Source organism: Streptomyces sp. NPDC126510 (assembly GCF_040302345.1).
Lineage (GTDB): Bacteria > Actinomycetota > Actinomycetes > Streptomycetales > Streptomycetaceae > Streptomyces.
This window is the reverse complement of record NZ_JBEORR010000003.1, coordinates 1-172,187: the sequence shown is the minus strand read 5'-3', so window position 1 is coordinate 172,187 and position 172,187 is coordinate 1. Positions and strand designations below refer to the sequence as shown.

Sequence of the window (172,187 nt, the reverse complement as noted above, 5' to 3'; positions counted from 1 at the left end):
GCCCCAGCCGTAGGCGACACCGCCCGAGCCGTACGCGGCTCTTGACCTCGGGGCCGTCCCTGGCCTGATATGAGACCGGGCCCCGTCGCGAGCGGCCGGGGCCCTCGTCCTCAGGGGCGCCGTCGGGCGGGAGGTGCGGTGCTGGAGCGGCATGCGTCCCGGGCAGCCCGTCGCGCCCGGGAGTTCGAGGCGTTCGTCGCGGGCGCGGCCGGGCGGCTGCTGCACGCCGCCACGCTGCTCACCGCCGAGTCCCCCGACGACAACCCCCGCGCGCGGCGCCTGCTGACACTGTCGCTGGCGCACACGTACGCGTGCTGGGACCGGTTGCACGGCGAGGATCCGTACGACCGCACCCGTCGGCAGCTGGCCACCCGCTTCGCGCGCGGCGCCTGGCACCAGCACGGCGCACTCGGCCGCGCCCGGCCGCACCCGGCGAGTCCCCTGGCCGCGCTCACCCCGCAGGAACGGCTGATCCTGGTGCTCCGGCTCCATGAGGGTGTCGCCGAGGAGCAGACGGCCGCCCTGCTCGGTCTGTCCCCGGAGCGCGTACGGGCGATCTGCCACCGGGCCACCTCGGCCCTGCTGCACCGCTCGCGGGGCCCGGCCCCGGCGGTGACGGCCACGAAGGCGATGCCGTGAGCCCGGCCGAGCGGAGAGCGGCATGAGCGGCAACGACCGCGAGGCGACCGTGCGCAGGCTCCTGGAGCAGCCGGCGCGGCCTCTGCCTCCCGAGATCCACACGGAGGCGGTGCGCCGCGGTGGCCGCATGCTGCGGCGCAGGACGCTCGCCCGCCGTCTCCTGTGGCTGCTGCTGTTCGCGGCGGCCGTGGCGTTCACGGTGTGGGCGCTGACGGCCCGCCCCTGGGTGGAGCCGCCGTCCGACACGACTCCACCCCTCACCGGCTGGTGACCCGCCGGGGGCCGTACCGGTCTAGCCGAGCGCCTGCTGAAGGTCCTCCACCAGGTCCTCGGCGTTCTCGATGCCGACGGACAGCCGCACCAGGTCGGCGGGGACCTCCAGGGCCGATCCGGCCACGGAGGCGTGCGTCATGCGGCCGGGGTGCTCGATCAGCGACTCGACGCCGCCCAGGGACTCGCCCAGCGTGAAGATCTTGGCGCGGTTGCAGACCTCGACGGCCGCCTCCTCGCCGCCCTCGACGCGGAAGGAGACCATGCCGCCGAACGACTTCATCTGCTTGGCGGCGACCTCGTGACCGGGGTGCTCCGGCAGGCCCGGGTACAGCACGCTCGTCACGCGCGCGTGCCGGGTGAGCATGTCGGCGACCTTGACCGCGTTCTCGCTGTGCCGGTCCATGCGCACGGAGAGCGTCTTGGTGCCGCGCAGCACCAGCCAGGAGTCGAAGGGCCCGGCGACCGCGCCCATCGCGTTCTGGTGGAAGGCCAGCTCCTCGCCCAGGCCGGCGTCACCGGTGATCAGCGCACCGCCGACGACGTCGGAATGACCGCCCATGTACTTGGTCAGCGAGTGCACGACGACGTCCGCGCCCAGCGACAGCGGCTGCTGGAGGTAGGGCGTGGCGAAGGTGTTGTCGACGACGAGGCGGGCGCCGGCGTCCCGTGCGACCTGCGCGACGGCGGCGATGTCGGTGATGCCGAGCAGCGGGTTGGAGGGCGTCTCCACCCAGACGACCTTGGTCTTCGGGGTGACGGCGGCCCGCACGGCGGCCGGGTCGCTGGTGTCGGCGACCGACCACTCGATGCCCCAGCGGGCGACGACCTTGGCGAACAGGCGGAACGTGCCGCCGTACGCGTCGTTCGGGATGACCACGTGGTCGCCGGGGCTGAGCAGCGTACGCAGCAGGCAGTCCTCGGCCGCCAGCCCGGACGCGAACGCGAGCCCGCGGCGGCCGCCCTCCAGGGCGGCGAGGTTCTCCTCCAGCGCGGTCCTGGTGGGATTGGCGCTGCGGCTGTACTCGTAGCCGCCGCGCAGCCCGCCGACGCCGTCCTGCTTGTAGGTCGAGACCTGGTAGATCGGCGGGACGACCGCGCCCGTCAGGGGGTCGGCGGTGTTGCCCGCGTGGATCGCGAGCGTCTCGAAGTGCTGACTGATGTGCCTGTCGCTCATGAGCACCGAGGGTAGTGCGCCGGAGCGGCGCGTGCCGGGGGGCGGCGTGAGCCGGAGTTTTCCACAGGTTCCGGGAGCAGGTTGGCCAATTGTCGGCGCGGTCTGGTTCGCTTGACGCATGGAGATTCTCTGGGTCCTGATCGCGCTGGTCATGCTGGGCTTCGTGCTGCTCCCCTTCCTGCGGCGCAAGCGCGGTGGTGCGACAGGGCTGGTCTCGCCCGACCACCCGGACGCGGCGGACCCGGCGAACTACGGCTTCGCCCTGGAGGAGGAGCTCGACATCCGCATGCCCGGCCCCGACCAGGACCTGCTGGACGTCCTGGACGTCGTGCAGCGCACGCAGGACCACCGCGCCGCCCAGCAGCTCCTGGCGGGCACGGAGACGGAGGGCGAGCGGCGCTGGCAGCGCGTGCAGGCCTTCGCGGGCGCGGCCTCGCTGGAGCTCTCGCGGCGGCCCGGCGGAGTGAGCGAGGCGCCGGGCGGGCAGTGGCTGCGGGTGTGGCGGGCCGAGGCGCCCAAGGACGCGGGCGGTGCGGCGGTGCACGCCGAGTTCCTGGTGCAGCAGGCGTGGCGGACGGCGACGCCGGGGACGGACGAGTTCCGGATCATCATGGAGGAGGCGAGGGCGGCGTGCGGTGAGGCGGCGCTGCTCGCCCCCGGTGACCCGATCCCGTACATCGTCGAGCTGTCGGTGGCCCGCGGCCTCGGCTACTCCCAGAAGGACTTCGAGCAGGTCTGGCTGAAGATCCTGGACCGCGCCCCGGCCCACATGGGGGCGCATCTGGCGGCGGTGCACTACTGGTGCGAGAAGTGGCACGGCTCGCGTGCGGAGGCGTACGCGTTCGCCGAGGCCGCGGCGGCCCGCGCGCCCCGGGGCTCCCTCCTCTCGGCGATGCCCCTGTTCGCGGTGTTCGAGCACCTTCCCGAGGTGACGCTCGTCGCGAGCTTCTGGCAGAGCGAGGTCGTCACGAAGGCGGTCCACGGCGCGCTGCACGCGGTGCACTCGGCCCGCCCCGACGACCCGATGCTGGCCCATGTCCGGCACATGCTGGTGTTCTTCCTGGTTCGCGGTGAGCGCTGGGCGGAGGCGATGAACCAGCTGGTGCACATCGACGGCCACGTGGGCGCCCTGCCCTGGACCCTGTCCGCCGACCCGGCGGCGGAGTTCGCGGTGTACCGGGCCCTGGCGGTGGCGGGCTACGAGGCGAACGGCGGCAGCCCGGCGAGCCTGCCGCACTGAACCCCGCCGGGCCGCCGTGCGGGCCCGGTACCTGCCGGAATTCCGGGCGGTGGCGCCACGTTGACGAGGGGGCCGCCCCGATTGGAGACCGCATGTTCCCGCACAGCCGTACGCCCCAGCTGCCGACCGCCGAGCAGGCGCTGCCCGGGCGCCCGGAGCCGGCGTTCACGGTCCCCGACCGCCACACCGTCCTCGGCAACCCGCTGCTCGGCCCGTACCCCGAGGGCCTGGAGACCGCCGACTTCGGCCTCGGCTGCTTCTGGGGAGCCGAGCGCACGTTCTGGCAGCTTCCGGCCGGTGTCTGGACGACCCTCGTCGGCTACCAGGGCGGCCACACCGAGAACCCCACGTACGAGGAGGTCTGCTCGGGCCTGACCGGCCACACCGAGGTCGTCCGGGTGGTCTTCGACCCGGAGCAGGTCTCGTACGAGCGTCTCCTGAAGACGTTCTGGGAGTCGCACGACCCGACGCAGGGCTTCCGGCAGGGCAACGACGTGGGCACGCAGTACCGCTCGGCGGTCTACACCCACACCCCCGCCCAGGAGGCCACCGCCAAGGCCTCCGGCGCGGCGTACCAGAAGGTTCTGACGTCCTCCGGCTACGGCGCCGTCACCACGGAGATCGTCACGACGGAGGGCCGCCCCTTCTACCCGGCGGAGGGCTACCACCAGCAGTACCTGGACAAGAACCCCGCGGGCTACTGCGGCATCGGCGGCACTGGGGTGTCCTGCCCGATAGGTGTTGCCAAGGCCGACGGCTGATTCGAAGTGAGCGACAACGAGAAGATCACACGGTTGTTTGCGGCTCTCGGCGCTGACGATCCGCAAGGCTGGGCTGCATCAGAGGTCGCGGAGAACCTTCCTCAGCTGGCTCGGTACCGGTTCCTCCGAGCACTGTCGCAAGACATCGAGGCGTGGGACACGGCTTCGGTCAGCTCCCTCCGCGACGGCATTGACGCCGAGGGGGCGACCGGGTCGAATCCCACGATGGATCTCGGGCGCCTTGCTCGCCACGTTGCCCGTGAGATGGCCTTCAGCGTCTTGCGCCGCCTGGCGGACCCGGACAGCGACGGCCTCTCCGCTGACATACGACAGCAGATGCCCGGATGGGTTCTCACGGAGACGACACCCGCCGGAGAGCCGACGCACCGCTCGCTGGATTGTCTGTACGAGGACCTCAACACCGTGGTCGGCTCATCGCCCGGCACGCAGCCGAGCAGGACGGTCGCGGCAGGCTGGATCTGGTCGGGCAATCTCCGCCCGTTCTGCGAGTACCTCGCGGCGGAAGTGGAATACGACTTCGACGACAGCGACTGGTTGGCCGTCGACACGGCACTGCCCGAGACCGACGACGACCAGCCACGCTCGGCCTGGTACACCTACCCCCTCGTCGGGCGCGACCGCGTCGATCTCCACATCGCCCGATCCGTGGACGGCGACGAGGTGTCCGTGAGTGTCGAGGGGACCGTGGACAGCCGTGTCCGAAGCCGTGTCGAACTGCTCTTCGACATCATGGCGCGCTACGCGCTCGCACCGGAATGAACCCGAGGCCGGGCTGCCAACGAACCGCAGGCGGATGGTTGCTCAGTCCCACCAGAAGAACCAGGTTCGCGTCGGGACCTGCACAGCGACCTCGGGCAACCCTCCGATGACCTGGTCCAGGTCGGGGCAGTAGGCGTAGTGCTCGATCGCGACCCGTGCTGCCTCCGACGGGGCCGCCGGAGGGTGCTCCACCGACAGCATCACCTCGTGGGTGTCGAGGTAGAAGATCTCCGCACCGTAGCGGTCGTGCCACGCCCGCAGGACGCTCGCGTGGTCCCGGTAGGACAGTCCTTCCCCGCCGGGGAACGGCGTGTGGTTCGGCGTGAACGGTGCGTCCAGGAGTTCCGGGAGACCGGAGGGATCCTCGGTGGAGACGAGGCAGATCCACTCGGGGGGCTCTGCGAAGAAGGTGGCGAGCAGGGACTGCGCGGACCTGGGGGCCCGCGCCCCGGCCGCCGGAGTGGAATCCGCGAGTCGCCGGGCCAGGTCTTCGAAGTCGCGTGCGGGGGCCGGGTGTGCCTCGGGCCCTCTGAACCACTGCGCCTCCGTGAGAAGGTCGTTCGCCTGCAGCTCCATCAGCCTCTCGACGATCGGCTGTCGGCCCTTGTCGACGCGGCTGTCGCCGGCTACGCCCGCCCATTCCCACCGGCTCGGTGAGGTGTGAGAGACGAAGGGCCACAACCCGGTGGATCCGTATCGCTCACGTGCGCGTCTCCACACGTCGAGACACGCCCCTGGCTCGCACCGGAAACCGAAAAGGGCTCCCCCTCCCGGGATTCGAGCCGTTCGCACCTGGTCCGCAGGCACACCCAGCTCGGCAGCGAGTGTGTCCATGGGGTCGCCCCGCATCGCTCTTCCCTTTCACTCGTGTCCCTGGCGCTGAACTGCGGGCAGGGCCCATGGTGATTCTCTCGACGAGAACCCCCGCACGCGGGCACAGATCGAAGCGGCCCTGCACGTCTTCAGCATGTACACCGTGCGCTGACGGTTGGTTCCCGAGGTACGGGGCTGCTGCGGGTGCCCTGTCAGCCCGTAGGGTGCCTGCGTGACTGCGCCCTTGAATTCCGACAGGTCCCGTGCCGCGCTGCGGACATCCGCGCGGGTGTCCGCCGAGTTGCTGCTGGTGCTCGCCATGTCCGCCGTGGCGGTGTGGTTGCTGGGCCGGATGTGGTCCGTGGTGTGGCCACTCGTGGTCGGGCTGCTGCTGACCACGCTGACCTGGCCCGCGGCCCGGCTGCTGCGCCGTCGCGGGTGGCCGCCCGCGCTGGCCGCGTCGGTCGTGACCGTGCTGTTCCTGCTGGTCGCCGTGGGTGTGGTGGCGCTGATCGCCGTACCGGTGGCATCCCAGTCGGGGGAGCTGACGGACGGTGTCGTGGAGGGCATACAGCGGCTGCGCGAGTGGGCCGCCGGGCCGCCGCTGAACATCGGGGACGCGCAGATCAACCAGGCCTTCGACAGCGCGGTCTCCCGCGCGCAGGAGGGCGTCGGCAGCATGGTGGGTGCCGTCGTGACCGGGGTGAGCACCGTGGTGAACGGCGTCGTCACCGCCGTCCTCGCGCTCTTCCTGATGTTCTTCTTCCTGAAGGACGGCCCGCGTTTCCTGCCGTGGCTCTCCCGTCAGCTGCCCGGCCGCTTCGCCACCGACGTGCCGACCGTGTGCGCGCGGAGCTGGGACACCCTGGGGGCCTTCGTACGGTCCCAGGCGGCCGTCGGCCTGCTCGACGCCGTCCTGATCGGGATCGGCCTGTGGATCCTGGGTGTCCCGCTGGTGCTTCCGCTCGCGGTGCTGACCTTCGTCTCGGCGTTCGTGCCGATCATCGGCGCCCTGTTCGCCGGCTTCGTGGCGGTGCTCATCGCGCTCGTGTCCAACGGTCTGACGGACGCGGTGATCGTGCTGGCGATCATCGTGGTGGTGCAGCAGCTGGAGGGCAACGTCTTCCAGCCCATGATCCAGAGCCGTGGTCTGGGTCTGCACGCGGCCGTCGTCCTGCTGGCGGTGACGCTGGGCGGCAACCTGGCCGGCATCGTGGGCAGCCTGCTCGCCGTGCCGGTGGCCGCGCTGATCGCGGTGGTGTGGAACTACGTGCGCGAGCAGCTCGTCGATCCGGCGGGCGAAGCGGCGGCCGACGAACCGGACGCCGACGAACCGGATGCCGGAGCGGCCGTCCCGTCGTAGCGCCCGGCCGCGGCCGCCCTGGGGTGCCCGACCGCACCGACGCGCGAACGGCCCAGCTCGGGTCGCGGGGCTCCTCCTCGCTTGCGAGTCTGCAGGCGAGAGGAGCCCCGCCCCATGATTGCTGTCGCCGCGTCACCCGTGCGTCTGGAGGCGTCCGTCGATCCCCGCCTGTCCCGGTGGATGTGGCTGGTGAAATGGCTGCTCGCCATCCCGCACTACATCGTGCTGGTGTTCCTGTGGTTCGCGTTCACCGTCGTGACCGTGATCGCCTTCTTCGCCATCCTGTTCACCGCCCGCTACCCGCGGCCCCTCTTCGACTTCAGCGTCGGCGTGCTGCGCTGGAACTGGCGGGTCGGCTACTACGCGCACACCGCGCTCGGCACCGACCGGTACCCGCCCTTCACCCTCGCCGACGTGCCCGACTACCCGGCGCGCTTCGACGTCGCGTATCCCGAGCGGATGTCGCGCGGACTGGTCCTGGTGAAGTGGTGGCTGCTGGCGATCCCGCAGTACATCGTGGTCGCGATGTTCGTCGGGGGCGGCTGGGGCGGGGACGACTGGCGGGGCGGCGGGCTACTGCCCTTCCTCTCCCTGGTCGCCGTCGTCATCCTGCTCTTCACCGCCCGCTACCCGCGGCCCCTCTTCGACTTCCTGATCGGCCTCGCCCGCTGGGCGGCCCGGGTGACGGCCTACGTCACGCTGCTGACGGACCAGTACCCGCCGTTCCGACTCGACCAAGGCGGGCAGGAGCCCGCACCGGCGTCACCGGCGGCATCACCGCCACCGGCGGACCCATTGACCAAGGCCTGACCCGCAAAGGGATCCATCCACAGCGGAACCGTTCCTTCCCGCCCTACGCTCCCTCGCATGGTTCTCAGACGAGCGTTACAGCTGATCATGGTCGTCGCTCTGGCCCTCGCGGGGGCGGTCCAGGGTGGCGTGAGCACGGCACGGGCACAGGGGAACGGGGCCTCGGACGGGCGGCAACTGCTGTTCTACAACCACGCCTACGGCGTGTTCGACCGGCAGACCGCGGACGCCATCGAGCACTCCTCCTACCTGCGGGACTTCGCGAACTTCCAGGTCCGCACCACGACCGGCTCCGGTGGGCAGACCTGGACCGGCCGCTATCTGATGGGGCGCGAGACCTACTTCGAGCTGTTCGGAGTGGGCGATGTACCGGGCAAGGACGGCACGCTCGGCTCCACCGGCCTGGGCCTGTCCACCGAGCACGCCGGCGACCTGCCCCCGGTGGTCGAGCGGCTGCGGAAGGCCGGGATCAGCGACCCGGTCGAGTTCCCGCAGACGCGCGACTTCGGCGACGGCGTCCCCGTGCCCTGGTTCGACGCCGTCCTCACCACCGGCGAGTACGACCTCTTCGGCGCCTGGGCCATGGAGTACCGGCCCGAGTACTTCGCCGACCCGCGCGGCAACACCGAGCCCGCCTCCCACCCGGGTGACGTGGGCCGGGAGCGCTACCTGTCCGACGCCTACCGCGACCACCTGATGCGGGACGTGACCGGAATCCGGCTCGCGGTGACCGCACGCGACCTCGCCGCAACGGTGCCGCTGCTGAAGGCCGGCGGTTTCGCGGTCCGGTCCCTGCCGGACGGGGGCGTCCTCGCGAAGGGCGGCGGCACCACGATCCGGTTCGACTCGGTGCCCCTGGACCGAGTGGGCCTCAAGCAGGTCGAGATGGCGCTGAACCACCCGGTGTCGTACCGGCACGTGGAACGGATCGGCCACTCGGCCCTCGTGGTCGGCCCGGGGTCGCGGGCGGTGTGGACCTTCGAGGACCAGGACCGGCCGGACGCCGGGTAGGGCCGGGCCCAGGGGAAGCGCCCTAGCCCAGCCTCTCCGCCAGGAACTCCTCCCACGTCCGCTTCCCCGCCTCCGCCCCCGCCGGCGCCAGGTTCTCCCCCGCCCGGTACGCGCGCCCCGCCTTCCCGGGGACGCGCACCGGCAGCATCGGGCGGCGCCTGCCGCGCAGGCAGAGGTAGGGGCGGGCCAGGGCGGCGAGGTCGTACAGGTGCGGCCCGGCCAGATCCGGGACCAGGCCGGAGGGGGCGCCGAGGGTCAGCTCCGCGAGGCGGGCGGCGACCTCGCGGGAGTCGACCGGCTGGAGCCGGAGGCCACCGGGGACCGGGAAGACCGGCAGCTTCGCCATCTTCTCGACCATGGTCAGCGTGAGGTCGTGGAACTGGGCCGCGCGCAGGGTCGTCCACGGGATGCCCGACTCGGCGACAGCCCGCTCCGACTCCAGCTTCGTCCGCATCCAGGCCAGCGGGATCCGGTCGGCGCCGATGACCGAGACGTAGACCAGGTGCCGTACGCCGGCCCGGGCCGCGGCTGCCACCAGAGTGCGGGTCGCCTGGTCGTCGCCCTTGGGGCCACCGGCCAGGTGCAGCACCGTCTCGGCACCCTGGACGGCGGCCTCGACGCCGTCGCCCTTCAGCAGGTCCCCGGTGACGTACTCGACGCCGTCCGCGGCGGGTCGGGCGCTCCGGGTGAGGATCCGCACGTCGTGGCCGGACGCGCGCAGCAGCGGGACGACGTGGGCTCCGAGGGTGCCCGTGCCACCGGTGACCAGGATCGGTGATGTCATGACTGCTCCCCAGCTCTTCGTCAGCTTCGTCAGCGCTCCGTCGGCGCTGCCGGGTGTGTCGCCTTCGCCGGTATGACGGGCGGGGCCGCGACGATGTGACGAGCGGGGGCGGGGGCGGGCTGCGGGCGGTTCAGCCGCCGCTGCCGTAGGGCCTCGTGATGATCTCCAGGCGGTGGCCGTCGGGGTCGTCGAAGTAGGCCCCGCGACCGCCGTCGTTGTGGTTGATCTCCCCGGGGCGGCTGTGGAACGGGTCCGCCCAGTAGGTCAGGCCGGCCTCCTGGATGCGGCCGAAGATCTCGTCGAACTCGTCCTCCGAGACGAGGAAGGCGTAGTGCTGCGGCGTGATGGCGCCGGGGCTGTCCATGAAGTCGAGCGTCACCCCGTTGGGGATCTCGACCGGGAGGAAAGGCCCGTAGGGCGGGCTCACGTCGAGCCCCAGGAGCCCGGCCAGAAACCGGGCCGATGCGCGCTTGTCGTGGGCGACGACGATGGTGTGGTTCAGCTGCACGGTCATGACGGGCCTCCCCTGACGTACCCGGCGAACCCCTGCGGTGCACTCCCCCACGGGTACCCCGCGTGCGGCCCGCCGTGCATCAGGAAAGCCCTGAGGGCCCCGGCACACGGCCGGGGCCCTCAGGGCTGCCGCACACCGGGTCCGAGGTCAGATCGTCGCCGTGTCGATCACGAACCGGTAGCGCACGTCGCTGGCCTGGACCCGCTCGTACGCCTCGTTGATCTGGTCGCCGCGGATCAGCTCGATCTCGGCGCCGAGGCCGTGCTCGGCGCAGAAGTCCAGCATCTCCTGCGTCTCGGCGATACCGCCGATCATGGAACCGGCGAGGGTCTTGCCGCCGCCGATCACCGAGAAGAGGTTGAGGGAGACGGGCTCCTCGGGGGCGCCGACGTTGGCCAGCGTGCCCTCGGTCTTCAGCAGGGACAGGTAGGCGTTGAAGTCCAGCGGGGCGGACACCGTGGACACGATCAGGTCGAACGTGCCGGCCAGCTCCTCGAAGGTCTTCGGGTCGCTGGTCGCGTAGTAGTGGTCCGCGCCCAGCCGCAGGCCGTCCTCCTGCTTGCGCAGGGACTGCGACAGCACGGTCACCTCGGCGCCGAGCGCGTGGGCGATCTTGACGCCCATGTGGCCGAGGCCGCCCAGGCCGACGATCGCGACCTTCCTGCCGGGGCCGGCGCCGAAGCGGCGGAGCGGGGAGTAGAGGGTGATGCCGGCGCACAGCAGCGGCGCGGCGACGTCGAGGGAGAGGCCGTCGGGGATGCGGACGACGAAGTTCTCGTCGACGACGACGTTCTGCGCGTAGCCGCCGTAGGTGGGCTCGCCGTCGTGGCCGATTCCGTTGTACGTCGGGACGTTGCCCTTGACGCAGTACTGCTCGCGTCCGTCCTTGCAGTTCTCGCACTCGCGGCAGGAGTCGACCATGCAGCCGACGCCCACACGGTCACCGACGGCGAACTTCGTGACGCCCGGGCCGACCGCGGAGACGACACCGGCTATCTCGTGGCCGGGGACCATCGGGAAGATCGCCTCACCCCAGCCCTCCTGGGCCTGGTGGATGTCGGAGTGGCAGATGCCGGCGAACTTGATGTCGATCAGGACGTCGAACTCGCGGACCTCGCGGCGCTCGATGGTGGTGCGCTCCAGCGGAGCCTTGGGAGCGGGAGCGGCGTACGCAGCAACAGTGGTCATGCCGGGGGTTCTCCTTGCGGGGGTTGTGTGCCCGGCTGCCTTCTGGATCTTCTGGCCGGGCACGATCACCAGCGTGCCCGATTCGAGCCTGCTCACCCAGACCACGGTTTTGCGTACGCACACGGTGCGTACCACTGGCGGGGTCAGGCTCGTGTGCGTACGACCGTGAATACTGGAACGCATGGACGAACAGCCCGAACCCGCACAGACGGCCGGTGGCGGCCTGGACCGGCGTGCCGAGCTCAGCGAGTTCCTGCGCACCCGGCGGGCCCGGCTGAAGCCCGAGGACGTGGGGCTGCCCGACTTCGGACGGCGGCGGGTGCCCGGGCTGCGCCGCGAGGAGCTCGCGCAACTGGCCGGGGTGTCCGTGGCGTACTACACGCGGCTGGAGCAGGGCAACGGCCGCAACGTCTCGGCAGAGGTGCTGGACGCGATCGCGCGCGCCCTGCGGCTGAGCGACGCCGAGCACGCGCACCTGACGCATCTGGCGAAGCCGAAGCAGCACAAGAAGAAGCCGGTGGCACGCAACCAGCAGGTGCGGCCCACGCTGCGGCATCTGCTGGACTCGATCGAGAGCGTCCCGGCGTACATCGTCGGACGCCGCTCCGACATCCTGGCCTGGAACCGGATGGCGTCGGCCCTCTTCGGCGACTGGTCGGAGGTGCCGGCCCAGGAGCGGAACTGGGCGCGGATGGTGTTCCTGCGGCCGGAGTACCGCGAGTTGTACCTGGAGTGGGAGCAGAAGGCGGCGGACATGGTCGGCTACCTGCGCATGGACGCGGGCTGCCACCCGGACGACCCGCGGCTGTCGGCGCTGGTGGGTGAACTGTCGGTGAAGAGCGAGGACTTCCGCCGCCTGTGGGCCGCCCACAACGTCAAGGAGAAGAGCTACGGCGTCAAGCGCATGCGCCACCCCCTGGTCGGCGACATGACCCTCTCCTTCGAGACGTTCCGCCTGGTCGACGACGCGGAGCAGTCCCTGGTCACCTACCACGCGGACCCGGACACCCCGTCGGCGGAGGCTCTGCGGCTGCTGGCGAGCTGGGGGGCGGACGCGACCCGCTCCGGGGCCAGGGCTTCGACGCCGTCGGAGTGAGCGGGCCGACGTCTCAGTCCGGTACGCCGAGGTCCTCCCGCATCAGCCTCCGCATCGCGGACAGCCTCGGCTCGGCCTCCTTCAGCTCGCGAAGAGCCGCCTGCGCGCTTTCGCCGTCCCGGGCCACGCCCCGGTCGAGCCGCTTGACCGCGGCGTCGATGCCCGCGAGGACCTCGTTCACGGACCGTGAGGCATCGAGGATGCGCTCCGGCACGATCATCTGGGCCTCGGCGTACCGGTCCCGGTAGTCGCGCCGGGTCTCTTCGAGCTGGTCGCGCTCGGCATCGCCGTACACCCCGTCGCGGAGGCGGTGCAGGGCGTCCTTCAACAGCGTGTGGAACTGACGTGAGGCCCTGTTCATCGCCGTGTACGCGTCCCTGCGCTCCTCGAAGCGCCGCCGCCGCTCCTCGGCCCGGGTCTCCTCGTCCCGCTGCCGGGCGGAGAGCCGCTGGCCGAGCACCGGCGCGAAGAGCGTGCCGAGGACGCCCACCACGGCGGTGATCATGGCGGTCACTGCGGCGGTCATGCGAGGACCCTACTGACGAGACGGGCCCGCCGGAAGCCGAAGCTCCCGGCGGGCCGTCAACGCGCCTGCGTCACTGCTTGCTTGCCACGCGTGCTACTTGCCGTAGTACGCGTTGTAGATCGAGATCGTCGACTTGTTGCCCTTCTTGTCGGCGATCTTGGCGTGGAAGGAGATGCCCTTGCCCTTCGCCGGGTTCTTGACGCTCACCTTGCCGTCCTTGACGGTGAGCTTCTTCCAGGTCTTGCCGTAGTCGTACGAGACGTACACCGACAGCGACTTCAGGTTGCTGCCCTTGGCCGCGCCCTCGACGGTGACCGGGACCTTGACGGTCTTGTCGGCCGGGGCCTTGCTGCCCAGATCCGTGGTCGCGAGGAAGCGGGCCGTGGAGACGGGCAGCTTGGTGATGGAGTCGGCCTTCTTCGAGCGGAACGTCCAGCTCGCGTCGACACGGGTGGAGGCCGCCGCGACCTTGACGCTGCGCTTGACCGACGTCGTCAGCTTGTACTCGGCGTCACCGGCCGGGACCTTGAACTGCTTCTCGCCGAACAGCGGGTCGTCGTTGCTGCCGACCTTGGTGCCGTTGCGGTAGAGGGTCGTGTTCACCGCGGAGAACTTCGAGTAGCCCACGTTGCCCTTGCCGTCGGCGAACAGCGGCAGGGAACCGTAGATCTGGTTGCCCTCACGGATGACCCCGAAGTCGCCGGTCAGGCGCGGACCGAAGACGGCCGTGTTGACGGTCTTGGAGTAGCTCTTGCCGGCGGCGAACTTGTGCGTGCCCATCTCGTAGGCGGCCTCGTCGACCGGGAAGCCGTCCGCGTCCACGCCGCCGGCCTGGTTGAACTCGAGCTGCCACCGCACGCCGCCCTGGGCGGACAGGTGCAGCGTCCGGGTCCCGGGCAGGGTCTGCGGGATGCCGATCGAGGAGGCGCTGGAGCTCCACGGCATCCAGCCCACCGCGTTGATCGCGCCCTTCTTGCCGCTCGCCGAGGCGCCGAGGCCGGCCTTCACCGTGGCGAGCTCGCTCGCCTTGTAGTGCTTGGTGAAACCGGTGGCGAGCTGCTTGACCGGGCCGCCGGCGATGACGTCGTACTCCTCCTTGTCGCCCTTGGACCAGTGGCCGTCCCACTGCTGGGTCACCGAACCGTCGGTGATCTGCGGGCCGACGTGGGCGCTGCGGAACTTGTCGTAGGAGTCCAGCCACCAGCCGAAGCCGTAGCTGGTGTCATCGGTCTCCACCGTGTAGTCGGCCGAGGCGAACTCCGACGTGACGCCCGTGGCCGGGACGGTGATGTCCACCGGCTTGGCCTTGCGGGCGTCCAGCGTGACCGTCGTGTTCTTGGTGAGGTTCAGCTTGGGCTGGGCGAGCCAGTCGACACCCTCGAACGTCTGCGGGTCGTCGCCCACGAAGACGCTCGTGTTGAGGATGTAGGTGCCCTTGGGAAGGCGGGCGGTGACCGTGCCGTCCTCGTCGTACGGCATGGCCTCCTTGCCCTTGCCCAGGCCGGCGATGCCGGTCAGGTCGGCGCTGTAGTTCTTCGCCGCCTTGCCGTCACGGTCGAGGAACTTCAGCGTCACGTCGTACGACTCGACCTCGCGCTGCACCGCCGCCGCCGTGCGGACGGTCTGGCCGTCGCCCGTCGCCGTCACGTACGCCGAGTACGCGCCGTCGACCGTGCCGCCCAGCTTGGTGTCGACGGTGAACGGCACGGAGGCCTTGCCGCCGGCCGGGACCGTCACCGAGGTGGCGCCGAGCTTGAAGAAGCCGGCCGGGACGGCCTGGCCCTTCGGGTTGGTGGCCGTCGACGCGAGCTTCAGCGTGACGTCCTTCGTACCGAGGTTGCGGTACGTCAGCTCCTTGGTGACCGGCTTGTCGTCGGTGTGCGGCCACTGCTGCACACCGAAGCTCACCGAGGCGGGATCGGCGATCACGGACTGCGTGATGGCCTTGTCGACCTGGATCCGGCCCGAACCCTGCTGGAACGGGGTGTACTTGCCGCCCTTGGTGGAGCCGGTGAGGGCGCCCTTCAACTCGGCGTACTTCCAGTCCGGGTGCTGCTGCTTGAGGATGGCCGCCGCGCCCGCCACATGCGGGGTCGCCATCGACGTACCGGAGATCGTCATGTAACCGGCCGGCTTCTCGCCGACCTCCTGGGCTATCTGGTTGCCCGGGGCGGAGGCCGCGGTGATGTCCACGCCGGGCGCGGTCACGTCGGGCTTGAGGGCGCCGTCCATGCCGGGGCCGCGGCTGGAGAAGTCGGCGAGCTTGTCCTTGTCGTCGACCGCGCCGACGGTCAGGGCCGCGGCGGCGCTGCCCGGGGAGCCGATGGTCTGCTCGCCGAAGTCGCCCTCGTTGCCGGCCGCGATGGCGAACAGGACGCCCTTCTCCTCGGAGAGCTTGTTCACCGCCGCTTCCATCGGGTCGACGGCGGGCGTGTCGCCGCCGCCCAGGCTCATGTTGATGACGTCGGCGCCCTCGGCGGCTGCCCACTCCATGCCGGCGACGATCTCGGAGTCGCTGCCGAAGCCGCCGTCGTCGAGGACCTTGCCGTTGAGGATCTTCGCGCCGGGCGCGACGCCCTTGTACTTGCCGCCGGACTTCTTGCCGGTGCCGGCCGCGATGGAGGCGACGTGCGTACCGTGGCCGACCTTGTCGGAGGTGTCGGGCGTGGTGGTGAAGTTCTTGGCGCCGATCACCTGCCCCTTGAGGTCGTCGTGGGTGGCGTCGACACCGGTGTCCAGGACGGCGATCTTGACGCCCTTGCCGTCGAAGCCCGCCGACCACGCCTTGGGCGCGCCGATCTGCGGGACGGACTTGTCGAGGCTGGCCTTGCGGACGCCGTCGAGCCAGACGTGCGCGATCCCGGCGGCGGTCTTCTCGCCGTTGGTGACCGCATCCCAGAGTTCGGGGGTGTCCTTCTGCGGTGTCTGCACCGCGTCCGCGTTCACGGTCTTCAGCGTGCGGCTCAGGGTGCCGGCGTCACGCACGTCGGCCTTGGTGGCCGCGGCACTGCCCTGGTAGCCGACGATGACCTTCAGGCCCTTTTTCTGGGCCTTGCGCGTCGCGGACTTGTTCAGCTCGGTGACGTCGAAGAGCCGCTGGTCGAGCTTGCCCGTGGCGACCAGGCGTGCGGCGTCGGCCGGGATGACGAGGGTGTGGCCGTCGACCTTGCGGATCTGGGCGGGTACGTTCTCACGGCCCTTGGCGTGCTCCAGGCCGATGACACGGCCCTTGGCGTCCAGGACGACCCGGTCGCCGGTGATCAGTGTGATGCGGTGCTTGGCGGTCAGGGACGCCGGCTTGGCGGCCGCTGCCGCCTGTTCGCCGTTGGCCGACGCCGGGCTGGTCATGCCCGCCGCCAGGGCCACGGCGGCCGCTGTGGCGACCGTGGCCGCGCATGCCCTTTTCACTTGTCTGTGCAAGTTTCCCCCTTGCAGAAGAACCGGGCGAATTCCCCGTTCACCCGGCCGGGGGTGGTCTCGTACGCATGCACGTACACCCCCCGGAATACGCAGTATGCCGAGGGGTGATCAGGTGCTCAATAGATGAGAGGAAGGTAAGAAATCCGTCGGCCGACTGTTACACGGCCGTCGGAACTCCGTTACAGGGTCGCGTGGTTACGCACGCGCGTTCTCCTTGACAGTGATCCGGCCCTTGCGGATCGTCGCCAGGCGCGGTGCCTTCTGCGCTATCGCCGAGTCGTGGGTGACCATCACGAAGGTGAGACCGAGCTCCTCCCACATGCGTTCGAGCACGTCCATGATCTCGTCGCGCATGGATTCGTCGAGATTTCCGGTGGGTTCGTCGGCGAGGAGCACCTTCGGCTGTTTCACCAGGGCCCGGGCGATGGCCACGCGCTGTTGCTGGCCGCCGGACATTTCGCCGGGCAGATGGGCGAGGCGCTCGCCGAGGCCGACCGACTTCAGTGCCTCGGCGGCTTGTTCGCGCCGCTGTTTCGGTTTCACGCCGAGGGGGACGAGGGCGGTCTCCACGTTTTCCTGCGCGGTGAGCGTCGGGATGAGGTTGAAGGACTGGAAGACGAAGCCGATGCTTTCGCTCCTGACCCGGGTCAGTCGCGCCTCCGGCAGTGCGGCGAGATCGGTGCCGTCCAGGACGACTTGGCCGGAGGTGGGGCGGTCCAGGCCGCCGAGCATCTGAAGCAGGGTGGATTTGCCGCCGCCGGTGGGGCCTTGAATGACCAGCCGGTCGCCGTCGGGGATGGTGAGGTCGATGCCGTCGAGGGCTTGGACGGTGTCTTTGGAACGGGTGTAGTGCTTGGTGACAGCTCTTAGTTCGTACATGGCTGGGCTCCTGGATCGTCTTTCGGGTGCGTGTCGTGGGGGCTGGTCGCGCTCACGCGGCGGAGCCGCGCATCGGTACGGCCCCGCCTCCTGGATGGGCCACTACTCGACTCGGCGTAGTGCATCCGCGGGCCGGAGTCGCGAAGCCCTCCAGCCTCCGAAAGCACCGGCGATCAAGCCGCCCGCGACGGCGAGGCCCACCGCGAGCACGATCGTCGTCAGGGCGACCGGTGCGGTGAGGGCGACGTCGAGGGTCCTCCCCGCCGTCTCACGGCCGGGACCGCCTCTGAAGCCCCCGAAGCCGCCGCCACCGGCCCCACCCCCGCCCAACTGCGCCTGCAGCGTGGGACTGACGGCTGTCACGGCGTACGCTCCCGCCAGTCCCAGCGCGATCCCCAGCGCTCCGCCCACCAGGCCGTTGACGACCGCCTCTCCGACCACCTGCCGGGTCACCCGGCTCGACTTCCAGCCCAGCGCCTTGAGCGTGCCGAACTCGCGGACCCGCCGGGAGACCGCCGAGGACGTCAGCAGGCCCGCCACGAGGAACGCGGCCACGAGTACCGCGATCGAGAGCCACTTGCCGACACTCGCGGCGAGGGAGGAAGCCGTGGACAGGGAGCCGGAGACGGTGTCGGCGAGGTCGGCGGAGGTGGTGACCGTCGTGCCCGGGATGTTCTTCCGGATCTCCGACTTGACGCCGGCGATCCGCTGGGAATCGGTGGCCTTGACGTAGATCGTGGTGACCTCGTCCTTGGCGCCGGCCAGCGTCTGAGCCTGCTTCAGCGGGACGTAGAGGTTCGCGGCCGCGTCCCCGCTGTCGGCCGTGGCGATGCCGATCACCTTGAAGGTGCTGCCCTTGATGGTGACCGTGGAGCCGGCCTTGAGCTTCTTCTCCTTGGCGTACGCCGAGTCCGCGACGGCGACCTTCGCGTCCGTCTCGGCCGTCGTGAACGTACGGCCGCTGGTGATCTTCGAGGAGGTCAGCGGGCCGAGGGCCGGTTTGGTGACGTCGGTGCCGTAGACCGAGTAGTTGTTGACGTCGAAGTCGGCGCCACCGCCCTGGACCCGGCCCTGCGGCGAGGGCAGGGCCCCGCCCCGGCCGCGGCCCTGCTCACCGCCGCTCCCGCCCTGCTCGAACCGGCCCCGCGTGAACGCACCGCTGACCTTGACGACCTGGAGGCTCAGCCCGCCCACGGCGTCGGCGACGCCGCTCTGCGTGTCGACCTTGCCCACGGTCGAACTCGCCAGCGTCTCGAAACCCCGCACCATGACGCGGTCGCTGCTCTGCTCACCGGTCGAGCCGTCGTCCTGGGCGTCGAACTTGAAGCGCGGCCGCTCGGAGCTGCTCGCGGCGGGTGCCGCGGCCTTGGTGACGGTCATGTCCGTGCCGAGCCCGTACAGCGACTGGAGGACCTTGTCCTGCGCCCTGCCCATACCGGCGGACATGGACGTCACGACGATGACCAGCGCGATACCCAGCGCCAGTCCGGAGGCGACGACGAGGGCCGCCTTTCTGCGGCGGCGCAACTCGCGCCTCAGATAGGTGAAGAACATGGCCGCAAGCTAGGGGCGGTCTGTGATGAGGGCTTGAGCCACGCATAAGAGGTGGATGAGAACAGCCGGAAAGGCCACCGCCCACCCCGGACGAGGGGTGGGCGGCGGCCTTTCGTCAGCCGAACGGTGAGAATCGACGCGCCGTCAGACCGCCGAGCCGGCCTTCCAGTCGGCCCAGCTCATGTTCCAGCCGTTGAGGCCGTTGTCCGGCGCGACCGTCTTGTCGCCGGTGTTCTCGACGACCACCACGTCACCGAGCATCGAGTTCTTGAAGAACCACGCGCCCGGGGTGTTCGGGTCGTTGGCGCCCTTGGCGTCCTGGAGGCCGACGCAGCCGTGGCTGGTGTTCACGCTGCCGAAGATGGACTTCGCGCCCCAGTAGTTGCCGTGGATGAACGTGCCGGAGCTGGAGAGGCGGATGGCGTGCGGCACGTCCTTGATGTCGTACTCGCCCTTGCCGTCGTCGTCCGTGAAGCCCACGGTCGCGCCGTTCATGCGCGTCTCCTTGAACTTCTCGGACATCACCATGATGCCCTCGTAGGTCTTGTTCTCGGGCGAGCCGGCGGAGATCGGGATCTTGCGGACGACCTTGCCGTCCTGCGTGATCTTCATCTGCTTGGTCTTCGCGTCGACGTACGAGACCTGGTTGCGGCCGATCTTGAAGGTGACCGTCTTCTGCTGGACGCCGAAGACGCCCTTGGCTCCCTCGACACCGTCGAGCGCGAGCTTCAGCGTGACGGTGGAGCCTTCCTTCCAGTAGTCCTCGGGCCTGCAGTCCATGCGGTTGGCGCTGAACCAGTGGCAGGCGACCTCCTGGCCGCCGGTCGTGCTGACCTTGATGCCCTTCTGGACCGCGGCCTTGTTGGTGATCGCCTTGTCGAAGTTGATCGACACCGGCATGCCGACGCCCACGGTGGTGCCGTCGTCCGGCGTGAAGTTGCCGATGAAGCTGTTGGCCGGGGAGACCGTGGTGAACGAGGCGTTCTCATGGGCGACGCGACCGTCGGAGTCCTTCGCCTCGGCCGCCAGCTTGTAGGTGGTGGACCGCTCCAGCTGCGTGCTGGGCTTCCAGCTCTTCTTGTCCGCGGATATCTGGCCGCTGACCTCGTTGCCCTCGTTCGTCGTCATCTTCACGTCCGTGAGCGTCCCCTTGCTCACGGTGACGGCGGCGGAGTTGTTGATGGAGGCGTTGTCCGAGCCGTCCTCGGGCGTGATCTTGATCTGGGCCTCGGAGGTCTTCTTCGCCGCAGCCTCGTCGACCTTCGACTGGGAGCTGTCGCCGCCGCCCCCGGAGGCGTCGTCGTCGCCACCCGAACAAGCCGAGAGCACCAGCACTCCGCCGAGCAGTGCGGACGCGACCGTCAGGCCCTTGCGCCGCTTACTGACCGTCATCACACGCTTCTCCATCGTTGCCGATTTCCCCAAAACCCCGAGTGTCCCCGTCACCACCAGTGCCCCGTCACCACTGAGTGCCCCCGCCGGGACTCGTGAGTCCTCATCCGGAACTCTCAACGCTACGGGTGGCTCGTCCGGTTCCCCAGATCGCGCGGGTGTGGGGATCACCACGTCCGTGACGGACGGTGCCGGCGATACGGGTGCGGTCGGTGCGTCGCATGAGACGCCAAAACCCCGGGCGGCGGTTGCCACCCGGGGTCACGAGTTCCCGGACGGTTCAGCCGTCGCCGTCCTCGCCATCATCCTCGTCGAGGTCCCAGTCCGGCGACTCGGGGTCGTAGTCGACCCGCTCACTGCTCCAGGAGGCCTGCTGGAGCTCCACCCCGGGCACCTCGCTGACCAGGTCGAACGGGTCCACGAGGTACGCGAGGGCCTCCGCCGTGTCTTCCGTCACAGCGCTCTCGGCGTGGGCCCGCTCCGCCGCCGGCATCCCTTCCTCGCCCGCGATCCGGCGCAGCGCGGACTTGGTGACCGCGTCCGCGTCGCCGACCTCGAGAACGAGTTCCACCCGAAGCCGTACAAATCGTGATGTCTCTGGTGCGCTCATGGCGGGAGCGTACGTCCAGGTCCTCCCGTGACTTTCCCGTGACCCGCGACTTTCACTAACATCGCCCCACACGGCCAATTCGCCGACGTCACAAGGGGATCGATATTCCGTGTCATCCGCTCGCCGCCCGCTGCTGACCGCCACCGCCGCGGCGTCCCTGCTGGGCGCCATGTGGTTCGTCCCGTCCGCGAACGCGACGCCGGACTCCCCGGTGAGAGACGCGGTCTCGACGAGCCCGTCGCCGCAGGTCACGGAGCAGGCCCGGATCGCGGCCACGACCGCCGACGCCTCCGTCACCGGCGCGCGCCTCGCCGACACCGGCACCTTCGACAGCACGCCGTACGTGATCGGCGGGACCTTCTGCCTGACGCTGGGCGCCGGGTTCGTCGTGTACTCGGTACGCCGGGAACGCCTCGGTTTCTGACGGCCGTTGAGGCGGGGCCCCGCCTCAAGAGCAGGGCCCCGGTTGCCCTACTGGAGCGGCCCGGTGACCTTCTCCACCGCGGCCAGCAGCCGCCCGGCGCGCACGAACGCGTCCGCCGCGGCGAGGTCGGGCGCGAGGAACCGGTCCGGTCCGGCCCCCTCGACTCCTGCCTCCCGTGCGGCGTCGATGGCCGCCCGCGTCGCGGGCGCCGGGGTCAGCCCCTCGCGCAACTCCACCGCGCGCGCGGCGGCGTAGAACTCGATGGCGATCACGCGCGTGAGGTTGTCGACGGCCGTGCGCAGCTTGCGCGCCGCCGACCACCCCATCGAGACGTGGTCCTCCTGCATGGCGGAGGACGGGATCGAGTCGGCCGACGCCGGTACGGCGAGCCGCTTCAGCTCGCTCACCAGCGCGGCCTGCGTGTACTGAGCGATCATCAGGCCCGAGTCCACACCGGCGTCGTCGGCGAGGAACGGCGGCAGGCCGTGGCTGCGGTTCTTGTCGAGCAGCCGGTCGGTGCGCCGCTCGGCGATCGAGCCGAGGTCGGCGGCGGCGACGGCCAGGAAGTCCAGGACGTAGGCGACGGGCGCCCCGTGGAAGTTGCCGTTGGACTCGACCCGGCCGTCGGGCAGGACGACGGGGTTGTCCACGGCGGACGCCAGCTCGCGGTCGGCGACCAGCCGGGCGTGGGCCATGGTGTCCCGGCCTGCGCCGGCGACCTGCGGGGCGCAGCGCACCGAGTAGGCGTCCTGCACGCGCGGGGCGTCGTCCTGGTGGTGCCCGGTCAGACCCGAGCCCTTCAGCACGGCCAGCATGTTGGCGGCGCTGGCGGCCTGGCCGGGGTGCGGCCGGATGGCGTGCAGCTCGGGGGCGAGGACCTTGTCGGTGCCGAGCAGGGCCTCCATGGACAGGGCGGCGGTGACGTCGGCGGACCGGTAGAGCGTGTCCAGGTCGGCCAGGGCCATCACCAGCATGCCGAGCATGCCGTCGGTGCCGTTGAGGAGGGCCAGGCCCTCCTTCTCACGCAGTTCGACCGGCCGGATGCCGTGCGCCGCGAGGAGTTCGGCGGCCGGGCGTACGACACCGTCGGGGCCCTCGGCGTCGCCCTCGCCCATCAGCGCGAGGGCGCAGTGGGACAGCGGCGCGAGGTCGCCGGAGCAGCCGAGGGAGCCGTACTCGTGCACGACCGGGGTGATCCCGGCGTTGAGGAGGTCGGCCATGGTCTGCGCGACCTCGGGGCGTACGCCGGTGTGCCCCGAGCAGACGGTCTTCAGCCGCAGGAACATCAGGGCGCGGACGACTTCGCGCTCCACGGCCGGGCCCATTCCGGCGGCGTGCGAGCGGACGATGTTGCGCTGCAGCTGCGCGCGCAGCTCCGGGCTGATGTGCCGGGTCGCCAGGGCGCCGAAGCCGGTGCTCACGCCGTACACGGGGTCCGGCTTGGCCGCCAGCGCGTCCACGATCTCGCGGGCCGCGGCGAGGGCGGCCACGGCCTCCTCGGAGAGCTCGACGCGGGCGCCGCCGCGCGCCACGGCGAGCACGTCGGACGCCGTCGTCCCGGACGTCCCCACCACCACAGTGTGCATATCCATATTCAGGAGCGTACGCAGTGAATTCGATGATGTCACCACTGGGGGCGGCGTTCACCCCTTACCGAATGCGTCACACCGCCGGGGCCGGAGACGGAGTGCGTTCCGGTGCAGGGCGCGCGAGGCATCGGGGCGCGTGCGGGACTCGGGCGGGATCGGCCGAGTGCGGGGCGTGGGCGGGCTCGGGGGCGGGCGGTGCGGTCGGGATCGGCCGGGTGCGGGGCGTGGGCGGGACCGGGGCGCGGGGAAGCGGGCGGGACCGGGGCGCGGGTCGGGAAGCGGGCGGGGCCGGGGCGCGGGCGGTGTCAGGGCGCGTGTCGGCCCCGGAACCGCCGGCGTTCACCGCCGGCCTCCTGGGACGGCTCGTCGGCGAGCCGCAGGACGGGATCGTCGGGCCCGGCCCGCCCCGCGACGACCGGCCTGACCGCCCGCTCGGCCTTGGCCCGGTACTGGGCGGCGTCGGCGAGCCGGAACAGTCGACGGGCCGAGCGCACCGGCCCGATCGGGTCCTCGGTGGAGGCGACCCCGCAGGCCACCCCGTCCCCGAGCTCCAACTCGGCAGCCCTGCGGCACAGTTCGTTGGCCGCCTTCACGACCTGGTCGGCGGGCGGCCCGACCGCGAGCAGACAGAACTCGTCCCCGCCCAGCCGCGCGGCCAGCGCCCCCGGCAACATGGCCCCGCACAGCGACAGCACCGAACCGAACCGCTCCAGGAGCCGGTCGCCGGCGGCGTGCCCATGGGTGTCGTTGACCCGCTTGAGCCCGTTCAGATCGCAGACGACGAGACTGACCACGGCGTCGTCCCGGCGGTGCCGCTCGATCGCCTGCTCCAGGCGTACGTCCACGGCACGCCGGTTGGCGAGTCCGGTGAGGGAGTCGGTGAAGGCGAGCCGCCGGACCTCCTCCAGCCGCTCGGTCTGGGCGAGGCCGGCCGCCACGACCGAGGCCAGCACGGTGGCGAAGTCGGCGTCGGCCCGCCCGAAGACGGCCTCACCGGCCGGACGGGCGACATACAGCTCGCCCCAGGCCCGCCCGTGCAGCACGATGGGCGCGACCACGCAGCAGCCGCGGCCGCGGCGGCGCAGGGCGGCGACCCGCTGGTGGCAGTACCCCGGCCGTCCGGCGCCGGGCCCCTCGGCGGTCTCCACCCACGCGTCGGGCTCCCCGCCACCGGCCCACTGCTCGTGCAGAAACTCGGTGATCTCCGCGAACTGGTGGACCGGGTAGGCCTCGTCCTCCGGGAACTCCTCCTCCCCCTCGGCCAGCTCGCCCACGTTCACCAGGACCCGCAGCCGCCCGAGCTCGCGCTCCCACACCGACAGCGCGGCGAAACTCCCGCCCAGCGCCCGGCGCGCCCCTGCGGCCGCCGCGCGCCACGCCTCACGTGACCCGTGCGCGGCCGCCATCCCCTGAGCCAACGCGACGACGGCCGCGAGCCGTCTGTCCTCACCCATCACTCCAGGCTAGGGAGTTTTCAGCCAAACCGTTCTCTTGACGGGGCGAACGGGGAGGACGGGGGTTCACAGGAGGTGGGCAGCATTCACAAGGGAGCCGTCCGTGCTGTAGGCGGTCGCGCCGCCGGGCGACTCCGCGGCTCCGGCGATTCCCGGCCACGGAGCTGTCACCTGCCGGAGCGAAGCCGAGACCCCGGGGTCGTGCACCGGGCAACCGGCCCTCGGCTCACTCCCCGGGCCACTGCGGCTTGCGCCGCTCGTTGAAGGCCGCGACGCCCTCCGCCCGGTCACCCGAGAAGGCCGTCGCCCGCCACGCGGCGTCCTCGACCTCCAGCCCGGCCCTCAGGTCCAGCCCCTGCCCGAGCCGCAAGGCCCGCTTCGCGGCCCGCAGGCCCACCGGCGAGTTCCCGGCGATCCGTGCCGCCAGGGTCAGCGCCTCCTCCCGGTCCCGCCCCTCCTCGACCAGCTGATCGACCAGCCCCAACTCGCCCGCCTCGACGGCCTCCACCCGCCGCGCGGAGAAGATCAGCTCGGCCGCCCGGGCCGCCCCGACGCGCCGCGGCAGCAACTGCGTGCCCCCGCCGCCGGGGATCACCCCGACCGACACCTCCGGCAGCCCGACCACCGCCGTCCGGTCCGCCACGATCACGTCGCACGCCAGCGCCAGCTCGAATCCGCCGCCGAGGGCGAACCCGTGGACCGCCGCCACCGTCGGCACCGGCAGCTCCAGCACACCGGTGTACGCCCCCCGCGTCACCGGCCGCTGCCGCAGCAGATCCGCGTCGCTGAAGGAGTTCCGCTCCTTCAGGTCCGCTCCGACACAGAAGGCCCGCTCATGCGTCGAGGTCAGCACGACCGCCCGTACGTCCCGGTCCTCGCCCAGCGCCGCACAGGCCCCGGCGATGGACCGCGCCATCTCCGTCGACACCGCGTTCATGGCCTTGGGCCGGTCGAGGACGAGCTCCGCGACATGCCCCTGCTCATGCCGCCGCACCAGCACGAAGTCCCCGAACCGTTCCTCACTCATGACACCCTCCGGTTAACGCGGGTTAACAAGGTCGACGGTTCGATCATCGCAGCCGCACCCGGCCCGCGAAAGGGCGGACTCGCCCTGCTTCCACCACCCCCCGTCCACCCGTTCGAGTGACATCACCCCAACTGTGGCCCAACCGCCCATGGGAGCGCATAGCGTGCGTTCCCCCACGGCGCGCAGGGGGCGCAGGTGCCGCGGGGAGGGACCGTTTCGGGGAGGGACCGCGATGAAGACGAACACGCCGACGAGGCCGCGAGGGGCCATCAGAGCCGCCACGGCACCGCACCGGCCCGAGCCCGCGCCCCGTCAAGCCACGCCGCCACCGCATCGTCGTGAGTCGCCCGCGCCTCGTGAGGGCATCAGGGCACCTCACCGAAGCGAGGCCTCACCGCACGAGGCCGCCACGCCACCGCGCCGAAGCGAACGGCCCGCGCCCACCGATGCCGCCACGGCACCGCACCGGCGTGAGCTGCACGCGCCCCGCGAGACGGCCCCCGCCGAGACCGGCTTCTTCCACCCCCGTGTCCGAGGGCGCCATCGCAAGCCCCGCCCGCGGGGGGTCCTGATCGCCGCCGGCGGCCTCGCCCTCGCCGCGGGCGCCCTGAGCCTCCTGCGCCTGACCTCCGGCCCGGGCGCCGACACCGGCCCCCTCCAGGCCGAGCCCCGCCGCGATCCGGTCGGCACCGCCACCGACGACGCCTCCGGGGCGGTGGCGGCCTCCCCGGCCGTCCCCGACGCGAGCCCCTCCTCGCCCACGGCCCTCGGCGGCCTGACCCCCTCGCCGGTCACCCAGGGAGCACGCCCCTCCCCGGGCACGACGACCGGCGCCATCACCGCTACGACCGGCGCCCCTGCGACCGGCACGACCGCGGCCCCCGCCGCCACGACCATCCCCGACACGCCGAACCGCCCCAACCCGGCTCCGACGGCCTCACCGGACGGCGACGCCCAGCGCCCGACCCATGCTCCGTCCGCACCACCGAGCCGGACCGCGCCGGCCCCGGCGCCCAAGCCCGAAGAGCCGGAGAAACCGCACGACCCGGGCCTGTGCGTGCCGGTCATCGGCCTCTGCGTGGACTCACCGGCGGGCCTCCCCTGACAACCCGCCGACAACGGGCCCCGGGCACGACGGCAACCGGCCGCGGCACGCCGATCCGCCGACGACGGCCCACGGGGGCACACGCTCCCGACGACGAGCCGCTACGGCGCGCCGTCCCGGCGCGTGAGCAGCCACGGCTCCACGACACCCAGCCCACGCACCGGCCGCTGCCACATCGGCTGCAGACCGAACCGATACGCCGGGGGCTCCTCGCCCTCCTTCTCCGCCGCCACGGCCTCCTCGGCCGCCTCCGCCTCCGAGGCCGGGGCGTCCTGCGTACGGATCAGCTCCTCGGCGAAGGCGGTGTCCACGAGTACGGCGTCCTTCGGCGCTATCGACGTGAGCCGGGAGGCCAGGTTCACAGTCGTACCGAACACATCACCCATTCGGGTGGTCACCGTGCCGAACGCCATGCCGACGCGCAGCTCCGGCATCGTCTCGTCGTGCGCCATGGTCTCGATCAGCCGCAGGGCGATCTCGGCAGCCGTGCCCGCGTCGTCCGCGGCGTAGAGCACCTCGTCGCCGAGGGTCTTGATCAGCCGGCCGCCGTTCGCGGCCACCAGGTCGGCGGCCGTGGTCTCGAAGGCCTCGACCAGCTCGCCGAGCTCCTCCTCCTCCATGCGGCGGGTCAGCCGCGTGAACCCGACCAGGTCGGCGAAGCCGACGGCCAGGCGCCGGTCGACCATCTCCTCGTCGTCGGCCGCCTGCACGACCCGCCCCGCCGATGCGGCGAGCTGGCGGCGCCAGACGTAGACCAGGAACTCCTCCAGCTCGGGCAGGAGCAGCTCGACGATCGGGTACGTCACCTCGGTGCGGGTCATGCCCGGCTCGGGCGGCTCGGTCAGCCCTTCCAGGAAGGAGTCGATCTGCCACTCGGCGAGCCGCGCGGTGGTCTGCCCCGTCGACCGGGCCACCTGTACGGCCATGGCCTCGCTCAGCAGCCCCGCCTCGACGAGACCGGCCAGGCGCCGCAGCGCGAGGACGTCGGCCTCGGTGAGGGCCTTGGCCTGGCCGATGTCGGCGAAGCCCATGGCCCGCCAGAAGCGGGAGGCCAGTTCCATGGAGACACCGGCGCTGCGGGCCGCCTGAAACGGGGTATAGCGGCGCTCGGCGCCCAGGATGAGCCCTTCGAGGCGCAGGGCGAGCGGATCCTCGCCGGAGTCGGCGCCCTGCGCGTCCTCGCCGGAACCCGAGTCGTCGACGGTCACGCGTGTTGCCCTTCCGATCTGTCACGGTCATGTATCGACCGGCCTCAACTCTACGGCAGGTGTGCGCCAGCTCACTCCGTGAGGTCCGGCCGGGGGGGGTGAGGTGCCGGGCGTTGAACAGGAACTCGGGGTTTCTGCCGCTGCCCCCAGAGGGCTCCGCCCCCTGGACCCCCGCTTCGGCCTGATCGGCCTCGTCCTCAATCGCCGGACAGGCTCGATGCTGATCGGCACACTCAGCTGCGGCCAGTCGTGCCTCCCCCGAGCTCTTCGAGCAGGGGGGACCCCCAGGGCGGCACGGATGGGCGCAGCCGCACCCCGCGCCGCCGGGTCGCGATCCCGCCCCCGCCTCGGCTCAGGCCGGCCTCAGATGCACGATGTCTCCCGCCCCCACAGGCTCCTGGACCCCCTCCTCCGTCGCCAGTACGAGCCGCCCGTCCCCGTCCACGGCCACCGCTTCCCCCACGATCGCCCGATCCCCCGGCAACTCCGCCCGCACCACCCGCCCGAGCGTCGCGCACCCCGCCGCATATGCCTCCTGCAACCCGCATACCCCCGGGTCGCCCTCGGCCGCGCGCCACTTGCCGTACCAGTCCTCCAGGGAACGCAGCACCCCGCGAAGCAGCGGATCGCGGTCCGTGCTCACCGCCCCGGCCAGCACGAGGGAGCCCGCCGTCGGCACGGGCAGCTCGTCGTCCTTCAGCGAGACGTTGATGCCGACGCCGATGACGACCCCGCCGTCACCGGCCCGCTCGGCCAGGATGCCGCCGGCCTTGCGCTCGTCCTCCCCCACCGTGACCAGCAGATCGTTCGGCCACTTCAGGGCCGTGTCCACGCCCGCCGCCCGGGACAGCCCCGCCGCCACCGCCACCCCTGTGAGCAGCGGCAGCCAGCCCCACCGCGCCACCGGCACCTCGCGCGGCGTGAGCAGGACGGAGAAGAACAGACCGGACCTCGGCGGTGCCGTCCACTGCCGGTCCAGGCGTCCGCGCCCGGCCGACTGCTCCTCGGCGATCAGCGCCGCGCCCTCGGAGGCCTCTCCCTTCGCCGCCCGGGCCACCAGATCGGAGTTCGTGGAGCCGGTGCGCTGCACCACGTCCACCTCCGACCACAGCCCTCCCGGCCGCACCAGGCCCCGGCGCAGGGCGGTGATGTTGAGGGGCGGACGGTCCAGGTCGGACCAACGGCTTCCGTTCGGCTCTGATGCATCTCGCGGCGTCATGCAAGCCACCCTAGGTGTGGTAAACGCCGCACTGCCGATGTGGAGGCACCCCACTAGTCTACGGATGAGTAACCGTCCCCCCTTTTGAGCAGGCAGGGAGCCGCATCCCGATGTCCGAGCCGGAAGAGCAGCAGCAGCCCGACATTCACACGACCGCGGGCAAGCTCGCGGATCTGAAGCGACGCATCGAGGAAGCGACACACGCCGGCTCCGCTCGTGCCGTCGAAAAGCAGCACGCCAAGGGCAAGCTGACGGCCCGTGAGCGGATCGAGCTCCTGCTCGACGAGGGCTCCTTCGTCGAGCTCGACGAGTTCGCCCGGCACCGTTCCACGAACTTCGGCCTCGACAAGAACCGCCCGTACGGCGACGGGGTCGTCACCGGGTACGGCACCGTCGACGGCCGCCCGGTCGCCGTGTTCTCCCAGGACTTCACCGTCTTCGGCGGTGCCCTCGGCGAGGTCTACGGCCAGAAGATCGTCAAGGTCATGGACTTCGCCCTGAAGACCGGCTGCCCGGTCATCGGGATCAACGACTCCGGCGGGGCGAGGATCCAGGAGGGCGTCGCCTCGCTCGGCGCCTACGGCGAGATCTTCCGCCGCAACACCCACGCCTCCGGCGTCATCCCGCAGATCAGCCTGGTCGTCGGGCCGTGCGCGGGCGGCGCGGTCTACTCCCCGGCCATCACCGACTTCACGGTGATGGTCGACCAGACCTCGCACATGTTCATCACCGGCCCCGACGTCATCAAGACCGTCACCGGCGAGGACGTCGGCTTCGAGGAGCTGGGCGGCGCCCGGACCCACAACGCGACCTCCGGCGTGGCCCACCACATGGCGGGCGACGAGAAGGACGCCATCGAGTACATCAAGCAGCTGCTGTCCTACCTGCCGTCCAACAACCTCTCCGAGGCGCCTGTCTTCCCCGAGGAGGCCGACCTCGAGGTCAGCGACGAGGACCGCGAGCTGGACGTGATCGTCCCGGACAGCGCGAACCAGCCGTACGACATGCACGCGGTGATCGAGCACGTCCTGGACGACGCCGAGTTCTTCGAGACGCAGCCGCTGTACGCGCCGAACATCGTCACCGGCTTCGGCCGGGTCGAGGGCCACCCGGTCGGCATCATCGCCAACCAGCCGACGCAGCTCGCCGGCTGCCTGGACATCAAGGCCAGCGAGAAGGCCGCCCGCTTCGTGCGGACCTGTGACGCCTTCAACGTCCCGGTGATCACGTTCGTCGACGTCCCCGGCTTCCTGCCCGGCGTCGGCCAGGAGCACGACGGCATCATCCGCCGCGGCGCCAAGCTGATCTACGCCTACGCCGAGGCGACCGTCCCGCTCATCACGATCATCACGCGCAAGGCCTTCGGCGGCGCCTACGACGTCATGGGTTCCAAGCACCTGGGCGCCGACCTCAACCTCGCCTGGCCCACCGCCCAGATCGCCGTCATGGGCGCCCAGGGCGCGGTCAACATCCTGCACCGCCGCACGATCGCGGAGGCCGAGGCGAACGGCGAGGATCTGGAGGCGGTCCGGGCCCGGCTGATCCAGGAGTACGAGGACGCCCTCCTCAACCCCTACGTCGCGGCCGAGCGCGGTTACATCGACTCCGTGATCCTGCCGTCCGAGACCCGCCGGCACGTCGTGCGGGGTCTGCGTCAACTGCGGACGAAGCGGGAATCCCTGCCTCCGAAGAAGCACGGCAACATCCCCCTCTAGTCCGCAGCGAGCCCAGGAGGCCCACATGACGATCAAGGTCGTACGGGGCAACCCGACCCCGGAGGAGCTGGCCGCCGCCCTGGCGGTGGTCAGGGCGCGCGCCGCGGCGGCGGCTGCCGCCCCGCCCGGCGCGCCGACGTCCCGCGATTCCTGGTCCGACCCGTCCCGCATCGCGGCCCACCGCCTGCCCCAGCCGGGGCCGTCGGCGTGGGGCCGCACCTACTGGCCGGGCTAGAGCTCCCCTCGCGGGGGCGCGGGGAACCGCGCACGGTGGAACGACGCGGGGCGCCGATTTGAGTACCGCTACTCAGGCGCCCCGCCCTGCCAGGCCGCACGCTGGTGACATGCTGTGGTCCGACCCCGAGAACGAACCGCCCGAAGAAATGCGTGACATGCAGGACATGCTGCGGCGGCTGAGCGTTCTCCTGGCCCTGGCCATGGTGCTGGGGATGATCGTGATCGGCGTGAGGTGAGACGCGCCGGGTGACGCCGATACGCTGAACGCATGACAGATCAGCCGCGCCGCCGACTCGTCCTCGCCTCCCAGTCCCCCGCCCGGCTCGGCCTGCTCCGCCAGGCCGGCCTCGCCCCCGAGGTGATCGTGAGCGGCGTCGACGAGGACGCCGTCACCGCTCCCACCCCCGCCGAGCTGGCGCTGGCCCTGGCCGAGGCCAAGGCCTCCGTCGTGGCGGCCCGCCCGGAGGTCAAGGGCGCGCTCGTGATCGGCTGCGACTCGGTGCTCGACCTCGACGGCCAGGCCCTCGGCAAGCCCTCCGACGCCGAGGAGGCCACCGCCCGCTGGAAGTCGATGCGCGGCCGGGCCGGCACCCTCCAGACCGGCCACTGCGTCTACGACACGCTCACCGGCCGGTACGTCTCCGCCACCGCGTCCACGGTCGTCCACTTCGGCGATCCCACGGACGAGGAGATCGCCGCCTACGTCGCTTCCGGCGAACCCCTCTACGTCGCCGGTGCGTTCACCCTGGACGGCCGCTCGGCGCCGTTCATCGACGGCATCGACGGCGACCACGGCAACGTCATCGGCATCAGCCTCCCCCTGGTCCGGCGGCTGCTGGCCGGCCTGGGGGTCGGCATCACGGAGTTGTGGGCGCCGGCGGAGAAGTGACCGGGGGCCCGTCGCCGCTCTTCCCGCCCGCGGGCGCGGCGTCGGCGGGCTCCGCCGGGCGGTCGTAGGTCATCAGCAGCAGCACGATCAGGGCGAGGACCAGCACCATGAAGAGGAACGCGGTCCAGCCGACGAGTCCCCAGGTGACGGCGCCCAGCAGCCCGTGCACGACCGCCGCGCTGATCAGCAGCACGCGCCCGAGGCCCGCCGGGGGCCGGTCCCGCAGCGCCACCAGCAGGGCGACCAGGCCGCACAGGGCGTAGTAGAGGCCGAAGGCGATCCCGCCGATCTTCGACGACACCGACATCATGTGCGGGTCCAGCCCGGCCAGCGACATGTCCTGCCGGTCGACGACCATCCCCAGGAACCAGTTCAGCGCCGCGACGCCGAACGCCTCCGCGAACAGCACCACCGCCACGACCCACGCCACCGGCCTGCGTATCACCGGGCCCACCCTCTTCCCTTGAAGACATCGCGAACGCTACTAACCGGTAAACCGGGGGACAAGGGTCCGGCAGCGGGCAAAGAATCATTGGGCCATTCGTAGGGACTCGACAAAGAAACCGAGTGGCCCGCAGCACGTGATGACAGAGACCTTGACCACAGGGGACGGCTAGGGTTTCCCGCAAGAGTGCTGCGTACCGCGGTGCGACAAGGGATTTCGCGGGTCGAGCGAGCCACGCATCACGCTCCGTGTGGGAAAGCTCACCACTGGGGACGGGTCGAAGTGTCGTGTCGGCTGTCCCTAAACTCGGCTTGTTTCAAGGAGGGAGCCTCAATCGTGCGCAAGGTGCTCATCGCCAACCGTGGCGAAATCGCTGTCCGCGTGGCCCGGGCCTGCCGGGATGCCGGTATCGCGAGCGTGGCCGTCTACGCCGACCCGGACCGGGACGCTCTGCATGTCCGCGCCGCGGATGAGGCGTTCGCCCTGGGCGGTGACACGCCGGGCACCAGCTACCTCGACATCGAGAAGGTGCTCAACGCCGCCCGCGAGTCGGGCGCGGACGCGATCCATCCCGGCTACGGCTTCCTCTCGGAGAACGCCGAGTTCGCTCAGGCGGTCCTGGACGCGGGCCTGATCTGGATCGGTCCGCCGCCGCAGGCGATCCGCGACCTCGGTGACAAGGTCGCCGCCCGGCACATCGCGCAGCGCGCGGGTGCCCCGCTGGTGGCCGGCACGCCCGACCCGGTGTCCGGTGCGGACGAAGTCGTCGCGTTCGCCGAGCAGCACGGCCTGCCGATCGCGATCAAGGCCGCCTTCGGTGGTGGCGGTCGTGGTCTGAAGGTCGCCCGCACCCTCGAAGAGGTGCCGGAGCTGTACGACTCGGCGGTCCGTGAGGCCGTCGCCGCCTTCGGCCGGGGCGAGTGCTTCGTCGAGCGGTACCTGGACAAGCCGCGGCACGTGGAGACCCAGTGCCTGGCCGACCAGCACGGCAACGTGGTCGTCGTCTCCACCCGTGACTGCTCCCTGCAGCGCCGTCACCAGAAGCTGGTGGAGGAGGCCCCGGCCCCCTTCCTGTCCGACGCGCAGGTGGAGGAGCTGTACTCCGCCTCCAAGGCCATCCTGAAGGAGGCCGGCTACGTCGGCGCCGGCACGGTCGAATTCCTCGTCGGCGTCGACGGCACGATCTCCTTCCTGGAGGTCAACACCCGTCTCCAGGTGGAACACCCGGTCACCGAGGAGGTCGCCGGCATCGACCTCGTGCGCGAGATGTTCCGCATCGCCGACGGCGAGGAGCTCGGCTACGGCGACCCGGAGCTGCGCGGCCACTCCTTCGAGTTCCGCATCAACGGCGAGGACCCGGGTCGCAACTTCCTCCCCGCTCCGGGGACGGTCACGATGTTCGCCCCGCCGTCCGGCCCGGGTGTCCGTCTGGACGCGGGTGTGGAGTCCGGTTCGGTCATCGGCCCGGCGTGGGACTCCCTGCTGGCCAAGCTGATCATCACCGGCCGTACGCGCAAGGAGGCGCTGCAGCGGGCCGCCCGCGCGCTGGAGGAGTTCCAGGTCGAGGGCATGGCGACGGCGATCCCCTTCCACCGCGCGGTGGTGAAGGACCCGGCGTTCGCGCCCGAGCTGACGGACTCGTCGGACCCGTTCACGGTGCACACCCGCTGGATCGAGACGGAGTTCGTCAACGAGATCAAGCCGTTCGCCGCGCCGGCCGATGCGGACACGGACGAGGAGCCGGGCCGCGAGACGGTCGTCGTCGAGGTCGGCGGCAAGCGCCTCGAGGTCTCCCTGCCGTCGTCGCTGGGCATGTCGCTGGCCCGTACGGGTCTCGCGGCCGGCGCCAAGCCGAAGCGCCGCGCGGCGAAGAAGTCGGGCCCCGTGGCGTCCGGCGACACCCTCGCCTCCCCGATGCAGGGCACGATCGTCAAGGTCGCCGTCGAGGAGGGCCAGGAGGTCAAGGAGGGCGACCTGGTCGTCGTCCTGGAGGCCATGAAGATGGAGCAGCCGCTGAACGCGCACCGCTCGGGCACGATCAAGGGCCTGAGCGCGGAGATCGGCGCGTCGGTGACGTCGGGCGCGGCGATCTGCGAGATCAAGGACTGACGGTTCCGCCCCCTGGCGCGGCGCCCGCCCCTCGGGGGTGGGCGCCGCGCCGAGGTGTGTCCGGCCTGCCCCTCGGGCGCGCCTTCGCGTGGCGCCGGGTGGGGGTGCGCGTCTTCGCGTGACGCCGGGTGTGGGTCGGGGCCGCGCCGGGGGGTGTCCGTCCTCGGAACGTCGCGATGGGCTTGCACGCCGCCTGACTGTCCGTTGACGCGACAACCGCTGCGGGCGGACACCCCCCGACACGGCCCCTTGCGTCCGAGGGCGGGTGCGGGAGCGTCATGGCTCGCGCCAAGCCTCATCTGCGGGCGCGTGCCGCGACCCGTCCCAGGCGCGCTCTGGCCCAGCTGCGGGCATGCGTGCCGCCAGGGGCGGCACGGGTGGGCGTGGGGGTCCCCCCTGCTCGAGCGAAGCCGAGAGCTTGGGGGAGGCACCCCGTTCCGCCGGGTTGCGGACCCACCCGGCATCAGCAACAACGCCGGGTGCCTGAAAAGCGACCGCAGCTCAACCCACTGTCGGCGTCAACGCCGCCGCAGATCCGCGACCCGCGCCCGTTCCGCCCCGGGCCCCTGCTCACCCAGCATGGAGGCAGAGGCGGAAGCAGACCTCAGCTGGCCGCCACCCCCCGGCACCTGCCGCCGAGGCCCGGGCACCGGCACATCCCGCCGCTGCTGACGCGACGGAACGGACTCACCCCCCGGCCCTCCCGCTCCCGAGCCGGCCGAACCCCCTTGCCCCCCGGCCACGGCGATCTGCACGCCCTGGTCGGCCAGCGCCTGGAGTTCCGTGGCCGCACGGTCGTCATGAGCGGGCGGCTCGTCCGTGACGAGGCGCGTGATGAGGTCCGTCGGCACGGTCTGGAACATGGTGTCGGTGCCGAGCTTCGTGTGGTCGGCGAGCACCACCACCTCCGCCGCGGCCTGTACCAACGCCCGGTCGACGGACGCCGACAGCATGTTGGACGTGGACAGCCCGCGCTCCGCGGTCAACCCGGCCCCGGACAGGAACGCCCGCGACACCCGCAGCCCGTGCAGGGACTGCTCCGCCCCGCTCCCGACCAGCGCGTAGTTCGAACCGCGGAGCGTACCGCCGGTCATCACGACCTCGACCCGGTTGGCATGGGCCAGCGCCTGGGCGACGAGGAGGGAGTTGGTGACGACGGTGAGCCCGGGCACCCGGGCGAGCCGGCGGGCCAGCTCCTGGGTCGTCGTACCCGCCCCGACCACGATCGCCTCCCCCTCTTCCACGAAGTTCGCGGCGAGGTCGGCGATGGCGGTCTTCTCGGCGGTCGCGAGATGAGACTTCTGCGGAAAGCCGGACTCCCGCGTGAAACCGCCCGGCAGTACCGCACCGCCGTGCCGGCGGTCGAGGAGTCCTTCTGCCTCCAGCGCGCGCACGTCCCGCCGTACGGTCACTTCGGAGGTCTGGACGACGCGGGCGAGCTCACGGAGCGACACGGCCCCGTTCGCTCGCACCATTTCGAGGATCAATTGGCGACGTTCTGCAGCGAACACGAAACTGACAGTAACGCCAGCGACCGTCTGCTTTCAGCAGTTTGCGCTGAATAGCAGAAGATGTTCGCACCCGGCAGCGGGAAGTGGTATAGGGCCTAGTCCCGCCGCCTATGCCGTACGAATGGTCGAACACTCCCCGTGGCCGGCGAGGAGCCGGTTTCGGCCTCAGCCCTCGCCGTTCTCCTTGCGCGTGTGCAGCTGCCGTGCCACCTCGGCGATCGAGCCCGACAGGGAGGGATAGACGGTGAAGGCGTTCGCGATCTGTTCGACGGTCAGATTGTTGTCGACCGCGATCGAGATGGGGTGGATCAGTTCCGAGGCGCGCGGCGCCACGACGACACCGCCGACCACGATGCCCGTGCCCGGCCGGCAGAAGAGCTTGACGAAGCCGTCGCGGATGCCCTGCATCTTCGCGCGCGGGTTGCGCAGCAGCGGGAGCTTCACGACCCGGGCGTCGATCTTCCCGCCGTCGACGTCGGCCTGGGTGTAGCCGACGGTGGCGATCTCCGGGTCGGTGAAGACGTTCGAGGAGACGGTCTTCAGGTTCAGCGGGGCCACGGCGTCGCCCAGGAAGTGGTACATGGCGATGCGGCCCTGCATGGCGGCCACGGACGCGAGGGCGAACACGCCGGTCACGTCACCGGCCGCGTACACACCGGGAGCGGTCGTACGGGACACCCGGTCGGTCCAGATGTGGCCGGACTCGCGCAGCCGGACGCCGGCGTCCTCCAGCCCCATGCCCGCGCTGTTGGGGACGGCGCCGACGGCCATGAGGCAGTGCGACCCGGTGATGACCCGCCCGTCGGCGAGGGTCACCTCGACCCGGTCCCCCACCCGCTTGGCGGACTGCGCGCGCGAACGCCCCATCACGTTCATGCCGCGCCGCCGGAAGACGTCCTCCAGCACGGCCGCCGCGTCCGGGTCCTCGCCGGGCAGCACGCGGTCGCGCGACGACACGAGCGTCACCCGCGAACCCAGGGCCTGGTAGGCACCGGCGAACTCGGCGCCGGTCACACCGGACCCGACCACGATCAGCTCCTCGGGGAGCTCGTCGAGGTCGTACACCTGGGTCCAGTTCAGGATCCGCTCGCCGTCCGGCTGGGCGTCGGGCAGCTCACGGGGGTGCCCGCCGGTGGCGATGAGCACGGCGTCCGCGGTCAGGGTCTCCTCACTGCCGTCGGCGGCGCGCACCACCACCTTTCGCGACCCGTCCAGCGCCTGCATGCCCTCCAGCCGCCCGCGGCCGCGCATGACCCGCGCTCCGGCACGCGTCACGGAGGCCGTGATGTCGTGCGACTGGGCGAGCGCGAGCCGCTTCACACGCCGGTTGACCTTGCCCAGGTCGACGCCCACCACCCGGGCGGCCTGCTCCATGGGCGGGGTGTCGTCGGCGACGATGATCCCCAGCTCCTCGTACGAGGAGTCGAAGGTGGTCATCACCTCGGCCGTGGCGATCAGAGTCTTCGACGGCACGCAGTCGGTGAGCACCGACGCCCCGCCCAGACCGTCGCAGTCGACGACGGTCACCTCCGCGCCGAGTTGAGCGGCCACCAGCGCCGCTTCGTATCCGCCGGGTCCGCCACCGATGATCACGATCCGAGTCACGTACTCCATTGTCCCGCACGCAACAACGTGACACCGCCCGGGGGCCCGCCCACGCGCCTGTCGTTACACGAGTGACGCCGGACCACCTGCCGTACCCTTCCCCCATGTCGCTCTACGCCGCGTACGCCGGCAACCTCGACGCGCGGCTGATGTCCCGCCGCGCCCCGCACTCGCCGCTGCGCGCCACCGGCTGGCTGAACGGATGGCGACTGACCTTCGGCGGCGAGCACATGGGCTGGGAGGGCGCGCTGCCGACGATCGTCGAGGACCCCCTCTCCCAGGTCTTCGTCTCGCTCTACGACATCGCCCCGATGGACGAGGAGTCGCTGGACCGCTGGGAGGGCGTGGGCCTCGACATCTACCGCCGTACGCGCGTGCGGGCCCACACCCTGGACGGTGAGGACACCGCCTGGGCCTTCGCCCTGAACGCCTACGAGGGCGGCCTGCCCTCCGCCCGCTACCTGGGCGAGATCGCCGACGCGGCCGAATCGGCCGGCGCTCCCCACGACTACGTGATGGAGCTCCGCAAGCGCCCCTGCTGACGGCAGCCCTGACGAAGGCACTCGTCGGAAACGACAAGACAACGATCGCCACCCCGTGAGCTCTGCCATCTACGCGCGTAGGCAAACAGCCGCTACCCTCGTCGGCGTGAACGCATCTCTTCTTCCGGACGACATCCAGGGCGACCCCCACGCGGCCGCCGACGCCGCCGCGGCCCGCCTGCGCGAACTGACGGGCGCCGAGACCCACGACGTCGCCCTCGTGATGGGCTCCGGCTGGGCCCCGGCCGTGGACGCCCTGGGCGCCCCCGAGGCCGAGTTCCAGGTCACCGAGCTCCCCGGTTTCCCGCCACCGGCGGTGGAGGGCCACGGGGGCAAGATCCGCTCCTACCGGATCGGCAACAAGCGCGCCCTGGTCTTCCTGGGCCGTACGCACTACTACGAGGGCCGCGGAGTGGCCGCGGTCGCCCACGGCGTCCGCACCGCGGTCTCGGCCGGCTGCAAGACGGTCGTCCTCACGAACGGCTGCGGTGGCCTGCGCGAGGGCATGCGCCCCGGCCAGCCGGTCCTCATCAGCGACCACATCAACCTCACCGCCACCTCCCCCATCATCGGCGCGAACTTCGTCGACCTCACCGACCTGTACTCCCCGCGCCTGCGGGCCCTGTGCAAGGAGGTCGACGCCACGCTGGAGGAGGGCGTCTACGCCCAGTTCCCCGGCCCGCACTACGAGACTCCGGCCGAGATCCGCATGGCCCGGGTCATCGGTGCGGACCTGGTGGGCATGTCGACGGTCCTCGAGGCGATCGCAGCGCGTGAGGCCGGCGCCGAAATCCTGGGCATCTCCCTCGTCACCAACCTGGCGGCGGGCATGACGGGTGAGCCCCTGAACCACGAGGAAGTCCTCCAGGCGGGCCGCGACTCCGCGGCACGCATGGGTTCCCTGCTCACGCAGGTCCTCGGCCGCCTCTGAGAAGGCTTCGGGAGGCGGTCCGGCGGCTGCGGGCCCGTAGTGGCTGGTCGCGCGGTTCCCCGCGCCCCTGGGGGGTTGCAGTCGCCCGCGCGAGAATGCCGTCGCGGCCGCCCACGACGAGAAGCCCCGGCCGCCTCAGGGGGACGCACCCGCGAACGGCGAGAAGGGGCCGTGTCGGGGGGTGTCCGCCCGCAGCGGTTGGCGCGTCAGCGGACGGTTAGTCGGTACGCGACCTCATCGCGCCGTTCCGAGGACGGACACCCCCCCCGGCGCGGCCCCGACCCACCACCGGCGTCACGCGAAGACGCGCACCCCCACCACCCCGCGCAGACCCACACCACACCGGAGAGGCTGACCCCACACCGTGCACGAAGAACTCATCGCACAGGCCCAGGCGTGGCTCACCGAGGACCCCGACCCGGACACCCGCACCGAGCTGGCCGGCCTCATCGACGCCCGGGACCACACCGAACTCGCCGTCCGCTTCAGCGGCACCCTCCAGTTCGGCACCGCCGGCCTCCGGGGCGAACTCGGCGCCGGCCCCATGCGCATGAACCGCTCGGTCGTCATCCGCGCCGCCGCCGGCCTCGCCGCGTACCTCAAGAAGCAGGGCCACGACAACGGCCTCGTCGTCATCGGCTACGACGCCCGCCACAAGTCCCACGACTTCGCCCAGGACACCGCCGCCGTCATGACCGGCGCGGGCCTGCGCGCGGCCGTCCTCCCCCGCCCCCTCCCGACCCCCGTGCTCGCCTTCGCGATAAGGCATCTCGGCGCGGTCGCGGGCGTGGAGGTCACCGCCAGCCACAACCCGCCCCGCGACAACGGCTACAAGGTCTACCTCGGCGACGGCTCGCAGATCGTCCCCCCGGCGGACATCGACATCGCGGCGGAGATCGCCGCCGTCCCGTCCCTCACCACCGTCCGCCGCCCCACCGAAGGCTGGGACACCCTCGACGACAGCGTCCTCGAGGCCTACCTCGCCCGCACGGACGCCGTCCTGTCCGAGGGCTCCCCCCGCACGGCCCGCACGGTGTACACGGCGATGCACGGCGTCGGCAAGGACGTCCTCCTGGCCGCCTTCGCCCGCGCCGGCTTCCCGGAGCCGGTCCTCGTCGCGGAGCAGGCCGAACCCGACCCGGAGTTCCCGACCGTCGCGTTCCCCAACCCGGAGGAGCCCGGCGCGATGGACCTGGCCTTCGCGACGGCCCGCGCCGGCGAGACCGCCCCGGACCTGATCATCGCCAACGACCCGGACGCGGACCGCTGCGCCGTCGCCGTACAGGACAACGCAGACGGCACAGACGGCACCGACTGGCGCATGCTGCGCGGCGACGAGGTCGGTGCCCTGCTCGCCGCCCATCTGGTCCGCCGCGGAGCGACCGGCACCTTCGCGGAGTCGATCGTCTCGTCGTCCCTCCTCGGCCGCATCGCCGAGAAGGCGGGCGTCCCCCACGTCGAGACCCTCACCGGCTTCAAGTGGATCGCCCGCGCCGAGGGCCTGCGCTTCGGCTACGAGGAGGCCCTGGGCTACTGCGTGGATCCCGACGGCGTACGCGACAAGGACGGCATCACCGCCGCGCTGCTGATCACGGAACTGGCCTCGCAGCTCAAGGAGGAGGGCCGCACGCTCCTCGACCTGCTGGACGACCTGGCGGTGGAGCACGGTCTGCACGCGACGGACCAGCTCTCGGTCCGCGTCGAGGACCTCTCCCTCATCGCCGCCGCCATGCGCCGCCTGCGCGAACAGCCGCCGACGGAGCTGGCCGGCCTGCCGATCACCCGTACCGACGACCTCACCAAGGGCACGGCCGACCTCCCGCCCACGGACGGCCTGCGCTACACCCTCGACGGCGCCCGGGTGATCGTCCGCCCGAGCGGCACGGAGCCGAAGCTGAAGTGCTACCTGGAGGTCGTGATCCCGGTCGGGTCGCACAAGGACCTCCCGGAGGCCCGCGCGCAGGCGACGGCGCTGCTGGAGTCGATCAAGCGCGATCTGTCCACGGCGGCGGGCATCTGAGGCGGAGACCCCGCACCACCGCGCCCGCCGAGGCCCCGCACCACCGCCCCCGCCGAGAACTCAGGAAGTCTTCCGGGCGGCCTCCCGCCGCTGCCGCTTGCCGAGAGGCGCCTGGGAGAGGTCCTCGGCGGTGGACCGGAGGTTCTTGTAGCCGTACCCGCGCTGCTCCAGCCACGCCCGCGCCGACGCCTCGGCCCGCTCGGCGGCCTCCAGGATGTCCTCCTCGGCCTCCCCGGAGTCCAGGAAGCGGAAGGTGAAGGCGGGGCGCAGGGCCACGTCGTAGGTGAGGCTCCCTTCAGGGGTGAAGGCCGCGCGCAGCACGTCGTGCTCGGCGGCCCGCTCCAGCAGTTCGGCCCGCTGGCCCGGGGCTCAGTCCGTCGAAGACGCCTCGCACGGTGACACGGAAGGTACGGGTACTCATGGCCCGAACCTAGGGGCGGGGCCGCACCGTCTCCACCGCTTTTCTGGCGGCGGTCAGCCCGTCGCCACCAGGATCAGCACCAGCAGGGCCCCGGCGACCGCCGGAGCCAGCACCTCGTAGGCCCACCGTACGGTCACCTCGCCCTGTGCCGGCTCCGCCTGGCGCCGTGCCTCGTGCAGCCCGCGCAGCTCGTCCATGATCCGGTCGGTCTCGGCCCGAACGGGCCCCTCGGATACGGAGTCCCCGCCGAGGCCACCGTCCAGGCCCGCCCGCATCCCGAGCGCACTGCCCCGGCCCTCGTCCCGGCCCATCTCCCGGCGCACCTGCGCCGTCGCCCGCATCTCGCGCCGCGCGGCCTTCTTTCGCGCCCGCAGCGAGACGGGCACGGCCCACAGCTGGTACTTCGTACCGGACTCGGTGAGGACCTCGTTCGAGTAGGCGGAGCGCAGCGAGGCGACCTGGCCCCAGGGCACGACGACGAGCCGGAAGGGGTTGCGGATCCGCAGCCGGTCGTCGCCGGCGTACACGGCCGGGCGCAGCGTGAAGGCGACGACGAGCGGCGCGACGACGAGCAGCACGGCGAGCGCGAGCCACGGCGTGCGCCCCTCACCGGAGATCACCGCGTCGATACCGAGCCACCCGGCGATGGCGAGCAGCAGCACGCCACCGGCGATGGCCGGGACCGACCGGTACACCCGGTCCTTGGACTCGGGTTCCGAAGGCTGCGGCGCCGGCGGCTGGGGTTCGGGGCTCGTCATGTCTCGATTCTGCCGGACCCGTCCGCGGGGTCCTCATCCGCCCGAGGGCAACCGTCGGATTCCGTCCGGAGAGAACCGGGGACTGTACAGCCGCTACGCGCGTAGATATGCTCGTCTGGTGACCATGCCCAGTTCTGCACTCACCGCAGCTCACCCCCTCAAGGACGTCGCCGCGTCCGACAGCGCGCTGCGCCGCTTCCTCCACGGGCTCCCCGGCGTCGACGCGGTCGGACTCGAGGCCCGCGCGGCCTCCCTCGGCACCCGTTCGATCAAGACGACCGCGAAGGCGTACGCCATCGACCTCGCCATCTCGATGGTCGACCTGACGACGCTCGAAGGCGCGGACACCCCGGGCAAGGTCCGGGCGCTCGGCGCGAAGGCGGTCAAGCCCGACCCCACGGACCGTACGACGCCCGCCACCGCGGCGGTCTGCGTCTATCCCGACATGGTGGCCGTGGCCAAGGAGGCCGTCGCCGGTTCCGGCGTGAAGGTCGCCTCGGTGGCCACGGCGTTCCCGGCCGGACGCGCCGCGCTCGACGTCAAGCTGGCCGACGTGCGCGACGCCGTCGCGGCGGGTGCCGACGAGATCGACATGGTCATCGACCGCGGGGCGTTCCTCGCGGGCCGATACTTGAAGGTGTACGACGAGATCACCGCCGTGAAGGAGGCCTGCGGGACCTCCGCGCGCCTGAAGGTCATCTTCGAGACCGGCGAGCTCTCGACGTACGACAACATCCGCCGTGCGAGCTGGCTCGGCATGCTGGCGGGGGCGGACTTCATCAAGACCTCCACCGGGAAGGTCGCCGTCAACGCGACCCCGGCGAACACGCTGCTCATGCTGGAGGCGGTGCGGGACTTCCGCGCGCAGACCGGCATCCAGGTCGGCGTGAAGCCGGCCGGCGGCATCCGCACCTCCAAGGACGCCATCAAGTTCCTCGTGCTGGTCAACGAGACCGCGGGCGAGGACTGGCTGGACAACCACTGGTTCCGCTTCGGCGCCTCCTCGCTGCTGAACGACCTGCTGATGCAGCGGCAGAAGCTGGCCACCGGCCGCTACTCCGGCCCCGACTACGTGACGGTGGACTGAGACCCCATGACTGTGGAAAACGTGTCTTCGGTATTCGCATACGCCCCGGCCCCCGAGTCGCGCGCGATCGCCGACATCGCCCCCTCGTACGGCCTGTTCATCGACGGCGAGTTCGTCGAAGCGGCGGACGGCAAGGTCTTCAAGACCGTCTCCCCGTCCACCGAGGAGGTCCTCTCCGAGATCGCCCAGGCCGGTTCCGAGGACGTCGACCGCGCGGTGAAGGCCGCGCGCAGGGCCTTCGAGAAGTGGTCGGCGCTGCCGGGCTCGGAGCGCGCCAAGTACCTGTTCCGCATCGCGCGGATCATCCAGGAGCGTTCCCGCGAGCTCGCCGTCCTCGAAACCCTCGACAACGGCAAGCCGATCAAGGAGACCCGCGACGCGGACCTCCCCCTGGTCGCGGCGCACTTCTTCTATTACGCGGGCTGGGCCGACAAGCTCGACCACGCCGGGTTCGGCGCGAACCCGAGGCCGCTGGGCGTCGCGGGCCAGGTCATCCCCTGGAACTTCCCCCTGCTCATGCTGGCGTGGAAGATCGCCCCGGCGCTGGCGACGGGCAACACGGTCGTCCTGAAGCCGGCCGAGACGACCCCGCTCTCGGCGCTGTTCTTCGCGGAGATCTGCCGCCAGGCGGGCCTGCCCAAGGGCGTCGTCAACATCCTCCCGGGTTACGGCGACGCGGGCGCGGCGCTGATCGCCCATCCGGATGTGAACAAGGTCGCCTTCACCGGCTCCACGGCCGTCGGCAAGGAGATCGCCCGCACGGTCGCCGGGACCCGCAAGAAGGTCACGCTCGAACTGGGCGGCAAGGGCGCCAACATCGTCTTCGACGACGCCCCGATCGACCAGGCCGTCGAGGGCATCGTCAACGGCATCTTCTTCAACCAGGGCCAGGTCTGCTGCGCGGGCTCCCGTCTGCTGGTCCAGGAGTCGATCCAGGAGGAGCTCCTGGAGTCCCTGAAGCGCAGGCTCTCCACCCTCCGTCTCGGTGACCCGCTGGACAAGAACACCGACATCGGCGCGATCAACTCCGAGGAGCAGCTCACCCGTATCACCTCGCTCGTCGAGCAGGGCGAGGCGGAGGGCGCCGAGCGGTGGTCGCCGGCGTGCGAGCTGCCGGAGAGCGGCTACTGGTTCGCCCCGACGCTCTTCACGAACGTCACCCAGGCGCACCGGATCGCCCGCGACGAGATCTTCGGCCCGGTGCTGTCGGTGCTGACCTTCCGCACTCCGGACGAGGCGGTCGCCAAGGCCAACAACACGCCGTACGGCCTGTCCGCCGGCATCTGGACGGAGAAGGGCTCGCGCATCCTGGCGGTCGCGAACAAGCTCCGCGCCGGGGTCGTCTGGTCCAACACGTTCAACAAGTTCGACCCGACGTCGCCGTTCGGCGGTTACAAGGAGTCGGGCTTCGGCCGCGAGGGCGGCCGCCACGGCCTGGAGGCGTACCTCGATGTCTGATGCGCGACTGTCGGTGTTCAAGACCTACAAGCTGTACGTCGGCGGGAAGTTCCCGCGTTCCGAGAGCGGCCGGGTGTACGAGGTGACCGACTCGAAGGGCAAGTGGCTGGCGAACGCGCCCCTGTCGTCCCGCAAGGACGCCCGGGACGCGGTCGTGGCGGCACGCAAGGCGTTCGGCGGCTGGTCCGGGGCGACGGCGTACAACCGCGGTCAGGTCCTGTACCGCGTCGCCGAGATGCTGGAGGGCCGCCGCGACCAGTTCACCCGTGAGGTGGCGGACGCCGAGGGGCTGTCCAAGTCCAAGGCGGCGGCGGTCGTGGACGCGACGATCGACCGGTGGGTCTGGTACGCGGGCTGGACCGACAAGATCGCCCAGGTGGTCGGCGGCGGCAACCCGGTCGCGGGCCCGTTCTTCAACCTGTCCTCGCCCGAGCCGACGGGTGTGGTCGCGGTGCTGGCGCCGCAGGAGTCGTCGTTCCTGGGCCTGGTGTCGGTGCTCGCTCCGGTGATCGCGACGGGCAACACGGCGGTCGTGGCGGCGAGCGAGAAGGCGCCGCTTCCCGCCCTGTCCCTGGCCGAGGTGCTGGCCACCTCGGACGTCCCCGGCGGCGTGGTCAACGTCCTGTCGGGCCGTACGGCCGAGATCGCGGCCCCGCTGGCGTCCCACCAGGACGTCAACGCGATCGACCTCGCGGGTGCCGACGAGGTCCTCGCGAAGGAACTGGAGATCGCGGCGGCCGACAACCTCAAGCGGGTTCTCCGTCCACAGCCTGTGGATTACGCGGAGACCCCCGGGATCGACCGTCTGACGGCGTTCCTGGAGACCAAAACGGTCTGGCACCCCACGGGGTCACTGGGCGCGTCGGGTTCCTCGTACTAGCCCGCCCCCCTCGATACGGAAGCCCCGGCCCTCCTCCGTCCAGGAGGCCCGGGGCTTCTCCGCGTCCGCTCAGCCTCAGATCCCGAGCCGCTGCCCGATGCCGTCGAGGACGCAGTCGAGGCCGAAGGCGAACTCCCAGGCCCGGTCGTCCTTGCGGGTCGCGCCGAGGGCGTACTGCTCGAAGGCCGGGTAGCGGCCCGTGCTCATCAGGTAGCGCATCTGCGGGGCGAGTGCCTGGCGGGTCTCGTCGCCGCTGGTCCAGCCGTTGCGTTCCTGGTAGTCCCGCAGGGCGATCTCGGTCTGGGCCGAGCCGTGCACGAAGGAGGCGACGGCCCGGAAGGCTGCCATGACCGAGTCGGCGTCCAGGCCGAAGTCGGCGAGCGCGGCCAGCTGCCGTTCCGTCACGGCCATCCGTGACGGTGTGAGCATGACGAGGGGCATCGGCATGGCCGCCATCCACGGATGGGCGAGCATCAGCTCCCGGGTCTGCAGGGCGTAGGCACGCAGCACCTCCCGCCAGTCCGTCGCGCCCTCCGGGACGGCCAGATCCCGGAAGACCCGGTCGATCATGAGCGCCCAGAGGTCGTCCTTGCCGCTGACGTGCCGGTAGGCCGCCATGGGGGCGACGCCGAGTCTGGTGGCGAGGCGGCGCATGGTGACGGCGGCGCCGCCCTCCTCGTCGGCGATCTCGACCGCGGCGGCGGCGATCCGCTCCAGGGTCAGTGAGGCGCGCGGGAGGGGGGCCGGCCGCTCCATGCGCTCCCAGAGAGAGGGCCCCTCGCCACCGCCCTCACCCTTCTTGTCCGCGTTCCTCGAATTCTTCGCGACCCCCATGCCACTCCTCCCGGTCGACCTGTCGCGTACAGCGTATCGCCAGTAGACGGCGTACACATTGCTGTGTACGTTGTACGCACCTAGATACGCCGTACACCGCCAAGGGGGACCCATGCCCGACCGCACCGAACCGCTCCGCGTCGCCGTCCTCGTCGGCTCGACCCGCGAGGGGCGCTTCGCACCCGTGGTGACGAAGTGGCTGACCGGCCATCTCGAGCAGCGCGACGATCTGACGGCCGACGTCGTGGACCTCGCCGAGACGCCGCTGCCGACCGTGTTCCCGGCCTTCGGCCGGCAGCCGCCGCCCGGCTCCCGCGAGCAACTGGCCCTCGTGTCACCGCGCCTCGCCGCGGCCGACGCCTTCGTCCTCGTCACACCCGAGTACAACCACAGCTTCCCGGCGTCCCTGAAGAACGCGATCGACTGGCACGGCGAGGAGTGGCACGGCAAGCCGGTCGGCTTCGTCTCCTACGGCGGCCTGTCCGGCGGTCTGCGCGCGGTGGAGCAACTGCGGGTCGTCATGGCCGAGGTGAACGCCACGACCATCCGCAACACCGTCAGCTTCCACGACGCGTGGAGCCGCTTCGACGAGGACGGCGCCTGCAAGGACCCCGCCGCCGACACCGCCGCGAAGGCCCTGTTCGACCAGCTCGCCTGGTGGGGCCACGCCCTGCGCGACGCCAAGTCCGTCCGCCGTTACGTCGCCTGACCACCGATCACGCAAGAGGGGGAATCATGGACACACGCGCGGCGGAGACCTCCGCGGAAGGGGCGGCCCGGCCGGCCGACCCGCCTTCCCGGCTCGTCATCCTCGGACTGCTGCTCGGCATCGTGCTCGCCACGCTCGACGGAACCGTCGTCGGCACCGCACTGCCCACCATCGTCGGTGACCTCGGCGGCCTCGACCACCTCTCCTGGGTGCTCACCGCCTATCTGCTGACCACGGCCGTCTCCACCCCGATCTGGGGCAAGATCGGCGACCTCTACGGCCACAAGGGCAGCTACCTCACGTCCATCACCGTGTTCCTGGCCGGCTCGGTGCTGTGCGGACTCGCGCAGGACATGGGCCAGTTGATCGCGTTCCGGGCCCTGCAGGGAATCGGCGCGGGCGGCCTGTTCGTAGGGGCGCTCTCACTCATCGGCACGCTGCTCACCCCTGCCGAGGCGGGACGCGCCCAGTCGCTGATCGGAGTGCTGCTGCCCGCCGCGATGATCGGCGGCCCCCTGGCCGGCGGCTTCCTCACGGACCACCTTGACTGGCGCTGGGTGTTCTACGTCAACGTCCCGGTCGGCGCCCTCGCGTTGATCCTCGTCGGCCGCGGTGTCCGGCTGCGCACGACCCGCGTGAAGGCGCCGATCGACCTGGCGGGGGCCGGGCTGCTCACCGGCGCGGTCCTCGCCCTGACGCTGCTGGCGAGTTGGGCCGGGACGACGTACGCCTGGACGTCACCGCAGATCGTCGGGCTCGCCCTGCTCTGCGCGGTGATGCTGGCCGCCTTCGTGCGGGTCGAGCGGCGCGCCCCGGAACCGGTGATCCCACCCAGGCTCTTCAGGGACCGGAACTTCACGGTCGCGCAAATCCTCAGCTTCGTCGCGGGCGCGGCCATGCTCGCGGCGGCAGCCTATCTGCCCCAGTACCTGCAGTTCGTACGGGACATGTCGTCCACCCGGAGCGGACTGCTGCTGCTCCCGCTGATGCTGGGCATGATCGGCGCCCAGCTCGTCATCGGCCGGCGGATCGCCGGTGGCGGACGCTACCGCGCCTATCCCATCGCGGGCGGCGCGCTGGCCACGGCGGGGGCAGTGTCGCTGCTGTCGCTCGGCACGGACACGACGGTGCCCGTCGCCTCCGGTCTGACGCTGGCGCTCGGCGTGGGCATCGGCTGTCTGATGCAGCCGGCCATGCTCATCACGATGAACAGCGCCGAGCCCCGCGACATGGGCGCGGCCAGCGGCACCCAGACGCTGCTGCGCACCATCGGCGGCTCCCTGGGCGTCGCCGTCCTCGGGTCCGTCTACACCGGCCGGCTCACGGCTGCCGTGACGGACGGGCTCGGCGCCGAGGGCGGGCGGCTCACCGAGGGGGAGCTGACCCCCGGACTGTTGCGAAACCTGCCGGAACCGGTCCAGGGCGTGTTCCGGGCCGGCGTGGTGGACGGTCTGCATGGTGTCGCGCTCGGCACGGCCACGCTGTGCGCCGTGGCCTTCGCGGTGGCGTGGCTGATCCGGGAGGTCCCGCTGCGAGGGCGATGATTCAGCGCGAGAGCGGCTCGTTCAGGCGCTCCACCACCGGCATGCCCCCGATGGACGGCGCCTGAGCCACCGGCCCCGTCACCTCCCGGGACGACATCGGCTTGAAGTCGGCGACCTCGGTGCCGACGCTGTTCTCGAGCGGGTCGACTCCCGTGCCGGCGAGGGGATTGGGCTTGAGACCCGTGGCCGCTCCGGTGGTGTGGGAGAGGGTGTCGCCCGCCGCCTCGAGGCCGGCCCGGGGGTCGGTCTTCCCCACCGAGGTGTGGACCACGTCCAGGACCGAGCCGGTGCCCGCCGCGGCCGCCGCCGCACCCGCACCCGCCCCCAGCGCCATGCCGGCGGTCGCGAGAACGGCCAGGGCGCGCTGGGCGGTCGGCTTCATGGGTGAGTCGTGTCGGGCCATCACTGCCACCTTCTGGCGCTTTGGGTAATCGGAACGACACGAAGGGTAGTTGAGATGTGACGCGCGCATCAAAGCCGACCCGCGGGGTCGTACGACCCCCTGTCGATGCCTCACACTGGTGTCCCGTGAGTTCTCCTCTGCCCATACCGACGCGAGTCGTGCTGCTCTGCGGCCCTTCCGGCTCCGGCAAGTCCCTCCTCGCGGCCCGCTCCGGCCTCCCGGTGCTGCGGCTCGACGACTTCTACAAGGAGGGCGACGACCCGACACTGCCCCTGGTGGCGGGGAGCTCCGACATCGACTGGGACCACCCGGACTCCTGGGACGCGGACACGGCCGTCGCCGCCATCACCGAGCTGTGCCGCACGGGCCGTACGGGGGTTCCCGTCTACGACATCTCGCTCAGCGCCCGCACCGGCGACGAGACGGTCGACATCGGACGGACCCCCCTGTTCATCGCGGAGGGCGTCTTCGCCGCGGAGATCGTCACGCGCTGCCGTGAACTCGGCGTCCTCGCCGACGCGCTGTGCCTGAGCCGGGGCCCGGTGAAGACGTTCCGCCGCCGCTTCCTGCGGGACCTGAGGGAGGGCCGCAAGTCGGTGCCGTTCCTCCTGCGCCGCGGCTGGCGGCTGATGCGCCAGGAGCGGACGATCGTCTCCCGTCAGACGGCGCTGGGCGCGTACGCCTGCGACCGCGACGAGGCGATGGGCCGGCTGGCGGCAGCGGCGGCGGGCCGGTGCGAGAGCCTCCGTACGGCGGCCTAAGGCGTGTTTCGAGTAGCGGGTGCCTCTTGGGCGGATAGTTCTTCCGCCAGTTCCATACAGCGCAGGCGGGCTGGGGAGAAGTCGTAGGGCATCGTGCCGGCGGCTTCGAACACGCTCGTGGAGTCAGCTTCCCACCCGCCAGAGCCGCGGCCGGCCTCGCCCTCGCCGTCATCGGCGGTGGCGGGGTGCATGGTGTCCCAGGCGTCGAAGAGGGCATCGTCGTCCTTGCCCAGGCCGGACTCCTCGATGACGGCCTGCAGGGCGCTTTCGAAGGCGTGCCGCTCGGCGGCCACTTGGGCCACCCGTGGGTCATCGACGGCGACACTGTCATCGAGTGCCTCCTCGGCGTCATCGATGCGGTCGGAATCGGCCCGCAGAGTGGGATGTGTGGCCAGGACGACGAAGCGGGTGGCCTGGACGGCAGCGCCGAGCGGGCCGAAGATCCGCTCAGTGACCAGCAGACTGTCCAGGTCCGCCTGACGCAGGGAGCCCTCGGGCAGGCTCTTGAGGCGTTCGGCGACGAAGTCGGAGAGCAGGCCAATCCGGCTGCCTTCGGTGCGCATCCGCCGCACGGCGGTCCGTTGCCGCCGCAAATCCGCCGCCTGCTCGGCGAGGGTTTCCTCCAACCGCTCCAGGATGCCCGCGATCCCTTCTCCGCTGTCCGCACCGGCGGAAGCCGTGCCGGTGGCGAAGGCGTCACGGATGTGGTCCAGGGCGATCCCGGCGTCTGCCATCTTGCGAATCCACAGCAAGCGGATCATGTCCTCGTACCCGTAGCGGCGGCGGTCATCGCCGCCCCGCTCAGGCTCGGGGAGGAGGCCGATCTCGTGGTAATGGCGAATCGCCCGTGGCGTGCTGCCGACGAAGGCCGCCGCGTCACCGATCTTGACCTGACGGGGTGGCATGAAAGACGAGTGCATGAGCAGGGACCTTTCCCCAAGGCATCGGGACGTAAGTCCACCGGACCACATGCCGCTACGGAAGGTGCAACCCCATACAGATCATCAAGGCGGTCAGGGCACGAAGAAAGCGGGACTGGACGGACCCCCCGGCCCTCCAGCCCCGCTTCCGTACTCCCCCGTTGTCCTCCCCCGAGTCCCCACTCTCCTGCGAAGACGCCCCCCAGCGTCCGTGCAGTCCCCCAGTGGGCCCCCTTGTGGTGCTCCCCCCCGACCTTCAGGCGACGAGCTCGCCGAAGGCGTCCTCCTCGTCACGGCCGAAGCTGAGGACCTCGTCCTCGCGCAGCCGGCGGAGCGACCGCCAGATGCTGGACTTCACCGTGCCGACACTGATGTCGAGGATCTCCGCGATCTCCGGGTCCGTGCGGCCCTCGTAGTAGCGCAGGACCAGCATGGTGCGCTGGAGTTCGGGCAGCCGGGCCAGCGCCTGCCACAGGACCGCGCGCAGCTCGGTGCCGCGCATCGCGTCCGTGTCGCCGGCCGTCTCCGGCAGTTCCTCGGTCGGGTATTCGTTGAGCTTGCGGCGCCGCCAGGCGCTGATGTGCAGGTTGGTCATGGTGCGGCGGAGGTATCCGCCGACCGCCGCCTTGTCACTGATCCGGTCCCACGCCCGGTAGGTCGAGAACAGCGCGCTCTGCAGCAGGTCCTCGGCCTCGAAGCGGTCACCGGTCAGGTGGTAGGCGGTTGCGTACAGGGAGGCGCGGCGCTCCTGGACGTAGGCGGTGAACTCCGCCTCCGCCATCGAGCGGCGCTCCCCCGAGCCCTCCCCGTACGCGGCTCCCCCGTGAGCCTCCCCCGTCCCCTTGTTCTCCCCCGTGTGCGCGTCAACCACCGTCATGAACCCGATGTGCTGACGCCCGGTACCGTGAGCGCACCCCCGCGTGCTCACGACACCGGACTTCTCGGAACCCCGGTGCACGTCGTGCAGACGCGTGACAACTGCGCTGGTGCTGATGCCGTGCAGCGTGTTCATCTCGCGCCCCCCGTCGTGGACTTCCGATGTGCGGCCCGCCTGTTCAGGCGGGCTTCCTTGCCTGTGCCGAAAAGCTTGCCGCCGCACTTTCATCGCCGTGTCCGCCGACTGTCACAGACCTGTCACAGGGGTCGGCCACAGGCCGGCCACGGGCCGTCCACAGGCGTCGGCGGTACGGGCCCGGACCGACTGGGCCCCAGCGGTCGAACCCCGACCCCTCCATGGGCCAGAATGAGCGCGTGCCTTCCCTGTTGCTGATCGAGGACGACGACGCCATCCGGACGGCCCTGGAGCTCTCACTGACGCGCCAGGGTCATCGCGTGGCGACCGCTGCCAGCGGTGAGGACGGTCTGAAGCTGCTCCGTGAGCAGCGGCCGGATCTGATCGTGCTGGACGTGATGCTGCCCGGCATCGACGGGTTCGAGGTGTGCCGGCGCATCCGGCGCACGGACCAGTTGCCGATCATCCTGCTGACCGCGCGCAGCGACGACATCGACGTGGTGGTCGGGCTGGAGTCCGGCGCCGACGACTATGTCGTCAAACCGGTGCAGGGACGGGTGCTCGACGCCCGGATCCGGGCCGTGCTGCGGCGCGGCGAGCGGGAGTCGAACGACGCGGCGAGCTTCGGCAGCCTCGTCATCGACCGCTCGGCGATGACCGTGACGAAGAACGGCGAGGACCTCCAGCTCACGCCGACCGAGCTGCGGCTGCTGCTGGAGCTGAGCCGGCGGCCCGGCCAGGCGCTGTCCCGGCAGCAGCTGCTGCGGCTGGTGTGGGAGCACGACTACCTGGGCGACTCGCGTCTCGTGGACGCGTGTGTCCAGCGGCTGCGTGCCAAGGTCGAGGACGTGCCGTCGTCCCCGACGCTGATCCGCACCGTCCGGGGTGTCGGCTACCGGCTGGACGCGCCTCAGTGACACAGGCGCACCAAGGGGGGGCCCGCGGCTGGACCGGGGCGCGCAAGGGAGTTCTGTCGCGGCTGCGCTTCACGAGCCTGCGGCTGCGGCTGGTCGTCGTCTTCGGTCTGGTGGCCCTGACGGCCGCCGTGTCCGCGTCCGCCATCGCGTACTGGCTCAACCGCGAGGCCGTGCTCACCCGCACCCAGGACGCCGTGCTGCGCGACTTCGAGCAGGAGATGCAGAACCGGGCGGGCGCACTGCCCGAGCGTCCCACTCAGGACGAGCTGCAGCACACCGCGGGCCAGATGGCGGGCAGCGACCAGCGCTTCAGCGTGCTGCTGGTCGGCCGTGACACCGAGGGCAGGACCGTCTACGGCAGCTCCGGCGGGCTGAACGGCTTCTCGCTGCAGGACGTGCCGAAGTCGCTGCGCACGGCGGTGAACAGGACGCAGAAGGTCGACGGGGCCAACAAGCACCCGTATCACCTGTACTGGCAGCGGATAGTCGACCACGACACCCCGTACCTGGTGGCCGGTACGCGGGTGATCGGCGGCGGTCCGACCGGTTACATGCTCAAGTCGCTGGAGCCGGAGGCCAAGGACCTCAACTCGCTGGCCTGGTCGCTGGGCATCGCCACGGGGCTCGCGCTGATCGGCTCGGCGCTGCTGGCGCAGGCCGCGGCGACGACCGTGCTGAAGCCGGTGCAGCGGCTCGGGACGGCCGCGCGGCGGCTCGGCGAGGGCAAGCTGGACACCCGGCTGCGGGTCTCCGGGACCGATGAACTGGCCGATCTGTCACGGACGTTCAACTACGCGGCAGAGGCGCTGGAGAAGCGGGTCGCCGACATGGCCGCGCGCGACGAGGCGTCCCGGCGGTTCGTCGCGGACATGAGCCATGAGCTCCGCACGCCCCTCACCGCGATCACCGCCGTGACGGAGATCCTGGAGGAGGAGCTGGAGGCGGAGACCGGCAGCATGGACCCGATGATCGAGCCGGCCGTCCGGCTGGTGGTCAGCGAGACACGGCGGCTGAACGACCTGGTCGAGAATCTGATGGAGGTCACCCGCTTCGACGCGGGCACCGCCCGGCTGGTCCTGGACGACGTGGACCTCGCCGACCAGATCACCGCCTGCATCGACGCCCGGGCCTGGCTGGACGCGGTCGAGCTGGACGCCGAGCGCGGTCTGCACGCCCGGCTGGATCCGCGCCGCCTGGACGTCATCCTGGCCAACCTCATCGGCAACGCGCTCAAGCACGGCGGTTCCCCGGTGCGGGTGTCCGTGCGGGAGGCGGACGACTCGATCGTCATCGAGGTGCGGGACCACGGGCCCGGCATCCCGGAGGACGTCCTGCCGCACGTCTTCGACCGCTTCTACAAGGCCAGCGCCTCCCGGCCGCGCTCCGAGGGAAGTGGCCTCGGGCTGTCCATCGCGCTGGAGAACGCCCACATCCACGGCGGTGAGATCACCGCGGCCAACTCGCCCGACTCGGGCGCGGTGTTCACCCTGCGGCTGCCGCGCGGCACGTCCCCCGCGGAGGAGCAGCCCGCCGAGGACGAGCCGGGGCAGGAGAGCGGCACCGACCGGCCGCTGGGCGAGGAATCGAAGGGGGACGCATGATGACCGCGCGTCTGGCGGCCGTGTCCCGGCTGCTCGCCGTTCCGGCGCTCGCCGTGCTGCTGGCCGGCTGCGGGATCCGGGCCACGGAGGTGCCGACGAACTTCGGGCCCGCGCCCTCGCGGGTGCAGTGCTCCCTCTCCGAGTCGGACGTCTCCACCCAGGCGGCCCGGGGGCTGCCGGTGCAGGTGTTCCTGCTGTGCGGATCCTCGCTGGTGACCGTCGACCGGGCCGTGCGGGTCCCGGACGGCGCGGCCGACTCCGAGCGGCGCATGCTCGTCGCGCAGGGCCTGCTGGACCAGCTCGCCACACCGCCGTCGACCGCCGAGAAGGAAGCCGGCTACGGCACGGACGTCCGCGGCGGCATCACGGTCGGCCGGCCGCGCCCCGGCGACCCGGAGGACACGCTGCGGCTGAGCACGGCACCGGCCGGCCTCACCTCGTACGCCCTCGCGCAGATCGTGTGCACCTTCTCCGACTCGGCCGCGGCCGAGGGCGACGGCTCGGTGGTCCTGGGCGGTCCCGGCGCCGAGAGCCCGCGCCGCTACGAGTGCACCGACGAGGTGCAGGCCCGGCCGGGCAGCACGGAGCCGCCGTCGAAGGACGCGGCCGGGGAGTGATCCGCCCGGGCTGTGGCGTATGCCTCACAGGGCCGACGGGGCCCATCCCGGAACCGAAGGCGCCGGAGACGGCGTCTTGGGGGTCGTGCAGCGTCAAGGCTCCATCGGCGGCAGCGCCGCGTTCCGCATCCGTGTGACAGGAGGTGTCCTCCTCGTCGCACACCTGGCGTTCGTCGCCTGGCTCACGCTGCGGCCGCTGGACGTGCCCTGGGTGATGCCCGCCAATCTCCGGCCGTTCGCCGGTATCCGGGCCGATCTGGCCCTGGGCTGGCCCGAGGCGGCCCGCCGGATCGGGGAGGGGCTGGCCCTGCTCGCCCCGCTGGGTGTCCTGCTGCCGCTGGCGGGCGGCAGGCTGATCGTCTCGCCGCTGGCGTCCCTGCTGCGCACCGTCGCGGCCGGGGCACTGCTCTCCTGGTCCATCGAACTGCTGCAGACGGGCGTGCCCGGTCAGGTCGTCGACGTCGACTCGCTGTTCCTGAACACCGTGGGCGTGGCCCTCGCGCATCTCGCGCTGGTCCCGGCGGGCCGCTCCTGGCTGCGCCGCCGCACCACCGGCCGGCTGCTGCGCACGCCCCTCCCCGCGGAGGAGCCGGCTCAGGGTCGGACCCCGACGATTCCCAGGGTCGGGATCGCCCCGTGGAGCGACGCTTTGCCCCCTTCGTCTCCGTAGCGTGGAGGGCAGATGGGGCACTCGGACGAGAGGCCTCACGCACCGACGCTGAAGGAGTCGCACATGTCCCGCCTCGCCCGCCCCACCCACGGCCGCATGATCGGCGGAGTGTGCGCCGCACTGGCACGGCGCTTCGGCACCTCCGCGACGACGATGCGGGTGATCTTCCTGATCTCGTGCCTGCTGCCCGGCCCGCAGTTCCTGCTGTACATCGCGCTGTGGATTCTGCTGCCCGCGGAGGACAAGACGCACGGCAAGGCCCAAACGGCCTGGTAACGCCCGTAGGTGAGAACGCCGATGGGGCGCACCCCGTGTGGGTGCGCCCCATCGGCGCGTGTGTCCGCCGTCGACGGGAGGGTCAGACGGCCGGCACGCCCTTCACCGGCAGACCCTTCGTCGGGAGCCCGCCGAGCAGCTTGGCGGCCGGGCCGGTCGGGCCCTGGGCGAGCAGCTGCCCGGCGACCGGCTGGGCGGCGGCGAGACCGGTGCCGGCCAGGGTCTGCCCCTGCCCCAGCGCCTCACCCGCACCGGCCGGCAGCGTCTGGGAGAGCTGCTCCGCCGGGGCTGCCGCGGTGACACTCTCCAGCGTCCGGGCAGGGTCCGGGAGGGTCGGGGCGGCGTTGGCGGCACCCGCACCGGCGGCGGCGAAGGCGGCGCCGAGAGCGGCGACACCGAGAGTCCTGGCAGCAGACTGCTTCATGAAAATGCGTCCTCGTAATGGGATGACGGGTGTGAGCGGTTCAGCGACCGTAATCACGCGGCCCCGCCCGCCGCAAACATCGAAATGCGGACGGATGGTGAACACCGCCCGCATTCGCCGTGCGCCGAACATCCCTCAATCTGCCCTACGAAGCATCAGAACCGCTGGTGGAAGCGGTCTGGCGGAACAGCCATTCGGATTTCAGCTCGGCATATCCGGGCTTGATCACGTCATTGATCATGGCCAGCCGTTCATCGAAAGGAATGAAAGATGATTTCATCGCATTGACGGAGAACCATTGCATGTCGTCGAGCGTGTAACCGAACGCCTCGACAAGGTGCTCGAATTCCCGGCTCATGCTGGTGTGGGACATCAGGCGGTTGTCCGTGTTGACCGTGGCCCGGAAGTGCAGCCGGCGCAGCAGACCGATGGGGTGCTCGGCGTACGAGGACGCGGCCCCGGTCTGGAGGTTGGAGCTCGGGCACAGCTCCAGCGGGATGCGCTTGTCCCGGACGTAGGAGGCGAGCCTCCCGAGTTCGACCCGGCCGTCCTCGTGGACCTGGATGTCGTCGATGATCCGCACGCCGTGGCCGAGCCGGTCGGCGCCGCACCACTGGAGGGCCTGCCAGATGGAGGGCAGGCCGAAGGCCTCGCCGGCGTGGATGGTGAAGTGGTTGTTCTCGCGCTTGAGGTACTCGAAGGCGTCCAGGTGCCGGGTGGGCGGGTAGCCGGCCTCGGCACCGGCGATATCGAAGCCGACGACTCCCAGATCGCGGTGGCGGTTGGCGAGTTCCGCGATCTCCAGGGCACGGGCCGCGTGCCGCATGGCGGTGAGCAGCGCGCCCACACGGATGCGCTGACCGTTCTCCCGGGCGCGCCGCTCCCCTTCCCGGAAGCCCTCGTTGACGGCCTCCACGACCTCTTCGAGACCGAGGCCGCCCTCCAGGTGCTGCTCGGGGGCGTAGCGCACCTCGGCGTAGACGACGCCGTCCGCGGCGAGGTCCTCGGCGCATTCGGCGGCGACCCGGACCAGGGCGTCACGGGTCTGCATGACGCCGACGGTGTGCGAGAACGTCTCCAGATACCTCTCCAGGGAACCGGAGTCGGCGGCCTCACGGAACCAGAGGCCGAGTTTCTCGGGATCGGTGTCGGGGAGCTGGGTATAGCCGCAGGCGCGGGCGAGTTCGACGATCGTGCCGGGGCGCAGACCGCCGTCGAGGTGGTCGTGCAGCAGAACCTTGGGTGCCCGGCGGATCTGGTCCGGTGTCGGGGTGTTCGCAATGGTCTGGCTCGTCATTTCCGCACTGTAACGCCTACGCGCGTAGACGGCGCGTTCCCGGACGCTTGACGTTTTCGTCGATACGTAACGGTGACCCCGAGGACGGGTCGGGGACAGCCGCGCTTCTGACACTGTTCTGCCATGGCACACCAAGCGACGCCGGTTCGCAGGGCCCGGCTGGGCAGGGCACTCGGTCCGGAACCGACGGCGGTGAGCGGCGTGGTGCTGCTGCTCCCCGGCGGCGACGAGGTCTCCGGCCGCAGACCCTCGCCTCTGCTGGCGGCCGCTTCCGTGCGGGCCGTCGGGCGCCGCCTGACCCGCGCGGGCCGGGACCAGGGTCTCGCCGCGCACGTCGTGCACTACCGCTGCCGCGGCTGGAACGGCGACGAGGCCAATCTCGCGCGGGACGCGACCTGGGCGGCCGACGAGGCCGTCCGGCGGTACGGGGACGTCCCGGTCTGCCTCGTCGGTCTCGGGATGGGCGGCCGGGCCGGACTGCGGGCGGGGGGCCACGAGGCCGTCAACTCCGTGCTGGCGCTCGCCCCTTGGCTGCCGGAGGAGGGCGTCGCCACGCCACCCGAACCGGTGAAGCAGCTGGTCGGGCGCCAGGTGCTGATCGTGCACGGCACGAACGACGGGCGGACGGATCCCGAGTTGTCCTTCCGGCTGGCGGCACGGGCGAAGAAGGCGAACCGGGACGTGTGCCGGTTCGAAGTGCACGCGGACGGCCACGGGTTGCACCAGTACCGGGACGAAGTGCTGGCTCTGGCCGAGGACTTCGTGATGGGGGCGTTGTTCGGGAAGGCGGTGTCGCGGCCCGTGCGGGACGCGTTCGCAGCGCCGCCGCCGTTGGGGTTGCGGATGCCGTTGGCCTCCGGCTTTGGGCGGAGACGATAGCGCCGTAGGGGTTGAGCGTGTCTTCGGAGTGCGGGTTGTGCGTGGCTTGTCGCGCAGTTCCCCGCGCCCCTGAGGTCCGCTGCCGTTCAGGTGGGCAACAAGCTGCCCCTTCTTGAGAGCAGGAACCTCTTGAAGGCCGCCACCGGGGGTGTGTCCGGGTGGCCTTCGAGCCAGGCGACTCCGATCTCCCGGACGGCACGTGGGGCGGTGACCGTCAGTTCCACCACGCCCGGTCGGGGGACGGCCGGTGGGGGCAGGAGGGCGACTCCGAGGCCCGCCGCCACCAAACCCCTCAGGGTTTCCGCCTCCTCGCCCTCGAAGGCGATGCGGGGCTTGAAGCCGGCCTCCTTGCAGAGGTCGTCGGTGATGCGGCGCAGGCCGTAGCCCGGTTCCAGGGTGACGAACGTTTCGTCGGACGCCTCGGCGAGGCGGATGCGGCGGCGCCCGGCGAGGGAGTGGTCGGCGGGGACGACCAGGCGCAGCTTCTGCTCGTCCAGGCGACGGGCCACCAGGTCGGGGGCGTCGGGCACCGGGGACGTCAGACACAGGTCGAGCTCGCCGGCGCGGAGGCGTTCCAGCATGGCCTCGCCGTAGTTCTGGACGAGGCTGAAGCGGACGCGCGGGTGGTCGGCGCGGAAGGCGTGCAGGAGGCCCGGGACGGTCTCGGCACCCATGGTGTGCAGGAAACCGAAGGCGACCTTGCCGGTGGTCGGGTCGGCGTCGGCGCGCACCTCCTCGGCGGCGCGCTCGACCTCGGCCAGGGCGCGCTCCACGGAGGCGAGGAAGGTGCGGCCGGCCGGGGTGAGGGAGACGGTGCGGCCGTGCCGGGCGAACAGGTCGACGCCCAGGTCCTGCTCCAGGCGGGCCATGGAGCGCGAGAGGGTCGACTGGGGGACGTTCATCTCCCGGGCGGCGCGGGTGACGTGCTCGGTGCGGGCGACGCCCGCGAAGTACGCGAGGCGCGGCGCCAGCGCCTTCGACATCTCTGCCCTGTCTTCTGTGTCACTGCTTGGTGACAGGCGGCCCTGTGAGCTTGGTTGATGCACCATGGGAACGATTATGACCGTTCCATGCATTGGACGGATGAGTGCGGGCCTCCGTAGGTTCGAGGCATGTCTCCCGCCAGTACCGGGGCGTCCACCGTCGTGGGCGCCGATGCCTCTGTCCCTGCCGTCGACTCACGCGTCTCCCCGGGTGGCCCCGGCTACCGCCGGATGAGCTTCGCCCTCTTCCTCGCGGGTGTCGCGACCTTCGCGCTGCTGTACTCCACCCAGGCGCTGCTCCCGCTGATCTCCGGCGAGTTCGGGGTGGCGGCGAGCGACGCGAGCTGGACGGTGGCCGCCGCGACGGGCGGGCTGGCGCTGTTCGTGCTGCCGATGAGCGCCCTGTCGGAGCGCTTCGGACGCCGGGCGGTCATGACCGCGTCGCTGGCCGTGGCCGTCACGCTCGGGCTGCTGGTGCCGTTCGCCCCCTCCCTCGGGGTGCTGATCGCGCTGCGGGCCCTGCAGGGCGCCGCCCTGGCCGGGCTGCCGGCGTCGGCGACCGCGTACCTCGCGGAGGAGGTCACCCCCAAGGCTCTGGTCACCGCCATCGGCCTGTTCGTCGCCGGCAACAGCGTCGGCGGGATGAGCGGCCGGGTCATCACCGGCTGGGTCGCGCAGGAGTGGGGCTGGCGGGCCGCCGTCGGAGTCATCGGTGTGATCGCGGTGGCGTGCGCGGTGGCCTTCCGGCTGCTGCTCCCCGCCCCGCGGCACTTCAAGACCGGTTCGCTGCGGCCGCGCGTCCTGGCCCGGACCGTGCGTGACCACCTGTCCAACCCGCTGCTGTGCCGGCTGTACGCGATCGGCGCGCTGTTCATGACGGTGTTCGGCGGCGTGTACACGGTCATCGGCTACCGGCTGACCGAGGCCCCGTTCTCGCTGCCGCAGGGCATCATCGGCTCCATCTTCCTGGTGTACCTGGTCGGCACGGTGTCGGCGTCGACCGCGGGCCGGCTGGTCGGCCGGCTGGGCCGCCGCGGCGCGCTGTACGCGGCGGGCGGTACGACGGCGGCGGGCCTGCTGCTGTCCCTGGCGGGCACCCTCCCGCTGGTCCTGCTGGGCCTCGTCCTGATCACGGCGGGCTTCTTCGCGGGCCACGCGGTCGCCTCCTCGGCGGTCAGCAAGACGGCCACGCACGGCCGCGCCCAGGCCTCGGCGCTGTACCAGTCCGCGTACTACATCGGCTCCAGCGCGGGCAGCACGGTCGGCGCGATCGCCTTCCACGCCGGCGGCTGGGCCGGGACGGTCGGAGTCGGACTGCTGGCGGTCCTGGGCGTCGTGACGATCACCGTCTTCGGGACCCGGGCGGCCCGGCTGCAGCGCCGCCACCTGGCCACGGCTGCCTGAGCTCCGACGTCGGTCCCCCTGCCCGGGGCCGGTTGTCAGTGGGTGCGGATACCGTCCGCGTCGGCTGACCACCGGACCGAGCAGGGGGATTTTTCATGGAGTTCCGGATCGACCGTGCGGAGTTCGCCGACGCCGTGGGCCGGGCGGCCCGCGCGCTGCCCGGGCGGACACCGGTGCCGGTGCTGGGCGGGCTGCTGCTGGAGGCGGACGCGGGGCGGCTGGCCGTGACGGGGTTCGACTTCGAGGCGGCGGTCCGGGTGGAGGCCGACGCGGAGGCGGCCGGGCCCGGGCGGGTGCTGGTCCCGGGGCGCCGGCTGCTGGACGTCTGCCGGGTGTTGCCGGACGGGCCGGTGAACTGCGCCCTGGAGGCCTCGCGGTTCACGGTGGAGGCGGACGGCACGCGCTTCGGGCTGTCGACGCTGCCGCTCGCCGAGTACCCGTCCCTGCCCGCGCCGCCCGCGCCCTACGGCACCGTGGACGCCGCCGCGTTCGCGAGCGCCGTCGCCCAGGTCGCGGTCGCCGCCGGACGCGACGACACCCTGCCGCTGCTGACGGGCGTCCAACTGCGTCTCGACGGCGGGGAGATGACCCTGGCCGCCTCGGACCGCTACCGGTACGCGGTGCGCCGGCTGGAGTGGAAGCCGGAGGCCGCCGGCGCTGACGGGGTCGTGCAGGCCCTGCTGCCGGCACGGCGGCTGCTGGACGTGGCGCGGTCGCTGGGGCGGTGCGGGGACATGCGGATCGGGTGGGAGCCCGGCGGGGGTGGCGGGCTGGTCGGCTTCGAGGGCGGGCGGCGCTGCGCCTGCTGGACGGGCGGCTGCCCGCGTACACGTCGCTGTTCGACATGACGGGGGCGGCGGTCGCCGAGGTGGAACGCGAGGGGCTCGCGGAGGCGGTGCGCCGGGTCGCGGTGGTGGCGGAGGCGAACAGTCGGTACGGCTGGACTTCTCGGCCGACGGCTCCGTACGACTGTGCGCCGGCTTCGGGGACGACGTGGCGGCCCAGCGGCTGCCCGCCACGCTGAGCGGCGCCGACGAGGTGCCGGTGGCGTTCAACCCGGCCTACCTGCTGGACGCGCTGACGTCCTTCGAGGAGCCGCGGATCCGGCTGGAGCTGCTGGGCGCGGGGCAGCGGGCGCTGCTGCACGCCGTGCCGAACGACCCGGACGACCCGGACGACGGGGAGACGGGCACGGTCACGGAGGCCGGTGCGCACCGGCATCTGCTGATGTCGGTCAAGGAGCTCGCGTGAAGGCCGGCCGGCCCGTCGCAGCCGGTCTGGATCACCTGCTTCCACCTGCGCTTTTGTGCGCTCGGGGGGCCGTTGTCAGTGGGCTGCGGTAGCTTCCGAAGTGCTGGAGCGCAACGGCGCGCGAACAGAACGTCCACAGGGGTGGGTGGAGATGGCGAACGGCACGGCGGCACCGACGGACCTGGACACCAGGCTGGAGGCACACCGGACGGAGCTGACGGGGTACTGCTACCGGATGCTCGGCTCGTCCTTCGAGGCCGAGGACGCGGTGCAGGACACGATGGTCCGCGCCTGGCGCAGCTACGACAAGTTCGAGGGCCGCTCCAGCCTGCGCTCCTGGCTCTACCGGATCGCGACCAACGTGTGCCTGGACATGCTGACCGCGGGCAACAAGCGGGCCCGGCCCATGGACCTGACCGACTCCACCCCGCTCGCCCAGGCCGCCCTCTCCCCCCGCCCGGACAACACCTGGCTGGAGCCCATGCCGGACGCCCGCGTGCTGCCCACGACCGGCGACCCGGCGGAGGCGGCGATCGCCAAGGAGTCCGTGCGGCTCGCCTTCATGGCCGCCCTGCAGCAGCTGCCGGCCAAGCAGCGGGCCGTGCTGATCCTGCGCGAGGTGCTGGCCTGGAAGGCCAGTGAGGTCGCCGAGCTGCTGGACACCTCGGTGGCGTCGGTGAACAGCGCACTGCAGCGGGCCCGCGCCACCCTGGCCGACCGCCAGGAGCCCGGCGCCGACGCGGCCGTCTCCGACCCGCTGGACGAGGACCAGAAGAAGCTGCTGGACCGCTATGTGGCGGCCTTCGAGGGCTACGACATGACGGCGCTGACGGCCCTGCTGCACGAGGACGCGGTCATGACGATGCCGCCGTTCGACCTGTGGCTCACCGGCACGCGGGACATCACCGGCTTCATGACCACGCTCGGCGCTCCCTGCGCGGGTTCCCGGCTGGTGCCCGTGCAGGTCAACGGCCTGCCGGGGTTCGCGCAGTACAAGCCGGACCCCGACAAGGGCGGCTTCGTGCCGTGGGCGGTCCAGGTGCTGGAGATCTCAGACGGCCGGATCACCGGGTTCCACTGCTTCCTCGACACCCAGCGCTGGTTCCCGCTGTTCGATCTCCCCCTCCACCTCGAAGCGGAGTCCGACCAGGTCGAGCAGGGCGCTTAGGGCCGGGTCGGGGTCGCGCAGCCGGATCCGGCCCCCGGCGCGGCGGGCGGCCAGCTGGAGCCTCGCCAGGACGTCGACGGCGGTGAGGCCCGGCGGCCCCAGGCCCCCGACATCGCACACCACGACCCGGGCACCGCTGCCGTGCAGCAGTGCCCGCACATCGTCGCTGAGCCCTCTCACCTCGTCCCGGGTGACAGGGCCGGGCAGTACGAGCACGGGCGGTGTCATGGCGTCCACGATCGGTAGACCGGGCGGGCGGCTGTAACTCATCGCGACCGTCCGTCCTGCCGGGCCGCCGTGCGGCCTGCCGGCGCCGTAAGGATCACATTGACCCGGGCACTGCCTTCCCCGGAGGGTTGGCTGTATGCCCCAACCATCTGCCCCTGCCGCGCTGCTCCATGCCCTCCTCGCCTGCGGGGAGGTGCCGTGCGGGGGGTGCTGAGCGGGTTCGCGGTCATCGCCGTCGTCATCGGCGTCGGCTATGTGATCGGCCGCCGGGGCTATCTGGGCGACGGCGGCCGCGAGGTCCTCACCAAGCTCGCCTTCCACGTGGCGTCCCCGGCGCTGCTCTTCACGACGCTGGCGCAGGCCGACCTGTCGGTGATCTTCTCCGACCGGCTGCTGGTGACGGCGATGAGCACGGCAGCGGCGGCGGGCGTCTTCGTGGCGGTGGGGGCGGCGCGGGGCTGGGGTGTGGGCCGGACGACGATCGGCGCGCTGTGCTCCAGTTACGTCAACTCCGGGAACCTGGGCATCCCGATCGCCGTGTACGTGCTGGGCGACGCGTCGCTGGTCGCGCCGGTGCTGCTGTTCCAGCTGGTCGGGGTGACGCCGGTGGCGCTGACGGTCCTGGACCTGGCGAGCGGTGGGGAGAAACGGCCGCTGTGGCAGCGGCTGCTCACGCCGCTGCGCAATCCGATAGCGCTGGGTTCCCTGGGCGGGGTGGCGGTTTCGGCGTCGGGCCTCAGGGTGCCGGGCCCTCTGCTGGACCCCCTCACCCTGATCGGCAACATGTCGGTCCCGGCGGTCCTGCTGGCCTTCGGCATCTCCCTGCGCGGCAGCACGCTTCCGCTGCGCGGCGCGGAACGGGCCCCGGTGCTCCTCGCGGTGGCTCTCAAGTCGGTGGTGCAGCCCCTGGCCGCCTGGGCCTTCGCGGCGGCCCTCTTCGGCCTGACCGGGGCATCCCTGCTCGACGTGGTGGTGACGTCGGCCCTGCCGGCCGCCCAGAACCTGTTCACCTACGCGAGCAGCTACCGGGTGGGCGAGGTGCTGGCGAGGGAGGCCATCCTGCTGTCGACGGTGCTGGCGATTCCGGTGCTGGTGGTCGTGGCGGCGGTGCTGGGGTGACTCAGCCTTCCGGAAACTCGCCGGTGTCGATGACAAGGTCGAAGGGAGCCGGCAGCTTGATCGACTCGCCGAACTTCGCGGTGCCCAGGGGGCGGTAGACATCGCCCTTGGGCTCGCCGTAGAGCGTCACGGTGGGACCGTCGGCAGCCCAGCGGTCCACGAGGAGGTAGAGCGGAATACCGGCAGTGGCGTAGGCGGCCGGCTTGCTGACCCGGTCGTGGCGAGCGTTGGACTTGGACGTGACCTCGACTACGAGTTCGGCGAGGGCGGCCGGGATGTGGGTGTCCGTCTCCGTGTCCTCCCGCCTCGGAGCCACCACGAGGTCCGGGATAAGCATGCCCAGACGTGAGGGCACGGCGATGGCCAGCGTCTGGAAGATCCCCCAATCCTCGGGGATCACGGAGTAGAGGCGACGCTGGATGCGTTCCGCGATCAGGTTGTGGCGGTACGCCGGAGCAGGTGACACGGTGATGATCCCCTCGATGATCTCCACCTTGCTGCCCTCGGGCCAATCCATCTCCTCCCAGAACCGGACGAGGTCGTCCCAGCTCTGCTCGGGGTCCTGGCTCACGGTGAGTGCGCTCATGGCGGGTCTCCAATCGGTGCGTCACCGATCCCAGCATGCCGAACGGGACCGGCGGCGGTCCACCGATCCCGTTCACCCGTAAGGGGAAACCCCAGCTCAGGCGATACGTTCCAGCACCACCGGCGACGCCGTGACGTCCGTGCCCTCGGCCGCGATGTCGTAGGAGCCCTCGATCGACGTCAGGGCATACTCGAAGCGCTCGGGGGTGTCGGTGTGGAGGGTCAGGAGGGGCTGGCCCTCGGTGACCCGGTCGCCGGGCTTGGCGTGCAGTTCGACGCCCGCGCCCGCCTGCACCGGGTCCTCCTTGCGGGCCCGGCCCGCGCCGAGACGCCAGGCGGCGACGCCGATGTCGTAGGCGTCGAGGCGGCTCAGGACGCCGGAGGACGGGGCCTTGATCACGTGCTGCTCGCGGGCGACCGGCAGGGCCGCGTCCGGGTCGCCGCCCTGGGCGGCGATCATGCGGCGCCAGACGTCCATCGCCGAGCCGTCGGCCAGGGCCTTCGCCGGGTCGGCGTCCTTGATGCCGGCCGCGTCGAGCATCTCTCGGGCGAGCGCGATCGTCAGCTCGACGACGTCCGCGGGGCCGCCGCCCGCCAGGACCTCGACCGACTCACGGACCTCCAGCGCGTTGCCGGCGGTGAGCCCGAGCGGGGTGGACATGTCGGTGAGGAGCGCGACCGTCCTCACGCCGTGGTCCGTGCCCAGACCGACCATCGTGGAGGCCAGTTCGCGGGCGTCCTCGATGGTCTTCATGAAGGCGCCGGTGCCGACCTTGACGTCCAGGACCAGCGAGCCCGTGCCCTCGGCGATCTTCTTGGACATGATCGAGGACGCGATCAGCGGGATCGCCTCGACCGTGCCGGTGACGTCCCGCAGCGCGTAGAGCTTCTTGTCGGCGGGGGCCAGGCCGTCACCGGCGGCGCAGATCACCGCGCCGGTGGTGTCGAGGACGTTCAGCATCTCCTCGTTGGACAGCAGCGCACGCCAGCCGGGGATCGACTCCAGCTTGTCGAGGGTGCCGCCGGTGTGGCCGAGGCCGCGGCCCGACAGCTGCGGGACGGCCGCGCCGCAGGCGGCGACCAGGGGGGCCAGAGGCAGTGTGATCTTGTCGCCGACGCCGCCCGTGGAGTGCTTGTCGGCGGTCGGACGGGACAGGGACGAGAAGTCCATGCGCTCGCCCGAGGCGATCATCGCGGCCGTCCAGCGGGCGATCTCGCGGCGGTTCATGCCGTTCAGCAGGATCGCCATGGCGAGAGCGGACATCTGCTCGTCGGCGACCTCCCCGCGGGTGTACGCGTCGATGACCCAGTCGATCTGCGCGTCGCTGAGCTCACCGCGGTCCCGCTTGGTGCGGATGACGGAGATGACGTCCATGGCCATGGCTTGGCTTCCTTCCGAGGTTTCCAGAAGCCGTACGGCCCCTCTGAGCCGGTCGCGTGAGCAACTCAGAGGGGCCGCACGGAGGTTACTTGCTGAGGTGCTCCGGGCCGAAGGCCTGGGGCAGCATCCGGGACAGCGGCAGGATCCCCTCGGGGGTCTCCAGCAGGAGGTCCGGGCCGCCGAACTCGTGGAGCAGCTGACGGCAGCGGCCGCACGGGACGAGGGTGTCGCCGTGCCGGTCGACGCAGGTGAAGTGCGTCAGCCGGCCGCCGCCGGTGTTGTGCAGTTCGGACACCAGACCGCACTCGGCGCACAGGCCGAGTCCGTACGAGGCGTTCTCGACGTTGCAGCCGGAGATGATCCGGCCGTCGTCGACCAGGGCCGCCACGCCGACCGGGAAGCCTGAGTACGGGGCGTACGCCCGGGACATGGCGTCCCGCGCCACCGCGCGCAGCTTCTCCCAGTCGACGTCCGGGCCGGCGCCGGTCACTTGCCCTGCCCCTTCCGGTACGGCAGCCCGTCCGCCTTCGGCATGCGCAGCCGCTGGGCGGACATGGCGAGGACCACCAGGGTGATGACGTACGGCGTGGCGGAGACGACCTGGTTCGGGACCTCGTCGGTGGTCGCGTACCAGGCGAACACCAGGGCGGCGACGACCGCGGTGATCATCGACGGGGCGTACCTCTTGCGGACCACCAGGAAGATCGCCCCGATGATCAGCAGCAGCGCGCCGAGCAGCAGCAGGGCGTGCACGTTGGCGGAGCCGCCGCGCAGGTTGAGGCTGTCGGTGTAGCCGAACAGGCCCGCGCCGAGGGCGAGGCCGCCCGGCATCCAGTTGCCGAAGATCATCGCCGCGAGGCCGATGAAGCCGCGTCCGCTGACCTGGCCCTCCAGGTAGAAGGGGTTGGCGACGATGGACAGGAAGGCACCGCCGAGGCCGGCCAGACCGCCGGAGATGACGACCGCGATGTACTTGTACTTGTAGACGTTGACGCCGAGGGACTCGGCGGCGACGGGGTTCTCACCGCAGGAGCGCAGCCGCAGGCCGAACGCGGTGCGCCACAGGATCCACCACGTGCCGGGGATCAGCGCGATGGCGATCAGGGTCAGCCAGGACACGTTGGTGACCAGGCCGCCGAGCAGGCCGGAGATGTCCGAGATCAGGAACCAGCCCTTGTCGTTGAGTTCCCTGAGGCCGTCGGACAGGCCGGGCACGGTGAAGTTGCCGAGGGATTCCACCGCCGGGGACTGCTTGGCGGAGCCGCCCGTGTGGCCCTCGAAGGCGAGGGGTGCGAGGTAGCGGGTCGCGCCGAGGGCGAGGATGTTGATGGCCACACCGGAGACGATGTGGTTGACGTTGAAGGTGACGGTCACGAGGGCGTGCAGCAGACCGCCGATCGCGCCGCCGAGGATGCCGACCAGCACACCGGTCCACGGGCCCCACTGGAAGCCGGCCCAGGCGCCGAACCAGGTGCCGAGGATCATCATGCCCTCGAGGCCGATGTTGACCACGCCCGCGCGCTCGGCCCACAGACCGCCGAGACCGGCGAGGCCGATCGGCACGGCGAGCTGGAGCGCGGTGGACATCTGGCTGACGTTGGTGATGCCGTCGGCGCCCGTGACGATGCGGACGATCGAGGTGAGCGCCAGGCCTCCGGCGATGACGAGCAGCAGGACGGGCCACGACAGGCGGCGGCCGGTCGGCGCCGCGGGCTGCAGCGTGGGCTGGTTGACGTCGGTCGCGGTGGTCATCGGCCAGCCACCTCCTTCGTGTTCTGAGCGCCGAGGACGTGTCCGGCGGCGAGTTCGGCGCCGACGCGACGCTGCTGGCGGCGCAGACCCCATTCGCGGACGGCCTCGTAGGAGACGACGACCGAGAGGACGATCAGGCCCTGCATGATGACCGCGATCTCCTTGTCGTAGCCGTGGAAGTCCAGTTCGGGCGAGGCCTTGTCGAGCCAGGCCCACAGCAGGGCGGCGAAGGCGATGCCGACCGGGCTGTTGCGGCCGAGCAGGGCGATGCCGATGCCGAGGAAGCCGATACCGGTGGGGAAGTTGAGGTCGTAGGTGTGGCTGTCGCCGAGCAGGATCGGCAGGCCGGCCAGGCCCGCGATGCCGCCGGAGATGAGCATGGCGGTCAGCACCATGCGCTTGGGGTCCACACCACTGGCCGCGGCGGCGGTCGTCGAGGCGCCGGAGGCACGCAGGTCGAAGCCGAAGCGGGTGCGGTTGAGGACGATCCAGTAGCCGATGCCGAGCAGGACGGCGAGCAGCACCAGGCCGTAGATCTCACCGGCGTCGCCCAGGCTGATCCCGGGGATCCAGCCGGACTCGGACATCTCGCCGGTGGTGTTGTTGTTGCCGGCCTTGACGCCGAAGACGCTCGGGAGCCACATGTAGGCGATCACGGAGGTGGCGATCGCGTTGAGCATGATCGTGGCGACCACCTCGCTGACGCCGCGGGTGACCTTGAGGACGCCGGCGATGCCGGACCAGAAGGCGCCGGTGAGGACGGCGGTCAGGAGCAGCAGCGGGACCTGCAGGACGGCCGGCAGGTTCACATGGGCGCCGACGACGGCGGCCATCATGGCGCCGAGCTGGTACTGGCCGTCGACGCCGATGTTGAACAGGTTCATCCGGAAGCCGATGGCCACCGCGAGGGCCGCGATGTAGTACATCGAGGCCTGGTTGATGATCAGGACCTGGATGTCGGAGAAGCCCAGCTGCTCGAACATCAGGGCGAACGGCTCGAAGGGGCTCTTGCCCGAGGCGAGCAGCACGATCGCACTCAGGACGAAGGCCACGGCCAGCGCGATGACCGGTCCGGCCACCGCGAGGAGCAGGCGCTCCTTGTCGAACTTCTTCATCAGCGGGCCTCGTCTTCCGGAGACTCGGGGGCGTCGGCCTTCGAGATCTCGGGGGTGTCGTCGTGCGCGAGGTGCCCGGTGGCGGCACCGGTCATGGCCGAGCCGAGCTCCTCGGGGGTGATGGTGGCCGGGTCGGCGTCCGCGACCAGCTTGCCGTTGTAGATCACGCGCAGCGTGTCGGACAGGCCGATCAGCTCGTCCAGGTCGGCGGAGATCAGCAGCACGGCCAGGCCCTCGCGGCGCGCCTCGCGGATGTGGTCCCAGATGGCGGCCTGGGCGCCGACGTCCACGCCCCGGGTGGGGTGCGCGGCGATGAGGAAGCGCGGCTTGTGGCTCATCTCGCGGCCGACGATCAGCTTCTGCTGGTTGCCGCCGGACAGGGAGGCGGCGGTGACGTCGATACCGGGGGTGCGGACGTCGTACTCCGTGACGATCCGGCGGGTGTCCTCCTGGGCCGCCTTCGGGTCCAGCCAGACGCCCTTGGCGAGGGGCTTCTCGGTGACGTGGCCGAGGATCCGGTTCTCCCAGAGGGGTGCCTCCAGGAGGAGCCCGTGGCGGTGCCGGTCCTCGGGGATGTAGCCGATGCCCTGCTCGCGGCGCCTGCGGGTGGGCCAGGCGGTGATCTCCTCGTCGGCGAGCCGGATGGTGCCGCTGTCGGCGGACCGCAGGCCGATGAGGGCGTCGACCAGTTCTGTCTGGCCGTTGCCCTCGACACCGGCGATGCCGAGGACCTCACCCGCGTGGATGGTGAAGCTGATGTCGTCCAGGAGGGCCTTGCCACCGGGGGCGGCGAGGCGCAGCTTGTCGACGCCGATGACCGGGCGGTCGGTGACCGTGGACTCGGCCGTCTCGGGCGTGGGCAGCTCGCTGCCGACCATCATCTCGGCGAGCTGACGGGGCGTCGTCTCGGAGGGGACGGCGGTGCCGACGGTGGTGCCGCGGCGGATGACGGTGATCTCGTCGGCGACGGAGAGCACCTCGCCGAGCTTGTGGGAGATGAAGATGACCGACAGGCCCTCGGAGCGCAGTTCGCGCAGGTTGGCGAAGAGCGCGTCCACTTCCTGCGGCACGAGCACGGCGGTCGGCTCGTCGAGGATGAGGGTGGTGGCGCCGCGGTAGAGGACCTTGAGGATCTCCACGCGCTGGCGGGCGGCGACACCGAGCTCCTCGACGAGGAGGTCGGGCTCGACGCCGAGGCCGTAGCGTTCGGAGAGCTCCTTGATCTTGCGGCGGGCCTTGGCGCCGATGCCGTAGAGCTTCTCGCTGCCGAGGACCACGTTCTCGAGGACCGTGAGGTTGTCGGCGAGCATGAAGTGCTGGTGGACCATGCCGATGCCGCGGACGATGGCGTCGGCCGGCGACGAGAAGGCGACCTGCTCGCCGCCCACGGCGATGGTGCCCTCGTCCGGCTTCTGCATGCCGTAGAGGATCTTCATCAGCGTCGACTTGCCGGCGCCGTTCTCGCCGACCAGGGCGTGCACGGTGCCCTTGCGGACGGTCAGGTGGATGTCGTGGTTGGCCACGACTCCGGGGAAACGCTTGGTGATCCCGGCGAGTTCGACGGCGGTCACCGATTCGTTGACCGCCGCTCCGGCCGGAGGGCTGCTGGACGCGTTGATGGCGCACTCTCCTGGGGACGGGGGCCGTCTACGCGCGTAGCGCCCCTACGGCATACAAAGGGGCCGACGCCCCGCGGCAACGGGGCACGAGGAGCAGCTCCCCGTACCCCGTCGAGCGGACGTAACCCCGGGGGTTACCGCCTGCTTCGAGGCAGTCGCTCGTCAGCTGCTCTTGACCTTGATCTCGCCGCTGATGATCTTCTCCTTGGCCGTCTTGATGGCTGCCTGGAGCTCGGCGTCGTCCGCGAACTTCGGGTTGGAGTTCGACAGGCTCACCTCGCCGGACTTCAGATCGCCACGAACGATACCGGTCTCGGGCTTGCCGTCCTCGACCGACTTCGCCAGGTTGTACACCGCCTTGGCGACATCCTTCATCGCCGACGTCAGGATGGAGTCCTTGTACTTGGCAAGGGCTTCCTGCTGGTACTGGTCGGAGTCGACACCGACGGCCCACACCTTCTTGGCGGCGGCGGCCTCGATGACGCCCTGGCCGGACAGACCGGCGGCCGCGTAGACGACGTCGGCCTTCTTCTCGATCTGGCCCTCGGCAGCCGTCTTGCCCTTGTCGGGGCTGGCGAAACCGCCCTCCTCGGCGGTCTGCGTGAGGTACTGCGAGAGCACCTTGACCTTGGGGTCGGTGTCCTTGACGCCCTGCGCGAAGCCCGCCTGGAACTTGTGGATCAGCGGGATGTCCACGCCGCCGACGAAGCCGACGACCTTGGTCTTGCTGGTCTTGGCGGCGGCGACGCCGGCCAGGTAGGAGGCCTGCTCCTCGTTGAAGACCAGGTCGGCCACGTTCTTGGTGTTGATCGTGGCGTCGTCGACGATGCCGAAGGTGGTCTTCGGGAACTTCTCCGCGGCACCCTTCACGGCGGCGGCGTACGCGTAGCCGACACCGACGACCGGGTTGTAGCCCTGCTTGGCCAGAGAGACCAGGCGCTGCTCCTTGTCGGCGTTCGTCTCGCCCTCCGTGGGCTCCACGTCGGCCGTCTGGTACCCGAACTCCTTCTTCGCCTGCTCCAGGCCCGCGTAGGCGGCGTCGTTGAAGGACTGGTCGCCCTTGCCGCCGACGTCGTAGGCGATGGCGAGGCCCTTGTCGCCCTTCGAGTCCGACGACCCGGCAGAGGTCGAGGTGCCGCCGCAGGCGGAGAGCGCGAGGGCCAGGGAGGCGGTCGCTGCGCCTGCGACCGTGATCCGGGATATCCGGCGCATGTGTGGGTGCTCCTGTCGTACAACCGAGGTGCACAGCGCCGGACGGTTCAGCTTCAGCGCTGGCTTCGCCGCAGATTAACGCGCGTAGACCTGCCTGAAAACCCCTTCTGTCCACCTTGTTATGCGCCCGTGGCCAAGCCATCACCCGGGCTTGGCCGGGGCGTTGCCGACCGCAAACGGGGCGTGGCGCTGGGTGATCCGGTTCCAAGTGAGCCGTGCCGGATGATCCAGTCGCGGAAGGGCCGGTTACGGGAGGGGCGGGAAACACGGAGCGGGCGGGCACCCAGGGGGTGCCCGCCCGCTTTCGGCTGGTCAGACCGGCCGGATCACTCGGTGTTGACCTTGATCTTGCCGTCGATGATCTCCTGCTTGGCCTTGTTCACCGCGTCCTGGAGACCCGCGACCTTCGCGTACTCCGGGTTGGACTCCGACAGGCCCACACCGTTGACCTTCAGGTCGAAGGTCTGGGTGCCGGTCAGCGGCTTGTCGTCGTGAACCGACTTGGACAGGGCGTAGACCGCGCCGCCGACGTCCTTGAGCGCGGAGGTGAGGATGTAGTTCTTGTACGACGCCAGGGCGGCCTGCTTGTACTGGTCGGAGTCGACACCGATCGCCCAGACCTTCGCCTTGGCGGCGGCCTCGATGACACCCTGGCCGGACAGACCGGCGGCCGCGTAGAGCACGTCGGCCTTCTTCTCGATCTGGCCCTCGGCGGCGGCCTTGCCCTTGTCGGGGCTGGAGAAGCCGCCCTCCTCGGCCGTCTGCGTCAGGTACTGCGACAGGACCTTCACCTTGGAGTTGGTGTCCTGCACGCCCTGCTTGTAGCCGGCCTCGAACTTGTGGATCAGCGGCACGTCGACACCGCCGACGAAGCCGACGACGTCGGTCTTCGTGGCCTTGGCGGCGGCGACACCGGCGAGGTACGAGGCCTGCTCCTCGGCGAAGACGAGGGAGGCGACGTTCTTGCCCTCGACGACGGAGTCCACGATGCCGAAGGTGGTCTTCGGGTACTTGGCGGCCACGGCCTTCATCGCCGGGCCGTAGGCGAAGCCGACACCGATGACCGGGTTGTAGCCCTGCTTGGCGAGCGACGCCAGGCGCTGCTCCTTGTCGGCGTTGGTCTCGCCCTCGGTGGGCTCGATGTCGGCCGTCTTGTAGCCGAACTCGTCCTTGGCCTTCGTCAGGCCGGCGTAGGCGGCGTCGTTGAAGGACTGGTCGCCCTTGCCGCCGACGTCGTACGCGATGGCGACGCCCTTGTCGTTGCTGTCGCTGTCGCCGCTGTCACTGCTGGTGCCGCCGCAGGCCGTGGCGACGAGCCCGAGCGACGCGACCCCCACCGCGACACGGGTCAGTTTGGAAATCCGACGCATCTGAAGTTCCCCATTCTCCAAAGCCCCGCGATGGGTGCTCGGTTCGGCGCACATTAACGCGCGTAGACACTCCTGGGAACGGTTCGCCGGGGGGCCGTTATCCATTCGTGCCGATGGCCGGTTACGCCCTTGTGAACCACGGGATCGAACAGGGTCGAAAGGTGTAGTCGGGAACACGGCGCGTGCCTACCTCGTGACGCGCACCAGGCTGCCGTGCGGCTGCGCCGCTCGCAACTGGAGGGTGGTTGTCGGGCCCGGGGGTGTTGCAGCCCGGGCCGGGGCTGTGGGGGTCGAGGTCGTCGGGCCCGTGCGGCGGCGTCGTGGTTTTCGCGCAGTTCCCCGCGCCCCTGAGTACCCGTGCGGGGCCGTCGTGGCTTGTTGCGCAGTTCCCCGCGCCCCTAGAACGCGTGCGGCGCCGTCGTGGTTTTCGCGCAGTTCCCCGCGCCCCTAGAACGCGTGCGGCGCCGTCGTGGTTTTCGCGCAGTTCCCCGCGCCCCTGAGTACCCGTGCGGCGCCGTCGTGGCTTGTCGCGCAGTTCCCCGCGCCCCCAGAAGCCGTGCGGCGCCAAGGGCGCAGGTCCTGTCACGTCCCTGCGGAGGAGGCGCTAGCGTAGGCCGTTGACCAGGGCCGCGGCCGTGAAGAGTTCGACGCCTACCGTGATGGCCGACTCGTCGACGTCGAAGTCGCCCTGGTGGAGGTCGCGGATCTGGCGTTCGCCGGGGGTGCGGACGCCCAGGCGGGCCATCGCGCCGGGGACGTGCTCCAGGTACCAGGAGAAGTCCTCGCCGCCGAGGCTCTGCTCGGTGCCCTCGACGGACTCGACCCCGCGCCGGGCGATCATCGCGTCGCGCAGCAGCTCGGTGACGCCGGGCTCGTTGACGACGGGCGGCACGCCGCGGACGTAGTTGATCTCCGACTTGGCGCGGTACAGATTGGCGATCTCGTCGATGGCCGCGACCACCACGTCGGGGGCCTGCCGCCACGCCTCCAGGTCGAGGCAGCGCACGGTGCCGGAGAGCTCGGCGTGCTGCGGGATCACGTTCGGCGCGTGCCCCGACTCCACGCGGCCCCAGGTGATGGCGAGCCCGCTGCGGCTGTCGAAGCGGCGGCCGACCAGCGCGGGCACGTCGGTGACGACGCGGGCGGCGGCGGTGACCAGGTCGGTGGTGAGGTGGGGGCGGGCGGTGTGACCGCCCGGGCCGTCGAGGCCGATCTCCAGCCGGTCGCAGGCGGAGGTGATGGGGCCCTCTCGGAGTCCGATCTTGCCGGCGTCCACCCGGGGGTCGCAGTGCACGGCGATGATCGCGCCGACGCCTTCCAGCGCCCCGCACTTGATGGCGTCGGCGGCACCGCCGGGCAGCACTTCTTCGGCGGGCTGGAAGATCAGCCGGACGGGGCGGGGCAAGGCGCCCTGCCGGTGCAGTTCGGCGAGGACGAGGCCGGCGCCGAGGACGACGGTGGTGTGCACGTCGTGACCGCAGGCGTGCGCACGGTCGGGCACGGTCGAGCGGTAGGGGCACTCCGCCTTGGTGTCCGGGATGGGCAGGCCGTCGATGTCGGCCCGCAGGGCGAGCATGCTGGGACCACCGTCCCACTGCTCGCCCTCCACGCCGATGTCACAGACGAGTCCGGTCCCCACGGAGAGGACGCGCGGCTTGAGGCCGGCCCGCTCGAGCCGCTCCTTGATCGCGGCGGTCGTGCGGAACTCCTGGTTGCCGAGCTCCGGGTGCATGTGGAGGTCGCGCCGGAACGCGATGAGCTCGGCCCGCAGAGCGTCGGGCAGGGCCCCGGGGAGCACGGCTCCGCCGGGAAGATCGACCTCGGACTCCAGTGACATCAGTGGCTTCACCCTTTGAAGGGTAGGGCGCCCGGGCGGTCGACCGACCCTGGATCAACAAAACTTCAACCCGATAGGGGAAGAAAATATGATCGCCCGGCGCATAGCTATCAAGTGAGATGGGTAAACTCGCCCGCCTTTTGGGCCGGACCGGGCCATCCACCCCCCAGAGTGTGACTTCGACCACACCGACGTCACGACTCCGGTATCCATCCATCCTCTCCACGGATACCACGCCTTGCGCGGCGAACACCGGCGTGTTCATCTGCCGGACGCGCGCCCCGCTAGTGTGCGCCTCGTGCGCGCCCCCGATTTTGTCGAGTCCACGCAGGCCTCGTACGACGCCATCGCCGAGGTCTATGCCGCCGAGCATCCCGACAGCCTGGCCGGGAGACCGCTGGAGCGGGCGCTGCTGTCGGCCTTCGTGGAACTGGTCCGGGCGACGGGGGCACCCGGGCGGCCGCCGGTCGCGGACATCGGCAGCGGGCCGGGGTACGTGACGGCGCGGCTGCACGAGGCCGGGCTGCCGGTGTTCGGGGTCGACGCGTCGCCCCGCATGGTGGCCCTGGCCCGTCGGGCCCACCCGGAGCTGCGCTTCCACGTCGGTTCGATGACGGCCCTGGACCTGCCGGAGGCGACGCTCGGCGGGATCGTCGCGCTCTACTCGATCATCCATGTGCCGGACGATCACCTGCCGTCCGTCTTCGCCGGGTTCCACCGGGTCCTGCTGCCGGGGGCGCCGGTGCTGCTCGGCTTCCAGTCCGGGGACGAGGACGGGCACCAGCGTCTGACCGAGCGCTTCGGGCGGGAGATCTCGCTCGACTACTTCTGGCGCACCCCGGAGACGGTCGCCGGGCACCTCACGAGGGCGGGCCTGGAGATGTACGCCCGGGTCCTGCGCGAGCCGGAGGCCGGGGAGAAGCTGCCGCGCGCGTTTCTGCTGGCGCGCCGGCCCCCGGTGGACGAGGTGCCCTCGGCGGACGCCTAGGTCGTGTCGGCCGGGCCGGACGACAGGCCGGGCCGGTGTCCGGGCCGGCTCCGGTTCCTATCCGGCCGCCACCGCTCCCGGTGCCCCTGCCGGGCCCGGCAGGCCCGAAGGGGGCGGTGAGGCGGTGAGGCGCGCCGTGCCCGCCGGCCCTGTGGGGTCGGCCGGCTCCGCCGTGCCCGGGTGCGGCGGCCCCGGGGGAGGCACCGGGGCCGTCGGCGACAGCCGGTGCACGTCCCGGGCCGTTCCCGTCACCCCGGACAGGAAGCCCTGGGCGCGCGGGGAGGCGGTCTCGGTCAGCCAGGCGGGGTCGATGTCGCAGACCGCGACGCGCACCTCCGTGCCGGACAGGGCGAGGGGGAGGGTGTGGACGACCGTCGAGGGGAAGCTGAGGATCGTCCGGCCGATGGGGCCGCGGCGGGCGATCAGTTCGAGGGGCAGCTCGGGGCGGACGATCTCCAGGCCCGTCTCGACCGCGAGACGGTGGAGCTTGTCCGTGCTCTCGCGGCGGTGGGCGAAGTAGCGGGTGGCGCCGTGGGCCCTGGCCAGGGCGTGGACGGCCGCCAGATAGCGGCCGTCGTCCACCACGCCGGTCTCCACCAGGGACGTGCCGACCATGTCGGCGCCCTTGGTGATCCTGGGCGGGCCGAAACGGGACCGGGTCCAGGCGAAGGCGTTGGCGCTGACCGTGACGCCCGCCGGGGTCTCCTCCATCGGCATGGCGGAGAAGATCTCGATGCGGCGGCGGTCGCCGGGCGTCAGCCGGCGGCGGGCCGAGGCCGACACCGGCGCGAAGACCACGTCCCGCGGGCCGGGGCGGCCGCCCTTGCGGTGCCAGCGCACCAGCCGTTCGCCCCGGGCCAGTTGCCCGACGAACTCCATCGTCGCCGTGCCGTCGTCGACGACGACCAGGTCACGGGCGCGGGTGATCGTCAGCAGCAGCTGGACGTAGCGGGAGAAGGGGTCCCCCAGCACGACCCGGCGTGCCCTGCGGAGCAGGCCGGTCAGGCCCCCGATGGTCTGGAAGGGCGCGAGGGGCCCGCCGCGCGCTTCCTCCCAGCGGACCTGGTGCCCCTCGTCGCGGGCCAGGTCGGACATCCGCCGCAGCTGGCCGCGCGTCATCGGGTCGACGGGCGACAGCACCACGAGGGTGAGCCCCACGCCGGGGGCGTGCGCGTGCGCCCACTCCAGCACGTTCAGCAGCTGTACCGGGCTCTCGACGAAAGCGAGAGTGTGGGGGCCGGCGTTCCCGGCGCGGGGGCTCATCGACGTACGACCGTCCCGTCGTAAGGGGGTGGGGATGGTGGGTTCAGACGCCGACCGGCTCGCCCGCCGCCGTGGCGATCTCCGCCTCGGCGACCACACCGGCGACGCGGCGCAGCTTCTTCATCGGGCCCAGCTCGGACTCGTAGACCTTCTTGACGCCGTCGCCGAGGGAGGCCTCGATGGTGCGGATGTCGCGGACGAGGCGGGTGAGGCCCTGCGGCTCCACGGAGGCGGCCTGGTCGGAGCCCCACATGGCGCGGTCGAGGGTGATGTGACGCTCGACGAAGGTGGCGCCGAGGGCGACGGCGGCGAGGGTGGTCTGCAGGCCGGTCTCGTGGCCGGAGTAACCGATCGGGACGTTCGGGTACTCCTCCTGCAGGGTGTTGATCACGCGGAGGTTGAGCTCCTCGGCCTTCGCGGGGTAGGTCGAGGTGGCGTGGCAGAGGAGGATGTTCTCGCTGCCCAGGACCTCGACCGCGTGGCGGATCTGCTTCGGGGTCGACATGCCGGAGGACAGGATGATCGTGCGGCCGGTGGCGCGCAGGGCGCGCAGCAGCTCGTCGTCCGTGAGGGAGGCGGAGGCGACCTTGTGGGCGGGGACGTCGAACTTCTCCAGGAAGGCGACGGCCTCGGTGTCCCACGGGGAGGCGAACCAGTCGATGCCCTTCTTCTTGCAGTAGGCGTCGATCTGGCCGTACTCCTCCTCGCCGAACTCCACGCGGTGGCGGTAGTCGATGTACGTCATGCGGCCCCAGGGGGTGTCGCGCTCGATGTCCCACTGGTCGCGCGGGGTGCAGATCTCCGGGGTGCGCTTCTGGAACTTGACCGCGTCGCAGCCGGCCTCGGCGGCGGCGTCGATGAGCTTGAAGGCGTTCTCGATGTCGCCGTTGTGGTTGATGCCGATCTCGCCGGTGACGTAGACGGGGCGGCCGGGGCCGGCCTCGCGCGTACCGAACTTGCGGATGCGGGAGTTGTTGCTCATGGCGAGGAGTTCCTTACTTGGTGAGGGAATCGAGAGAGGGGCCGAGGATCCAGCTGGCGATCTCCCGGATCGCGCCGTCACCGCCGGGGACGGTGGTGACCGCGCGTGCGGCGCCGCGCACGACGTCGTGGGCGCTCGCGACCGCCACGGGCCAGCCCACGAGGGCGAAGCACGGGAGGTCATTGACGTCGTTGCCGACGTAGAGCACGCGCTCCGGCGCGATGCCCTGCTCCTCGCACCACTGCTTGAGTGCGAGGTCCTTGCGGTCGATGCCGTGCAGCACCGGGAGCTTGAGCTTCCGGGCCCGGGCGGCGACCACGGGGTTCTGTTCCGTGGACAGGATCAGCATCTTCAACCCGCTGTTACGGAGGGCTGCTATGCCGAGTCCGTCCCCGCGGTGCACGGAGACGAACTCCCGTCCGTCGGCGTCGACCAGCACCCGGTCGTCGGTCTGGGTGCCGTCGAAGTCGAGGACGACCGCGTCGATGTCGTCGGCGGTCGGGAGGGCGCCGGGGCGGTTCGCGTCGAAGAGCGGCGCGAGGGCCCGGGCGCGGGCGAGGTCGTGCGGGTCGTCGATCTCCAGCACGCGGGCCGGGTCGGTCCGGACGAGTTCGGTGTGTCCGAAGAAGCGGTGCTGGTGCTTGCGGAAGCCCGCCGCGTCCATCGCGTAGGCGGCGCCGGTCTCCAGCAGGTCCTGGGGGCGGTCCTGACGGCGGGGGCGGAAGGCCTTGTCGTGGTTGACGCCGTAGCCGCCGGTCACGTCCCCGGAGGTGGCCTCGGTGTCGGCGTCCCTCCAGAGGAACCCGTGGAAGGGCGCCACGGTCACGGCGGTGTCGGCGCCGTTCTCGGCGATGGCTCCCGCCACCCCGTCGATGTCCTCGCGGACGATGAACGGGCTGGTGCACTGGACGAGCAGGACCACGTCCACCGGCGCCCCGTGCAGGGCCTCGTGGGCGTCCATGGCGTGCAGGACGGCGGCCTCGGAGGTGGCGGTGTCGCCGGCGATGGCGGCGGGCCGCAGCACGACCTCGGCACCGGCCTCGCGGGCGGCGGCGGCGATGGCCTGGTCGTCGGTGGAGACCACGACGTCCGTCACCAGCCGGGTCGACCGGCATTCGCGCACCGCACGGGCCACCAGCGGGACACCGCCGACGGGCAGGAGGTTCTTCGCGGGCACGCCCTTGGAGCCGCCGCGCGCGGGGATCACCGCGAGCACGCGGCGCACGGAGGCGCCTCGGCCCGCTTGCGGATGGGACATGGGGTCTACTCCTTGGGCAGGGGTCTCGGGGCGGCTCACAGCTCGCCCATCCGCCGGATGACGGGCGCCACGCGCTGCACGCCGTGGCGGTAGGCGCCGCGCGCCGCCCGGCGCACGATCTGCCGGACCGCTCCGGGGTCCTTGTCGGCGGCGGGCGCGCCGGGCAGCGGGGTGCCGTCCGAGCCGAGGTGGTGGCGGGCGAGGATCCCGGGCAGATAGCCGGGCGCGGTGACGGGGGTGTAGTACGGGGTCAGCGGCGGCAGGCCGCCGGGCCGGCCGAGCAGCTCGGCGATGCGCCCCCGGGCCGCGTCGAAGGCGGAGTCGTACGAACCTCCCCCAGACTCCGTCCGGGAGGTGCCCCCAGCCGCGACGCCCTGCCGGGAGACCCACTCCTCGTCGGGCACGGGCCGGTGCCCGGCGTCGAGCTGGTCCCAGGAGGCGAGGCAGCCGGAGCCCAAGAAGTGGTGGTTGCCGAGCGACTCGCGGATGCCGAGGTCCGTCAGGACGACGGTCGGGATGCGGCGGTGCAGCGACTCCAGGGCGGCCGTGGAACTGACCGTCACCAGCAGGTCGGTGCGGTCGAGGACCTCGCCCATGTTGCCGTAGACGAGGCTGAAGTTGGCGGGCGGATCAAGGCGCTGCACCAGCTTCTGGTACGGCAACTCCTCGATGTGTGTGGTGTGTTCGCCCGGCTTGGAGCGCAGCTTCAGCAGCACCTGCCGTTCGGGGTGCCTGCGGGCGTGCTGCACCAGCCGGTTCAGCAGGTACGTACGGTCCTTGCGGCTGTCCGGGACGGAGGGCTGGGCGGCGAAGACGAGCGTGTAGGGCGTGTGTTCGCCTTTGTAGGCCGCGCCGCCGAGGAACGGCAGGGCCACCTCCGTCACCGACGAGGCGTCGGCGCCCACTCCCTCGTAGACGGCCCGGAAACGGTCCGCGTCCTGACGGGAGTTGGCGAGGACGAGGTCCGCGCCGTGCCGCAGCAGCAGGCCGTCGGCGAGCTTCTCGTAGACGACGCCGACGTAGCCGGTGACGACGACGGGCCGCGAGGTGCGGTGCTCCCAGACACGGGCCAGGCCGTGCAGCATCGCCTGCACGCCGCCGCCGACGAGGGAGAGGACGAGGACGTCGTAGGACTCCTCGGCCATGGCGCGCAGGAACTCGACGGCGGTGACCTCCCGCAGTGAGTCGGCGCGCACGCCCACTTCCTCCAGCTGGCGCGGGGTGGGCGTCGCCCGGCCGCGCAGCAGGAATCCGTCGAGGAGGGGGCCGGCTTGCGCGCCTTCGCGCGGTGCGGCTTCCATGGACGGTCCCGGGGCGATGCGGTCCGCGGTCAGCGCACCCCATTTCCATCGGGTGTCGCTGTCCGCGAGGACGGCGATTCGCGGGCGCTTCGGTGTACTTACTGGCACGTCGAAGACGCTAGGAAGCGAATCTAGGTATGGCGGAACCGGGACTCAACGAAAAGTTAACAACAGCCCACCGAGAGCCGAACTGGCCTGCCGGCAGGCGGGAAGTACACGCGGTGCACCGTTCTGACACATTCAGTTCACCCGGTGTACCTTCATCGGAAAGTTCCGCTGCCGGGCGGCCTCCTAACGTTTTGCGGGTGCCTAAGCTTTCCGTGATCGTGCCGTTCTACAACGTGCAGCAATATGCCCCGGACACCCTCAGAAGTCTTCGGTCCAACGCCGACCGGGATTTCGAGTTCATCCTGGTCGACGACCATTCCAAGGACGGAACTCCGGCCATTCTCGAACGAGCGGCCGAGGAGCTTTCGGATGTGGCCCAGGTGCGGTACATCCGCCACGAGCAGAACGGCGGGCTCGCCACCGCGCGCAACACCGGCCTGGACGCGGCGCAGGGCGAGTACCTGACGTTCCTGGACGGTGACGACTGGCTCGCCCCCGGCTACCTCGCCGAACTGGTGTCCGCGATGGACGACTTGGGGTGTGACTTCGTGCGCACCGACCATGTGCAGGCCACCGCGCGCGCCCGCTCCGTGCACCGGGTCCCGGTCGGGCGGCGCTGGGAGGCGTTCGACCCGCGGGAGGCGATCCTGCCCGCGCACCGCTCCACCTCCGTGGACTACGCCTACGCCTGGGCCGGTGCCTATCACCGCCGCCTGGTCGACAAGGGCGCGCTCCACTTCACCGACGGGCTGCGCACGGCCGAGGACCGGCCGTGGATCTGGAAGCTGCACCGCGAGGCGGAGTCGTTCGCCGTGGTGAGCCTGCTGGGCGTGTTCTACCGGCGCGGGGTGGCCTCGTCCCTGACACAGATCGGGGATGTGCGCCAGCTCGACTTCATCCGCGCCTTCGACCAGGTGATCGAGGAGACGGCCGCGGACCGCGACGCCGACCGGCTGCTGCCCAAGGCGGTGCGGACCTACTGCGCGATCATCGCCCACCACCTCTCCAACGAGGACAGGTTCGAACCGGCCGTGGCCCGGCAGCTGCGGTCGATGAGCGCGGCGGCCATCAAGCGCATGCCGCAGGACGCACTCGCCGACGCACTGGAGGCCATGGACATGGACCGTTCGTCCAAGCTGCGGCGGCTGCGGCGCCGGGTGACCACGACGGGAGCGGCCGCCTGATGCCCGGGACCACTCAGATCTTCTGCGCGTCGACGCTGTACGGCGTCGCCACCCTGGCCGCCGCGATCGACTCCGACCTGTTCGAGGAGCCGGACCGCCGGGTGCTGCTGGTGTTCAACAACTCCGCGACCCCGGAGACCACTCCGGCCCTCGACGAGATGCCGGGCTTCGCCCCGCTGCGCGAGCACTTCGACGAGGTGCTGTCCTGGAACGAGGCCATCCGCCCCTTCCACCCCGGGGCCTGGACGCCGCGCTCCGACGACATCCCGCTGTTCGAGCGCTATCTGCGGCTGCTGTGGGGCCTGGGCGACGACCGGGTGAGCCTGGTGCTGGAATCGATCCAGGTGGCGCCCGCCCTGACGGTGGCCCAGTTGTTCACCGACGCCCCCGTCGACGTCTATGCCGACGGGCTGATGAGCTACGGCCCCACCCGCAACAAGCTCGACCCGCTGGTCGGCACGCGCGTACGGCGGCTGTTGCACCTCGATCTGGTGCCGGGGCTCACGCCGATGCTGCTCACCGAGTTCGGCGTGCCGGCGCACCTGGTGCCCACTCCCGCGTTCCTGAAGGTGCTCGGCGAGGTCACCGAGACCGTGCCCGAACTGCCCGCCCTGCCCGGCGACTCGGCGCTGCTGCTCGGCCAGTACCTGTCGGCGCTGAACATCCTCTCCCCCGAGGAGGAAGAGGACCTGCACGTGCGGATGATGCGCGGCGCCGTCGCACGCGGCCACCGCACGGTCGTCTTCAAGCCCCACCCGACCGCACCGGCCCGCTACAGCCGCGCCCTGGAGACCGAGGCCGAGAAGCTCGGCGTGGACCTCACGGTCCTGGACACGCCCGTACTCGCCGAGGTGCTCTTCGACCGGGCCCGGCCCGCGCTGGTCGTCGGCTGCTTCTCCACCGCGCTGTTCACGGCCTCCGCCTTCTACGACCTGCCGGTCGCCCGCATCGGAACCGAGCTGCTGCTGGAGCGGCTGACGCCGTACCAGAACAGCAACCGGGTCCCGACCACTTTGGCGGACGCGCTGCTGCCCGGCCTGGAGAGCGGCGAGGACGGTGACCTCCTGCCGGCCGAGCGGTTGTCCGCCCTCCTCACGGCCCTCGGGTTCACCATGCAGCCGCAGATCTACCCGGACCTGCGCCCGCAGGCCGAGCGGTTCCTCGCCCGGCACCTCGGCCCGCGCACCCGGCGCTACTTCAAGAAGCGCCGCCTCACCGCACTCGGGCTGCCCGGGGGCATTCCGCAGCGGCTGGCGTTCCTGCCGCGCAATTCCACGGCACGCCGGGTGGTCCGGCGGGCCCGGGCCCTGCGCAAGGCGGTACGCCGCTGAGCCGGTCCCGCCCGCCGGTCCGACCGGCCCCGGCGACATCCAGATGAACCCATGGGGACCGGCAGGCGAAGCCTGTCGCCATCGAACGTGATTGCGTCAACTCTCGTCCTAGGGTGACAGGCGCCCGCCCACAGGCGGCTCAGGCAAAGGACATACGAACCACACAGAGGTTTCCAGCGTGACCGAGACGGTCGTCAGTACCCGCAAGCCCCGGCCCGGCGTCGCCGTGCTGGTCGACCCACCGGGCGCCACGACCGTCCCGCGGCGCAGAAACGACTCCGCCGGGCGGCTGCGCGCCCTCGACGGACTACGGCTGGTGGCCGCGCTGATGGTGGCGCTCTACCACTACGGCGGGCGCGGCGGTGAGGTCGCCCAGGCCTGGGGCACCTCGCCCCGGGACCAGTTCCCCACCCTGCACGCGCTGTTCGCCTACGGCTGCCTCGGCGTCCAGGTCTTCTTCGTGATCAGCGGGTTCGTGATCTGCATGAGCGGCTGGGGCCGCCCCCTGCGGTCGTTCGTCGCCTCCCGTGCCTCCCGGCTGCTGCCGGCCTACTGGGTGGCGGTGCTCGTCGTCACGGCGGTGTTCGCGCTGCCGGTGGTCGCCTACCGGGCCGTCTCACCCAGCGACGCCCTGGTCAACCTGACCATGCTGCAGATGCCGCTGGGCGTGGACCGGGTGCTGGGAGTGTGCTGGACGCTGTGGGCGGAGGTCCGCTTCTACGCCCTGTTCGCGCTGTGTGTCGTGCTGCCCGGGGCGAACCGCCGCCGGGTGGTCATGTTCTGCGCCGGCTGGATGCTGGCGGCCGTGATCGCCGAGAACGCGAACATGCCGCTGCTCGACATCGTCCTGATGCCCGAGTACGCGCCGTTCTTCATCGGCGGTGTCGGCCTCTACCTCGTGCACCGCGACCGCCGGGACGTCTACGGGTGGGCCATCGTGGCCGCCGGCTGGCTGATCGGCCAGCACTACGCGGTGCGGTCGCTGTGGCACGCACCCGACCCGGAGGCCTTCTCCTACCGCTCCTCGTTCGGGATCGTCGCCGTCGTCACGTTCGGCTTCGTGGCGGTCGCCGCGATCGCGCTGGGCCTGCTGGGCCGGGTGAACTGGCGGTGGCTGACGGTCGCGGGCGCGCTGACGTACCCCTTCTATCTGGTCCACGAGCATCTCGGCTGGGTGGTGATCCAGGCCCTGCACCGCGGTCTGGGGCTGGCGTCCGGGGTGACCTTCGTGCTGACGGTGGCGTCAATGCTGCTGCTGGCGTGGTTGCTGCACAAATATGTGGAGAAGCCGCTGACACCCCGGTTGCGGGCGGCTCTGACGAAGACCCGCTGACCCTGTTCACGGGACGTTCAGCCGGCCGTCGATCGGGGCAACGCTCGGAGAGAAGGCTCCTCCCATGACCCACGCACAAGCGACCGACACCCACCCCGGCGAACTCACCGACGTCCCCGGCTGGTTCCCGGCCCTGGACCAGACGCTGTTCACCTGGTTCCTCGAACAGCAGAAGAAGTCAGGCATAAAGGGCGACCTTCTGGAGCTCGGCGTCTACCTGGGCAAGAGCGCGATCCTCCTCGGCCACCACCTCCAGGACGGCGAGCGGTTCACGGTCTGCGACCTGTTCGAGGGCGACGCCCCGGACGACGCCAACAAGGCGGAGTCGGCCAAGTCGTACGCCTCCCTCACTCAGCAAGCGTTCGAGCGGAACTACCTCTCCTTCCACGACACCCTGCCCACGGTGATCACCGGCCCCAGCTCCCTCGTGGACGAGAAGGTGACCCCGGACTCCTGCCGCTTCATCCACATCGACGCCTCGCACCTGTACGAGCACGTGTACGGCGACATCGGCGCGGCCCACGACATCCTGCTGCCCGAGGGCATCGTGGTCCTGGACGACTTCCGGTCCGAGCACACCCCGGGTGTCGCGGTCGCCGTCTGGGAGGCCGTCCTCAACCGCGGGCTGCGCCCGATCTGCCTCAGCACGCAGAAGCTCTACGCGACCTGGGGCGACCCCGAGCCGCTCCAGGAGGAACTGCTCGCCACGCTCCGGCTGCGCACGGACGTCGGGCTGAGCATGCAGGAGGCGGCCGGGCACCGGCTGATCCGGACCCGTTCCCGGGGCATGAAGCCACCGGCCTTCCCGCCCTCGCGGCACTACGTTGAGCCCGAGCCCGCACCGGTCCGCGCCCCCGAGGCCGGCGCGTCGCGTGCGGCACGGCCGGCCCGGCCCGGCCCGTCCGCGGCCCGCCGGCTCGCCAAGGACCTGCTGCCTCCCGTCATCACCCGGGCCGTACGGCGGGCCCGCGCGAAACGGTCCTGACGCGCCGGACCGCGTCATGAGACCCCGTAGCGCGCCCCGATCCCCCCGATCACAAGGGCGAGTCCCTCCTCGAAGTGCCGGTCGTAGTCCTCGAAGATCTCCGCGCCCGCCTGAGCCGACAAGGGAAAGTCGGCCATCAGGCGGGCGCGTTCGTCCATGTCGTAGCCCTCGCGGCGCTCACCCGGAAGCGGATAGCAGGCGCAGGTTGTCCTCCATCTGCCCGGCGTGCTCGATGCCGGCGCGGTGTACGGGCCCGGTTGTACCTCGTCCGCCCCGACGGTCATGTCGGCTGGGCGGGTGACACGGCGGCCGGGCTCCCCGACCACCTGGCCCGCTTCGGGCAAGGCTGGCCCGGCGCTACGAACTCGCCAGCGACAGCTTCACCGCGAACCCGAGGAACAGCGCACCCGCCGCCGAGGTCGCTCCGGCCGACAGGCGCCTGCGGCGGCGGAAGGCGGCGGCCAGCCGGGTGCCGCCGAATATCAGCGCGCTGAGGTAGAGCACGCTGGCGAACTGGGCGAGGGCACCGAGGACGACGAAGGACAGGGCGGGGTAGGCGTACCCCGGGTCCACGAACTGCACGAAGAAGGCGACGAAGAAGAGGATCGCCTTGGGGTTGAACAGGCTGACGACGAAGGCACGGCGGAAGGGCCGCTCCTCGGCGGGTTCGGGCGCCTCGTCACCGGCGGTCCGCTCCGCACGCGTCCGCCACAGGCCCCACGCCGCCCGCAGCATGCCGATGGCCAGCCAGGTCAGATATCCGGCCCCCGCGTACTTGACAACGGCGAACAGCACGGCGTTCGCCTGGAGCAGCGAGGCGACTCCGGCCGCGGACAGCGTCATCAGCACCGCGTCCCCGCACCAGACTCCGGCCGAGGCGGTGTACCCGGCGCGCACACCACGGCGGGCGGCCACCGACAGCACGTACAGCGAGTTGGGACCGGGCAGCAGGATGATCAGGGCGAGGCCCGCCAGGTAGGTGGGCAGATCGACGACACCGAACATGCGAATGAGTGTCGCACGCGGGTCTGACGCTCCCCGCCCGGGCACCGGCCCGCTGCAGGTCAGAAGGCGTCGGACGGTACGTACGCCCCCCACACCTCGCGCAGCGCGTTGCAGACCTCGCCGACGGTGGCCCTCGCCCTGAGTGCCTCCTTCATCGGGTAGAGGACGTTGTCCTCGCCCTCGGCGGCCTTCTTCAGCGCGCCCAGGGTCGTGTCGACGGCCGCCTGGTCGCGCTGCGCGCGCAGCGCGGAAAGGCGTTCGGCCTGCCGCGCCTCGATGGCCGGGTCGACGCGCAGCGGCTCGTAGGGCTCCTCCTCGTCGAGCTGGAAGCGGTTGACGCCGACCACGACCCGCTCGCCGGAGTCCGTCTCCTGGGCGATGCGGTAGGCGTTGCGCTCGATCTCGCCCTTCTGGAAGCCCTGTTCGATGGCGTCGACGGCGCCGCCCAGCTCCTCGACCCTGGCCATCAGCTCCACGGCGGCGGCTTCGACGTCGTCGGTCATCCTCTCGATGACGTAGGACCCGGCGAAGGGGTCGACGGTGGCGGTCACGTCGGTCTCGTGGGCGAGGACCTGCTGGGTGCGCAGGGCCAGACGGGCCGACTTGTCGGTGGGCAGGGCGATGGCCTCGTCGAAGGAGTTGGTGTGCAGCGACTGCGTCCCACCCAGCACCGCGGCCAGCCCCTGCACGGCCACCCGGACCAGGTTGACCTCGGGCTGCTGGGCGGTCAGCTGCACCCCGGCCGTCTGGGTGTGGAAGCGCAGCATCAGCGACTTGGGGTCGCGCGCCCCGAACTCCTCGCGCATCACCCGTGCCCAGATCCGGCGCGCGGCCCGGAACTTGGCGACCTCCTCCAGGAGCGTGGTGCGGGCCACGAAGAAGAACGACAGGCGGGGGGCGAAGTCGTCGACGTCCATGCCGGCCGCGACCGCGGTGCGCACGTACTCGATGCCGTCGGCCAGGGTGAAGGCGATCTCCTGCGCGGGCGAGGCACCCGCCTCGGCCATGTGGTAGCCGGAGATCGAGATGGTGTTCCACTTCGGGATCTCGGACCGGCAGTACTTGAAGATGTCCGCGATCAGCCGCAGTGACGGCTTGGGCGGGAAGATGTAGGTGCCCCGGGCGATGTACTCCTTGAGCACGTCGTTCTGGATCGTGCCCGTCAACCGGTCCGCCGGGATCCCCTGCTCCTCGGCCACCAGCTGGTACAGAAGCAGCAGCAGGGCCGCCGGGGCGTTGATCGTCATCGACGTGGAGACCTGGTCGAGCGGGATGCCGCCGAACAGCACCCGCATGTCCTCGACCGAGTCGATGGCCACCCCCACCTTGCCGACCTCGCCGTGGGCGATCGGCGCGTCGGAGTCGTGGCCCATCTGGGTGGGCAGGTCGAAGGCGACCGAGAGTCCCGTCGTGCCGTGGGCGATCAGCTGCCGGTAGCGGGCGTTGGACTCCGCGGCCGTGCCGAAACCGGCGTACTGGCGCATGGTCCAGGGGCGGCCCGTGTACATCGAGGGATACACGCCGCGGGTGTACGGGTACGCGCCGGGCTCTCCCAGCTTCTCCGCCGGATCCCAGCCCTGCAGGTCCCGCGGACCGTAGAGCGGCTCGATGGGCAGTCCGGACTCCGACTCACGCGCCATGGTGGGTTGCCTCCCGCAGAGCAGTGACCTCGCTCACCACCATGCCCCCTGGTTCGCGACCGGTCACGCCCGGGGAACATCTCAGGTGACATCCGGGTGTGCCGGTGAGACGAGCGGGGGGCCGCGTGCGTAGTACGGGCATGGGGAGAGCGTTCGTGGCGGGGCTCGCCGTACTGGCCGCGCTGACCGGCTGCACGGTGCAGACACCCGACGGCGAGGGCAAGCGCCGCTCGCCGGTGCACATCGAGCTGCCCAGCAGCACCCCGTCCCAGGGCCGCACGCCCGCGGGGGGCGGTGACACGCCGCGTTCCGCGCCGCCGTCGGACGACGACAAGCCCCGTGCCGCTCCCACCCCGCCCCGCGTGCTGTGGTCACGCGGCGACACCGGCCGCGACGTCCGGGAGCTGCAGGCCCGGCTGCGCCAGGTCGCCTGGCTCTTCGCGGGGCCGACGGGGACGTACGACGAGCCGACGCAGCGGGCGGTCAGCGGCTTCCAGGGCAAGCGCGGGCTGCCGCGCACCGGCGAGACCGACGCCGTCACCTGGCAGCGGCTGCTGGCCATGACGCGCGAGCCGGGCCGCTGGGACCTGTTTCTGATGGGCGGCCAGCCGGCCGACCCACCGGACCCCCGCTGCCGGTCCGGCCGGGTGCTGTGCATCGACAAGACCAGCAGGACGCTGCGCTGGATGGTCGGCGGGCGGACGGTGTCGACGATGGCGGTCCGCTTCGGTTCGCGGGGCACGCCGACCCGGGAGGGCGTCTTCTCCGTCTACTGGAAGTCCCGCGACCACGTCTCGACGCTCTACGACTCACCCATGCCGTACGCGATGTTCTTCAGCGGCGGCCAGGCCGTGCACTTCTCGGCGGACTTCGCGGCCCGGGGCTACGCGGGCGCCTCGCACGGCTGCGTCAACGTACGGGACGAGGCGGCGATCGCACAGCTGTACGCACAGGTCCGCAACGGCGACAAGGTCGTCGTGTCCTGGTGACAGCGGGAGAGGAAGTTGGGGCGCGGGCGGGACCGGGGGAACGTGTCCCGCCCGCGCTCGGTGCACGAGCCGTAGGTACGGGGGGAACCCCGGCTCTGTGCGACGGCCGATGACCAGTCGGCTCACTCAGTACTGCGCCGGGGCGGCCGAAAACGTCACACCCTCGGCCGATCCCTTTTCACGGAGTACGAAATCGCAGGTCACAGCGGAGTGAGAGGTGTCCCGGCCGTCCGGCGCCGGTGACGGTCCGCGTCGTCACCGGCGGCTCAGTCTTTTCCGGCCCGCCTCTGGGACTTCGGGTCGGCCTTCCGGTCGGCCTTCCGGTCTGCCTGCCGCTCGGCCTTGTCCTGCTCGCGGTTCTGCTTGTGGTGCTGCTGCCGGCCCCGGTCCGCGCCGTTGCCCCGGTGGTGTCCCTGGTCCGCGCGGTCGTCGTTCCGGCGCTCCTTCGAGCGGGGGCCGGCCGAGGACAGGACGTCCCTGCAGTACTTCCACACCCGCTGCTCGCCCGCCGCGTCCCGCAGGGCTCGCCTGCGTTCGGGGTCCGGCCGCCTTCCGTCGCGCAGGTCGCGGCAGGCCGCGGTGATCTCGCCGCGATGGCCGCCGGAGCGGTCCTTGTGCCCGTCCGGCGCGGGGGCGCCGTCGTCGCGCTGCCCGTTCCGGCCCCCAGGGGCGTCGTCAGGGGCGGAACCGCCCTGAACGGCGTCACTCGGCGACGGTGACACCAGCGGACGCTCCGGATGAGTGACGGACGCCGAGACGGAGGAGCCGGGCCGGGGCTCGGCGTCGCCGAAGGGCGCTTTCAGGACTCCGGTTCCGGCCGCCAGGGCGACCCCGCCGGCCATGCCCACGGCCAGCGCGGCTCCCAGGGCGAGGCGTACGGGGCGGGCCCAGCGGGGCCGCCGGACGGTGCCGGCACCGCTGTCACCGGGGGTACCGATCCGGACCAGCCCCGCGTCGGGAACCCGTCCGGCGACCTGTCCCCCGGTGCCCGCACGGGCTGCGGCCGCGTCGGCGCGTTCCGCGCGGACCTTGCGGAACGCGGCCATCGCGGCGGCTTCGCCGGGGAGTTCACCGCTGGTCAGCGGGGGTGTGGCGGACAGCGCGCCGAGGGTCCTGGCAAGGTGTTCGGCCTGCTCCCGGCCGGCGCCGTCGACAGCTCCGGGTGGCTCTCCGCTCAGCAAACGCTCCGCCGTTTCGCGGTCCAGCCACCTGTACTGCTCGTCGGCCATCACACATCCTTCTGCGTCCGCGCGACGCTGTGCGTCACACCTGCGGACGTCACCGCACCGCCGCGCGGTTCTCTCTGGGGCGGCAGGGCGTCGAGCACCCCGGCCGATTCCGGATCGGCCTGCGGGTCGTCGCCGAGCAGTTCGGCGAGCCGCTTCAGGCCCCGGTGCGCCGCCGTGCGGACCGCGCCCGGGCGCTTTCCGAGCGTCTCGGCCGCGGTCTTCGCGTCGAGCCCCACCACCACACGCAGCACGACCGCTTCGGCCTGGTCCTGCGGCAGCCGGGATATCAGGGAGAACGCGCCGTTCGTGGCGAGCGCCTCGATGGCCTCGCCGGCGGTGTCCGACTCGGCCGCCCGACCGGTCAGCTCGGTCTCGTCGCCGCCGATCGCGGGACGGCGCCCGCGCATGCGTATGTGGTCCAGGGCTCGGTTGCGGGCGATCCGGGCGGCCCAGCCGCGGAAGCGGTCCGCGTCACCGGTGAACCGCCCCAGATCGCGGGCTATCTGGAGCCACGCCTCGGACGTCACGTCCTCGGCGTCGGGGTCGCCGACCAGCGTCCGTACGTACCCGAGCAGCCGCGGATGCACGGTGCGGTACACAGTCCGGAAAGCGTCCTCGTCTCCGTCCTGTGCCGCGCGCACCGCGGCGGTCAGCTCCGCGTCGTCCCCCAGCACCGCACCCCTTATGCGCCTAAACCGGCGCCGCTCTCGCGGACCGGGTTCTCGCCGTCGTGGTTCCTCAGTCAATGGTTGCGGCATCAAGACCGCAGGTGGTCGCGGTGGTCCTGCCGCCTCCGCGTTGGCGCGAATGGCACGTTACGACCTGAAACCACTCCCCGTCCATGACCGTCCAGGATGCAACTAAGCCGTGACGCGGAGGGGTGTGACAGAAAACGCACACCGGGCGCTGTAGGGAGTACGGGCCGCCGCGCGGCCCGTGCCGCGCGACGGCCGGGGCCTCTCCTGTGGGGGGTGGCGGCCTCGGCCGTTGCCATGGCGGGGAGCGGGGGGTTCGCAGCATCGCTCGGCCAGGACGGCCCGCGTTCGCAAAATCGCTTACGGGTGACGGCCGTTGGGCCGGGAGCGCTGGTCCCCGCTCCGGCTCTTGCCCGCGCCGGTGTCCGCACTCTTGTCCGGCTCGTTGTTCGATTCCTTGCCCGCGCCGTCGTTCGCTGTGGGTGTGACGTCGACCTCGGGAGCGTTGCCGTTCCCGGATCCCCCGCCCTTGCCCAGCGACTCGCCCAGTTGTTCGGAGCAGTACGCCGTGACGTTGCTCTCACCGCCCGCGGCGGCCACGAGACGCCGCCAAGCGGTCGCCCTCATCGCCTTGCCCCGTTGCCGGACGTCCTCGTAGGCGCGGCAGTGCGCCTCGGTGTCCCGGGCGGGGGCCGGCCGCCCGGGGTGCGCCGGGGCCGAGCCGTGGCCGGTGCCGGTCCCGGGGCTGTGGCTGTGGCTGTGGCTGCCGCCGGGAGGCCGTCCCGCCGGGTCGTGCGGGGTGCTGCTCGGGGCGGGCCGTCGCTCCGGGGCGTCCTTCGTGCCGTCCTCCGGCGATCCCGCCACGCCGATCGCCGCCACGGCGACCCCGCCCAGCGTGAGGCTGGCGAGCAGCACGGAGAGCGTCGTCCTCAGGGACCGCCCCAGGTGACGCCGTTCGCGGGCACGCCAGTCGTCCCGGCGGCGGGTCCGCGTGCCCGGGGCCCCGGCGTCCCGGGCGGCCAGGAAGGCGGCCACGGCCCGCTGCTCGGCCTCGGCGTCGACACCGTCCCGGACGAGGGAGGCGACGATCAGCGCCTCCACACCGGAGTCGAGGAGGGCATGGCGGGAACCACGGCCGGAAAGCCCGCCGTCGCTCGGCCGTTCACCCATGTCCGTTTCCGTCCCTGCTCGATCCGATCGATCCCGCTGCCACTCCGGCGCCGGGCCCCAGTACGTCCCGCCGGTCCGCCCTGTTCAGGGCGCCGGGTCCGCGCGACCCTGCCGGGCCGCCGGCGAAACCACCGGTTCCGCTACGTCGACTCACCCAGCGTCCGGGGAGCCTCATCCGTCACACTCTCCGCGCCCAGCTGCCGGGCGAGGCGTTTCAGACCCCGGTGGGCGGCCGTGCGCACGGCGCCCGGCCGCTTGCCCAGGACCCGCGCGGCGCCAGGGCCGTCGAGACCGACCACGACCCGCAGCAGCACCGCCTCGGCCTGGTCCCGCGGCAGCCCCCGGACCAGCTCCAGGGCGTGCGCGGTGGAGATGGCCTCCAGCGCCTGGTCGTGCGTGCTCTGCGGTCCGGGCAGGTCCAGGACGTCCTGCTCCAGCGTGGACGACCGGGGCCGTACCCGCTGCCGGCGCAGGTGGTCCAGCGCCCGGTGCCGGGCGATGGTCGCCGTCCAGCCGCGGAAGCCGGCCCCGTCGCCCCGGAACCGTCCGAGGTCCCGGGCGATCTCCAGCCAGGCGTCGGACGCCACGTCCTCCGCGTCGTCCCCGACCAGGCCGCGCAGATAGCCGAGCAGTCCGGGCTGTACGAACCGGTAGGCGGCCGCGAAGGCCGCCTCGTCACCCTGCTGGGCCCGCGCCACGGCCTCGCCCAGCTCCCCGTCGTACGCCTGCCCGCGCCGGGTTTCCGCTCCCTGACCCAAGTACCGTCCTCGTCCGTGCCGAGTGCGCGCCCTCCCATGGTGATCAGCGCCGGGCCGCGCGGAAGTGTCACAGTCCGTCAGGCGCAGGGCCGACGACCGTTCGGGTCAACCCGGCCCGCCGTCCTCGGGAGCCTGGCCCCGCGGAGGTTTCGGCCAAGTGACGTACCGGGGACCTCTGCTGGCGATGCCACCGCCCACGAAAGGCGAGCGCCGTATGACACATCGCCTCCTGCGCACCGCCGTCGCCACCGCCCTGGCCCTCGGCGCCCTCGGCCTGACCCAGCCCGCCCGGGCCACCCCCTCGGACGGTGTGCACACCGTCCGGGTGCCGGACGGTGACCCCAACGACCGGTCCCTCGCCCCGCGCACCACCGAGCCGTTCAGCCTGATCGGCATCACCTGGGACGACCCGGACGCGGCCTTCGACGGCACCGCCCAGGTGCGCACCCGCTCCCGGGAGAGCGGCGTGTGGACCGCGTGGCGCCCCCTGGACACCGAAGGCCGTACGCCCGAGTCCGGCCCCGACCGCGACCGGGCCGGCGTGCGCGGCGGCACCCAGCCGCTGTGGACCGGGCCCTCGGACGGCGTCCAGGTGCGGGTGACGGGCTCGCGCCTGCCGGAAGGCCTGCGGGTCGAACTGGTCGACCCCGAGGCCGGGTCGGACGCCGTGCACACCGCGGAGGTCGAGCCGGACGTGGCCGGGCCGGCCGCCGGCCCGCTCTCGGCCCCGCGTCCCGTCGTGACGTCGCGCTCCGCCTGGGGCGCCGACGAGTCCCTGGTGAAGGACCCGCCCACCCTGACGGGCGGCACCAAGGCGATGTTCGTCCACCACACGGCGGGCACGAACGACTACACCTGCTCCCAGTCGGCGTCGATCGTGCGCGGCGTGTTCCTCTACCACGTGCAGAGCAACGGCTGGAACGACATCGGCTACCACTTCCTCGTCGACAAGTGCGGCACGGTCTTCGAGGGGCGCGCGGGCGGCATCGACAAACCCGTCCTCGGCGCGCACACGTACGGGTTCAACACCGCGACCAGCAGCGTCTCGGTGCTCGGCGACTACTCCACGGCGGCCACGAACGCCGCGGTGCGCGAGTCGGTCGCGAAGGTCGCGGCGTGGAAGCTCGGCCTCTACGGCGTCGACCCGACCGGCACGGTCGTGCTGACCTCCGGCGCCGACAACGGCAAGTACAAGCTGGGTCAGAAGGTTACGTTCAACCGCATCTCCGGCCACCGCGACGGCTACCCGACCGAGTGCCCCGGACAGAACCTCTACGACGACCTGCCCGAGATCCGCACCCTGGCCGCGAACGCCGCGACAACGGCCGCACCCGCCGCCGAGCCGCCCGGCGGCCCCCTGGACGCGGACGAGGACGTGATCGATGGAGTGGTCGAGGACGTGATCGAGGGCGTGATCGAGGGCGTCCGGACCCGCTGACCTAACGCCGGGGCGCGGTGCTCATCGCGTCCCGGCACAGCAGCCGCAGCGATCCATGGCCCCCGTAGCACCGGCGGGCCTCGTCGATGGGGTCCCACAGGCGCCCGTCGGGGGTGCGGATCCAGTGGTCTCCGCCGGTCGCCCACCACTCGGCGCCGGTCTGACGCGCCATCACCTCACCCGCGTACGCGCCGAAGCCGCGCAGCACCTGCTGGACCGCCGCGTCGGGCGCTCCCTCCCGTCGTATCCCCTCGATCATCCGGTCGATGCTCCACAGGCTCTGCGCCGAGTAGTCGAGGCGCAGCCGAGCACCCTCGCGCATCGTCGCCACCGTGTCCGCCGCCCATCGCAGCGGCTTCGCAGCCGCCGATGGCCTGGTCTCCGCTTGAGTCGTCACATCCGGGAAAGCGCTGCGGCGCAGCGTTTCGTCACCCGTAATCGGAGGCTTCCCCGAAGCGGCGCAGGACCGCCCCACCGCACCCAAGGGACAGTCACAGGACTCTTCCAGGAACGGGGTTTAGGCCGCTCGGGCCGTCGGTGGCGCCGCCCTTCAGCTTCGCTTCCGGCTCCGGCGGGACACGACCGCGCGCAGGACCCTCCGCCCCTCGACCGACAGCTCCAGCGCCCGGCGCAGCCCGGCCGGGCCGTGTCCGGCCAGGACCTCCAGGACGGTGATCTGGCGGCGCAGTTCGGCGGCGACGAGGGGCGACATGCCCTCCGTGCGGCCCTCTCGGCGGGAGTCGACGGACGAGGCCTCGTCCTCGGCGGTGTCCAGGAGCCGGTGGATCTGGAGGGAGGCGACGGAGCAGGCGTCGGCCCACAACCGGACCGCGGCGGCGGACCGCTCGGCGGGAGCGGCCTCGAGCATCCGGTGGGCGAGCACGGCCGCCTCGTCCCCGGCGCCGGCCGCGTCCAGCTTGCCGCGCGCCTGCTCCAGCCGCTCGCCCCACTCTTCGGCGGCGGCGCCGTCGCTGAGACTCGCCCACACCGGTCTGAGGATTTCGTCGTCACCGCCCAGCAGGGGCACGCACCGATCCAAACAAGCCAGCCCGCTCGCGGCCAGCCCGCGTTCGTCGGCCTGTGCGATCAACTCCACCAGGCTCATCCACGCCTCCCTCCGCGGGCCGTCTCCGGGGCCCGATCAGGCCGCTGCCGGCCCTCACCCCTCACGGAACCCGCACTTCCCCTTACTGCGTGCAACGGGACCTGAATGTCACAGGGGCACCACGCCCAGCCTGTCGAGGAAGCGGAACAGCAGGTTTTCGGCCTGGGGGTCCCCCCGCTCGAGCGAAGCCGAGAGTGGGGGAGGATCAGGGTCTGAAGTCAGTACGTCCACCAGCGCGCCGGCGTTCACCTCATGCCCGGCCTCGGCGGCCCAGCGCACGGCGTGGTCGGCGGCGTCGTCCGGATCGAGGAAGTAGTCCTCCAGCGTGAGGCCCTCCCGGTTCGCCCCCAGGTACCCGGCCATCGCGGTGCGCGCCAGACAGGTCGTCCACGCCCCGCTCTCGGGAGCAGCGGCCTCCAGCACGACGCACTCGCTGTTCATGACGTACCCGAAGAGCGCCGGCGCCCCGGTCTCCCGGGCGAGGGCGTTCATGTTCCCGATGTCGCCGTCGCTGCTCGGGTACTCCCACACCTGCCATCCGCCCGGCGCCGAGGCGCGCTGCGTCGGACCGTCCCCGGCCCCCGCCAGCGCGTCCAGCTCCGGCAGCGGCCGCTCCCCCCGGCCCACGACGAAATATCCCCAGTAGCCCATGTCCCGGTTCCCCCCCGGCATGTTCGAATGCGGTCGCGTCAGAAGACCACCACAGCCGTACGGGAGTTCGCAGCCGTATGAGCCAATTCGTGCCGGGTCAGCCGAGCCTGTCCGCCAGTGCCCGGAACTCCGCCCAGGACAGCTCCGGCTCGCCCGGGTCCCAGAGCTTCTGGACGGTCGCCCGCAGCGGCATCCGGATCCCGGCCGCCACCTGATCCTGGGTCTGGGAGTTCGCGAGGTCGCACCACACCGCGAAGGACCCGCCGAGGATCTGTCCGTCGTAGCGCGCCGGGACGGCCGTGGTGCCGCGCAGCACCCGGGGCGTCCACTGCTCGTAGATCCGCTGCCCCGTCGGGTAGACGAAGGTCTGCGGTTCGCCGAGCACGTAATACAGGAACTCGTCGTTGTAGTTGATCACCTTGCGGCCCGCCTGGAGGTACTCCAGGGGCGCCCGGGCGCCGATCTCCTTGCCCGTCCAGTAGGCGACCTGGATGTCCTTGGCGGCCTGGACGGAGGTACCGCGGAAGAAACCGTCGTTCCAGGCTCGCGGGACGCGCTGGTGCCCCCGGACGGTGTCGGCCCGGTCGTTCAGCCAGCCGGTGGTGAGGTCGGCGACCGTCGCGCCGGAGCCGTACTTCTCCCGGGCGGCGGCGGCCAGCTGCGGGAACGACGCCTCCGGGTTCGACCGGGTCAGCGCCTGGTACTCGTCACCGCCGAGGTGCCACGGCCCCCCGGGGAAGAGGTCCGCGTACTCGTTGAGCAGGTCGTCGACGATCTCGGCGCTCTCGGCCTTGGAGATGTCGATGGCGCCCTGCACCGCCGAGCCCTGTGCGGAGCGCAGCTGCAGGTCGGGGTGGGCGTCGAGGACGGCGCCGAGGTGCCCGGGCGAGTCGATCTCGGGGACGATCGTGATGTGCCGGCTCTGCGCGAGGTCGATGATCCTGCGCACCTGCGCCTTGGTCAGATGCTGCTGCGACACGATCTCGGGATGCGAGGTGGACTCGATCCGGAACCCCTGGTCGTCCGAGAAGTGCAGCCCCAGCTGGTTGAACTTCAGATCGCCCAGTTCCCGGACGCGGTCCTCGATCCAGCCGGCCGTGAAGTTCTTGCGCGCGATGTCCAGCATGAAGCCGCGCTGCGGCTTGGCCGGTTCGTCCTTGACGACCCCCTCGGGGGCCGTGCCGCCGTCGTGCGTCTCCTGCTTCAGGGTGCGGGTGCCGTAGAAGACCCCGGTGTCGGACGGCCCGTCGATCTCCACCCGACCGTCGCGCACGGTCATCACGTACGACTCCGGGTTCGCCCCCTCGTCGTCGTTCAGCGCCAGCCGCAGGTCCCCGGGCCGCTTGTCGCCCTTCTCGCCGGCGTACGTCATGCCCAGCTCGCCGGCGACCAGCCGCCCCTCGTCGGCCAGCGCCGGATCGTCCACGACCACCCGGTTGCCCTTCTCGGGCTGCCAGCCCGGGCCGCGCGCCGGCTCGTGGTCCCGCACGGCGGGGATGGTGCGGGGCCCCTCGGACAGGGGATAGGAACGGGTCGGAGTGGGGGTCGGGGCCGCCTCCGACGCCTGGTCCCCGGGCGCGGCCGCGGTGGCCCCCTGAGAGGATCTGGCCTCCGAGGCGGTGGACCCTCCGTCGCCGCCCGAGGCCGCCCAGAGCCCGAGACTCACCCCGGCCGCGACCACGACCAGGGCTACAGCCATGGCCACGACCAGCACCTGCCGCTTGTTCTCCTGCTTCGCCGAAGTCCGGCGCCTGTGCTGACTCACTCAGCCAACCTAAAACCCGGGGCCGCTCGGCGCGCGTCCACCACGCGTGCCGAAACTCTCCCTCCCGGGTGAAATTCGTGCATCCTTCGGACACGCGACGGTCGTACTCGATAGCGTGACGTCACATCTCTCACAACTTGCCCTGCTGACACACGTGACGCCCACGAGGACCCACGCTGCCCGCGCACCATGTCCCAGATCTCCCCGGCCGACTCGCCATACCGGTGGAGCACTTCAACGCCGCCTCCGAGGAGGACCTGGAGCAGGCCCTCCTCTCCTGCCTGCGCAGCCTCCGCTGGGCCCGGCGCGTCGCGGACCACCGCCCCTACCCGGACGTGGACTCCCTGCTGGCCGCGGCGGACGAGGCGGCCTACGACCTGGCCTGGCCCGACCTCACGGAAGCGCTGGCGGCCGAGCCCCTGCCCACGCTCCCGCCGGACACCTACTCCGCGGCCCACACCGCCCTCAGCGCGGCCCACGCCGCCTACGAGGCCCGCTTCGGGCACGTCTTCGTCATCTGCCTGGACGGTCTGTCCCCGTCGGAGACCCTGGACCGCCTCCTCGCCGCCATCCGGTCACGATTGACCAACGATCCCGAGGAGGAGCGGGCGGTCGTGGCCGACGAACTCCGGCGGCTCGCGAGGGGACGTCTGCTGCATGCCCTCAGGGGCGCGGGGAACTGCGCGATCAACCACTGACCGCCCACACCCCGGCGACCCCACGGACACCCCTCACCCCCCTGGCCGCACTAGCCCACCAGTACCTCTTTGCGTGCCAGTTTGATCACACCCCGGGACCCCGACGCAGCCCCGCCGCAGCGCCTCGCTACGATGCTGGGGGCCGGTGGACCGTACCCGGCCGGGCCCGACCGACACACCAAGCCGGCGCGGCCCCAATCCCCGCTCCCGGAGGAAACTTCCGTGCCGGCTGGAACGCTGTACCGCGGCCGGGAAGGAATGTGGTCCTGGGTGGCTCACCGAGTCACCGGCGTCCTCATCTTCTTCTTCCTGTTCGTCCACGTGCTGGACACCGCCCTCGTCCGCGTGTCCCCTGAGGCCTACGACACCGTCGTGGCCACGTACAAGACGCCGATCGTCGCTCTGCTGGAGTACGGCCTCGTCGCCGCCATCCTCTTCCACGCGCTCAACGGCCTGCGTGTCATCGCCGTCGACTTCTGGATCAAGGGCGCCCGGTACCAGAAGCAGATGCTCTGGACCGTCGTCGCCCTGTGGGTCGTGCTGATGCTCGGGGCGATCTACCCCGTCCTCGGCCACGCCGCTCGTGAACTGTTCGGGAGCTGACGCCAATGTCCACGACTGACAAGACCGCCGCCGGCGTCGGCCCCGTCGAGGGCGGCGCCGTCTACACCGTCGACAACCCGGCGCCCTTCATCGAGGCCCCGCGTCAGCGCACCAAGAAGACCCCGAAGAGCACCCGGGGCAACTTCGAGCTGGCGGCCTGGCTGTTCATGCGCCTGTCCGGCGTCGTGCTGGTCGTCCTCGTCCTCGGCCACCTGCTGATCCAGCTCGTGCTGGACGGTGGCGTCTCCAAGATCGGGTTCGCCTTCGTGGCGGGCCGCTGGGCGTCCCCGTTCTGGCAGGTCTGGGACCTGCTGATGCTGTGGCTCGCCATGCTGCACGGCGCCAACGGCCTGCGCACGGTCATCAACGACTACGCGGAGCGCGCGAACACCCGGCTGTGGCTCAAGGGCCTGCTCTACACCGCCACGGTGTTCACCATCCTGCTGGGCACGCTGGTGATCTTCACCTTCGACCCGAACATCCGCTAGGCACGGGGTTGCGAGAATCATGAAGATCCACAAGTACGACACCGTCATCGTCGGCGCCGGTGGCGCGGGCATGCGCGCGGCCATCGAGTCCACGAAGCGCAGCCGCACCGCCGTGCTGACCAAGCTCTACCCCACCCGCTCCCACACGGGCGCGGCGCAGGGCGGCATGGCCGCCGCGCTCGCCAACGTGGAGGAGGACAACTGGGAGTGGCACACCTTCGACACGGTCAAGGGCGGTGACTACCTGGTCGACCAGGACGCCGCCGAGATCCTGGCGAAGGAGGCCATCGACTCGGTCCTCGACCTGGAGAAGATGGGCCTGCCGTTCAACCGCACCCCGAACGGCACGATCGACCAGCGCCGCTTCGGCGGTCACAGCCGCAACCACGGCGAGGCCCCGGTCCGCCGCTCCTGCTACGCGGCCGACCGCACCGGCCACATGATCCTCCAGACGCTGTACCAGAACTGCGTCAAGGAGGGCGTGGAGTTCTTCAACGAGTTCTACGTCCTGGACCAGCTGATCACCGAGGTCGACGGCGTCAAGAAGTCCGCCGGTGTGGTCGCCTACGAACTGGCGACCGGCGAGATCCACATCTTCCAGGCGAAGTCCGTGGTCTACGCGTCCGGCGGCTGCGGCAAGTTCTTCAAGGTGACGTCGAACGCGCACACCCTGACCGGTGACGGCCAGGCGGCGGTCTACCGCCGCGGTCTGCCGCTGGAGGACATGGAGTTCTTCCAGTTCCACCCGACCGGCATCTGGCGCATGGGCATCCTGCTGACGGAGGGCGCCCGCGGTGAGGGCGGCATCCTCCGCAACAAGGACGGCGAGCGCTTCATGGAGAAGTACGCGCCCGTCATGAAGGACCTCGCGTCCCGTGACGTCGTGTCCCGCTCCATCTACACGGAGATCCGGGAGGGCCGCGGCTGCGGTCCCGAGGGCGACCACGTCTACCTCGACCTCACCCACCTCCCGCCGGAGCAGCTGGACGCGAAGCTCCCGGACATCACGGAGTTCGCGCGCACCTACCTCGGCATCGAGCCCTACACGGACCCGATCCCGATCCAGCCCACCGCGCACTACGCCATGGGCGGCATCCCGACCAACGTCGAGGGTGAGGTCCTGGCGGACAACACCACGGTCGTCCCGGGCCTGTACGCGGCCGGCGAGGTCGCCTGCGTGTCCGTGCACGGCGCCAACCGCCTCGGCACGAACTCCCTGCTGGACATCAACGTCTTCGGCAAGCGCGCGGGCATCGCCGCCGCCGAGTACGCGCAGAAGGCGGAGTTCGTCGAGCTGCCGGAGAACCCGGCGGAGCTCGTGGTCGAGCAGGTGGAGCGGCTGCGCGACGCCACCGGCACCGAGCGGGTGGCGGAGCTGCGGCGTGAGCTGCAGGAGACCATGGACGCCAACGTCATGGTGTTCCGCACCGAGCAGACGATCAAAACGGCGGTCGAGAAGATCGCGGAGCTGCGTGAGCGCTACCGGAACGTCTCGATCCAGGACAAGGGCAAGCGGTTCAACACGGACCTGCTGGAGGCCATCGAGCTGGGCAACCTGCTCGACCTCGCCGAGGTGATGGCGGTCTCCGCGCTCGCCCGCAAGGAGTCCCGCGGCGGTCACTACCGCGAGGACTACCCGAACCGCGACGACGTCAACTTCATGCGGCACACCATGGCGTACCGCGAGGTCGGCGCCGACGGCTCCGAAACCGTCCGTCTCGACTACAAGCCGGTCGTCCAGACCCGCTACCAGCCGATGGAGCGTAAGTACTGATGGCTACCCCTGTTCTGGACAAGGAAGACGCGGCCGGCAAGCCCGAGCCCGGTTTCGCCGACTCCCCCTACATCACGGTCACCTTCCGCATCCGCCGGTTCAACCCGGAGGTCGCGGCGGAGGCGGTCTGGGAAGACTTCCAGGTGGAGATCGACCCCAAGGAGCGTGTCCTCGACGCCCTCCACAAGATCAAGTGGGACCTGGACGGCACTCTCACCTTCCGCCGTTCCTGCGCGCACGGGATCTGCGGCTCGGACGCGATGCGGATCAACGGCAAGAACCGTCTGGCCTGCAAGACGCTGATCAAGGACATCAACCCCGAGAAGCCGATCACGGTCGAGGCCATCAAGGGCCTCACGGTCCTGAAGGACCTCGTGGTCGACATGGAGCCGTTCTTCCAGGCGTACCGCGACGTCATGCCCTTCCTCATCACGAAGGACACGAACGAGCCGACGCGTGAGCGTTTCCAGACGGCCGAGGACCGCGAGCGCTTCGACGACACGACGAAGTGCATCCTCTGCGCGGCCTGCACCACGTCGTGCCCGGTCTTCTGGAACGACGGCCAGTACTTCGGCCCGGCCGCCATCGTCAACGCGCACCGCTTCATCTTCGACTCGCGTGACGAGGCCGGCGAGCAGCGCCTGGAGATCCTGAACGACCGCGACGGCGTGTGGCGCTGCCGCACGACCTTCAACTGCACGGACGCCTGCCCGCGCGGCATCGAGGTCACGAAGGCGATCGCCGAGGTGAAGCGTGCGCTGATCACGCGCCGCTTCTGAGATCGACCGCTTGCGCTTGAGGGCCCTGTTTCCGCTGGAGACGGGGCCCTTTGGCATATGCCACACCTTCGGGTGAAGACGATCGGAACGGACCTGTCGGCCGGGCTCGGCCTACGATGATGCTCTCGACACCAGTTCCCAGGAGGCACCTGATGTCCGCAGCTTCCGTCGAGCAGCCCTTCGAGCACGAAGAGCCGGTCACTCTCACGACCATCGCCGACGAGATCATGGAGCGCCATCCGGGCTACCGCGTCGAGATCATCGGAGGCCATCTCCTCGTGACCCCGTCCCCGGATGCACCTCATGCCCGTGCCCTGACCAAACTCATGCGCCCGTTCATCGCAGCGGGATTGGACGACGACGAGACCGAGGTTCTCCAAAAGGTCGGACTCTGGCTCCCCACCGGCGCCGAGGACTACGCCATCCCCGACCTCGTGGTGGTGGACGCCGACATCGACGACCACCTCGTGGAGAACAACGCCTACGACCCGGCCTGCTTCCGTCTCGTCCTGGAAGTCACGTCCGGGAACTGGAAAGACGACCTCAAGACGAAGGTCGCCGCCTACGCCGAGGCGAAGGTCCCGGTCTACGTCATCGTGGACCGCAAGCACCAGCGCCTCCACGTCCTGACCGACCCGGTGGGAAGCGGCTACGAGAAGCACCGCCCGCACGCCCCCGGCGAGCTCGTCGCCCTCCCCGACTCCATCGGCGCGAAGGTGACCCTCGACGTGGCCGAGATCCTCAGGGCGGGCCGCCCGAAGACAAACGACTGAGCCGAAGGACCCGTAACCGGCCAGATCCATGCCTGTTCCGGCCGACGCTCGTAGCCACCCTTTCCGTGCCGCTCCCGGTACCCCCCATTGCCTCGGCAAGTAATGCGGCAACGGCCATGAACTCGGCAGGCCACCCAGGGCACGAACTTAACGGTCGTATGGTGGTTCACCAAGCGCGTGAGTAAGACGATTAACCACTTCATTGACAGTAAAGTCCCATCCGGTCAGATGCTGTCCACTCCAATTAATCCCTACCCGGAAGTCATCCTTGGCTAGATCCGGCAAAGCCGCGTTTCGCCAATGTTCTAGCGGCATTGAAACAGCACGACATTGGGGACCCCATACCTGAGCGGCGCGCTGCGCGCGCGCCTCCGAGGACCAATAGGGGAATGCAGGTCGCCCAGAACTTGAGACCGGCGTCGGACTACCGTCGCCATCACGAACCCACCAAATGGTACGAGTCTGAACGATCTCGCGGAAGAAGGCCGCCGCTTGCGCCCCACTCGTGCTCACTTGAATCCTCCTAGATCGTCCGGATTTGAGCAGCACGCTCGAGCGCGGCACCACGGGCGTGGGCACTGCGCCCGTCCGCAGCATTAGCATCCGGGCAAGAGCCCAATCGACTCCCTCGGCAACGCCCTTGCCCCGACCGACGATGACCTCGACGAGCCATCTGCCGCAGCCACCGTCCGCTGACGTTGCCGTCAGCGTTGTCGTCAACGCACCACGAGGGCCCCCTCTCCGAGGAATACGGGAGAGGGGACCTCGACAGTCGCAATTCAGCAACAGTGTTACGCGACTATTGAAGACCATCCGCTGCCCGGCTCCGCCAACCGCCCCTGAGAAACCAAAGATCTACAGGCTTCAGCGATTCCTTCAAGGCTTCCTGAATGCTCACCTGCGACGCTCATGGAAAAGCGCCTGATCCGCCAGGGGTCAAAGACCTCCAGTCTCTCCTCAAAGAAATCGACGTCAACTTCAGCACCGTCGACCTCAACGAAAAGACACCCAGAACCATGGAAGTTACATTCAAGACTTTCATAGATTATTCCGGTCTTTTCCATGGCTCGCGACCGATACAGGCGGAGGAGGCCCCTCGCGCCCCGGGTGGCAGCGCTGAACAGCGCCGCACACGCGGGACAGGGCCTTCAAGTACGCCTCGACTTCCCTCAAGGCTCACCTGTCATCGATACGCCGGCTTCCTGTACTTGTCCACTAGGATATCTGGCCCAGATTTCAGAGTCCGGAAGGATCCGATACGGCACGTCGATGCCTGCACGTTTGGCGGCAGCAAACCGGCGGTGACCATCAAGCACATAAAGGTCGTCGCCGATCTTCGCCACCGAGATCGGATCGCCCTGCTAGCCATTTTCCAACAGGGCGTCGACCTCGTCATCATCAAGGGAACTGCTCGGCCACACCCACATCGGCGTCCCCGCAGGCGTCTATGCCCACGTCAGCCTTGGCCTCCAACGCCAAGCCATCGACTGCCTCAACAACGTCCTGAACGGCACCGAGGACGCCCTGACGATCCACCTGCCGCAGCACTGTCCGCCGACGTTGCCGGGACCCACCCCTTCCTCTACCAAATCGACTTTTTCGAATCTGGCTACTGCAGGAGCACGCGCATTCGCCGCACGATATCAGCCGCCTTCAACCGAACCTGGTCATCGTTCAGCAGGTCAGGCATACCGATGCCAGCTGGTCCCACGTGTGGCGAACGGTGACGGTCGCGGGCCCCGGCGGCGTGTCGACCGTGGCGGTGGTCGGCTCGGTCCGGGTGATCGGGGCGACGGGAGAACACAGCACGAGCAGCGCTCCTGACCGGCGTGGGCGGCGAAGGTGGCGAAGACCTGGCCCCTGAATCCGGAGACGTACGCCTACGCGGGCGCAGTCCTGTTCAACGCCCACGCCTCCGCCCTGTGGGCCCGCTTCACCACCTACCTGCGCCGCGAGACCGCCGCCCGACTCGGCATGACCCAGAAAGCGGCCCACGCCGTGCTTCGTGTCTCTTTTGCCAAGGTCGCCGAGTACCAGCAGCGCGGCCTGGTCCACTTCCACGCCGTCATCCGCCTCGATGGCCCGGACGGCACCAGTCAGCCCGCACCGCCGTACGCCACCATCACCGTGCTCACCGACGCCGTACGCGCCGCCGCCGCACGGGTCCGCGTCACAATCGAGTCGGACGCGATCGAGGAACGCGAACTCGCCTGGGGCGAACAACTCGACGTACGCGAGATCACGGCCTTCGGCACCGACGCCGAATTCACCGACCAGGCCGTGGCCGCCTACGTGGCGAAGTACGCCACCAAGTCCGCCGACGCCTCCGGCACCCTCGACCGCGCCCTGTTCTGCCGCCCCTGCCAGGGACGGGACGCCACCCTCCTGCCCCACGAGGCCCCGCTCCCCTGCACCGCCTGCGACGGCACCGGACAGGCCCGGCCCCTGCCCCGCCTCGCCATCGCGCGCCACGTGCGGCAGATGATCCGCACCTGCTGGGAGCTGGGCAAGCTGCCCCGAGTTCAAAGGCCCCAAGCTCTGGAAGTGGGCGCACATCCTCGGCTTCTGAGGCCACTTCTCCACCAAGTCCCGCAGCTACTCCACCACCCTCGGCGCACTGCGTGCCGCCCGCCGCGCCTGGCGCACCGAACAGACCCGCGCCCACGCCGGCCTGCCCGAGCACCACCCGGACAGCACCCTCGTCATCGGCCACTGGGCCTACCTCAGCTCGGGCTATAGCCCCGGCGCCGCGCTCCTGGCTGCCGCCGTCTGGCACCGCAGGGAGCTGGAACGCCGGTTCATCGCCGAAGGGGGCTGCTGATGGCCTCGCCCCCGCCCACCGCCGGAGACAGAGCCAGCACTGGACCTGCTGACGGTGCCCCAGGTCATGGCCCGCCTCCAACTCGGCCGCTCCGCCGTCTACGACCTGCTCCGCACCCGCCAGCTCGCCTCGATCACCCCCGGCCGCGCCCGCCGCATCCCCGCCCACGCGCTGACCGACTTCATCCGCACCCGCCTCGACCAGGAAGCTGCCTGATGGCCACGCCTCGCGACACTCCCGCCTCCCGCCGAACCCGCGCCAACGGCGACGGCACCGTCTACCAGCGCAAGGACAGCCGCTGGGAAGCCGCCGGATACGTCCTCGCCCCTGGCAACACCCGCCGCCGCGTCCGCGTCTACGGCACGACGCGCAAGGAAGCCCTGGCCAAGCTCACCGAGAAGATCGCCACCAGCAACCGCGGCCTCCCCGTGCCCTCCGCACAGGGCAGCGTCGGCGCGTACCTGACGTACTGGCTCGATGCCGTTGCCGTCCACCACCTCCGCGAGAACACCCACACCCGCTACACCGCCTGCGTCAACCGGTACCTCGTCCCCGGCCTGGGCAAGAAGAAGCTCGCCAAGCTCTCTGCAAAGGACGTTCGCACCTGGCTCAACCAGCTCCGCACCACCTGCCAGTGCTGCGCGCGCGGCATCGATGCGGGGCGTGATGAGCCCCGTTGCTGCGCCGTCGGAACGTGCTGCTCCAAGCGGCTCTCTCCGCTGACGCTGACCTACATCCACTCCGTACTCAAGTCCGCACTCGAAGACGCCGTGCGCGAGGAGGAGATCCCTCGCAACGTGGCCCGTAACGTCCGCACCGGCACACCTCGACCCCGACGCTTCGAACCCCTTACCGCCGACGAAGCCCGCCAGTTCCTCACAGCCGCGCGCGGGCACCGGCTCCATGCCCTGTTCGAACTGGCGCTCCACACCGGACTCCGCAAAGGCGAACTCCTTGGCCTCCGCTGGGCAGACCTCGACGTCGACCGGGGCACGGCTGCCGTCCGCCGCACCTTGCAGCGCACGAGCACAGGCGGACTCACCACGTTGCCCACCAAGACCCAAGCCTCCGAGCGCCACATCGCCCTCCCCGCCCGCTGCCTCCAGTCGCTGAAGCACCACCACGAACAGCAGCAGCGCGAGCGTGAGGCCGCAGGCACCACGTGGCAGCACAACGGGCACGTGTTCACCACTTCCCAGGGCAGACCGATCGACCCGACCAACCTCACCCGCACCTTCACCACGCTCCTCCGCAAGGCCGGCCTCCGCCGCATCCGCTTCCACGACCTCCGCCACTCCACCGCCACACTGCTCCTGGAACAGGGCGTCGAACTCGTCGTGATCAAGGAACTCCTCGGCCACGCCCCCACATCGGCGTCACCGCCACCGTCTACGCCCACGTCCGGCTCCGCCTTCAGCGCGACGCCATCGACACCCTCAGCACCGCCCTTGATTGTCCTGTCAGCGACGAGTCGACCCGCGACGACGGCGACGACCCGCCGCTGTGCGGAGCCACCGTCCACTGACGTTGCCGTCAACTACTGCCGTCACCCACCGCAGAAGCCCCGCCAGGACACACCTGACGGGGCTTCAATTTTGCTGCTGCTATCCAGCGCGAGGGTTGCGGGATCGGGTAGCGAGGCTACACCTCACCCTCCAGCCAACGATCGAATGGTGCGACCTCCGACAGTTCGGAATTGATCGCCTTCAACCCTCCGGCGAAGTCTTCGGCCAATTTCGAGAGCATCGCGACTAGCCCACTCTGCGCAATGGTCTCGCGCTCTGGATTCGGAACCCACTTGGTCCGCGAATCGCAGTGAATCATCACGAGATCCCCGCTTGGACGGAAGGTCAAAGTCCTCTCGATACCCTGCGAGTAGAGATCCACCTCGACTTCGCGACGGTCGCGCACACCCGCCAGAAGCGACGGGAGCTGCTCCATGAAGGCAGACAAGTCATACGCGACATCGAGCGGCCACTCATCACTCCCGAAGCCGCCAATGTGAAACCTGCTGCCTCCAGCATCAGAGAGGGCGCTACACGCCTCCATGACCAGGGTTTCGTAACCGTCACCCGCCTCCAGACTCGCTGAAGCAGGAGCCACAGCACGAGACGGCACGGCCGGATTGAACGACACAGAGAAGCTCATCTCTCCAGCCTCCTAGTTCGGACCAATGATCGGGAATCCCGTCTTGTACAGCCCATTTGGACTCGGGACGACGGTAGCCGCCCGCGCTTGAACGATACTCCCATCCGGCATAATCACCTGCCCCAACCCGTCCGGAATGCGCACCGACCGGGGCCCCGCTCCTTCGACATGGAGCCCCTTCAAGAACTCCGCAGCGGCGTCATTATCCAGCCACTGACCTTGCTGATTCCCGGTGCCGCGAGCGCGATCGGTCAGAGCCTTCGTGTTCTTCGCTCCGGCGCCATGAGTCTTGAATGTATGACCCCACGTTTTCACGCTGTTGGCGGCCCAGTTCACGCATCCATTGCTGTTGTGAACCAGGACCGGCGTAGCCCCCGCCAGCACATAGTACGTATGCAGGTCCTCAACCGTCAGGTTGTACGTCCGGGCGTGCCTGGTGAACGGCCGGTTCCCCGTGACGATGACGGTGTCGCCGTCGTCGGTGAGGAGGGTCATGCCCGGCTTGAGGTCGCCCGCTTCGATCCAGTCCTGCTCGGAGGGGGACCAGAAGGGGTGCTCGTGGGTGGCGGTGAGGCGGTCAACGCCATTCTCGGTGGCGATGGACAGCTCGTTGAAGTGCTTGTCGGACTCGGTCCGGATGAGCCGGGTCACCTTCCGGGGGCCGGTCTCCCCTGTGGTGGGGTCGGTGGCCTGGACCATGTCGCCGACCGCGACATCTTCGATGTCCTTGGTGGTGCCGTCCGCCATGAGGACGTCGGTGCCGGCCAGGAAGCACTTACAGCCTGCGGCTGCTCCCTTGCCCGCTCTGCCTCCGGGGATGAAGGCATACGGGAAGGTTTCCCACCGCTTGCCCCGCTCATACGATTTGGCGTCGTCCAGACATTTCTCGAAGTTCTGGACGCAATAGTTGGCGGCTATGCGCTTGGCCTCTGCGACGTCGTCGCTCTTCAGGAGGAATCTGTACGCCAAGCGGCAGCCTTCCCGCCCGTAGCACACGTTGTTCGTGCCGCTTTCCTCGATGATGGGAGTTTGCCAATACGTTCCATCCGGGAAGCGGCCGTTCGGGCTGTAACCGTCGAAAAGGTCCAGCAGCCGCTGGCGATCGTTCGTGACCGGAGTGTGTGTTTCCACCCAACCGGGTCTTTGCTTACAGCTGTAGTAGCAGCCCCCGCGACCCGTGCCGCCCCTGGGGACGCCGGGACCGTTCGGGTTCTGCGGGCCCGTCGGACCACCGTCGCGGCGCGGCTCGCTGTGGCCCGTGCCGTCATCGATCCACAGCCCGGTGGGGTCGGAGTGCGAAACCGGACTGTTGTTGGCGTAGGCGTACCCGTTCATCTGGAGCGGGTCCGCTATGTCGATGACCGGGTCGGCTGAGAGGAAGCGGCCCGAGGTCTGGTCGTACTCGCGGGCGCCTATGTGTGTCAGGCCCGTGGCCGTGTCGTCGATGCCGACACCCAAGTAGCCGCGCTTGTTGGGCCACGTGGACGGCTTCGTGCCACGGGTCTCGCCGTACGGTTTGAACGCGCGGCGGGTGACCGGCTGGCCGGTCGTCAGGTCGACCGAGGTGTTGGCCGTGCCCAGGTGGTCGGCGAGCAGCGTGCTGATCTTGTGGCCTGTCGTCGAGCCGTTGGTCGTCGTGCGGACCACCGTAGGGGCGCCGGGCTGTGCGTAGGAGCGGGACGCACGGGTGATCGTGCCCGACGCGTTCGTCGTCACCTCGGCTGCGCCCAGGTAGAGCGTCGAACCGGACCCGGAATTCTCCAGCAGACGGTTGCCGTCGGCGTCGTAGACGTACGTCGTCTTCTTGCCGTCGTCCGTGATGGAGTCGAGCTTGTTCTCCGGCGTCCAGCCCAGGGTCTGCGTGGTGTTGTAGAGGTCTCGTGCTGTGGTGTTGCCCGTGGCGTCGTAGGTGTAGGCGCTGTCCTTGCCGGTGGGCGTGGAGCTGATCCACGTCATCGTGTGCGGCTGGGACTTGTACGACGTCGTGCCGCTGCCTGCGACCGTCTTGCCGTAGCCGTAGGAGTAGGTGACGTTCTTCGTCGCGTCGGCCGGATCGTGCTCCGTGAGCGTCGCGCGGTTGCCGAGCCAGTCGAAGGTGGTCGACTGGTGGTAGGCCGTCGTGCCCGTGGCCACCGTGTCCGGGGCCGGGGCTGCCGCGGCGAGTGTCGAGGCGAGGGAGTCGTCGGGGGATGAGCTGTCCGATTCCGTGTCCGCGGCGTCGGCGACCGGGCCCGAGGATGTCGCGTAGGTGGTGCGGTGGCCCCACGCGGTGCCGTTCGCCGACTTGCAGCCCGTGCCGCCGCCGGTCGGTTCGATCTTCGACGTCCAGGCGTGCGTCAGTTCGCCCATCACGTCGTAGGTGAAGCACTGGGTGTCCCAAGTGCTGCCTGTCGCCTCGCTGAGCTTGCGTGCGTTGGAGGTGATGGTGCCGGTCGCGTCGTAGGAGTAGTAGCTGTCCGTGATGCGGTGCGGGCCCGCCGTCTCCCGGTCCGCCACCGTGCGCTGGAGGCGGCCGGTGTGCGGGTCCACGAAGTTGGTGGTCCAGACGCGGTTCGGCTGTGCGCCCGAGACCGTGCGCAGCACCTCCCCGTAGGGCGAATAGGTGGCGTCGGCCGTGTACCACGTCAGGCCCGAGGTCGACTCGGGCATGCCGTCACCGTTGTAACGCGTGACGACCTTCTCCTTGGCCAGGCCGCCTACGGCCGGCAGGGTGACCGACTGGGCCTTGCCCGTCGGGGTGTAGGTGTACGCGTAGGGGTAGGTTCCGGCGACTCCCGTGGTCATCGAGTTGGCGGGGATGACCGTTTCGCTGCCGGTGACGCGATATTCGGAGTCGTAGCCCGTGACGCGGTTGACGTAGTCACCGCTGTCGGTGTGCCGCTTGGACGATGCGGCTTGGCCGATACCTCCGGGGGCTTCGTCGTAGGTGTACTCCTTGACCGGGGTGGCGCCTGCCGATCCCTGCCGGACGTATCTGGGCCGTCCGAGGACGTCGTACTCGGTGAAGGTCTCCTGGCCGCGCGCGTTCCGGACGCGGTTCGGCCGGTCCGCCGCGTCGTACCAGGTGTCCGTGGTCCCCGTGTCGGGGTCGGTGGCGGAGGTCACCCGGCCACGGGCGTCGTAGGTGTACGACCAGACGTTGCCGGCCGGGTCCGTGACCTTGTCGCGGTTGCCTCGGGCGTCGTAGCCGTACGTGGTGGTGCGGCCCGCGGTCGCGCTGGAGGCGTCCTGGGTGAAGTGCCTGACGGATGTGGTCCGGCCGAGGGCGTCGAAGTAGGTGCGTGTGCGAGGAGCCGTGGAACCGGGCGGGTTCACCGTCTTGCTGATGGCGTCGTAGAAGGTGAAGGTCGCGTATTTGTAGCCGCCGCCCTGGTACACGGAGGCTCGGGCCTCGCGCTCCAGGCCGTCGTAGCGGTACTGGGTCCAGGACGGGATAAGCGACGTGGACCTGGGCCTGAAGAGCGCCGTGTCCGGTTCCCCCTTGGCCAGGTAGGCGCCGGTCTTCTCGGCGACCAGGCCGTGGTCGTTGTACTTGGTGTCGACGATGATCCGGCCGGGGCCGTGGGCCTCGACCTGCTTCTGGACCTCGCGCGCCAGCCCGTCGTAGAGGGTGACGTCCTGGCTGTAGGAGCCGTCGTCCTTGAGGGTTCCCACCGTCACTGCGGCAGGCTTGTTCGCGCTGGCTGTGGCGGTTGCCGGTTGATACGAGACGAGGACGTTCGGCGACTTGCCACCAGAGGCGCGGGAGGCCGTCCAGCCCTTCACGAGACGGCCGAGCGCGTCGTACTCGCTGCGTGTCGTGCGGCCGTTGGCGTCGGTGACCGTCAGCGGAAGGTTTCGGCCGGGGTCGTATGTCGTGGTGACGGTGTGACCCTTGGCGTTGATCGTCTTTGTCGTGGTGACCGGGCCACCGGTCTCCGGCGTGTATTTCGTCTCCGAGGTGCCCGCGCCGGGCTTGGTGACCGTACGGACGCGCCCGAGGTCGTCGTACGTGGTGTCGGTGGCGACCGAGTAGGAGGTGCCCGTACCGTCGGTCTCGGCCACGGTGGTGGGCGAGCCCTTGGTCGGCGTTGCCCCGTAGGCCAGCTTGTCGTAGCCGTACTGCCGGGCCGACTTCAGCTGGGTCGCGGGATCGGCGGAGGCGTACCCGGCGCAGGACGTGCCGGTGGTGCGCTGCTCCTTGGGAAGGCCGATGAGCCAGGCGGTGGTGTTGTGCACGTAGGCGGTCTTGGTGCAGGTCTGATCCGAGAAGGTCTCGGCTGAGCCGCTCGGTTTCACGACGGCTGTCTCCACCTGGACGGGCAGGCCGTAGGTGTCGTCCGGCGTCGTGAGCGTGCGTACGGCGCGCCAACTGGAGCCGACCGTCTGGATCTCGTCCGACCGCTTCGTGCCCGTGCGGTGCGCGAGCAGGGAATCGGCGGTCGTCCCGTCCTCGTTCTCGCGGGAGCGGGACGCGGTTTCCTTCGACCAGGGGTAGTTCAGCGTGCGCGTGAGGACCTCGCCGCCCGAGTCGGAATAGGTGATGGCCTCGGCGGTCATGCCGGCGTACTGGGGAGCATCGTCCGCGAGGAGGGTGTAGGTGTTCCTGGAGTCCTTGACCGCTCCCCCTGTGCCGAGGAAGTACCGAGTCACCGACCGCGACTGGGATTGCGGCACGCCTGGCTCGGAAGTGAGTTTGCTGCCCTTGGTGACCGTGACCTGCCTGTGTCCCCGCCAGTCGCTGTACGTCCTCAGAGCGGGACGCGTGAACTCGTCGTCGCTCTTGGCCCACGCCGGGCCCGAGTAGGAGTACATCGTGACGGTCGGTTTGCTGTGCGAGGTGACCTTGTCGGTCTCGGTCACGGACGCGACGACGTACTTGTTGAACCAGGATTTCGCCGGGGTCTTCTCGTCACCGTCGGGTGACCAGCGCACCGGGTAGCAGGTGCCGTTGTTCTCGCCCTTGTCCTCGGACGGTTCACTCGCGCACCCGCCGGTGTACTCGACCTCGATGTCGCCGCCCTGTTCGGTGGAGACCGTCCCGATGCGGGGGCGGGTGAAGGGGGGACGCTGGTCGCTTCTGCCGGTGAGCACCAGGTTGGGCAGCTGGCGGTCCTTGAGCCGAGCCGAAAGGGGCGACGAGGCTCCGACCTTGTAAGGGGCGAAACTGATGCCGCCCTCCGACTGGAGGGTGCCGGTGGTGTCGCCCGGGCCGTACCCGGTGCGGGTGATCGAGTTGAGCCAGAGGCCGGGTGAAGTGTCGTACCAGTCCTCCGGGAACGACTGGTGCAGGGTGTAGGTGTCCACCTTGCCGAGGCCGGTCTGTCCGGGGCGCGCGGCCTTCGTGGTCACCGTGTCCAGGCGGAGTTGCGTCCAGAACGAGGGGAACGGCGGACACAGCTTGGAGGTGGACTTGCAGTTGAGGTTGCCGGGGGTGTCCCACCAAGGCCGGTAGGCACCCGGGTCGTCCGTCTTGGCGAAGTTGGCCGCGTCGCACGCCGACTCGGATCTCAGGCACCGCTGCTTCACGCCGAAGGTCACAGTGGCCGACGGTGTGGTGAGGGTGTCCGGGCGCAGGCCGTACTCGATCGAGGCGGGGTAGGCGTAGCGGTCGTACTGTTCCGGCGACTTGAACTTCTTGCGAACCGCGTAGTGGTTGGTCTCCTGCTTCCAGTTGACGATCATCGTGTTGCCGTTGACGTCGACGATCTTGTCGAGGCCCCATCGCCATGCCTGCCGCTTGCCGGAGCCGCAGCGCGAGTCGGCGAAGGCGTCGGCGTGGCACGGCTCTCCGGGGTGGTTGCCGAAGACCGGCACGGTGGAGACCGAGGAGGTGTCGGCGTGGCCTCCGCCGACGCTGTTCTGGCCGTAGTGGTACTTGGTGCCGTCGGTCGTGGTGACGACCCAGTACTCGCCGTTGTCGTCGCCGTTGCCGCCGCCGACGCGGTGCTCGACCCGGGTGCCGTCGTCCTGCTGGGGACGGTAGATCTCCGTGTCCTTCTCCGGGTCACTGCCCGAGCCCGCGTCCCGCACCAGCTCCGTCGTCCGGCCGTTGAGCGACATCACCGCGTTGTAGGACACCCAGCACAGGTCGGACGTCTTGTCCTTCTTGGCGGTGTTGTTGGGCGTGCCGGCCCCGAGCGCCTTGCGGTCGTCCTGGCAGGAGCGGTAGCGGCGCTCGATGTGGCCCGGGTCGTAGGACCAGCCCTCACCGATCCAGGAGGCCTGGGGCGAGGACACCGCGGTACGCCCGTCCACGGTCTGCGAGTTGTAGTTGAAGGAGATCGTCGGTGCGGGGCCGGCCGGCGGGCTCGGCACGGTCAGCGGATAGGACCAGTTGAAGGCGCCGGAGGAGCCGCCCGCCTCCCACTTTCCGTCGGAGGCGAGCGGCGTCGCCTTGAAGGTGCCGCCACCGCTGTTGCCGGAGTCGACCACACCGACGACCGCGGTGCTTCCTGCGGCGGCCGCTGGAATCGCCGCGGAAGCCCGCTGGTAGGACGCCTGCATCACACCGGAGGAGCCGGTTCGGGACGAAGGGGCGGCAGCGGGTGTGACAGTCCCGTCGGCCGCCGGGTCGACGGTCGCGGTGAGGGACTTGGCCGCCGTGTCGTTGATCGTCTCCAGTTCCTCGTACGTCTGGCACGCCTCGTCGTCCGGCGTGGTCCAGTAGCAGTCGGGGAACGCGACGAAACGCAGACGGGACGCCCAGTCCGCGCCGTAGAGGTTCTTGAACTTGGCGTAGTCCAGCTTGACGGAGACGGGCACCGAGCCGCTGTCGGGAGCCTGAACCAGCAGGAGGGTGCCGTCCACTCCACGGGCGACCGCAGAGGACCTGTCCGGGATGGTGACCTGCCATGTGCCGGTCGGCGTCGGCTGGCCGGGGGCCTGACCGAGGCTGACGGGCAGCGCCCCCACCGGATCGAGGGCCGCCGGTTCGGCGGTGGCGGCGGCCGTTCGGGCCGACGTGGGCGTCGTCGTCGACCCGAAGGTGACCGTGCCTGTCTGGTTGGAAGGCGGATTGATCGTGCCCGTCGGGGCGGCGAGCAGATCCTCGGGTATGTCGGCCTTCAGCGTGCTGAGGTGCCGGCTGAACTCTCCGCCCGCAACCGGCTCGTCACGTTCGAGTTCCTCAAGCACCAGTGATTCGCGCCCGACTTCCTCCCTGGCCGGATCCGGGGGTAGGGCCAATGCCGGTGCGGGCAGCAGCCCCAGCAGCAGTGCGGCAGCGGTCACCGGCACGGCGGTTAGCGCCAGGCGAGGCTTGCGGGCATGCGAAAGTCGACCGAACACGGCGGGGCCCCCCGGACCACTGGAAGCGGGACCGGCGACGGACCACGCGTGACGACGTATCAGACAGCGGAAGATTCTGTGATCACGCTGTGAAGGAAAGCCAGAGATGACGCTCCGCTGTGATCATCATCACGGAAGGTAGCGGTTTGTTGCACGATGAATGCAGACCAAAGCGGAAAGAGCTTCACGATGGAACACTCGGCTCATATCCGAGTCTTGGCATGAACCAAGTCATTGCACAGCAATTGCTCGCACGCATGGCCCCGGTTTGAGCGCTTCGCGGCCTTTACGGGGAGCCGTTGACATGGCGTTCGCCGCACCGCGAGCCACCCCTCCTTCCCTTACGGGACACGGGGCCACGTTCCTCAATCCGGCCCCCGGAAATCTCCACAGGGTGACGACGGATTCCTCATAGGTCATCATCGGCTGGCCCGGCTGCGCCCTGTCGCGCGCCGGTACCAAGGGGGACTAGGGGGAAGGGGAACCCGCCCGATGACGCGCAACTGGCGCTCGAGGCCCGGCCGTCGAGGCGGTGTGGCACTGCTCGCCACCGCAGTCGCCGCGACCGGCATCGTCTACGCGGGACTGCGACTGGACGGCGGTCCCGCTCAGGACGACCGCGACCACCGGTCGGGCTCGAGCACCGTCATGGAAGCCGACGCCCTCAAGCAGGCGGCGCGGACCGGGAAGCCCGTCGAGGTCACGGCCGACCGCACCGCCCGTTCCACGACGTGGGCCCGGCCGGACGGCTTGATGGCCAAACAGCTCCACTCCACGCCCATGCGCGCCAAGGTGGGCGGCGAGTGGAGGAAGATCGATCCGAATCTGCGCCGCACGGGGAGCGGGTGGGAGCCGAAGGCCACCAACACCCGCATGGTATTTTCGCCCGGGTCCGGGGGGCAGGGCGGGCAGCGGGCCTCCCGCTCCACGGTGCGACGCGTGTCCCTGGTACGGCAGACAGTCGCTGACGCCACGGAAAATCCTCTGGCCACTCTGTATGTCGGCGCCGGTGGCGAGTACAAGATCCAGCTCACCTGGCCCGGCCCCGTCCCGACCCCCATCATCGACGGCAACCGTGCGCTCTATCCCGAGATCTTCCCCGGCGGGGACCTCGTGCTCACCGCCGACGACGACGGCTTCGGTCAGCTGATGGTGCTGAAGAATCGTCAGGCGGCATCCGACCCGCAGGTCCAGCAGTTGGTGTACGGCCTGCATTCCGCCCAGCTGACTTTCCGTCTCGACCCGGTGACCGGAATCGTCAGCGCCGAGAACGCCGATGACGAAGAAGTCGCGATGTCGCCCACACCACTGATGTGGGACAGCAGCGGACAGCCGGCCGTCACCGATGGCGGTGTCGGGGCGACGGCCCAACCGACCGGGTCCGAGACCCCCGACCCGGCGGACACAGGCGGGCTTCCGGACGAGAGCCCGAGCCCGAGCATCGAAGAGGAAGCTGTCGAGTCCGACGAGCAGAGCGACACGGACGTCGAGGCGCTCCCTTCGGCGAGCGACAATTCCGCCCCTGAACCTGCAGAGTCGCCGCTGCCCTCCGCGCCGGCGGAGCCGACTCCGGCACCGTCTCAGTCGGGGCCCGCCGCGACGCTCGCTCTGCCCTCTCTGGAGGGTCCTTCTCCCGACTCCCGGGGTGAACTCGTCGAGGCGGACCTGTCCACCGGACAGTGGAAACTCACACCGGACAAGGACTTCCTCGACGACCCGGCCACCACGTATCCGGTGTTCATAGACCCGTCCGTCAAAAAGCACACCCAGGACTGGACCACCGCCTACAACCGCCACCCCAACGCCACGTTCTACAACGGCAAGGGCTTCAACAAGGGCGGCACCCACGAGGCGCGCGTCGGCTTCGAGTCCGACACCTGGGGCACCTCCCGCTCGTTCTTCAACATCTCCTTCGACAAGGACCTCAAGGGCACGAAGATCACCAAAGCCAAGCTGCGGCTGCTCGAGTCCTACTCCTGGTCCTGCAGCGCCCGTTCGATGAGTGTGCATCTCACCGGAGAGATCGACTCGCACACCAACTGGAAGAACGCCCCCAAGCTCCACGACGGCAACAAACTGGCGACGAAGAGCTTCGCGCACGGCTACAAGTCCGGCTGCCGGGACGCCTTCGAGACCTTCGACGTGAAGAAGGGCGCGCAGAAGGCAGCGGACAAGGGTGACGACAGCATCACCTTCGGGCTGCGCGCTCGCGACGAGAACTCCCAGTACGCATGGAAGAAGTTCCACGCCAATCAGGACTACGCGCCTGTCCTCGAGCTGGTCTACAACCGCCGGCCTTCTGTCGTCTCGAACTCGTTGGACATGGGCCCGGACGGCAAGTGCACCACCACCAAGCCGTACGTCCGCATGGGTTCAGGTGCCCTGACCTTCACCGCGAAGGGCACCGACAAGGACAAGAACCTGGACTACCTCGACTTCGACCTCTGGCCGACCGGACAGTGGGATTCAACCGGAGATCTGCTCGGCTCGACCGGCAAGGTTTCCGTCGGAGGCGATACCGGTACGGCCCTGCGGTCGACGAAGGAGTTCTCCACGAGCAAACTCAAGAACGGGACCACCTACTCGTGGCGGGTCCGGGCCATCGACGATGCCGGCACGACGTCGTCGTACTACCCGGTCAAGACACCCTGCCGGTTCGTGCTGGACACCTCCGCGCCCCGGCCGCCGGTGGTCAGTTCCACCGACTACCCCAACGCGGACGGCAACCAGAACGGCTTCGGCAACGACGCCGAGGACGCCAACTGGTCGGCCAAGAAGTTCGGCACTGCTGGATCGTTCACCGTGCGGGCCCTGAACAGTGACGTCGTGCGCTACGAGTACGGCTTCAATTCAGCCACCTACACCGGCAGCGTCGGGCGGACGAGCGGTACGGCGACAAGCGTGAGTGCCGCTCTGTCCGGGGCGAAGCCTCCGACTGCCGGCCCCAATGTCCTCTACGTCCGGGCCATCGACGGCGCGGGCAACCCCTCCGATCCCACGAAATACTTCTTCTACGTCTCCCCGCGGGACCAGGCCGACAGCCCCGGCGACTTCACCGGCGACAAGCTGCCCGACCTCATGGTGGTGACCGAGGGCGGCAACCTTGCCATGTACCCCTCCCAGGCCGACAAGGACGATCTCGTCAAGGGCACCGGCGACCTGGACTACTCGATGGCCGGGGCCTACCGGTCCAACCCCGACAAGGACCCCAACGGCGACGACCTGCCCCCGTACGTCCCCGCACCGTCAGGGCACTTCAAGGGAGCCCTGATCACTCACAACGGCGACATATACGGCGGTGACGGACTGCAGGACCTCGTCGTCCGCCTCTCCGGCAAGCTCTGGGTCTACCCCGGTGACGGCTACGGCGCCGTCAATGTCGACCGGCGCCGGGAGATCCTGCTGCCGGACGGGGCTCCGAGTCCCGCTGATGTCACCCAGATCGTCTGCGCGGGAGACGTGACAGGCGACGGCCGTCCCGACTTCTTCGCCACGGTGCGGAACAGCGCCGGCACCGACGACGAACTCTGGGCCTTCACCGGCTACCACGGCGCGACGGTGAGCCAGGCGGTTCGCCTCAACTCCTCCGCCTGGCAGGACCGCGACATCGTCATCACGCAGGACGTCTCCGGTGACGGCGTGACCGACCTCGTCTACCGGTCCGACGTCTCCGGGAAGTTGTGGCTCCGCAAGGGCATCGCCGCTTCCGGTGGCGGCGTCGATCTCAACTCACTGGCGACAGCGGCGAACTCCTCGGGCGGTGAGGACAACGAGTACGGCGCGTCCGGCTGGGCGAGCAGCGCCAAGCCGCATCTGATGGGCACCCCGAGTGCCAACGGCGACACTGTTCCCGACGTCTGGGCCGTCCTGGCCGATGGATCCGTGCGCTTCCACGCGGGCGGCAAGACCGCTCTGAGCGGTTCCGGCACGGAGGTCATCGCCCGGGCGGACTACTGGAAGACCCGTATCGGCATCGGGTGACGCGCCGAGTTCCCGGCCGGGGTCTGTTCCTTCCAAGGAGCAGACCCCGGCCGGTTCACAGCTGCCTCAGGATCGTGGGGCCCGTATCGGTCGCCCTCGTAGGGGAGGCAGCCCGTCGGTCGGGGCGTCTCGGGGTCGATCCGGCCGAGCGTGCGCACCGCGTAGCCGTTCAGCACGCGCTCGGTGCCCTCGGGCTGCACGCGTCTCTGGGAAGCCACCGGTGTCCGGGCCTTGCACTCCGCGAGCGTGTGTCGCTCCCTCGTCGCCGTACGTCCCCATGCCCATGCCCATGGCCGCACGAGGCGCCATCTTGAACATGTTCAAAAATAGGTCTACAGTCGTCCTCGACAGCGTTTTGAACGTGTTCAAGAAGGGTGGGGCAATGGACCGCACGGTCATCGCCTACGTCATCTACCTGCTGGTCAGCATCGGTCTGACCGTCTGGGTGGCCCGCACGCTCAGCCACAACGGGAGGGTCTTCCTCGCCGACGTGCTGCACGGCAACGAGAAGCTCGCCGACGCCGTCAACCACCTCCTGGTGGTCGGCTTCTACCTCGTCAACCTCGGGTTCGTCGCGCTCTACCTGAGCGACGACGAGACCATCACCGACGCACGCGGCATCTTCGAGGCCCTGTCGACCAAGCTCGGCGTGGTGCTGCTGGTGCTGGGCGTGATGCACCTGGCCAACGTCTATGTGCTCAACCGGATCCGGCGCCGGGGGGCCATGGAGCGGGAGCAGGTGCCGCCGGTCCCGCCGCAGGGCTGGGTCGCCCCGCAGCCGCAGAGCTGAGCGGAGGCCCACGTGAACGCCACCGGCACCAGCATCAGCACGACCGGAACGAACGGCACCGGCACCCACGCGGCCGCCCCGGTCCGCCGGCTCACCGTCCTGTACGACGCCGAGTGCTCCCTGTGCGCGTTCCTGCGCGACTGGCTCCTGCGGCAGCCGAAGCTGGTGCCGCTGGAGCTGGTCCCGGCCGCCTCCGAGGAGGCCCGGCGGCGCTTTCCCGGCCTCGACCACCGCGCCACCCTCGACGAGATCACCGTCGTCGGCGACGCCGGGCAGGTCTACCAGGGCCCGGCCGCCTGGGTGGTCACCCTGTGGGCGTTGCGCGAGCACCGGCCGCTCGCCCACCGGCTGAGCACCCCGTCCGGCGCCCTGCTCGCCAAGGGCGCGGTGCTCGCCGCCGCCAAGTGGCGCGGGGCGCAGTGGCACCGGGGACAGCGCGGCGGGGCGCAGTGGGGCGGCCGGGGCTACCGGCGGGCGGACGGCTGGTCGTACGACCCGGACGGCGGCTGGAGCTACACCGCGCCGGGCTGCGCCGACGGCACCTGCGCCCCCCGGTAACGGCACCGGTCCTGACGTTAGGCTCTCTTCCCGTGTCCGCGAAGAACGACGGCCCCGACGACGGCGCCCTCCCCACCAAGTCCGAGCAGACCCGCGCCCTGATCCTGGAGACGGCCATGCGGCTGTTCCAGGAGCGCGGCTACGACAAGACGACGATGCGGGCCATCGCCAAGGAGGCCGGGGTCTCCGTCGGCAACGCGTACTACTACTTCGCGGGCAAGGAGCACCTGATCCAGGGCTTCTACGATCGGATCGCCGCCGAGCACCAGGTGGCGGTCCGGGAGATCCTGGACCGGGAGCGCGACCTGGAGGCCCGGCTCGCGGGGGTGCTGCGGGCCTGGCTCGACATCGCCGCGCCCTACCACGAGTTCGCGGTGCAGTTCTTCAAGAACGCCGCCGACCCGGACAGCCCGCTCAGCCCCTTCTCCCCGGAGTCGGAGCACGCGCGCGAGGAGGCCATCAGCGTCCACCGGGAGGTGCTCGCCGGGGCCACGAAGACCAAGGTGCCCGAGGAACTGCGGGACATCCTGCCCGAGTTGATGTGGCTGTCCCAGATGGGACTCGTCCTGTACTGGATCTTCGACCGCACCGAGGGACGCGAGCGCAGCTACCGGCTGGCCGAGCGCGGCGCCCGGCTCACCGCACGGGGCGTCGCCCTGGCCCGCTTCCGGGTGCTGCGGCCGCTCGTGCGCGAGGTGCACGAACTGTTCACGGAGTTCCTGCCGGGGATGACGAACGCCATCCCCGACCCGGCGGCACGGCGGCGCACCGACTCCTGACAGCGGGACGGGCCGTCAGAGCGCGGTGAGGCTCCACAGGCGGAACACGCCCGTGCCGTCCGACAGGTACTGGCCGCCGCCGACGTCCTCGGTGGTGACGACGTACTCCTTGGCCTGCCACAGCGGCAGCACCGGGACGTCCTCGGCGACGGTCTCCTGCACCGAGCGGAAGTCCCGCTCGGCCTCGGTCCGCTCGGCGAAGCGCCGGCTGTCCTTGATGAGCCGGTCGACGGTCTTGCTGCTGTAGCCGGTGTTCATGGCGCTGCCGGTGCCGACGAGCGCGGCGCCGAAGGTGTCCGGGTCGGGGAAGTCGGCGACCCAGCCGACGGCGTAGGCGTCGAGCTTGCCGGTCGCCCACTGCTTCTGGAAGGCGGTCCACTCGTAGCCCTTGAGGGTGACCTGGAACAGGCCGCTCGCCTCCAGCTCCTTCTTGATCTCGGCCGCCTCCTGCTCACCGGCGCCGCGCCCCTTGGCGTAGCCGTAGGTGAAGTGCACCGGCAGGCTGACGCCGGCCTTGGTGAGGAGCTGCCGGGCCTTGTCCGGGTCGGGCTTCGGGTAGTCGTCGAAGAAGGAGGCGGTGTGCCCGGTCAGGCCTGCCGGGATCAGGGAGTACAGCGGGTCGACGGTGCCGTCGTAGACGGTGGCGGCCAGCTGCTCGCGGTCGATCAGCCAGGCCATGGCCTGCCGGACCTTCGGGTCGTGCAGCGGCTTGCCCGAGCGGGTGTTGAAGTACAGGTTCCGGGTCTCCGAGCCGTCCGCCTCGTAGACGTGCTGGGCGGGGTCGCTCGGGTTGAGTCCGGCGAGGACGCCGGGCGGCAGCTGGTCGGTCGCGACGTCGACCTGCTTGTCCTTCCAGGCGGTGTCCAGGGCCTGGGGGGTCGCGTAGTAGCGCAGCTCGACGGGCCGGCCGGTGCCGCTGACGGCGCCCCGGTAGTGCTGGTTGGGCGCGAGGACCGCCTCGTGGTCCTTTGTGTACGAGGTGAGGGTGTACGGGCCCGTTCCGTCGGCCCCGGCGTCGGTGCGCAGCTTGCCGGCCGGATACGCGGTGTGGTCGACGATCGAGCCGGCGCCGGTGGCCACCTTGAAGGGGAACGTCGCGTCCGGCGAGGTCAGGTGGAAGGTGACGGTCATGCCGTCGGCGTCCACGGAGCCGAGCGTGCCGAGCAGGGACGCCGGGCCGACGGGGGCCTTGATCCTCAGGATCCGGTCGAAGGAGTACTTCACGTCCTCGGCGTTCATCGCCCGGCCGCTCGGGAAGGTGAGGCCGTCGCGCAGCTCGCAGCGGTACGTGGTGAGGTCGCCGTGGACGAACGCGCAGCTCTTCGCCGCGTCCGGCACGGGGGCGGTGCCGCCCGGCGCGAAGGTCAGCAGCGACTGGAAGACGTTGCTGAACAGCGCCCAGGAGCCCGCGTCGTAAGCACCGGCGGGGTCGAGCGAGGTGACGCCGTCCGTCGTGCCGACCGTGATGGTCTTCCCGTCGCCCTTCGGCGGCAGGAACTGCCAGGCACCCACGCCCGCGGCGGCCAGGACCAGCAGCCCCGCGAGTATCCGTATGCGAACCGATCGCATCGGCTTTGCCCTCCCCAGACCCTCTTGGGGCCCTTGTGCGAATGCCACACCCCTTTGTGGCGGGCTCACCCAATCACAGAATTTTTGAGCAGGGGGAAGGGAGATCTTATGAGTTGGGAAAGAACTTACCGATGCGCCTTTCGGTCCGCTTTCACAGCGTCGGCACAGGGTGCGCGCGCTCAGGCCTGTTTCGACGCCAGCTCGATCACGGTGATGTCCGACGGTGCGCCCACGCGGGTGGGCGGGCCCCAGGCGCCGGCGCCGCGCGAGACGTAGAGCTGGGTGTCGCCGTAGCGGTCCAGGCCCGCGAGGGTGGGGTTGGCGCCGGCGGCGATGAGGTTGCCGGGCCAGAGCTGGCCGCCGTGGGTGTGGCCGGAGAGCTGGAGGTCGACGCCGTGCTCGACGGCGTCGTGGATCTGGACGGGCTGGTGGGCGAGCAGGACGCACGCGCGTGCGGTGTCCCGGTCGCCGAGCGCCTTCGCGAAGTCGGGGCCCTGGCCCTCGTCCTCGCCCGCGACGTCGTTGACCCCGGCCAGGTCGAAGTACGGCATCTCCCTGCGGGCGTTCTCCAGGGGGGTGATGCCCAGGCGGCGGACCTCCTCGACCCACTGCTCGGCGCCGGAGAAGTACTCGTGGTTGCCGGTGACGAAGTACGCCCCGTGGCGGGCCCTCAGCTGGGCGAGCGGGGCCGCCGCGGGGCCGAGGTCCTTCACGCTGCCGTCGACCAGGTCGCCGACGACCGCGATCAGGTCGGGCTGGGTCCCGTTGATCGTGTCGACGACCCTCTGCGCGAAGCCGCGTCCCAGGACCGGGCCGAGGTGCACGTCACTGACCACGGCGATCCGGTACCCGTGCGCGGCGCGCGGCAGCTTGGCCAGGGGCACGGTGACCCGCTTGACCTTCGGCCCGCGCAGCACACCGTAGGTTCCGTACCCCACGGTCCCGACGGCGGCGGCCGCGGCGGCCCCGGCGACGACCCGGGAGACGAAGAGGCGGCGGGAGGGACCGACGGGGGCGGGGTGGGCCGCGGTGGTGAGCCGCTGGGGTGCGCCATCGGTGCCGGGTGCCGGATCCGTCGGCGGGTGCGGGGGCGTCGCAGGGGCGCCTTGGCCGGGCCGGGGCGCGGCTGCCGGTGCCGTCGCGGGCTCGGGTGCGGGCGTCGCCGTGGTGGGCGCGCCGGTGTCGCTCCGCTGTAGGCCCTGGCCCGTCCGTCTCGCCCGGTGTTCCAGGAAGCGGCGCAGGAGCGGGCGGACGATCTCACCGGCCACCACCGCCAGCAGCAGGTATATCGACAGGGCCAGCCACAGGAAGCCCGGCCAGGCCAGCACCTGCTGGAGCCAGAAGGGGGCGCCGGAGCGTTCGGCGACCAGCGCGGTGATCACGAGGACCCAGCCGCCGGCGATGAGGACCGCACCCGCCCGGCGGACGAGACCCGGGCCGCCGGTCGTGTCGCGGAACAGACGGCGCCACACGTACCAGTTGGCCGTCACCATCACGGCCAGGACCAGCACGGCGACGAGTACGAAAACGATGACCACGGTGTCGTGTCTCCCGATCGCCGTTATGACGTCCGGCGCAGTGCGCGCAGACCACGCAACCCGATGGCCCCGATGACCGTCCCCAATACGAAGGAAACGACGGCGAGCAGCAGGTGCACCCAGAAGTAGGCCGTGGGACGACCGTCGTCGAAGGCGAGCCCGCTGCCGTCCTTGACCAGGTTCTTGACGAAAGTGATCCAGATGACCCAGCTCCACACCCCGAAGGCGAGCAGGAACCAGGAGACGGGGCGGCTGAGCTTCATGCACCCAGTATCGCCAGGCCGTGTCCGGTTCCGTTCGCGGGGTGGGGCCGGAGACGGGACTTCCCCCCGTACGGCATGTACGTTTCCGACCGTGCCCGCTCCGAAGCAGACCACCAGGCGATCCCTGTTGGTCACCTCCGCCGTCCTGTCGTCCCTCGCCCTGGCCGCACCCGCCGCCGTCGCCGCCCCGAAGCCCTCGGACAGCCCGTCGGCGAGCGCGAGCCCCTCGGCCACTCCCCCGGCCTCGATGTCGAGCGTGGGCGGCGCCCGGCTCGGCAAGCCGGGCACGCAGGTGAACCTGGCGGGCGGCGTACCTGCGCTGCCGAAGGACCTGAGCGCGCGCTCCTGGATCGTCGCCGACGCCGAGTCCGGAGACGTGCTGGCCGCGCACAACGCGCACTGGCGCCTCGCCCCGGCGAGCACGCTGAAGATGCTGTTCGCGGACACGCTACTGCCGAGGTTCCCGAGGGACACCGAGCACAAGGTCGTCCCCTCCGACCTGGCCGGTATCGGCCCGGGCTCCAGCATGGTCGGGATAAAGGAGGACGAGACGTACACCGTCCACGATTTGTGGCTCGGTGTCTTCCTGCAGTCCGGCAACGACGCCGTGCACGTGCTGTCCGCGATGAACAAGGGCGTCGACAACACCGTCAAGGAGATGAACGAGCACGCCGAGGAGCTCCAGGCCCTCGACACGCACGTGGTCAGCCCGGACGGCTACGACGCGGAGGGGCAGGTCTCGTCCGCCTACGACCTGACGCTGGTCGCCCGCTCCGGGATGCAGAAGCCGGACTTCCGCGAGTACGCCTCGACGGTCACGGCGAAGTTCCCCGGCGAGACGAAGAAGAACAAGAAGGGCAAGAAGGTCCGTAAGCCTTTCGAGATCCGGAACACCAACCGGCTGCTGGCCGGTGACGTGGACGTGCCCGTCTACCAGGGCATCGCGGGCGTCAAGAACGGCAACACCACCAACGCCGGCGCCACCTTCACCGGTGTCGCCGAGCGTGGCGGCAAGGTGCTGCTGGTGACGGTGATGAACCCAGAGAAGCCCGAGCACAACGAGGTCTACAAGGAGACGGCCCGGCTGTTCGACTGGGGCTTCAAGGCGGCCGGGAAGGTGCAGCCGGTGGGCGAACTCGTGCCGCCCAAGGGTGCCGAGCAGGCCAAGCCCGGCGCGAACCCCTCGGGCGAGGCGGGGGGCTCCGGGGACGGCGGCGGCACGGCCGGGACCGGTTCGAAGCCGGTGGCCGGCGCCCCGGCCGCGGACGGCTCCAGCGGCATCGGCACCGCGCTCGGCATCACGGGTGGGGTGCTGGTGCTGCTCGCGGGCGCCGCGTTCCTCGTCAACCGCCGGTGGCCACTGCCGGATCTGGTGCGCCGCCGGACCCGGCCGTGAGGTCCGGGACCTCGTCCTCCTTGCTCTGCGTCGCCGTCCAGGCGGCGCAGAACAGCACCAGTTTCGAGGTGAAATTGATCCACAGCAGCAGCGCGACGGGCACGCCGAACGCGCCGTACATGCTCTTCGCCGCCACGCCCTGCAGATAGCCGCTGAGCAGCAGCTTCAGCAGTTCGAACCCGATCGCTCCGGTCAGCGCCGCCACGACCAGGCGGTGGCGGGTCGGCTCGACGCCGGGCAGCAGCGTCAGGACGTAGAGCAGGAGCAGGAAGTTCGCGAGCACGGCGATCAGGAACGCGGCGATGTGCAGCAGGACCCCGCCCCAGCCGCCCTCGTCGATGCCGGCTTCCTTGATGATCCAGCCGATCATCGCGGAGGCGACGGCGGAGGCGGCGATGGTGACCAGCAGCGCGCCGCCGAGGCCGATCAGGACGCCCGCGTCCTTGCCGTAGCGCAGGGCGGGGTTCTCCTCCTCGTCGGACAGCTCCCACACCGCCCGCAGGCACTCGCGCATGGAGCCGGCCCAGCTGACGCCGGTGAAGAACAGCAGGGCGCCCGCGATGAGCCCGATGGTGCCGGCGTTGTCGACCAGTCCGGCGATGTCGAGCTGGTCGGAGATGCCGGGAACCTGCTCGGCGAGCTTGTCCTGAAGCTTGTGCTCCTGCGCGGTGCTGAGCGTGGCGGCGGCGATGGTGGCGGACACCGTCAGCAGCGGGAACAGCGCGACGAAACTGGTGAAGGTCATCGCGGCGGCCAGCCGCGTCCACTTCACGCGGTCGAGCCGCTCGTACGACCGCCACGCGTGCGTGATCATCAGCCGCTCCGCCCACGGCCCGATCACCGGGAGTCTTTTCAGCCAGTCCATGATCCGACTCTGCCCTCCGCCCGGAACACCCATGTACGGGTACCCCAGAACCGCAGGACTGTGGCCAGCGCCATACCGACGACCGCGCCGGAGAGGGTGTCCGCGCGCTGCGAGGTGAGGCCGAGGCCGTAGTGGCTGACGGCCAGGCAGAGCAGTTGCAGGGCGGCTCCTGCGAGGTTCACCGCGAAGAACACGGCGTACCCCCGCAGGCCCGGTGCGCGTGCGGTGCGGTAGGTGCCGAGGGCGTTGCCCGCGTAGGCGACCGTGCAGGCGGCGAGGAAGGACAACGACTTGGCGGTGATCGGGTCCAGTCCGGCGGGGCCGCGCAGGGCGGTGAACAGGACGAGGTCGACGGCGTAGGCGAGGAGACCGACGGTGGCGAAGCCGAGCAGTTCCCGGCGGCCCGGGAACCTGGGGCGCCGCCACGCGCGTGTGGTCACCAGTTCGCCACGGCCAGGCCGTACATCGCCACCCAGGCGATGCCGATGAGTGCGAGGGCGCGGTCGCCCAGGACGACGTCCTCGGGTTCGCCGGCCGTGCCGCGGTCGGCGAAGACGGCGTAGCGGAGGATCGCCAGGATGAAGGCGACCATGGACAGTTGACGCCACGGCAGCACGCTGGTGTGCGGGACGCCGCCCTCCTCCATGGCCCACAGGCAGTATCCGAGGACGGCCACACCGGCCGCGAGCTGCCAGACGAAGCGGAGGTAGCCGGTGGTGTACTCGGTGAGCAACGCGCGGGTGGCGCCCGCTTTTCCGGCCATCTGGACGGCTTCCGAGTAGCGCTTGGCCGACACCATGAACAGGGCACCGAAACCGGTGGTGATCAGGAACCAGCGCGAGAGCGGGATGCCGAGGGCGAGTCCGCCGACCATGGCGCGCATGAGGAAGCCGGTGGTGACCACGGCGAGATCGACGACCAGGACGTGCTTGAGGCTGACGCAGTAGGCCAGTTGCATGACGAGGTAGGCGGTCAGCAGGGTGGCGACGGCGGGGCCGCACAGCCACGCCGCGGCGGCGGGCGCGAGGACGCCCAGGCAGCCGCCGACGGCGTAGGCGACGGGTACCGGGACCTGCCCGGCGGCGACCGGACGGTGCCGTTTGACGGGGTGGGCGCGGTCGGCGTCGGCGTCGCGGGCGTCGTTGACGAGGTAGACGGCGGCGGCGCAGGCGGTGAAGAGGCAGAAGACGAGGGCCAGTTGGAGCAGCGCGTGCCGGGAGAAGAGCTCGCCGGCGGCGGCCGGGGCGGCGACCACGAGGACGTTCTTGACCCACTGCTTGGGGCGCGCGGTCCTGAGGAGACCGGCGAGGAGACCACCCCTGCGGGGTGGTGCGGACCGCTCGTCGTGGGTGCGCTGGCGGAGGACGGCCGCCTCAGTCATGGTGGGCGCCTTCCCGCATCCAGCGGGCGCCGAGCCGGGCCGTGAGGGCGCCGAGGGCCGCGCCGGCGGCGATGTCCGTGGGGAAGTGGACGCCGGCCACCAGCCGTGAGACGCACACCAGCCCGGCGAGCGGCGGGACCGCGTGGGCGCCCAGGGCACCGAAGGCGACGGCCGCGGCCGCCGCGGAGGCGGCGTGCGAGCTGGGGAAGGAGTGCCGACCGGCGGTGCGCACCAGGGGAACGACATGAGCGGGGCGCGGCCTGCGCACGACCCGTTTCACCCCCATGCTGACCAGGTGCGCCCCCGCGGTCAGTGCGGTGCCGCGCAGCCAAACGGCGCGGCGCCCGCCGTCGACGGCTGCTCCGGCGAGCCCCGCCGCCAGCCAGAGCGCCGCGTGCTCCCCCGCCCAGGACAGGGCACGGGCGGCGCCGGCGACGCGCGGGTCGGTGCCGCACTCCCTGAGCGCCGAAACGATCCGGTGGTCCATGTCGTGCAGGTCGTCGAGGTCGTCCATGTGGACTCACTGTTCACGCCCTTCGGGCCTGAACTCCGGCAATATTGGGCGACATCCCATTAATCACCCATTTCGGGGAGGGATGCCATGTTCGCTAACTATTCGCTCACAGTTGGGCGATACGGTCACGGACATGTCTGCCGACACCGATTCCGACCCGGACGTCATGGGCCTGGACCACACCACCGTCACGGGCTGGGGCCGCACCGCCCCCACCGCCGCCTGGCTGATCCGTCCGCGGACGTACGAGGAGGCCGCGGCGGCCGTCCGGGACTGCGGGGCGCGCGGCGGGATCCCCCGGGGCCTGGGACGGGCGTACGGGGACGCGGCACAGAACGCGGGCGGGTCCGTGCTCGACATGACGGCCCTGGACCGGGTGCACGCGATCGACGCCGACGGCGGGACCGTGCTGTGCGACGCGGGCGTCTCTTTGCACCGGCTGATGGAGGTGCTGCTGCCCCTCGGCTGGTTCGTGCCCGTCACCCCCGGCACCCGCTACGTCACCGTCGGCGGGGCGATCGGCGCCGACATCCACGGCAAGAACCACCACGTTTCGGGGTCCTTCTCGCGGCACGTGCTCGCCCTCGAACTGCTCACCGCCGACGGCGGGATCCGCACGGTGGTCCCCGGCACGCCGCTGTTCGACGCGACGGCCGGCGGCATGGGCCTGACCGGCGTGATCCTCACCGCGACGATCCGGCTCCAGCCCGTCGAGACGTCGCTGATGTCGGTCGACACCGAGCGGGCGTCGGACCTGGACGACCTGATGGCCCGGCTGACGGCCACCGACCACCGCTACCGCTACTCGGTCGCCTGGATCGACCTGCTGGCCCGGGGCGCCGCCACCGGGCGCGCGGTCCTCACCCGCGGCGACCACGCCCCACTGGACGCGCTCCCCGCCCGCCTGCGCCGGGACCCGCTCGCCTTTCGCACCGCCCGACTCCCGGCCGCCCCCGCGATCCTCCCCGAGGGCCTGCTCAGCCGGACGACCGTGGGCCTGTTCAACGAGCTCTGGTACCGCAAGGCCCCCCGCGCCCGCACCGGCCAACTCCAGCGCATCTCCTCGTTCTTCCACCCCCTGGACGGCGTACCCCACTGGAACCGCGTCTACGGCCGCGGCGGCTTCGTGCAGTACCAGTTCGTCGTCGGCCACGGCCGGGAGGACGCGCTGCGCCGGATCGTGCGCCGCATCTCGGAACGCCGCTGCCCGTCCTTCCTGGCCGTCCTCAAGCGCTTCGGGGAAGCCGACCCGGGGTGGCTGTCCTTCCCCGTGCCGGGCTGGACGCTGGCGCTGGACATCCCGGCGGGCCTGCCCGGCCTCGGCGCGTTCCTCGACGAACTGGACGAGGAGGTAGCCGCCGCGGGCGGCCGCGTCTACCTCGCCAAGGACGCCCGGCTGCGCCCGGACCTGCTCGCGGCCATGTACCCGCGTCTCGGCGACTTCCGCGAGCTGCGCGCCCAACTGGACCCGCGCGGGGTGTTCGTGTCCGACCTGGCCCGCCGCCTCAGTCTCTGAGCAACCTCTAGGAGCTGCTGTCATGAAGGACGCCTTCGGCCTCCCCCAGTCCCTGCTCGTCCTCGGCGGTACGTCCGAGATCGCGCTGGCCACCGCCCGCCGCCTGATCGCCCGCCGTACCCGCACGGTCTGGCTGGCCGGCCGCCCCTCCCCCGCCCTGGAGGAGGCCGCCGGGCAGCTGCGCGGGCTGGGGGCCGACGTGCACACCGTCGCCTTCGACGCCCTCGACCCGGCCTCCCACGAGGCCGTGCTCGGCAAGGTCTTCGCCGAGGGCGACGTCGACATGGTGCTGCTCGCCTTCGGGCTGCTCGGTGACCAGGCCCGCGACGAGCGGGAGCCCGAGGCGGCGGTGCGGGTCGCGCAGACCAACTACACCGGCGCGGTCTCGGCGGGTCTGGTGTGCGCCCGCTCGCTCCAGTCCCAGGGACACGGCTCGCTGGTCGTGATGTCCTCCGTCGCGGGCGAGCGGGCCCGCCGCGCGAACTTCATCTACGGCTCCAGCAAAGCCGGCCTCGACGCCTTCGCGCAGGGCCTGGGCGACGCGCTGCACGGCACGGGCGTGCACGTCATGGTCGTACGCCCCGGCTTCGTGCGGACGCGGATGACGGCCGGGCTGCCGGAGGCGCCGCTGGCGACCACGCCCGAGGCGGTCGCGACGGCCGTGGAGCTGGGGCTGCGGCGCCGCTCGGAGACGGTGTGGGTGCCGGGGACGCTGCGGGTGGTGATGGCGGCGCTGCGGCACCTGCCACGCGGGGTGTTCCGGCGGCTGCCGATCTGACCGGCGAGGTGTTCCGGCGACTGCCGGTCCGACCGGCGAGGTGTTCCGGCGGCTGCCGGTCCGACCCGCGGGGGCTCAGCGGGTGGGAACCGAGCCGCGCTCCACCCGCCCGGCCTGCGGGGGGACCACCGAGCCGCCGAAGGGGAAGTCACGGAGCTTGCGCCAGACGCCGTCGGCGCCCTGCTCGTAGAGGGCGAAACCGGTGCAGGGCCACTCGGCCTCGTAACCGGAGAGTTCCTCGAAGGCGCGGTCCATGGCCGCCTCGTCGATGCCGTGCGCCACGGTGACGTGCGGATGGTAGGGGAACTGCAGTTCGCGGGCGGCCGGTCCGGCGGGGTCGCGGACCTGCTGCTGGAGCAGCGTGCAGGCCTCGGCGCCCGCGGCGACCCGGACGAACACCACCGGCGACAGCGGGCGGAAGGTGCCGGTGCCGGACAGCCGCATGGGGAAGGCGCGGCCCGCCGCGGCGACCTCGGCCAGATGCGCCTCGACGGCCGGCAGGGCGCTCTCGTCGACCTCCGTCGGCGGCAGCAGGGTGACATGCGTGGGGATGCCGTGAGCAGAGGCGTCGCCGAAGCCCGCGCGCAGCTGCTGGAGCTCGCTGCCGTGAGGCTCCGGGACCGCGATCGAAACACCGATCGTTACGGTCCCCACGTCGTCTCCCGTCGTGTCAGTGTGGCCGCTGATACGACCACCCGGTTATCGACTGTACGGCCACGACCGGGTTACGGGCAGGCGCAACCGGAGTGATGTACAGCGCTGTTCGGTGGTACGGCTGTGTGCGGGGGCCGGTTCAGTGCTTGGCGGGCAGGAAGCCGACCCTGTCGTAGGCCTGGGCGAGGGTCTCCGCGGCGACCGCGCGGGCCTTCTCGGCGCCCTTGGCCAGGATCGAGTCGAGCGTCTCGGGGTCGTCCAGGTACTGCTGGGTGCGCTCCCTGAACGGCGTGACGAACTCGACCATGACCTCGGCGAGGTCCGTCTTGAGCGCGCCGTACATCTTGCCGGTGTACTTCTCCTCCAGCTCGGCGATGCTCTCGCCGGTGAGGGTCGAGTAGATCGTCAGGAGGTTGCTGACGCCCGGCTTGTTCTCGGCGTCGAAGCGGATCACCGTCTCGGTGTCGGTGACGGCGCTCTTGACCTTCTTGGCCGTCGCCTTCGGCTCGTCGAGGAGGTTGATGAGGCCCTTCGGCGTGGACGCCGACTTGCTCATCTTGATCGACGGGTCCTGAAGGTCGTAGATCTTCGCCGTCTCCTTGAGGATGTACGGCTTCGGGAGGGTGAAGGTATCGCCGAAGCGGCCGTTGAAGCGCGTGGCGAGGTCGCGGGTGAGCTCGATGTGCTGGCGCTGGTCCTCGCCGACCGGGACCTCGTGGGCCTGGTAGAGCAGGATGTCCGCGACCTGGAGGATCGGGTACGTGAACAGGCCGACCGAGGCGCGCTCGGCGCCCTGCTTGGCGGACTTGTCCTTGAACTGGGTCATCCGGCCGGCCTCGCCGAAGCCGGTGAGGCAGTTCATGATCCAGGCGAGCTGGGCGTGCTCGGGGACGTGGCTCTGCACGAAGAGCGTGCAGCGGTCCGGGTCGAGACCCGCCGCGAGGAGCTGGGCCGCGGCCAGGCGCGTGTTCGCGCGCAGGTCCTTCGGGTCCTGCGGGATGGTGATCGCGTGCAGGTCGACGACCATGTAGAACGCGTCGTGGGTCTCCTGCAGGGCCACCCACTGGCGGACGGCGCCGAGGTAGTTGCCGAGGTGGAACGAGCCGGCGGTGGGCTGGATCCCGGAGAGCACGCGAGGTCGGTCAGAGGCCATGCTCACCATTCTCTCAGGTCCCGGAGGCCGATCCCGAACCGGCCGGAAACAGACGGGCACCCGTCCGGCCCCGGCGGTGTAACAAGGGGATGAGGCGCGGCAGGGGTATGACCCGTGCGGTGTTCGGGGCGGTGCAGACGGGGAGGGGGACCGATGCGGGCACGAGGCCGGGCGGGGAGAGGGAGGGGCCGGCGCGGGATGGTGCGGCGGGTGCTGGTGGTGGCGGTGGCGGGTGCTCTGGCCGGGGGCGTGGCGGTGACGTCCGCCGTGGCTCTCCCGCTGCGGCCGCGGGACGTCCCGGACGTGGCGATGGTCGTCGAGGGCGGCACGGGGCGGACGACGGCGGTGCGCTCGGGCCAGCCGGCCTTCGCCCGGCTGTGGCAGCTGCTCGAGCCCACGTTCAGGGGGACGGAGCGGGTTCCGCAGGAGTGGGCGGCGGGGCACTTCCCACCGGTGCGGCTGACGGTGGTCTGGGGGCTGTCCGGGGTCGGCGGCTGGCCCGCCACCAACCGGCCGCCGGGCGGGGACGTGGCCGTCGAGCGGCAGGACCAGCTGTTCGTGGCCGAGGACGGCACGCCGTGGGTGCGGTCGGATCCGACGCCCGCCGTGGAGGACGACGACATCCGCTGGCACCGGGCGCCGCGGTCGCTCTTCGACCGGCTGGACAGGGGGCGGCTGCTGGGAGACCCGGAGGACGGGCCCGTCGGGAGCGATGCCGCCGCCGGCCTGCCCGGGCCGGTGCGGGGTGAGGCCCGCTGGGCGGTGGCGGCGGGGGCGCTGGGGCTCGCGGCCGGAGCCGGCGGCACGCTGCTGATACGCCGCGCGGCGGCCCGGCGGGAAGCCGGACCGCCGCGGGAGGAGCCGCGTCAGGTACTGATCGACCTGGACGAATGAGAGGCCGTGGGCGTCAGCCCAGGTCGATCTCCGGGTACAGCGGGAAACCGGCCACGAGGTCGGTGGCGCGGCGGGAGATCTCGTCGGCGATCTTCGCGTCGAGGACGTGGGACGCCTTGGAGGGGGCGCCCGACTTGGTCGTGCCCGGCTCCGTGGTGGTGAGGACACGGTCGATGAGGCCGGCGACCTCGTCCATCTCGGCGGTGCCCAGGCCACGGGTGGTCAGGGCGGGGGTGCCGATGCGGATGCCGGACGTGTACCAGGCGCCGTTCGGGTCGGCGGGGATCGCGTTGCGGTTGGTGACGATGCCCGAGTCGAGCAGGGCGGCCTCGGCCTGGCGGCCGGTGAGGCTGTAGGAGGAGGCGACGTCGATCAGGTTCAGGTGGTTGTCCGTACCGCCGGTCACCAGGGTCGCGCCGCGGCGCATCAGGCCTTCGGCGAGGGCGCGGGAGTTGTCGACGATGTGCTGGGCGTAGTCGCGGAAGGACTCCTGGCGGGCCTCCGCGAGGGCGACGGCCTTGGCGGCCATGACGTGCGGGAGCGGGCCGCCGAGGACCATCGGGCAGCCGCGGTCGACCTGGTCCTTCAGGGAGTCGTCGCACAGGACCATGCCGCCGCGGGGGCCGCGCAGCGACTTGTGGGTGGTCGTCGTCACGATCTGGGCGTGCGGGACCGGGTCGAAGTCGCCGGTGAGGACCTTGCCCGCGACCAGGCCGGCGAAGTGCGCCATGTCGACCATGAGCGTCGCGCCGACCTCGTCGGCGATCTCGCGCATGATCCGGAAGTTCACCAGACGGGGGTAGGCCGAGTAGCCCGCGACGATGATCAGCGGCTTGAACTCGCGGGCGGAGGTGCGCAGCGCCTCGTAGTCGATGAGGCCCGTGGCCGGGTCCGTGCCGTAGGAGCGCTGGTCGAACATCTTGCCGGAGATGTTCGGGCGGAAGCCGTGGGTGAGGTGACCGCCGGCGTCCAGGGACATGCCGAGCATGCGCTGGTTGCCGAAGGCCTGGCGCAGCTCGGCCCAGTCGGCGTCGGTCAGGTCGTTGACCTGGCGGGCGCCGGTCTTCTCCAGGAAGGGCACCTCGACGCGGGCGCCGAGGACGGCCCAGAAGGCGACGAGGTTGGCGTCGATGCCGGAGTGCGGCTGGACGTAGGCGTGGCGGGCGCCGAAGAGCTCCTTGGCGTGCTCGGCGGCGAGGGACTCGACGGTGTCGACGTTGCGGCAGCCGGCGTAGAAGCGGCGGCCGACGGTGCCCTCGGCGTACTTGTCGCTGAACCAGTTGCCCATGGTCAGGAGCGTGGCCGGGGAGGCGTAGTTCTCGGAGGCGATCAGCTTGAGCATCTCGCGCTGGTCGGCGACCTCCTGGCCGATGGCGTCCGCCACGCGGGGTTCGACGGCGCGGATGACGTCGAGGGCGGCGCGGTAGGCGGTGGAAGCGGGGGTGAGCTCTGCTGACATGGGGACCTCCGGACGTTGCGTTCAGCGTTCACGGTACGGCCCAGGCGCACGGCTCTGTCTGCTCGGGCCGCTCCCCGATGGTTGGTCCCATCCCAGCGCGCCAGTCACGGCCCGTGAGCAGCCTACCGGGTGGGGTGGGCGGGGAGCGTCTGCCGGGTTGCTCTTCGTCGCCGAGTGCGGGTTGTCCGTGGCTGATCGCGCAGTTCCCCGCGCCCCTGAAAAGCAGGTCACTAAAGGATCACGTGGGGCAGGAAGCGGGCGTACTCGTCCGTTATCAGGCCCGAGGACTCGCGGATGCCCAGGCCCGCCGACTCGTCTTCCACCACCCAGGCTCCCAGGACCACCCGGTTGCCGTCGAAGTCGGGGAGGGGGGCGAGCTGCTGGTAGCAGCAAGGTTCGTCGCGCAGGACGGGGGCCGTGCCGGGGTCGTGGATCGTGACGCCCGCGCCCTCGCGGCCCAGGAGGGGCTTGGCCACCCAGCCCGTGGTGGACAGGCCGCGGGGGCCGTCCAGGTACGCGGGGAGGAGGTTCGGGTGGTCCGGGTACAGCTCCCAGAGGATCGCGAGCAGCGCCTTGTTGCTGAGGAGCATCTTCCAGGCCGGTTCTATCCACAGGGTGGAGCCCGTGCCGCCGCCGTTGTCGAGGGTGTCCAGGACGTGGTCCGCGAAGCGGTCGGTGGTGAGCCACTCCCACGGGTAGAGCTTGAAGATGCTGCGGATGAAGCGGAGGCGGTTGTCGACGAAGCGGCCGGAGAGGCGGTCCCAGCCGATCTCCTCCATGGCGATCCAGTCGGTGGCCATGCCCGCCTGCTCGGCCGTCTCCTTGAGGTAGGCGACCGTCATCATGTCCTCGCCGAGTTCGTCGGCGGAGGAGTACGCGAAGTACAAAGGGCTGCCGGGCGGGAGGAGGGCGGCCTGCTTCTGCCACGCGTCGATGAGGCGTTCGTGGAGGGAGTTCCACTGGTCGGCGCCGGGGAAGCGGTCCTCCATCCAGAACCACTGGGGGGAAGCGGCCTCGACCAGGGAGGTGGGGGTGTCGGCGTTGTACTCCAGGAGCTTGGCCGGGCCGGTGCCGTCGTAGCGGAGGTCGAAGCGGCCGTAGACCGAGGGGAGTTCGGCTCGGCGCTGCCAGGCCTCGGCGACCGTGCGGGCCACGCGGGGGTCGGTGATGCCGAGGTCGGAGAAGCGGTCCTCGGTGACGATGTGGGCGGCCGCCGCCAGGCACATGCGGTGGAGGTCCTCGACGACCTCTTCGAGGGCCTCGATCTCCTCCAGCGAGAAGACGTAGTACGCGCTCTCGTCCCAGTAGGGGCGCAGTGAGTCGTCCGGGTAGCGGGTCAGGGGGTAGATCAGGCCCTGTTCCTCGACGGTCTGCTGCCAACCGGGGCGGGGTTCGGCGGTTCTGCGTTCCATCTGCCGTGTCCGCCCTCAGCCGCCGCCGCTGCCCGAGCCCGAGCAGCCGAAGCCGCCCCGGTCGACGGCCTCGCTGCGGCTGAAGGTGCCGTCGTCGGCGTAGCCGCCGCTGACGTCGGCGTCGTAGTACCAGTCGGCGTCGGTGCTCTTGGCCTTGCCGGTCTTGCGGCCCTTGCCCGAGGAGGAGGTGCCGGACGAGCAGTTCCTGTCGGCGACGATCTTGTAGCCGTTGATGTAGTCGTAGCTGTCCCGGTCCACGCAGCGGCGGTCCGGGTCGGAGCCACAGGCGGACAGGGCCGCCGCGAGGACGCCCATGCCACCCAGCACCACCGTGCTCGAGCGCAGTCGCCGCCGTGTCTCAGCCATGTGCGTGTCTCCCCGTGTCTCCCCGTCGTGCACTGACAGACGGTCAGCCTAGAGATGGGTGAGGACGGGCGCGCACGGCCCCCCGTTCGCGGCCGCTCGCCTACTGTCGATTTGTGATCTTTGGAATGCTGTGCGCCCTTGGTGCGGCGGTCTGCTTCGGTACGGCGACGGTGTTGCAGGCGATCGCCGCGCGGTCGGCGGCGGCGACCGGGCCGGGCGGGGACGTGGCGCTGCTGTGGCGGGCGCTGCGGCAGTGGCGGTATCTGGCGGGCCTCGCGCTGGACGGGCTCGGCTTCGTGCTGCAGATCCTGGCGCTGCGGTCGGTGCCGATCTACGCCGTGGGGGCGGCGCTGGCCGCGAGCCTCGCGGTGACGGCCGTGGTCGCGGCGCCGCTGCTCACGGTGCGGCTGAGCCGTGTGGAGTGGGCGGCGGTGGCGGTGGTGTGTGCCGGGCTCGCGCTGCTGGGGCTGGCCTCCGGGGCGGAGGGTGACGAGGAGGGGCCGGCCTGGCTGCAGTGGGCGATGCTCGGGGCGGCGGCCGGGGTGCTGCTGCTCGGGGCCGCGGCCGGGCGGCTGTCGGAGCGGGGGCGGGCGCTGACGCTCGGCCTGGGGGCGGGGCTGGGGTTCGGGGTGGTGGAGGTGTCGGTACGGCTCATCGACGGGTTCTCGGCCGGTGAGCTGTTCCCCGATCCGGCGACCTACGCGCTGCTGCTCGGCGGCGGGGCGGCCTTCCTGTTGCTCACCACGGCCCTGCAGCGCGGGTCGGTGACGACGGCGACGGCCGGGCTGGTGCTCGGGGAGACCGTCGCGCCCGCGCTGATCGGTGTGGTGTGGCTCGGGGACCGTACGCGGCCGGGGCTGGGATGGCTGGCGATCCTCGGTTTCGCGGTGGCGGTGGCGGGGGCGCTGGCGCTGTCGCGGTTCGGGGAGGCGCCGGTGGAGGCGGAGGAGCACGCCGTCGCACCGCGGTGAGGGACGGCGCTTTCCGGCTGCGGAAAAGTCCGAACCTTCGGGGGTGATCTTGCGAACGACCGGAAAATTGTTTGTTGAATCTTGAACGCGGGGTGAGCGCTTTCCGTATGGGACGGCGTGACCAGTAATCCCGTCACGGTCACCGTGGCCTATCGCGTGTCGCCGGGCCGTGCGGCCGACTTCCACTCCTGGGGGTGGGCCATGCTGGCCGCGACCGCGCGGCAGCCGGGATTTCTGGGGGGTGGGGTACTTGTCGACGGAGGGGCGGAGTGGCATGTCGTCTATCGCTTCGCCAGCGAGGGTTCGGCCCTGGCTTGGGAGAAATCAAACTCCCGGGAGCGGTGGGACGCCCGGCTGGAGGGGGTCGCCCGGGAGGCGGAGCGCCGGAGGGTGCCGGGCGCCCGGGCCTGGTTCGACGCGCAGACGCTGACCCCCGCGCCGCCGGCTCCGCCGTCGAAATGGAAACTGTGGTTCGTGAATATGAGCGCGGTTTTCCCACCGGTGCTCCTGTTCAATCTGACGGTCCTCCCCTATCTCGGTGACCTCAATGCACTGTTTCGCACGCTGTTGTTGTGTCTGTGTGTGACGGCTCTTGTCACCTGGATTCTCATGCCTCGGCTCCAGCGTTTCTTCAGGAAATGGCTGTACCCGTCGCTCCAGGCACTGCGCGGCCGGCACAAACGCCGGGCCACATAGGCCCGCGAACGAACAGAGGGAGGTGGGCGGGTGAAGACCCTGCTCATCGACAATTACGACTCGTACACGTACAACCTGTTCCAGCTGATCGCCGAGGTCAACGGCGAGGAGCCGGTGGTGGTCCGGAACGACGCGCCCGTCGACGGTCTCCCTGATCTCCGGGCGTTCGACAACCTCGTCGTCTCCCCCGGCCCCGGGCACCCGGGCGAGGCGCGTGACTTCGGCATCGGGGGCAGGCTGCTCGCGACTTCCCCGGTTCCGGTGCTCGGGGTGTGTCTGGGGCATCAGGGCATCGCGATCGGGGAGTCCGGTCTGGTGGGGCCCGCTCCGGAGCCGCGGCACGGGCATCTGTCCACGGTCCGGCACGACGGGCGCGACCTGTTCCACGGGCTGCCGCAGCACTTCACCGCCGTCCGCTACCACTCCCTGGCCGTGCGCGAGCCGCTGCCCAAGACGCTGGAGGCCACCGCCTGGGCGGAGGACGGCGTCCTGATGGGGCTCCGGCACCGCAGCCGGCCGCTGTGGGGGGTGCAGTTCCATCCGGAGTCGGTCCTCACGGAGTACGGGCACCGCATGCTCGTGAACTTCCGCAATCTCACCGCCCAGCGGGCCGGGAAGCTGCGCACGAAGAACACGGCCGTGCCGTCGCACGAGGGGGTCCGGCGGCGCCCGGGCGTCCCGGAGTACGCCACGGGGGTGTGGCGAGCGGGGGCGGCCCCCTCGGACACCGAGCGCCCGCGCAAGCCCGCGACGGCGGCCGTCTTCCAGGTCGCCGCGGTCTCCCGGGCGGCAGTCGTGCCCCTCGGCGCGGCGAAACTGCCGGGCGGGGCCTCTCCGGCGCACGGCGGCGTCCCGGCCGCGGGGCTGGGCACGCCCGTCGGCGTCGATGGGTCTGCCGCCGCGCATGCGCCCTCCGCCGGCTTCCCCCGGCCCCGTCGTCCCGGGCGGGCCGGGTATCGGCTGCACACCCGGCGGATGAGCGGTGCCGTCGACACCGAGGCGGTCTTCGAGCGCCTGTTCGCGGGGTCGCCGCGGTCCTTCTGGCTGGACAGTTCGCTGGTCGAGCCGGGGCGGTCGCGGTTCTCGTTCCTCGGGGACGACCAGGGGCCGCTCGCCGAGTTCGTGCGGTACGACGTCGCCGCCGGGCAGTGCGAGATCGAGCGGGCGGATCGGCCGGTGCGGCGGGTCAGGGCGAGTGTCTTCGACTATCTGAAGCGGCAGTTGACGACCCGCCGGGTGGACGCGACGGGGCTGCCGTTCGACTTCACCGGCGGCTATGTCGGCTACTTCGGCTACGAGATGAAGGCCGACTGCGGGTCGTCCAGCCGGCACCGCTCCCCCGCCCCGGACGCCGCCTGGCTGTTCGCCGACCGGGTGATCGCGGTGGACCACGAGGAGGGCTTCACCTACGTCGTGTGCCTGGCGGAGGACACCCCGCAGGCCGCGCGGGAGGCCGCCGACTGGCTGGACGGTGTGCTGGCCGGCCTCTCCTGCGTGACGACGGAGCGCCCGCCGCTGCCCGCGCCGCCGGCCCCGGCCGACCCCGGCGCCGCCGAGCCGTGGCTGGTGCGCGACCGGACGACGTACCTCGCGGACATCGAAGCCTGCCGACAGGCGCTGCGGGCGGGCACCAGCTACGAGGTCTGCCTGACGAACGCCGCCCGGCTGCCCGCTCCGCCCGACGCGCTGGAGTTCTACCGGACGCTGCGCCGCGACAACCCGGCCCCCTACGCGGCGTTCCTGAGGTTCGGCGAACTGGAGGTGGCCGGTTCCTCGCCCGAGCGGTTCCTGCGGATCGGCCGGGACGGCACCGCCGAGGCCCGGCCCATCAAGGGCACCGCGCCCCGGGGCGACGGGCCGGAGGAGGACGCCCGGCTGCGGGACGCGCTCGCGGCGGACGCCAAGACCCGGGCCGAGAACCTGATGATCGTCGACCTGCTGCGCAACGACCTGGGGCAGGTCTGCCGCACCGGGACCGTACGGGTCTCCCGGCTGATGGCCACGGAGACGTACGCCACCGTGCACCAGCTGGTGTCGACCGTGGAAGGCAGGCTCCGGCCCGGCACGGACGCGGTGGACTGCGTGCGGGCCTGCTTCCCGGGCGGGTCCATGACCGGCGCGCCGAAGCTGCGCACGCTGGAGATCATCGACTCGCTGGAGACCGAGGCCCGCGGGGTCTACTCCGGCGCCCTCGGCTACTTCGGCTGCGGCGGCGGCGCGGACCTCAGCATCGTGATCCGGACCGCCGTCTTCGCCGACGGCCAGGTGCATCTGGGAGCGGGGGGCGCGATCGTGCTCGGCTCCGACCCGGAGGCCGAGTACGAGGAGATGCTGCTGAAGACGGCGGCCCCGATGCGGGCCCTGCACCAGCACACCGCCGGCCGGACGCGCCGGCAGCCGCCGCCGGGGCAGAAGGCCGGTGCGGCCGGGGAGGCCCGGCGATGACCAGTCCGCAAGCCACCCTGAGCCCGGCCGGGACCGGGGCGCCCGGGAACCTCGCGGCCCACCTGGCGGAACTCGCCGAGCGGCGCGGATGGACCGGTCGGACCGCCTTCCACCAGGGGCACCGCGCCTGGACCCACGGCGAGGTGCACGACCTCGCCGCCCGGGCGGCCACCGTGCTGGCCGGCCACGGGGTGCGCCCCGGCGACCGTGTGCTGCTCGCGCTGCCGGACTCCCTCGCCTGGGTGACGGCCTTCCTCGCCACCGCCCGCCTCGGTGCCGTAGCGGTCCTGGTCAACCCCGAGCTCCCGGCCGCCGACCACGCCTTCCTGGCCGGGGACACCGAGGCCGTGCTGTGTGTGACGGGGCCGGGCCCGGAGGGGCGGTTCGCCGCCCGGGCGGTGCTCGGTGCCGACCAGCTGATGGCCCTCACCCCCGCCGCCGCGCCCGCCCCCGCGCACCGGGTGGACGCGAGGAGCCCGCTCTACGTGCAGTACACCTCCGGCACCACGGGCCGCCCCAAGGGCGTCGTGCACACGCACGGCGATCCCCGCACATACCACGACCTGGTCGGGCGGCGCGTGCTGCGGATCACCGCGGAGGACGTCACCCTGTCGGTGTCGAAGCTGTTCTTCGCCTACGGCTTCGGCAACGCGTTCGTCTTCCCGCTGTTCTCCGGCTCGTCCGCCGTCCTGGTCGACCGGCGGCCCTCCCCGGCGACCATCGACGAGCTCGTGGCCCGGCACCGGGTGACGCTGCTGTACTCCGTGCCGTCCGCGTACGCCGCGCTCGTCGCCGAGCGGGGCCACGGGCACCAGGGCTGCTTCGCCTCGGTGCGGGCGGCGGTGTCGGCCGGCGAGGGGCTGCCGGAGGGGCTGGCCCGGCAGGTGACCGCCCTGCTGGACGCTCCGGTGCTGGAGCAGATCGGCTCCACCGAGGCCGGTCACGCGTTCTGCGCCAACGGCTTCGCCCACAACCACCCGGGCACCGTGGGGCTTCCCGTACCCGGCTTCGAGGTGGAGCTGCGCGACCGTGACGGGCATCCGGTGCCGGACGGCGCCGAGGGCGAGATGTGGGTGCGCGGGCCGACGGTGACGCCCGGCTATCTCGGCCGGCCCGAGGAGAGCGCCCGGACCCTCGTGGGCGGCTGGCTGGCCACGCGGGACCGGGCCCGCCGCGAACCGGACGGCACCTATCGGCATCTGGGCCGCGTCGACGACATGGAGATGGTCGGCGGCATCACCGTCTCCCCGCTGGAGGTGGAGGCCGTGCTGCGCGGCCATCCGGCGGTGCGGGAGGTGGCCGTCGCGGCGGTTCCCGACGGGCGCGGCGCGAGCCGGCTGCGGGCCTTCGTGGTCCCCGCGGCGCCCGTACGCGACGGTCTGGCCGACGAGTTGACCGGCCTGGCGCGCGAGAGCCTCGCCGCGTTCAAGGTCCCCCGCAGCGTCAGCTTCGTCCCGTCGCTGCCCCGGACCCCGACCGGGAAGCTCCGCCGCCATCTGGTCCGCAAGGGCGCCTGGTGACCACCACGGAGAGGAACGACCCCATGAGACAGCACGTGCTCGCCGACCGAGGGTTCTACCTGGGACCGGTGTTCCGGCGTGCGGCCGACCGGCACGGCGCGGTCTTCGTCACCCTCGACCGGCCGCTGGACGTCGCCCCCTCCCTCGGGGCCGACCTGAGCTACACGGTGCTGGCCGAGGTGGTCGAGGAGTTGTCGGGCCGGTTGTGGGAGGCCGGGGTGCGGCCCTCGGAGCAGGTCGTCGTACACAAGGCGGACAACGTCGACATCATGCTGCTGACCTGCGCGATCTCCCGTATCGGGGCCGTGCCCGTGCTGCTGTCGCCGGCGCTGGCCCCGGAGGTGGCCGGGCAGCTCCTCGCACGGCTGCGGCAGCCCTGGCTGGTCACCGACGCCGCGACGCTGGACGGCCTGAAGGACATCGCCCTGTCCGGGCTCGTGCGGCGGACGCTGTCCGTAAACGACGCGCCCCGTGCCGAGCCCCTGGCGAAGTACACCGGCGCCGAACCGCCCCCGCCCGTCCGGCTGCACCCCCGCGAACCCGCCCTGATCACCCACAGCTCGGGCACCACCGGCGTCCCCAAGCTGGCCGTGCACTGCGCGCGGACCATGTGGAACCGGCTCGTGCCGCAGCAGGCGATGGGCCGGCCCACCCGGGGCGAGACCGCCGCGCTGCACATGTCGTTCGCGCACTCGCGCTTCTACCATCTGCTCGGCGTGCTGCTGCACTTCGGCAGCCCGCTCGTGCTGATCACCGACCCGGACCCGGCCGCGGTGGGCCCGCTGCTGGTCCGGCACCGGCCCGGCATCGTGGAGACGCACCCCAACACGTTCGTGCTGTGGGAGGAACTGGCCGGAGCGCCCGGGGCGCCGCTGTCCCGGGTCAGGTCGTACGGCTCGACGTTCGACGCGATCCATCCGCGCACCGTGCGGCGGCTGCTGGACGCCTCGCGGCGCCGCACGCCCTGGCTGATCCAGCTGTACGGGCAGAGCGAGACGGGCCCGGTGGCGTTCCAGGTGGTGACCCGGCGCAGTGCGGCCCGGGCGGACGGCCGCCGGGTCGGGTTCGGGATACCCGGCTTCACCCGGGTCCGGGTCACCGACGCCGAGGGCGCACGGGTCCCGCCCGGCACCCCGGGCCGGATCGAGGCGCGCACGCGGGGCCGGATCCTCACCTACCTCGGCATGCCGGACCGCTACGACCGTCAGCTCACCGACGGCTGGTGGGAGATGGGCGACCTGGGCTACCGGGACCGGCTGGGCGCGCTGTACCTGATCGACCGGGAGGTCGACCGGATCGACGCGGTGCACAGCAACCTGGAGGTCGAGGACGCCCTGATGTCCCGGCTGGAGGAATTGCGCGAGGTCGTGATCGTGCCGGGGGCGGACCGCGAGCCGGTGCCGGTGGTGTGCGTGCGCGGCGAGCGGCCCCTGGACCCGGAGCGCTGGCGGCGGGCCACGGCCGGGCTGCCGCCGATGGCCGAGCCCCGTCAGTGGCGGTTCGAGGAACTGCCGATGACGGCGACCTGGAAGGTGAAGCGGGTGGAGATCGCCCGGATGCTCGCCCAGGGCGTGCGGGCGTGACCCCGGTCGTGGTCGTGGGCGCCGGGCCGGTGGGGCTGTCGGCGGCCCTCGCGCTACGGGCGCACGGCCTGCCGGTCACGCTGCTGGAGGCCGACCCCGAGGACCGTGAACGGCCTGGCAGCCGGGCCCTGTTCGTGCACCGGGAGACCCTCGCCCTGCTGGACGCGATGCTGCCCGGCCTCGCCGCCGAGGTCACCTCGTTCGGGCGGACCTGGCACACCAGGCGCACCCTCTACCGGGGCCGTGAGGTCTACGCCCGGACCTTCCCGCCCCCGTCCGGGCCGCCGCCCTTCACCAGCCTGCGCCAGACCGACACCGAGCGGTTCCTGCGCGCGGCCTGTGAGCGGGCCGGGGTGGACTTCGTGTGGGACGCCCGCGTGACGGGCGTGCACAGCACGGACAGCGGGGTCCGGCTGACGGGGGCGGACGGGCGGGAGTGGAGCGCTTCCCGTGTCGTCGCCGCCGACGGGGCCCGCTCCGCGGTCCGGCGCGCGCTGGGCATCGAGCTGGAGGGCACCCGCGGCGAGGGCTTCCACGTCGTCGTGGACGTCGCCGATGTGCCGAGGGCCGAGCTGCCGTGGGAGCGGGTGTTCCACTACGAGCATCCCGGAGCCGGCGGGCGCAGTGTGATGCGGGTGCCGTTCACCGGCGGCTTCCAGGTCGACCTGCAGTGCCGCGACGCGGACCGGCCGGAGGAGTTCGGCACCGAGGAGGCCGTACGGCGCTGGCTGCCCGCGATCGTCGGGGACGGCTACGGCGAGCGCGTCCTGTGGGTGTCGACGTACCGCTTCGTGCGCAAGGTGGCGGCCTCGTTCGCCGATCCGCACCGGCGGGTGCTGCTGGCCGGTGAGGCGGCGCATCTCTTCCCGCCGTTCGGGGCGCGCGGGATGAACAGCGGGATCGCGGACGCGGCGGCCGCCGCCGAGGCGATCGCCGCCGGGACCGGCGAGGCGGTCGCGCACTTCGCGGAGGTGCGGCGCGCGGCGGGCCTGTTCAACAGCGCCGCGGCCGGTACGGCGCTGGACCATCTGCGGCCGCGCCGCCGGGTCGTCCGGGTCAGACAGCGGGCCGCGGCGGCGCTGGCACCCGTGCTGCCCTGGTGTGGATCCTGGCTGGAGCACGCGCCGTACGGGCCCCGGCACGGGGCGCCCGCGGTCGCGGGCCGCAGGTACTGAGGGCGATCCTCGGTGACGAGACCGGCGGTGGAGCGGGCCGCACGTACTGAGGAGGGCCTTGTGGTGACGGGACAGGCGGTGGCGGAGGGCCTGTGGGCGTGGACGCCCGGCGGTGGGCCGGTCCCGGCCTCGGAGCGGACGGACGGAGGACGGCTGCTCGTGGCGGACTCCTGGCTGCTGCGCGAGGGCCGGGTGCGGGCCTACGCCCGGCACCGGGAGAGGTTCTCGCGCTCCTGCGGTGACTGCGGCGGGCTCGAGCCGCGCCGGCTCGCGGAGTTCTGGCAGGACGTGACCGCCGTCCTGCCGCGCACGGGGGTGTGGTTCCCCCGGGTGGAACTGGCGGCGGGCTCCCTGGAGTTGCGGCTGCGGTTGCGGCCCGCTCCGCCGCTCGGCACCGGAGTTCGTCTCTGGGCGGCGGGCCAGTCCGATCCGCGGACCGTGCCCCGCCGCAAGGGCCCCGACCTGGACACCCTGGCCCGGGTGCGGCGCCGTGCCGCGGGCGAGGGCGCGGAGGAGGCGGTGCTGATCGCCGCCTCGGGCACGGTCCTGGAGTCGTCCACCGCCGGTGTCCTGTGGTGGGAGGACGACACCCTGTGCCTGCCCCCGCCGCGGCTGCCCGTGCTGCCGAGTGTGACGGCCGGGCTCGTCCAGGAGCGGGCGCTGCGTTCCGGGTTCCGGATCGCGCACCGGGAGCGGACCGTGGCCGAACTGGACGGCCGTGAGGTCTGGCTGGTGAACGCGTTGCACGGCATCCGGCCGGTGACGGGCTGGATCGGACGGCCGATGCGAGTCCCTCCGGTGGAACGGGCCGGGGAATGGCGGGCATGGCTGGACGGCATGATGGAGCCGCTTTCGGACGGCTGAATCGCGCGGAAAACAGCGACGCCGGGTCGCATTCGACCCGGCGGGTTTTTCCTGCCGCCTTCTTCAGTTTTTCGGGGCCATTCGCGTCGTTATCGCGATGCGGTTGTAGGCGTTGATGACGGTGGCCGCCCAGATGAGGGCCGCGATCTGGTTCTCGTCGAACACCGCGGCCGCCTCGGCGTAGACCGCGTCCGGGACGCGGCCGTCGTGGACCAGCGTCACGGCCTCGGTCAACGCCAGGGCGGCCCGCTCGCGTTCGGTGAAGAAGGGCGTCTCCCGCCAGGCGTTCAGGGTGTGCAGGCGCCGCTCGGTCTCGCCCTGTGAGCGGGCGTCCCTGGTGTGCAGGTCGAGGCAGAACGCGCAGCCGTTGATCTGGGAGGCACGGATCCTGACCAGTTCCAGCAGTTCCGGTTCGAGCTTGGCGTCCTGGGCCGCGGAAACAGCGGCGGCATGCAGGGAGCCCATGGCCGCGGAGACGTCGGGGGTAATTGCCTTCAGGGCGACACGGGATATCGGAGAACATTCACTCATGGGGTGACCATATCCGCCTGCCGGAATTCCGGAGGGGAATTCGCGCGATTATCCGGGCAGTACCGCGCACAGCGCGTCGAGCGCCCCCGACCAGGCGTGGTCCGGCGGAGTGCCGTATCCGACGACCAGGGCCTCGACGGGCTCGGCCCGCGCGGCGGGGTGGGTGTAGCGGGCGAGTCCGTGCAGCGCGAGACCCCTCCAGTGCGCCGCCTGGACCACCGGCTGCTCGGTGCCCGGCGGCAGCCGCAGCAGGACGTGCAGACCGGCCGCGATGCCGCTGACGCGGGCTTGTGGGGCCCGGGCCGTGACGGCCGCGACCAGGGCGTCCCGGCGGCGCCGGTAGCGCAGGCGGGCCGAGCGGACGTGCCGGTCGTAGGCACCGGACGTGAGGAACTCGGCCAGGGTCAGCTGGTCCAGCACCCCGCACGTGTCGACGCCGCCCTTGGCCGCCGCGACCTCCTGCGCGAGGCCCGGCGGCAGCACCATCCAGGCCAGCCGCAGCCCGGGCGCGAGCGACTTGCTCGCCGTGCCCAGGTGGACCACCCGGTCGGGGTCCAGGCCCTGGAGCGCGCCGACGGGCTGCCGGTCGTAGCGGAACTCACCGTCGTAGTCGTCCTCCAGCACCAGCCCGCCGGTGCGCCGCGCCCAGTCCACGACGGCCGTACGGCGGTCGCGGTGCAGGGGCACGCCCATGGGGAACTGGTGGGCGGGCGTGAGGAGCACCGCGTCGGCTCCGGACAGCCCGGCCGGGTCCGTGCCGAGCCGGTCGAACGGCAGCGCGGCGGTGTCCAGGCCGGAGCCGGTCAGGATCCTGGCGTGCGCGTCGAGGCCGTACGACTCGACCGCGACGGTTCGTGCCCCGCGCGCCCGCAGGACCGTGCCGAGCAGCTTCAGACCGTGCGCGAACCCGGCGCACACCACGATCCGTTCGGGGTCGGCCCGCACGCCCCGGGCCCGGGAGAGGTACCCGGCGAGCGCGGCCCGCAGCTCGGGGCGGCCCCGCGGGTCGCCGTAGTCGAGGGCGTGGTGAGGGGCGGCGGTCAGGGCGCGGCGGGCCGCCTTGAGCCACTCCGCGCGCGGGAAGGACGTGAGATCCGGACTGCCGGGGCGCAGATCGTAGGCCGGGCGGGCCGGAGTACGGGGGTGGGGTGCGGTGCCGGTGGGCGGGACGACCCTCCGCTCGGCGACGCGGGTGCCCGAGCCCTGCCGGGCGGTGAGCCAGCCCTCGGCGGCCAGGTCGGCGTAGGCGTCGGCGACGGTGTTGCGGGCGATCCCCAGGTCGGCCGCGAGTGCGCGGGAGGACGGCAGCCGGGTGCCGGGGGCCAGCCGCCCGGAGCGCACGGCCTCGCGCAGGGCGTCGGTCAGCCCCCGGCGCAGGCCCGGCCCGGTCGGCTCCACATGCAGGTCGAGCCCCAGAGTGGCCCATGATTCCGCCATGGAAATGGACCATACCCCTGGGCTGCTTCCTTTCTAGGGTCGAGGGCATGACGACGCACACCGACGAAACGACGGCCCCGGAAAGCATCGAGTACGCCCCCGAACGGCCCGCCCGGCTGGAGTGGGCCGCGCACGTGCCCGAGGTCTACAAGGCGATGGTCCGGCTCGACGTGGCCGCCCGGCGGGGTCTGGACCCCAAGCTGCTGGAGCTGGTGAAGATCCGCGCCTCGCAGATCAACGGCTGCGCGTTCTGCCTCGACATGCACAGCAAGGACGCCCTCGCCGCCGGGGAGAGCGTCGAGCGGATCATCCAGCTCGGGGCGTGGGAGGAGTCGCGGCACTTCTACACCGCGAAGGAGCTCGCGGCACTGGAGCTGACGGAGGCGGTGACGGTCCTGACGCACGGGTTCGTGCCGGACGAGGTCTACGACAACGCCGCGAAGCACTTCGAGGACGCCGAGCTGGCACAGGTCATCGCCGTGATCACGGTGATCAACGCCTGGAACCGGTTCGGGGTGACCTGCCGTATGGTGCCGGGTCACTACGAGCCGGGGCAGCACAAGTGACGGCCGGGAGGGCACGTACGGCGGGCCGGGCCGGGGTGTTCCGCGCCCTGCACCACCACCGGGCGCCCGGCGATCCGCTCGTGCTGCCCGGGCCGTGGGACGCGGCCAGTGCGCGGGTGTTCGCCGAGGCCGGGTTCCCCGCGCTCGCCACGCCCAGTGCGGGGGTCGCCGCCTCCCTCGGGTACGAGGACGGTCAGGTCCCGGCCGACGAGATGTTCGCGGCGGTGGCCCGGATCGTCCGGGCCGTCGACGTGCCGGTGTCGGCGGACGTGGAGGGCGGTTACGGGCTCGCCCCGAAGGACCTCGTGGAGCGGCTGCTGGAGGTGGGGGTGGTCGGGTGCAACCTGGAGGACTCCGCGGACGGGGTGCTCCAGGACCCACGGGCGCACGCCGGCTGGCTGGCCGAGGTGCGGGAGGCGGCCGGTGACCGGCTGTTCGTCAACGCCCGCATCGACACCTTCGCCTGCGGGGTGGACGATCCCGGTGCGGCGATCGAGCGGGCGGCGCTGTACGTCGCCGCGGGCGCCGACTGCGTGTACCCGATCGGGGTCCCGCCGGACGTCCTGCCGCTGCTGCGGGCCGGGATCCAGGGGCCGGTCAACGTGGGGGCCCTGACGGACGAGGGCCCCTCGCCCGCCGAACTCGGCGAACGAGGGGCCACCCGGATCACCTTCGGTCCCGGGCTCCAGCGGCGGGCCACCCGCGCACTGCGGGAGATCGCCGCTCAGTTGACCTAGCGGACGTCAGGACAGCCACTTCTTCCACGTGGACTTGTGGCTGTCCACCCACTTCTTCGCCGCGTCCTCCGGCGTCATCTTCTTGTCGGCGATCATCAGGGAGACCTCGTTCTGGTCCTCGGTCGTCCACTTGAACTTCTTCAGGAAGGCCGCCGCCTTGCCGCCCTTCTCGGCGAAGTCCGCGTTCAGGTACTTCTGCAGCGGGGTGTGCGGATAGGCGCAGGCGACCTTCTCCGGGTCGGCGTCGCAGCCCTCCTTGTACGGCGGCAGCTTCACCTCGGTCATGGGGACCTTCTTGAAGAGCCACTGCGGGGAGTACCAGTAGGTGAGGAAGGGCTTCTTCTCCTTGGCGAACTGCTTCATCTGCGTGATCTGCGCCGCCTCGGAGCCGGCGAACACCACCTGGTAGTCCAGCTTCAGGTTCTTCACCAGCGCCTTGTCGTTGGTGACGTAGGACGGCGAACCGTCCATCAGCTGGCCCTTGTCGCCGCTCTCCGGGGTGCGGAAGAGGTCGGCGTACTTGTTGAGGTTCTTCCAGTTCGTGATGTCCGGGTGCTTCTTGGCGAGGTACGTCGGGACGAACCAGCCGATGTGGCCGGTGACGCCGAGTTCGCCGCCGGGCGCGATCGTCTTCTTGTCCTTGACGTACCGCTGTTCCTGCTCGGGGTGGCCCCAGTCCTCCAGGAGCGCGTCGACGCGGCCCTGGCTGAGGGCGTCCCAGGCGGGCACCTCGTCGACCTGGACGGTGTCGACGCGGTAGCCCAGCTCGTGCTCCAGGAGGTACTGCGCGACGGCCACGTTGGACTGGGCGCCCACCCAGGACTGCACGGACAGGGTCACGGTCTTGGCGCCCTGCGCGTTGGCGAAGGGCGAGGCCTGCTTGGTCATGTCGGCCGCGCCGCAGCCGGTGAGCAGTGCCAGGGAGCTCGCCGCGGCGATCACGGCAGTCTTGCGGACTCGCATGTCACGCTCCCTTCTTCGCACGGCGTTCGGTGGGCTGCGTCACCCGGTCGAGCATCAGGCCGAGGCAGACGATCGCGCCGCCGGCCACCAGACCGGTCGCCAGGTCGCCCTGGGCGAGGCCGAAGACGACGTCGTAACCGAGGGCGCCACCGCCGACCAGGCCGCCGATGACGACGACGGCGAGGACCAGGACGAGGCCCTGGTTGACGGCGAGCAGAAGCGCCGGGCGGGCCAGCGGGAGCTGGACCTGCCGCAGCTGCTGCCAGCTGGTCGCGCCCAGCGAGCTGGACGACTCCAGCGCGGCCGGGTCGACCTGGCGCAGGCCCTGGGTGGTGATCCGGACGACGGCCGGCAGGGCGTAGACGATCGCCGCGGCGACGGCCGGGGCGCGGCCGACGCCGAACAGGGCGACGACCGGGATCAGGTACACGAACTGCGGCATCGTCTGGAACACGTCGAGGACCGGGCGCAGTGCCCGCTCCAGGCGGTCGCTGCGGGCCGCGGCGATACCGACGGCGAAGCCGACGACCAGGGTGACGGCGACGGCCGCCAGGACCTGGGAGAGGGTGTCCAGGGAGGGCTTCCAGACGCCGAGGACGCCGATCGCGGCCATGGCGAGGACGGCGGTGAGCGCGGTGCGCCAGGTGCCGATGACCCAGGCCAGGGCGGCGACGATCAGCAGGACGCCCCACCAGGGCAGCGCCTGCAGGCCGTCGCGCATGGGGTCGAGGACCCAGGTGGTGAAGTGGCCCGCCCAGTCGGCGGTGCCACCGACGACGGGGACGCCCGAGTACAGGTGCGCGGTCATCCAGTCGACGGCGCGGTTGACGGGCTCGGCGATGCCGACGACCCAGGAGTCGGGCCAGTCCAGGCGGCCCGCGAGCCGCCCGGCGACCGCCACGACGACGACGCCGGCGAGGGCGTAGAGCCAGCCGCGGCCGCTGTGGGGCTCGGGTTCGGCGCCGAGCTTCTCCCCCGCCGCGCCGGTGACGCGGTCCAGGACGACGGCGAGCAGCACGATCGGGATGCCGGCGGCGAGCGCGGCGCCGACGTCGACCGAGGCCAGGGCCTGGTAGACGCGGTCACCGAGACCGCCCGCGCCGATGACGGCCGCGATGACGGCCATGGACAGCGCCATCATGATCGTCTGGTTGACGCCGAGGAGGAGTTCCTTGCGGGCCAGCGGGAGCCGGGCGGTCAGCAGGCGCTGGCGTGCCGTGGAGCCGAGCGACTCGACGGCCTCCAGCACGCCCTTGTCGGCGCCGCGCAGACCGAGCGAGGTCAGGCGGGCCATGGGCGGGGCGGCGTAGATGACGGTGGCCAGGACGGCCGCCGGGACGCCGATGCCGAAGATCAGCACGACCGGCAGCAGATAGGCGAAGGCGGGCAGCACCTGCATGGTGTCCAGGACCGGGCGCAGGACGCGGTCCATCCGGTCGGACAGTCCGGCGGCGAGCCCGAGCAGTACACCGACGGCGACCGAGGCGAGGACCGCGACGACCATCAGGGCGAGGGTCTGCATGGTCGGCACCCACATGCCGAGCAGGCCGCAGGCGAGGAACGCGGCGGCCGTGCCGAGCGCCAGCTTCACGCCCGCCACGCGCCAGGCGACCAGCGCGCCGATGGCCGTGACGCCGGCCCAGCCGACGGCCAGGAGGGTGAGGTAGACGGCCCGTACGGCGATGACGACGACGTTGCTGACGTGGCCGAAGAAGTACAGGAACAGCGGGTGGCTGTCGCGGTTGTCGATGATCCAGTCGCTGGCCTTGGCGAGCGGCTCGGAGAAGTCGACGGTCAGCGCGCTGGGCCAGGTACCGCTCGCCCAGCGGGCGTTGGCCAGCGGCACCAGGATCGCGGCGGCGAGGGCGAGCAGGAGCAGCTTGTGGACGGCCCGGTGCTTGAGGAAGGCGGGCAGGCCGACGCGCGGCGGGGACGCGGTGATGGTCGCCATCACACCGCCTCCTTGGGCTGCCGCGTCCCGGGCGGAGCGGGCTGCTCCGTCCCCGCGACGACGCCGAGGAGCGTGTCGGAGTCGACCACGCCCACGCAGCGGCCCTGGTCCACGACCCGGGCCGGTGCGCCGGCGCGGGCGACCGCCTCGATCGCCTCGGACACCGTCGCGTCGGGGCGCACGGCCGGTCCGCTGCCGTCCTGGTCCGCCGAGGGGCGGCGCATGGCGGTGCGGACGGTGAGGACCTGCTCGCGCGGGACGTCCCGGACGAACTCGCGGACGTAGTCGTCGGCGGGCGCGCCCACGATCTCCTCGGGCGTGCCGAGCTGCACGACCTTGCCGTCGCGCATCAGGGCGATGCGGTCACCCAGCTTCAGGGCCTCCTGGAGGTCGTGCGTGATGAAGACCATCGTGCGGCCCTCCTCGCGGTGCAGCCGGACGACCTCCTCCTGCATGTCCCGCCGGATCAGCGGGTCGAGCGCGCTGAACGGCTCGTCGAAGAGCAGGACCTCGGGGTCGGCGGCGAGCGCGCGGGCCAGGCCGACGCGCTGCTGCTGGCCGCCGGAGAGCTGGCCGGGGCGGCGCTCTTCCATGCCTTCCAGACCGACCTTGGCGACGACCTCGGCGGCCCGCTCGCGCCGCTCGGCCTTGCCCATGCCCTGGATCTCCAGGCCGTAGGCGACGTTGTCGAGGACCGAGCGGTGCGGCAGCAGGCCGAAGTGCTGGAAGACCATCGCGGCGCGGTGGCGGCGCAGTTCGCGCAGCCGGGAGCGGTCCATGGCGCGGACGTCCTCGCCGTCGATGGCGATGGTGCCGGCCGTGGGCTCGATCAGCCGGGTCAGACAGCGCACCAGCGTGGACTTGCCGGAGCCGGACAGGCCCATGACGACGAAGACCTCGCCCTTGCGCACGTCGAAGCTGACGTCCCGGACGGCGGCGGTGCAGCCGGTGCGCGAGCGCAGCTCGGCGGGGTCGAGCGCGGTGAGCTCGGGGTCGCCGGGAACGCGGTCGGCCTTGGGGCCGAACACCTTCCACAGGCCCTCCACCGAGAAGACGGGGGCGGTGTCCATGGTCTGCTCCGTGGGGGGTTCGAGGGTCGCGGTCACTTGGAACCACCACCGATCAGCTCGGCGGCCTTCTCACCGACCATGAGGACTCCGATCATCGGGTTGACGGTGGTCATCGTGGGGAACACGGAGGCGTCCGCGATGCGGATGCCCTCCAGGCCGCGGATGCGCAGCTCCGGGTCGACGACGGCCGACCGGTCGTCGACGGCGCCCATCTTGCAGGTGCCGGCGGGGTGGTAGACGGTGTGCGCGACCTTGCGGGCGTACTCGCTGAGCTCCTCGTCACCGGTGACGTCCGGACCGGGGGCGACCTCGCGCTTGAGCCAGCCGGCCAGGGGCTCGGTCTTGGCGATCTCGCGGGCGATCTTGATGCCGTCGACGAGGGTCCTGCCGTCGTAGTCGTCCTCGTCGGTGAAGTAGCGGAAGTCCAGCGCGGGCTTGACCTCGGGGTCGGCGCTGGTCAGGTAGAGCCGGCCGCGGCTCTTCGGCTTGGGGATGTTCGGGGTCATGGAGACGCCGAACTCCGGCCGCTGGTAGCCCAGTCGCTCCGGGTTGTCCGTGAAGGGGATCTGGTAGAAGTGGAACATCAGGTCGGGGTGCGCCAGTTCGGGGTCGCGCCGCACGAACAGGCCCGCGTCGGAGTCCATCGCGGAGTTCTCCGGGAGGGGGCCGTTGGTCTCCCAGACGATGACGGACTCGGGGTGGTCGAGCAGGTTCTCTCCGACGCCCGGCAGGTCGAGCGTGACGGGGATGCCGAGCTTCTCCAGGTCGGCCTTGGGGCCGATGCCGGAGTGCATCAGCAGCCGGGGCGAGTCGACGGCACCGGCGCACAGCAGCACCTCGCCCCGCGCCTTGACGAGGATCTCCTCGCCGTCCTTGGTGCGCACGTGCACGCCCTGGGCACGGTCGCCGTCGAGCTCCAGCTTGTACGCCCAGGTCTCCAGCAGGATCGTCAGGTTGGGCCGTTCGTCCATCACCGGGTGCAGGTAGGCCACCGACGCCGAGGACCGCTTGTTGTTCTCGGGGTGGTAGGCGAGGTCGAAGAAGCCGACGCCCTCGGTGAACGGCTTCTTGTTGAAGCCCTCCACGCGCGGTACGCCCAGGGCCTCCTGGGCCGCGTCGACGAAGTCACGGGCGATGGCGTTCCGGTCCTTCTCGTCGACCGGGACGATGTTGTTGAGCAGCCGGGCGAAGTACGCCTCCATCTGCACCGCGCCCCAGCCCTTGGCGCCGGCGGCCTCCCACTCGTCCCAGTCGGCGGGCAGCGGCTTGAAGGCGATCAGGGTGTTGTGCGAGGAGCAGCCGCCCAGGACGCGGGCCCGGCTGTGCCGGATATGCGAGTTTCCGCGTGGCTGTTCGGTGGTCGGGTAGTCGTAGTCGAGTTCGCCGCCGAGCAGGCCCATCCAGCGGCGCAGGGTCAGCACGTCATCGCGTCCGACGTCACTCGGGCCGCCCTCGATGACGGCGACGGTGACGTCCGGGTTCTCGGTCAGGCGGGAGGCGATCACGGAACCTGCGGTTCCGCCGCCTATCACGACATAGTCGTACTCATGACTGGTGTGGGACATGGCGTACTTGCTCCAGTGGGGATGAAGTGAACGGGCTCGGGGGACGGAGACGTTCAGCCCGGGGTGTGGGGGTCAGCCCGGGATGAGGGGTCGGCGGCCCGGCGGGGGACGGGGGTCAGCCCGCGAACCAGCGCACCGGCTTGGGAGCGAGGTTCTGGTAGACGTGCTTGGTCTCTCGGTACTCGGCGAGTCCGGCGGGGCCCAGCTCGCGGCCCACTCCGCTCTTGCCGAAGCCACCCCACTCCGCCTGCGGCAGGTAGGGGTGGAAGTCGTTGATCCAGATGGTGCCGTGGCGCAGTCGGCCGGCCACGCGGCGGGCGCGGCCCGCGTCGGCCGTCCAGACGCCGCCGGCGAGTCCGTACTCGGTGTCGTTGGCGAGGGCGACGGCCTCGTCCTCGGTGCGGAAGGTCTCGACGGTGAGGACCGGTCCGAAGACCTCCTCCCGCACGACGCGCATCTCGCGGTGGCAGTGGTCGAGGACGGTCGGCTCGTAGAAGTAGCCGTTGTCGGGGCGCTGCGGGGACGGTTCGGGGCGCTTGCCGCCGGAGCGCAGCACCGCGCCCTCCTTGAGGGCGGACTCGACGTACGTCTCGACCTTGGCGCGCTGCTGCTCGGAGACGAGCGGGCCGCACTCGACGCCGTCCTCGGTGCCGCGGCCGAGGCGGATCTTCTCGGCGCGCCGGGCCAGTTCGGTGACGAAGCGGTCCCGGACGGACTCCTCGATGATGAGGCGGGCACCGGCCGAGCAGACCTGACCGCTGTGGATGAAGGCGGCGTTGAGGGCCTGATCGACGGCGGTGTCGAAGCCCTCCTCGGTGGCGCAGGCGTCGGCGAAGACGACGTTGGGGTTCTTGCCGCCGAGTTCGAGGGCGACCTTCTTGACGCTCGGGGCCGCGGCCTGGGCGACCTTGGTGCCGCTGACCAGGCCGCCGGTGAAGGAGACCAGGTCGACGTCGGGATGCTCGGACAGGCGCGCGCCCACCGAGTGGCCGGGGCCGGTGACGATGTTCGCGACGCCCTCGGGGAGCCCGGCCTCGACGAGCAGCTCGATGAGCGCGATCGTCGTCATCGGCGTGATCTCGCTCGGCTTGATGACGAAGGTGTTGCCGGCGGCGAGGGCGGGGGCGACCTTCCAGCTGGCCTGCAGCAGCGGGTAGTTCCAGGGCGTGATCATCGCGCAGACGCCGATCGGCTCGTGCACGACGACGCTGTGGATGTCGGTCGAGCCGGCGTCCACGACCCGGCCGGGGGCCTCACCGGCGACCAGGTCGGCGAAGTAGCGGAAGGCGTCGGCGACACAGTCGATGTCGACGCGGCCCTCCTCGACGGTCTTGCCCGCGTCCTGGGCCTCCAGCCGGCCGAGCTTCTCGCGGTCCCGCACGAGCAGGTCGGCGACGCGCCTCAGCAACGCGGCCCGCTCGGTGACGGGCGTGTGCGGCCACGGCCCCTCGTCGAAGGCGCGCCGGGCGGCGGCGATCGCCAGATCGGTGTCCTTCTCGTCGCCCTCCGCGACCACGGCGAAGGGCAGGGCGTCCGCGGGGTCGAGGATCTCGCGGGTGGCCCCGGAGGTGGCCGCCCGCCACTCTCCTCCCGCATGGATGGTTTCACGCGCCTGGAGTTCGGTACTTTCCGCCATGATCGCTCTTCGCCTTCCGTTCCTGATCAGCGCCCCTGTGTCACATTCGTGTCACTAAGAGACCGAGTTCGCCTGCCCTACTCCCACCGATGCATGCGCACCGGTGGCTGAAAGTGCGCTGTGTCACGGGAGATGCGGGCAAATGACCGCAAACCGTCCACGAATCAGGTACGTCGGCGTCACGCCGTGCGAGGTCGGAAGCCGTCCGGAGGGGGAAAGCCCGCAGGCCCCGCACCGGAGAGCCGGTGCGGGGCCTGCGCGGAAACGCGGAGAGGCTCCGGTCAGATGAGGCCGAGGCCGCGGACCGCCTCGCGCTCCTCCTCGAGCTCCTTGACGGAGGCGTCGATCCGGGCGCGGGAGAACTCGTTGATGTCCAGGCCCTGGACGATCTCGTACTTGCCATCCTTGGTGGTGACGGGGAAGGAGGAGATCAGGCCCTCCGGGACGCCGTAGGAGCCGTCCGACGGGATGCCCATGGAGGTCCAGTCGCCCTCGGCGGTGCCGTTGACCCAGGTGTGGACGTGGTCGATGGCGGCGTTGGCGGCCGACGCGGCGGAGGAGGCGCCACGGGCCTCGATGATCGCCGCACCGCGCTTGGCGACGGTCGGGATGAAGTCCTCGGACAGCCACTTCTCGTCGTTCACGACCTCCGCGGCGTTCTTGCCGGCGACCGTGGCGTGGAAGATGTCGGGGTACTGGGTGGCGGAGTGGTTGCCCCAGATGGTCAGGCGCTTGATGTCGGCGACCGTGGAGCCCGTCTTCTTCGCGAGCTGGGTCAGCGCGCGGTTGTGGTCCAGGCGGGTCATCGCGGTGAACCGCTCGGCCGGTACGTCCGGCGCGGCGGCCTGGGCGATGAGGGCGTTGGTGTTGGCCGGGTTGCCGACGACCAGGATCTTGACGTCGTCCGCGGCGTGGTCGTTGATGGCCTTGCCCTGCGGCTTGAAGATGCCGCCGTTGGCCTCCAGCAGGTCGCCGCGCTCCATGCCCTTGGTGCGGGGGCGGGCGCCGACGAGCAGACCGACGTTGGCGCCGTCGAAGGCGACGTTCGGGTCGTCGGTGATGTCGATGCCCTGCAGGAGCGGGAACGCGCAGTCGTCCAGCTCCATGGCCGTGCCCTCGGCCGCCTTCAGGGCCGGCGTGATCTCCAGCAGGCGCAGCTTCACCGGCACGTCCGCGCCGAGCAGCTGACCGGAGGCGATGCGGAAGAGCAGGGCGTAACCGATCTGGCCGGCCGCGCCGGTGACGGTGACGTTCACGGGAGTGCGGGTCATGGCGTTCTCCGTATGACAGCTGGCGGTGGGGCGGGGTCCCTGCCCCGGACGTTTGATCGATCTCTTGGCGTCAAGAGATCCATCCAGCGGTCAGGCTATCGCGCATCCGGGATCCCGGACGTCCGGGTCGGTGTGGCCCAGCCCACAGCACCGTCCCGGCCCGAACGCACGTGCCCGCCCTCACGCAAGAGGCGGCCGCCCGTCCGGGAGAGGAGGACGAAGGCGGCCGCCTGGGGGATACCGACCATGCCGGACTCCCGTGGGGGTACGGTTCACGTGCCCCGGATCCCGGCGGGCATTCCACCTTTCCGGAATTCCTCCGCCCGGCCCGGGTCGGCGGGTGCGGCCCGTTCGCCCCCTCAGTCGGTGCAGCCCTGCTGCCCGGCCGTGAGCGTCGCGCAGGCCTTGGCGTCGGCGGCGTTCTTCACGGGCACCATCGGGGTGTAGGCGATGCTGTCCCCGGCCGCGGTGATGCTGCCGGTCTGCTTCGCCTTGCCCGAGCTGATCCGGACCTCGTCGCCCTGGGCGGCCTGCGTGATACGCCCCCATGCCGCCTTGCAGGTCTTGCTGTAGCGGACCTCGACCGTGGTCGTGCCGACGGTCGCCGTCTGCGCGGTGGTCACCAGCTCACCGCTGCACCCCATGGCCTCCGCGTCCTTGCCGGTGCAGTCGGCGCCGCTGCACTTCACGCCGGGCGGCAGCTTCGGGTCGCTGCTGACGGTCGGCGACGGCGACGGGGCTCCGCCCTTGGCGTCGTCGTCCCCACCGCCGCCGGTGAGGTAGAACGCCCCGGCGATCACCACGAGCACGCCCACGACACCGGCGACGAAGGTCACCATCCGCTTCTTGCCCGCGGCGGCGGAGGCGGGGCTGCGAGTCCCCCCTGCGCCACCGGCCGCGCCCGCCCGGGACGGGACGGCGTCCTGCGGTTCGCCGTACGCGCCCGCCCCGGCACCGGAGGTCCGGTCGGGGCCGCCGGGCGACCCGGCGGAGGTTTCGGGACCCGAGCCGGGCCGGGATCCCCTGCCCGCGCCGGAACCGGCGGAACGCCCGCTCGTCGGCGACGGGCCCTGGTACCCGGCCAGCCCCCACGAGTTGACCTCGGGCTCGGCGGTCCGGCCGCTCTCACGCAGATCCGAGCCGGTGGAGTCCTGGACCTCCGGAGCCGTCGGCTGGGACGGCACGGTCGGGGCCACACCGGCCGGACCCGCGATGCCGGGTGTGACGGTGGTGCCGCCGCTCCTGCGGGCGGGCTTGCCGCTGCCCGCGGAGGCCGCTCTGCCGTCACCCGCCGAGGCCGCCTTGCCACCGGCCGAGGGGTCGCTGAAGTCCTGCCCGCCGAACTCCCCGAGCGCCGCGCGCGCCTGGGAGATCCGGATGGCCTCCATCGTCATGTCGTGCCGCATCTCCGAGCGGCTCCAGGCACGCTCGGCGAGCTCCCACATCGTGGTCAGGTGCACCGGGTTGGTGCCGGTGACCTCGGCCAGGGCCACGATCGCGCCCTTCGGGGCGAGCAGCCGGCCGTTCAGGTAACGCTCCCACGACGTCTTGCTGTAGCCCGTGCGGTCCGCGACCGACGCGATGCTCAGTCCACCGCGGTCCACGAGCCTGCGCAGCTGGCTGGTGAACTCCCTGATCTGTGGATCGAGCTCATCCGGCAAGGCCTTCCAACGAGGCATTGCTCCCCCTCTTCCCCCCGAAACGTGCTGATATTTCTCGCGCTGTTCGCCCCGCGCGTGGTGGCCCCGGCCGATTCCCCGTTCTGGATACCCACAGGGATGCGCCCAGTCAGGATCTCAGTTCCCTGACGGGGGGCGCACAGGAGCGTGGCGACCGCGCGCGATACACCCTGGACCGTCCCGATTGTCCCTGCCAACCCCGTCGTCGCACCACTTTGTGTGGTATCGGAAGCGATACGTACCGGAACTGTCACTTCCGTGCCACAGCGCACTGACAGCCGTTGAACAGGCCGTTCGCGGTGCAGGAGGGTGGGGCGTGGCGGCGGTCCGTCCTTCCTCGGGGGAGAGGACGGGCCGCCGTCCTCGTCATTCGTTGGTGACCGTGAAGTGCAGGGTGTCCTTGAGGAACGGGATCTGCAGCCACGGCTTCGGCTGAGCCATCAGCGCCAGCATGACGATCACCAGGCCCAGCAGGCCGTAGGTGACGATGTCCGTGAAGCGGGAGCGGACGGCGAGCATGCCGACGTCCGGCAGCAGCCAGCGCATCACGCCGCCGCCCAGCAGGGCGACGCCGATCAGCAGCGTTCCGAGCCGGAACTGGCCGAACGCGGTCACCAGGAGCCCGACCCCGGCCAGCCCCAGCACGGCGAGCACGGGCCACTGCCGCGCCGGTGCGGGGGCGTCCCCGGGCGCGGCCCGGCCGCCGCCCTCGGGCCGCGCGGTGTCCCTCGTGAACAGCGGGAAGCGCCGGGTGACCCGCCGCGGCCGCCCGTCGGCGTCGGGCGCGCTGACGGGGTCCCGGACGGTGAGCTCCTCCGGGGCGTCGGGCCCGCTCGCGGCGTCGTGCGTGTCCGGGGCCGTGCGCCCGCTCGGGGTGTCGTGCCGGTCCGGGGGCGTGTGCCCGCTCGTGGCCGCTTGTCGGCTCGTCGGCTCGTGCCCGGTCGAGGTCTCACGTCCGCCCGACACCTTGTGCGCGCTGGGGGCCGTGTGCTCGCCCGGGGCCTCGGGTCCGCTCGTCGGCTCGTGCCCGGTCGAGGTCTCACGTCCGCCCGACACCTTGTGCGCGCTGGGGGCCGTGTGCTCGCCCGGGGCCTCGGATCCGCTCGTCGGCTCGTGCCCGCCCGGGGCCTCGGGTCCGCTCGTCGGCTCGTGCCCGCCCGGGGCCTTGTGCCCGCTCGGGGCCTTGTGCCCGCTCGGGGCCTGGTGCTCAGCCGGCACTGCGCTCCGCCGCCTCGACCACGTTGACGAGCAGCTGGGCACGGGTCATCGGGCCGACTCCGCCGGGGTTCGGGGAGATCCAGCCGGCGACCTCGGCCACGTCGGGGTGGACGTCGCCCACGATCTTGCCCTCGGCGCTGCGGGAGACGCCGACGTCCAGGACGGCCGCACCGGGCTTCACGTCCTCGGCACGGATCAGATGGGCGGAGCCGGCCGCGGCCACGATGATGTCCGCGCGCTTGAGGTGCGCCGACAGGTCACGGGTGCCGGTGTGGCACTGCGTCACGGTGGCGTTCTCGCTGCGGCGGGTGAGCAGCAGCGGCATCGGCCGGCCGATGGTCACCCCGCGTCCGACGACCACGACCTCGGCGCCCTTGATCTCCACGCCGTAGCGGCGCAGCAGCGTCAGCACGCCGTTCGGGGTGCAGGGCAGCGGGGCGGGCTCGTTGAGGACGAGGCGCCCCAGGTTCATCGGGTGCAGTCCGTCCGCGTCCTTGTCCGGGTCCATCAGTTCGAGGATGCGGTTCTCGTCGATGCCCTTGGGCAGCGGCAGTTGCACGATGTACCCGGTGCAGGCCGGGTCCTCGTTCAGCTCGCGGACGGCCGCCTCGATCTCCTCCTGGGTCGCCGTGGCGGGCAGTTCGCGCTGGATGGAGGCGATGCCCACCTGCGCACAGTCGCGGTGCTTGCCTGCGACGTACTTCTGGCTGCCGGGGTCGTCCCCGACCAGGATCGTGCCGAGGCCGGGCGTTACGCCCTTCTCCTTCAGCGCCGCCACGCGGGCGGTCAGATCGGACTTGATCGCGGCTGCGGTGGCCTTGCCATCGAGAATCTGGGCGGTCATGGCCCCATCCTCGCGGATGACCCCGCCACGGTTCCAATCCGCCCGCAATCCGGGCACCGCGGGGCCCCTCGTGCCGTATCCGCCCATGATCAGGGATGTTGCACTTGCACAACACATCGGGAATGCGGCTGGACAAGCCGGTCAGTGGTGAAGAACGATGAGCCGACAAGTGCCGCGGGCAGCTCAACGGGGGGACGGTCGCAATACTGAAGGTTTTCCTCCGTGCGGATGTCACGCGTCGTCCCCGCACTCGGACCAACGGAGGAAGTCCCCCATGAGCTACGGCGACCCGAACAACCCCTACGGCGCTCCCCAGGGGCAGCAGCCGCAGCAGCCGGGCTACGGTTACCCGCAGGACCAGGGGCAGGCTCCCGGGTACGGCTACCCGCAGGCCCCTCCTGTGTCCCCCTACGGCGGCCCCGCGGCGCCGACCACGATGCCCGGCTCGGTGGGCGCGGCCCGCGTGATGATGTGGGTCATCGTCGGTCTTCAGGTCGTCGGCATCGCCGTCTTCGCCTTCGCCGCCGCGGCCCTGAACGCCGCGAAGGACGAGGAGTCCCTCAAGGACGACACCGCCTTCCAGGACCTGGTCGGCAACTCGACCGGCGTGATCTGGGGCTACGTGGTCTTCGGCCTGGCCTGGCTGGTGTTCGCGGCCGTCCTGGCGACGAAGTTCAAGAACGGCGGCAACGGCGCCCGGGTCACCATCCTGGTCTTCGCCATCATCACGGCGGTCCTCGGCATCTACCCCTTCATCCTCGTCGGCCTGGTGCACACCGTTCTGGCCGTCCTGGTCGCGGTGTTCGTCGGCAACGCCAACGGCAAGGCCTGGTTCAACCGTCCCCGCTACTGAGCGGGCCCGGTCGACAGGACCGGTTCACGCCAAACACTTCCAAGGGCCGTGTCTCACCCGTACGAGGGGGGCACGGCCCTGGTGCGTCGCCCTAGTCTGACGGTGGTAGCTGTTCAGGCACGGGGAGAGCACCTTGTACAGCATCATCGTGGTACCTCCGCCGACCACGGAGGACGAGCGAAACCGCACCCCCCTTCACATCGCGCCCGGTGGACGACTCGCCCGCGGCGGCTCCGCGCACGACTCCGCCGGGTTCCTCGGCCGTCCCGGCCGAGCCGGGGCGATCCGGTGACCGAGGCCTACGCCGTCCCCGTGCCGAAGGGTTACCGGGTCGGCGTCTGGGAGGTGCGCGAGCCCATCGCGACGGGCGCCTTCGGCAGTGTGTACGCGGCCCGGCGCGTCGGTGACGGCGACGGCACCGGCAGCGGCACGCAACTGCCGCCCACTGCCGCGCTGAAGTTCCTGCCCACCGGGACGGCGACGCCCCGCCGGCTGTCCCACCTGCGCGAGCTGATCGAGCGGGAGGTCGAGCTGTACCGGCGGCTGCGGCATCCGCGGCTGGTGCGGATGTACCAGACCCTCACAGTCGACGATCCGGCCCGCCCCGGCCTGGACGGCGCCACCGTCCTCGTCCTGGAGAAGGCCGAGGGTTCCCTGTCGGCCCTGCTCGCCGCCACGCCCCGGCCCGCCGCCGGCCCCGCGCTGCTCGCGCAGATCGCCGAGGGCCTCGCCCAGTTGCACGACGCCGGCTGGGTGCACGGCGACCTGAAACCGGCCAACGTACTGCTGATGGCGGACGGTTCGGTCCGCCTCGCCGACTTCAACATGGCCGCCGAACTGGAGGGCACCCACGCCTACACGCCGGCCTTCTCCACTCCCGACTACACGCCGCCGGAACTCCTGTGGACCGAGATCGGCGAACGGGGCCGGCGCATCCGCCCGTCCGCCGACATCTGGGCTTTCGGTGTCCTCGCCCACCTCGTGCTCACCGGCTCCTTCCCGCTCCCCGGGGCCACCCCGGCCGCCCGTCGCGACGCGGCCGCGGCGTACGCCCGCGGTACCGACGAACTGCGGCTGTCACCGGAACTGCCCGACGGCTGGCGGGAGATCGTGCGTGCCTGTCTGACCCGGACGCACCAGCAGCGCATCGGCGGCGCGGCGCTGCTGTGCCGGGTGGCGCCGGCCGCCGGCCCGGGCGGTCGTGCCTTCCGCCTGCCCCGTCTGGGCCCCGCCCGCCGCCTGCGCCGCAGGTCCGTCGCGGCCGTCCTGGCCGGGGCGGCGACGGCCTGGCCGCCCTCGCCTACGGCATCGGCGTCCGGGCCGACGCCGGGAGCAGCGGTGGCAGCGGCTCCGGCGCGACCGCGAACGTCTCGGCAGCCGCGTACGGTGCCTCCGAACTCCGCACCGACAAGGGCGTTCCGCCCGCCTACCGGCTGCTGATCGTCGAGACGGCGCACGACTGCGACCAGAAGGAGGTCACGCCGGTCCTGATCGCCGCCATGCTGAAGGTGGAGAGCGACTTCGACCCGGACCTCTCCGACCCCGACAACAACGAGTACGGCATCGCCCGCTGGACGCCGCGCGTCCTGCGCTGGTGGATGAACGAGGACGGCACCCCGGGCGAGACGGTCCCGCAACCGCCCTTCCCGCCCGCCGAGTCCATCCCGGCGATGGGCCGCTACCTGTGCTGGATCGCCCCGCGCCTGCACGAGGGCCTGCCCGGGGACCGGCGGGTCCTGACCGCCGCCGCGTACCGCACGTCGTACCGGACGGTGAACGCGACGGGCGGCGTACCCCCGGAGGCACGCGCCTACGCCGACCGCGTCGCCCACTTCCTGAAGGAGTACGCACCCGAGGGCGGGAAGTGACCCCACCGACGGTGTCGTCGACGTGCCGTCACAGAGACCCGGAGACCGGGAACCGGCTCGCCCGGGCCGAGGAAGACCGCGTCGCCGCCGCCCCCGTCCTGGCCGATCCGACCATCGGCGCGGCACTCCACGCGGCAGCCGAGGACGTCATCGACGGCACTCCGGAGGAGCTGCGGGCACTTCCTGGAAGCCGGGCGGTACGAGGCCGACGGCTGACGCGAGGCACCGGCGGCTGACGCGGGATGGACGGCTGATAGTGCGGAGCGGGGCGGCGAGGTCGCCGGCCCGCTCCGTCACCACCGGTCTCAGTGGAAGAAGTGCCGCGTGCCGGTGAAGTACATCGTGACGCCGGCCTTCTGCGCGGCCTCGACGACCAGCTCGTCGCGGACGGAGCCGCCGGGCTGCACCACGGCCTTCACTCCGGCCCCGGTGAGGATCTCCAAGCCGTCCGGGAAGGGGAAGAACGCGTCGGACGCGGCGTACGCGCCCGCGGCACGCTCGGCACCGGCCCGCTCCACGGCCAGCTTCGCGGAGTCCACCCGGTTGACCTGCCCCATGCCGACGCCCACCGAGGCACCGTCCTTGGCGAGCAGGATCGCGTTGGACTTCACCGCGCGGCAGGCCTTCCAGGCGAACGCCAGCTCGGCCAGCTCGTCGGCGCTCAGCGCCTCGCCGGTCGCCAGCGTCCAGTTGGCCGGGTCGTCGCCGTCGGCCTGGAGGCGGTCGGTGACCTGGAGCAGCGCGCCACCGTCGATCGGCTTGACCTCGACCGGGGCGGAGGGGCCGTCGGCGCAGCGCAGCACGCGGATGTTCTTCTTCTTGGTGAGGGCCTCCAGGGCCCCCTCCTCGTAGCCGGGCGCGACGATGACCTCGGTGAAGATCTCCGCGACCTGCTCCGCCATCTCCTTGCTGACCGGGCGGTTGACCGCGATCACGCCGCCGAACGCCGACAGCGGGTCGCACGCGTGCGCCTTGCGGTGTGCCTCGGCGACGTCCGCGCCGACGGCGATGCCGCAGGGGTTGGCGTGCTTGATGATCGCGACGGCCGGCTCGGTGTGGTCGTACGCGGCACGGCGGGCGGCGTCCGTGTCCGTGTAGTTGTTGTACGACATCTCCTTGCCGTGCAGTTGCTCGGCCTGGGCGAGGCCGCCCGTCCCGGAGACGTAGAGGGCCGCGGGCTGGTGCGGGTTCTCGCCGTAGCGCAGGGTGTGCTCGCGCTCCCAGGTGGCGCCGAGGAAGTCGGGGAACTGCGACTCGTCGACCGGCGCGTAGGAGGAGGCGAACCAAGAGGCGACGGCGACGTCGTAGGCGGCCGTGTGCTGGAAGGCCTCGGCGGCGAGCCGCTTGCGGGTGGTGAGGTCGAAGCCCCCGCCCTGGACGGCCTTGAGCACATCGGCGTAGCGGGCCGGGCTGGTGACGACCGCGACCGAGGGGTGGTTCTTGGCGGCGGCCCGGACCATCGAGGGGCCGCCGATGTCGATCTGCTCGACGCACTCGTCGGGCGAGGCGCCCGAGGCGACCGTCTCGCGGAACGGGTAGAGGTTGACGACGACCAGGTCGAACGGCTCGACGCCCAGCTCGGCGAGCTGCTCGCGGTGACTGTCCAGGCGCAGATCGGCGAGGATGCCCGCGTGCACGCGCGGGTGCAGCGTCTTCACGCGGCCGTCCAGGCACTCGGGGAAGCCGGTGAGCTCCTCGACCTTGGTGACGGGGACGCCGGCAGCGGCGATCTTCGCGGCGGTGGAGCCGGTGGAGACGAGCTCGACCCCGGCCTCGTGGAGCCCACGCGCGAGGTCCTCGAGCCCGGTCTTGTCGTAGACGCTGACGAGCGCCCGGCGAAGGGGCCGCTTGTTGCTCTCGGCGGTCACTGGATAACTACCTTTCGTCCCTCAATGCGATAGCCGTTGCGGGCGAGGCGCCCCACGACCTCGACGAGCAGCCTTCGCTCGACTTCCTTGATGCGCTCGTGCAGAGCGCCTTCGTCGTCCTCGTCCCGGATCTCCACCACGCCCTGCGCGATGATCGGCCCGGTGTCGACGCCGTCGTCGACGAAGTGGACGGTGCAGCCGGTGACCTTGGCGCCGTACGCGAGCGCGTCCCGCACGCCGTGGGCTCCCGGGAAACTGGGCAGCAGGGCGGGGTGGGTGTTGACGAACCGCCCCCCGAACCGCGCGAGGAACTCCTTGCCGACGATCTTCATGAACCCGGCGGAGACGACGAGGTCGGGCTCGTGCACGGCGACGGCCTCGGCGAGGGCGGCGTCCCACTCCTCGCGGCTGCCGTGGTCCTTGACCTTGCACACGAAGGTGGGCAGCCCCACGCGCTCGGCACGCGCCAGCCCCTCGATGCCCTCGCGGTCCGCGCCTACGGCCACGACCTCTGCCCCGTAGGCCTGCGCGCCGGCGGCGGCGATCTCGTCGAGCAGCGCCTGCAGGTTGGTGCCGGATCCGGAGACCAGCACGACGAGGCGCTTGGCGCGCGGGGCCACGGGCTTGGCGGCCACGGTGGGGGCCTTTCTCGGGGGAGCGTCTGTCCAGGGTGGACGGCACGCAGCGCTTTGTGCATTCATACGAATGCTTTGTGTCCCCGGATACGGGGAAGCCTACGAACCGGCCGACCGTCAGCAACGATACCGGCACACCGGACGGCCCCCACGGGACGGGGGCCGGGCCGGAAGGTAGCGTCTGGACGGAGCCGGTTCGGGAACGACGTCCGGACGTGGTGCGTTCAGGAGGTGACGGACCGGGGTCCGACGCCGTTCCGTTCTGTCTACTCATTCCTCCTCACCAACGGGAAGACGCTCACTTGATGCCGGACCGCAGCCTGCGACTCCTCACGTTCCCCCAGCTGCCGCCGCAGGGAGGGGAGCGCGGCGCCGTGCTGCTGCGGGAGCGCCCCAGCTCACCGCCCGACGCACCTTCGGACGGCCACGGCGAGGACCGTAAGGGCCGCGGATCTCAGGAGGACAACCCCTTCGCCCCGCCGCCCGAGGGCACGCCGGACCGGCCCTGGCAGCCGCGACGCCCGTCGGGAGAGGACTCCTCGAACGGCGAGGACGGCGGCCGTTCGGCATGGGGCAGCCAGTGGAGCGACCAGCAGCCCGGCCGCTCCCCCGGCGGTTTCGGTGAGCGGCCCCGCGGCGGGCCCGAGGGCCAGGGCGGCGGCCCCCAGAGTGGCGGCCCGAACATGCGCTGGGACCCGGCGGATCCCGCTCAGCGCCGGGCGCGCTATGCCCTGCTGTCGGGCATGTGGGCCTTCTTCTTCGCCCTCTTCAGCTGGCCGTACGTGGCGCTGCTGCTCGGCGCGCTCGCCCTCTACTGGGCCATCAGCTCCCTGCGCGCGGCGCCCCGCAAGGCCGACCCGGACTCCCCCGCCCCCGAGCAGCAGGGCGGCGGCCGCCCCCAGACGACGGCTGCGGTGAGCGGCCTGGTCACGGCGTCCCTGGCGATCGCCCTGGTCGCCGCGTCCTTCACGGCGCAGCTGGTCTACCGCGACTACTACACGTGCACCAACGACGCCCTCACGAACGAGGCGAAGCAGTCCTGCTCCAAGCTTCTGCCGGAGGAGCTCCGCGGGGTGCTGGGGACGAACGACTGACGCTCAGGGACTTTCCGGCGGGGAGGGCCGGTCGGGCTGGTCCGGCGCTTCGTACGGGGCAAGGGTTTCGTACGGGGCAGGGGTTTCGTACGAGGCGGGGGTTTCATACGAGGCCGGAACTTGGTACCGGCCTCGGCCCGGGTCGGACGGCAGGAAGTCGTAGGGCTCGAGGTCCCCGTCGCGGTCCTGCAGGGCGTCGAACTCGTAGGACGTGTACGGCGTGTAGGGAGCGTAGAGCGCGTCCGGGGCGGGGCCGCCTCCGCCACCACCCGACGCATCGCCTCCCCGAGCACCCTCGGCGGCTTCCGTGCCCCCGGCCACCCCTGCGATCCCCGCTACTCCGGCGCGTGTGAACGGGCCGCGGCCGTCGGCCTTCCGGGTCCGTCCTCCGGTCACCTTCTTCCGCTGTTCGCCGATCTTCGACTCCTCCGACCCGGGTGTCCGGCCCCACCAGGCCCGGGCTCCCACCGCCGTGGGGATCGCCAGCAGGCTCAGCCAGGCCAGCGTCGCGGCGGCGACCTGCCACCACACCGGGCCGAAGCGGGACAGCACGTCGGAACCGAGCGGGCCGCCCGACAGCGCCGCCAGTCCCGCGAGCACGGCCGCGCACAGGACCGACGCCAGTGCGGCGGCACGGGCGGTGCGGCCGGCCGGCCATGGCGCGGCCCGCGTACCACCCGGCCGCGTCCCGCCGCGCTCCCCGGATGCCGCCGCCTTCGCCACCGTCCAGCCCACGACCACCCCTGCGACCAACGGCACCGCCCCGGCCGCCCAGTGCACCCAAGTCCCCTCCCCGGCCTCCGGCACCGCCGCCAGCAGCGGAAAGGGCGGCAGGAGCGGGGCCGGTGCCGAGGACAGCGGACCGACCGCATGGCCCGCGCCGAGGGCGAAGCCGGGGCCGAGGGCGTAGGCGGCACCCCACACCGCCGCGTTCGGGACGAGGGCCACGCACAGCAGCAGTACGGCGAACCGCCCCGACCACCCCTCGGTCAGCCGGAGCAAACCCGCCTGGGTCGTCGCGCCGTGCGCCACGAGCGAGACCACCACCAGCAGCGCGCCGCCCCCGAGGAGCGCCGCCACCCCGGCCGCCGCAGCCCTGGCGGCGATGCCCGGACGCCTGTCCGGACCGAGCACCAGCGGGCGCAGTCCCGACGGCAGCACGCCCAGCAGCCGCCGCAGCGGCCGGCCGGGACGGTCGTACGCCGACCACACGCCCGCCCCCGCCGCCACGACGGCGACCAGCGGAACGCACACCCCCGTCCACACCCACGATGGCCGCAGTACACCGCCCGCGGCATAGAGGGCGGCGGGCGCGGCGACGGCGAGGTAACCGAGGACCACGCCCGCCCACGCGGTGCGGGCGGAGACCGGGGGCGGGCTCGCGTCCCCCTCGGCGTCCTGCTCGAGGTCGTCGTCCTCGCCCCCGCCGTCCGTGGCGTCCCGCGCCGCCCGGTGCAGCAGCCACACCGGCAGGGCGAGCAGCAGCAGGGGCGACAGGCCGAGGGGGGCGGGGGCACCGGAGAGCGTGTCGGTGCGGACCAACTCGGCACCGTGCGCCAGCAGCCACAGCGCCGCCGCCACATGCATGGCGCCACCGGGTCCGCTGTCCGGGTACGGCGAGCTGATCCACAGCAGCGTCACGAGCACGGCGAACGACGCGAGCCCGAGGACCGCTGCGAGCGCGCCCCCCATGAAGCCGTCGGCCAGTCCGGGGGAACGGTCGCGCATCCGGGTGAGCAGGGGTGACGGCGAACCTCGGCGAGCGGTCATCTCGATCACGACCGCCATGCTCCCAACGACACGCGCTTTACTGTCGTAACAGGCGAACTCTCGCTGTGTCGCTAAAAATACGCTCATGTACTTTTCTGGACGGAGGCGAGCCCTGTGACGCAGAGCCCTGCCCTCCCGCTCCCCCCACCCAAGGAACGCCGACGCCTGCGCGAGGCCGCCTCGCTGACGCGGGCTCAGCTGGCCTCCCGGGTGGGCGTGACCAGCGAGACGGTGCGCGGGTGGGAGACCGGCCGCTCCACGCCACGCGGCCGCAACGGGGAGAAGTACGCGAAGCTGCTCCACTCACTGGGCGACGAGGCGGAGGTGACGCCTCCGCAGGAGGGAGCCGCCGAACCCGACGACCCGGAACCGTCACCCGGGGCCGCGTCCGCACGACGGTCCGCACGAGCCCGGCGCAAGGCCGCAGCCACGGGCCGGAAACGGCCCGCCGCGAAGGACCGGGGCCGAGGTCCCGTCACCGTCCCCGACCGGAGCCGCACCCCCGTCCCGCACGGACACCGCGTCATCCTTGCCGAGCGCCCGCGTACGACACCGCCGCGCCGGCCGGACGACGCCATCACCGCGCTGACACCCGATCAGGCCTTCGACGCGCTGTACACCTTCTGCGCCCCCGCACTCGTCCGGCAGACCTATCTGCTGACCGGCCGTCGCGAACTGGCCCGGGACTCGGTGGAGCGGGCTTTCCGGATCGCCTGGCAGCGCTGGCCCGAGGTGGCCCGCGACCGCGATCCGGCGGGCTGGGTGCGCGCGATGGCGTACGAGAGCGCGCTCTCCCCGTGGAACCGGCTCCGGCCGCGCCACCGGCTCCCCGAACCGCCGCCGCCGGACGCGCTCGACCGGGCGCTGATCGACGCCCTGCTGAAGCTCCCGCCGTCCTACCGCCGCACCCTGGTGCTCTACGACGGGGTCGGACTCGGCCTGCCGGAGACGGCGGCTGAGACGGAGGCCAGCACCCGGGCGGCCGTGAACCGGCTGGTGCACGCACGCGAGGCGCTGGCCGAGCGGCTGCCGGAGCTCGCGGACCCGGAGACCCTGCACTGGCGGCTGGTCGAACTGGCCTCCACCGAGGGACTGCGGGCCGCCAAACCGCCGGTCGTGCGCAGAAGCGGGGAGCGCCGGGCCCGCTTCTGGACCCGGGCCGCGATCGCGTTCACGGTCGCCCTGATCGGCACCACGGCCCTCACCGTCCGCACGGCCCCCACTCACTACGAGCCGCCGGTACCGCCGGGAGAGACGGTCCAGGGCGTACCACCGCCCGTCGCGCCCGGACCGCTGTCCGAGAAGGAGCGGAAACTGCGCGCCAAGCTGCGCGCGGAGCAGCAGGGAGGACCGGAGCGGCTGCTTCCGCTGCCGCGGTGAGCCGGTGAGGCGGTGACGCGGTGACGCGGTGACGCGGGACGTGGTGGGCGGGGAAACGAGGACCGGGGCGCGGATACGGCGACGGAGGCACGGAAACGCCGGTGGGGCCACGGAGAACGGCGGTGGAGGCACAAAAAACGGCGGTGGGGGGGGGGCCCCCCCGGGGGGGGGGGCCCCCCCCCCCCCCCGGGGCGGGGCAGCCCCCCCGGGGGCGCGGCGAGCGCGCGAAGGGCGCCGCCCGCGAGGCCGCG

152 protein-coding genes, 8 pseudogenes and 1 riboswitch are annotated in these 172,187 nt (G+C 71.3%); of the genes and pseudogenes, 76 read left to right on the top strand and 84 right to left on the bottom strand.

Going from position 1 to position 172,187, the window contains the following annotated elements; translation table 11 throughout:
* Positions 1-138 precede the first annotated feature (138 nt).
* Both ABTX60_RS04740 and ABTX60_RS04735 read left to right on the top strand, forming a co-directional pair.
* Complete coding sequence (locus ABTX60_RS04740; protein ID WP_352095614.1) at positions 139-639, top strand: sigma factor-like helix-turn-helix DNA-binding protein; 501 nt, start codon at positions 139-141, stop codon at positions 637-639.
* Positions 640-661: 22 nt separating this feature from the next.
* Complete coding sequence (locus ABTX60_RS04735; protein WP_352095613.1) at positions 662-910, top strand: hypothetical protein; 249 nt, start codon at positions 662-664, stop codon at positions 908-910.
* A gap of 21 nt (positions 911-931) precedes the next feature.
* Here the strand turns inward: ABTX60_RS04735 and ABTX60_RS04730 are convergent, their stop codons facing one another.
* Positions 932-2,086, bottom strand: coding sequence for a cystathionine gamma-synthase (locus tag ABTX60_RS04730; RefSeq protein ID WP_352095612.1), 1,155 nt, complete (start codon positions 2,084-2,086; stop codon positions 932-934).
* Between the two features lie 118 nt (positions 2,087-2,204).
* Here ABTX60_RS04730 and ABTX60_RS04725 point away from each other — a divergent pair, with 118 nt between their 5' ends.
* The 3 genes from ABTX60_RS04725 (at position 2,205) to ABTX60_RS04715 (ending at position 4,867) form a co-directional block, all read left to right on the top strand.
* Positions 2,205-3,326: a hypothetical protein gene (locus ABTX60_RS04725; RefSeq protein WP_352095611.1), complete on the top strand. Its 1,122-nt coding sequence runs from the start codon at positions 2,205-2,207 to the stop codon at positions 3,324-3,326.
* Between the two features lie 92 nt (positions 3,327-3,418).
* Complete coding sequence (gene msrA / locus ABTX60_RS04720) at positions 3,419-4,087, top strand: peptide-methionine (S)-S-oxide reductase MsrA (protein WP_352095610.1); 669 nt, start codon at positions 3,419-3,421, stop codon at positions 4,085-4,087.
* A gap of 6 nt (positions 4,088-4,093) precedes the next feature.
* Complete coding sequence (locus tag ABTX60_RS04715) at positions 4,094-4,867, top strand: hypothetical protein (protein ID WP_352095609.1); 774 nt, start codon at positions 4,094-4,096, stop codon at positions 4,865-4,867.
* Positions 4,868-4,909: 42 nt separating this feature from the next.
* Here the strand turns inward: ABTX60_RS04715 and ABTX60_RS04710 are convergent, their stop codons facing one another.
* Positions 4,910-5,443, bottom strand: coding sequence for a DUF4253 domain-containing protein (locus ABTX60_RS04710; RefSeq protein ID WP_352095608.1), 534 nt, complete (start codon positions 5,441-5,443; stop codon positions 4,910-4,912).
* 469 nt (positions 5,444-5,912) lie between these two features.
* Here ABTX60_RS04710 and ABTX60_RS04705 point away from each other — a divergent pair, with 469 nt between their 5' ends.
* From ABTX60_RS04705 to ABTX60_RS04695, 3 genes are all read left to right on the top strand, one after another.
* Positions 5,913-7,043, top strand: coding sequence for an AI-2E family transporter (locus ABTX60_RS04705; protein WP_352095607.1), 1,131 nt, complete (start codon positions 5,913-5,915; stop codon positions 7,041-7,043).
* A gap of 114 nt (positions 7,044-7,157) precedes the next feature.
* Complete coding sequence (locus ABTX60_RS04700; protein ID WP_352095606.1) at positions 7,158-7,853, top strand: DUF4389 domain-containing protein; 696 nt, start codon at positions 7,158-7,160, stop codon at positions 7,851-7,853.
* An 81-nt stretch (positions 7,854-7,934) separates the two neighbouring features.
* Positions 7,935-8,864, top strand: coding sequence for a DUF5829 family protein (locus tag ABTX60_RS04695; protein WP_352095808.1), 930 nt, complete (start codon positions 7,935-7,937; stop codon positions 8,862-8,864).
* A gap of 22 nt (positions 8,865-8,886) precedes the next feature.
* On the opposite strand, the gene ABTX60_RS04690 is transcribed toward ABTX60_RS04695, so the two are convergent.
* From ABTX60_RS04690 to ABTX60_RS04680, 3 genes are all read right to left on the bottom strand, one after another.
* Complete coding sequence (locus ABTX60_RS04690) at positions 8,887-9,648, bottom strand: SDR family oxidoreductase (RefSeq protein WP_352095605.1); 762 nt, start codon at positions 9,646-9,648, stop codon at positions 8,887-8,889.
* A 130-nt stretch (positions 9,649-9,778) separates the two neighbouring features.
* Entirely contained in the window at positions 9,779-10,162 is a 384-nt protein-coding gene (locus tag ABTX60_RS04685) for a VOC family protein (protein WP_352095604.1), read from the bottom strand.
* A gap of 147 nt (positions 10,163-10,309) precedes the next feature.
* Positions 10,310-11,350, bottom strand: a complete 1,041-nt coding sequence (locus tag ABTX60_RS04680; RefSeq protein ID WP_352095603.1) for an NAD(P)-dependent alcohol dehydrogenase — start codon at positions 11,348-11,350, stop codon at positions 10,310-10,312.
* A gap of 181 nt (positions 11,351-11,531) precedes the next feature.
* Here ABTX60_RS04680 and ABTX60_RS04675 point away from each other — a divergent pair, with 181 nt between their 5' ends.
* The gene (locus tag ABTX60_RS04675; RefSeq protein WP_352095602.1) at positions 11,532-12,446 is read left to right on the top strand and encodes a helix-turn-helix domain-containing protein; all 915 of its coding nucleotides are present in this window, start codon (positions 11,532-11,534) and stop codon (positions 12,444-12,446) included.
* Positions 12,447-12,459: 13 nt separating this feature from the next.
* On the opposite strand, the gene ABTX60_RS04670 is transcribed toward ABTX60_RS04675, so the two are convergent.
* From ABTX60_RS04670 to ABTX60_RS04645, 6 genes are all read right to left on the bottom strand, one after another.
* Positions 12,460-12,972 (bottom strand): hypothetical protein, encoded by a 513-nt coding sequence (locus ABTX60_RS04670; RefSeq protein ID WP_352095601.1) that lies wholly within the window; start codon positions 12,970-12,972, stop codon positions 12,460-12,462.
* 93 nt (positions 12,973-13,065) lie between these two features.
* A complete protein-coding gene (locus tag ABTX60_RS04665; protein WP_502992279.1) occupies positions 13,066-16,320 on the bottom strand; it encodes a S8 family serine peptidase in 3,255 nt (1,084 codons plus the stop codon).
* A gap of 267 nt (positions 16,321-16,587) precedes the next feature.
* Complete coding sequence (locus ABTX60_RS04660) at positions 16,588-17,271, bottom strand: ABC transporter ATP-binding protein (protein ID WP_352095600.1); 684 nt, start codon at positions 17,269-17,271, stop codon at positions 16,588-16,590.
* 102 nt (positions 17,272-17,373) lie between these two features.
* Positions 17,374-18,825 carry an ABC transporter permease gene (locus ABTX60_RS04655; protein WP_352095599.1) on the bottom strand — a complete coding sequence of 484 codons (1,452 nt, stop codon included), beginning with the start codon at positions 18,823-18,825 and terminating at the stop codon, positions 17,374-17,376.
* 144 nt (positions 18,826-18,969) lie between these two features.
* Positions 18,970-20,217: a L,D-transpeptidase gene (locus ABTX60_RS04650; protein ID WP_352095598.1), complete on the bottom strand. Its 1,248-nt coding sequence runs from the start codon at positions 20,215-20,217 to the stop codon at positions 18,970-18,972.
* Between the two features lie 280 nt (positions 20,218-20,497).
* Entirely contained in the window at positions 20,498-20,827 is a 330-nt protein-coding gene (locus tag ABTX60_RS04645) for a hypothetical protein (protein ID WP_352095597.1), read from the bottom strand.
* 109 nt (positions 20,828-20,936) lie between these two features.
* On the opposite strand from ABTX60_RS04645, the gene ABTX60_RS04640 reads away from it, so the two are divergent.
* Positions 20,937-21,251: a hypothetical protein gene (locus ABTX60_RS04640; protein ID WP_352095596.1), complete on the top strand. Its 315-nt coding sequence runs from the start codon at positions 20,937-20,939 to the stop codon at positions 21,249-21,251.
* A 47-nt stretch (positions 21,252-21,298) separates the two neighbouring features.
* Here the strand turns inward: ABTX60_RS04640 and hutH are convergent, their stop codons facing one another.
* From hutH to ABTX60_RS04625, 3 genes are all read right to left on the bottom strand, one after another.
* Complete coding sequence (gene hutH, locus ABTX60_RS04635; RefSeq protein WP_352095806.1) at positions 21,299-22,837, bottom strand: histidine ammonia-lyase; 1,539 nt, start codon at positions 22,835-22,837, stop codon at positions 21,299-21,301.
* Positions 22,838-23,145: 308 nt separating this feature from the next.
* Positions 23,146-24,294: a GGDEF domain-containing protein gene (locus ABTX60_RS04630; protein ID WP_352095595.1), complete on the bottom strand. Its 1,149-nt coding sequence runs from the start codon at positions 24,292-24,294 to the stop codon at positions 23,146-23,148.
* A gap of 226 nt (positions 24,295-24,520) precedes the next feature.
* Positions 24,521-25,321, bottom strand: coding sequence for an enoyl-CoA hydratase/isomerase family protein (locus tag ABTX60_RS04625; RefSeq protein ID WP_352095594.1), 801 nt, complete (start codon positions 25,319-25,321; stop codon positions 24,521-24,523).
* A gap of 232 nt (positions 25,322-25,553) precedes the next feature.
* On the opposite strand from ABTX60_RS04625, the gene ABTX60_RS04620 reads away from it, so the two are divergent.
* The gene (locus tag ABTX60_RS04620) at positions 25,554-26,426 is read left to right on the top strand and encodes a hypothetical protein (protein ID WP_352095593.1); all 873 of its coding nucleotides are present in this window, start codon (positions 25,554-25,556) and stop codon (positions 26,424-26,426) included.
* Between the two features lie 101 nt (positions 26,427-26,527).
* Here the strand turns inward: ABTX60_RS04620 and ABTX60_RS04615 are convergent, their stop codons facing one another.
* Together ABTX60_RS04615 and ABTX60_RS04610 are read right to left on the bottom strand one after the other, a co-directional pair.
* On the bottom strand, positions 26,528-27,634 hold the full coding sequence (locus tag ABTX60_RS04615) for an adenylate/guanylate cyclase domain-containing protein (RefSeq protein ID WP_352095592.1): 1,107 nt from the start codon (positions 27,632-27,634) through the stop codon (positions 26,528-26,530).
* Positions 27,635-27,986: 352 nt separating this feature from the next.
* Positions 27,987-28,853, bottom strand: coding sequence for a biotin--[acetyl-CoA-carboxylase] ligase (locus ABTX60_RS04610; protein ID WP_352095591.1), 867 nt, complete (start codon positions 28,851-28,853; stop codon positions 27,987-27,989).
* Positions 28,854-28,963: 110 nt separating this feature from the next.
* Between ABTX60_RS04610 and ABTX60_RS04605 the strand changes: the two genes are divergently transcribed.
* From ABTX60_RS04605 to ABTX60_RS04590, 4 genes are all read left to right on the top strand, one after another.
* Positions 28,964-30,568: an acyl-CoA carboxylase subunit beta gene (locus ABTX60_RS04605; RefSeq protein WP_352095590.1), complete on the top strand. Its 1,605-nt coding sequence runs from the start codon at positions 28,964-28,966 to the stop codon at positions 30,566-30,568.
* A gap of 25 nt (positions 30,569-30,593) precedes the next feature.
* Entirely contained in the window at positions 30,594-30,803 is a 210-nt protein-coding gene (locus ABTX60_RS04600; RefSeq protein WP_344458318.1) for an acyl-CoA carboxylase epsilon subunit, read from the top strand.
* Positions 30,804-30,912: 109 nt separating this feature from the next.
* On the top strand, positions 30,913-31,041 hold the full coding sequence (mmpB, locus tag ABTX60_RS04595) for a morphogenic membrane protein MmpB (RefSeq protein ID WP_107092457.1): 129 nt from the start codon (positions 30,913-30,915) through the stop codon (positions 31,039-31,041).
* Between the two features lie 32 nt (positions 31,042-31,073).
* Complete coding sequence (locus ABTX60_RS04590) at positions 31,074-31,694, top strand: Maf family protein (RefSeq protein ID WP_352095589.1); 621 nt, start codon at positions 31,074-31,076, stop codon at positions 31,692-31,694.
* Here the strand turns inward: ABTX60_RS04590 and ABTX60_RS04585 are convergent.
* A complete protein-coding gene (locus ABTX60_RS04585) occupies positions 31,663-32,139 on the bottom strand; it encodes a hypothetical protein (protein ID WP_352095588.1) in 477 nt (158 codons plus the stop codon). The genes ABTX60_RS04590 and ABTX60_RS04585 overlap by 32 nt on opposite strands.
* Before the next feature lie 336 nt (positions 32,140-32,475).
* On the opposite strand from ABTX60_RS04585, the gene ABTX60_RS04580 reads away from it, so the two are divergent.
* A complete protein-coding gene (locus ABTX60_RS04580) occupies positions 32,476-34,248 on the top strand; it encodes an acetyl/propionyl/methylcrotonyl-CoA carboxylase subunit alpha (protein WP_352095587.1) in 1,773 nt (590 codons plus the stop codon).
* A gap of 518 nt (positions 34,249-34,766) precedes the next feature.
* On the opposite strand, the gene ABTX60_RS04575 is transcribed toward ABTX60_RS04580, so the two are convergent.
* Together ABTX60_RS04575 and ABTX60_RS04570 are read right to left on the bottom strand one after the other, a co-directional pair.
* Positions 34,767-35,759 (bottom strand): DeoR/GlpR family DNA-binding transcription regulator, encoded by a 993-nt coding sequence (locus ABTX60_RS04575; protein ID WP_352095586.1) that lies wholly within the window; start codon positions 35,757-35,759, stop codon positions 34,767-34,769.
* 165 nt (positions 35,760-35,924) lie between these two features.
* Positions 35,925-37,382 (bottom strand): annotated as a pseudogene (locus ABTX60_RS04570) (NAD(P)H-quinone dehydrogenase); the annotation flags it as partial.
* Between the two features lie 86 nt (positions 37,383-37,468).
* Here ABTX60_RS04570 and ABTX60_RS04565 point away from each other — a divergent pair.
* The 3 genes from ABTX60_RS04565 to ABTX60_RS04555 all read left to right on the top strand — a co-directional run bounded on the left by ABTX60_RS04565 (position 37,469) and on the right by ABTX60_RS04555 (position 40,857).
* Complete coding sequence (locus ABTX60_RS04565) at positions 37,469-37,906, top strand: gamma-glutamylcyclotransferase family protein (RefSeq protein ID WP_352095585.1); 438 nt, start codon at positions 37,469-37,471, stop codon at positions 37,904-37,906.
* 106 nt (positions 37,907-38,012) lie between these two features.
* Complete coding sequence (locus ABTX60_RS04560; RefSeq protein WP_352095584.1) at positions 38,013-38,837, top strand: purine-nucleoside phosphorylase; 825 nt, start codon at positions 38,013-38,015, stop codon at positions 38,835-38,837.
* Positions 38,838-39,201: 364 nt separating this feature from the next.
* Positions 39,202-40,857 (top strand): phospho-sugar mutase, encoded by a 1,656-nt coding sequence (locus ABTX60_RS04555; RefSeq protein WP_352095583.1) that lies wholly within the window; start codon positions 39,202-39,204, stop codon positions 40,855-40,857.
* A gap of 60 nt (positions 40,858-40,917) precedes the next feature.
* Here ABTX60_RS04555 and ABTX60_RS04550 read toward each other — a convergent pair.
* Positions 40,918-41,278: pseudogene (locus tag ABTX60_RS04550) on the bottom strand (DUF6204 family protein).
* 53 nt (positions 41,279-41,331) lie between these two features.
* On the bottom strand, positions 41,332-42,036 hold the full coding sequence (locus ABTX60_RS04545; protein ID WP_352095582.1) for a PH domain-containing protein: 705 nt from the start codon (positions 42,034-42,036) through the stop codon (positions 41,332-41,334).
* A 124-nt stretch (positions 42,037-42,160) separates the two neighbouring features.
* On the opposite strand from ABTX60_RS04545, the gene deoC reads away from it, so the two are divergent.
* Genes deoC through ABTX60_RS04530 form a run of 3 tightly spaced genes read left to right on the top strand, consistent with a single transcriptional unit; the run spans position 42,161 to position 45,461 of the window.
* On the top strand, positions 42,161-43,123 hold the full coding sequence (gene deoC, locus ABTX60_RS04540) for a deoxyribose-phosphate aldolase (RefSeq protein ID WP_352095805.1): 963 nt from the start codon (positions 42,161-42,163) through the stop codon (positions 43,121-43,123).
* 21 nt (positions 43,124-43,144) lie between these two features.
* On the top strand, positions 43,145-44,581 hold the full coding sequence (locus ABTX60_RS04535) for an aldehyde dehydrogenase family protein (RefSeq protein ID WP_352095581.1): 1,437 nt from the start codon (positions 43,145-43,147) through the stop codon (positions 44,579-44,581).
* On the top strand, positions 44,574-45,461 hold the full coding sequence (locus ABTX60_RS04530) for an aldehyde dehydrogenase family protein (protein ID WP_352095580.1): 888 nt from the start codon (positions 44,574-44,576) through the stop codon (positions 45,459-45,461). The genes ABTX60_RS04535 and ABTX60_RS04530 overlap by 8 nt, the downstream gene beginning before the upstream one ends.
* A 75-nt stretch (positions 45,462-45,536) precedes the next feature.
* On the opposite strand, the gene ABTX60_RS04525 is transcribed toward ABTX60_RS04530, so the two are convergent.
* On the bottom strand, positions 45,537-46,295 hold the full coding sequence (locus ABTX60_RS04525; RefSeq protein ID WP_352095579.1) for a TetR/AcrR family transcriptional regulator: 759 nt from the start codon (positions 46,293-46,295) through the stop codon (positions 45,537-45,539).
* Between the two features lie 112 nt (positions 46,296-46,407).
* On the opposite strand from ABTX60_RS04525, the gene ABTX60_RS04520 reads away from it, so the two are divergent.
* Together ABTX60_RS04520 and ABTX60_RS04515 are read left to right on the top strand one after the other, a co-directional pair.
* The gene (locus tag ABTX60_RS04520; protein ID WP_352095578.1) at positions 46,408-47,004 is read left to right on the top strand and encodes an NADPH-dependent FMN reductase; all 597 of its coding nucleotides are present in this window, start codon (positions 46,408-46,410) and stop codon (positions 47,002-47,004) included.
* Positions 47,005-47,030: 26 nt separating this feature from the next.
* Positions 47,031-48,548 (top strand): DHA2 family efflux MFS transporter permease subunit, encoded by a 1,518-nt coding sequence (locus ABTX60_RS04515; protein WP_352095577.1) that lies wholly within the window; start codon positions 47,031-47,033, stop codon positions 48,546-48,548.
* 1 nt (position 48,549) lies between these two features.
* Here ABTX60_RS04515 and ABTX60_RS04510 read toward each other — a convergent pair whose 3' ends face one another.
* On the bottom strand, positions 48,550-48,951 hold the full coding sequence (locus tag ABTX60_RS04510; RefSeq protein ID WP_352095576.1) for a hypothetical protein: 402 nt from the start codon (positions 48,949-48,951) through the stop codon (positions 48,550-48,552).
* A 56-nt stretch (positions 48,952-49,007) separates the two neighbouring features.
* Here ABTX60_RS04510 and ABTX60_RS04505 point away from each other — a divergent pair, with 56 nt between their 5' ends.
* Entirely contained in the window at positions 49,008-49,712 is a 705-nt protein-coding gene (locus tag ABTX60_RS04505; RefSeq protein ID WP_352095575.1) for a uridine kinase family protein, read from the top strand.
* Here ABTX60_RS04505 and ABTX60_RS04500 read toward each other — a convergent pair.
* Both ABTX60_RS04500 and ABTX60_RS04495 read right to left on the bottom strand, forming a co-directional pair.
* Positions 49,709-50,632, bottom strand: a complete 924-nt coding sequence (locus ABTX60_RS04500; RefSeq protein ID WP_352095804.1) for a MerR family transcriptional regulator — start codon at positions 50,630-50,632, stop codon at positions 49,709-49,711. The genes ABTX60_RS04505 and ABTX60_RS04500 overlap by 4 nt on opposite strands.
* 256 nt (positions 50,633-50,888) lie before the next feature.
* Positions 50,889-51,644, bottom strand: coding sequence for a SigE family RNA polymerase sigma factor (locus ABTX60_RS04495; RefSeq protein ID WP_352095574.1), 756 nt, complete (start codon positions 51,642-51,644; stop codon positions 50,889-50,891).
* A 239-nt stretch (positions 51,645-51,883) separates the two neighbouring features.
* Here ABTX60_RS04495 and afsQ1 point away from each other — a divergent pair, with 239 nt between their 5' ends.
* The 5 genes from afsQ1 to ABTX60_RS04470 all read left to right on the top strand — a co-directional run bounded on the left by afsQ1 (position 51,884) and on the right by ABTX60_RS04470 (position 55,725).
* The gene (gene afsQ1, locus ABTX60_RS04490; protein WP_053675520.1) at positions 51,884-52,561 is read left to right on the top strand and encodes a two-component system response regulator AfsQ1; all 678 of its coding nucleotides are present in this window, start codon (positions 51,884-51,886) and stop codon (positions 52,559-52,561) included.
* Positions 52,558-54,162 carry an ATP-binding protein gene (locus ABTX60_RS04485; RefSeq protein WP_352095573.1) on the top strand — a complete coding sequence of 535 codons (1,605 nt, stop codon included), beginning with the start codon at positions 52,558-52,560 and terminating at the stop codon, positions 54,160-54,162. The genes afsQ1 and ABTX60_RS04485 overlap by 4 nt, the downstream gene beginning before the upstream one ends.
* Positions 54,159-54,779 (top strand): hypothetical protein, encoded by a 621-nt coding sequence (locus tag ABTX60_RS04480; RefSeq protein WP_502992272.1) that lies wholly within the window; start codon positions 54,159-54,161, stop codon positions 54,777-54,779. Before ABTX60_RS04485 ends, ABTX60_RS04480 begins: the two co-directional genes overlap by 4 nt.
* Positions 54,780-54,864: 85 nt before the next feature.
* On the top strand, positions 54,865-55,449 hold the full coding sequence (locus ABTX60_RS04475) for a VanZ family protein (RefSeq protein ID WP_352095572.1): 585 nt from the start codon (positions 54,865-54,867) through the stop codon (positions 55,447-55,449).
* Positions 55,450-55,512: 63 nt separating this feature from the next.
* Entirely contained in the window at positions 55,513-55,725 is a 213-nt protein-coding gene (locus tag ABTX60_RS04470) for a PspC domain-containing protein (RefSeq protein ID WP_053675614.1), read from the top strand.
* Positions 55,726-55,807: 82 nt separating this feature from the next.
* On the opposite strand, the gene ABTX60_RS04465 is transcribed toward ABTX60_RS04470, so the two are convergent.
* The gene (locus tag ABTX60_RS04465; protein WP_352095571.1) at positions 55,808-56,149 is read right to left on the bottom strand and encodes an ATP-binding protein; all 342 of its coding nucleotides are present in this window, start codon (positions 56,147-56,149) and stop codon (positions 55,808-55,810) included.
* 145 nt (positions 56,150-56,294) lie between these two features.
* Entirely contained in the window at positions 56,295-57,446 is a 1,152-nt protein-coding gene (locus ABTX60_RS04460; RefSeq protein WP_352095570.1) for an adenosine deaminase, read from the bottom strand.
* A 123-nt stretch (positions 57,447-57,569) separates the two neighbouring features.
* Between ABTX60_RS04460 and ABTX60_RS04455 the strand changes: the two genes are divergently transcribed.
* Positions 57,570-58,325: an alpha/beta hydrolase gene (locus tag ABTX60_RS04455; protein WP_352095569.1), complete on the top strand. Its 756-nt coding sequence runs from the start codon at positions 57,570-57,572 to the stop codon at positions 58,323-58,325.
* A gap of 86 nt (positions 58,326-58,411) precedes the next feature.
* On the opposite strand, the gene ABTX60_RS04450 is transcribed toward ABTX60_RS04455, so the two are convergent.
* Positions 58,412-59,374: a LysR family transcriptional regulator gene (locus ABTX60_RS04450; protein WP_352095568.1), complete on the bottom strand. Its 963-nt coding sequence runs from the start codon at positions 59,372-59,374 to the stop codon at positions 58,412-58,414.
* A gap of 63 nt (positions 59,375-59,437) precedes the next feature.
* Here ABTX60_RS04450 and ABTX60_RS04445 point away from each other — a divergent pair, with 63 nt between their 5' ends.
* The 4 genes from ABTX60_RS04445 to ABTX60_RS04435 all read left to right on the top strand — a co-directional run bounded on the left by ABTX60_RS04445 (position 59,438) and on the right by ABTX60_RS04435 (position 63,131).
* Complete coding sequence (locus ABTX60_RS04445; protein ID WP_352095567.1) at positions 59,438-60,712, top strand: MFS transporter; 1,275 nt, start codon at positions 59,438-59,440, stop codon at positions 60,710-60,712.
* Between the two features lie 95 nt (positions 60,713-60,807).
* Positions 60,808-61,560, top strand: a complete 753-nt coding sequence (locus ABTX60_RS04440; RefSeq protein WP_502992271.1) for a DNA polymerase III subunit beta — start codon at positions 60,808-60,810, stop codon at positions 61,558-61,560.
* Positions 61,475-61,963 carry a hypothetical protein gene (locus tag ABTX60_RS43195; protein ID WP_502992270.1) on the top strand — a complete coding sequence of 163 codons (489 nt, stop codon included), beginning with the start codon at positions 61,475-61,477 and terminating at the stop codon, positions 61,961-61,963. Before ABTX60_RS04440 ends, ABTX60_RS43195 begins: the two co-directional genes overlap by 86 nt.
* Before the next feature lie 151 nt (positions 61,964-62,114).
* Positions 62,115-63,131, top strand: coding sequence for a sigma-70 family RNA polymerase sigma factor (locus ABTX60_RS04435; RefSeq protein WP_352095566.1), 1,017 nt, complete (start codon positions 62,115-62,117; stop codon positions 63,129-63,131).
* Here the strand turns inward: ABTX60_RS04435 and ABTX60_RS04430 are convergent.
* On the bottom strand, positions 63,015-63,401 hold the full coding sequence (locus tag ABTX60_RS04430) for an STAS domain-containing protein (protein WP_352095565.1): 387 nt from the start codon (positions 63,399-63,401) through the stop codon (positions 63,015-63,017). The two genes, ABTX60_RS04435 and ABTX60_RS04430, sit on opposite strands and share 117 nt — an antisense overlap.
* 156 nt (positions 63,402-63,557) lie before the next feature.
* Between ABTX60_RS04430 and ABTX60_RS04425 the strand changes: the two genes are divergently transcribed.
* Complete coding sequence (locus ABTX60_RS04425) at positions 63,558-64,478, top strand: AEC family transporter (RefSeq protein ID WP_352095564.1); 921 nt, start codon at positions 63,558-63,560, stop codon at positions 64,476-64,478.
* 1 nt (position 64,479) lies between these two features.
* Here ABTX60_RS04425 and ABTX60_RS04420 read toward each other — a convergent pair whose 3' ends face one another.
* From ABTX60_RS04420 to ABTX60_RS04380, 9 genes are all read right to left on the bottom strand, one after another.
* Positions 64,480-65,064, bottom strand: coding sequence for a Uma2 family endonuclease (locus tag ABTX60_RS04420; protein ID WP_352095563.1), 585 nt, complete (start codon positions 65,062-65,064; stop codon positions 64,480-64,482).
* A gap of 96 nt (positions 65,065-65,160) precedes the next feature.
* On the bottom strand, positions 65,161-66,438 hold the full coding sequence (locus tag ABTX60_RS04415; RefSeq protein WP_352095802.1) for a thymidine phosphorylase: 1,278 nt from the start codon (positions 66,436-66,438) through the stop codon (positions 65,161-65,163).
* 91 nt (positions 66,439-66,529) lie between these two features.
* Entirely contained in the window at positions 66,530-66,934 is a 405-nt protein-coding gene (locus tag ABTX60_RS04410; protein WP_352095562.1) for a cytidine deaminase, read from the bottom strand.
* Complete coding sequence (locus ABTX60_RS04405; protein WP_352095561.1) at positions 66,931-68,196, bottom strand: ABC transporter permease; 1,266 nt, start codon at positions 68,194-68,196, stop codon at positions 66,931-66,933. The genes ABTX60_RS04410 and ABTX60_RS04405 overlap by 4 nt, the downstream gene beginning before the upstream one ends.
* Positions 68,193-69,311 carry an ABC transporter permease gene (locus ABTX60_RS04400; RefSeq protein WP_352095560.1) on the bottom strand — a complete coding sequence of 373 codons (1,119 nt, stop codon included), beginning with the start codon at positions 69,309-69,311 and terminating at the stop codon, positions 68,193-68,195. The genes ABTX60_RS04405 and ABTX60_RS04400 overlap by 4 nt, the downstream gene beginning before the upstream one ends.
* A complete protein-coding gene (locus ABTX60_RS04395; protein ID WP_352095559.1) occupies positions 69,311-70,882 on the bottom strand; it encodes an ABC transporter ATP-binding protein in 1,572 nt (523 codons plus the stop codon). Before ABTX60_RS04395 ends, ABTX60_RS04400 begins: the two co-directional genes overlap by 1 nt.
* A gap of 210 nt (positions 70,883-71,092) precedes the next feature.
* Positions 71,093-72,142, bottom strand: coding sequence for a BMP family lipoprotein (locus ABTX60_RS04390; RefSeq protein ID WP_352095558.1), 1,050 nt, complete (start codon positions 72,140-72,142; stop codon positions 71,093-71,095).
* Between the two features lie 326 nt (positions 72,143-72,468).
* Positions 72,469-73,512, bottom strand: coding sequence for a BMP family lipoprotein (locus ABTX60_RS04385; RefSeq protein WP_352095557.1), 1,044 nt, complete (start codon positions 73,510-73,512; stop codon positions 72,469-72,471).
* 604 nt (positions 73,513-74,116) lie between these two features.
* The gene (locus ABTX60_RS04380) at positions 74,117-75,349 is read right to left on the bottom strand and encodes a M20 family metallopeptidase (RefSeq protein ID WP_352095801.1); all 1,233 of its coding nucleotides are present in this window, start codon (positions 75,347-75,349) and stop codon (positions 74,117-74,119) included.
* 298 nt (positions 75,350-75,647) lie between these two features.
* Here ABTX60_RS04380 and ABTX60_RS04375 point away from each other — a divergent pair, with 298 nt between their 5' ends.
* Positions 75,648-76,337 (top strand): class I SAM-dependent DNA methyltransferase, encoded by a 690-nt coding sequence (locus ABTX60_RS04375; RefSeq protein WP_352095556.1) that lies wholly within the window; start codon positions 75,648-75,650, stop codon positions 76,335-76,337.
* A gap of 57 nt (positions 76,338-76,394) precedes the next feature.
* Here the strand turns inward: ABTX60_RS04375 and ABTX60_RS04370 are convergent, their stop codons facing one another.
* The 4 genes from ABTX60_RS04370 to ABTX60_RS04355 are packed head-to-tail and all read right to left on the bottom strand — an operon-like array spanning position 76,395 to position 81,249.
* Complete coding sequence (locus ABTX60_RS04370) at positions 76,395-77,600, bottom strand: ferritin family protein (protein WP_352095555.1); 1,206 nt, start codon at positions 77,598-77,600, stop codon at positions 76,395-76,397.
* A gap of 43 nt (positions 77,601-77,643) precedes the next feature.
* A complete protein-coding gene (locus ABTX60_RS04365; RefSeq protein ID WP_352095554.1) occupies positions 77,644-78,582 on the bottom strand; it encodes an N-acetylneuraminate synthase family protein in 939 nt (312 codons plus the stop codon).
* A gap of 13 nt (positions 78,583-78,595) precedes the next feature.
* The gene (locus ABTX60_RS04360) at positions 78,596-79,840 is read right to left on the bottom strand and encodes a cytidylyltransferase domain-containing protein (RefSeq protein ID WP_352095553.1); all 1,245 of its coding nucleotides are present in this window, start codon (positions 79,838-79,840) and stop codon (positions 78,596-78,598) included.
* Between the two features lie 35 nt (positions 79,841-79,875).
* Entirely contained in the window at positions 79,876-81,249 is a 1,374-nt protein-coding gene (locus tag ABTX60_RS04355) for a DUF6716 putative glycosyltransferase (RefSeq protein WP_352095552.1), read from the bottom strand.
* 197 nt (positions 81,250-81,446) lie between these two features.
* Here ABTX60_RS04355 and ABTX60_RS04350 point away from each other — a divergent pair, with 197 nt between their 5' ends.
* From ABTX60_RS04350 to ABTX60_RS04335, 4 genes are all read left to right on the top strand, one after another.
* The gene (locus tag ABTX60_RS04350) at positions 81,447-82,433 is read left to right on the top strand and encodes a glycosyltransferase family 2 protein (protein ID WP_352095551.1); all 987 of its coding nucleotides are present in this window, start codon (positions 81,447-81,449) and stop codon (positions 82,431-82,433) included.
* On the top strand, positions 82,433-83,764 hold the full coding sequence (locus tag ABTX60_RS04345) for an alpha-2,8-polysialyltransferase family protein (protein WP_352095550.1): 1,332 nt from the start codon (positions 82,433-82,435) through the stop codon (positions 83,762-83,764). Before ABTX60_RS04350 ends, ABTX60_RS04345 begins: the two co-directional genes overlap by 1 nt.
* Before the next feature lie 178 nt (positions 83,765-83,942).
* Positions 83,943-85,097 (top strand): acyltransferase family protein, encoded by a 1,155-nt coding sequence (locus ABTX60_RS04340; RefSeq protein ID WP_502992269.1) that lies wholly within the window; start codon positions 83,943-83,945, stop codon positions 85,095-85,097.
* Between the two features lie 64 nt (positions 85,098-85,161).
* Positions 85,162-86,082, top strand: a complete 921-nt coding sequence (locus ABTX60_RS04335) for a class I SAM-dependent methyltransferase (RefSeq protein WP_352095549.1) — start codon at positions 85,162-85,164, stop codon at positions 86,080-86,082.
* Between the two features lie 14 nt (positions 86,083-86,096).
* Here ABTX60_RS04335 and ABTX60_RS04330 read toward each other — a convergent pair.
* From ABTX60_RS04330 to ABTX60_RS04320, 3 genes and pseudogenes are all read right to left on the bottom strand, one after another.
* A pseudogene (locus ABTX60_RS04330) lies at positions 86,097-86,273 on the bottom strand (TetR/AcrR family transcriptional regulator C-terminal domain-containing protein); the annotation flags it as partial.
* A 166-nt stretch (positions 86,274-86,439) separates the two neighbouring features.
* Positions 86,440-87,087, bottom strand: coding sequence for a leucine efflux protein LeuE (gene leuE, locus ABTX60_RS04325; protein WP_352095548.1), 648 nt, complete (start codon positions 87,085-87,087; stop codon positions 86,440-86,442).
* A 59-nt stretch (positions 87,088-87,146) separates the two neighbouring features.
* A complete protein-coding gene (locus tag ABTX60_RS04320) occupies positions 87,147-88,727 on the bottom strand; it encodes an acyl-CoA mutase large subunit family protein (protein ID WP_352095547.1) in 1,581 nt (526 codons plus the stop codon).
* Positions 88,728-88,867: 140 nt separating this feature from the next.
* Between ABTX60_RS04320 and ABTX60_RS04315 the strand changes: the two genes are divergently transcribed.
* Positions 88,868-89,716, top strand: a complete 849-nt coding sequence (locus ABTX60_RS04315) for a L,D-transpeptidase family protein (RefSeq protein ID WP_352095546.1) — start codon at positions 88,868-88,870, stop codon at positions 89,714-89,716.
* A 266-nt stretch (positions 89,717-89,982) separates the two neighbouring features.
* Here the strand turns inward: ABTX60_RS04315 and ABTX60_RS04310 are convergent, their stop codons facing one another.
* From ABTX60_RS04310 to ABTX60_RS04295, 4 genes are all read right to left on the bottom strand, one after another.
* Entirely contained in the window at positions 89,983-90,945 is a 963-nt protein-coding gene (locus ABTX60_RS04310) for a hypothetical protein (RefSeq protein WP_352095545.1), read from the bottom strand.
* Positions 90,945-91,619 (bottom strand): RNA polymerase sigma factor, encoded by a 675-nt coding sequence (locus ABTX60_RS04305; protein ID WP_352095544.1) that lies wholly within the window; start codon positions 91,617-91,619, stop codon positions 90,945-90,947. Before ABTX60_RS04305 ends, ABTX60_RS04310 begins: the two co-directional genes overlap by 1 nt.
* Positions 91,620-92,000: 381 nt before the next feature.
* A complete protein-coding gene (locus ABTX60_RS04300; protein ID WP_352095543.1) occupies positions 92,001-92,810 on the bottom strand; it encodes a hypothetical protein in 810 nt (269 codons plus the stop codon).
* Between the two features lie 140 nt (positions 92,811-92,950).
* Positions 92,951-93,568 carry an RNA polymerase sigma factor gene (locus tag ABTX60_RS04295; protein ID WP_352095542.1) on the bottom strand — a complete coding sequence of 206 codons (618 nt, stop codon included), beginning with the start codon at positions 93,566-93,568 and terminating at the stop codon, positions 92,951-92,953.
* A gap of 214 nt (positions 93,569-93,782) precedes the next feature.
* Here ABTX60_RS04295 and ABTX60_RS04290 point away from each other — a divergent pair, with 214 nt between their 5' ends.
* Positions 93,783-95,006 carry a peptidoglycan recognition protein family protein gene (locus ABTX60_RS04290; RefSeq protein ID WP_352095541.1) on the top strand — a complete coding sequence of 408 codons (1,224 nt, stop codon included), beginning with the start codon at positions 93,783-93,785 and terminating at the stop codon, positions 95,004-95,006.
* A 1-nt stretch (position 95,007) separates the two neighbouring features.
* On the opposite strand, the gene ABTX60_RS04285 is transcribed toward ABTX60_RS04290, so the two are convergent.
* The 4 genes from ABTX60_RS04285 to ABTX60_RS04270 form a co-directional block, all read right to left on the bottom strand.
* Positions 95,008-95,403, bottom strand: coding sequence for a hypothetical protein (locus ABTX60_RS04285; RefSeq protein ID WP_104777767.1), 396 nt, complete (start codon positions 95,401-95,403; stop codon positions 95,008-95,010).
* A gap of 153 nt (positions 95,404-95,556) precedes the next feature.
* A complete protein-coding gene (locus ABTX60_RS04280) occupies positions 95,557-96,111 on the bottom strand; it encodes a hypothetical protein (protein ID WP_352095540.1) in 555 nt (184 codons plus the stop codon).
* Between the two features lie 108 nt (positions 96,112-96,219).
* The gene (locus tag ABTX60_RS04275) at positions 96,220-96,762 is read right to left on the bottom strand and encodes a hypothetical protein (protein WP_352095799.1); all 543 of its coding nucleotides are present in this window, start codon (positions 96,760-96,762) and stop codon (positions 96,220-96,222) included.
* Between the two features lie 97 nt (positions 96,763-96,859).
* Positions 96,860-98,461 carry a beta-N-acetylhexosaminidase gene (locus ABTX60_RS04270; protein ID WP_352095798.1) on the bottom strand — a complete coding sequence of 534 codons (1,602 nt, stop codon included), beginning with the start codon at positions 98,459-98,461 and terminating at the stop codon, positions 96,860-96,862.
* Positions 98,462-98,751: 290 nt separating this feature from the next.
* On the opposite strand from ABTX60_RS04270, the gene ABTX60_RS04265 reads away from it, so the two are divergent.
* From ABTX60_RS04265 to ABTX60_RS04240, 6 genes are all read left to right on the top strand, one after another.
* Complete coding sequence (locus ABTX60_RS04265; protein ID WP_352095539.1) at positions 98,752-99,225, top strand: 2-oxo-4-hydroxy-4-carboxy-5-ureidoimidazoline decarboxylase; 474 nt, start codon at positions 98,752-98,754, stop codon at positions 99,223-99,225.
* A gap of 222 nt (positions 99,226-99,447) precedes the next feature.
* On the top strand, positions 99,448-99,828 hold the full coding sequence (gene sdhC, locus ABTX60_RS04260; RefSeq protein ID WP_031107855.1) for a succinate dehydrogenase, cytochrome b556 subunit: 381 nt from the start codon (positions 99,448-99,450) through the stop codon (positions 99,826-99,828).
* A gap of 5 nt (positions 99,829-99,833) precedes the next feature.
* Positions 99,834-100,316, top strand: coding sequence for a succinate dehydrogenase hydrophobic membrane anchor subunit (locus tag ABTX60_RS04255; protein ID WP_031107857.1), 483 nt, complete (start codon positions 99,834-99,836; stop codon positions 100,314-100,316).
* A 19-nt stretch (positions 100,317-100,335) separates the two neighbouring features.
* Positions 100,336-102,090, top strand: a complete 1,755-nt coding sequence (gene sdhA / locus ABTX60_RS04250; protein ID WP_352095538.1) for a succinate dehydrogenase flavoprotein subunit — start codon at positions 100,336-100,338, stop codon at positions 102,088-102,090.
* Positions 102,090-102,869 carry a succinate dehydrogenase iron-sulfur subunit gene (locus tag ABTX60_RS04245; RefSeq protein ID WP_031107859.1) on the top strand — a complete coding sequence of 260 codons (780 nt, stop codon included), beginning with the start codon at positions 102,090-102,092 and terminating at the stop codon, positions 102,867-102,869. The genes sdhA and ABTX60_RS04245 overlap by 1 nt, the downstream gene beginning before the upstream one ends.
* A 152-nt stretch (positions 102,870-103,021) precedes the next feature.
* On the top strand, positions 103,022-103,642 hold the full coding sequence (locus ABTX60_RS04240) for a Uma2 family endonuclease (RefSeq protein ID WP_352095537.1): 621 nt from the start codon (positions 103,022-103,024) through the stop codon (positions 103,640-103,642).
* A 147-nt stretch (positions 103,643-103,789) separates the two neighbouring features.
* On the opposite strand, the gene ABTX60_RS04235 is transcribed toward ABTX60_RS04240, so the two are convergent.
* The 3 genes from ABTX60_RS04235 to ABTX60_RS04230 all read right to left on the bottom strand — a co-directional run bounded on the left by ABTX60_RS04235 (position 103,790) and on the right by ABTX60_RS04230 (position 104,985).
* The gene (locus ABTX60_RS04235; protein ID WP_352095797.1) at positions 103,790-104,239 is read right to left on the bottom strand and encodes a DUF2750 domain-containing protein; all 450 of its coding nucleotides are present in this window, start codon (positions 104,237-104,239) and stop codon (positions 103,790-103,792) included.
* A 194-nt stretch (positions 104,240-104,433) separates the two neighbouring features.
* Positions 104,434-104,724 (bottom strand): DUF6896 domain-containing protein, encoded by a 291-nt coding sequence (locus tag ABTX60_RS43190; protein WP_502992278.1) that lies wholly within the window; start codon positions 104,722-104,724, stop codon positions 104,434-104,436.
* Positions 104,725-104,811: 87 nt separating this feature from the next.
* Positions 104,812-104,985: a hypothetical protein gene (locus ABTX60_RS04230; RefSeq protein WP_352095536.1), complete on the bottom strand. Its 174-nt coding sequence runs from the start codon at positions 104,983-104,985 to the stop codon at positions 104,812-104,814.
* On the opposite strand from ABTX60_RS04230, the pseudogene ABTX60_RS43185 reads away from it, so the two are divergent.
* The 4 genes and pseudogenes from ABTX60_RS43185 to ABTX60_RS04210 all read left to right on the top strand — a co-directional run.
* Positions 104,974-105,192, top strand: a pseudogene (locus ABTX60_RS43185) (site-specific integrase); the annotation flags it as partial. The gene ABTX60_RS04230 and the pseudogene ABTX60_RS43185 sit on opposite strands and share 12 nt — an antisense overlap.
* 307 nt (positions 105,193-105,499) lie before the next feature.
* Positions 105,500-106,463, top strand: a pseudogene (locus ABTX60_RS04220) (replication initiator); the annotation flags it as partial.
* Between the two features lie 66 nt (positions 106,464-106,529).
* Positions 106,530-106,679: a helix-turn-helix domain-containing protein gene (locus ABTX60_RS04215; RefSeq protein WP_352095535.1), complete on the top strand. Its 150-nt coding sequence runs from the start codon at positions 106,530-106,532 to the stop codon at positions 106,677-106,679.
* Positions 106,679-107,988, top strand: a pseudogene (locus ABTX60_RS04210) (tyrosine-type recombinase/integrase). Before ABTX60_RS04215 ends, ABTX60_RS04210 begins: the two are co-directional and overlap by 1 nt.
* A gap of 116 nt (positions 107,989-108,104) precedes the next feature.
* On the opposite strand, the gene ABTX60_RS04205 reads toward ABTX60_RS04210, so the two are convergent.
* Together ABTX60_RS04205 and ABTX60_RS04200 are read right to left on the bottom strand one after the other, a co-directional pair.
* A complete protein-coding gene (locus ABTX60_RS04205; protein ID WP_352095534.1) occupies positions 108,105-108,611 on the bottom strand; it encodes a hypothetical protein in 507 nt (168 codons plus the stop codon).
* A 12-nt stretch (positions 108,612-108,623) separates the two neighbouring features.
* The gene (locus ABTX60_RS04200) at positions 108,624-115,829 is read right to left on the bottom strand and encodes a polymorphic toxin-type HINT domain-containing protein (protein WP_352095533.1); all 7,206 of its coding nucleotides are present in this window, start codon (positions 115,827-115,829) and stop codon (positions 108,624-108,626) included.
* 543 nt (positions 115,830-116,372) lie between these two features.
* On the opposite strand from ABTX60_RS04200, the gene ABTX60_RS04195 reads away from it, so the two are divergent.
* The 4 genes from ABTX60_RS04195 to ABTX60_RS04180 all read left to right on the top strand — a co-directional run bounded on the left by ABTX60_RS04195 (position 116,373) and on the right by ABTX60_RS04180 (position 121,988).
* Positions 116,373-119,861 (top strand): DNRLRE domain-containing protein, encoded by a 3,489-nt coding sequence (locus ABTX60_RS04195; RefSeq protein WP_352095532.1) that lies wholly within the window; start codon positions 116,373-116,375, stop codon positions 119,859-119,861.
* 382 nt (positions 119,862-120,243) lie between these two features.
* On the top strand, positions 120,244-120,651 hold the full coding sequence (locus ABTX60_RS04190) for a hypothetical protein (protein WP_352095531.1): 408 nt from the start codon (positions 120,244-120,246) through the stop codon (positions 120,649-120,651).
* A 33-nt stretch (positions 120,652-120,684) separates the two neighbouring features.
* A complete protein-coding gene (locus ABTX60_RS04185; RefSeq protein ID WP_352095796.1) occupies positions 120,685-121,209 on the top strand; it encodes a thiol-disulfide oxidoreductase DCC family protein in 525 nt (174 codons plus the stop codon).
* A 32-nt stretch (positions 121,210-121,241) separates the two neighbouring features.
* On the top strand, positions 121,242-121,988 hold the full coding sequence (locus tag ABTX60_RS04180) for a TetR/AcrR family transcriptional regulator (protein WP_053674623.1): 747 nt from the start codon (positions 121,242-121,244) through the stop codon (positions 121,986-121,988).
* 15 nt (positions 121,989-122,003) lie between these two features.
* Here ABTX60_RS04180 and ABTX60_RS04175 read toward each other — a convergent pair whose 3' ends face one another.
* The 3 genes from ABTX60_RS04175 to ABTX60_RS04165 all read right to left on the bottom strand — a co-directional run bounded on the left by ABTX60_RS04175 (position 122,004) and on the right by ABTX60_RS04165 (position 125,358).
* Entirely contained in the window at positions 122,004-123,557 is a 1,554-nt protein-coding gene (locus ABTX60_RS04175) for an ABC transporter substrate-binding protein (RefSeq protein WP_352095530.1), read from the bottom strand.
* A gap of 179 nt (positions 123,558-123,736) precedes the next feature.
* The gene (locus tag ABTX60_RS04170) at positions 123,737-125,095 is read right to left on the bottom strand and encodes a metallophosphoesterase (RefSeq protein ID WP_352095529.1); all 1,359 of its coding nucleotides are present in this window, start codon (positions 125,093-125,095) and stop codon (positions 123,737-123,739) included.
* Positions 125,096-125,118: 23 nt separating this feature from the next.
* Entirely contained in the window at positions 125,119-125,358 is a 240-nt protein-coding gene (locus ABTX60_RS04165; RefSeq protein ID WP_003992504.1) for an SCO4848 family membrane protein, read from the bottom strand.
* A gap of 91 nt (positions 125,359-125,449) precedes the next feature.
* Here ABTX60_RS04165 and ABTX60_RS04160 point away from each other — a divergent pair, with 91 nt between their 5' ends.
* Entirely contained in the window at positions 125,450-126,754 is a 1,305-nt protein-coding gene (locus tag ABTX60_RS04160; protein WP_352095528.1) for a D-alanyl-D-alanine carboxypeptidase family protein, read from the top strand.
* Here the strand turns inward: ABTX60_RS04160 and ABTX60_RS04155 are convergent.
* The 4 genes from ABTX60_RS04155 to ABTX60_RS04140 are packed head-to-tail and all read right to left on the bottom strand — an operon-like array spanning position 126,702 to position 129,514.
* Positions 126,702-127,619: a YihY/virulence factor BrkB family protein gene (locus tag ABTX60_RS04155; RefSeq protein WP_352095527.1), complete on the bottom strand. Its 918-nt coding sequence runs from the start codon at positions 127,617-127,619 to the stop codon at positions 126,702-126,704. The two genes, ABTX60_RS04160 and ABTX60_RS04155, sit on opposite strands and share 53 nt — an antisense overlap.
* A complete protein-coding gene (locus ABTX60_RS04150) occupies positions 127,607-128,059 on the bottom strand; it encodes a GtrA family protein (RefSeq protein WP_352095526.1) in 453 nt (150 codons plus the stop codon). Before ABTX60_RS04150 ends, ABTX60_RS04155 begins: the two co-directional genes overlap by 13 nt.
* Positions 128,056-129,000, bottom strand: coding sequence for a decaprenyl-phosphate phosphoribosyltransferase (locus ABTX60_RS04145; RefSeq protein ID WP_352095525.1), 945 nt, complete (start codon positions 128,998-129,000; stop codon positions 128,056-128,058). The genes ABTX60_RS04150 and ABTX60_RS04145 overlap by 4 nt, the downstream gene beginning before the upstream one ends.
* Positions 128,993-129,514 carry a phosphatase PAP2 family protein gene (locus ABTX60_RS04140; RefSeq protein ID WP_352095524.1) on the bottom strand — a complete coding sequence of 174 codons (522 nt, stop codon included), beginning with the start codon at positions 129,512-129,514 and terminating at the stop codon, positions 128,993-128,995. Before ABTX60_RS04140 ends, ABTX60_RS04145 begins: the two co-directional genes overlap by 8 nt.
* Before the next feature lie 133 nt (positions 129,515-129,647).
* On the opposite strand from ABTX60_RS04140, the gene dprE1 reads away from it, so the two are divergent.
* Positions 129,648-131,030, top strand: coding sequence for a decaprenylphosphoryl-beta-D-ribose oxidase (gene dprE1, locus ABTX60_RS04135; RefSeq protein WP_352095523.1), 1,383 nt, complete (start codon positions 129,648-129,650; stop codon positions 131,028-131,030).
* 22 nt (positions 131,031-131,052) lie between these two features.
* A complete protein-coding gene (dprE2, locus tag ABTX60_RS04130; RefSeq protein ID WP_352095522.1) occupies positions 131,053-131,808 on the top strand; it encodes a decaprenylphospho-beta-D-erythro-pentofuranosid-2-ulose 2-reductase in 756 nt (251 codons plus the stop codon).
* 75 nt (positions 131,809-131,883) lie between these two features.
* On the opposite strand, the gene ABTX60_RS04125 is transcribed toward dprE2, so the two are convergent.
* The gene (locus ABTX60_RS04125) at positions 131,884-132,462 is read right to left on the bottom strand and encodes a 2'-5' RNA ligase family protein (RefSeq protein WP_352095521.1); all 579 of its coding nucleotides are present in this window, start codon (positions 132,460-132,462) and stop codon (positions 131,884-131,886) included.
* Between the two features lie 139 nt (positions 132,463-132,601).
* Complete coding sequence (gene trpS / locus ABTX60_RS04120; protein WP_352095520.1) at positions 132,602-133,615, bottom strand: tryptophan--tRNA ligase; 1,014 nt, start codon at positions 133,613-133,615, stop codon at positions 132,602-132,604.
* Positions 133,616-133,813: 198 nt separating this feature from the next.
* On the opposite strand from trpS, the gene ABTX60_RS04115 reads away from it, so the two are divergent.
* The gene (locus ABTX60_RS04115) at positions 133,814-134,509 is read left to right on the top strand and encodes a hypothetical protein (RefSeq protein WP_352095519.1); all 696 of its coding nucleotides are present in this window, start codon (positions 133,814-133,816) and stop codon (positions 134,507-134,509) included.
* Between the two features lie 13 nt (positions 134,510-134,522).
* Here ABTX60_RS04115 and ABTX60_RS04110 read toward each other — a convergent pair whose 3' ends face one another.
* The 3 genes from ABTX60_RS04110 to ABTX60_RS04100 all read right to left on the bottom strand — a co-directional run bounded on the left by ABTX60_RS04110 (position 134,523) and on the right by ABTX60_RS04100 (position 137,746).
* Positions 134,523-135,968 carry a glycine hydroxymethyltransferase gene (locus ABTX60_RS04110; RefSeq protein WP_352095518.1) on the bottom strand — a complete coding sequence of 482 codons (1,446 nt, stop codon included), beginning with the start codon at positions 135,966-135,968 and terminating at the stop codon, positions 134,523-134,525.
* Between the two features lie 31 nt (positions 135,969-135,999).
* Positions 136,000-136,086: riboswitch (ZMP/ZTP riboswitch) on the bottom strand.
* A 112-nt stretch (positions 136,087-136,198) separates the two neighbouring features.
* The gene (locus ABTX60_RS04105; RefSeq protein ID WP_352095517.1) at positions 136,199-137,380 is read right to left on the bottom strand and encodes a glutathionylspermidine synthase family protein; all 1,182 of its coding nucleotides are present in this window, start codon (positions 137,378-137,380) and stop codon (positions 136,199-136,201) included.
* Positions 137,381-137,395: 15 nt separating this feature from the next.
* Positions 137,396-137,746: a hypothetical protein gene (locus ABTX60_RS04100; protein WP_352095516.1), complete on the bottom strand. Its 351-nt coding sequence runs from the start codon at positions 137,744-137,746 to the stop codon at positions 137,396-137,398.
* Positions 137,747-137,871: 125 nt separating this feature from the next.
* Between ABTX60_RS04100 and ABTX60_RS04095 the strand changes: the two genes are divergently transcribed.
* From ABTX60_RS04095 to ABTX60_RS04065, 7 genes are all read left to right on the top strand, one after another.
* Complete coding sequence (locus ABTX60_RS04095) at positions 137,872-138,717, top strand: DMT family transporter (RefSeq protein WP_352095795.1); 846 nt, start codon at positions 137,872-137,874, stop codon at positions 138,715-138,717.
* 117 nt (positions 138,718-138,834) lie between these two features.
* Entirely contained in the window at positions 138,835-139,413 is a 579-nt protein-coding gene (locus tag ABTX60_RS04090; RefSeq protein ID WP_352095515.1) for an antibiotic biosynthesis monooxygenase, read from the top strand.
* Positions 139,414-139,443: 30 nt separating this feature from the next.
* Positions 139,444-141,858: an aminodeoxychorismate synthase component I gene (gene pabB, locus ABTX60_RS04085; protein WP_352095514.1), complete on the top strand. Its 2,415-nt coding sequence runs from the start codon at positions 139,444-139,446 to the stop codon at positions 141,856-141,858.
* A complete protein-coding gene (locus ABTX60_RS04080; RefSeq protein ID WP_352095513.1) occupies positions 141,855-143,378 on the top strand; it encodes an AMP-binding protein in 1,524 nt (507 codons plus the stop codon). Before pabB ends, ABTX60_RS04080 begins: the two co-directional genes overlap by 4 nt.
* A 23-nt stretch (positions 143,379-143,401) precedes the next feature.
* Positions 143,402-144,961: a class I adenylate-forming enzyme family protein gene (locus tag ABTX60_RS04075; protein ID WP_352095512.1), complete on the top strand. Its 1,560-nt coding sequence runs from the start codon at positions 143,402-143,404 to the stop codon at positions 144,959-144,961.
* Positions 144,958-146,136 carry an FAD-dependent oxidoreductase gene (locus ABTX60_RS04070; protein WP_352095511.1) on the top strand — a complete coding sequence of 393 codons (1,179 nt, stop codon included), beginning with the start codon at positions 144,958-144,960 and terminating at the stop codon, positions 146,134-146,136. The genes ABTX60_RS04075 and ABTX60_RS04070 overlap by 4 nt, the downstream gene beginning before the upstream one ends.
* A 63-nt stretch (positions 146,137-146,199) precedes the next feature.
* Positions 146,200-147,000 (top strand): aminotransferase class IV, encoded by an 801-nt coding sequence (locus tag ABTX60_RS04065; protein ID WP_352095510.1) that lies wholly within the window; start codon positions 146,200-146,202, stop codon positions 146,998-147,000.
* Positions 147,001-147,063: 63 nt separating this feature from the next.
* On the opposite strand, the gene ABTX60_RS04060 is transcribed toward ABTX60_RS04065, so the two are convergent.
* Together ABTX60_RS04060 and pdxR are read right to left on the bottom strand one after the other, a co-directional pair.
* Positions 147,064-147,531 (bottom strand): carboxymuconolactone decarboxylase family protein, encoded by a 468-nt coding sequence (locus tag ABTX60_RS04060; protein ID WP_352095509.1) that lies wholly within the window; start codon positions 147,529-147,531, stop codon positions 147,064-147,066.
* Positions 147,532-147,579: 48 nt separating this feature from the next.
* A complete protein-coding gene (gene pdxR / locus ABTX60_RS04055) occupies positions 147,580-148,968 on the bottom strand; it encodes a MocR-like pyridoxine biosynthesis transcription factor PdxR (protein ID WP_352095508.1) in 1,389 nt (462 codons plus the stop codon).
* Positions 148,969-149,015: 47 nt separating this feature from the next.
* Between pdxR and ABTX60_RS04050 the strand changes: the two genes are divergently transcribed.
* Positions 149,016-149,534, top strand: a complete 519-nt coding sequence (locus ABTX60_RS04050) for a carboxymuconolactone decarboxylase family protein (protein ID WP_352095507.1) — start codon at positions 149,016-149,018, stop codon at positions 149,532-149,534.
* On the top strand, positions 149,531-150,271 hold the full coding sequence (locus tag ABTX60_RS04045) for an isocitrate lyase/PEP mutase family protein (RefSeq protein ID WP_352095506.1): 741 nt from the start codon (positions 149,531-149,533) through the stop codon (positions 150,269-150,271). Before ABTX60_RS04050 ends, ABTX60_RS04045 begins: the two co-directional genes overlap by 4 nt.
* 6 nt (positions 150,272-150,277) lie before the next feature.
* Here ABTX60_RS04045 and ABTX60_RS04040 read toward each other — a convergent pair whose 3' ends face one another.
* The 9 genes from ABTX60_RS04040 to ABTX60_RS04000 form a co-directional block, all read right to left on the bottom strand.
* The gene (locus ABTX60_RS04040; protein WP_352095505.1) at positions 150,278-151,234 is read right to left on the bottom strand and encodes an ABC transporter substrate-binding protein; all 957 of its coding nucleotides are present in this window, start codon (positions 151,232-151,234) and stop codon (positions 150,278-150,280) included.
* A 1-nt stretch (position 151,235) separates the two neighbouring features.
* The gene (locus ABTX60_RS04035; protein WP_352095504.1) at positions 151,236-153,185 is read right to left on the bottom strand and encodes an ABC transporter permease; all 1,950 of its coding nucleotides are present in this window, start codon (positions 153,183-153,185) and stop codon (positions 151,236-151,238) included.
* Positions 153,185-154,255, bottom strand: coding sequence for a quaternary amine ABC transporter ATP-binding protein (locus ABTX60_RS04030; RefSeq protein ID WP_352095794.1), 1,071 nt, complete (start codon positions 154,253-154,255; stop codon positions 153,185-153,187). Before ABTX60_RS04030 ends, ABTX60_RS04035 begins: the two co-directional genes overlap by 1 nt.
* 32 nt (positions 154,256-154,287) lie before the next feature.
* Positions 154,288-155,820, bottom strand: coding sequence for a GMC family oxidoreductase (locus ABTX60_RS04025; RefSeq protein WP_352095503.1), 1,533 nt, complete (start codon positions 155,818-155,820; stop codon positions 154,288-154,290).
* Positions 155,821-155,935: 115 nt separating this feature from the next.
* Positions 155,936-157,456 carry an aldehyde dehydrogenase family protein gene (locus tag ABTX60_RS04020; protein WP_352095502.1) on the bottom strand — a complete coding sequence of 507 codons (1,521 nt, stop codon included), beginning with the start codon at positions 157,454-157,456 and terminating at the stop codon, positions 155,936-155,938.
* A 281-nt stretch (positions 157,457-157,737) separates the two neighbouring features.
* The gene (locus tag ABTX60_RS04015; RefSeq protein ID WP_352095501.1) at positions 157,738-158,727 is read right to left on the bottom strand and encodes a malate dehydrogenase; all 990 of its coding nucleotides are present in this window, start codon (positions 158,725-158,727) and stop codon (positions 157,738-157,740) included.
* A gap of 359 nt (positions 158,728-159,086) precedes the next feature.
* Positions 159,087-160,406, bottom strand: a complete 1,320-nt coding sequence (locus tag ABTX60_RS04010; protein ID WP_352095500.1) for a helix-turn-helix domain-containing protein — start codon at positions 160,404-160,406, stop codon at positions 159,087-159,089.
* 366 nt (positions 160,407-160,772) lie between these two features.
* Entirely contained in the window at positions 160,773-161,462 is a 690-nt protein-coding gene (locus ABTX60_RS04005; RefSeq protein ID WP_502992277.1) for a DUF3017 domain-containing protein, read from the bottom strand.
* A gap of 151 nt (positions 161,463-161,613) precedes the next feature.
* Positions 161,614-162,468, bottom strand: coding sequence for a bifunctional methylenetetrahydrofolate dehydrogenase/methenyltetrahydrofolate cyclohydrolase (locus ABTX60_RS04000; RefSeq protein WP_104777804.1), 855 nt, complete (start codon positions 162,466-162,468; stop codon positions 161,614-161,616).
* 274 nt (positions 162,469-162,742) lie between these two features.
* Between ABTX60_RS04000 and ABTX60_RS03995 the strand changes: the two genes are divergently transcribed.
* From ABTX60_RS03995 to ABTX60_RS03980, 4 genes and pseudogenes are all read left to right on the top strand, one after another.
* A complete protein-coding gene (locus ABTX60_RS03995) occupies positions 162,743-163,321 on the top strand; it encodes a hypothetical protein (protein ID WP_352095499.1) in 579 nt (192 codons plus the stop codon).
* A 133-nt stretch (positions 163,322-163,454) separates the two neighbouring features.
* Positions 163,455-163,607 (top strand): annotated as a pseudogene (locus ABTX60_RS03990) (FHA domain-containing protein); the annotation flags it as partial.
* A gap of 2 nt (positions 163,608-163,609) precedes the next feature.
* A pseudogene (locus ABTX60_RS03985) lies at positions 163,610-165,189 on the top strand (protein kinase domain-containing protein).
* Positions 165,186-165,425, top strand: a complete 240-nt coding sequence (locus ABTX60_RS03980) for a hypothetical protein (RefSeq protein ID WP_352095498.1) — start codon at positions 165,186-165,188, stop codon at positions 165,423-165,425. The pseudogene ABTX60_RS03985 and the gene ABTX60_RS03980 overlap by 4 nt, the downstream one beginning before the upstream one ends.
* Positions 165,426-165,494: 69 nt before the next feature.
* Here ABTX60_RS03980 and purH read toward each other — a convergent pair whose 3' ends face one another.
* Both purH and purN read right to left on the bottom strand, forming a co-directional pair.
* Positions 165,495-167,057 carry a bifunctional phosphoribosylaminoimidazolecarboxamide formyltransferase/IMP cyclohydrolase gene (gene purH / locus ABTX60_RS03975; RefSeq protein ID WP_352095497.1) on the bottom strand — a complete coding sequence of 521 codons (1,563 nt, stop codon included), beginning with the start codon at positions 167,055-167,057 and terminating at the stop codon, positions 165,495-165,497.
* Entirely contained in the window at positions 167,054-167,692 is a 639-nt protein-coding gene (gene purN, locus ABTX60_RS03970; RefSeq protein ID WP_352095496.1) for a phosphoribosylglycinamide formyltransferase, read from the bottom strand. Before purN ends, purH begins: the two co-directional genes overlap by 4 nt.
* 305 nt (positions 167,693-167,997) lie before the next feature.
* On the opposite strand from purN, the gene ABTX60_RS03965 reads away from it, so the two are divergent.
* Positions 167,998-168,786, top strand: a complete 789-nt coding sequence (locus ABTX60_RS03965; RefSeq protein ID WP_352095495.1) for a hypothetical protein — start codon at positions 167,998-168,000, stop codon at positions 168,784-168,786.
* Between the two features lie 3 nt (positions 168,787-168,789).
* Here the strand turns inward: ABTX60_RS03965 and ABTX60_RS03960 are convergent, their stop codons facing one another.
* Positions 168,790-170,574, bottom strand: a complete 1,785-nt coding sequence (locus tag ABTX60_RS03960; protein ID WP_352095494.1) for a cell division protein PerM — start codon at positions 170,572-170,574, stop codon at positions 168,790-168,792.
* Between the two features lie 96 nt (positions 170,575-170,670).
* On the opposite strand from ABTX60_RS03960, the gene ABTX60_RS03955 reads away from it, so the two are divergent.
* Positions 170,671-171,936 carry a helix-turn-helix domain-containing protein gene (locus ABTX60_RS03955; RefSeq protein WP_352095493.1) on the top strand — a complete coding sequence of 422 codons (1,266 nt, stop codon included), beginning with the start codon at positions 170,671-170,673 and terminating at the stop codon, positions 171,934-171,936.
* Positions 171,937-172,187: the final 251 nt, after the last annotated feature.

Bases quoted from the DNA above. Each gene is read 5' to 3' on its own strand.
- ABTX60_RS04735 (WP_352095613.1), top strand. From the start codon at position 662: ATGAGCGGCAACGACCGCGAGGCGACCGTGCGCAGGCTCCTGGAGCAG.
- ABTX60_RS04730 (WP_352095612.1), bottom strand. From the start codon at position 2,086: ATGAGCGACAGGCACATCAGTCAGCACTTCGAGACGCTCGCGATCCAC.
- ABTX60_RS04725 (WP_352095611.1), top strand. From the start codon at position 2,205: ATGGAGATTCTCTGGGTCCTGATCGCGCTGGTCATGCTGGGCTTCGTG.
- msrA (WP_352095610.1), top strand. From the start codon at position 3,419: ATGTTCCCGCACAGCCGTACGCCCCAGCTGCCGACCGCCGAGCAGGCG.
- ABTX60_RS04710 (WP_352095608.1), bottom strand. From the start codon at position 5,443: ATGGAGCTGCAGGCGAACGACCTTCTCACGGAGGCGCAGTGGTTCAGA.
- ABTX60_RS04700 (WP_352095606.1), top strand. From the start codon at position 7,158: ATGATTGCTGTCGCCGCGTCACCCGTGCGTCTGGAGGCGTCCGTCGAT.
- ABTX60_RS04690 (WP_352095605.1), bottom strand. From the start codon at position 9,648: ATGACATCACCGATCCTGGTCACCGGTGGCACGGGCACCCTCGGAGCC.
- ABTX60_RS04685 (WP_352095604.1), bottom strand. From the start codon at position 10,162: ATGACCGTGCAGCTGAACCACACCATCGTCGTCGCCCACGACAAGCGC.
- ABTX60_RS04680 (WP_352095603.1), bottom strand. From the start codon at position 11,350: ATGACCACTGTTGCTGCGTACGCCGCTCCCGCTCCCAAGGCTCCGCTG.
- ABTX60_RS04675 (WP_352095602.1), top strand. From the start codon at position 11,532: ATGGACGAACAGCCCGAACCCGCACAGACGGCCGGTGGCGGCCTGGAC.
- ABTX60_RS04670 (WP_352095601.1), bottom strand. From the start codon at position 12,972: ATGACCGCCGCAGTGACCGCCATGATCACCGCCGTGGTGGGCGTCCTC.
- ABTX60_RS04665 (WP_502992279.1), bottom strand. From the start codon at position 16,320: ATGACCAGCCCGGCGTCGGCCAACGGCGAACAGGCGGCAGCGGCCGCC.
- ABTX60_RS04660 (WP_352095600.1), bottom strand. From the start codon at position 17,271: ATGTACGAACTAAGAGCTGTCACCAAGCACTACACCCGTTCCAAAGAC.
- ABTX60_RS04655 (WP_352095599.1), bottom strand. From the start codon at position 18,825: ATGTTCTTCACCTATCTGAGGCGCGAGTTGCGCCGCCGCAGAAAGGCG.
- ABTX60_RS04650 (WP_352095598.1), bottom strand. From the start codon at position 20,217: ATGACGGTCAGTAAGCGGCGCAAGGGCCTGACGGTCGCGTCCGCACTG.
- ABTX60_RS04645 (WP_352095597.1), bottom strand. From the start codon at position 20,827: ATGAGCGCACCAGAGACATCACGATTTGTACGGCTTCGGGTGGAACTC.
- hutH (WP_352095806.1), bottom strand. From the start codon at position 22,837: ATGCACACTGTGGTGGTGGGGACGTCCGGGACGACGGCGTCCGACGTG.
- ABTX60_RS04630 (WP_352095595.1), bottom strand. From the start codon at position 24,294: ATGGGTGAGGACAGACGGCTCGCGGCCGTCGTCGCGTTGGCTCAGGGG.
- ABTX60_RS04625 (WP_352095594.1), bottom strand. From the start codon at position 25,321: ATGAGTGAGGAACGGTTCGGGGACTTCGTGCTGGTGCGGCGGCATGAG.
- ABTX60_RS04620 (WP_352095593.1), top strand. From the start codon at position 25,554: ATGAAGACGAACACGCCGACGAGGCCGCGAGGGGCCATCAGAGCCGCC.
- ABTX60_RS04610 (WP_352095591.1), bottom strand. From the start codon at position 28,853: ATGACGCCGCGAGATGCATCAGAGCCGAACGGAAGCCGTTGGTCCGAC.
- ABTX60_RS04605 (WP_352095590.1), top strand. From the start codon at position 28,964: ATGTCCGAGCCGGAAGAGCAGCAGCAGCCCGACATTCACACGACCGCG.
- ABTX60_RS04600 (WP_344458318.1), top strand. From the start codon at position 30,594: ATGACGATCAAGGTCGTACGGGGCAACCCGACCCCGGAGGAGCTGGCC.
- mmpB (WP_107092457.1), top strand. From the start codon at position 30,913: ATGCTGTGGTCCGACCCCGAGAACGAACCGCCCGAAGAAATGCGTGAC.
- ABTX60_RS04590 (WP_352095589.1), top strand. From the start codon at position 31,074: ATGACAGATCAGCCGCGCCGCCGACTCGTCCTCGCCTCCCAGTCCCCC.
- ABTX60_RS04565 (WP_352095585.1), top strand. From the start codon at position 37,469: ATGTCGCTCTACGCCGCGTACGCCGGCAACCTCGACGCGCGGCTGATG.
- ABTX60_RS04545 (WP_352095582.1), bottom strand. From the start codon at position 42,036: ATGACGAGCCCCGAACCCCAGCCGCCGGCGCCGCAGCCTTCGGAACCC.
- deoC (WP_352095805.1), top strand. From the start codon at position 42,161: ATGCCCAGTTCTGCACTCACCGCAGCTCACCCCCTCAAGGACGTCGCC.
- ABTX60_RS04530 (WP_352095580.1), top strand. From the start codon at position 44,574: ATGTCTGATGCGCGACTGTCGGTGTTCAAGACCTACAAGCTGTACGTC.
- ABTX60_RS04525 (WP_352095579.1), bottom strand. From the start codon at position 46,295: ATGGGGGTCGCGAAGAATTCGAGGAACGCGGACAAGAAGGGTGAGGGC.
- ABTX60_RS04520 (WP_352095578.1), top strand. From the start codon at position 46,408: ATGCCCGACCGCACCGAACCGCTCCGCGTCGCCGTCCTCGTCGGCTCG.
- ABTX60_RS04515 (WP_352095577.1), top strand. From the start codon at position 47,031: ATGGACACACGCGCGGCGGAGACCTCCGCGGAAGGGGCGGCCCGGCCG.
- ABTX60_RS04510 (WP_352095576.1), bottom strand. From the start codon at position 48,951: ATGGCCCGACACGACTCACCCATGAAGCCGACCGCCCAGCGCGCCCTG.
- ABTX60_RS04500 (WP_352095804.1), bottom strand. From the start codon at position 50,632: ATGCACTCGTCTTTCATGCCACCCCGTCAGGTCAAGATCGGTGACGCG.
- ABTX60_RS04495 (WP_352095574.1), bottom strand. From the start codon at position 51,644: ATGAACACGCTGCACGGCATCAGCACCAGCGCAGTTGTCACGCGTCTG.
- ABTX60_RS04480 (WP_502992272.1), top strand. From the start codon at position 54,159: ATGATGACCGCGCGTCTGGCGGCCGTGTCCCGGCTGCTCGCCGTTCCG.
- ABTX60_RS04470 (WP_053675614.1), top strand. From the start codon at position 55,513: ATGTCCCGCCTCGCCCGCCCCACCCACGGCCGCATGATCGGCGGAGTG.
- ABTX60_RS04465 (WP_352095571.1), bottom strand. From the start codon at position 56,149: ATGAAGCAGTCTGCTGCCAGGACTCTCGGTGTCGCCGCTCTCGGCGCC.
- ABTX60_RS04460 (WP_352095570.1), bottom strand. From the start codon at position 57,446: ATGACGAGCCAGACCATTGCGAACACCCCGACACCGGACCAGATCCGC.
- ABTX60_RS04455 (WP_352095569.1), top strand. From the start codon at position 57,570: ATGGCACACCAAGCGACGCCGGTTCGCAGGGCCCGGCTGGGCAGGGCA.
- ABTX60_RS04450 (WP_352095568.1), bottom strand. From the start codon at position 59,374: ATGGTGCATCAACCAAGCTCACAGGGCCGCCTGTCACCAAGCAGTGAC.
- ABTX60_RS04445 (WP_352095567.1), top strand. From the start codon at position 59,438: ATGTCTCCCGCCAGTACCGGGGCGTCCACCGTCGTGGGCGCCGATGCC.
- ABTX60_RS04440 (WP_502992271.1), top strand. From the start codon at position 60,808: ATGGAGTTCCGGATCGACCGTGCGGAGTTCGCCGACGCCGTGGGCCGG.
- ABTX60_RS04435 (WP_352095566.1), top strand. From the start codon at position 62,115: ATGGCGAACGGCACGGCGGCACCGACGGACCTGGACACCAGGCTGGAG.
- ABTX60_RS04430 (WP_352095565.1), bottom strand. From the start codon at position 63,401: ATGAGTTACAGCCGCCCGCCCGGTCTACCGATCGTGGACGCCATGACA.
- ABTX60_RS04420 (WP_352095563.1), bottom strand. From the start codon at position 65,064: ATGAGCGCACTCACCGTGAGCCAGGACCCCGAGCAGAGCTGGGACGAC.
- ABTX60_RS04415 (WP_352095802.1), bottom strand. From the start codon at position 66,438: ATGGACGTCATCTCCGTCATCCGCACCAAGCGGGACCGCGGTGAGCTC.
- ABTX60_RS04405 (WP_352095561.1), bottom strand. From the start codon at position 68,196: ATGACCACCGCGACCGACGTCAACCAGCCCACGCTGCAGCCCGCGGCG.
- ABTX60_RS04400 (WP_352095560.1), bottom strand. From the start codon at position 69,311: ATGAAGAAGTTCGACAAGGAGCGCCTGCTCCTCGCGGTGGCCGGACCG.
- ABTX60_RS04390 (WP_352095558.1), bottom strand. From the start codon at position 72,142: ATGCGCCGGATATCCCGGATCACGGTCGCAGGCGCAGCGACCGCCTCC.
- ABTX60_RS04385 (WP_352095557.1), bottom strand. From the start codon at position 73,512: ATGCGTCGGATTTCCAAACTGACCCGTGTCGCGGTGGGGGTCGCGTCG.
- ABTX60_RS04380 (WP_352095801.1), bottom strand. From the start codon at position 75,349: ATGTCACTGGAGTCCGAGGTCGATCTTCCCGGCGGAGCCGTGCTCCCC.
- ABTX60_RS04370 (WP_352095555.1), bottom strand. From the start codon at position 77,600: ATGAGCCCCCGCGCCGGGAACGCCGGCCCCCACACTCTCGCTTTCGTC.
- ABTX60_RS04365 (WP_352095554.1), bottom strand. From the start codon at position 78,582: ATGAGCAACAACTCCCGCATCCGCAAGTTCGGTACGCGCGAGGCCGGC.
- ABTX60_RS04360 (WP_352095553.1), bottom strand. From the start codon at position 79,840: ATGTCCCATCCGCAAGCGGGCCGAGGCGCCTCCGTGCGCCGCGTGCTC.
- ABTX60_RS04345 (WP_352095550.1), top strand. From the start codon at position 82,433: ATGCCCGGGACCACTCAGATCTTCTGCGCGTCGACGCTGTACGGCGTC.
- ABTX60_RS04335 (WP_352095549.1), top strand. From the start codon at position 85,162: ATGACCCACGCACAAGCGACCGACACCCACCCCGGCGAACTCACCGAC.
- leuE (WP_352095548.1), bottom strand. From the start codon at position 87,087: ATGTTCGGTGTCGTCGATCTGCCCACCTACCTGGCGGGCCTCGCCCTG.
- ABTX60_RS04320 (WP_352095547.1), bottom strand. From the start codon at position 88,727: ATGGCGCGTGAGTCGGAGTCCGGACTGCCCATCGAGCCGCTCTACGGT.
- ABTX60_RS04315 (WP_352095546.1), top strand. From the start codon at position 88,868: ATGGGGAGAGCGTTCGTGGCGGGGCTCGCCGTACTGGCCGCGCTGACC.
- ABTX60_RS04310 (WP_352095545.1), bottom strand. From the start codon at position 90,945: ATGGCCGACGAGCAGTACAGGTGGCTGGACCGCGAAACGGCGGAGCGT.
- ABTX60_RS04300 (WP_352095543.1), bottom strand. From the start codon at position 92,810: ATGGGTGAACGGCCGAGCGACGGCGGGCTTTCCGGCCGTGGTTCCCGC.
- ABTX60_RS04290 (WP_352095541.1), top strand. From the start codon at position 93,783: ATGACACATCGCCTCCTGCGCACCGCCGTCGCCACCGCCCTGGCCCTC.
- ABTX60_RS04280 (WP_352095540.1), bottom strand. From the start codon at position 96,111: ATGAGCCTGGTGGAGTTGATCGCACAGGCCGACGAACGCGGGCTGGCC.
- ABTX60_RS04275 (WP_352095799.1), bottom strand. From the start codon at position 96,762: ATGGGCTACTGGGGATATTTCGTCGTGGGCCGGGGGGAGCGGCCGCTG.
- ABTX60_RS04270 (WP_352095798.1), bottom strand. From the start codon at position 98,461: ATGGCTGTAGCCCTGGTCGTGGTCGCGGCCGGGGTGAGTCTCGGGCTC.
- ABTX60_RS04255 (WP_031107857.1), top strand. From the start codon at position 99,834: ATGTCCACGACTGACAAGACCGCCGCCGGCGTCGGCCCCGTCGAGGGC.
- sdhA (WP_352095538.1), top strand. From the start codon at position 100,336: ATGAAGATCCACAAGTACGACACCGTCATCGTCGGCGCCGGTGGCGCG.
- ABTX60_RS04245 (WP_031107859.1), top strand. From the start codon at position 102,090: ATGGCTACCCCTGTTCTGGACAAGGAAGACGCGGCCGGCAAGCCCGAG.
- ABTX60_RS04240 (WP_352095537.1), top strand. From the start codon at position 103,022: ATGTCCGCAGCTTCCGTCGAGCAGCCCTTCGAGCACGAAGAGCCGGTC.
- ABTX60_RS04235 (WP_352095797.1), bottom strand. From the start codon at position 104,239: ATGCTGCGGACGGGCGCAGTGCCCACGCCCGTGGTGCCGCGCTCGAGC.
- ABTX60_RS04215 (WP_352095535.1), top strand. From the start codon at position 106,530: ATGGCCCGCCTCCAACTCGGCCGCTCCGCCGTCTACGACCTGCTCCGC.
- ABTX60_RS04205 (WP_352095534.1), bottom strand. From the start codon at position 108,611: ATGAGCTTCTCTGTGTCGTTCAATCCGGCCGTGCCGTCTCGTGCTGTG.
- ABTX60_RS04195 (WP_352095532.1), top strand. From the start codon at position 116,373: ATGACGCGCAACTGGCGCTCGAGGCCCGGCCGTCGAGGCGGTGTGGCA.
- ABTX60_RS04190 (WP_352095531.1), top strand. From the start codon at position 120,244: ATGGACCGCACGGTCATCGCCTACGTCATCTACCTGCTGGTCAGCATC.
- ABTX60_RS04175 (WP_352095530.1), bottom strand. From the start codon at position 123,557: ATGCGATCGGTTCGCATACGGATACTCGCGGGGCTGCTGGTCCTGGCC.
- ABTX60_RS04165 (WP_003992504.1), bottom strand. From the start codon at position 125,358: ATGAAGCTCAGCCGCCCCGTCTCCTGGTTCCTGCTCGCCTTCGGGGTG.
- ABTX60_RS04155 (WP_352095527.1), bottom strand. From the start codon at position 127,619: ATGGACTGGCTGAAAAGACTCCCGGTGATCGGGCCGTGGGCGGAGCGG.
- ABTX60_RS04145 (WP_352095525.1), bottom strand. From the start codon at position 129,000: ATGACTGAGGCGGCCGTCCTCCGCCAGCGCACCCACGACGAGCGGTCC.
- ABTX60_RS04140 (WP_352095524.1), bottom strand. From the start codon at position 129,514: ATGGACGACCTCGACGACCTGCACGACATGGACCACCGGATCGTTTCG.
- dprE1 (WP_352095523.1), top strand. From the start codon at position 129,648: ATGTCTGCCGACACCGATTCCGACCCGGACGTCATGGGCCTGGACCAC.
- dprE2 (WP_352095522.1), top strand. From the start codon at position 131,053: ATGAAGGACGCCTTCGGCCTCCCCCAGTCCCTGCTCGTCCTCGGCGGT.
- trpS (WP_352095520.1), bottom strand. From the start codon at position 133,615: ATGGCCTCTGACCGACCTCGCGTGCTCTCCGGGATCCAGCCCACCGCC.
- ABTX60_RS04115 (WP_352095519.1), top strand. From the start codon at position 133,814: ATGGTGCGGCGGGTGCTGGTGGTGGCGGTGGCGGGTGCTCTGGCCGGG.
- ABTX60_RS04110 (WP_352095518.1), bottom strand. From the start codon at position 135,968: ATGTCAGCAGAGCTCACCCCCGCTTCCACCGCCTACCGCGCCGCCCTC.
- ABTX60_RS04105 (WP_352095517.1), bottom strand. From the start codon at position 137,380: ATGGAACGCAGAACCGCCGAACCCCGCCCCGGTTGGCAGCAGACCGTC.
- ABTX60_RS04100 (WP_352095516.1), bottom strand. From the start codon at position 137,746: ATGGCTGAGACACGGCGGCGACTGCGCTCGAGCACGGTGGTGCTGGGT.
- ABTX60_RS04095 (WP_352095795.1), top strand. From the start codon at position 137,872: ATGCTGTGCGCCCTTGGTGCGGCGGTCTGCTTCGGTACGGCGACGGTG.
- ABTX60_RS04080 (WP_352095513.1), top strand. From the start codon at position 141,855: ATGACCAGTCCGCAAGCCACCCTGAGCCCGGCCGGGACCGGGGCGCCC.
- ABTX60_RS04075 (WP_352095512.1), top strand. From the start codon at position 143,402: ATGAGACAGCACGTGCTCGCCGACCGAGGGTTCTACCTGGGACCGGTG.
- ABTX60_RS04060 (WP_352095509.1), bottom strand. From the start codon at position 147,531: ATGAGTGAATGTTCTCCGATATCCCGTGTCGCCCTGAAGGCAATTACC.
- pdxR (WP_352095508.1), bottom strand. From the start codon at position 148,968: ATGGCGGAATCATGGGCCACTCTGGGGCTCGACCTGCATGTGGAGCCG.
- ABTX60_RS04050 (WP_352095507.1), top strand. From the start codon at position 149,016: ATGACGACGCACACCGACGAAACGACGGCCCCGGAAAGCATCGAGTAC.
- ABTX60_RS04040 (WP_352095505.1), bottom strand. From the start codon at position 151,234: ATGCGAGTCCGCAAGACTGCCGTGATCGCCGCGGCGAGCTCCCTGGCA.
- ABTX60_RS04035 (WP_352095504.1), bottom strand. From the start codon at position 153,185: ATGGCGACCATCACCGCGTCCCCGCCGCGCGTCGGCCTGCCCGCCTTC.
- ABTX60_RS04030 (WP_352095794.1), bottom strand. From the start codon at position 154,255: ATGGACACCGCCCCCGTCTTCTCGGTGGAGGGCCTGTGGAAGGTGTTC.
- ABTX60_RS04025 (WP_352095503.1), bottom strand. From the start codon at position 155,820: ATGTCCCACACCAGTCATGAGTACGACTATGTCGTGATAGGCGGCGGA.
- ABTX60_RS04020 (WP_352095502.1), bottom strand. From the start codon at position 157,456: ATGGCGGAAAGTACCGAACTCCAGGCGCGTGAAACCATCCATGCGGGA.
- ABTX60_RS04015 (WP_352095501.1), bottom strand. From the start codon at position 158,727: ATGACCCGCACTCCCGTGAACGTCACCGTCACCGGCGCGGCCGGCCAG.
- ABTX60_RS04010 (WP_352095500.1), bottom strand. From the start codon at position 160,406: ATGCCTCGTTGGAAGGCCTTGCCGGATGAGCTCGATCCACAGATCAGG.
- ABTX60_RS04000 (WP_104777804.1), bottom strand. From the start codon at position 162,468: ATGACCGCCCAGATTCTCGATGGCAAGGCCACCGCAGCCGCGATCAAG.
- ABTX60_RS03995 (WP_352095499.1), top strand. From the start codon at position 162,743: ATGAGCTACGGCGACCCGAACAACCCCTACGGCGCTCCCCAGGGGCAG.
- ABTX60_RS03965 (WP_352095495.1), top strand. From the start codon at position 167,998: ATGCCGGACCGCAGCCTGCGACTCCTCACGTTCCCCCAGCTGCCGCCG.
- ABTX60_RS03960 (WP_352095494.1), bottom strand. From the start codon at position 170,574: ATGGCGGTCGTGATCGAGATGACCGCTCGCCGAGGTTCGCCGTCACCC.